The sequence below is a fragment of the Brevibacillus sp. 7WMA2 genome (assembly GCF_010748895.1).
Lineage (GTDB): Bacteria > Bacillota > Bacilli > Brevibacillales > Brevibacillaceae > Brevibacillus_B > Brevibacillus_B halotolerans.
The window spans coordinates 255,687-486,372 of record NZ_CP048799.1; the positions used below are offsets into that span (position 1 = coordinate 255,687).

The 230,686-nt window shown below is 40.9% G+C and carries 144 protein-coding genes, 7 pseudogenes and 3 other annotated features (2 of these 154 only partly in view); of the genes and pseudogenes, 122 read left to right on the forward strand and 29 right to left on the reverse strand.

Features of this window, described 5'->3' with window-relative positions; genetic code table 11:
* From accC to GOP56_RS01390, 20 genes and pseudogenes are all read left to right on the forward strand, one after another.
* A protein-coding gene (gene accC, locus GOP56_RS01295; RefSeq protein WP_003337892.1) for an acetyl-CoA carboxylase biotin carboxylase subunit crosses the window boundary here: on the forward strand, nt 1-1,021 show its 3' portion. Its footprint begins 335 nt before the window's first position; the window shows 1,021 of its 1,356 coding nt (coding positions 336-1,356); its start codon lies off the left edge, out of view; it ends in the stop codon at nt 1,019-1,021.
* 65 nt (nt 1,022-1,086) lie between these two features.
* The gene (locus GOP56_RS01300; RefSeq protein ID WP_003337891.1) at nt 1,087-1,518 is read left to right on the forward strand and encodes an Asp23/Gls24 family envelope stress response protein; all 432 of its coding nucleotides are present in this window, start codon (nt 1,087-1,089) and stop codon (nt 1,516-1,518) included.
* Between the two features lie 105 nt (nt 1,519-1,623).
* Entirely contained in the window at nt 1,624-2,193 is a 570-nt protein-coding gene (amaP, locus tag GOP56_RS01305) for an alkaline shock response membrane anchor protein AmaP (RefSeq protein ID WP_003337890.1), read from the forward strand.
* 12 nt (nt 2,194-2,205) lie between these two features.
* On the forward strand, nt 2,206-2,418 hold the full coding sequence (locus GOP56_RS01310) for a DUF2273 domain-containing protein (RefSeq protein ID WP_003337889.1): 213 nt from the start codon (nt 2,206-2,208) through the stop codon (nt 2,416-2,418).
* 15 nt (nt 2,419-2,433) lie between these two features.
* A complete protein-coding gene (gene nusB / locus GOP56_RS01315) occupies nt 2,434-2,844 on the forward strand; it encodes a transcription antitermination factor NusB (protein ID WP_022585090.1) in 411 nt (136 codons plus the stop codon).
* Between the two features lie 16 nt (nt 2,845-2,860).
* A complete protein-coding gene (locus GOP56_RS01320) occupies nt 2,861-3,838 on the forward strand; it encodes a tRNA (adenosine(37)-N6)-threonylcarbamoyltransferase complex transferase subunit TsaD (RefSeq protein WP_163244281.1) in 978 nt (325 codons plus the stop codon).
* Between the two features lie 95 nt (nt 3,839-3,933).
* Nucleotides 3,934-4,785 (forward strand): bifunctional methylenetetrahydrofolate dehydrogenase/methenyltetrahydrofolate cyclohydrolase FolD, encoded by an 852-nt coding sequence (folD, locus tag GOP56_RS01325; protein WP_003337886.1) that lies wholly within the window; start codon nt 3,934-3,936, stop codon nt 4,783-4,785.
* Nucleotides 4,786-4,810: 25 nt separating this feature from the next.
* Nucleotides 4,811-6,166 carry an exodeoxyribonuclease VII large subunit gene (gene xseA / locus GOP56_RS01330; protein WP_163244282.1) on the forward strand — a complete coding sequence of 452 codons (1,356 nt, stop codon included), beginning with the start codon at nt 4,811-4,813 and terminating at the stop codon, nt 6,164-6,166.
* Complete coding sequence (gene xseB, locus GOP56_RS01335; protein WP_003337884.1) at nt 6,156-6,407, forward strand: exodeoxyribonuclease VII small subunit; 252 nt, start codon at nt 6,156-6,158, stop codon at nt 6,405-6,407. Before xseA ends, xseB begins: the two co-directional genes overlap by 11 nt.
* Before the next feature lies 1 nt (nt 6,408).
* Nucleotides 6,409-7,305, forward strand: a complete 897-nt coding sequence (locus GOP56_RS01340) for a polyprenyl synthetase family protein (RefSeq protein ID WP_163244283.1) — start codon at nt 6,409-6,411, stop codon at nt 7,303-7,305.
* Nucleotides 7,306-7,474: 169 nt separating this feature from the next.
* Entirely contained in the window at nt 7,475-9,346 is a 1,872-nt protein-coding gene (gene dxs / locus GOP56_RS01345) for a 1-deoxy-D-xylulose-5-phosphate synthase (protein ID WP_371807985.1), read from the forward strand.
* A gap of 8 nt (nt 9,347-9,354) precedes the next feature.
* Nucleotides 9,355-10,182: a TlyA family RNA methyltransferase gene (locus tag GOP56_RS01350; protein ID WP_163244284.1), complete on the forward strand. Its 828-nt coding sequence runs from the start codon at nt 9,355-9,357 to the stop codon at nt 10,180-10,182.
* Nucleotides 10,183-10,366: 184 nt separating this feature from the next.
* Entirely contained in the window at nt 10,367-10,669 is a 303-nt protein-coding gene (locus GOP56_RS01355; RefSeq protein WP_254068538.1) for a hypothetical protein, read from the forward strand.
* A gap of 253 nt (nt 10,670-10,922) precedes the next feature.
* A complete protein-coding gene (locus GOP56_RS01360; RefSeq protein ID WP_163244286.1) occupies nt 10,923-11,780 on the forward strand; it encodes an NAD(+)/NADH kinase in 858 nt (285 codons plus the stop codon).
* Nucleotides 11,781-11,784: 4 nt separating this feature from the next.
* Nucleotides 11,785-12,234 (forward strand): transcriptional regulator AhrC/ArgR, encoded by a 450-nt coding sequence (gene ahrC, locus GOP56_RS01365; protein ID WP_003337877.1) that lies wholly within the window; start codon nt 11,785-11,787, stop codon nt 12,232-12,234.
* Nucleotides 12,235-12,246: 12 nt separating this feature from the next.
* Nucleotides 12,247-13,971 carry a DNA repair protein RecN gene (gene recN, locus GOP56_RS01370; RefSeq protein ID WP_163244287.1) on the forward strand — a complete coding sequence of 575 codons (1,725 nt, stop codon included), beginning with the start codon at nt 12,247-12,249 and terminating at the stop codon, nt 13,969-13,971.
* Between the two features lie 38 nt (nt 13,972-14,009).
* Nucleotides 14,010-14,536, forward strand: a pseudogene (locus tag GOP56_RS01375) (transposase); the annotation flags it as partial.
* 61 nt (nt 14,537-14,597) lie between these two features.
* Entirely contained in the window at nt 14,598-14,900 is a 303-nt protein-coding gene (locus tag GOP56_RS23640) for a hypothetical protein (protein WP_163244288.1), read from the forward strand.
* The gene (locus GOP56_RS01385) at nt 14,897-15,529 is read left to right on the forward strand and encodes a hypothetical protein (protein ID WP_163244289.1); all 633 of its coding nucleotides are present in this window, start codon (nt 14,897-14,899) and stop codon (nt 15,527-15,529) included. Before GOP56_RS23640 ends, GOP56_RS01385 begins: the two co-directional genes overlap by 4 nt.
* Before the next feature lie 98 nt (nt 15,530-15,627).
* Nucleotides 15,628-15,846: a DUF7667 family protein gene (locus tag GOP56_RS01390; RefSeq protein ID WP_163244290.1), complete on the forward strand. Its 219-nt coding sequence runs from the start codon at nt 15,628-15,630 to the stop codon at nt 15,844-15,846.
* Nucleotides 15,847-16,566: 720 nt separating this feature from the next.
* Here GOP56_RS01390 and GOP56_RS01395 read toward each other — a convergent pair.
* From GOP56_RS01395 to GOP56_RS01410, 4 genes are all read right to left on the reverse strand, one after another.
* Entirely contained in the window at nt 16,567-16,950 is a 384-nt protein-coding gene (locus tag GOP56_RS01395) for a hypothetical protein (protein WP_003336377.1), read from the reverse strand.
* A gap of 53 nt (nt 16,951-17,003) precedes the next feature.
* Nucleotides 17,004-17,708, reverse strand: a complete 705-nt coding sequence (locus GOP56_RS01400; protein WP_254068540.1) for a hypothetical protein — start codon at nt 17,706-17,708, stop codon at nt 17,004-17,006.
* A gap of 739 nt (nt 17,709-18,447) precedes the next feature.
* Nucleotides 18,448-19,671, reverse strand: coding sequence for a helix-turn-helix domain-containing protein (locus GOP56_RS01405; protein ID WP_174250648.1), 1,224 nt, complete (start codon nt 19,669-19,671; stop codon nt 18,448-18,450).
* 906 nt (nt 19,672-20,577) lie between these two features.
* On the reverse strand, nt 20,578-22,020 hold the full coding sequence (locus tag GOP56_RS01410) for a hypothetical protein (protein WP_163244291.1): 1,443 nt from the start codon (nt 22,018-22,020) through the stop codon (nt 20,578-20,580).
* A 390-nt stretch (nt 22,021-22,410) separates the two neighbouring features.
* On the opposite strand from GOP56_RS01410, the gene GOP56_RS01415 reads away from it, so the two are divergent.
* Both GOP56_RS01415 and GOP56_RS01420 read left to right on the forward strand, forming a co-directional pair.
* Nucleotides 22,411-22,974 (forward strand): YdcF family protein, encoded by a 564-nt coding sequence (locus GOP56_RS01415; protein WP_101667949.1) that lies wholly within the window; start codon nt 22,411-22,413, stop codon nt 22,972-22,974.
* Nucleotides 22,975-23,194: 220 nt separating this feature from the next.
* Nucleotides 23,195-23,632 carry a hypothetical protein gene (locus GOP56_RS01420; RefSeq protein ID WP_163244292.1) on the forward strand — a complete coding sequence of 146 codons (438 nt, stop codon included), beginning with the start codon at nt 23,195-23,197 and terminating at the stop codon, nt 23,630-23,632.
* A gap of 61 nt (nt 23,633-23,693) precedes the next feature.
* Here the strand turns inward: GOP56_RS01420 and GOP56_RS01425 are convergent, their stop codons facing one another.
* On the reverse strand, nt 23,694-24,158 hold the full coding sequence (locus tag GOP56_RS01425; RefSeq protein ID WP_163244293.1) for a hypothetical protein: 465 nt from the start codon (nt 24,156-24,158) through the stop codon (nt 23,694-23,696).
* Between the two features lie 891 nt (nt 24,159-25,049).
* Here GOP56_RS01425 and GOP56_RS01430 point away from each other — a divergent pair.
* Nucleotides 25,050-25,286, forward strand: coding sequence for a hypothetical protein (locus GOP56_RS01430; RefSeq protein WP_163244294.1), 237 nt, complete (start codon nt 25,050-25,052; stop codon nt 25,284-25,286).
* Nucleotides 25,287-26,271: 985 nt separating this feature from the next.
* Here GOP56_RS01430 and GOP56_RS01435 read toward each other — a convergent pair.
* Nucleotides 26,272-26,409 (reverse strand): hypothetical protein, encoded by a 138-nt coding sequence (locus GOP56_RS01435; protein WP_163244295.1) that lies wholly within the window; start codon nt 26,407-26,409, stop codon nt 26,272-26,274.
* Nucleotides 26,410-27,015: 606 nt separating this feature from the next.
* Between GOP56_RS01435 and GOP56_RS01440 the strand changes: the two genes are divergently transcribed.
* The 4 genes from GOP56_RS01440 (at nt 27,016) to GOP56_RS01455 (ending at nt 30,892) form a co-directional block, all read left to right on the forward strand.
* Nucleotides 27,016-27,366: a winged helix-turn-helix domain-containing protein gene (locus GOP56_RS01440; RefSeq protein WP_163244296.1), complete on the forward strand. Its 351-nt coding sequence runs from the start codon at nt 27,016-27,018 to the stop codon at nt 27,364-27,366.
* A 111-nt stretch (nt 27,367-27,477) separates the two neighbouring features.
* Complete coding sequence (locus tag GOP56_RS01445) at nt 27,478-27,846, forward strand: lactococcin 972 family bacteriocin (RefSeq protein WP_254068541.1); 369 nt, start codon at nt 27,478-27,480, stop codon at nt 27,844-27,846.
* 107 nt (nt 27,847-27,953) lie between these two features.
* Nucleotides 27,954-30,245, forward strand: coding sequence for a DUF1430 domain-containing protein (locus GOP56_RS01450; RefSeq protein WP_254068543.1), 2,292 nt, complete (start codon nt 27,954-27,956; stop codon nt 30,243-30,245).
* Nucleotides 30,246-30,250: 5 nt separating this feature from the next.
* Nucleotides 30,251-30,892 (forward strand): ABC transporter ATP-binding protein, encoded by a 642-nt coding sequence (locus GOP56_RS01455; RefSeq protein WP_163244297.1) that lies wholly within the window; start codon nt 30,251-30,253, stop codon nt 30,890-30,892.
* Between the two features lie 654 nt (nt 30,893-31,546).
* Here GOP56_RS01455 and GOP56_RS01460 read toward each other — a convergent pair.
* Nucleotides 31,547-31,765, reverse strand: a pseudogene (locus GOP56_RS01460) (hypothetical protein); the annotation flags it as partial.
* A 447-nt stretch (nt 31,766-32,212) separates the two neighbouring features.
* Here GOP56_RS01460 and loaP point away from each other — a divergent pair.
* From loaP to GOP56_RS01580, 24 genes and pseudogenes are all read left to right on the forward strand, one after another.
* Entirely contained in the window at nt 32,213-32,803 is a 591-nt protein-coding gene (gene loaP, locus GOP56_RS01465) for an antiterminator LoaP (protein ID WP_022585614.1), read from the forward strand.
* Nucleotides 32,804-33,002: 199 nt separating this feature from the next.
* Entirely contained in the window at nt 33,003-33,749 is a 747-nt protein-coding gene (locus tag GOP56_RS01470; RefSeq protein WP_163244298.1) for a 4'-phosphopantetheinyl transferase family protein, read from the forward strand.
* A gap of 133 nt (nt 33,750-33,882) precedes the next feature.
* The gene (locus GOP56_RS01475) at nt 33,883-34,551 is read left to right on the forward strand and encodes an MBL fold metallo-hydrolase (protein ID WP_163244299.1); all 669 of its coding nucleotides are present in this window, start codon (nt 33,883-33,885) and stop codon (nt 34,549-34,551) included.
* A gap of 20 nt (nt 34,552-34,571) precedes the next feature.
* Complete coding sequence (gene fabD / locus GOP56_RS01480) at nt 34,572-38,012, forward strand: ACP S-malonyltransferase (protein WP_163244300.1); 3,441 nt, start codon at nt 34,572-34,574, stop codon at nt 38,010-38,012.
* Nucleotides 38,005-38,253 carry an acyl carrier protein gene (locus GOP56_RS01485; RefSeq protein ID WP_022585618.1) on the forward strand — a complete coding sequence of 83 codons (249 nt, stop codon included), beginning with the start codon at nt 38,005-38,007 and terminating at the stop codon, nt 38,251-38,253. The genes fabD and GOP56_RS01485 overlap by 8 nt, the downstream gene beginning before the upstream one ends.
* Complete coding sequence (locus GOP56_RS01490; protein WP_163244301.1) at nt 38,231-39,460, forward strand: beta-ketoacyl synthase N-terminal-like domain-containing protein; 1,230 nt, start codon at nt 38,231-38,233, stop codon at nt 39,458-39,460. The genes GOP56_RS01485 and GOP56_RS01490 overlap by 23 nt, the downstream gene beginning before the upstream one ends.
* A 19-nt stretch (nt 39,461-39,479) precedes the next feature.
* Nucleotides 39,480-40,736, forward strand: coding sequence for a hydroxymethylglutaryl-CoA synthase family protein (locus tag GOP56_RS01495; protein ID WP_163244302.1), 1,257 nt, complete (start codon nt 39,480-39,482; stop codon nt 40,734-40,736).
* The gene (locus tag GOP56_RS01500; RefSeq protein WP_174250699.1) at nt 40,736-41,512 is read left to right on the forward strand and encodes an enoyl-CoA hydratase/isomerase; all 777 of its coding nucleotides are present in this window, start codon (nt 40,736-40,738) and stop codon (nt 41,510-41,512) included. Before GOP56_RS01495 ends, GOP56_RS01500 begins: the two co-directional genes overlap by 1 nt.
* A gap of 77 nt (nt 41,513-41,589) precedes the next feature.
* Nucleotides 41,590-50,733 (forward strand): non-ribosomal peptide synthetase, encoded by a 9,144-nt coding sequence (locus tag GOP56_RS01505; protein WP_163244304.1) that lies wholly within the window; start codon nt 41,590-41,592, stop codon nt 50,731-50,733.
* A 70-nt stretch (nt 50,734-50,803) separates the two neighbouring features.
* Nucleotides 50,804-51,688, forward strand: coding sequence for a pentapeptide repeat-containing protein (locus GOP56_RS01510; RefSeq protein ID WP_104031157.1), 885 nt, complete (start codon nt 50,804-50,806; stop codon nt 51,686-51,688).
* Between the two features lie 2,345 nt (nt 51,689-54,033).
* A pseudogene (locus GOP56_RS24290) lies at nt 54,034-69,426 on the forward strand (beta-ketoacyl synthase N-terminal-like domain-containing protein); the annotation flags it as partial.
* A 283-nt stretch (nt 69,427-69,709) separates the two neighbouring features.
* Nucleotides 69,710-92,023: a non-ribosomal peptide synthetase gene (locus GOP56_RS01520; protein ID WP_163244306.1), complete on the forward strand. Its 22,314-nt coding sequence runs from the start codon at nt 69,710-69,712 to the stop codon at nt 92,021-92,023.
* A 21-nt stretch (nt 92,024-92,044) separates the two neighbouring features.
* Nucleotides 92,045-104,191, forward strand: coding sequence for an SDR family NAD(P)-dependent oxidoreductase (locus GOP56_RS01525; RefSeq protein WP_163244307.1), 12,147 nt, complete (start codon nt 92,045-92,047; stop codon nt 104,189-104,191).
* A 15-nt stretch (nt 104,192-104,206) separates the two neighbouring features.
* Nucleotides 104,207-111,772, forward strand: a complete 7,566-nt coding sequence (locus GOP56_RS01530) for a non-ribosomal peptide synthetase (RefSeq protein WP_163244308.1) — start codon at nt 104,207-104,209, stop codon at nt 111,770-111,772.
* Between the two features lie 1,486 nt (nt 111,773-113,258).
* Nucleotides 113,259-114,080 carry an arylamine N-acetyltransferase family protein gene (locus GOP56_RS01535; RefSeq protein ID WP_003339015.1) on the forward strand — a complete coding sequence of 274 codons (822 nt, stop codon included), beginning with the start codon at nt 113,259-113,261 and terminating at the stop codon, nt 114,078-114,080.
* 237 nt (nt 114,081-114,317) lie between these two features.
* Nucleotides 114,318-114,485 (forward strand): annotated as a pseudogene (locus GOP56_RS01540) (Tn3 family transposase); the annotation flags it as partial.
* 169 nt (nt 114,486-114,654) lie between these two features.
* Nucleotides 114,655-115,110, forward strand: a complete 456-nt coding sequence (locus GOP56_RS01545) for a hypothetical protein (RefSeq protein WP_163244309.1) — start codon at nt 114,655-114,657, stop codon at nt 115,108-115,110.
* A 1,217-nt stretch (nt 115,111-116,327) separates the two neighbouring features.
* On the forward strand, nt 116,328-116,726 hold the full coding sequence (locus GOP56_RS01550; RefSeq protein ID WP_163244310.1) for a cytidine deaminase: 399 nt from the start codon (nt 116,328-116,330) through the stop codon (nt 116,724-116,726).
* 247 nt (nt 116,727-116,973) lie between these two features.
* Nucleotides 116,974-117,672 (forward strand): annotated as a pseudogene (locus GOP56_RS01555) (ArsA-related P-loop ATPase); the annotation flags it as partial.
* 274 nt (nt 117,673-117,946) lie between these two features.
* Nucleotides 117,947-119,308: pseudogene (locus GOP56_RS01560) on the forward strand (IS1182 family transposase).
* 132 nt (nt 119,309-119,440) lie between these two features.
* On the forward strand, nt 119,441-120,406 hold the full coding sequence (locus GOP56_RS01565; RefSeq protein WP_254068553.1) for an ABC transporter substrate-binding protein: 966 nt from the start codon (nt 119,441-119,443) through the stop codon (nt 120,404-120,406).
* Between the two features lie 423 nt (nt 120,407-120,829).
* Nucleotides 120,830-122,155 carry a SpoIVB peptidase gene (gene spoIVB, locus GOP56_RS01570; protein WP_003337875.1) on the forward strand — a complete coding sequence of 442 codons (1,326 nt, stop codon included), beginning with the start codon at nt 120,830-120,832 and terminating at the stop codon, nt 122,153-122,155.
* A gap of 289 nt (nt 122,156-122,444) precedes the next feature.
* Entirely contained in the window at nt 122,445-123,227 is a 783-nt protein-coding gene (spo0A, locus tag GOP56_RS01575; RefSeq protein ID WP_003337874.1) for a sporulation transcription factor Spo0A, read from the forward strand.
* Between the two features lie 860 nt (nt 123,228-124,087).
* Entirely contained in the window at nt 124,088-125,068 is a 981-nt protein-coding gene (locus GOP56_RS01580; protein WP_163244311.1) for an HRDC domain-containing protein, read from the forward strand.
* 914 nt (nt 125,069-125,982) lie between these two features.
* Here GOP56_RS01580 and GOP56_RS01585 read toward each other — a convergent pair.
* Nucleotides 125,983-129,171: a bifunctional cytochrome P450/NADPH--P450 reductase gene (locus GOP56_RS01585; RefSeq protein ID WP_163244312.1), complete on the reverse strand. Its 3,189-nt coding sequence runs from the start codon at nt 129,169-129,171 to the stop codon at nt 125,983-125,985.
* A 218-nt stretch (nt 129,172-129,389) separates the two neighbouring features.
* Between GOP56_RS01585 and GOP56_RS01590 the strand changes: the two genes are divergently transcribed.
* The 5 genes from GOP56_RS01590 to trpS all read left to right on the forward strand — a co-directional run bounded on the left by GOP56_RS01590 (nt 129,390) and on the right by trpS (nt 138,706).
* Complete coding sequence (locus tag GOP56_RS01590) at nt 129,390-130,379, forward strand: P1 family peptidase (protein WP_163244313.1); 990 nt, start codon at nt 129,390-129,392, stop codon at nt 130,377-130,379.
* 444 nt (nt 130,380-130,823) lie between these two features.
* Entirely contained in the window at nt 130,824-132,563 is a 1,740-nt protein-coding gene (locus GOP56_RS01595; protein WP_254068555.1) for a methyl-accepting chemotaxis protein, read from the forward strand.
* A gap of 134 nt (nt 132,564-132,697) precedes the next feature.
* Nucleotides 132,698-136,372 (forward strand): non-ribosomal peptide synthetase family protein, encoded by a 3,675-nt coding sequence (locus GOP56_RS01600; RefSeq protein WP_254068557.1) that lies wholly within the window; start codon nt 132,698-132,700, stop codon nt 136,370-136,372.
* Nucleotides 136,373-136,494: 122 nt separating this feature from the next.
* Entirely contained in the window at nt 136,495-137,172 is a 678-nt protein-coding gene (locus GOP56_RS01605; protein ID WP_003343884.1) for an MgtC/SapB family protein, read from the forward strand.
* Nucleotides 137,173-137,232: 60 nt separating this feature from the next.
* Nucleotides 137,233-137,514: a binding site (T-box leader), on the forward strand.
* Nucleotides 137,515-137,710: 196 nt separating this feature from the next.
* Nucleotides 137,711-138,706, forward strand: a complete 996-nt coding sequence (trpS, locus tag GOP56_RS01610) for a tryptophan--tRNA ligase (RefSeq protein WP_163244316.1) — start codon at nt 137,711-137,713, stop codon at nt 138,704-138,706.
* Between the two features lie 234 nt (nt 138,707-138,940).
* Here the strand turns inward: trpS and GOP56_RS01615 are convergent, their stop codons facing one another.
* Nucleotides 138,941-139,576, reverse strand: a complete 636-nt coding sequence (locus GOP56_RS01615) for a stalk domain-containing protein (protein ID WP_163244317.1) — start codon at nt 139,574-139,576, stop codon at nt 138,941-138,943.
* 245 nt (nt 139,577-139,821) lie between these two features.
* Nucleotides 139,822-140,808, reverse strand: coding sequence for an LCP family protein (locus GOP56_RS01620; protein ID WP_163244318.1), 987 nt, complete (start codon nt 140,806-140,808; stop codon nt 139,822-139,824).
* Nucleotides 140,809-141,149: 341 nt separating this feature from the next.
* Between GOP56_RS01620 and GOP56_RS01625 the strand changes: the two genes are divergently transcribed.
* The 7 genes from GOP56_RS01625 to GOP56_RS01655 all read left to right on the forward strand — a co-directional run bounded on the left by GOP56_RS01625 (nt 141,150) and on the right by GOP56_RS01655 (nt 149,995).
* Nucleotides 141,150-141,806, forward strand: coding sequence for a response regulator transcription factor (locus GOP56_RS01625; RefSeq protein WP_003337857.1), 657 nt, complete (start codon nt 141,150-141,152; stop codon nt 141,804-141,806).
* Between the two features lie 3 nt (nt 141,807-141,809).
* Nucleotides 141,810-143,249, forward strand: coding sequence for a sensor histidine kinase (locus GOP56_RS01630; RefSeq protein ID WP_068794257.1), 1,440 nt, complete (start codon nt 141,810-141,812; stop codon nt 143,247-143,249).
* Nucleotides 143,246-143,986 carry a P-loop NTPase family protein gene (locus tag GOP56_RS01635; protein ID WP_163244319.1) on the forward strand — a complete coding sequence of 247 codons (741 nt, stop codon included), beginning with the start codon at nt 143,246-143,248 and terminating at the stop codon, nt 143,984-143,986. Before GOP56_RS01630 ends, GOP56_RS01635 begins: the two co-directional genes overlap by 4 nt.
* A 177-nt stretch (nt 143,987-144,163) precedes the next feature.
* Nucleotides 144,164-146,035 carry an acyltransferase family protein gene (locus GOP56_RS01640; RefSeq protein ID WP_163244320.1) on the forward strand — a complete coding sequence of 624 codons (1,872 nt, stop codon included), beginning with the start codon at nt 144,164-144,166 and terminating at the stop codon, nt 146,033-146,035.
* Nucleotides 146,036-146,805: 770 nt separating this feature from the next.
* Nucleotides 146,806-148,071, forward strand: a complete 1,266-nt coding sequence (locus GOP56_RS01645) for an efflux RND transporter periplasmic adaptor subunit (protein ID WP_163244321.1) — start codon at nt 146,806-146,808, stop codon at nt 148,069-148,071.
* A gap of 14 nt (nt 148,072-148,085) precedes the next feature.
* On the forward strand, nt 148,086-148,808 hold the full coding sequence (locus GOP56_RS01650; protein WP_022586554.1) for an ABC transporter ATP-binding protein: 723 nt from the start codon (nt 148,086-148,088) through the stop codon (nt 148,806-148,808).
* On the forward strand, nt 148,805-149,995 hold the full coding sequence (locus tag GOP56_RS01655; protein WP_163244322.1) for an ABC transporter permease: 1,191 nt from the start codon (nt 148,805-148,807) through the stop codon (nt 149,993-149,995). The genes GOP56_RS01650 and GOP56_RS01655 overlap by 4 nt, the downstream gene beginning before the upstream one ends.
* Nucleotides 149,996-150,115: 120 nt before the next feature.
* Here GOP56_RS01655 and GOP56_RS01660 read toward each other — a convergent pair whose 3' ends face one another.
* The 4 genes from GOP56_RS01660 to GOP56_RS01675 all read right to left on the reverse strand — a co-directional run bounded on the left by GOP56_RS01660 (nt 150,116) and on the right by GOP56_RS01675 (nt 152,672).
* On the reverse strand, nt 150,116-151,072 hold the full coding sequence (locus GOP56_RS01660; protein ID WP_163244323.1) for a hypothetical protein: 957 nt from the start codon (nt 151,070-151,072) through the stop codon (nt 150,116-150,118).
* The gene (locus GOP56_RS01665; protein WP_163244324.1) at nt 151,053-151,586 is read right to left on the reverse strand and encodes a sigma-70 family RNA polymerase sigma factor; all 534 of its coding nucleotides are present in this window, start codon (nt 151,584-151,586) and stop codon (nt 151,053-151,055) included. Before GOP56_RS01665 ends, GOP56_RS01660 begins: the two co-directional genes overlap by 20 nt.
* Nucleotides 151,587-151,850: 264 nt before the next feature.
* On the reverse strand, nt 151,851-152,204 hold the full coding sequence (locus tag GOP56_RS01670; RefSeq protein WP_101667970.1) for a hypothetical protein: 354 nt from the start codon (nt 152,202-152,204) through the stop codon (nt 151,851-151,853).
* Between the two features lie 267 nt (nt 152,205-152,471).
* A complete protein-coding gene (locus GOP56_RS01675) occupies nt 152,472-152,672 on the reverse strand; it encodes a LysR substrate-binding domain-containing protein (RefSeq protein WP_233882729.1) in 201 nt (66 codons plus the stop codon).
* Between the two features lie 297 nt (nt 152,673-152,969).
* Here GOP56_RS01675 and GOP56_RS01680 point away from each other — a divergent pair, with 297 nt between their 5' ends.
* The 4 genes from GOP56_RS01680 to GOP56_RS01695 all read left to right on the forward strand — a co-directional run bounded on the left by GOP56_RS01680 (nt 152,970) and on the right by GOP56_RS01695 (nt 156,085).
* Nucleotides 152,970-153,140 (forward strand): DUF2759 family protein, encoded by a 171-nt coding sequence (locus GOP56_RS01680; RefSeq protein WP_003344759.1) that lies wholly within the window; start codon nt 152,970-152,972, stop codon nt 153,138-153,140.
* A gap of 166 nt (nt 153,141-153,306) precedes the next feature.
* Entirely contained in the window at nt 153,307-154,479 is a 1,173-nt protein-coding gene (steA, locus tag GOP56_RS01685) for a putative cytokinetic ring protein SteA (protein ID WP_163244325.1), read from the forward strand.
* Entirely contained in the window at nt 154,476-155,153 is a 678-nt protein-coding gene (locus tag GOP56_RS01690) for a glycosyltransferase family 2 protein (RefSeq protein WP_163244326.1), read from the forward strand. The genes steA and GOP56_RS01690 overlap by 4 nt, the downstream gene beginning before the upstream one ends.
* Nucleotides 155,150-156,085 (forward strand): MraY family glycosyltransferase, encoded by a 936-nt coding sequence (locus tag GOP56_RS01695; RefSeq protein WP_163244327.1) that lies wholly within the window; start codon nt 155,150-155,152, stop codon nt 156,083-156,085. The genes GOP56_RS01690 and GOP56_RS01695 overlap by 4 nt, the downstream gene beginning before the upstream one ends.
* Here the strand turns inward: GOP56_RS01695 and GOP56_RS01700 are convergent.
* Complete coding sequence (locus GOP56_RS01700) at nt 156,040-156,348, reverse strand: DUF2627 domain-containing protein (RefSeq protein ID WP_003337840.1); 309 nt, start codon at nt 156,346-156,348, stop codon at nt 156,040-156,042. The genes GOP56_RS01695 and GOP56_RS01700 overlap by 46 nt on opposite strands.
* A 101-nt stretch (nt 156,349-156,449) precedes the next feature.
* On the opposite strand from GOP56_RS01700, the gene GOP56_RS01705 reads away from it, so the two are divergent.
* From GOP56_RS01705 to GOP56_RS01760, 12 genes are all read left to right on the forward strand, one after another.
* Nucleotides 156,450-158,528, forward strand: coding sequence for a sigma 54-interacting transcriptional regulator (locus GOP56_RS01705; protein WP_163244328.1), 2,079 nt, complete (start codon nt 156,450-156,452; stop codon nt 158,526-158,528).
* 227 nt (nt 158,529-158,755) lie between these two features.
* Nucleotides 158,756-159,847 carry a Glu/Leu/Phe/Val family dehydrogenase gene (locus tag GOP56_RS01710; RefSeq protein ID WP_003344752.1) on the forward strand — a complete coding sequence of 364 codons (1,092 nt, stop codon included), beginning with the start codon at nt 158,756-158,758 and terminating at the stop codon, nt 159,845-159,847.
* 253 nt (nt 159,848-160,100) lie between these two features.
* Nucleotides 160,101-161,522 (forward strand): dihydrolipoyl dehydrogenase, encoded by a 1,422-nt coding sequence (gene lpdA, locus GOP56_RS01715; protein WP_003344751.1) that lies wholly within the window; start codon nt 160,101-160,103, stop codon nt 161,520-161,522.
* Between the two features lie 18 nt (nt 161,523-161,540).
* On the forward strand, nt 161,541-162,533 hold the full coding sequence (locus GOP56_RS01720) for a thiamine pyrophosphate-dependent dehydrogenase E1 component subunit alpha (RefSeq protein ID WP_003344749.1): 993 nt from the start codon (nt 161,541-161,543) through the stop codon (nt 162,531-162,533).
* A gap of 12 nt (nt 162,534-162,545) precedes the next feature.
* A complete protein-coding gene (locus GOP56_RS01725) occupies nt 162,546-163,529 on the forward strand; it encodes an alpha-ketoacid dehydrogenase subunit beta (RefSeq protein ID WP_163244329.1) in 984 nt (327 codons plus the stop codon).
* Between the two features lie 18 nt (nt 163,530-163,547).
* Entirely contained in the window at nt 163,548-164,900 is a 1,353-nt protein-coding gene (locus tag GOP56_RS01730) for a dihydrolipoamide acetyltransferase family protein (protein WP_163244330.1), read from the forward strand.
* Between the two features lie 228 nt (nt 164,901-165,128).
* Nucleotides 165,129-167,213, forward strand: a complete 2,085-nt coding sequence (locus GOP56_RS01735; protein WP_163244331.1) for a stalk domain-containing protein — start codon at nt 165,129-165,131, stop codon at nt 167,211-167,213.
* A 398-nt stretch (nt 167,214-167,611) separates the two neighbouring features.
* A complete protein-coding gene (locus GOP56_RS01740) occupies nt 167,612-169,264 on the forward strand; it encodes an acyl-CoA mutase large subunit family protein (RefSeq protein WP_163244332.1) in 1,653 nt (550 codons plus the stop codon).
* 25 nt (nt 169,265-169,289) lie between these two features.
* The gene (gene mce, locus GOP56_RS01745) at nt 169,290-170,132 is read left to right on the forward strand and encodes a methylmalonyl-CoA epimerase (RefSeq protein WP_163244333.1); all 843 of its coding nucleotides are present in this window, start codon (nt 169,290-169,292) and stop codon (nt 170,130-170,132) included.
* A complete protein-coding gene (locus GOP56_RS01750) occupies nt 170,125-171,681 on the forward strand; it encodes an acyl-CoA carboxylase subunit beta (protein ID WP_163244334.1) in 1,557 nt (518 codons plus the stop codon). The genes mce and GOP56_RS01750 overlap by 8 nt, the downstream gene beginning before the upstream one ends.
* Nucleotides 171,682-171,787: 106 nt before the next feature.
* Nucleotides 171,788-172,903, forward strand: coding sequence for a M20/M25/M40 family metallo-hydrolase (locus GOP56_RS01755; RefSeq protein ID WP_163244335.1), 1,116 nt, complete (start codon nt 171,788-171,790; stop codon nt 172,901-172,903).
* Between the two features lie 137 nt (nt 172,904-173,040).
* On the forward strand, nt 173,041-174,150 hold the full coding sequence (locus GOP56_RS01760; RefSeq protein WP_163244336.1) for a DUF3866 family protein: 1,110 nt from the start codon (nt 173,041-173,043) through the stop codon (nt 174,148-174,150).
* Nucleotides 174,151-174,157: 7 nt separating this feature from the next.
* On the opposite strand, the gene GOP56_RS01765 is transcribed toward GOP56_RS01760, so the two are convergent.
* Nucleotides 174,158-174,295, reverse strand: a complete 138-nt coding sequence (locus GOP56_RS01765) for a hypothetical protein (RefSeq protein WP_003337826.1) — start codon at nt 174,293-174,295, stop codon at nt 174,158-174,160.
* A gap of 272 nt (nt 174,296-174,567) precedes the next feature.
* Between GOP56_RS01765 and GOP56_RS01770 the strand changes: the two genes are divergently transcribed.
* From GOP56_RS01770 to GOP56_RS01805, 8 genes are all read left to right on the forward strand, one after another.
* The gene (locus GOP56_RS01770) at nt 174,568-175,131 is read left to right on the forward strand and encodes an NUDIX domain-containing protein (protein ID WP_163244337.1); all 564 of its coding nucleotides are present in this window, start codon (nt 174,568-174,570) and stop codon (nt 175,129-175,131) included.
* A gap of 2 nt (nt 175,132-175,133) precedes the next feature.
* Nucleotides 175,134-176,315: an endonuclease Q family protein gene (locus tag GOP56_RS01775; RefSeq protein WP_163244338.1), complete on the forward strand. Its 1,182-nt coding sequence runs from the start codon at nt 175,134-175,136 to the stop codon at nt 176,313-176,315.
* Nucleotides 176,316-176,391: 76 nt separating this feature from the next.
* On the forward strand, nt 176,392-177,018 hold the full coding sequence (spoIIM, locus tag GOP56_RS01780; protein ID WP_003337822.1) for a stage II sporulation protein M: 627 nt from the start codon (nt 176,392-176,394) through the stop codon (nt 177,016-177,018).
* Between the two features lie 94 nt (nt 177,019-177,112).
* The gene (locus GOP56_RS01785) at nt 177,113-177,574 is read left to right on the forward strand and encodes a ferric iron uptake transcriptional regulator (protein ID WP_003337821.1); all 462 of its coding nucleotides are present in this window, start codon (nt 177,113-177,115) and stop codon (nt 177,572-177,574) included.
* Nucleotides 177,575-177,679: 105 nt separating this feature from the next.
* Nucleotides 177,680-177,919 carry a DUF4227 family protein gene (locus GOP56_RS01790; protein ID WP_003337819.1) on the forward strand — a complete coding sequence of 80 codons (240 nt, stop codon included), beginning with the start codon at nt 177,680-177,682 and terminating at the stop codon, nt 177,917-177,919.
* Between the two features lie 82 nt (nt 177,920-178,001).
* Entirely contained in the window at nt 178,002-178,889 is an 888-nt protein-coding gene (gene xerD / locus GOP56_RS01795; RefSeq protein WP_003337818.1) for a site-specific tyrosine recombinase XerD, read from the forward strand.
* Nucleotides 178,890-178,946: 57 nt separating this feature from the next.
* Complete coding sequence (gene deoB / locus GOP56_RS01800) at nt 178,947-180,122, forward strand: phosphopentomutase (protein ID WP_163244339.1); 1,176 nt, start codon at nt 178,947-178,949, stop codon at nt 180,120-180,122.
* A 13-nt stretch (nt 180,123-180,135) separates the two neighbouring features.
* The gene (locus GOP56_RS01805; protein WP_003337815.1) at nt 180,136-180,945 is read left to right on the forward strand and encodes a purine-nucleoside phosphorylase; all 810 of its coding nucleotides are present in this window, start codon (nt 180,136-180,138) and stop codon (nt 180,943-180,945) included.
* 117 nt (nt 180,946-181,062) lie between these two features.
* Here GOP56_RS01805 and GOP56_RS01810 read toward each other — a convergent pair.
* Together GOP56_RS01810 and GOP56_RS01815 are read right to left on the reverse strand one after the other, a co-directional pair.
* Nucleotides 181,063-182,207, reverse strand: a protein-coding gene (locus GOP56_RS01810) for an IS3 family transposase (protein WP_163244340.1) whose coding sequence is annotated in 2 segments (ribosomal slippage) — nt 181,063-181,934 and nt 181,934-182,207 — 1,146 coding nt in all. Because the reading frame shifts where the segments join, the coding sequence is not laid out codon by codon here.
* A 120-nt stretch (nt 182,208-182,327) separates the two neighbouring features.
* Nucleotides 182,328-183,083 carry an IclR family transcriptional regulator gene (locus tag GOP56_RS01815; RefSeq protein WP_163244341.1) on the reverse strand — a complete coding sequence of 252 codons (756 nt, stop codon included), beginning with the start codon at nt 183,081-183,083 and terminating at the stop codon, nt 182,328-182,330.
* A 216-nt stretch (nt 183,084-183,299) separates the two neighbouring features.
* Between GOP56_RS01815 and GOP56_RS01820 the strand changes: the two genes are divergently transcribed.
* From GOP56_RS01820 to GOP56_RS01935, 24 genes are all read left to right on the forward strand, one after another.
* Nucleotides 183,300-184,388, forward strand: coding sequence for an ABC transporter substrate-binding protein (locus tag GOP56_RS01820; RefSeq protein WP_163246781.1), 1,089 nt, complete (start codon nt 183,300-183,302; stop codon nt 184,386-184,388).
* A gap of 9 nt (nt 184,389-184,397) precedes the next feature.
* Nucleotides 184,398-185,507 (forward strand): ABC transporter ATP-binding protein, encoded by a 1,110-nt coding sequence (locus tag GOP56_RS01825; protein ID WP_163246782.1) that lies wholly within the window; start codon nt 184,398-184,400, stop codon nt 185,505-185,507.
* 2 nt (nt 185,508-185,509) lie between these two features.
* The gene (locus tag GOP56_RS01830; protein ID WP_163244342.1) at nt 185,510-186,352 is read left to right on the forward strand and encodes an ABC transporter permease; all 843 of its coding nucleotides are present in this window, start codon (nt 185,510-185,512) and stop codon (nt 186,350-186,352) included.
* The gene (locus GOP56_RS01835) at nt 186,349-187,155 is read left to right on the forward strand and encodes an ABC transporter permease (protein WP_163244343.1); all 807 of its coding nucleotides are present in this window, start codon (nt 186,349-186,351) and stop codon (nt 187,153-187,155) included. Before GOP56_RS01830 ends, GOP56_RS01835 begins: the two co-directional genes overlap by 4 nt.
* 18 nt (nt 187,156-187,173) lie before the next feature.
* The gene (locus GOP56_RS01840) at nt 187,174-188,310 is read left to right on the forward strand and encodes a M20 family metallopeptidase (protein WP_163244344.1); all 1,137 of its coding nucleotides are present in this window, start codon (nt 187,174-187,176) and stop codon (nt 188,308-188,310) included.
* 550 nt (nt 188,311-188,860) lie between these two features.
* Nucleotides 188,861-189,340: an Lrp/AsnC family transcriptional regulator gene (locus tag GOP56_RS01845; RefSeq protein ID WP_163244345.1), complete on the forward strand. Its 480-nt coding sequence runs from the start codon at nt 188,861-188,863 to the stop codon at nt 189,338-189,340.
* A gap of 510 nt (nt 189,341-189,850) precedes the next feature.
* Nucleotides 189,851-190,783 carry an ABC transporter permease gene (locus tag GOP56_RS01850; RefSeq protein WP_003337807.1) on the forward strand — a complete coding sequence of 311 codons (933 nt, stop codon included), beginning with the start codon at nt 189,851-189,853 and terminating at the stop codon, nt 190,781-190,783.
* Nucleotides 190,784-190,790: 7 nt separating this feature from the next.
* Nucleotides 190,791-191,705 carry an ABC transporter permease gene (locus tag GOP56_RS01855; RefSeq protein WP_003337806.1) on the forward strand — a complete coding sequence of 305 codons (915 nt, stop codon included), beginning with the start codon at nt 190,791-190,793 and terminating at the stop codon, nt 191,703-191,705.
* An 11-nt stretch (nt 191,706-191,716) separates the two neighbouring features.
* Nucleotides 191,717-192,712, forward strand: coding sequence for an ABC transporter ATP-binding protein (locus GOP56_RS01860; protein WP_003337805.1), 996 nt, complete (start codon nt 191,717-191,719; stop codon nt 192,710-192,712).
* Nucleotides 192,713-192,743: 31 nt separating this feature from the next.
* Nucleotides 192,744-193,703: an ABC transporter ATP-binding protein gene (locus GOP56_RS01865; protein ID WP_031308890.1), complete on the forward strand. Its 960-nt coding sequence runs from the start codon at nt 192,744-192,746 to the stop codon at nt 193,701-193,703.
* 329 nt (nt 193,704-194,032) lie between these two features.
* A complete protein-coding gene (locus GOP56_RS01870) occupies nt 194,033-196,084 on the forward strand; it encodes a methyl-accepting chemotaxis protein (protein ID WP_163244346.1) in 2,052 nt (683 codons plus the stop codon).
* A gap of 157 nt (nt 196,085-196,241) precedes the next feature.
* Nucleotides 196,242-197,411, forward strand: a complete 1,170-nt coding sequence (locus GOP56_RS01875; RefSeq protein WP_163244347.1) for a D-alanyl-D-alanine carboxypeptidase family protein — start codon at nt 196,242-196,244, stop codon at nt 197,409-197,411.
* A gap of 136 nt (nt 197,412-197,547) precedes the next feature.
* The gene (spoIIAA, locus tag GOP56_RS01880) at nt 197,548-197,898 is read left to right on the forward strand and encodes an anti-sigma F factor antagonist (RefSeq protein ID WP_163246783.1); all 351 of its coding nucleotides are present in this window, start codon (nt 197,548-197,550) and stop codon (nt 197,896-197,898) included.
* A 2-nt stretch (nt 197,899-197,900) separates the two neighbouring features.
* Nucleotides 197,901-198,341 carry an anti-sigma F factor gene (gene spoIIAB, locus GOP56_RS01885; protein ID WP_035319027.1) on the forward strand — a complete coding sequence of 147 codons (441 nt, stop codon included), beginning with the start codon at nt 197,901-197,903 and terminating at the stop codon, nt 198,339-198,341.
* A 10-nt stretch (nt 198,342-198,351) separates the two neighbouring features.
* Nucleotides 198,352-199,107, forward strand: coding sequence for an RNA polymerase sporulation sigma factor SigF (gene sigF / locus GOP56_RS01890; RefSeq protein WP_003337799.1), 756 nt, complete (start codon nt 198,352-198,354; stop codon nt 199,105-199,107).
* 80 nt (nt 199,108-199,187) lie between these two features.
* Nucleotides 199,188-199,802, forward strand: coding sequence for a stage V sporulation protein AA (locus GOP56_RS01895; protein WP_003337798.1), 615 nt, complete (start codon nt 199,188-199,190; stop codon nt 199,800-199,802).
* A complete protein-coding gene (locus tag GOP56_RS01900) occupies nt 199,799-200,215 on the forward strand; it encodes a stage V sporulation protein AB (protein ID WP_003337796.1) in 417 nt (138 codons plus the stop codon). The genes GOP56_RS01895 and GOP56_RS01900 overlap by 4 nt, the downstream gene beginning before the upstream one ends.
* A 144-nt stretch (nt 200,216-200,359) precedes the next feature.
* Nucleotides 200,360-200,845 (forward strand): stage V sporulation protein AC, encoded by a 486-nt coding sequence (gene spoVAC, locus GOP56_RS01905; RefSeq protein ID WP_003337795.1) that lies wholly within the window; start codon nt 200,360-200,362, stop codon nt 200,843-200,845.
* 15 nt (nt 200,846-200,860) lie between these two features.
* Nucleotides 200,861-201,889, forward strand: coding sequence for a stage V sporulation protein AD (gene spoVAD, locus GOP56_RS01910; protein WP_003344692.1), 1,029 nt, complete (start codon nt 200,861-200,863; stop codon nt 201,887-201,889).
* Nucleotides 201,890-201,891: 2 nt separating this feature from the next.
* The gene (gene spoVAE / locus GOP56_RS01915) at nt 201,892-202,242 is read left to right on the forward strand and encodes a stage V sporulation protein AE (RefSeq protein WP_003344690.1); all 351 of its coding nucleotides are present in this window, start codon (nt 201,892-201,894) and stop codon (nt 202,240-202,242) included.
* A gap of 26 nt (nt 202,243-202,268) precedes the next feature.
* The gene (locus GOP56_RS01920; RefSeq protein WP_096887393.1) at nt 202,269-202,850 is read left to right on the forward strand and encodes a stage V sporulation protein SpoVABEA; all 582 of its coding nucleotides are present in this window, start codon (nt 202,269-202,271) and stop codon (nt 202,848-202,850) included.
* The gene (locus tag GOP56_RS01925; protein WP_163244348.1) at nt 202,837-204,306 is read left to right on the forward strand and encodes a spore germination protein; all 1,470 of its coding nucleotides are present in this window, start codon (nt 202,837-202,839) and stop codon (nt 204,304-204,306) included. The genes GOP56_RS01920 and GOP56_RS01925 overlap by 14 nt, the downstream gene beginning before the upstream one ends.
* Before the next feature lie 212 nt (nt 204,307-204,518).
* Entirely contained in the window at nt 204,519-205,835 is a 1,317-nt protein-coding gene (gene lysA, locus GOP56_RS01930) for a diaminopimelate decarboxylase (protein WP_163244349.1), read from the forward strand.
* A 193-nt stretch (nt 205,836-206,028) separates the two neighbouring features.
* Nucleotides 206,029-206,463: a peptidylprolyl isomerase gene (locus GOP56_RS01935; RefSeq protein ID WP_003337789.1), complete on the forward strand. Its 435-nt coding sequence runs from the start codon at nt 206,029-206,031 to the stop codon at nt 206,461-206,463.
* Nucleotides 206,464-206,597: 134 nt separating this feature from the next.
* Here the strand turns inward: GOP56_RS01935 and GOP56_RS01940 are convergent, their stop codons facing one another.
* Entirely contained in the window at nt 206,598-206,912 is a 315-nt protein-coding gene (locus GOP56_RS01940) for a phage holin, LLH family (RefSeq protein WP_163244350.1), read from the reverse strand.
* Between the two features lie 32 nt (nt 206,913-206,944).
* On the reverse strand, nt 206,945-207,658 hold the full coding sequence (locus GOP56_RS01945) for an S-layer homology domain-containing protein (RefSeq protein WP_254068564.1): 714 nt from the start codon (nt 207,656-207,658) through the stop codon (nt 206,945-206,947).
* 259 nt (nt 207,659-207,917) lie between these two features.
* On the opposite strand from GOP56_RS01945, the gene GOP56_RS01955 reads away from it, so the two are divergent.
* The 5 genes from GOP56_RS01955 (at nt 207,918) to GOP56_RS01975 (ending at nt 210,802) form a co-directional block, all read left to right on the forward strand.
* Entirely contained in the window at nt 207,918-209,213 is a 1,296-nt protein-coding gene (locus tag GOP56_RS01955) for a helix-turn-helix domain-containing protein (protein WP_163244351.1), read from the forward strand.
* Nucleotides 209,213-209,356 carry a hypothetical protein gene (locus GOP56_RS01960; protein WP_163244352.1) on the forward strand — a complete coding sequence of 48 codons (144 nt, stop codon included), beginning with the start codon at nt 209,213-209,215 and terminating at the stop codon, nt 209,354-209,356. Before GOP56_RS01955 ends, GOP56_RS01960 begins: the two co-directional genes overlap by 1 nt.
* Nucleotides 209,357-209,656: 300 nt before the next feature.
* On the forward strand, nt 209,657-209,860 hold the full coding sequence (locus tag GOP56_RS01965; RefSeq protein WP_096887388.1) for an aspartyl-phosphate phosphatase Spo0E family protein: 204 nt from the start codon (nt 209,657-209,659) through the stop codon (nt 209,858-209,860).
* 71 nt (nt 209,861-209,931) lie between these two features.
* The gene (locus GOP56_RS01970; RefSeq protein ID WP_096887387.1) at nt 209,932-210,573 is read left to right on the forward strand and encodes a hypothetical protein; all 642 of its coding nucleotides are present in this window, start codon (nt 209,932-209,934) and stop codon (nt 210,571-210,573) included.
* A gap of 22 nt (nt 210,574-210,595) precedes the next feature.
* Complete coding sequence (locus tag GOP56_RS01975; protein ID WP_022586223.1) at nt 210,596-210,802, forward strand: hypothetical protein; 207 nt, start codon at nt 210,596-210,598, stop codon at nt 210,800-210,802.
* Nucleotides 210,803-210,971: 169 nt separating this feature from the next.
* Here GOP56_RS01975 and GOP56_RS23660 read toward each other — a convergent pair whose 3' ends face one another.
* The 6 genes and pseudogenes from GOP56_RS23660 to GOP56_RS02000 form a co-directional block, all read right to left on the reverse strand.
* Nucleotides 210,972-211,448, reverse strand: a complete 477-nt coding sequence (locus tag GOP56_RS23660; RefSeq protein ID WP_254068566.1) for a hypothetical protein — start codon at nt 211,446-211,448, stop codon at nt 210,972-210,974.
* Nucleotides 211,449-211,514: 66 nt separating this feature from the next.
* A pseudogene (locus GOP56_RS01985) lies at nt 211,515-212,019 on the reverse strand (IS3 family transposase); the annotation flags it as partial.
* Nucleotides 211,989-212,120 (reverse strand): helix-turn-helix domain-containing protein, encoded by a 132-nt coding sequence (locus GOP56_RS24295; protein WP_003341928.1) that lies wholly within the window; start codon nt 212,118-212,120, stop codon nt 211,989-211,991. The gene GOP56_RS24295 and the pseudogene GOP56_RS01985, both read right to left, overlap by 31 nt.
* Before the next feature lie 326 nt (nt 212,121-212,446).
* Entirely contained in the window at nt 212,447-213,178 is a 732-nt protein-coding gene (locus GOP56_RS01990; protein ID WP_003338444.1) for a MerR family transcriptional regulator, read from the reverse strand.
* 9 nt (nt 213,179-213,187) lie between these two features.
* A complete protein-coding gene (locus GOP56_RS01995) occupies nt 213,188-213,922 on the reverse strand; it encodes an ABC transporter permease (RefSeq protein ID WP_003341926.1) in 735 nt (244 codons plus the stop codon).
* Complete coding sequence (locus tag GOP56_RS02000; protein ID WP_163244353.1) at nt 213,919-214,635, reverse strand: ABC transporter ATP-binding protein; 717 nt, start codon at nt 214,633-214,635, stop codon at nt 213,919-213,921. The genes GOP56_RS01995 and GOP56_RS02000 overlap by 4 nt, the downstream gene beginning before the upstream one ends.
* Before the next feature lie 381 nt (nt 214,636-215,016).
* Here GOP56_RS02000 and GOP56_RS02005 point away from each other — a divergent pair, with 381 nt between their 5' ends.
* The 3 genes from GOP56_RS02005 to GOP56_RS02015 all read left to right on the forward strand — a co-directional run bounded on the left by GOP56_RS02005 (nt 215,017) and on the right by GOP56_RS02015 (nt 217,722).
* On the forward strand, nt 215,017-215,535 hold the full coding sequence (locus GOP56_RS02005) for a hypothetical protein (RefSeq protein ID WP_101668000.1): 519 nt from the start codon (nt 215,017-215,019) through the stop codon (nt 215,533-215,535).
* 1,318 nt (nt 215,536-216,853) lie between these two features.
* Nucleotides 216,854-217,303 carry a LytTR family DNA-binding domain-containing protein gene (locus GOP56_RS02010; protein WP_163244354.1) on the forward strand — a complete coding sequence of 150 codons (450 nt, stop codon included), beginning with the start codon at nt 216,854-216,856 and terminating at the stop codon, nt 217,301-217,303.
* Nucleotides 217,303-217,722, forward strand: coding sequence for a DUF3021 domain-containing protein (locus GOP56_RS02015; RefSeq protein ID WP_163244355.1), 420 nt, complete (start codon nt 217,303-217,305; stop codon nt 217,720-217,722). Before GOP56_RS02010 ends, GOP56_RS02015 begins: the two co-directional genes overlap by 1 nt.
* A gap of 199 nt (nt 217,723-217,921) precedes the next feature.
* Here the strand turns inward: GOP56_RS02015 and GOP56_RS02020 are convergent, their stop codons facing one another.
* The 3 genes from GOP56_RS02020 to GOP56_RS02030 form a co-directional block, all read right to left on the reverse strand.
* A complete protein-coding gene (locus GOP56_RS02020) occupies nt 217,922-219,151 on the reverse strand; it encodes a serine hydrolase domain-containing protein (protein ID WP_163244356.1) in 1,230 nt (409 codons plus the stop codon).
* 51 nt (nt 219,152-219,202) lie between these two features.
* Nucleotides 219,203-219,640, reverse strand: coding sequence for a MarR family winged helix-turn-helix transcriptional regulator (locus tag GOP56_RS02025; protein WP_163244357.1), 438 nt, complete (start codon nt 219,638-219,640; stop codon nt 219,203-219,205).
* Nucleotides 219,641-220,685: 1,045 nt separating this feature from the next.
* Complete coding sequence (locus GOP56_RS02030) at nt 220,686-221,801, reverse strand: YrpD family protein (RefSeq protein WP_163244358.1); 1,116 nt, start codon at nt 221,799-221,801, stop codon at nt 220,686-220,688.
* Between the two features lie 173 nt (nt 221,802-221,974).
* Nucleotides 221,975-222,234: a binding site (T-box leader), on the forward strand.
* A gap of 54 nt (nt 222,235-222,288) precedes the next feature.
* Nucleotides 222,289-222,544, forward strand: a binding site (T-box leader).
* A gap of 317 nt (nt 222,545-222,861) precedes the next feature.
* On the opposite strand from GOP56_RS02030, the gene brnQ reads away from it, so the two are divergent.
* The 3 genes from brnQ to GOP56_RS02050 form a co-directional block, all read left to right on the forward strand.
* The gene (gene brnQ / locus GOP56_RS02035; protein ID WP_163244359.1) at nt 222,862-224,202 is read left to right on the forward strand and encodes a branched-chain amino acid transport system II carrier protein; all 1,341 of its coding nucleotides are present in this window, start codon (nt 222,862-222,864) and stop codon (nt 224,200-224,202) included.
* A 378-nt stretch (nt 224,203-224,580) separates the two neighbouring features.
* Nucleotides 224,581-225,087 carry a GNAT family N-acetyltransferase gene (locus tag GOP56_RS02045; RefSeq protein WP_163244361.1) on the forward strand — a complete coding sequence of 169 codons (507 nt, stop codon included), beginning with the start codon at nt 224,581-224,583 and terminating at the stop codon, nt 225,085-225,087.
* A 32-nt stretch (nt 225,088-225,119) separates the two neighbouring features.
* A protein-coding gene (locus tag GOP56_RS02050; RefSeq protein ID WP_163244362.1) for an amino acid adenylation domain-containing protein crosses the window boundary here: on the forward strand, nt 225,120-230,686 show its 5' portion. It continues 907 nt past the right edge of the window; the window shows 5,567 of its 6,474 coding nt (coding positions 1-5,567); its start codon is at nt 225,120-225,122; the stop codon falls past the right edge of the window.

Sequence of the window (230,686 nt, forward strand, 5' to 3'; positions counted from 1 at the left end):
TATGGGAGATAAATCCACAGCTAAAGATACCATGAAGCGTGCAGGGGTTCCTACTGTACCGGGTACGGACGGGCTGATCGAAAGCATTGCTGAAGCTTTGGATACGGCAAAAGAGATAGGATATCCTGTTATGGTCAAGGCTACGGCAGGCGGCGGCGGTCGAGGCATGCGAGTAGCTGTAGATGACGAGGATTTAGAGAAAGCAATTCGTCAAGCTCAAAATGAAGCAAAAACCGCATTTGGAAATGCTGGCGTTTATTTAGAAAAATTCGTTGAAGGTCCTCGTCACGTGGAGATTCAAATCATGGGCGATAAGCATGGTAATGTGGTTTACCTTGGAGAACGTGACTGCTCCATTCAACGACGCCACCAAAAATTAGTCGAAGAAGCTCCATCCCCAGCGCTAAGTCAAGAGCTGCGCAAACAGATGGGAGAGGCTGCTGTAGCTGCCGCTCAAGCTGTAAATTATCATGGTGCAGGTACGGTAGAATTCCTATTGGACAAACACGGCCAATTCTACTTCATGGAAATGAATACTCGTATTCAAGTAGAACATCCGGTAACTGAAATGATTACAGGGATCGACCTTATTAAAGAGCAAATCAGTGTTGCATATGGCAACCAACTGTCCTTTACACAGGACGATATCGTCTTGGACGGCTGGTCCATTGAGTGCCGTATCAATGCTGAAAATCCGGCAAAGGGCTTTATGCCATCACCGGGTAAAATTGAGGGCTACCTAGCTCCGGGTGGGTTTGGTGTTCGAATTGATAGCGCTGTATACCCTGGATATACGATTCCGCCTTACTATGATTCCATGATTGCCAAGGTAATCGTTTGGGGAAAAACGCGTGAGGAAGCGATCGAGCGCATGAAGCGCGCTTTGCAGGAATTAATGATCGAAGGCGTTCATACGACAATTCCTTTCCACTTAAAATTATTAGAGCATGATGTTTTTATCAGTGGACAATTTGATACAAAATTTTTAGAGACATACGATCTTCATTTGAATGATCTCTAGGATGTTTGCAAAAAATCACACCCCGCTGTTATAATGAGGTGTAATTGAAAAGGGAGGTGCGAAGCGTGGAATTCATAGATGCAGAAGAGACAAAATCAGAGCTTGGAAAAATCCAGATCGCTCCCGAAGTCTTGGAAGTTATTGCTGGTATGGCATCTGCTGAAGTTGAGGGAGTTGCCCATATGAGCGGTGGATTGGTTGGAGATTTCGTTGAAAAGTTAGGGAAAAAAAACGCAGCCCGAGGAGTTCGTGTAGAAGTAGGCTCCAAAGAAGCAGCAGTTGACGTTTCCATTATCGTAAAATACGGCCATCGAATTCCCGAGGTAGCTCGAAACATTCAAGATAGCGTGCGAAACGCGATTGAAGCGATGACTGGGCTATCAGTGGTGGAAGTAAATGTACATATCATCGATGTTGAATTAAAATCCGAGGAAAAAGTACAACCAGCAGCAACTCCACCTGCTACACAAACGGAAGAATATCAGCGGGTTCGATAAACCTTATTAGGAGTGCCCCCAGCTTAGGGGGCATTTTTCCTACTGGTCGAGCATGCTGATCAGAGTTCTTTGCTGGTTGATGTTTCCTACAAAGGAGAGGCGCGCATGAATCTTTTTGACCGGTTTATCCTAACAATTTACAGTATTGCGCTCACAGCAGGCTCAATTATTGCGATTGGTGTCATTACTCGTCTAATTCAGCCGTACTATGTAGAAGCGGTGCTTCGTGAATTGTATAATGCCGATATGATTAACATTCCCTATCTAATTGTAGCTGTCATCTTCTTGGTGATTAGCGTTCGGTTTATTTTCAGTGCGTTTCCACAGCGAAGGGTACGAGAAGAAAAAGGGATTTATCAACGCAATGAGAATGGAATGGTAAATATCAGCTTTGCAACAATCAAAGCGATTGCAGAACGCGCAGGGCGAAAGGTTCGTGGGGTTCGCGATCTTACCACCACAATTCGCTCCATGGAAAACGGGAATGCGATCATTTTGAAAATCACTGTAGATGGTGAGTCCCCAATTCCTGAAATGACGCAAACGTTGCAAACCGAAGTAAAACAGCAAGTGGAAAGCATCGCTGGCGTTGACATCGCAGAGGTGACTGTTGTGGTAACGGAAGTCGTCTCAAAGGAAAATAATGTCGCCGTTCGAAACAGAAAGTTGGATTAGAGGGTGAATAGGATGCTTTGGGAGTTATTATGGGAACATAAGGGGAAACTGTTAGGAGTTCTGGCTGGTTTTCTTTTTGGTATCATTTATTTGATAGTAGGCTTCTGGAACACGCTGGTTTTCATCGTGTTTATTGGGACAGGCTACTTTATCGGACAAAAACTGGATCGAAAAGAAGACCTGCGAGAAATTCTCGATCGGATTTTACCTGGCAAATTTAAATAGTAGGTGACTAAGTACATGAAACGCAGAATTGCACGCGAAAAAGCGGTTCAAATCCTTTTTCAAATCGACATGGCTGAGGTTGAGCTACACCATGCTTTACAGATGGTAATGGAAGACAGCTCACAAGATAATAAATACCTTTTGTACCTGGTAGAAGGCGCATTAAATAATTTAGACTCCATTGATGAAGCAGTAAAACAATATCTGCGTGGGTGGCAATTGGATCGTATTGCAAATGTAGATCGAGCGATTTTACGCCTTGCCTTTTTTGAATTGATGTTTGAAGAGGGAGTACCTGCCCGCGTAATAGTGAATGAAGCGATTGAGCTAGCGAAGCTGTTTAGCGACGATCAGTCTTATCGTTTTGTGAATGGCGTGCTGTCTAATTATCTGCAAAGCAATGAAAGAGTAGAAACTCAAGAATAAATGATAGGTGAAGCGAATGAAAAACGTGATGGTAGGAATTGACACCAGCAATTATCGGACATCGCTTTGCCTTGCTACAGAAGACGGTGAGATTGTCGCAGAAGCCAAAAAACTCTTGCGTGTGAAAGAGGGAGAACGGGGTTTGCAACAATCGGAAGCCGTCTTTCAGCATGTGATGAACCTTCCTGAACTTTGTGATCAACTAAAATTACAAGAGTATCAAGTAAAGGGGATATGTGTGAGTGAAAAACCTCGTCCGAAAGACGGGTCCTACATGCCTGTTTTTAAAGTGGGTGAAGGTCTAGGGAAATCACTTTCTTTATTTTTGCGTGTCCCTCTTTATCTGACAACGCATCAGGAAGGTCACATCGCGGCAGGCGAGTTTACTGCTGATGACCGACCAGCTAATGACCGATTTTTAGCTGTCCATTTATCCGGAGGAACCAGTGAAATTCTTTCGTGCCAACGCATTGAAACAGGCTACCAGATAGATATCATTGGAGGAACGATCGATCTGCATGCAGGACAACTAGTAGATCGTATAGGAGTAGCTTTGAAACTGCCTTTCCCTGCAGGCCCTTATCTGGAGGAACTGGCAAAAGAGATAGATCGCGCAGAGACCTCAACAGAGGAGTTCAGGGTATCCTCTTCTGTAAAAGAACTTACCTTTAGCTTCTCTGGTCCAGAAAATGCTTTATTACGAGCAATCAAAGAGAAAATGGCAACACCAGCTCAGATTGCACGTGCAACGGAGCAGTGCGTGGCTAACAGTTTAGAAAAGGCCTTGCGCAATGCGATGGAGGCTGGCCACGGTCGAGAAGTTCTGATTGTAGGCGGTGTGGCTGCTAACCTATACATACGTGAACGCTTGATTAAGCGACTCGAACATCCAGCGGTTAAGGGCAAACTCTTTTTCTGTGATCCTGCTTATACAGGCGATAATGCCTATGGTGTGGCTATGCTAGGGTGGATGAAAGCTAAAGGCGAACATTAAAAGTTTTTTTGTTAAAAAAATTCGTCTTTACACCTGTATCCTCTTTCCGCTACACTTACTGTATACAGATGAACGAATATGGAGGAGTGACAAATATGACAGCCCAAGTAATCAATGGTAAAGAGTTTGCAAAATCATATCGTGAACGAATCAAACAAGAGGTGGCAGAACTAGTTGATAAAGGGATTCAACCTGGTTTGGCTGTTGTTTTAGTTGGTGATGATCCTGCTTCTCAAACGTATGTGAACGGTAAAATCAAAGCGTGTGAGGAAACGGGGATTTACTCTAAGTCATTTCGTCTTGAAAGTAATGTAACACAACAGGAAGTAGTAGATTTAGTAAAGGAATTAAATCAAGATCCGAACATTCATGGTATTTTGGTACAATTACCTTTACCAAAGCATATGAACGAGGAAGCGATTATTGATACGATTTCCCCGGAAAAGGATGTAGATGGCTTTCATCCGATCAGCGTAGGGAACTTATGTATTGGCAAAGAGACGTTTCTTCCTTGCACGCCACATGGTGTAATTGAGCTGATTAAAAGTACAGGAATTAGTATGGAGGGTAAGCATGCTGTAGTAGTCGGTCGCAGTAATATTGTAGGGAAACCTGTCTCTTTATTACTGTTACATGAAAATGCTACAGTTACTATGTGTCATTCTCGTACGAAAAACCTAGAGGAACATACTCGTCAGGCAGACATATTGGTGGTTGCAGTAGGAATCGCTCACTTAATCAAGAAAGAGCATGTAAAGGATGGTGCTATTGTCATTGATGTTGGAATGAATCGTCTAGATGGCAAGCTGACTGGAGATGTTTTGTTTGATGAAGTGAAGGAAGTAGCGAGTCATATCACTCCAGTTCCAGGTGGTGTTGGTCCAATGACAATTACAATGCTCATGCAGAATACGGTCATCTCGGCAAGGCGTAAACTGACTGTATAATTGTAGATAGAGGAAGGGATCGTTTATGAAGCCAGCAGAGGTCATGTCTGTCGCGGAGTTAAACCGCTATGTGAAGCGTATGATGGAGGGAGATCTTAGGCTAGCTGATGTTTGGGTTCGTGGAGAGATATCCAACTTTACGCATCATCACAGCGGTCATATGTACTTCACGTTAAAAGACAAGGATTCACGGCTTAAAATCGTGATGTTTGCTAGCTATAACCGTTTCCTTACATTTATACCGAAAAATGGAACCAAAGCGATTGTGCGTGGTTCCATTTCTGTATTTGAAAGGGACGGAGCATATCAATTATATGCAAGGGAATTACAACCCGATGGGATAGGGGCTTTGTTCCTTGCTTTTGAACAATTAAAAGAAAAACTACAGCAGGAAGGTCTGTTTGCTTCTGAAAGAAAGCGGGCTTTACCGCTGTTTCCGAAAACAATCGGAGTGGTTACTTCACCTACAGGAGCAGCAATACGAGATATTATTACTACAATTAAGCGCAGGTACCCTCAAGCAGAAATTATGCTTGCTCCAGCGATTGTACAAGGTGTTGAGGCCCCTGCTTCTATCATCCGTGCTATCAGACATATCAATCAGTATCAAGTAGATGTTATGATCGTGGGTCGAGGAGGAGGTTCAATTGAAGAGCTTTGGGCATTTAATGACGAGGCCGTTGCCAGAGCGATTGTAGCTTCTCAAATACCTATAATCTCAGCAGTTGGCCATGAGACAGATTATACAATTGCAGACTTTGTTGCTGATATCCGAGCGGCCACTCCGACGGCGGCAGCCGAGTTAGCCGTACCTCATTATTTAGAGTGGCTGGAGAGAATTAAACAGCTAGATCATCGACTGGCTCGTGCTCTCCAAACTCAGCTTCAAGAGAAGCGCACCCATTTACAACGATTACAGCAATCGTATGGGCTAAAAAATCCATTGCGACGAGTAGAAGAGCGACGACAGCGAATTGACGAAGTAACGCTACGTCTTAGTGCTATGGTGAAAATGAAAGTAGTCCGTAAACGTGAGCAAGTCAGCCATGTGAAAAAACGGTTAAAACAAATTCGATTGGAGCGACAGGTGGCAGAAGGACGAGGCCAAGTCAATCGAATGGAGAGCCAATTAACACAGTATATGAAACAAAAAACGGAAAGATCAAGGCAAGCATGGCTGTCTTTGGTCCAGCATTTGGATGCCTTGAGTCCGTTAAGGGTTATGCAACGTGGCTTTAGCCTATCCTATAAAGATGATACATTAATCAAATCTGTTGAAGGAATTGAAGTGGGAGATCAGCTCATGATACGATATCAAGATGGGAAGATCATGACAACGGTAACAGACATAGAGCGAAAGGAAGAGAACCATGGCTCGTAAAAAAGCAGCACAGGAAACAGAGCTTTTATTTGAAGAAGCAATGCAACGGCTGGAAGAAGTGGTGCGTCAGCTAGAAGAAGGCGATGTTCCTTTAGAGAGAGCGATTGAGTTGTACCAAGAAGGAATTCAATTATCTCGTCAATGTGCAACAAAGCTAGATGCAATTGAAGCCAAGGTAATTCAGCTTCTAGACCAAGACGGCAGCATATCCGAGCGTCCGTTCCATGTGGAGGAGGACTAGCATGAGTTTTCGTTTGAAGGATTATTTAAATGAAAAAATTGCATTATTGGAAGCTGAATTACCAAGAGCACTATCTACAGAAGGTGTTCCTAGCGAACTGTACGAATCAATGCACTATTCATTGATGGCTGGTGGGAAGCGGTTACGTCCCATTCTTGTTCTAGCGGTACTGGAAGCGTTTCAACAACCAATTGAACGTGGCCTTCCATATGCGATAGCCTTAGAAATGATTCACACTTACTCATTGATCCATGACGATCTCCCTGCCATGGATGATGATGATTTACGTAGGGGTAAACCGACTAATCATAAGGTATTTGGTGAAGCCACTGCTATTTTAGCAGGAGATGCCCTACTGACAAGAGCGTTTGGCCTAGTGGCTAGCTCTTATGTACATCATCCTGAGGTTAAAGCTGAAACAACTGTCCAATTGATAGCTGAGCTTGGGCAGCGTGCCGGTGAACGAGGGATGGTAGGTGGTCAGATGGCTGATATTATGGGAGAAGGCAAACAGCTTTCCCTTGAGCAATTAGAGTATATCCACTTACATAAAACAGGCGATCTGCTGATTGCGGCTTTGCGAGGCGGAGGATATTTGGCAGAAGCAACACCAAAGCAATTGCAGTCCCTAACTAATTATGCTGTTAAGATCGGACTAGCCTTCCAGATTAAAGATGACATTTTAAACGTTGAGGGAGATGCGGCATTGCTTGGTAAAGCTGTGGGAAGTGATGCGAGTAAAGAGAAAGCAACCTATCCTGCGTTACTTGGACTTGCTGAATCCAAACGACGTCTAGCTTTGCTTGTCAAGGAGGCTCAAGCTGAGCTTGTAGCAGTAAAGATTAATCATCCTGCTCTCTTTGCACTAGCGGAGTATGTGATGGAGCGTGTAAGCTAGCATAAAGGATTTTTGCCTAAAGAGAGATATCATTACTCTCTTATGGTTTTTTACATAAGAAAAGGATATAATGCGTGTACGTGTAATTTTTTGTGAAGCATGATGTATGATTAGTATGGAAGGTTTTGCGACTTAGTGAAAGCGAGGGGTTACAGTGTTGCTTGAAAACATGAAGAGCCCAGATGATCTCAAGCATTTGACAATCTCCCAATTACAGCAGTTGTCCGAAGAAATTCGTCGGTTCCTGATAGAAAACCTCTCTAAAACAGGGGGACATTTAGCTCCTAACCTAGGAGTTGTGGAGCTAACGATCGCACTACACTATTGCTTTAACAGTCCAAAGGATAAAATTTTATGGGATGTTGGTCATCAAGCCTATGTACACAAAATTTTAACTGGACGAAAAGATGATTTTCCGACACTGCGTCAATATAAGGGATTGTGCGGTTTTCCAAAAATGGCGGAGAGTGCTCATGATGTTTGGGAAACAGGGCATAGCAGCACTTCGTTGTCAGGTGCCATGGGCATGGCGAGCGCCCGCGATTTGAAGAAGGAAAATTACCATGTGATAGGTGTCATTGGAGACGGTGCATTGACAGGTGGTATGGCTTTTGAAGCCTTAAATCACATTGGTCATGAGAAGAAGAATGTAATCGTGGTCTTAAATGATAATGAAATGTCCATCGCGCCAAATGTAGGTGCTATGCATAACTATCTGGGCAAATTACGTACAGATCATATTTATAATAGAGCTAAGGATGAGGTAGAAAGCCTACTCAAGGCGATTCCCGCTGTAGGGGGAAAATTGGCTCAACTGGCTGAAAAGGTCAAGGATAGCATGAAATACATGCTTGTATCCGGTATTTTATTCGAAGAGCTGGGCTTTACGTACATTGGTCCTATTGATGGACATAACCTAGAGCTTGTGATTGATTCACTGCGTACAGCTGCGAATACACGTGGACCGGTCTTATTGCATGTGATCACCAAAAAAGGAAAAGGCTATCTGCCAGCAGAACAAAACGCAATGAAATGGCACGGAACAGATACCTATAAGATTGAATCTGGTGAAATGATTAAAGCCGTTGCTGCTGCGCCTGCCTACAAGAGTGTATTTGCTGATACGTTAATTAAGCTAACACAGCAAGACGATCGTATTGTAGCGATTACACCGGCTATGCCAGATGGTTCTGGTCTCTTAAAGTATGCTTCCGTATATCCTGAGCGAATGTTTGATGTAGGGATTGCTGAACAACATGCTTGTACATTCGCGGCTGGGCTGGCGACACAAGGAATGAAGCCGTTCCTAGCAATTTATTCCACCTTTTTGCAACGTGCCTATGACCAGTTAATCCATGATGTTGCTCGAATGAAGCTACCTGTTGTTTTTGCGGTAGACCGTGCTGGTTTGGTTGGAGCTGATGGAGAGACGCACCAAGGTGTTTATGATATCGCTTTTATGCGTGCTATTCCCAATATGGTCATTATGGCTCCAAAAGATGAGAATGAAATGCAGCATATGATGAAAACAGCGGCAGAATATGATGGCCCTATTTCCTTCCGCTATCCGCGCGGAAACGGTCTAGGTGTCAAAATGGATGAAGAGCTCAAGGCCCTTCCAATCGGTCAGATGGAAGTAGTTAGAGAGGGGAAAGGCGTAGCTGTTCTTTCATTTGGGCATATTTATGACGTTGCGGAAAAAGCCATTAATCTACTGCAAATGGATGGCATCATGCCGATGTTTGTCAATGCACGTTTTTGTAAACCATTAGACGAGGAATTGCTCTTGCGTCTTGCTAAGGAAAATATGGATATTGTTACTGTAGAAGAGGGCTGTGTACAAGGCGGCTTTGGCAGTGCAGTCATGGAATTTTATGCTGAACAAGGCTACCATAATATGGTGGTGGAACCGATGGGGATTCCCGATTATTTTGTAGAGCATGGAAGTGTTAAGGAGCAACGACAAGAAATCAGTTTAACAGCGGAAGCGATCGCTGCACGTGTACGCTCCTTGCTACCAGTAAATAAACAGAGGGCTTAATAACGACTATGAAAAAAGAACGATTAGATGTCTTACTTGCAGATCGAGGTCTGTATGAGACCCGAGAAAAGGCAAAACGAGCCGTTATGGCAGGGCTTGTTATTGTTGCGGGTGAAAGATGCGATAAACCAGGTACAAAATTTCCAGAGGATGTTGCTATTCAAGTAAAAGGTAATATTCATCCCTATGTAAGCCGGGGTGGGCTTAAGCTGGAAAAGGCTATTAAAGAGTTTCAAATTGACTTAACCGATCGGATTATGATGGATATTGGTTCATCCACAGGAGGCTTTACGGACTGTGCCCTGCAAAATGGGGCACGAAAGGTTTATGCCATTGACGTAGGCTACAACCAACTAGCATGGAAATTACGTCAGGATGAACGAGTCGTTGTCATGGAACGTACGAACTTTCGTCATATGGGCCCGGCTACTTTTGAACACGAAATGCCAAACATGGCTTCGATAGATGTATCATTTATTTCGTTAAGGCTGATTCTGCCAGTGCTGTACACGTTTTTACAAGAAGGTGGACATGTACTAGCATTGGTAAAACCACAATTTGAAGCAGGTAAAGAAAAAGTGGGTAAAAATGGAATCGTTCGAGATGCCAGTGTGCATCGTCAGGTCGTAGAAGAAATCGCCGGATTTGCTACGACATTAGGCTTCCAAGTAAATGGTGTCAGCTATTCGCCAATTACGGGAGGAGAGGGAAATATTGAGTTTCTTCTCCATCTTTATAAACCGCAAGCTGATGAACGTGTAGTAGAACAGGATGAGCCGTGGTGGCTTTCACGTATTGAAGAAGTTGTCGCCGAGGCACATAGGCAATTGAGTTAGGTTAAGCAAATGAATAACAGAACCTCAAATCATTTTCTAATGAGTTTGGGGTTTTTTCTTTATCCTCAAGTCATAAAAATCATTTTGAAAGACGTTTCTTACAAGAAAATTTGATTTGTCCATGTTACATTGTTTATAAGGATGCTAAGTGTTGTCCTTAAAAAAGAAAATAGGAGAGAAGGTTATGGAACTTACGATAATAATGGTTTTAGTTTGCATTGTATTACTGTTAGTCGAAAAGGTTAATCGGCTACAAAATCAATTAAAAAGAATGAATGTTATCCTACAGCAAATTGCTGCTCAGGTTGGCGTTACAAATTATTCTGAGAGTACAAAACCAAATAACAATGTCGTTCTGAATCATCCGATAAATGCAAAGCTACATAGGTTACTTGCTGAAGGCAAACAAATAGAAGCGATCAAAGAGGCAAGAATAGAACTGGGGCTGTCTCTTAAAGAAGCAAAGGAATATGTGGAAAGATTATAATCTGCATAATAAGAAGCAGGTTTATGCGATGTTTAGCTTGTTGAATATGGGAAGGAAGCCTTACTCCCTCTATCCATTATGCAAAAAAATATGTATAATTGTATAAAGATGAACAAATGTTAAAGCGAATCCTTCGTTTCAAATTAATCAAACGAGTAACCCTCATCTGAGATGATCAGCAAGAATTCATGGGGATCAGATTCGCGTAATATCCCTGCTAGGAGCAGATGATCAAAGATACTGGGGTGACACTGTGAAGTCCATTGGAATTATCGCGAACAAGGGCAAGCCTAAAGCCCGCGTGGTCGCCCGTGAGTTATTATACTTGTTGGAAGCGCGTGGGGCAAAAGTTTATTTGGAACAAGATTTAGCAGGAGTGATCGGTCGAGAAGATGTGGCTGTATCCCTTTATGACTTTTCAAAATATGTGGAGATTCTTTGCGTGCTTGGGGGAGATGGCACCTTACTCGGTATCGCTCGGCAGCTTGCAGGTCATAATTTACCAGTGCTCGGTATTAATCTTGGTACATTAGGCTTTTTGTCAGAGGCAGAGCCAGATAATCTAACCGATGCCGTAGAGAAGCTACTATCCGGGCAATACTATACAGAAGAACGAAGTATGCTCACCACTGAGTTGTACCGACAAGGTGAACGACTTGCCACTTATACAGCTATGAATGATATTGGGATCACCAAGGGATCATTCTGTCGGATCATTAAGTGTTCCGTTTATTCAAATGGATTTTATGTAGGAACTTTTAGTGGAGATGGGATTATTGTCTCCAGCCCGACTGGCTCTACGGCCTATTCGTTAGCAGCGGGTGGTCCCATTGTAGCTCCAAATGTTGCCATGCTTTTGCTTACACCAATAGCTTCTCATTCTTTGACGGCGAGACCTATCGTACTGGCATCAGACCAGCGCCTTCGAATTGAGGTAGATGCTGTGCATGATAAGATTGGACTTTCGATCGATGGTCAATTTGGTTCTCGTTTAGAGGGCGGAGATGAGATTTTTATTGAGCAATCCAAGCATGTTACACCGCTGATCAAATGGACACAGGGCAATTTTTATGAATTAATTCGAACTAAATTACAAGGTGAATGGGAGTAAATGTATGAATAAAGGCCAACGACACATCAAAATCAAAGAGATCATCATGAATAATGATATAGAAACACAGGATGAGCTCGTAGAATACCTGCGTTCAAACGGGTACAGTGTAACACAGGCAACTGTTTCACGTGATATTAAAGAATTGCATTTGATAAAAATCCCGATGAGTGACGGCCGTTACAAATATTCTGTACCAACGGACCAAAAGTTTAATCCATTGCAAAAAATGAAGCGCGTGCTATTGGATTCCTTTGTGAGCATTGATTTTTCTGAAAATCTGATCGTACTAAAGACAATGCCAGGAAATGCTAATTCCGTTGCTGTTCTGATTGACAATTTACATTGGAATGAGATAATGGGTTGTGTTTGCGGTGATGATACGATTTTAATCATTTGCCGAACCAAAGAGAATGCAAAAGAAGTGTCCCAACGCTTCTTAGACATGCTATAAGGAAGGGTATGCATGATCCACGAACTAACCATCCGCAATTTTGCGATTATCAAACACACCACGATCTCTTTTGGGCATGGGCTTAATATCCTGACAGGAGAGACAGGGGCAGGTAAATCCATTATTATCGATGCGCTAGGGCAATTGCTCGGTGATCGCAGTTCAGCAGAGCTTATCCGTTACGGAGAAAAACGGGCAGAGATAGAAGGTCTGTTCGAATGTAAGCCAGGGCACCCTGCTTACGCCGTTTGTGAGAGCTTCGGCATTCAGGTTGACCCGGATGGTATCCTGGTTGTACGTCGGGATATTTCCTCTACGGGTAAAAGCATCATTCGCGTGAATGGCCAGCTAATTACGTTAGCCATGTTACGAGAATTAGGACCGTGGCTGGTAAACGTTCACGGTCAGCATGATCATCAGGCGCTTATGCAATCAGATAAGCATATTCGCTGGCTCGATGCTTATGGAGAATCTCGCTTGGCTGGAACAAAGCAGGAATTTAGTCATTTATATCAAAAATATCGCAAAGCCGTGCAGGATTTATCAAGAATGGCTAAAAACGAGCGCGAATTAATGCAGCGCATTGACCTATTAAGCTATCAGTTAAATGAAATTGAAGCGGCAAAATTAATCCCTGGTGAAGACGAGAAGCTCATACAGCAACGTAAGAAGTGGGCTAATATTGAAAAAATATTTGCTGGTGTACAGGATGCTTACATGTCCCTTTATGGAGATCAGAGGGGACAAGATTGGCTAGGGCACGCTATGGGAGAATTGGAGCGGGTACAACAATATGATGAACAGCTAGTTCCGATCGTAGAAACGATTCAAAGTGCCTATTATCAGGTAGAGGACACTGTTCAACAATTGCGTCATATAAAGGACCGTTTGGATTTTGATCCTGCTATCCTAGCTGAAGTAGAAGGCAGATTAGACCAATTATCTGGATTAAAGCGCAAGTATGGTAAGTCCGTAGATGAGATTTTGGAATATGCAGCAGGCATACAGGATGAACTAGATGAAATCCAGCATTATGATGATCGTTTGCAACAAATGGAAAAAACACTCCGGGAAGCCGAAGCTGATGTAGCTATTGAGGCGCTGGAATTAAGTACGCTCCGCCGTGAGTTAGCAGTAGAGCTTGCTAACTTAATTGAGCATGAGCTAAAAGAATTGCATATGGAGCGAGCACGTTTTGCAATTGAGATTAAGCATATTCCAGACGAGCGAGGTATTGAGGTTGAGGGGAATCGAGTTAGGGTGAGTTCTCGCGGGATTGATGAGATAGAATTTTTGATTGCGCCGAACCCAGGTGAACCTCTGCGCCCCTTAACTAAGATTGCGTCTGGAGGGGAATTATCTCGTGTCATGCTCGCGATTAAAAGCATACTAGCTACTACCGAGCAGGTGGGTACTCTGATCTTTGACGAGGTAGATACGGGTGTAAGCGGTCGAGCTGCTCAAGCTATTGCGGAAAAATTGGCACGAGTAGCGAAACATCGTCAAGTGCTATGTATTACGCATTTACCGCAAGTAGCTTCTATGGCGGATGCCCATTTTTATATTCAAAAGCAGATGGATGAACAGGAGACCAGCACAACGGTTGTCCTCATGTCTTCGGAAGAGCGTGTGAACGAGCTTGCTCGTATGCTTGGCGGAGCTGAAGTTACAGAGAAAACAAAAGAACATGCTAAGGAAATGATTCTCCTTGGAGAAGAGCGGAAAGCTGTCAATTGAAATTGACAGCTCAGCGTGTAGACAAAATACCGAAAGGTATGAAGGTCTGCACGCTTTTTTGCCAACTGTCCGTTGTTTCAATAGATGAGCTTGTCCCTTCTAATCATTTAGTTCGTAAAATTGAGAAAGCAATTGATTTTACTTTTATATACGACCTTGTAAAAAGACAAATACTCGCAAGATAATGGGAGACCGAGTGTCGATCCTATTGTATTAATCAAGATCGTATTTATTCAATATTTATTTGGAATAAAATCTATGCGTCAGACAATCAAAGAACTGGAAACGAATGTAGCTTATCGGTTATGACTTCACTCAACCAATTCCTCATTTCTCTACATATTATGCTCGTCGGTTTCAAGATACAGACCTCTTTGAAACGATTTTCGCACATATTCTTGGACAAGCTCTTACGCATTGATTTGTTGATCCTTCTGTTATGTTTATTGATTCTACTCATGTAAAGGCTAATGCTAATAAGAAGAAATACAGGAAGACTATATATCTATCTTACTTAACAGACGAATTAAATCAGGATAGGATCGATCACGGAAAGAAGCCCTTGGGACGATATTTCTGATCAATTTGATGATATTATAAGAGCGTTTAGAAGAGCATTTAATACTATGAAAGGTAAAATTGAAGAGGCTTTCGATTATCTGTATGCTGAAGTAATAATTCACTACACTGATATTCCTAAGAGATTACTAGATACAGATTCTGATGGTAATGTAATTGTTGATCTAGATGTATTTACTAATAGAATTGATGGAAGTGAGCGTAGGGAACCAAAGACTGGTTGGACTATCGACAAGGATAAAGGAAGTAGACCTCATGGTGGGAGTGCTTGGAAACTAAAAAATTTTAAAGGAAAACGTGTTGCTACTTTGGATAAAAAGGAAAAATACTTAGGGAGTAGATTCAAATGAATATTGAGTCAATTATTAATGGACTATGGGATTATAAGTGGGATATTTCGACAGACCCTAGTAAAGATTTAGAGGCTAGTACCTTGTTGCTAGAAAATAATGAACTAGTGTTTTCAAGATTCCCTACCGATATTTATACGCTAGATAGATATCCTTTCCAGATTGTTGATTATAGAAAATTTGAAGAGAGTAATATTTTTTATGAAAAAAGTCTTGAAAATAAAAATTTAGCTGACGTTTATAAAAAAGAAGAGGAAAAATTTATACGGGTGTTTCAAATATTGTGGTCAAATAGTTCGGTTTATGTTGAAACTCCGCTTCAATATAAAAATATCGAGTCAATAATTACTGCGGTTTCAGATGAGGCAAAAATAAATCGTATATGTGATCTTCATAAACAACTTAGTAGTAGGAATGAAAACATGTTAGAAATACAAGATTTTATTGATCTTCAATTACTACTTGAATTGGGATTAAGAGAACAGGTTTCCTCTGTATTTATATTTGAAACAATAAAGTTATGTATTTGGTCAAATTTTGATTTAAATATGCCCGTTTATTCTGGAAGTAAGTCCAACACAGAGTTATTAAGCTTAATTTGTACTACAGAAGGTTTGTATTTACGTTAAAATCTATTTAGGAACAGTATACAAAAAAACGCCAAGGTGATTGGTGGTTTTTTTTGTCACTGACCTACATTTCCTCGCAAAGCTAGGAGCTAGTGCAAATGTGGGTTGTGCATCAACGGATGGCAGAGCTTTGGTTCATCAATAAGACAAGGGAGCTTACCGACTCGGAAATGACAGAAATGAGTCATTGTCTGAGTGCAAACGCTCAAAGGGCATGGAAGATTGTAAAACTCAAAAACTTATCTTTGATCGCCAGTATGACGAACGACACGGACTGGCAGCATGATGAGCTATGTTCAAAGATAGAGAAGATATAGGGCTGAACAAGAAAGTCACCCCTATAGAAAGGGACTGACAACATTGACAACCAAATTGACAACACACTTAAATAAATCATGTAAATTTAAATCATCTTAATCACATACAAACCGCACTACAGTAAGGTTTATGCACTTAAATTAACTAGCGTAAAGGCGTTTGACCAAATTGACAGAGTGGGGGTCACTTGTTTGAACCCAGTCTGGATCACCATAATAGAAACGTTAAAAACCTTGATTATCAAGGCTTTTTTTGATGTTACAGGGCTGTTTAATTTACTGGTACAGGCTCTAAAATACTAACTTGGGGACGGATTGGGGACGAAACTTTTTTTGTCCTCTTTTTTGTCTTCTAAAATCGAGTTATGCATTTTTGAGGACTGATATATATTGTAGTTTATATCCCGATCCGAAGGCATACGTTTCAACGTTGGTGAGATGAACCTTTAATTATTTATAAGCACGAAATCCCTCTAGGGGCTTCCTAGAGGGATAATTTTATTACAACAACTTAATAATCACCTTAAAAAACATGAGAACCCCCTCCGTGGTGTAGGAGGGGGTATCTTATTATCTACTGTATTCTTGAACTTCAAAGCTTTCAATATGACTGTAGCTAATGAAGTCTTTTCTAGAATTGAAAGGTCCGATGTTGTATTTCTTATTAACGATTGGGGATTTTCCACTGTTACTTAAAGGGGTGCATTTCATAATATCAATTTAAAAATCAAAAAATCCTTCATCATACAAATGGTCAGATTCAGGGGATACATCTTCAATTTTAGTAAATAAACTTTCGAATTTATCCTCTGTGATTAACTGATCGATAATGGATGTAATCGTCTCGGCTTTGATATTGTCGACTATCACCATATCGCTTGACCAGAAATATAGTCCACTCATATTTTCACCGCATTCTTTATTATGTTGTCTTATACTTTCAATGTTTTTATAAGTAAAGAATGAGGCAACATATCTTGTTCGATTCGGGAAGGTTACGATGACATCTGTATTTTCGTCGTAAGGATCAAACTCTCCTTCACCAATTTCTGATCTAATCCAAATGTTTTTTTTCTGATGTTTCTTTAATTGATTCATCTTCATCTATAGAACCCCTTTTACAAATATTTAATTATAAAGCCTTCTCAATCGATCAATTACCGTTTGCTGATTATGTTTATCTGATTTCCTAAAATCTCAAAAGTATCCCCTTTCATTCTATAATATACTCTTGCTCCTTCCTCTCCTCTAAGTTCATGTACATTTCCAAATAAAGGTCTTGAACCTTTATTTGGGTTTAGGCCTCTTAGGTATTTTTCGACCAAGTTATTAGCTTCCCTTTGAATAATAGGGCTTTTCATAGCTTTTTCAGTCTCTTTTAAGATAACTTTATCTTCATCGATCCTAGATTTCACAAAATATTTACCAATCTTCTGTCGTCCTTTGAGGACATCATTTGCAAGATCGATTACATCATCACCGTATTTTTTCAGTAGGTCATACGTTTTTTTACCAACCTTTGCTCCCTTGCCTGCAGGGAATAGAGAGAGAATTGCGAATCCTTTCTCTGCACCACTAGCTTTTGGATCAAAAATTGTTTTTACATCATCTAAAATTAAGAAGTCCAGTCCTGCTTTGGCAGCGTCTAATAAAAAATTACCAGCATCAACTAGCCATCTCTTACTAGAATCAATCCAATCAGAGGCTGTATCTTTTAAATCATCCCACCATGAATTAGAACTAGCTGAAGCGGTAGCTAGATATAATTGTTTACCTTCTTTAGATATTTGTATCCTATCGTTTTGAATATTACTCTGCAGATGATCATTGTTACGTTGCTCTTGTTCATTTCTCAAAGCCATTACTTCTCTTGAACTGTTCAGGTTGGTATAACCGAACCCGAATACATGGTAGTCTAGGCTACAAAACACCTCAAGAAGTAGAAGACTTTCAAAGAAAAGCATCCTAGTACTTAACTTAGTTGTGTCCAAGATATTGACTCAAATCCAGTTTTTGAATGCCTTATAAGGATTATTCCTTAATAAAATAAGTTAATACCATTATTTAAATCAATTAGTTAAAACCATAGTTTAATACCATTCTATAGGACGTTATTATAGCCGTAAATCCTTGATAGAATAGGCTTTTTTTGCTGGTAGGAATTTGGAAATAGAAGAAGAAGCTCGTTATCCTAAAGTGTTATATAGTTATTCCGCCTAATATTAACTTTACTAAGAAGTATAATTTAGTCATACACGATCAATTACATTTTATCCAATCAAGCTATTTTCTTATCCATGTAAGGAAATAGCTTTTCCATTGTCAGAAAAACGTTATCCACAGCTTTTTAGAGATTAACTCCAGTATTTGTATATTTTAATGTCCAATAAATTCAGTAAAAGGACAAGAGATCAATAGAAAAAACAAATGAATGAAAGCTGGAATTGAAGTAAGAGGGGAGGATAAGGTAGTAAGGAACGCCAAATTACGGTCGCTCAACAATCATGAAAGCCACCGTTCGGTTCTTTATTACTTATTCAATTAATGAGACAGAAAAATGAACATGCGAAAGAAGCTGCATCCGAGGCAATTTTAAAAAAATTAAACTGCCCAATGTTTGTATCTAGAATCTGGTGCCGCTTGTTGACTCATATGTAATTGAATCTCCTTTTGAATTTCATAAAAAGGAGCTGTTGGTAAGGATGCGATCTGATGGCGATGTTTAATAAACCATTCAGGTCTCAAAGAAAAGCGTCTTAACCAGCAACGTTGCATGTGAAGAAGTTTTTCCCATACTTCCTTAATTTGTGTGCTTGATTCTTCAATGACTTGTTGATTAATAGAAGAGAGTTCACCATCCTCAAAAAGGTTCTGTTCAGCTAACTGCCTCTTTTTCGTAAGTGCATCGAAATCCATGGACATCTGTACAGCATAATTAAGCTCGGCGGATTCCATGACAGCACGAAAATAGGCACTAATTTCCTCCAGTTCGTTCTTTTCATCATTGACTACATATTCGGATTCTTCTTTGTAAATTAGGTTGAAGAAAGTCTGGGATCGGGCTTTATTTTTTTGTATGCTGTATAGGGCCGTATCGAAAATTTCAGTTGCATAGTCATAACCGAATTTAGCATAGTAATCTTCCATCACTTTTGCTAGCTGCCATAGAGCTTTTCTGGATAAAAAGTCACAGCAAAAACGATGCTTTTTGAGCTGTTTAAAAACCCATAGCTCTGCACCTTCTGAGTAGACTTCCCCCATATCTAACCATTTTTGATGGACATGGAGTACCTGATAGTTCTCGTCACAAACTTTAATTTTTAGATATTTAGATGCTTTTTCTAAGATCAATAAGGCTTCTTTACGAGTACGGATGTTAAGTAAACCTTCTATACCATAAAGATCTTTAATATGCCCCCATTTCCAGTTTCCAGGGAGGTATACCAATTCTTTTCCAACATAATGAAGAACAAAGCGCTGCACATTTCTGTTTTCGCTTAGAAATTCTTCACATGTAAAAAAGTGAAAATTTTTGGAGTAAAGGTCATCTTTAGTAGTATCTTCTTTCTCTTGAACAAATACGAAACGGTTGAAAAAAAGCTTGTCGCGGTCATCGTAATAAACAATACCTTCGTGAACTAATTTAGATAGGAGGGTACGTACTCTGTAATTGGATGTTCCCATTCTTTTTGCAAGTTCTGAATGAGATAGGGGAATTTCGCCACCATAAGCACAAACCGTACCAAGTAATAGCTTGAGCTTAAAAAGAAGGCGAGTATCATTATGTAGGGTTCTGGCATCAAATAGATCAGGATGGTGTTTCATAAGGAGACCTCCTTATAATCCCAACCTGAAAAAGTCATTACCAAATAAAGGTCACGGCTTCTATTTTTCAAAAAAACATGGTATAATAGTCACGAATCTTTGAAAGCGTATGAAACCTAGACCCCGACTTCTGGAATTCTAATAAGTGGCTGAGTTTGGCGACCTGGACACTCATTAGAATTGATGTGGTTGGGTTCTTTTTTATATATAGATAATTAATATTCTACTAAACTATTAGAAATACTGATTAGAGCATGATTCTTCCAATCTCAAAGTCATTATAGCATCGAGAGATTTGTCGGTAAATAGATGCAGAAATAGCGGAAATGTGGGCGAAAAATAAAACTTACCTTACATACAACGGTATAAGGATTTATAAAAAAATAGCGGTAATTTAGACGACTTTTTTTAAATCCTTTGTTTACAAAGGATTTGTTGAACAAGGATGAGTAGAAAAAAATTTTGAAGTAATATTTAGCGGAAATTTGGATGAATTTTTTAAGGATATAGTTGAATAAATATTCAATTTAAGTTTTAAAGATATTAATAGCGGAAAAACGGGCGAAAAATGGAGAGAATTTTAATTATTACCCTCCTTTATCATTTAAATAAGTATGAAAAAAATTGATAAGTAATCTCTCGATTTAACAGCGCATAGAATTTAGCGGGAAAATGGATGAATATTTTATAATTAGCGGAAAGATGGGCGATTTTACATATTAATAGCGGAAATTTGGATGAATTCTATTAAATTAGCGGAAATGTGGGCGAATTTTGGGTAAAAAAGTTCAGTTTTTTATCGCTTAGATAAATAGCGGGAAAATGGACGAATTTATAATAGGCGGATATTTGGGCGAAAAAACAAACAAAAATAGAGTTAGTTTCCTAACTCTATGGTAAAGAGCCTTATGTTTCTGTTTCAAGTTGAAGACTTAATTGTTCTGGTACTTCCTCGATAAAGTTGTCCAATTGCTGATTACCAAGTAAGTCCTGTACCTCATAAGATTCTACAGGCAGGAATGTAATATAGAAGACATCTTTTTTTCTTTCGAAAGAGTGTATTGTTACTTGCTGCTTCACAAAGTCTTGTAAGCATTCCTCAATTAAGGCTAGGTTTACATCTTTTCTTTTACTTCTAAATTGTATTTTATGGATGAAGTATGTGTAGTCAAATACAGTAGAGTAACCTGTTTGTCTGAAATAGCAAAGGAAACGTTCTTTTTGAAGAGGGAAAATAAGACTTTGGGATACTTTGTTTTCAAAGCTACTGAGTCGATCACTATAAGCCCGAATAACTTGGCCCTTCATATAATTTTGATGAATCTCTTCGTTGATTGTGATTTCAGCGATTTCGCCATTTCCATGTGGTTGAATATCTAAACGATCAAAAATACCAAAGACTAAAGTACGGTTCGGTTCGACAACATTAAATTTTACATTCGCCATCTTCATCAAACGTTCTTTGACAGCGTTATAGCTTTGCTTGTTGTCTGATCCGTAGGTATTACGAACAAGATCACCAATTGTAACATATATTTTTCGCTCTTCAAAAAAAAGTTTTTGATCTCTCATAGAAATAACAGAGCGAAAAATATTCAAGTCGGTATTATCAATTGCTCGTAATACTTTTTCTTCACTTACAATTTCTTGATTTACAAGTGTAAGTAGAGAGTAGTTTTCGTCAGCCTTATATTCACTGATAAAGTGTAGCTTGTTATCAATCAGAACACTTTTGTCGGTTAACTTCATCTTGGACAAACCTGTGTTCCCAACTGGATGATCAGTGTATTTTAATGGATGATCAACGATGATCTTGTTCAAATTACCATCAAAGTTCTTTAATAGAATATCAGCAACTGTAATGATTGCATCACTGCGGATTGCCTTTTTGATCTGGTTAGGCGTTTTATCACGAATATACTTATATTCAAAAAGCCAAGAATCTTTATCCGCACCCCATGCAGAAACCTCTTCTATTCTTTTTTGAATTAATTCTTCGATGGTATCTACATCCTGTAGTTTTTTTAGTTCAGCCGAACCGTAGATCTCCACCAGTTTTTCTAAAAGTTCTACTTCTTTCATAAGTTCAGCGTTCTTCGTTGATTTTTTATTTGAATGGATGCTTTCCTTTAAAGAATCTGCCCATCTCTTTTTAGTCGCTTGAGAATATTTGTAGGTTATTCGTCTTAGTTCATTAGTATTTGTTGGGGTAAATTCAGAGGAGATGATATCTTTAAGAAAATCTCGAATATTACCCTCTTTTAACTCATTAAAAATTGTTTCGCATTTTTCTCCTAGCTCAGCAACAACCTGGTTGAGAAAGTATTGCGGTACATGTTGTTCTATCAAAACAGTCACCTCCACGAATTCTATGATAACACAAATTAAAGATTGTTATGAATGAATGATTAAGGAGAGACGGGGGAAGGGGATAAATTGTCATACAGTCCACGTTCAATCTATGCGAAATAGATATTAAAACAAGTAATAAATCAGATATATCAAGGATTTTTGCAACTTCTTTAATTGTTCTTTCGGAGAACATTCTTTGGTATGTTCTAAATGAATGTCAGCCTTGTTACGTAATTAGTCGAAGGACATGTACTTTTATCCAACGATATATTGAAGATAATCTGGCCACGAAATGAAAAACCTCAAAGAACGGTAAGCCCACTCAAGGGCTACCGAATAATAAATAGAAAATCATATCTAAAACGGTAGATTAAAGGATTGATTGCTATGAAAGGAATAATTATAAAAATAATTTCCATTATGTTTGCTTGGTTTGTGATGCATGTTCTAATCACAAGCCTTGATGGTTTATTTGATGAAAAACAACAGGTGGATCTTGCTGTTATATTAGGTAATAAGGTTGAAAATGACGGAAGACCATCAGATAGATTAAGATATCGATTAAATAAAGCGGTAGATCTTTATAACCAAGGCTATTTTAAATACGTACTTGTTAGTGGAGGAGTTGGTAAAGAAGGTTTTGATGAAGCACAAATAATGAAACAATACTTGGTTCAAAAAAATATACCTAGTGATAAGATAATAACAGATAGCATGGGATTAAATACAATAATGACTGCTCAGAACACTAGGAAAATTTCAGAAGACATGGAAATCAAATCTGTTATGGTGATAACTCAGTTTTATCATATTAGTAGGACTAAGTTAGCCTTCTATAAGTTGGGATTCGAAGATGTTTATTCGGCTCATGCGGAATATTTTGAATTAAGGGATTTCTATTCGCTTTTCAGAGAGTTCTTTGCCTACTATAAGTATCTAATTTTTGAGTGATGATACTTTACCATTTTTGATATATCTCTTGCGTAAAGCTTGGAGGACTTTTTTATTGTTGTTCCAGAGGGAATATAGTCTTTGGATATTACAAAATGAAATCAAAACACTAATCTTTTAAAAAGGTTGTTTTTTCTAGCTGAATCTCTCCGTTATTAGTAATAGGTTAATTACCGCACGGGAAATTACTTGTTACTATATTTTTGGAGGAAGATAAATTATGGAACGAACAAAACTCAAACAATACTCAGATACGATTACTGTAAACGAAAGACAACTTGACGATCTTGCTGAAACCATGGAGGCTGTTCTGGAATATGGTGTAATCCAGATTGATGATAATAAACTGGCAACTAATATTTCTCTTGGATCTGCTATCACTGGCACTGTGTTCAATCTAATTCGACCGGATGCCATGGCGGTAGGTATTGTTAGTTTGGTTACATCTTTATCAACAAATTTGCGGGGAGATCTTGAAAATAATATCGAGCAAGCGGTTAGAGACTTGCATAGAACTCGTCGTTTCATGAGAGATAATCCGCAATACACAAAGCTTGAGATCGAATTCCCGTTAATGGACTATGACGACATTCGCCTCATTACCGGCAAGGGATTAGTTACTCGCGTGTACGGTAAGAGCGGCTGGACAGAGATGTAATTTAAAAAGGGAGTTGTTCGGAAGTTTAACCGAACAGCCCCTTTTTTATGTGGAAGATAGGTCATTTATTTCTAGCAGATTCGAAAACAGCGTGAATCTCTAGGTCTGGGTTATTTACAATATTATATATGTCGATCTCTTCCTTAGTATTCTGATAGAACTTTATATAGTTGGTGTCATTAAAATATATTGTGCCAATGTCCTGGTTATTTTCTTTCAGATCAATAACGTATTTAGGGGATTCATTTGCATTTTTCGAAACAGAATCAAAAGCATCAGATGCTCTCTTTATTTTTCGAAGTTCCATTTTAGAGAAATCATTTAGTACTTTTTGAATATCTTCGGTAGTTAGTTCTACGTATTCATTATCATTATCATTATTTTTTTTCATACTCAGATAAGTGATCTTTTCTTTATTGAACCAACCAAGTTCGTCAAATGACTTTACTTTTAGTCCTGGAAAATAAATAAGGTTACTGAGTGCAATTCCTATGAGAGAGAAAATAAGGATATAAATTTTTTTCAAGGCTTACATCTCCTTGATTTCAATATGTGAAACCCTCTTTTTGATTATTGCATTATGCATAACACAACTTGTCTTTTTCTGTGTCGTCAATTAAAGTGAACACTATATCTATTTTAACATATATATCCAATAAAATGATGGAAAGAAAAAAAGATAAAAGCAAAAAACGGTAGTCCGAAAGTGGATTTACCGTTTTTTCTACTGAAAAACCTATTTAGCAACGTTTAACCGTTGACTTATTGCCCTTTCCATTCCTGAATTTCTTTAACAGGTGATGGAGACAGTCGAGCGAGAAATGAACCAGCTACTAACAACGAGGTCGGGATGAGAACCATGATTCGCGCAGTACAATTTGACATACGCATGGCCGAGTTAGAAGTGACTAATCGCCTCAAGAAACAGGCCCAGGATGAATGAAATCGTCTGCCTGAAGGAGAGAGGTATCGGAAGAAAGGGCTCTTTGGCCTAAAGTTAAGCAAATTGATTTTTGGGAGATGTAACTTTTGTATAAGACTTTATAGGATTTTAGGCTGCGACTTTATATGCAAGAGCCTATCGAGAGATTGATATTGAAGCTATAAAACGTTTCATGGAACTGAAACAAGAAAATAGAATGCGCGTAGAGACTGTTGAATCGTCCTCAGGTTAGGTGTGTACGCATCCTGAGAATTTACTCTACATTCATATCTGAAAGAGTAATAAAAAAGAGATATGCTAAATGTTTCTAAAAGCATGTTGTATATTTAATCATAAGGGTTCCATTTTGGGAAGATCAGTGGGATGTAGCAATATCTAATATAAATACTAGGGTTTCTGTTGTATCACAAAAATGGTTTTGATGGTACTAGTGGTGGCAGGGACTTCATAAATTTATTAGGAGAGATGATTGTAGTGGATAAAAAATATAGTCCGGATTCAGAAGTGATTGAAATTCTCGACAGTGGTAAGACACTCCGTTGCGATACAATAAGTGGATATGTTTCACTTAAGCTACAAAGGGAAGGGAAGTATATAGGCACGTACAAAATAACGCTTGATGGAGAGAGTCCAACAGATTTTTATGGAGATACTGGGATTATAACGGGGACAATTCTTAAGGGGCTTAAAGACGGATGGTACATAGTCTAGATTGAATCTCGATCTGAATAATTATAATATGTATGGTTATATTATTATTGCCGAGTCTTCAAGTGAGCAATAAATGTTGGTTTTAAAATAAAAAATGGAAACCTTGACTAATATTTACAAAATAAGCTATACTAAAAGCAGGTAAGAGACAAGTGCATAGACCGAAAGGGTCTTGACAGTGTTGAGTGGCAAAAAACAAAAAAGTAGTTAATCCAAACACTTTGCAAGGGCGGTTGGGTTGGCTACTTTTTTGTCATCTTATCAGCAATTGTAATCATAAGATTTACTAATTGAAGGATAATACTGACAATATAGTAAATTGCTTGCTCTATATTCAACACCTCCTTACCTACGAGATGTTGAACCCCAACGCCCTATGCACTTGCCTACAAATATAATACCATATTTTTCAATATTTTGGGTTATTTTCATTTTTATTTTTTGAAAAAATAGACTTATCTTCTTTCTCAAAAATCTTCTGATGGAATCTATTCGCAGGATATCCAATTATGAGACATCGATGCCGGGTATTTATGCAGCGGGCGATATTTTACGCCATGAAGGAACTAGTGGGCAACTTGCTCTCTAACAATGGAGGCCGTCTTTTTGTTCATGAACTTGTGTTAATCGGATTCGAGTTCAAAATACTTTAGTAAATTATACAGCCAGTTGCCGAGATGTATCGGTGACTGGCTGCTTAATTTTGTTTGAAAGCAAACGGAGTAATATATTTTTGAACGGACAGTACAACGATGGCAGTCATTGTACTGGTTACCCCCTCAAGAGCGCTAGTGCATAATAGACAAGTTTAGATAGTTAGATTATAATGTCAAAATAGGTTAATAATGGAAAAATGTAATATATATAAAAAATCCGTTCATCACCACAAGCCATCTAGACATGTAAAAAAACGTAAATGTTCCTCTATCGTGGGTGGTATCTAGAACCACCACCGTTAGTAGAAAATCTACGTTGTCTTTTGGTTTTACCCTTTTCTCAATCTACCGTCACTTTTACTGGGTGGTAACTCTACAGCCAAATCCAGCCTCTCCTCTGTGTTTCTTCTATCCGGAAAGAAAGAACCAATCATACTTATCCCGGACGTCGCCTTCTTCGTCATCACTTAGCTCCCTCCTAAATCGATTACTGGGTTCGGTTCCCGTTTATCGACAGCGTTGTGACGATTTTCAAATTACCTGAGTTCTTGAATGGGAATGGATTCCCTATCGAGGAACGGCTACGTTTGCATTTCGCCAATGGTTGAGTTGTGTGTTACAAAGGGATTTGCTTAGCGTTCCAAACAACTCAGACTCAGTTACACCACATTAGAACGGTGGTATTACCAACTGGCTCCTCAGTTTTTTCAATGAGAACCGTCTATACTATTCGTACAGTGAAAGGAGGAAAAGGAAATTCCCTAAATAATGGATTACAGATCATCAAGCTTTCCCTCACTGACACAGTTAGATCCATTGCTAAACGACAATCTAGTAGTCTGAGCTGATTCATAATTTTTTCATTTTGGGTAACGAATGTTCTGATTGAAGGAACACAACAAGGAAAAAGTCATCTAGCGAGAGTCTATGGTTATCCCAGCCAAGGAACGAGTCAAGATTCGTATTCGGTTGGAGTGCAAAACAGCAATGTAAAACGTTGAAAACCTGTACTATAGGGGGATCAAGCACGTTTAATTGTGAAGAGCTAAAATATAATAAAGGAGCCCTAAACTATGAATCTGACTGTCGACAACATGAAAATATCTCTTGGAGAAGATTGTTATCTTGATTTAGAGCAAGAGGTCATCTTAAAAGATGGTATGGAACGCGCTCTTTCTCGAACGATGTTTAAAGTCTTGCGATTTTTAGCGGAAAAGATGGGGGAAGAAAGGACACCAACTGAATTAATCCGACGCGGTTGGGGAAAAAACAGCACTATTCGAAAGGATGCACTATACGTAGTGATAAAACGGATTCGTGACCGTCTTGAAGATGATCCTTCGAACCCACAATGTCTAGTTTCCAACTATGGGAAAGGATATGTTTTGTACCCAAGAAAAAAGAAGAAGGTCCTCTCGAAGTAAAACAATGACGAATTATATTCCAAAAACTGTCTAAAGTGAAAGTTTTTGGAATATAATTATGTGATAATATATTCATGCAAGTCAAAAATATAAAAATTAAAGGAGATGGCAATGATGTTGAAAAAAGGCATGGTAGGCGCGATTGCAGCACTGACTTTGGCAATGGGTTCTCAGGTGATGGCGGCAGAAGAAATTCAGACACATGGAAAGGTTGAACTGGTAAACTCTAATGTGACTCCATTCGCGATAAAAAATGTGGGTGGCGGTGAATGGGATTACGGCACAGGCACATCTGGTTCGCAAAAGCATTGCTGGTCCCATTACAATCACCCAAAAAACTTCCACTCTTCGACAGCTAAGGTAGGAACCAGTACTGATAAGGCTTATGCGGACGCAGGTAAGTGGTCACTTGCAGATGCATACGGACCAAAGGATAAAACCGGGTATGCATACTGGGACAACAAGGCATCTCGACCTTAATACTATAACGATTGACAAGCAACTACCATACGTTACTCAGAAGAGTAACGTATGGTATGTTTATGAGTAAGGTCGGAATTCTTTATCATATGAGGGGAGCGGGTGAATTGAAAAAAATATTATCTAGTTTGCTAGCCTTTATTTTCGCTGTGTCTTTTCTGTTGGTTTACAATCAAGCCTATCGAAATGAACTTGATCATATGGAAAAGGCAGGAGAGGGGATTTCAAGGCAGTTTGGGATTCCCAACTATGCGAATTTTTCTTCACCAGACGAGATGTATCCGATCTTACACGAAGCGGCCATCGAAAGCACGGTGAATATCTTCAGAACACACATCAATTACGGCGTAGATGACGAGGTTCAAATTCACAAATACGTGCTATTGACAAACAGTACCCGGTTATTTGATTCCTTTCGATTAGAAACGGGCAAGTTTCTGACCTCGGATGACACACAGCATAGAAATTTCTTTCTATCTACGTTAGATACTGGTAATCAGGATCAGGTAGGTATAATCAAGGGTTTTGGTAATAATTACTTATTTGAAATGAAACCACTTAAGGTTGCTTATGAACATCTTCCCGTAGCAGGCCAGTACTTTGTCGAGGCATCTGAAGAACGATACAATGAGTTTGTTGAGCGTGTCATCAGCAAAATAATTGCTAATGAATTGGTTGGCCAAGGAGCTCTGCTTACTCCTGAAGATTTCAAAGGTCAATCTTACAATTCTGGAGAAATGGAAATTGAGGAAGATTTCTTTACATATATTAAGTACTTAATTATTATCATCGTGATTATTATGCTCATCTACTACATTTTTAACGAGTCCAAGCGGATCGGCGTCATGAAAATGCACGGCTTGTCTAACTTGTATCTATGGTACCTAGTCGTAGGAAGATTAATTACTGTTATTTTTGTTCTTGCTGCAACGACCTCTGTACTTGCGGCCTTGCTAATTAAGGACACAACTGTTCAGTTCGTAGGAAATGTCATCATTTCTGAATTGATCAGTTATGTCATTGTCACTTTAATTTCACTCATCGCCTATATCTATATCTCTAAAATCAAGGTAGTCGATGCAATCAAAAACCGCAAAGAAACAAAGGGCATCTTTGCTATGAACACCCTGCTCAAGATTGGATGCTCCATATTTCTTATCCTGGTTATTCTTTCAATCTGGAATCAGTATAATGATTTGCACATCAAGCAGGAAAATTTGAAGAGTTGGGAGCGCAGCAAAGATTATGGTGTGTTCTATCCCGTAAAGGTTGGGAATGATTTAGAGGATTTACAGAAAGGTTCACCCAAAACGACTGTAGCTGAAGTCACAGGTCTTTACCCTCTACTCAATCGAATGGGAGCCGTATACATCGATGCAAGAGCATATGAGCAAAAATCGCTTGTTCTTAACAGTGAGTTTGACGGCATACGTTCTATCTCGGTAAATCTTAATTATCTGCATGAGTTTCCCGTGTATGATATTCAAAATAATTCTGTGAAAATTTTGGAAGATACAAGTGATTTCATTTTGCTTGTACCTGAAAAATACCGTGATAATGAAAAAGATATTTTGGATTACTTTAAGAAAATCAGAAAAAGTCGTCTTGAAGCGGATGAAAACCTGTTTAAAATAGAGGTTCCAGATCACGTAAGGAATCAACAGCTTACAATCAACTGGATTGCTAATGGCCAGAAAATTTTCAGCTTCAACCCTGATGTATTTCGCTTAGAAAACAATATGATTGTAGATCCGATCATCCAAGTGATCACTGAGAAAAACAGTCTTGTTGCCGATAAGGCAAACATGATGACCGGTGGTGGGGGCAGGGATCCGTTGAAGGTGAAGCTGATCAATAGAGACAGCCAGCAGACGTTAAAAGCGCTGGAACCTGAACTTAAAAGGCTGGAACTCGATGACAACTTGACAAACCTGATATCAGTTGACCAGTACGTTATAGAGCAGATATACGATCTGCAAAAGCAGAGGAATCAGCTTTTATTCATAAGCCTCGGATTGCTAGCTGGATTATTAGTTCTTGTTGTGCAGAATCTGAGTGTATTCTTCAGCAAATACCAACGAAGATTTATCGTTCGAAGATTATTTGGTGTTGGTTTTTTTAAAACGTACAAGGAGTATATATGGCTTTTAACAACGACATGGCTGATTCAAATCGGCATCTGTTTCCTTATTAACAACGGGCTGGCATCTAGGTTGTTGGAGAAGGCGGGGAGTGTATTTTCAGTCGCGTCATCCATCTACCAAGCAATCGGATCATCTGACATTAATGTGCTTGCAGTAGGGGGTGGGGTAATAGTTATTGAATTAGTAGCATCTGTTCTTGCACTCTTTGTTATCGAGCGTAAAAACAAAGTGAAAATCCTGAAAGGAGGGGTTTAAGCAGCATGAAAACGGTATGTGAGCTGGTGGATGTCAGCAAGCGCTATCAAGACCACTTGGTTCTTGAACATATAAATTTGAAGGTCTATGAGGGTGAAATGCTAGCCATTACTGGGAAAAGCGGATCAGGAAAGACAACAGTTCTAAATATCATGGGATTACTGGAAAATCCAAGTAGTGGCACTGTCAAACTGTTTGATAAGAATAGCCCTCGGATTGGTTCAGTTCAAGCAAACAGGCTTCTCAGGACAAAAATCGCTTATTTATTCCAAAATTACGCATTAATTGATGATGCAACAGTGGAATATAATCTTGAAATTCCGTTACTCTATTCAAGAAAATCAAAAAAGGAAAAGCAAAAGTTAAAAATGGATGCGCTGGAGAAGGTGGGGATGGATATACCGCTCAAGCAAAAAACATACGGCCTTTCAGGCGGAGAGCAGCAGAGGGTGGCGATTGCGAGAACCTTGTTAAAACCCTGCGACCTCATCCTTGCCGATGAACCTACTGGCTCATTGGATATTGACAACAGAAACGAAATTGTTAAGCTTCTAAAGGGACTCAATAATGAAGGCAAAACAATCATTATCGTTACGCATGATCAGTACGTTGCGGAAGCGTGTGACAGAATCATAAAACTGTTGTGAGGATTAGATCTGCGTGTTTAATTAAACTTCTTGTATGCTATCCCATAATGTCCTTCCTTAAAGTGATCTTTCCCTGTCAAATGGACAACTTTAAATAATCCCCATCTAGCCTGCCTGAGTTCGGTAATCTACCGAACTTATTTTTTTAAAATCTAGATACTTTGTTGATTATTTTGGCAACGACCATGCTGCCTAGCTACTTAGCTTGCGTTTCAGACTTCTTGAATGAGTTGCTGTTTAAATTCGATTGAATAGTGTTGTGTTATCGTTGTATAAAAAATCTCCCTCTGTGCTCTCGATATTAGCTTCATCGGATAAGAGGGAATGAGTCGAATCCAATTCCGGGGGTTAAGAAAAAGCGTATCGTTAAAAATATAATCTGGATTCATTACAGGACAAAAGACCAATGGAACTTAAACTGAATGATTCAAAGATGCAATTGGAAAAGAAAACAAAAATACTTGATTCGTTAGACAAAAAGTATCTACATGGGGAAATTGGAAGCTAATAACTCTAACAGACTTTCTAGTAAGGTACAGAAAGAAATAGTACAGATTAATTGAGATGTTAACAAAGAAAGGGAGCTTGGTAGGCTCAATTTCTTGTTGCTTCGTCTATACGGTGATGGATCGAGTAATTCAAGGAGAACTAACCGATAATCCGTGCCCGGAACGATGTTGTTTCCGTTTCTTGATCCTTCATGCGTTGCGCCATGATCGAGTAGAAAATTCCGCCACAGAGCACAAATAGTAACGTCGTGTTCCCAAAGACGATCGCAGCAATCCTCTCGTTCAGCCCGAACTTCTGGAAATACATTCCTATGACAGTCAACCCCCGTGCTGCATCAAGCTCAACAAGACACCCCTTTGATTTGCCTACAGGAGGATAAACCGGACACCGGCATGCAAAATATCCGGCTTGCAGCATATGCTCACGAGTCCGCTCCGCTAGGAGAAGATAGCCATGTTTCCCCCTGTTTCTCATACCATTTTAGCTTAGCTATCATCCACTTTCTATTCTGCAGTAAATTAGCTGAACATCGTTGTGTGATAAACGGATTACTATTCTTGTCTGTATTTAACAGTATAGTAGGTTTATTGAAATTTTTAATAATATTGAAATGGAATATTTTATATGTTAAAATGTTAAAGGGTGGTAAAAATAGGGAATGATTTAGTTCTCAACACGATTTTTTGATGGTCTTTCAAACCTCCATAGAGACAAAAGAATCGTTTTCTGCTAGAGGAGTAAACGATGTTTCCAAGCTGATAGCGTTTTTTCTATCTCGATTGGATGGAAAGGGAGGAGTACTTCGATAAAATGGGTTGGTATGTACTTTTTGTTCAAGCAGGACAAGAAGACTTAGTTCGGACAATGATTTATAAGTTTTTTGTCCGGGGGAGCATTCATGCAATTGTACCTAAAAGAAAAATAATAGAACGTAGACAAGGTGAAAATTACGAAATTTGCAAAACAATGTTTCCCGGTTATGTTTTTGTGAATACTAAGATGAATGTAAAAACTTATTATAAACTTAAGAAAATACCAAGGTATTATCGTCTTCTAAATAAGTATCAAAACACTAACGAACGAGATAAAAAATTATGTGGGCTTGATATGGGAAATGTTAAAGAAGATGATTTCGAATTATTTTCAAAGATTGAAGACGAAGAAATGGATCAAGTCCTGCAACTTATAGGGAAAGACGAAGTAATTGACTTTTCCTTCTTTTATGTAGAAGATGGACGGGTTACAGTGCATGATGGTCCATTAAAAGGGAATGAAGGAATTATAAAGAAGATTGATAAACGTAAAAAAAGAGCTCGAATCGTTCTACAGATTATGGGAAATGAAAAAATGATAGATATCGGCATTGAGATGTTGACGCCATCAGACAATGGTAATTGTTAATTAGTTAAGTGATTAAAAAAATCAGAGTCGAAACCAATCGTTGCTTCGGTACGTTGGTGTAGCTTTGAGGTCATATTGCAATAGTGTAGTGTATATTTTACATATAGATGACAGGGCGAAGCTGTACCTATATTTGGATGGTAGAAAATTTGTCTTTTCATAGTAAAGTATTTTGAAATCTTAAGGAGCTTCGATAAACGTGGAGAGCAGCTATGATAGATGGGCAGTTTCGATTACTGACAGCCAAGATGATGGTTATAGAGTGTATTTATCTTTATTTCCGACAACGGGCTTGAGTCAAGCCTCAAAGGAAGTTCATTATTTGCATCCAATCGAGCGCCGTTATTTTGATCTACTTAAGTTTGACAGGCGAATTCAGAGCTATTTGTCTGGAAGAATGGCTGCCAAACAGGCAATTTCTAAGTGTATACACGAGGAACGTCTAGAATCTATCTGTATTGATCAAGGAATATTTCAGCATCCCGTTGTGGTACATCCTTGCAAGGGAAATTACCAAGTCAGTATTACGCATTGTCACAAGCTTGCAGCATCAATAGCCCACACGGATTATATGCCAATGGGGATCGACTTAGAAAGCATAGATGAACGTCTAGACTCTATATTGGAATCACAGATGACAGATTCAGAGGTCTTGTTAGCCAATACTGTAAATTTCCATTATTCAGGGTTCTTGACTGTGGTGTGGACGGTAAAAGAGGCATTATCCAAAGTTTTGCGGACTGGGTTTACGGTTCCACTTCAACTGTTTGAACTAAAACGAATAGAACAGCAGAATGACTATTTCGTCAGTCGATTTGTTAATTTTCCCCAATATGAGGCGATCTCCCTTGTATTCAAGTATGAGGTTTGTTCTATTGTTTATCCAAAACAGATGAGATTAGATATTGAATCAATCAAACAATTATTAGTTAAAGCAGGTCTGTGATACATAAGATAAAAATACGGTAGACAATTTACGTTTATGGTGCTGATATTCAGCACCTCTTTTTTGTAAGGTGATAAGACTTTTTTAGAAACAAGTTTTTAGCTCTTGGCAACTTTAAAAGAGGTACAAAGATATGACTTATGATGTAATGGTATTGAGACTAGGGAGAAAAATAATTAATTATGTCTATATTATAGTAGATCGTCTAACCAAGCAAGCAGCAATTGTTGATCCAGCTTGGGATATGCCTGCATTTTGCAGTGTAATAGAGAAAAATAATTTGCAAATCGTGATGATTTTACTCACTCATTCTCATGAGGATCATGTGCAATTAGTAGAACCGTTAGTATCTAGATATAATTGTAAAGTTTACATATCAATACATGAGGCTCATTTTTATCAGTTTCAGTGCTCCAATATGCAAGTTTTAGATGATGGAAGTAGGATACTATTGGGGGGAACTGCAGTTACCTGTATTTTAACACCAGGTCATACCGCTGGGGGAATGTGTTATTCGTTATCACACAGTTTGTTTACAGGGGATACGATTTTCATAGAAGGCTGTGGGATATGTAGTACATATGGAGGGGATCCTTACCGTATGTTTGAGAGTATGCGTAGAATTAGAACGATGATCGAACCGAATGTATTGATCTATCCGGGGCATTCTTTCGGTATATTTCCTGGTGTGCCAATGAAATATGTAATAGATAATAACTTATATTTTCAAATTGACGACGTTGAAACTTTTGTGAGATTTCGAATGCGGCCTAATCAACCCAAAGATTATAAATATGTTTGATACTTTGAAGGAGCTAGGGAATGGATCGTAAGCCAATAATTTTTATGTTTTCAGGTCAGGGATCTCAATACTATCAAATGGGAAGACATTTGTATGAAAATGAGGCTATTTTCCGAAAGTGGATGCAAAATTTAGATGTAATCGTTCACGATCTAGTAGGAATCTCTATTGTTCAAAAGTTATATCATGAAAATAAACATATAAGGGAGCCATTTATTCGGTTGCTATATTCTCATCCGGCTATTTTTATGGTGGAATATGCTTTAGCTCAAATTTTTATAGCCAACGGAGTGGAACCTGACTATGTACTTGGAACGAGTTTGGGAGAATATACGGCTGCTTGCATTTCCGAAGTGGTAACAATAGAAGATTCAATTACATGTCTAATTAAACAAGCAAAATTAATAGAAGAGAGATGCCCTTCAGGCGGAATGACAGCTATTATGGATGAGGCGAGTCTATTCGAACAAAAGCCAATTTTGTATAACCAAAGTGAATTGGCAGCATTAAATTTTAAAAAGCATTTTGTGATTTCTGGATCGTCCGATTCACTACAACAAATTGAAAGTTATTTGGAGAATCAAAATATCTTGTTTCAAAGAATTCCTGTTAGCTTTGGTTTTCACTCACGATGCATTGATCCAATTAAAGATGAATTTACTACATTTTTAAAGAAAATTGATGTTCGTATGCCCAAAATCCCGATCGTTTCTTGTGTAGACGCTCAGATTCATAATTTTTTGCCAAGGGATTATTTATGGTCTGTCGTTCGCCAGCCCATTTTATTTCAAGAAGCGATTCAGACTATTGAAAGTGTGACATCAGGTAATTACTTCGACTTAGGGCCTAGCGGTACCCTTGCTCATTTTTTCAAAAAAAACACCGCATCTGGGTCGACTTCCAAGAGTATTCCAATATTGAGTGCTTTTCAACCAAGTAACAATCGTTTAGAAAATGTGCTACAGGAGTACAAATCATCGAAAATCGATACCCAGAAAAGGAGAGTTGATAGCAGAATGATAGCTTACCTATTTCCAGGACAAGGTTCTCAGAAAAAAGGAATGGGAGAGGGACTGTTTGATGAATTCCGAGAAATAACAAGCAAGGCAAGTGGAATATTAGGTTACTGTATCAAAGAATTGTGTTTATCTGATCCTAACCAGCAACTTAATCAAACACAATATACACAACCAGCGCTCTACACTGTTAATGCGTTAAGTTACTTAAAAGCAATATCAGATTCGGGTAGGAAACCTGATTTTGTAGCCGGTCATAGTTTAGGAGAATATAATGCTTTATTTGCAGCCGGGGTAATTGACTTTGAAACAGGTCTCCAATTGGTGAAAAAAAGAGGAGAATTGATGAGTCAGGCAACTAATGGTGGAATGGCAGCAATTCTGGGTCTTACTCAGGAAGTAATACAAAAGATACTGATCGCAAATGATTTGTCATCTATTGATATTGCTAATTTGAATGGTTTAAAGCAAATTATCATTTCTGGGCCTGTATCGGATATTGCTAAAGCACAGGGTATTTTCGAATCTTCTGGGGCAACCATGTATATTCCGCTGAATGTAAGTGGTGCCTTTCATTCACGTTACATGTTAGAAGCAAAACAGAGATTTTCAGAGTATATCGGAAATTTTAATTTTCAATCATTTGGGATCCCGGTCATTTCCAACGTTACTGCAAGACCATACCGATTGACTGAAATCAAGACCAATATAATTGAGCAAATAGTTCAGCCGGTGCGGTGGACGGAATCGATACAGTATCTTATGGGGATGGGGGTTTCGGATTTTTTAGAAATTGGCCATGGAACGGTCTTGAGTAAATTAGTTGAAAAAATTAAAAGGGAAGTAGAGCCCTTGAAAGTTGATATCTACCAAGAAAGGCAAGAATGGAGTGAAATGAATCCAATGGCCGTTGGGATGGAAGTTGAATCCAATGATGAACCAGTAAATCCTTGGCTTAGTCAGGTACAAGAAATAGAAAGGCCACCAGCAGTTGTTACGCTTAACTCTTCTAAATCCAGAGCGCAGTCATCGACAAATTCAGTTGCATTAGAGTGCTCATTTTCCAATCAGATAACAGCCGAATCTTTAGGCGACTCCGAGTTTAAGGAAGATTATAGCCTGCAATACGCTTACCTTGCCGGTGGAATGTATCATGGAATTTCTTCAAAAGAATTGGTTGTATGTATGGCGAAGTCTGGAATGATGGGTTTTTTTGGTACTGGGGGTTTGGATTTACAGCAGACCGAAGATAGTATCAGGTATATTCAATGCCATATTGCTCATGGACAAGCCTACGGTGTTAACTTGGTGCATAATTTGAGGAATGCGGAACGAGAAAATAAAATGATTGATCTTCTCCTACGTATGCAAGTTAGAAATGTAGAGGCATCGGCTTTTCTATCCGTTACACCGTCTCTCGTTCGATTTCACGCTAAAGGATTAAAACGAGATTCCAACGGGAATGTGGTCACTTTACATAAGATTATAGCAAAAGTATCTCGACCGGAAGTTGCGGAAACCTTTCTAAGCCCTGCTCCGGAGCATATTCTTCAAGAACTGCTGAAAAAAAATCAAATTACACCGGAAGAAGCTGAATTATCAAGGGAAGTTCCTGTTGCTGATGATATATGCGTTGAAGCCGATTCAGCTGGTCATACCGATGGCGGAGTCGCTTATACCCTAATTCCATCCATGTCACGGTTGCGGAACGAAATGATGGAAAAGTACAAATATCATAAGCGGGTACGAATTGGTGCTGCAGGAGGAATTGGAACTCCTGAAGCAGCGATGGCAGCGTTTATGTTAGGTGCAGACTTTATCCTTACTGGTTCGATTAATCAATGTACGGTAGAGGCAGGAACAAGCGACAGGGTAAAAGATTTATTGCTGCAAATGAATGTTCAGGATACGGACTATGCTCCGGCAGGGGATAGTTTTGAAATGGGCAGTAAAGTTCAGGTGCTGAAAAAAGGGTTATTTTTCCCATCGCGGGCCAACAAATTGAACGAATTATATCGACGATATAAATCGTTAGATGAAATAGATGAGCAAACATTAAAGCAAATTCAGGAAAAATATTTTAAGCGAAGTATCGCAGAGGTGTATCAGGAGATTAAGGCCTATTATCCAGCTCAAGAGATTGAGAAGGCTGAGCATAATCCGAAACATAAAATGGCTTTGGTCTTTAGATGGTACTTTGGATACGGTACACGCTTGGCTTTAAGTGGTAGTGAAGAATCCAGAGTAGATTATCAGATTCACTGCGGACCTGCTTTGGGAGCTTTTAATCAATGGATGAAAGGTACCGAATTAGATAACTGGCGGAATCGGCACGTGGATAAGATCGGTATCAAAATCATGAAAGCAACTGCAGACTTACTCAATGATAAAATTCATTCATTTTTGCTAAATCAAACTATTTTAGGAGTGGGTAAATATGAATAAGCAGGAGATTTTCGAGATAGTTGTGCGCATTATTTGTGAGGTACTTCCGGAATTGGAGGATCATCATTTCAAATCGGAAGATCAGTTATTAGATTTAGGTGCAAACTCGGTGGATCGAGCTGAGATTGTAGCTCAAGCAATGGAAGAATTGAACTTAAATATTCCTCGTGTAGAGCTTTTTGGTGTGAAAAACATCGGGGAATTAGCAGAGGTTCTATATGAAAAATTACAGTCAGCCTGAGTTGTACATTACTGGCATCGGAGTTACTTCGACGATTGCTCAAGGAAAAGAAGGTTTTTCTTCTGCATTGCTACGAGGAGAGCATGCCTTTGGAGTTATGAAGCGTCCAGGTAGACAAAAAGAGACTTCATTTATCGGGGCTGAGATTGCATCTTTGTCTTATCCGCAAGCACTCTCTAAAAAGTTACTTCGTAAAGCCTCTTTTTCAGGTCACGTAGCGATGATCACTCTTCATGAAGCATGGATGGAGGCCAATTTGGATGCAGCAGAGCCTGCACGTATCGGATTGGTAATCGGAGGTTCCAATATCCAACAAAGAGATGTGTTGCAAACCTTTGAAACCTATAAAGATCGCTCTGTTTTTATCCCCCCTACTTATGGCATATCCTTTATGGATAGCGACTTATGCGGGTTATGTACAGAACAGTTTGGGATTCAGGGGCCAGCTTATACGGTTGGGGGGGCTTCTGCAAGTGGTCAACTAGCTGTTATTCAGGCTATCCAGGCCGTTTTGTTAGATCAGGTTGATATTTGTATTGCTATGGGGGCATTGTGTGATATTTCCTATCTGGAATGTCAGGCATTCCGTGTGTTAGGTGCTATGGGGACAGAGCGCTATGTAGAAGATCCTGCAAAGGCTTGTCGTCCCTTTGATGAGAATAGGGATGGATTTATTTATGGAGAATCATGCGGAGTAGTCGTCATAGAACGACAAAACACAGCTCTTAGCCGCAAGGTCAAGCCGTATGCAAAGGTATCAGGTTGGGCGGTACAAATGGATGGAAATCGCAATCCTAACCCTTCTTACGATGGAGAGGTTTACGTGATACAGAAGGCATTGAATAATGCAAGATTAACACCCAAAGATATTGATTATATAAACCCGCATGGAACAGGTTCGATCGTTGGGGATGAAATAGAACTTAAGGCAATTAGAAATTGCCAACTCGATCATGCTTACATTAATGCAACAAAATCTATTACTGGTCACGGACTAAGTGCTGCGGGTACAGTTGAAATTATTTCAACAGTGCTCCAGATGAAAGAGTCTCGGCTTCACCCCACTAGAAATTTGGAAAACCCGATAGAGCCTTCATTTAATTGGGTACGAGAGCAGTCGATTTCACACAAGATTAAACATGCACTAAGTTTAAGCATGGGGTTTGGTGGTATCAATACGGCAGTTTGTTTACAAAATTTGTATTAGTGGTAAGGAGATAAACATAATGGTTTCTGTTGGAATAGAAGCGATGAATGTTTTTGGTGGGACAGCATATCTGGATGTCATGCAGTTAGCAGAGTATCGAAAATTGGACATAGGTAGATTTGAAAATCTGTTAATGAAAGAAAAATCAGTGGCATTGCCATATGAAGATCCGATCACTTTGGGGGTCAATGCAGCAAAACCAATTGTGAATTCTTTATCTGAGGAGGAGAAAAATCGGATTGAATTGGTAGTTACCTGTACGGAATCAGGGATAGATTTTAGTAAATCAATAAGTACTTATATTCATCACTACTTGGGACTTAATCGGAATTGTCGCTTATTTGAGCTTAAGCAAGCTTGCTATTCAGGAACTGCCGGACTACAGTTAGCGGTTAATTTTGTATTGTCTCAAATCTCACCTGGAGCAAAAGCTCTTGTCGTTGCAACTGATATTTCACGCTTCTTGATCGCTGGGGGGGACATTTTGTCAGAGGAATGGTCTTACGCAGAGCCAACCGGCGGAGCGGGGGCTGTTGCTATTCTCGTTGGAGAAAATCCTAGTATGTTTCAAGTAGATGTGGGGGCTAATGGGTATTATGGTTATGAGGTAATGGATACATGCCGTCCCGTTCCTGACAGCGAGGCAGGAAATGCGGATTTGTCCCTATTGTCTTATCTGGATTGTTGTGAACAGACTTTTTTAGAGTATCAAAGAAGAGTCGTTGGTGTTGATTATCAAAAGACATTCCAATATCTCAGCTTTCATACTCCTTTCGGAGGTATGGTGAAAGGAGCGCACCGTTCAATGATGCGGAAAATCCTTAAAGCTAAGTCTGCTGAGATAGAGTCTGACTTTGAACAGCGTGTGTTACCAGGACTGAATTATTGCCAGCGTATCGGTAACATTATGGGAGCCTCTGTGCTTTTATCACTTGCCAGCACGATTGATAATGGGGATTTTGATACAGCCAAAAGAATTGGCTGTTTTTCTTATGGGTCAGGGTGCTGTTCGGAGTTCTATAGTGGGGTTGTAACCTCTCAAGGTCAGGAGCATTTGCGTCGCTTTGAGATTGAAAAACAGTTGAACGAGCGTTATCACCTATCTATGGACGAATATGAGGAACTATTAAGAGAAAGCGGCATGGTCAAATTCGGTACTAGGAATGCTAAGTTGGATTTAAATTTATTTCCAGAAGCACTAAAATCAAGTTTCGGAAAGCAAAGATTAGTTTTAAAAGAAATCAATGAGTACCATAGAGAGTATGAGTGGTTATGATGAGCTTCCAAACGATCAAGGTACATATTAAAGAGAAGATTTGCTTCATCCAGTTTTATCGTCCTGAAGCAAATAATACTATGAATGATCGAATGATTGAGGAATTTCACCATGTTTTGAATTTATGTGAAGAAGCAGCAGTAACTGTCGTGGTTCTGGAAGGATTACCGGAAGTTTTTTGCTTGGGGGCCGATTTCGAGAGCATCCACCGAAAAATAGAAGAGAGAAGTGTTACTGGTGGGGATCCGGAACCCATATATGACCTGTGGTTAAGGTTGTCAAATGGACCGTATATAACAATTTCCCACGTACGTGGAAGAGTTAATGCCGGTGGAATAGGGTTCGTTGCAGCCAGTGATATTGTACTAGCTGATCTAACGGCTCAATTTAGTTTATCGGAATTATTATTCGGACTGTTTCCAGCTTGCGTACTGCCGTTTTTAATTCGACGTATCGGTGTTCAAAAGGCTCATTATATGACTTTGATGACTTGGCCGGTAGGTGTTCAGCAGGCTCATGCTTGGGGACTTGTTGATACATACCATACGGAGAGTGAAGTGTTGCTTGGCAAGCATTTGCGTCGTCTTAAATTACTATCTCGATTCGGGATCTCTTCATATAAACGTTATATGAACATGCTGCATCAGTCGCTTTATCAATCGAAATTGATAGCGTTGTCCGCTAACAAGGAAATGTTTTCCGATTCGGCTAATCTTGAGCGGATTTATAAATTTGTAGAAACGGGTCGTTTTCCATGGGAAGACAATCACCAGTAGAAGAAATGAGTCAATCGTATAGGCAGTCTTATAAAACGAAGTATTTTGTAGGGATTATAAAGGGGAGAGAATAAGAGATGAGCGATAATCTTCAAAGTATAGTCGCTAAAGTAAACTCGTTATCTGTTGACAAGCAGCAAGCGTTGATTGCTCTCCTTAAAAAGCAGGGCATCGACATCTCGCCGTATGTCGTTATACCTAGAAGTACAACGGAAAGTGACGACGATATACAGCTCTCATTCGCACAGCAAAGACTTTGGTTTCTAGCGAAACTTGAGGATAACAGTGGCTATTATAACATTCCCCGGGCATGGAGGCTTAGCGGTAGGCTGGACAAGCAGGCATTGTTTCGGGCACTGCAGGAAATTACGACAAGACATAGTGTGCTTAGAACACGTTTCGTTGAGCGTGAAGGAGTTCCCTATCAGTGTATAGATAGCCCAAGTCCGTTGGTCATTCAAGAAGGGGACGTGTACTCGGAGGCACATCTTCTCCGTCTATGCGAAGAGGAAGCACTGGCCCCATTTGACCTTGGTGCCGAGAGTTTGGTCCGGTTAACATTGCTCAAAAAGTCGGAGATTGAACATATACTTTTGGTCACTATGCATCACAGTATATCTGATGGTTGGTCTTTAACAGTCTTTATTAATGAAGTTAAGAGTTTATATACTTCCTATTGTGCTGGGGAGTCTTCAAAGTTAAAGCCGCTTCAGATTCAGTATTCCGACTTTGCTCGGTGGCAGCGACACTGGTTGACAGGAGATGTGAAGGAAAAGCAACTCGGTTACTGGCGGGAACAACTAAAGGATATTAATGCCCAGTTGGTGTTACCAACAGATCGTCCAAGGCCTGCGGTCAAAACTTATAACGGTTCTCGTGAAGGATTTCTTTGCCCGCCTGAGTTGCTGGAAGACCTGCGTAAACTGAGTGACGAGCATGGTGCTACTCTCTATATGACGCTACTCTCAGGGTTTATGATCTTGTTAAGGAGTTATACCCAGCAAACAGACCTGACTATCGGTACACCAATCGCAAACCGAGATCGATCTGAGCTTGAAAATCTAATTGGTTTATTTGTGAATACACTCGTGATTAGAAGCGATTTGTCTGGTGATCCAACGTTTGCAGAGCTTCTGGGGCGAGTCAAAATGACGGCGCTTGATGCTTTCAGTCACAAAGATATTCCGTTTGAATCGGTTGTAGACGCATTGGACTTGGAGCGCAGCAGGAGCTATTCTCCACTGTTCCAGGTGATGTTCGTATTACAAGAGTCAGTCGCGCAGTACAATGATAAATTGGTTGATTTGGCTATATCCCAAGTTGATTATGATTTTAAAATCGCAAAGTATGATTTAACACTGGACTTGCAAGAAACAGCCAAAGGGCTAGAAGGACTTTTTGAATATAATAGTGATCTCTTTGACCGATCGACCATCAAACGGTTTGCTGATCACTATCTGAATTTGTTAAGCCAAGTGATTAAGAACCCTGAGCGAAGGCTATCGGAATATGAATATTTAAGCAAAGCAGAACGAAATCAGTTGTTAGTCGAATGGAACCCGATTGCGAAGTATGCAACAGACATATGCCTGCATGAAATGTTTGAAAAAGAATGCAAAATATCGCCTGATCGTATTGCCTTAACATTTGAAGATGAAGAGTTAACTTATCGGCAATTAAATGAGCGGGCTAATCAGGTCGCACACTGTCTACATACTATGGGGGTTAATCCTGATGATTTGGTGGGACTATGTTTAGAGCGTTCGATTGATATGGTTGTTGCTATTCTAGGTATTTTGAAGGCTGGTGGGGCATACGTACCGATCGACCCTGCTTCTCCTGCAGAGAGAGTTCGTTATATTTTGGAGGATTCTGGTGCGGCGTTGTTGCTAACTCATTCAGAATTGGTTCCGCAGATAACAATAAATGATAAGCTAGTTGTATGTCTCGACAATTATGATTTTAATGGGTATGATACCTCTGATATTCCGGTATCTTCCATTAGTCTTGAGCCTAAACATCTAGCTTACATAATCTACACATCAGGGTCTACAGGCAAGCCAAAAGGTGTTATGGTAGAGCACAGAAATGCTACCCGTTTGTTTAACGCTACGCAACCCGAGTTTGGCTTTACACGTGACGACGTGTGGACAATGTTTCACTCGTTTGCGTTTGACTTTTCTGTTTGGGAAATGTGGGGAGCCTTGGCCTATGGTGGAAGAATTGTTCTAGTTTCCAAGGCAACGGCGCAGTCACTGGACGATTTTTATACACTGCTCGTAAAGGAGCGGGTCACTGTCCTTAACCAAACACCAACGGTATTTGAGCAATTGATTTCAGTCGATGCCGTGAGAAGAGAGAATCTCTCACTCAGATATGTAATATTCGGTGGAGAAGCCTTAAAACCGGCCATTCTCAAACCCTGGTTTGATTGGCATGGGGACGAATCCATTCAATTGATTAACATGTACGGCATAACGGAAACAACGGTTCATGTCACGCATCACCGATTGCGTAAACAAAATATAAATCAGAAAAGTGTCATAGGTAAGAAAATATCTGATCTAGCTCTATATGTACTAAACGAACAGTTTTTACCAGTTCCTGTTGGGATTACCGGGCGTATGTATGTCGGCGGTGCCGGGGTTACAAGAGGTTATTTGAAGCGCCCAGATTTGACGGCGCAACGCTTTATCCTCAATCCTATAGATGGCGAACGGTTGTATGATACGGGAGATCTGGCGCGTTGGTTGCCAGATGGAAGCTTGGAGTTTATGGGACGAGCCGACGATCAGGTCAAAATAAGAGGTTTTAGGATTGAGTTAGGTGAAATTGAGTCACGATTATTAGAACATCCAACGGTGGATTCCTGCTGTGTGATTGCACGTGAAGATACGCCTGGCAATAAGATGCTTGTGGCTTATTTAGTATTTACCGATGGTTGTAACGAGCTTGATGGAAGCCATTTTAATGAATTGAGCAGCTTTTTAAAAACGATGCTGCCAGACTATATGGTACCGAGTGCTTATGTTAAGCTCGAAAGATTGCCAGTCACATCAAATGGTAAAGTAGATCATAAAGCTCTGCCGCAACCAAGTATTGATGTTTTTTCTTCCGGTTCATATTCTGCACCGCGTACAGAGACTGAAATCATTTTAAGTAGTATTTGGAGTGAACTTTTAGGTTTTGACGAAGATAAAATTAGTATAAATGATAATTTTTTTGCCCTGGGTGGTCATTCTCTGCTAATTACAAAATTAATTGCTAGATTACAAGCCCATGGATTGTATTGCGATGTCCTTACAGTATTTACTGCGCCAACATTGGAAGTGCTTGCTGCATCTCTAGATAATAACAATATTTCGATGGGCTATGATGTGCCCGAAAATGTGATTCCTTTCGGCTGTGATCACATAGCTCCTGATATGTTGCCGCTTGTTAAACTTAGTCAGGAGGAAATCGATGTTATCGTCTCTACTGTGCGCGGAGGTGCGCGTAATATTCAGGATATCTACCCATTAGTTCCGTCACAAGAGGGAATTTTGTTCCATCATTTGATGGATCCAAAGAAGGATCCTTATGTAATACCTGTACTATTCCGCATTCATTCAAAAGAAAGATTGGATCAATTTATAGATGCATTGCAATATGTGATCGACCGCCATGACGCTTTACGTACTGGGATAATTGTAAATGGTCTGGCCAAACCGGTGCAGGTGGTCCTTAGGTATGTTGCGCTTCCTGTAAAGACGATTATTCTTACTTCCGAAGTTGACGCAGAGCAACAAATGCGCGACAAGATGCATGAGCCTGAAGTGATCGATATTACACATGCACCTCTATTGCGGCTCAAGGTTGCTAATGAACCAGGAACAGATGTATGGTACGGTCTATTTTATATGCATCATCTAATAGAAGACGCAACCTCATTAAAGTTGATTATTCATGAAATGCTGGCGCATTTCTCTTCTACAACGAATCAACTCGAGAGAGCTGTACCTTACAGAGACTTTGTTGCCCATACTCTGCATCAACTCGAAGCCTACAATGCTGAAGCATTTTTCCATAAAAAGCTGGGTGATGTAACCGAGACTACATCGCCATTTGGTCTATACGATGTACATGGTGATGGCAGTGATATTGCAAGTCTCAGACGTTCGCTTCCTGCTCTGCTTGCGGACGAGATACGTTCACGAGCAAAAGAGCTTGGAATAAGCCCTGCAAGCATCTTCCATGCTGCATGGGCGTTGGTAGTCGCAAAGTGCAGTGGACGTGAGGATGTTGTGTTCGGGACCGTACTATCCGGTCGACTACAAGGTGTACCAGGTGTTGAAAGAATAGTGGGGAACTTTATCAATACATTGCCGATCAGGCTCTCTCTATCCGGTAAAAGTGTTGCCGAAATGGTACATGATACAGACGCGGAACTAAAAGAGCTGATCCGATATGAACAGACATCACTAATTCTTGCCCAGAGCTGCAGTGGTGTAGGTAATGATGCTCCTTTATTTACAGCGATGTTGAATTATCGCCACTTTGAAGAAAATGTGTCTGCTCATGGTAGCGGTGATATCCATGATTTTGGGGTAGAATGGCTTGATTCTTTGGATAGAACCAATTATCCTGTCGGTCTTTCTATAGATGATCTGGGAAATGAATTCTCGTTGAATGTTCAGGTTGATCGTTCGCTAGCAACCGAGGCGGTATATTCCTATATGGAATTCGCTCTGAAGGGGATTGTTACGGCACTACATGATAGTCAGACAGCGGGCACGCATGTTCTGGATATCGAAATCATATCAGATGGTGAACGTACAATGCAGCTTATTGACTGGAATCGGACGGAAAAACCATATCCATCGGAAAGCTGTCTGCATGAGTTATTCGAGCAGCATGCGAAGACCACGCCGAACAAAATTGCAGTGGAATTCGGGGATGAGATGGTTACATACGGCCAATTAGATGCACGTGCTAATCAACTTGCTGATTATTTGCGCGAGCAAGGTGTTGGACCGGATGTTCTAGTCGGTTTATGTCTCAGAAGATCAATAGAGATGGTAGTCGCCATCTTGGGAATTCTCAAGGCTGGAGGCGCTTATGTTCCAATCGATCCAGATTATCCTGCTGAACGGATTACCCATATCATAAGTGATTCTGGGTTTAGATTGTTGATTACGACTAAGAAATTGGCAGAACTTATTCCTGTTATCGATCAACTATTAATTTATATGGATGCTGACAGTTTGGAATCTATGCTTGCTGGTCGTTCTAAAACTAGTTTGATTAGTGAAGAGCGCATCGTTACTCCCGAAAATCTTGCATACGTAATATATACATCAGGATCGACAGGTAAGCCTAAAGGGGTAATGGTTGAGCAGCGTGGCGTAGTAAGATTGGTGCGTAATCCAGATTATTTCCCGGCTGATCCTGACACAGTAATGCTACATCATATGTCCATTTCGTTTGATGTTGGTAGTCAAGAATTATTGATACCTCTCATGAACGGAGGACGTCTGGTCATTCTTCAGGGCGAAGCAAAAGACATGAATCAAATCATCGATTGTATTAATCAAGCAGGTGTTACGATGCTTTCGCTGTCTGCAGCGTTTCTTCCGGCATTTGCAGAGGCTGTAAAAACACGCCCGATAGGACTAACGTACCTTGGAGTAGGGGGAGAAGCATTTTCTGCATGTGACGTGAAGTCCATCTATGATTCTCTTGAAAATATTACGATCGTCAATGCTTATGGACCAACGGAAAACTCCATCGCTTCTACTTGTTATGTGATACCAAGGAAAATCCCTTTGGATGGCATTATTCCTATTGGAACGCCAATTGCTCAGACTCAGGCATATGTCGTTGATAAGAACTTGTGCCTTGTACCTATTGGAGTCATTGGAGAGTTGTGTGTTGGCGGGGATGGCGTTGCCCGAGGATATCTGAACAATGCTGAGCTTACAAGTGAACGCTTCGTCAAAAATCCATTCAGCGATAAAGAAGCGGCGAGACTTTATCGTACGGGTGATTTGGTACGATGGAACGCTGATGGACAACTAGAGTTTAAAGGACGGTGCGATAGTCAGGTAAAAGTGCGCGGGTTTCGAATTGAGCTGGGTGAGATCGAGAACGTTCTAGGAGCTCATCCCGCTGTAAATAATGCTATCGTTTCAACGTACTCAGCAGGTGAGAATGACGTTCGACTGGTGGCGCATATTTGTCCTACAGCTGGATGTCTGGATGAGCTGTCCCAGGCGCATAACGATGAAAACCTGAAGCGTTGGACAACGGTATTTGATGATCAATATGAAGCAGTAGACCAAGCGGAAGACATTGCAGAGCAAAATTATATTGGCTGGAATAGTAGCTATACAGGTGAGCCGATTTCACAGGAGCAAATGGAAGAGTGGGTTTCCGGTACGGTTGACAGAATAAGAGATTTACATCCTAAAAAGCTGCTGGAGATAGGTTGCGGCACCGGGCTATTGTTATATCGCTATGCCCCGGTATGTGATTTTGTTCAGGCTATTGATATATCTGAGTCAGCCCTGAGAGGAATTCAAAAACAGCTTGATCGCAAGTCGTGGAAACATGTCAGCTTGACTAGAAGCGATGCATTGAATTTAGAGCAGTTTGCCCAAGGCTGTTTCGATACGGTTGTGGTGAATTCGGTAATCCAGTATTTCCCGAATAGACTCTATCTTGCGCAAATGCTATCTGATATCATTCGGTGCATGGTACCGGGCGGGAAAATCTTTATCGGCGATGTGAGAAACCTGGATCTTTTTGATGCACATCTCATTGCTATCGAACGTTGCCAGGCTAATTCTCCAATAAAATATGACGTGTTGACAAGCAGAATTCACAGGCGGGCACAGCAAGAGACAGAGTTATTGGTCAGTCCTTCATTCTTTACTTCCTTGACAGAACTGATTCCCGAAATCGAGCGTGTAGACATACTCGTAAAAAAAGGTATCGGTGATAATGAAATGCTTAGTTACCGGTACGATGTTGTTCTTACCACTCGAGCGGAAGCGGACAGTGGTGGATGCGAGAATGCTCCGATTGAATGGTATCCGTTTAGCAATGTTGAGAACGTGTTTCGTATGCTCGAATCAAACGCCCACGATGCTCTTGGTATTCACGGGTTTGTTAACGGACGTGTACAGGAGGATGTATTGATCGCTGACAACGTATTGCACTCTGTCGTAACAGGGATGGTGACGCCTATAAATCAAAAGGGGCGCTTGTCGGAGCGTGCTCTTGAGCAAGTGGAGCAACTTGCAGATATGATTCGCTTTGCAGAAAGTCATGGCTATCGTTGTGAAGCGACTTGGTCTCAGGAGAATACGGCTCATTTGGATATTATTTTTGCAAAAGGCAATATGCCGCAGGTTCAGGCCCGAAGCTCTTATGTCACTACACGACTTACCAACTATCCGCAGATTTCATTGTTAGGACAATCTTTATCGAAGGTTTTCAAAAACCATTTGTCCGGTTTGTTGCCCGACTATATGATACCTAGCACTTATATCTTGCTCGAAACCTTACCTTTGACACCTAACGGCAAGGTTGATAAGTCGTCGTTACCTAAACCGGATGATTCGGATTACGTAAAAGCAAATTATTTGGAGCCGCGTACTGAGACAGAGAAAGTAATAGGTAAACTGTTTCAGGAATTGTTGGGTGTAGACAAAGTTGGCGTTTTTGACAATTTTTTCGATTTAGGGGGACACTCGCTAATCGTTGTCCGTCTTGTTAGTCGGGTAAAACAATTGTTAGGAAAGGATCTTCCTTTCAAAGCCATATTTGAAAATGCGACTGTGGAATTGCTTGCCAGTGCAATACAGTCACAGGAGGATTCCACGGATAATCTACCTATCGTTGCAAGAACACGGACGGAAGAGGGGGTACCTTTATCTCTTGAGCAGGATGAGTTATGGTTCCTACGCTTTGGTGACAGTTATGTGCCTAGTAACGAAAATGTACTTTCAGCATTTCGCTTGATAGGGAAGGTTAATATAGAGGCTCTCGTTAAAAGTGTCAAGGAAGTTGTGCAGAGGCATGAGATGCTTCGAACTAGCTTTATTGACGTGGATGGGGAAGTGAGACAGGTCGTAAATTCCCCTTCAGTGTTCAGACCACTAATCAGTACAATTGAATCCGAATCTCAGTTTTTTGAATTGTGCTTAGAGGAAAAATCTCGAACCTTCCACCGATATGAGCCGTATTTGTTCCGGTTCCACTTTGTTAAACGTTCAGATGATGAATCTTTTCTAATTATTTCACGTCCTTGGGGATTGTTTGACGGTTGGTCTACAGGTGTGATGATGAAAGAACTTGAAGTACTCTATCAGAATTACTGTGAATCTCGTTCTGCTGACTTACCGTTGCCGATGGTACAATACAGCGACTTTGCCTTATGGCAACAGACCACTGTTTCCAAAGCCCGTCTTGATGCGCAGGTAAATTACTGGCGTAAAACATTCGCTAATTATCATGGGGAATTGCAAATAAATTCCGATTATGCTCGGACTGACTTTACTGGCTCGAAAGCCGCGAAAATGGAAATAACTCTGTCTTCTGAGCTTGTGACTGAACTACAAAGCTTCTGTCAGGTTCATGGAGTTACGTTATATATGGTACTCTTGTCTGCCTATTCAGTGCTCTTGAGCGGATACACAGAACAACAGGATATTTGTGTATTGTCGCCCGTTTCTAAACGTTCGACAACGGAGCTTGATCATGTCATTGGGTACTTTGTCAATGTTGTTGCAATGCGGCTCTCTTTTACCAAAGACATGCGGTATACCGACCTAATTTCCCGAACGAAGAAAGTGGCCATAGAGGCATTCGCGAATAAGGATCTTCCATTCTCAAAGGTAGTGGAGATGTTAGGAGGAACCGCTAACTCGTCCTTGTTTAATGTGATGTTCAACTTGATACGATTACCTGATGCTGAACAAATATCATCTGGCCTGAAATTAGTTCCTGTAGAACTTAGTAAAGATGCTACCAACTTTGACCTGAGTTTAGTATTATATGAGACGTCTACGCTCATACAGGGTTATCTTGAATATAACGCTGACCTCTTCAGTGAAATAACCATTGAATCTATGATGGAGAGGTATCAGATTATTCTTAAGACGGCGCTACAAAACCCGAATGCAAGTGTGGCACAACTTGTTTCGAAAAGTAACCCTAAATTAGGGAATCAAATATAGCGAGTAGCGTTGGCAATAGCTGATAAAATAATGATTTTGGTATTAAACATAGTTTGCGAGGAGAAAGACGATGAAATATCTAAATGATGATACTATTACGAGCAAGAGAGGCGATCATTTGCGTGCTGACTGCGAAAGCTGTTTCGGATTGTGCTGTGTCGCATTATGCTTTTCAGCTTCGGATGGTTTCCCCATTAATAAAGATGCAGGTACACCCTGCATCAAGCTGCAAAAAGATTTTCGATGTGGTATTCACGAAAGCCTCAGTAAACGAGGTCTTAAAGGTTGTATAGCTTTTGACTGCTTTGGCGCAGGGCAAAAAGTTTCTCAGGTCAGCTTTGGTGGCCAAGACTGGCAGCAAGCTCCTGAATCTGCTAAGCCGATGTTTAAAGTGTTCTTAATCATGCTGCAAATTCATGAATTACTCTGGTATCTGACAGAAGCTTTGATGTTACAAGCTGCTTTGCCTATCCATGATGAGCTCCGTTCCGTGCTTGAAAAAACGGAAAAACTTACTTATCTTAGCCCGGACGAGCTCATGAAGCTGGACGTGGCAGAGCACCGAGCTATTGTAAATACATTACTGCTAAAAACAAGTGAACTTGTGCGAGCTCAGGCGCGCATCAAGAAAAAGCATCGGCCGGAGCAAAAGGCTCGTTCAGGACGTAAGAAAAACATTGGTCGTGGTGCCGACCTTATTGCCGCTGATCTGAGAAAAACGGACCTTAGAGGGGCTGACTTAAGAGGAGCTTACCTGATCGCTGCTGACCTGAGAGGAACCGATCTTAGTGGAGCTGATCTTATCGGGGCTGATTTCCGGGATGCTGATCTAAGTGGAGCTGATCTATCCAAAAGTATCTTTCTTACTCAGTCTCAAATCAGCTCAGCAAAAGGGGATAGTAGGACAAAATTACCTTCGTCACTCTCTCGTCCAGAGCACTGGGTTACGATATGATCATATAGATTATTTTCTGGGGTGAAAACATGTTAACGATTTTAAACAATTATGCACATGGTTATGTCACCATCCCTGTTATTATTGCCTGCAAAAAACAAGGCCTTTTTGAGATTTTAGATACAAATAATCCGGTTCCTTTTACCACCCTTGTTCACCGTTTGCAGGCAAATAGCGGGCATCTTCGAATAGCATTGCATACTTTGGAATCCTTAAACTGGGTTTCTAAAAACAGTAGCGATGAATATGTATTAACTGCTGAAGCGGAGATTCATCAGAAAATCCCGCAAGATATTATGGACTTAATGTCATTTCCTATGCAGGATTACGTAAATCAAGCAAAGAAAAAGCATAGTCTCAAAAAATGGATGAAATTATCCGGGAAGAGTTGGAATATAGACAATCCTATGTACTCGCAATTTCTTGATGGTATGTTGATTATTCCGCTGCTTCTTACTTTGAAAGAATATGAACAATTGGGTAATTCGGATAATCCGGAAGTACCATTGTTATCAAAGCTTAGCCCTGCGGTACGCGAAGAAATTATAGCGTTTTTTATCAATCAAGGTTGGCTGACCCAACAACAGGGAGTAGATAGATTTACAGACATCGGCCGATTTATTATGGATCGAATTTTTATTACAGCAACGGTCGCTTCCTATAGACCAATGCTTTCAAAGATGTCCGAATTAATATTCGGAGATTGTAAGTCTGTCTTTGAACGGGATTTGTTGGATCACGAACTGCATGTAGACCGTACGTTAAATGTAATTGGAAGTGGATTTCAACATGAAAAATATTTTTCTGATATGGAAGAAATCATCCTATCTATATTTAATCGTGAACCTATTGACGAACAGCCTAGATATGTTGCGGATATGGGGTGCGGTGATGGAAAACTACTTGAAAAAATATATGCCATTATCAAGAATAAATCGCTAAGGGGCAAGGCTCTTGATGAGCATCCGATTAAGCTAATAGGTATAGATTTCAATGAGAAAGCATTGAAAGAAACTGCTAAAACCCTTATAAATATAGATCATGTCGTTTTAAAAGGCGATATTAATGATCCAGAGCAGATGATCGTGGATATAAAAAATAGAGGCATTCATGATGTAGAAAATATTTTACATGTTCGTTCTTTTCTCGATCATGACCGGCCTTATATTCCACCATCCAATATTTCTGCAGCTGAAGCACGATCCAAAATTCCGTCTGAAGCTGTCTATGTTGACAGAGCAGGAAAAAGTATACCAGCAACCTCTGTTATGCAAAGCCTAGTAGAACATCTGGAACGATGGTCATTCATTATTGGCAAGCATGGCTTAATTGTGCTTGAAGTACATTGTTTAGAACCCAAAACAGTCAATGACTTTATAGATAAGTGTGAAAATCTACATTTTGATGCGTATCATAGATTTTCACAACAGCAACTGGTCGAGGCGGATAAATTTTTAATGGCAGCAGCGGAAATCGGGTTATTTCCTAATAAGAATACTTGTAAAAAGTATCCAAAGACACTGCCGTTTGGACGGATTACTCTAAATCATTTTACGCCAAGAGAATATAGAGTACGCTTTGCGCGAGAAGCAGATTTGCCAGCTTTACAATTAATAGAAAACCAATCTTGGGAACCTGGCTTGCAAGCTCCTTTAGCTGTTCTTAAAGAAAGATTGAAAAAGTATCCTGAAGGACAATTGGTACTCGAATTGGATAATCAAGTTGTAGGAGCTGTTTATTCGCAGCGAATTGCGAACAAGGATGATTTAAAAGACCACTCTATTGAGACGGTAGAAAGCCTGCACAGCAGAGAAGGAAGTATCATTCAATTACTGGGCGTAAATATTCTTCCGGAGATGCAGCATCGAAATTTGGGCGATCAATTACTAGAGTTTATGCTGCAGCGATGCAGTCTGATGAATGGTATCCAGTCGGTAGTAGGCATTACAAGATGTAAAGAGTTCCATAATTCTACTTCAACAGACATTCAGGAATATATTACAATTCGTAATGTACAGGGAAGATTAGTTGATACTACGTTGCGATTTCATGAAGTGCATGGAGCGAAAATTTTGGAGCCCGTTCCTAATTATCGTCCTCATGATAAAAAGAACAATGGATATGGAGTTTTGTTAGAATACGACATTTTTAATCGAAAACGTTCCGATATTCAATTGAACAGCAAAAATTCCAAAAAGATCGCCAAGGTAGACGATACGGAAAAATTGAATTCGATTAAACATTTTATAGAGAACACAATTACATTCATTCTTGGGAGTACAAAAGAGGATGGATTCTCATTAGAACGGCCATTGATGGAAATGGGATTGGATTCCGCTGATTTGCTGGAACTTAACGAACAAATCAGTTATAAATATCAACTCCCACTCAAGCCTACTTTTTTCTTTAAGCATAATACAGCTGAACGAATTATTACGTACTTACAAGAGCATGTTGATGATGTAGCATTGGAAAGGACTACGAAAACTCAAGAAACTATTATTCCGGAACAAAGCGTTCGAAATAATTACAACGACTTGGATGAACCGGAAGTTATCGTACATGATTCAGCAATTCAGCAAAATGGGATCGCTATCGTAGGTGTAGCTTGTCGACTTCCAAGCGGTATCGTGAACAAGCATCAATTTTGGGAGCTATTAATAAACGGCAACGATGCCATAGGTAAGATGCCTCCTAAAAGATGGAATTGGCCGCCTGATATTGATCCTAGTAATCAGCATAAGGGAATCGATACGGGTGGCTTTTTAGATGATATCGCTCATTTTGACGCCTCCTTTTTCCGTATATCTCCAAAAGAAGCGGAAATTATGGACCCCCAACAGCGAATTTTATTAGAAATGAGCTGGGGATGTCTGGAGGATGCCGGATATAATGCAAAAGTCTTATCAGGCAGCAAGACAGGTGTTTTTATTGGTGCCAGTGGCTCTGATTACAATAGACTTCTTGATAAAAATATTCAGGAGGTAGAAGCTCATTTCGGTATAGGGGTTTCTATGGCTGCTTTGGCTAATAGAATTTCTTATTTCTATGATTTTAATGGTCCAAGTATTCAAATTGACACAGCTTGTTCGAGCTCTTTGGTAGCTGTTCATGAGGCTATTAAATCCTTGAACCAAGGAGAGTGCGAACAAGCTTTAGTTGGCGGAATACACATCATGTGTTATCCATCCAACACAATCGCTTATTATAAAGCAGGAATGTTGTCGAAAGACGGAAAATGTAAAACCTTTGACAAAGAGGCTAATGGTTATGTACGCGGTGAAGGGGCGGTTATGATCCTTTTAAAACCTGTAGAACAGGCCATTCGTGATCAAGACTCAATCTATGCCGTCATAAAAGGTACGGTAATAAATCACGGAGGTCAGGCGGGCGGGCTGACTGTGCCGAACCCAGAAAAACAGGCTGATTTAGTAAGCGAAGCCTTAAAAACTGCTAAAATCGAACCAGAAACTGTAGGATATATTGAGCTTCATGGTACGGGGACTTCATTAGGAGATCCGATCGAATTTAGTGGACTAAAAGAGGCTTTTGCCCAGCTTTCTAAGACGAAAGAGGAACATTATTCGCAGCCTTACTGTGGCTTAGGCTCGGTTAAAACGAATATTGGACATTTAGAAGCCGCTGCAGGTTTAGCAGGTCTTTTAAAGGTAATTCTAAGCATGAGGCATCAAGCGCTTCCTGCTTCTTTGCATTTCAAGGAATTGAATCCACATATCGATTTTTCGAACACTCCTTTTTACATGGTAAATAAAAATAGGCCATGGACACTTTCAAATGGTCAAACAATACGACGTGCAGGAGTGAGTAGCTTTGGATCCGGCGGTGCCAATGCACATGTAGTGCTTGAAGAAGCTCCAATCGTCAATCGACAAGGTAACAGAAAATTATCCAGTTATATCATTGCTTTGTCAGCCAAATCAGAAGAAGCGCTTCAACAAAGAGAGAGGGATTTGGCACTTTGGCTGGAGCAGGAAGGAAAACAGCACGATCTTACTGATATTAGTGCAACCTTGCTTTTGGGTAGGAAACATCTTGAGTTCAGATCTGCTTTTGTGATCAAAGATGTTCGGGATCTGCAAGAAAAACTCAAGGAAATTCTTCTTCATGGTCATGTTGACGGATATTTTAAGGAAAACCGGTTCCAAAAAAGAGATCAGACTGAGCCTCTGTTTGAACAGGTAGGACATATGATTCTGAAAGAACTATCAGAAGGCATAGAATGGAGTGTAGCCGAATACAGCAATAAACTAAGGACTTTGGCTGAATTGTTTGTGAAGGGATATGAGCTAGACTGGAAAAATATTTTTGTTGCTGACAACATATCGCGAATCAGTCTTCCAACCTATCCTTTTGCCAAAGAGCATTATTGGGTGCCTGAATTAGTGGTTACCAACCCAACGAAAAGCAGCCCATCAACGAAAGAAATAGAAGAGTCTTTTGACGAAAAATACGTAGTACCACGTGCTATGTGTCTTTTGAAAAAACAATGGGAACCTAGTGAGTGTCATTCGGCTAAAGTCGTGGAGCGGTCGATTGTCATTTTGAAAACAGAGGATACAGAGGAGTTGGCCAATTGTCTTGCCCAGTATTTCTCTGGTAGCATAGTCGTAAACTTCGATGATCTGTTATCTCAACCTCCGCTTTCAGGAAAAGAATGGCTAGAGTGTGATGGCATTATCGATTTGGTTGGCTGTGGATTTGATAAAAATGAGTCATTGGATTGGATTCCATGGGTTCAGCAGTGGATTGAATATGGCCATAATCAGAGTTTAATGTTGTGCGTGACTAAAGGATTGGAGTCTTATTTTCATTCATCTGTCAATTTGTCCGGGGCTTCCCGTGCCGGATTGTATCGTATGTTACAGAGTGAATATGGACATCTACAGTCGCGTCATATGGATGTAGAACGAACCAGCGATGATCACGAGCTCGCCAAACAGATTGTTTCCGAATTTTTGATAGATAGCGAAGATGCTGAGGTTTGTTATCGAAATGGAAAACGTTATCGAGCCTATTTGCAGGAATATCAAGTGGCAGAGCAAGAGGGACAAAAAATAGCGTTCCCTGAAGAACATGTGCTATGGATTACCGGTGGGACACGCGGGCTTGGATATTTATGTGCCCAACATTTTGTAACAAACTATGGAGTTAAACGCGTAGTGCTCACAGGAAGAGAGACTATTCCTCCTAGAGATCAGTGGGATTTATATATACGACAAAACCATCCCATTGTGCAAAAAATTAGAAATGTACAAGCGCTGGAAGCACAGGGTGTTCAGGTTCGAGTTTTATCAGTTTCATTGACGGATGAACATGCTGTACAACAGAGTCTGCAAGAGATAAAAAGGACATTAGGGCCTATCGGTGGGGTCATTCATTGTGCTGGTATCGACAACACAGACAATCCTGCTTTTATCCGCAAGTCTATCGATAGCATCCAGCGTGTTGCAGATCCTAAGGTTAGAGGTCTTGATATCCTTTATCAATGCGTAAGAAATGAGCCTTTGCAGTATTTTGTCCTGTTCTCTTCGGTATCGGCAATTATACCAACTTTGGCTTCCGGACAAAGTGATTATGCTGCAGCTAACGCCTACATGGATTACTTTGCAGAAGCGAATTATCATACTTGTCCAATCGTCAGTATTCAATGGCCAAACTGGAAAGAGACCGGAATGGGTGAAGTCAAAAACAAGGCTTATCAACAAACTGGTTTGTTGAGTCATACGAATGCAGAAGGGCTAAAACTTTTAGATTACATCCTCTCAAAAAAGATGGGCCCCGTGGTTTTGCCAGCTGTGGTTGAGCCAAATCTATGGAAGCCGCATCAGTTAATGCTACGAAGAAGTCAGGAAGCCAATTCGCTGATTGCTAGGACACAACGCCTGAAGACGGTTGACACTAATTCTGCATCACAATCAGATACTCTTATGGGTGCGACTCGAACATGGCTAATTTCGTTGTTTTCTAAAGAATTAAAGATGGATCCTTCGAAATTGGAGACAGAAACGCCATTTCAAGAATTTGGAGTGGACTCTATTTTTCTGGCTCAAATATTGCGATCAATAAATCAATATATTAAAGCCGATTTAGATCCATCTCTTTTATACGAATTTTCAACCATCGAGCTGCTTTCGGCATGGCTTATTGAAACATATCCAACTGTATTATCGACAGTGCTTCCTAATGTGCAAGATTCGTTGTCTGTTCTATCCGACCGTAACACAGAGAGTCTATCATTGGAAAAAGAATCACAAAGAAGAGCTGACATAACGAAGGGAAATCTATTAGATGTTGCTATAATTGGACTTTCCTGCCGTTTCCCGGGTGCACACAATATTGAAGAGTACTGGAATATGTTGTCGGAAGGCAAATCAATGGTTCGTGCGGTGCCTCAAGAACGTTGGGGGTATTTGAGCGGATTTTACGCAGGAATGCTCGATAACATCAGATGTTTTGATCCGAAATTTTTCCTGCTCTCAGAAGAAGATGTCAAGGCGATGGATCCACAGGCTTTATTGTTGCTCGAGGAAAGTCTCAAGCTATGGTATCACGCAGGGTATACCCATCAAGAAATGAAAGGAAGGTCGGTAGGGGTTTATCTTGGGGCACGAAGTCAACACAAACCAGAAGAACTCAGTATTCGTCAAGCTCAGAATCCTATACTAGCTTTCGGCCAAAACTATTTAGCAGCTAATATTTCACAATTCTTTGATCTTCGAGGACCAAGTCTTGTGTTGGATACGGCTTGCTCTTCTGCATTAGTTGTGATGCATATGGCAATGCAAGCCTTGAGCAGCGGAGAGGTTGAATCCGCTCTCGTCGGTGGAGTTAATGTGTTAAATACGGATGAAACCCATCGGATATTGCAACAGCGGGGGATATTGAATCCTGAGTCATCGTTCCATGCTTTTGACCAGCGCGCCAATGGAAATGTGTTAGGAGAAGGCGTAGGTATGGTTTTGTTAAAAACAGTGAAGCAAGCAGTGGAGGACGGGGACCAAATTTATGCCGTCATTAAAGCTTCTGCAATTAATAACGATGGACGAACTGCGGGACCGGCAACCCCTAATTTGCAGGCGCTTAAAGAGGTTATGCAAACTGCACTAACCAAAAGTGCCAAAAAAGCAGAAGAGATTAGCTATATTGAAGCGAATGCCTCAGGTTCTCAGGTGACTGACTTGCTCGAACTTAAGGCAATCCAATCTACTTACCGATCTCATACTATTGCTCCTTTGGGATTAGGATCGATTAAACCTAATATCGGGCATCCGTTATGTGCGGAAGGCATTGCAAGCTTGCTTAAAGTGGTTCTCATGCTTCAGCATCGAAAATTTGTTCCCTTTTTGTCTGGAGAGCAGCCGCCAAAGTATTTTGACATAGAATCATCACCGTTTTATTTTTGTCGAAATAGTAGGGAGTGGACAAATCCTTCTTTGATTGCAGCAATAAACTGTTTTGCCGATGGTGGCACTAACGCCCATGTTATTTTGGAAGCTTGGGATGACCTATCTTCGCGCGTAATAAAGCGACATCCGATAGCTCCTCCAAAATTAGATAGATGTGAGATTGTCCCTTTAACTGAAAAAACGCAATCTTTAATACCGGTAAATGAGAGCAAAGTAGTAGTAGTTAAGAAGACATTAGACATCAATGATCCTGTTTTACAGCATCATAAAGTTTATGGTCAGTCATTGTTGCCGGGACTGGCCTATATTGATTTGTTATATCAAATATTTGCGCAGAATGGGTATAAGTACTATAACCTTGAACTTCGCAAATTAACCATCTATAACCCGTTAACTGTGGGAGAAGATTATAATGTTGTGCTTAGTATTCAGTGCTCTGAAAGGAGCGATGGCCAATGGCAGCTTCGTGTGGAAGGGCAAGAAGAACACAACGGAAGTTTAGTTGCAGATAAAAAACTATACGTCACGGCAGAAATGCATCAAATAGAACCGGCTGTATTTGATGAAACACTTGATGTAGAAACCATTCAAAAATCAGCGAACAAGATATACAGTTTAGAGGAGTTATATGCACGAAGCAGGCGTCAGGAATTGGTTCATACCGGATTTATTAAGGCAGAAGGTAGGGTTTTTGATTTAGATTCTGCAACTATTGTAGATATTTCCCTTGGTCACGAGGCTATGCCAAGTGCAGGCGATTCCCTGTTTCACCCGACGCTTATTGATGGCAGTGCGGTAGGATCTAAATTGTTTCCCACATTGGTTGACGGGGAACCGCAATTATTTTTGCCGCTCTATTATGAATCCTTCCGTGCTTCTTCTCTCTTGCAAAGACACTGCTACACGCGGATTCAAAATTCGTCGGTACAACAGAAAAAAGAACTTCTTTCTCTGACAATGGAATTTTTTGATAGTACCGGCAAAAAAGTAGGAGAATTAAAGCAATTCATTAATAAATTGGTTCGAGATGCTGGATTAATTGATCCTGCTCGCCAGAAAACAGCACTGCCGTCGATAGAGGATGTGGCTTCATCAGTGCCTCCATCTGTCGCTCAATCTATCACGTCAAGCGTCTCATCGATTGAATTTGAATCTTTTTTACGGCAATTGATAGCAGAGCAATTGAAAAAACCGATAGAGCAAATCGATACGCAGACTGGTTATTATGAGATGGGTTTAAATTCGCAAAAATTGTTGGAGGTTGTAACTGCACTTGAGCACAAAATTGAAGACTCCTTATCTCCGACTTTGTTATTTGAATACACAACAATTGCTGAATTAGCAGCTTATCTCACTGAACATTATCAATCGCAAGAGATTGAACAAATACCAGAGAGCAGTTCGATACTTAGAGACTCTTCCACAGCTGAGAATACGTCGAACTTTAAGTTTGAACCAGAGGATTATTCGTCTGAAAAATCCAGTCTTATAAATTCTTCAGTAAAGGAAGACATTGCGATAATCGGGATGTCGGGACGCTATCCTGGAGCAAAAAATCTCCAAGAATTCTGGTTGAATCTAAAAGCGGGTAAAGATTGTGTCAGTGAAGTTCCGAAATCTCGCTGGGAATGGCATCAATTTGATGGATTGCAGTCGCCCTCAGACAAAAACATATCTAAGTGGGGGGGATTCTTAGATGATCCGGATTGCTTCGATCCTCAATTTTTCCGAATATCGCCTAGAGAAGCAGAGATTATGGATCCACAAGAGCGTTTATTCTTGGAAACTTGTTGGGAAACGATAGAAGATGCCGGCTATACTCCCCAGACATTGGTTAGGACAAAGGGGAAGAATACAAGAAGACAAGTAGGCGTATTCGTTGGTGTCATGCATAAAGATTATGCCTTTATCGGTGCCGAAGCGTTATCTTCGGAACAGGTATTTCCTTTGTCATTGAACTATGCTCAAATTGCCAATAGGGTTTCTTATTTTTGCGATTTCCACGGCCCTAGCATGGCGGTTGACACCGTTTGTTCTTCTTCTCTCACAGCCTTACATATGGCTTTAGAAAGTATTAGGCATGGTGAGTGTGAGGTAGCTCTGGCTGGTGGTGTCAATCTATCCTTGCATCCTCATAAATATTTATCTTATGGGATGATGGATTTACATTCCAGTGATGGACATTGTCGTACATTTGGTAAGGGTGGCGATGGATATGTGTCAGGCGAAGGCATTGGTGCTGTCCTGTTAAAACCGTTAACGAAGGCAATTCAAGATGGCGATCATATCTATACGGTGGTTAAAGGCAGTAGTATCAATCATGTGGGAACAGTTAGTGGGATTACGGTACCGAGTCCTGTTGCACAGGCGGATATGATTGCGACATGTTTGGAAAAAACCGGAATACATCCGCGAACAATTAGTTATGTAGAAGCACATGGAACAGGAACATCTTTGGGGGATCCGATTGAGTTGCAGGGGTTAGAGAAAGCTTACCGTCAATATACGCATGATAAGCAATACTGCGCGATTGGTTCCGTTAAATCCAATATAGGGCATGCTGAGTCCGCTGCGGGAATTAGTGGTCTTCACAAGGTGGTACTAAATCTCTACCATAAAACTCTAGTTCCTTCCTTACATTCAGAGGAATTAAATCCGTATATTAATTTTGAGAAATCTCCATTCTATGTTCAGCGCTTAACCGAGGATTGGAAACAACCTGTGATAATGGAGAATGACCAGGAAGTTCGTTATCCTCGTCGTGCCGCTTTAAGTTCCTTTGGAGCTACTGGATCAAATGCTCATGTTATTTTGGAGGAATATATTCCTACTGAAGCAAACGTGTCACAAGGCGCCGAGCAGACAAAGTCTACATTATTTATGATTCCTCTTTCTGCGAAAAATAAAGAACGACTGCATGTCTATGCAGAGAACCTGCTTACTTTCCTCAAAAGGCAGCAATCTTCTGACGGCAACGCAGAACAAGGAGCATCGAATGATCAAACAAAACGTAGAGAAAATCTGGAGTTACGAATCCGTAGAATTCTATCGAGTCTTATTCATGTAGAAGAAGAGGCCATTGAATTAGAAGAAGATTGGAATGAGTATGGAGTAGATGCCGTTCAGTTCATGCGTATTGAGGAGGAGATTCAAAAGGAGTGTAAGGTTGAGATCAACATTAAGGAACCGGATCAACCTTGTTCCATTGTCTCTGTAGCGGCGAAACTCTTAAATCACTATGAGGAAGGCAAGGATGGTCAAGAATCCGCCCTTTCTCCCTGCGGAGTCAATTTGGCAGATTTGGCCTACACATTACAAGTGGGACGCCAAGCGATGGAAGAACGGATGCTATTCATCGTTAAAGATGTCCAAGACTTAATTACAAAACTAGAAGATTTTATAGACAATAAAAACTTGAATAAACATTGCTACCAAGGAAATGTCAAACAAAATAAAGAAATCATTAAGTTTTTTGCAGTGGATGAAGATTCAAAAGAATTACTCCACAAATGGATCCTGAAAGGAAAGCTTGAAAAGTTAGCGGAATTATGGACAACAGGCTTAGAAATGGATTGGGATTTATTATATGGCGACAGAAAGCCTAGACGGATTAGTCTGCCAACCTATCCCTTCGCCAAGGAACGCTATTGGATAACTAAGAACGAAAGCAATACGCGTACAGTGCTTCAAGGTATGGGGATAAATAGCTCATCATTTGAACGTCAAGTCAAGTATGTGCAGAAGTCGTGGAGAAAATCAGAAGCTATTAGTTTTAATGAGAGCAACGGTCTCATGCTGATCTACCATAACAGCTCTACAAGAGCATTGGCTGAATGTATTGCTCAACAATATGGCAATTCCATATTGTTGCAAAAAGGTCAGTTAAGCAACGTCTGGCAAGAACAAATGATGGAATGTGACGTTTGGGTTAATATAGCAGAGATCGAAGAATTCGAAACATCTCTTGAGTCAATTCCTTATCTGCAACGATTGATAGAAAATAGCAGGTCTGTTAGTGGTCTAAAGCTCATCCATATTACGAAAGGGCTTGAATCATTCCAGAATGATAATGTCAATGTGTTTGGTGCAGCATCGGCAGGTCTGTATAGAATGTTGCAGAACGAATATTCCTCTCTTAACAGTCGTCATGTTGACCTTGATCCTAAGGATGAAGATCTGACACGGCAAGCCGAAGTCATTTTGCGAGAAATCCAAACGGAAACAAAAATAAATGAAGTTTGCTATCGCAATGACGTACGTTATGAGTCCATTTTAGTGGACTTCGATCTCGACCGTATTCGTACAGAGTCAAAAACACTTACATTTAACGACGATCACGTTTTGCTGGTGACCGGCGGAACAAGAGGATTGGGAATGCTGTGTGCCCGCCATATGGTTACGAAGTACGGAGTTAAACAGCTTGTCTTAACCGGGCAGGAGAAAATTCCCGACAGAAGCAAGTGGTCACAATTAGATCAGTTTTGTGCTTCGGTACAAGAAAAAATTAAGGCAATCGAAAGCATAGAAAAACAAGGTGTTACCGTCAGGGTCTTATCGGTACCGCTTAATGATGCTGATGCCGTTCGGTCTGAAATATCTGCTATAGAGTCCTCTATGGGACGAATTACAGGTGTTATACATGCAGCAGGTTTAGCTGATTTTATTAATCCTGCGTTCATCAGGAAGGACCAGGAGAGTATAGCGCGGGTGTTATCACCTAAAGTAACGGGAACTGAAAACCTATTACGTTGTCTCAATCCAGATCATATAGCGTTTGTTCTCCTGTTTTCATCGGTAGCATCCGCTATTCCTAGCTTGGGTGCTGGACAAAGTGACTATGCAATGGCAAATGCTTTTATGGATTATTTCTCGGAGTCAACCGCTTCTTCCAAGGTTCCTATAGTGAGTATTCAATGGCCAAGTTGGAAGGAAACGGGCCTTGGGGAAATTAAAAGTCAGGCTTATCTCAACACTGGAATCAAGAGTATTACAGATGCGGAAGGCTTACGCATCCTGGATGAGATTCTGGGAGGAATAAATGCCCGAATTGTAATGCCAGTGGTTGTCAATGGCCGTGATTGGAGCTCAGGTCATTTGTTGAATAATGTCCCACGTTACAATGCGAAAGATAAGCCAAGTAAAGGAATACAGAAGCAATCTGCAGTGGTTGGGCAACAGGCAGGTATTGGTGCTATTGAAAGGGCATTATCGTTTTTGCAGCCGATATTTGAATCCGAGTTAAAGTTAAATCCTAATCAACTTGACAAGGATACATTGTTCGCTGATTATGGCATCGATTCGATTTTGATGGCACAAATTTTACAAAAAATAAATCGAGCCTTAAATATTCGAATCGACCCGTCTATTTTACTTGAGTATTCAACCCTAGATGCATTTGCTATTTGGTTTTCAGAAACGTATCTCGAACAGTTGAGTTCTTACGGTAATGAGGAGGATAACACATGGAACGGTCAGGAGGAGCCAACCGTTCTAGAAGCAAAGGACATTAAATATATGGAAGAATCACCGACTCCAACCCCTCAATGTATGAGCGAAAAAGAGATATACCCTTCGATGAGCGAGGACATCGCTGTTGTGGGCATGGCGTGCCGTTTTCCTGAGGCTGAGAGTCTAGAAGCATACTGGGATCTCATTTCAGAAGGCCGTTGTGCGATTAAACAAGTACCTGAGACGCGCTGGAATATGAAGAGCAATTACTATGCTGGATTGGTAGATGATATCTACAGTATTGATCCTCAGTTCTTTAACCTCCCAGCAGATGATGCAAGTGTGATGGATCCTCAAGCTATCGTATTGTTAGAGGAGAGTCTGAAAGCCGTATATCATGCTGGATACAGTCAACAGGACATAAATGGCGCTAATATTGGTGTTTATATTGGAGCAAGGACAATTGGTGAAATAGACAAGTCAGCAATGGAGAACGCTCGTAACCCAATCAGAGTGATGGGACAAAACTATTTCGCAGCCAATATCTCGCAATTTTTTAATTTTAGGGGACCTTCTGTTGTATTGGATACTGCATGTTCCTCAGCGTTGGTGGCCATGCAGGTCGCAATTGATGCCTTGAAGGGCGGTTCTCTTGATGCTGCATTGGTGGGTGGCGTCACTCTTTTGACTAGTTCTTATGCACACGAACTGTTCGCCCGTCGTAATTTGCTGCAGAAAAATGGAGAGTTTCACATCCTGGATCGTCGAGCATCAGGTGTCGTACTAGGCGAGGGCTGCGGAGTTGTACTATTAAAAACACTGTCTCAGGCAAAACGAGATGGAGATATCGTATACGCAGTTGTTAAAGGAATAGCGATTAATAATGACGGTAGAACCGTTGGGCCTGCCACACCAAATATAAATGCACAAAAAGAAGTTATGAAAACTGCATTACAAAAAAGCGGCTGCACGCCGAATCAGATCGAATATTTGGAAGTAAATGGTTCTGGCTCAGAGGTAACAGATCTGCTGGAAATCAAGGCCGTGGAATCCGTCTATCGGGAACAGACATCAAATGCGCTATATCTGGGCTCAGTAAAGCCGAACATAGGACACCCTTTGTGTGCTAAGGGTATCGCAAGTTTTATTAAAGTGGCATTGATGCTTAAAAAACAATCACTCGTGCCATTTTTGTCCGGGATAGAACCATTGGAACATTACTCCTTGCAGGAGGCGAATTTTAAACTTTCTAATAAAAAGATAGCTCACGCACTAAAATTCGCGTCGATAAATTGTTTTGCGGATGGAGGTACAAACGCACATGTGATCCTAGGGCATCATGATGACGGTCAATATAGCCCTATCCGTCGTCCACTATCTCTTCCGGTGATGAAGCGCCTTGATCTCAAAACCCTGTCACCTTTACATACCAAGGATGAGGTTTTCGCTAAGGGTACCGTCGTTCTAGATCATGGCTTTACGAAATCTTTATCTTGGAATGATAAATTGTCCGTCAATCACCCGATCATACAAAATCATGTTGTGTTTGAAGAAAACGTGTTGCCTGGTCTTGCCTGGATAGACTTGCTCTATCAGTGGTGTTTGGAGGCTGATCTTCCATATGGCTTGCTAGAATTGAAGAATCTGACTATTTATCGCCCTCTAATCGTAAGCGAATCGCACCCAGTAAAATTAGATATAAATGCGAAATTGGAAGAGAACGGCTGTTGGGTGATTCAAATTACTGGAACCGGTCAGGCAAAGGTGGATGGAACAGAAGCAGCCGTGCTTTACGTTTCGGCAGAAATGCATCGGAGTGAGCCTTCTGCGTTTACTGAAGTTGTGGACATTTCGCAGATTCCCGTGCTTGCAAGGGAAATAGTCAATTTAGGTGAAATATACTCGGATTACACTCAAAACAGCTTGGTGCATACCGGAGTCATGAAGGGACAAGGGGCTGTTCTGATAGGGGATAGCGAGAATTGGATTCATGTTTCGATTAACGAAAGTGATAGAGATATTAATGAGCGCTACCTGTTTCATCCCGCTGTGTTAGATGCAAGCGTAGTTGGCGCCACACGTGCGGTATTAGGAAAGCTCGCTGATGATCAGTTATATTTACCGTTATATTACGAATCGTTCAATGCGAGCGAACCATTCGGTAGAGAGTGCTATACGCGCATCAATCATTCTGGCACAACGGTGACTCAGGATTTGGTAACCATAACATTGGAGTACTTCTCATCTGACGGACGCAAAATAGGTGAACTGAAGAACTTGAAAATCAAAGCAGTTCGGAATGAACGTTTTTTAAAGAAAACGCAATACAATACACCAAAATCTCTTCCTGCACAGCACAACCAAGTACCAAATGTAACGCTAGAGGCACTATTGAAATCTATGATTGCGTCATACGTGGGTGTCAATGAAAAAGAAGTAGGCGAACATAAAGGATACTATGAGCTTGGTTTGGATTCGATTATGTTGTTGCAAGCAGTGAAAAACCTCAGTTTAGCGATCGGTGTAAAACTGTCGCCAACGATTTTTTTCGAGCACTCAACAATATCAATGCTAAGCGGATATTTATGGCGTCAATACCCTGCTGAAATAGATAGGCTACTAAACAAAGAAAGCGCATTGCAAACGATGGAAAGTACTAAAAGTATTACTGAAGTTGAATCTCTTATTTCAAATGAGCCTAAAACTTCCATGACGGTAGACATAAGTGAAATAAAATGCTCATCTACTTCGGTGAATTCGTTGGGGATAAAAGATGTCGCGGTTATAGGGATGGCTGGTCGTTTTCCTAAATCGACAAATCTCGAAGAATTCTGGGAAAATTTATGCAATGGTGTTGATTGTATTACAGAAATTCCACACACACGATGGGATAACAATTATTTTGACGGGATAACATCTCCCTCCGGAAAGCCTATGTCCAAATGGGGTGGGTTTATTAGCGATGTGGAGTGTTTTGATGCAGGTTTTTTTGGCATTACACCTGAAGAAGCAACGCAGATGGATCCCCAAGAAAGACACTTCCTAGAAGTATGTTGGGAGGGGATCGAAAATGCTGGATATACACCGGATAACCTTGTTGCCTCCATTGGGGAGCATAACCGACGAATGGTGGGAGTGTTTGTAGGTGCTATGCACCAGGACTATGCGATGCTCCAAAGTGAAGAGTCGCGTGATTCGAAGGATATTCCTTTATCGTTCAATGCTTCATTAATCGCAAATCGTGTATCGTATTTTTGCAATTTCCATGGTCCTTCTATTGCAATTGATACGGTATGCACGTCTTCCTTAACGGCTATTCATTTAGCGCTCGAAAGCATATACAGAGGTGAGAGTCAGGTTGCAATTGCAGGTGGAGTAAATTTGTCGATACATCCAAGCAAGTATCAAAGCTATGGCATGCTGGATATGCACTCTAGTGATGGACGTTGCCATTCATTTGGAGCAGGGGGTGATGGATATGTATCCTCCGAAGGTGTCGGAGTAGTTATCCTTAAACCGCTAGACCAAGCATTGATGGATAAGGATTCAATCTACGCCGTTATCAAGTCAAGTGCTGTAAATCATGTAGGCAAATCAAGCGGCATGCACGTACCAAGTCCAGTCGCTCAAGCATCTGTCATCACGGATTGTTTAGAGAAGTCGGGAATTGATCCAGAAACAATAAGTTATATGGAAGCACATGCGACAGGTACATTAATCGGAGATTCGATTGAAGTAGATGCAATGACAATGGCATACCGAAAATATACGCAGAAAAACGGTTTTTGTGCTTTAGGATCGGTTAAGTCAAATATCGGCCACGCTGAATCAGCAGCAGGTATAAGTGGAGTGACGAGTGCAATCTTGCAACTGCATCATAAGAAAATTTTGCATCCCTTGCCTAGCAAAGAAATAAATCCTTATTTGAATCTTGAATCATCCCCTTTTTATCTATCGAGTCAGGTTATGGATTGGTCGGACGACAAGATATTAAAAGGGGATGTGCGCAGGGCAGCCGTACATTCCATAGGTGCAACCGGATCTAATGCACATATTATCTTGGAGGAAGCACCTGACGTTGATGCCCGTCTGGTTGATGAAACGCAGGGAGTACTAATTCCTGTGTCGGCTAAAAATCGAGAAACTTTGACCGAATACATTCGCAAGCTAGTTGGGTTTATTGAGGCTAATAAGAATATCCCGTTGTCCCTTTTAGCCTTTACAATGCAGACAGGACGGATTGCTTGTCGGGAGCGTTTTATTACGTTGATTACGAGTTTGGAGGAGTTATGTTCTCGTTTCCATGAGTTTCTAAACGGGAAGCAGAACATAGAGAACAGTTGGTATGAATCAGTCGATGAAACGTATGAAGATCAAGGATTATGTAATAATGACGAGGAATTGGAGCAAATGATTTCCATGCGGATGGATAAAGATAGGCTTAAAAAAGTCGCGGAACTATGGAGTAAGGGCCATTCTATCGATTGGAAGACCATGTACAAGGAAGTTCCAGGGCGTGCTCATTTGCCAACATACCCGTTTAGTAAAGAGAAATATTGGATTACGAGCAGGTCAACGGAGAATCATCCGGAGTCTAAAAATCTTTCTAAGTTGGAACCTAGATCCACGATGCACGTAACGTTTATACGCGCAGACGATACAGGCAGAATAGAACATAACCATGATAACCATGTCGCGTTAAGCAGAAGTGAAAAAGCATTATTATTTTGCCGTACACTAGTGGCTGACGTGATGAATAAACCGGTTGAAGCTATCAAAAAAGATGACGGTTTTTTTGCGATGGGATTGACTTCAGCTGCGATTGTAAGTATGGCATTAGAAATTGCAGATAAGATAGATCCTACTATTTTTCCTAGTCGATTATTCCATTATAAAACCGTGTCAGAATTGTCGGCGTTCTTAGAAAGTCACTACCCGACTGCATTGGATAATCTCATTGCTGTACAAAAAACAAAAGCTTCTTCCAAGCCATCGCCCACCATGTTTACAAATAATAAATGTGATGACCTAAATATGGAAAACGTTGATCGAAAACTATTAAATGCACTAAGCGAACTGGAGAAAGGTTCTATCGATATTGATGTAGCGTTGAAGTTAATTGATTAATCAAGGGGGGAATAATTAAATGAACCTTGGAAATGTTAGTGAGCTCATCGCCCAATATAAGGGCGGTAAGCTAAGTAAATCCGAAATCAAAAAAATTCTTCATAGGATGCAAAACGAATGGAAGAAACAACCGTTGTCAGAAGGTCAAAAAGGCCTTTGGGCTATTCAGAAATCAAATAAAGAATCGTCAGCTTATCATATACCTTTATGTTTTCGGGTCGTTGACTTGGATCTGAGCTGCTTTACAAATGCATGTCATTTTATCCTAGAACAGTATCCGATTTTGAATGCGGTGTTCACAATGGAGGGTGCTACTCCTTATCAGGTTGATTCAAAGCATAGATCTCTGAGTTTGACGCTAGAGGACATCCATTCACTGTCAGAGACTGACTTAATCGCACATATTCAGAACCGGATGCAAATGCCTTTTGACTTGGAAAAGGGTCCCCTTTTCCGAGTGTCCGTGTTTAAAAACTCTGGTAGCGAAAGCATCGTCCTGATCACGATACACCACATTATTATTGATGGAGGTTCTGTACCGGTTCTGCTTCAAATGTTGTTTGAAGCTTATGAAACCTACATGAATGGGCGTGAACCAGAAGTTAAGACATTAGAATCAACTTATGCTGATTATGTTGAAAGAGAGCAAGCGCTGATAAATATGAACGGCAGTGCCTATCTGGCATATTGGGAAGATAAGCTGAAACAGCCTTTGCCACGACTAAACTTACCACTGGATAAGGCTCGTCCCTCTGTAAAGTCTACAACAGGTGATATATGGAGTCAGCATATTGACATAGTTCAAGGGGAGCGCCTAAAAAGTTTTGCAGCCAAACAGGGAGTATACGTTTGGACTGTCATTCTCGCGGCGTTTAATGTGTTATTGCACAGATATTCAGGTCAGAATGACATTATGGTCGGTATGCCTGTTAACCAGCGCAACGAGAAGCGTTTTGAGAAGTTAATTGGATTTTGCATAAATATGATGCCTGTGCGCAGCAAAATTAGCATGGAAACTTCATTTGAAAGCTATTTGGACAAGCTCAAAAACGACGTCATTGACGGGATGGCATGCAGCTATCCCTTTCCATTATTAGTTAGAAAATTAAACCTTGGTTACGACTCTGCTCTGTCACCACTATTTCAGACTTCTTTCGTATATCAAGATGTACTCGACCCGCTTTTAAGAGAAGAGCATGGTTTCACATTGATGGATGAAATTCAGCAGCAGAGTGAATACGAAATTACACTTGAAGTGATGAATAAGCCCGATGGTATGCTGTTGAACTGGAAGTATGATTCAAGTATTTTCGAGCAATCTACGATCGAACGTATGGGGCAACATTTTACAAATATAGTAGAGAGTATATTAGTAGATCAATCTGCAAAAATCTGTGAAATCTCAATGTTATCTCAACAAGAAGCAGATCTGATCATGAACGAGTGGAATAGCTCAGAAGTCCAGTATCCACAAGATATGTGCATCCATCAGCTATTCGAGCGAAAAGCCCTCAAGAGACCTCAAGATATAGCCGTTATGGACAGCACTGATTATATTAGCTACAAAGTATTAAATCAAAAGGCTGATGCACTGGCTGCCTACCTTTCCTTTGAAGGAATCGGGACTGGGAGTCTTGTTGCCATTTGTGTCGAACGTTCATTGAATATGGTTGTTGCGCTACTAGGAATTCTAAAGACGGGTGCTGCCTACGTTCCAATTGACCCGAACACTCCCCATGAGCGGGTTGGGCATATTCTTAAGGACTCAGGTGTAAAAATAGCACTGGTACATGGAAAAACGAATCATTTCTTGGATAACGTTCTAATACATTGTGGAACGGCGTTGGAGGATATTCGTCTTGTTGACCTGGATATACAAGGTGAGCAGATATACAGCACTTCGCCGGAGAGTGATGTGTACGTAAATAACGTTGATATCGATAATCCGGCCTATGTAATCTATACCTCAGGTACAACAGGTGCGCCAAAAGGTGTATGTGTTACACATAGAAGCATTCTAAATACACTGTATTTCCTAGAACAAGAATATCCTCTAGGCAAGGAAGATAGATATCTCCTTAAAACGAACTATACTTTTGATGTATCAATTGCTGAACTTTTTGGTTGGTTTGTAGGGGATGGTTGTCTGGTTATCGCACCGCCAGGAGCTGAGAAGTCTCCAAGCAAGCTTGTTGATTGCGTGATTCGATTCGGGATTACTCATATCAACTTCGTACCGTCCATGTTAAGCTTGTTTTTTGATGCTGCGAAAGAGAATTATCAGCAGGGAGAAAGCAGGTCTCTTAAATACATATTGGTCGCTGGTGAAGCCTTCCCTAAAGAACTAGCCGATAAATGCGTATCCCTGTTTGATGGAGCACGTGTGGAAAACGTGTACGGTCCAACGGAAGCCTCAATTTATGCAACTTATTTCTCTTGTAAAAATAGTAATAGCAACAATACAACCATTCCGATTGGAAGGCCGATTCCAAATACAAAACTATACATTTTGGATCGGGAAACCAACGGGCTTTCGCCAATCGGAGTACCTGGTGAGCTGTGTATTGCCGGACCTGGTTTAGCAATAGGCTATTTAAACAATGAGGAACTTACCAATAAGGTATTTGTAGAAAACCCACTTGTTCCCGGTGAAAGAATATATCGCACCGGTGATTTGGCTCGTTGGCGGTCAGACGGTGTTGTTGAATATATGGGCCGCCTTGATTTTCAGGTGAAGGTGAGAGGGTTTCGGATTGAATTGGAAGAGATTGAATATCATCTTGCTCACCATGACTATATCAAAGAGTGTGCCGTTGTTGTTAGAGGGTCGGGAGATACGGCTCAGCTGGTTGCGTATTATGTACCAGTTGGGACAAGCGTGAAATCGACATCTGAAGATGCACACACTCTTAAGAAATATCTTGCCAGTAAGCTTCCTGCCTATATGGTACCGGATTTCGTAATACAGCTTGAACATTTACCACTTACTTCAAACGGCAAGTTAGATAGAAAATTTTTGATGAATCGAATAATTACAATACACCAAAACCCACAGACTTCTGATAGAGGAAATGTTACGCAAGATCGAGTTCTAAGCATTTGGAAAGAAGTTTTGAATATCGAAAACCTAGAGCCCACAGATGCCTTTTTTGAGGCTGGCGGTAACTCTTTGCTTGCAGTAACGCTGGCAGAAGGGATCAGTACTGAATTCAACGTATCTTTTGATTCTACAGACCTGTTTACATATCCAAATGTCAATTCGATCTGTAAGTATTTGTCTGAAACGGGAAGCATACAGATTTCTATTGAGGAAGAGGCTGAATGTCCTCTTGATAGTTACTCTACCCATGCAAAGGGATATCCACAGTATTATAAAGAAAGTGTGGCAGTCATCGGAATCTCATGTCATTTCCCTGGTGCCCGTAATTGTAAAGAATTTTGGAATAATCTGATGGATGGAAAGAATTCAGCGGTCTACTTTGACGACAATGTATTACGGAAGTCAAATATTCCTCCGGATATTTTGGAAAATCCAAATTATGTCCCTGTGAATATTGGTCTAGCGGGAAAAGAGAGCTTTGACGGCGAGTTCTTCAAGCTGTCACCTAGTCATGTTGCTCTTATGGATCCCCAATTCCGTCAACTTTTGCTTCATGCATGGAGGGTTGTGGAAGATGCGGGCTACTATCATAAAAACATTCCGAATACAGGTGTATACGTAACCACAGCGAACCACAATTACGGTGCATTAAGTGAAAATACTTTTAGAACGAAGGAAGTTACGGAATCCCCCGAACAGTACTTGGCATGGGTATTGTCCCAAAGTGGATCCGTCTCTTCGATGATCTCCTATCAGCTAGGTTTTACAGGACCAAGCCTATCGGTCCATTCTAACTGTTCATCATCAATGAGCGCTCTTGATCTAGCGTTTCAAGCCTTGATGAGCGGGAAGATTGATTACGCTATTGTAGCTGCAGGGGGAATATCTCATTTAGACCGAAAAGGATATATCTATCAGCCTGGGCTTAATTTCTCCAGCGATGGACAGATCAAGACGTTTGATAGTAACGCGGACGGTATGATGGGAGGAGAGGGCGTTGGTGCAATCCTGTTAAAACGCGCGTCTGATGCTGTAGAAAGCAACGATCATATTTACGGCATACTAAGAGGAGTAGCTACCAATAGTGACGGTGGTGACACCCCTGGTTTTTATAGCCCTAGCGCCAACGGTCAAGGGAAAGTCATACAGGAAGTGATTGAACAAACAAAGGTTAGCCCGGATACCATCACATACGTGGAAGCACATGGCACCGGAACCAAGTTAGGTGACCCGGTTGAGTTTAAGGCACTCACGGATGTTTATCGACGTTATACCTCCAAAAACTCATTTTGCGTTATAGGATCGCTTAAACCTAATATTGGTCATCTTGATACGGCAGCAGGTCTAGCTGGATGTATCAAGGTTTTGCTCGCGTTACAAAACAAGCAAATTCCGCCTTCAATCAATTATTCAGCACCAAATCCCAAAATCGATGTAGAACAATCACCGTTTTACATTGTGAAGGACGCCATTGAGTGGTCAGTTGATGAATATCCGCGTAGAGCTGCAGTAAGCTCTATCGGACTTGGCGGAACAAACGGACATGCTATTTTTGAAGAATATATGGACATGCTTTCCTATAAGAATGACATCGAATCTTGTGACAACGATAATGGGTTTATTGTACCGGTGTCGGCTCACAAGGAATCGATACTATCATCCTATGTCAATGCGTTATATGAGTACGTACAGACTTTAGACTCTGGCAACGATCGAACTCAATCCCAGCGCGTGCTGGCTAACATAGCTTATACATTCCAGACGGGACGCGCCCAGATGAAATATCGTGTTGCCTTTGTTGTGCAAAACCTTGCCCAGTTCTTGGAGGGCATGGAACAATATCTGCATGGGAATCAATCATCTTTGTATGTAACAGGTTTGCGGGAGAAAAACAGCAACTACGAGGTAGTGGAACAGCATGTTTCTAATATGACATTAAGAGATAATGTGTCTGAAATTGTACAGGCATGGGTTTCTGGTGCAAATATAGACTGGACTACTTATTATCCGCCTGCAGTTTTTAAACGTATGAGTTTACCGACCTATCCGTTTGAATTGAAATCGTACGACTGGCCACAACAGAATTCAGATGCGCATACAGACACAAGTTTAGTAGGTAGCCCAATTCATTCTCTGCTTCACCGAAATGTATCTACATTTGATCAAATCAAATATAGGTCTTTTTTTAGTGGGCGTGAATTTTTTCTGGCCGACCATATTGTAGACGGTCGAATGTTAATGCCTGCAGTTGCCGTACTGGAAATGGCTCGGGCTGCAATAACGAATGCCATGCAATGTGAAGACGAAATGGAAACACATATAATGTTCAAAAATATATCGTGGATACGTCCGATATACATTCTTGAAACGGGTATTGCATTGGACGTAGAGCTGGTTCGTGTTAACTCAGGTAAAGATGACAGAATCAAATTCAGCATTGTTAGTGTTGAAAAGAATGAACTTGTTCAGCATGCAGAAGGCGAAGCGATTATTTTACCACTTAAGAGAGAAGCGAGCGCTGACGTGAAGGCGCTGTTGAACAAAGCTACGGGAATATCTATCCTAAAAGACGTTTGTTATGACTACATTAAGCTAGCAGGTATTGATTACGGAGATTCATTTAAGATTGTAGATATTGTTCATCGAGGCATAGAGGCAGGTGCTCCATTTGCAATCGGAGAATTGCGGTTACCGGATGCATTGTCCTCTACATCCAGTCAGTATCTTCTACACCCAAGTATGTTGGATGGTGCCATTCAGACTTCCATAGGACTCGTATCGGATCAGGTTGTTTGTAGAATGAAACAACAAGATACATCGGTCTTTCAGGAACAGGACATTATGATTCCGTTTTCAATGAAATCTATGGAGATCTATGGATCTTGTAAAGAGCACATGTATTCGATCGTTCGCGATGGTGACCCGTCCCAAAAAAGCACGTTTTCTAAGTTGCTCGATATCGATTTAGTAGATAAGAATGGAATGATATGCGTGAGAATGAGAGGAGTCGGTTATCGGAAATTTTCCGATAGTAGAATTCATTCTAGGAATGTGACACAACCGCAAACAGCCAAGCAGCATACAATCATTCCGGTATGGAAGCCTGTCTGCTTATCTGAAGGTGGAAAAGTATTTTCAGCCAACCATACTGAAGCTGAACTAGGGACTACATTAGTATTCTATACAAGTGATAAGTATTACTCAGAGATTAAAAAGAAAATAAGTGGAGAATGCCGTCATATCCTGATTAAGCCGGCAGATACAATCGACGTACTACAAGGTATGATTGAAGTAGAAAATGTGAGCCATATTATATGGTTTGCTCCCGCTGGATCAGATTCCGATTCACATGTCAGAAATTTAATAGAAGATCAAGAATCTGGAACATTCCATTTATTTCGATTGATAAAGGCATGTTTACACTTAGGCTATGGTGTTAAAAAGCTACGTTGGACTGTGGTAACATTCTCCTCTCAAAAGATTAAAACGGATGATCAGGTAAACCCTGCTCATGCAGGAGTTCATGGCTTGATCAGTAGCATGGCGAAAGAGTATGCCCACTGGGATATTGCGCTTCTTGATGTACCGATTGACATGCCTGTTCCATTAGATAAAATTGTTTCCATACATTCCACAAATAGGAAGACGCTTGGGTTACGTAACAATGAATGGTTTGCCCAGGAGTTAATGACCGTGCAAACACAGCCGAATTATACAGCAGGCTATCGAGAGTGCGGCGTGTATGTAGTTATCGGCGGTGCAGGAGGGATCGGTGAACTCTGGACTCGATACATGATTGAACATTACCGGGCAAGTGTAGTATGGATTGGGCGTCGACCTATGGATCAGCATATTCGACAACAACTTGATTCTATAGGCAAATTCGCTGATAAACATAATGCAATTGCACCTATTTACATTTCAGCGGATGCGTGCGATCGTTCACAATTAACACGTGCGTATGAAAGAATACGTGAAATATATCCGACTATTAACGGTGTTGTTCACTCAGCCATCGTACTGGCCGACAAAAGTCTTGCTTATATGGATGAAGAATGTTTTAAATCCGTGATGTCAGTTAAAGTTGACGCCAGTGTCAATATGGTTGAGGTATTTATACAAGAGAGACTGGACTTCATTCTGTTCTTTTCTTCAATTGAATCATTTGTTAGAGAAGCAGGACAGGCTAATTATGCAGCGGGATGTACGTTTATAGATTCTTTTGCGCAGGCACTTGGTAGCGATACGGATTGGTTTAAAGAAAAACCACAGATTAAAACCATGAACTGGGGATATTGGGGGAACGTTGGTGTAGTTTCTGATGATTTTTATAAGGAAAGAATGGCAGCCTTGGGATTTGATTCTTTAGAAACGAGTGAAGCTATGACCCATCTCCAGAGATTCCTTTCCGGTCCTTTTTCTCAGATTTCTCTTGTAAGAACGCTCAAAGATGATGCACTTGAACTTCTGGGGGATTTAGGAAACGCTCGTCAGTTAGTTGCAACCATTCCCAATGTGCTTGAGGATAAACATATATGGAGCAATATTGGCGGAGATGCAGCACAGATTAATGCTCTAATGGAAACCTTGCCTCCACAGTCAATGCAAGATATGACCCTAAACCTTATATGTGGAATATTAAAGGATTTATCAAGAAGTTCCGAAATAGGGGAATCGAAACTTAATCTGCCAAGTTTGTATCGGATGTTACCAAAAAATATGCATCGTTGGTTGGATGAAAGTAAAAGGCAACTCCTGCTCAGAGGGTTTGCCAAACAGGATAACGGCGGAAATCTTGTGCTTGACGAGTCTCTAGCACGATCCACAAACGTGATGTGGCATCAATGGGAAAGTGAAAAGCAAGCATGGTTAAAAAATAAAAATCTAACACCACATGTCCGATTGGTAGAGAACTGTCTTAAAGGACTTAAAGACGTGCTGCTAGGCAAAAAGAAAGCAACTGACATTATCTTTCCAAACTCATCTATGGATGCCCTTGATGGGATCTATAAGGGAAGCCCGGTTGTTGACTACTTTAATCTGGAACTGAGCAGAATCCTCTGCGACGTTATCAAGTCACAATTGATCCATCGTCCAGATGCTAGATTTCGGATCCTTGAAGTAGGGGCTGGAACTGGCGGTACAACGACAAAAGTGTTAGCGGCACTAGAACCATTTTCCGACTCGATTGATGAGTACTGCTATACTGATATTTCAAAAGCATTTCTTAACCATGCAGAAGACACTTTCTTTAAAAATTATCCATATCTAAAAACAAGAATTCTTAATATAGAAGATATCCCGGTCGATCAGGGCTTCGAGGAAGGTTATTATGATGTAGTAATCTCAACGAATGCCTTGCATGCAACTTCTAATATCCGTAAAACAATGCTTAATATTAAGTCAGTCATGAAGAGCAATGCTGTTGTGCTGCTAAATGAAATGTGCAGCAACAATATCCTTGCCCACGTAACATTTGGGTTGCTTGATGGATGGTGGTTATATCGGGATGGAGAGGTGAGAATTCCCGGAAGCCCGGGTCTGACTGGTGAGTTATGGATCGATATATTGTCAGAACTCGGATTTATCAATGCCACACTCCCTGATATAAAAGCAAAATGCCTTGGACAACAAGTTATTGTTGCAGCGAGTAATGGCATTATATTTGATAGTGATTTCTATACTCGTACAACTACGCCAACCGACCAGGATGTAAAAGGAGATGCTTATGCTGATTTAAGCCCAGTCTCCCGATCAGGTGTTGAGCGTACTGCTGCACAGACCTCAAACAAGGATCTGTTAATAGAAATGACGCAAACCTACTTAATCAGATTGATCAGCGAGGCACTAAATGTTCCCGATTCCGAGTTGGATGTTGATACTGATCTAGAGGAATACGGTCTTGACTCCATTCTAATTGTAAAGATAAATAACGAACTTGCGAACAGGTTCAACAATTTAGACAGCTCGCTATTGTTTGAATATAAGTGCATATCTGCACTTACTAACTATCTTATCTCGGAAAGGTTTGAAGAGTTACAAGTCTTAATGGGCAACAGCGGATCCTTGGGTGAAGGTACTGACTCTGAATCGGAGTTAAGAAAGCGTTGTGCGAACTATTTGAAGTCCATTATCGGCAAGACGTTAAAAGTGGAAATTGCGGATATAGATGAATATAGGAGTTTGTTTGATTATGGACTCGACTCTATCTTAGTCGTAAAAATAAATAATGATCTATCGTCTAATTTCAAAGAACTTGAATCTTCCCTAGTGTTTGATCACCCGACGATATCCGAATTGGTGAATTATTTGATCTCGACAAGGAAGGAAGAGCTCGCCAATGTCATAGGCATGGTTTCCGAGCATATAGTGACGAACTCTCAATTCGGTACTGAGTCAATAGAAAGTCATAGCAGGATATCACTAGATTCCTCCATAAGCAAATCTGTAAAAATGGCATCTACTATACAGCCTAAGATTGCTATAGTTGGGCTGAATGTACGGATGCCAGGTGCAGCAAATATCGACGAATTTTGGGAGAAGATTGCTAACGGCATTAATTGTATTACACCATTCCCAGCGGACAGATGGTGGTATGACGATACCCCGATTGAGAACAAGTATGGCGGATTTTTGGAAGATGTGGGCTGTTTTGATGCACCGTTCTTTGGTATCTCAGAAAAAGATGCGGCAATGATGGATCCTCAAGAGCGAGTGTTCATTGAAACGGTGTACGGAGCGATTGAGGATGCCGGCTATACCCCTGAGAATCTGGCCGATTCACGCAAGATAGGTGTGTTCGTAGGCGTTATGAACGCTACTTATAACAAGCGTGCATCTTATTCATCGATCGCCAATCGTACTTCTTATCTGTTTGACTTTCAGGGTACCAGCCTTGCAGTTGATACGGCATGCTCTTCGTCGTTGACGGCAATTCATCTAGCAGTTGAAAGCATACTCAGAGGCGAAAATGAATGTGCGATCGCAGGTGGTGTAAACCTGCTTTTAAATATGGATCATTTCAAGCTCTTGTCAGACCTTAACATGCTCACTCCGGACCAAACATGCAGACCATTTGCGGAAAACGCTAATGGTTTTTTGGTTTCCGAAGGTGTCGGTGCAGTTGTATTGCGTCCATTAGAAAAAGCAATAGAAAATGGAGACCATATTTACGGCATCATTAAAGGAAGCGCAGTTAACGCTAGCGGCAGATCGTATAAGTATAATGTTTCGAATATGAAAGCCCAGGTGGATGTTGTCGTCGAGGCTATGAAAAATGCTGAAGTCACACCAAATGCACTTAGCTACATCGAAACCCATGGTACAGGTACATCTCTTGGAGATTCTATAGAGGTATCTGCACTTAAACGCGCATTTCAGACAGAATCTGACGGTAGTGAGCACTGTGCAATCGGTTCTGTTAAGTCAAACATCGGGCATAGTGAAAGTGCCTCTGGTATGGCTGCATTAGCAAAAGTACTAATGCAAATCAAACACCGTAAGCTGGCTCCATCAATCAATTGTGAAGAAATCAATAGCGGGATTATCTTTTCAAATACCCCGTTCTACGTACAGCGAGAGTTGACTGATTGGGTACCTCCTGTTAAAAAAGACGGAAATCCCACTCTTATAGCGGGTATTTCCTCTTTTGGAGCCGGCGGTTCTAACGCGAACATGATTATCGAGGAATACCATCCCGAATCGTTGTACCAGCATCGTGAAGAGGTTACGCTTTCGCGCAAAACAGTACTGATACCTTTGTCTGCTCAAAATATAGAGAGACTCGAAATAATCATCAGAAATCTCGTTCATTATCTGGATAAATGCAAGTATAACCTTGAAGATATTGCCTATACTTTGCAGCTCGGACGTGAACATTTGGAAGCCCGTATTCTGTTTAGCGTTTCATCAGTTGAAGAGTTAGTGACTAAGCTTCAATCTGTGCTGAACAACGGTTTGACTGATGTGGTAATGATCAAGCATCTAGATAAGTTAGCCAGAGAATATGCCAAAAACGAAACCGTACAAGAGTCGATCATTGCCGCGATTAAGTCTTATGACGAGGAATCGATCTCAGCTCATTGGCTGGGTGGTCACCCAGTGCCTTGGGATTTGCTTTATTCATTTGCGCGTCCATATCGCGTCAGTTTGCCAACGTACCCATTTAAAAAGCTATTTTATTGGGAGACGGAGCCTAAGGAAGTGTGTGAAATTAGTGAGAAACAATCTAAAATTGATGCTCTTCATATATCGACAGCGCCAGTGAAGCATTCATCAAAAGAGCACCTTTTCGAGGCAGAAACAAGCTTATTCAGTGCGGCCCAAATGTTTCTAGCAAATGCGATTGAAGAAGAGACTTCCTTTCCAATGAAAGCAAGCAGTTTCGAAACAAGCTTTCTTGACTTGAATTTGCCTTCAAAATCGTTAATCCGTATTACGCAGCTGATTAGAAAACAAATTGATGCACAGTTTGACTCAGCTAGCATTTTTGAGTACTCCACAGTCAATGCATTGGCTTCCTATCTGAGCGAAACGTGCCCGGATAGAATTCAGGCACTCATAAAACGCACGGATGAGCACCATAGTAGTGAACATCATCCTTCTATTGATGAGCAGGGTGCGGAGAAATATGCTTACCCGCTGTCTTCATCTCAACAAGGCATTTGGGCATTGCAAAAAGCGTTTCCAGAATCTAGTTCCTATAATGTACCAATGTGCTTTCGGACAAGCCAGCTTGATCGAAAGTCACTGGAGAGAGCGTATCAGTACACGTTGACTCAACATCCAATATTAACCAGTGTAATTGGTGAGAAGAATGGCGAGCTGATCATGATTGAAAACTCAGGTTCTGCGCCTAACATCGTAGAAACAGATTTAACACATATGAGTGAGTCCGAAGCACTAGCATATATGAAACAGGAGTCAAGCCAGCCTATTAGCTTGGATGAAGGACCAATATGCAGGCTTCATATTTATCGCACATCTGGCAATGCAGCTTTCATCTTGTTCAATGTGCACCACATTGTGTTTGATGGACAGTCTGCAATTGTGTTTATGAAAACCCTTTTCAAGTCTTATCAAACTGTAACAGATGGGGGAGTTCTTTCCACTCAAGCATCAGTTGCTACATACAGCGATTTTGTCAGTCAAGAACAGCAACTGGTTACAAGTGAAGAGGGGACCAGCCGATTAGATTACTGGAAAAGGCAATTACACAACGCGCCTGTGCCAATCGAGCTATACACGGATCACCCCCGAAAAGATAAGTTTCTTGTGTCAAAGGGTGCTACCTTGAAGTATAGTATGTCTGCTGAAGAGAGTCGTGCTGTTATACAAACAGCGCATCGTCTAAATGTTTATTCATCAACTGTGTTCATGACTATGCTCAATGTTTTGCTTTACGTCCACACCCAACAACGGGACATTGTTGTGGGTATGCCTATAAACTGCCGTGATGGGCAGCTTTATGAAAATGTAATTGGAAATTTCGTAAACATGATTCCTGTCAGGACTTGCATTAATGATCAGGACAACTTGGATACTCTATGTAAGAATTTACAACGTACAGTCATTAACGGCGTATCGAACAGCTATCCGTTTCCGCTTTTAATACGAAAACTTGGGCTTACGGCGGATTCTGGTTCTGCGCCGCTGTTCCAAATTGCTTATATGTATCAGGATTGGGCAGATACAGAATCAGTAGGTATACATTCTTTTCAATATGTAGAGGGAATTCATCAAGAAGGGGAGTATGAGCTAGTTCTTGAGGTCATCGAACCTTCCAATCCGGATAAAAACTATGCCCTTAATTGGAAATATAACGATGAATTATTTGATGAGGAGACGATCAGTTGTCTAAGTAGTCATTTCCTTCAGTTGCTCAATACGTTCATCAGCAATCCTGCTCAACCCGTTGATGCTGTTTCGGTGATGTCTACGGCTGAAGCTGACCGAGTGTTGAACCAATGGAATGACACAAAAACCGATTACCCGCGTGAAATGTGCGTTCACCAGCTTTTTATGAGAAAAGCAAAGGAAGTACCTCATGCGACTGCGTTGGTATATGATGATACCCACGTTAGCTATGCTGAATTGGACGAAAGAAGTAACAAACTTGCATCCTACTTACAGCAGCTCGGTGTCGGCCCGAACAAATTGGTTGCTGTCTATGTGGATCGCTCCGTGGAACTCGTTGTCTTGTTGTTGGGGGTATTAAAATCAGGCGCTGCATATGTTCCTCTTGACCCTGAATATCCAGATGAGCGAGTTGACCATATTTTATCTGATTCTGGTGCAAAAATTGTGTTGACGCAATCTTCGTTTGCTACAAAGCTAAAAAGGATTGTCGGCGATTTGGATGTTACAACCAAGCCTCTAATTACAACGATAGACCAAGATACCCTGCAAGAGGTTTCAATGATTCATGAAATGCAGAGTACAACTAGTTTGGCAACCAGTGATGATCTCGCATACGTCATTTATACGTCCGGTAGCACTGGTAAACCTAAGGGCGTAATGGTTCATCATCAAGCTCTGACAAACTTTTTATTTTCGATGACGAAGGAACCCGGTCTAGGCGTGGCCGACATCATGCTGGCCGTCACAACACATTGCTTTGACATTTCTGTGTTAGAGTTATTTTTGCCTTTGATTCAGGGTGCTACGTGTTATATCTGTGATACTGCCACCTCTAAAAATGGAGATTCCTTAAAGGCGCTCATAGAAAAAGTTCGACCGACCATTATGCAAGCTACGCCGTCTACTTGGTCGATGTTGTTTTATTGTGGATGGCGCAATCCGGAGAAACTCAAAATCCTGTGTGGTGGAGAGGCAATGTCTACATCACTCAAGCAGCAGATTTGTGACTTGGGCACAGACGCTTGGAATCTTTACGGCCCGACAGAAACTACTGTCTGGAGTACGGTGAGCAGAGTGAGTGCCAATGGGCCTATGACTATCGGCAAACCAATTGCTAACACGCAAATCTATATCTTAAATGATCACGGTAAACCAAATCCTGTGGCAGTTCCAGGAGAGCTTTGTATTTCAGGAGATGGAGTTTCAAAAGGATATTGGAACCGTCCGGAGTTGAGTGCAGAAAAGTTCATTGATAACTCACTTTTATCAACTGGGAGACTGTACAAAACCGGTGATCTGGCACGCTGGAGACCTGATGGTAGCATCGAATATCTTGGACGCATTGACTCTCAAGTAAAGCTCAGAGGATATCGCATAGAGCTGGGGGAGATAGAGGCCCAATTAATGAATCATTCGGCAATAGACCAGTGTGCAGTCGTTGATAAGGTTCTCGGGGAAGAAAAACAGCTCGTTGCTTATTTCACGAGTCGGTCATCTAATAATAGAGATACACAAGTAGATGAGCTTGAGTTGAAAACCTATCTTGCTAAAAGGTTGCCGGGATATATGGTGCCAGCATATTTTGTGGCACTTGACAAATTGCCGCAGACACCAAATGGAAAATTGGATAGGAAGCAGCTAAGGAGCTTGTCGATATCAAATAGACGACCAACTGAAACAGCAAATGAAGGAGGATACAACGTAAGCGCTATACTAGCTATCTGGGAAAATGTATTGGGGATAGAGAATATACGTGCTGACGAAGGATTTTTTGAAGTCGGTGGAAGCTCGGTGTCTGCTGCAATTGTTGCCAACAAGATAAGTAAGACATTCCAAGTTTCGTTCTCGGTAACTGATATGTTCAAATATTCGAAGGCTCGGGATATAGCCGCATATTTGGACAATATCGGAAATGAAAGCAAGGTTGCCGTTACATCTTTAAAAGATATAGACCACGAAAAAGAGAAAGAGGGGCAGCAAATTAAATCGGATACATTACCTGATTACTACAAGAACAGTGTGGCAATTATCGGGATCTCATGCCAATTCCCTGGTTCAGATAATTTTACGCAGTTTTGGAATAACCTTGTAAATGGTGTGGAAAGCGTTAGGTTCTACTCGCAAGATGAACTAAAAGAGATGCATATGAATCCTGACGTAATAAAGGATAAACGTTTTGTTCCAGCCCAGTCATCACTAGAAGGTAAATATGATTTTGATCCTGAATTCTTTAAAATTTCTGCGAGAGATGCTGAACTATTGGATCCTCAGCTGCGTTTATTGTTGAGTAATTCGTGGAAAGCAATCGAAGACGCTGGGTATGTTCCATCTGAAATTTCGGATGCTGCTGTTTATATGTCTACCTGCAATTCTCAATATCATGCAGACATTATAAACAATACGGACAAAAAGGATTCGGAAGCACTGGTCAACTTCTTGATGTCGCAAATGGGAACAATTCCAACGATGATTTCATATAAGCTAGGCTTAAAAGGGCCAAGTATGTTTATTCACACCAACTGCTCGTCTTCCTTGAGTGGGCTATCCGTTGCTTTTAATGCGATACAGGCAAAACAGTGTACACATGCATTGGTAGGTGCTGCAGCTGTTTATGCGCCGACAGGTGTTGGATATCTTTATGAGGAAGGGCTCAGTTTATCTTCCGACGGTCATTGCAAAGCGTTTGATGCAAGTGCCGATGGGATGATCGGAGGAGAAGGCGTAGCTGTCCTGCTTCTGAAAGATGCAATACAGGCTATTGAAGATAACGATAATATTTATGCGATTATTCGTGGCATCGGTATTAATAACGATGGAAACGATAAATCTGGTTTCTATGCACCAAGTGTTTCAGGGCAGTCGGATGTAATTAAACAGGTGTATAAAGCTACCAATATCAACCCAGATACCATTTCCTATGTGGAAGCACACGGTACTGGCACTAAGCTTGGTGACCCTATAGAAATATCTGCATTGTCTGATGCTTATCGCGAGTTTACAAGCCGGAATCAATATTGTGCAATCGGCTCCGTAAAAAGCAATATTGGTCATCTTGATGCGGCAGCTGGTCTGGCAGGATGCATCAAGACAGCGTTGGTACTTCGTAATGGCTATGTACCAGCTTCTATTAACTATCAACATCCCAACCCAAATATAGCGTTTGAAACATCTCCGTTTTTTGTGGCTACCGAGGGATGTTCACTGAAACAGAGTGATTTTCCGCTCAGAGCTGCACTGAGCTCTTTTGGGATTGGTGGAACAAACGTACATGCCATTCTTGAAGCACCAATACTTCAGGGTGACCGTACACTGCAGAAAAGAGGTCTTGTAGAAAAGCCATCCATTGTTCCGCTTTCTGCTCTGAAGCAAGATAACCTTAAGCAGTATGTTGAAGCGATGCTGGACTTCTTGCTGTCATCGAGCGGACAAGTCAGTCTCAACTCCATAGCATATACATTGCAGGCGGGGAGGGTATCTTTGCCATGTCGGATAGTATTTCTTGTCCGGGATATTACGGAGTTGATTGAATCACTTACATTATATATTGAAGGAAAACAGGATAACCGCCGCTTCATTGGAGAAATGAGCAATAATGGCATAACCTCTATCATCAGTGATGAGGCTGATCAGGCACTCTTATTAAAACAGTGGATTGATACGGGAAATCTCACGAAAATTGCGCAGTGGTGGGTAGCCGGGGGGAATATACATTGGTCCAGCCTGTATGGCGATCAAAGGCCACCGCGAGTGAGTGTTCCTACCTACCCATTTAGCAAAGAGATCTATTATCTTGAAAAGAGCAGCATGAAGCAGGTAATGAGCCCTGTGCCGTCAACTAAGGATGAATACTCGATTATGACATTTGAAGAATACTGGGAAGCTGCACCGATTCAACAAACGAATTTAGATGAAGGCAAAACAGTCGTTTGCTTTCTTCATGATTTTGAAGCACAGCAGATATTTACTGACTACATTTCTGTGTATGCCTCCGGTTTGAATGTTATATACGTTGGCAAGGGGGACATCTTCCAAAAAGTATCAGATACGTTCTATGTTATTGATAGCAATGATCCAAATGCGGTAGTGCATTTGTTTGATGATCTTTATATGAATCGCATTGATGTTTGCTCGGTAGTCTATATGTGGACGGTAGAAGAGAATCGGGCACTGATTGATACGTCATATGTAATAGGGGTCATTCAAATGATAGCCCGGTCACTCCTTCATATTCCTGATGTTGTTATCGCAGGAACATACGTAAATGATATTGAACAGGCGTCCCTTGATTGCTTGATTGGTATTGAAAGATCGATTAAGCAAGTGTCTACTGATACGACCGTAAGAGTGCTTCTTAGTGAGGATATGTCTGATCTAGAATATTGGGCGCCAATTGTGGCAAAAGAATTATCCAGCACGAAGCGCACCAGTGCATTATATAGCGATGGGGTCAGGTATAGTAGTGTAATCCGTCCTGTCTCGATCCCTAGCGATCCGGGAACACCCATCGTTCCTAGCGGTACTTACGTTGTTGCAGGTGGAACTGGAGGTATTGGTAGAAAGCTAACGGAGTATCTCGTTACTAATTATAATGCTCAGATTATCCTGATCGGTAGAAGCGATTATGATATCACCTCTGCCGAATGGATACAAAACCTAGGCGAAAAATCAAAGCTCATAACGTATTGGCAAGTTGATATAAGCGACGCCGATGCATTAAGCCAGCATTATGAAGTTTACAGGAAAAATAATACTTCCGTTAACGGAGTATTTCACGTAGCAGGGATTGCCGAAAAGTCTATTTTTACCGAAAAGAGTTTTGATGATATAAACAAAGTGTTATGTCCTAAAACCTGCGGTACGCTGTCTATAGAAAAGGTTTTTGGTTCTGCATCCCTTGATTTTATTTGTCATTTTTCTTCTATTGCATCAGTTATTGGTGACTTTGGAAGTTGCGACTATGCTATTGCCAATAGGTTTCAGTCGAGCCTTACTCGAGCTAAACAGAGGGACACTGAACAGTCGTTTCCCGTATACTCAATAAATTGGCCGATTTTGGAGGATGGCGGTTTGGGATCATTGGCACGCAAGGGTAAGGACAAGCACTCGATGGAAATGTATTTAACATCTAGCGCCCAGAAACCTCTTGACTTTGCCAAGGTGATGAATCTGCTGTTCGCTACTCTTCAATCTGGCTGTGTTAGTCCAATCATTGTCAATGTTCAAAATAGAAGGGCAGAAAGAGTGTTGGGCGATTACCTATCGAGCGCTGACCGAATGATCATTGTCAATCCGAGTGAGAGTAAGCTGGCTGATAATTGTGATTGTAATGTTAAATCAGAAATCGACATTTTTACGACAGTTGCTTCCGTAGTAAAAGATATCGTAAGTTCACTTTTAAATGTTCCGATTGAGAAGTTGGAATTAACCAAAAATTTTGCTGACATTGGTTTAGATTCCATTAGACTGGCTCAATTCGCCAGACTTCTCTCGGAGAGATTCGGTGTAAGCATTTTACCTTCTGTGTTCTTCGACTATACAAACATTTCCGAGTTGATTGAATACATCCTTGAGCGACACAACACTACTATTGCCTTATCATTATTGGAACAGGAATCAGAAGTTCCGGAAATAGTGACAAGTAGCCATGCAAGTGAACGACTTCTTCCTGAAGCTTCACAACTTGTACGTAACAGCGAATCGAGTGAAAAATGTGATGAGAACGATGATGCGATCGCAATTATTGGCATGAGCGGATTATTTCCAGAGGCAGAATCGGTCGAACTTTTTTGGGAAAATATCGTAAATGGTCGTGACTCTGTCAAAGAAATACCGAAGTCGAGATTCGATGTAAATGCGTATTATTCAGAAGAAGCTACGCCAATGACGACGAATTGTAAATGGATGGGCTCAATCGATAAGGTAGGCGAGTTCGATCCACTATTTTTTGAGATTTCACCAAGGGAAGCCCGGACGATGGATCCACGCCAGCGCCATTTGTTACAAGAGGCATGGAAAGCCCTTGAAGATGCCGAAGTGGGCCAGGAGGAACTGGCTTGCAATACTGTTGGTGTATTTGTCGGTGCTGAGCCGGGCGATTACCATCTTGTTACTGATGATATTACGGTTACATCAAATAGTGATGCAATATTAGCTTCTCGACTATCTTATTTCTTAGATCTATCAGGACCGGTGCTAGCGATTAATACAGCTTGCTCGTCCGGCCTGATCGCTGTTCATCAGGCATGTGCCAGCTTGCGAGCAGGTGAGTGCGATATAGCTATTGTGGCTGCTGCAAATTTTGTCTTGTCACCTGATTCCTTCATTGCATTAAGTCAGATGGGAATGCTCTCTGCGGATGGAAAATGCCACTCCTTTGACGAACACGCCAATGGAATGGTTCCTGGAGAAGCTGTTACTGTCCTAGTGCTTAAACGAAAGTCCAAAGCTGAACGTGATGGAAATTCTATCTACAGCCTAATAGTGGGAAGCGGTATTAACTACGACGGCAAAACGAATGGGATTACAGCACCTAGTGGACGTGCTCAGCAAGCGTTGATTACGTCTGTCTACCAAAAGTACAATATCGATCCTGCCGATATAGGGCATATTGTTACACATGGTACAGGAACGAGACTGGGGGATCCCGTTGAAATAAATGCCTTAATTCGTACTTTTGAGGATGTCACGGACAAAAAAGGCTATTGTGCATTAACATCAACCAAAACAAATATCGGCCATACCTTTGCAGCCTCTGGTATTGTCAGTCTAATCTCGCTTTCCGAGTCCGTTCGACATGGTGTTATCCCTGCATCGTTGAATTGTCAGAATGAGAGTGATTATATTAACTGGCACGATAGTCCGTTTTATGTAAATCATTCGACTAAGGAGTGGTCACATTCTGGAAACGGTACACGTACGGGATCTGTAAGTGCCTTCGGTATGAGCGGGTCCAATGCACATGTAGTCCTTCGCGAATATGTTCCAAAAACATACGTAGCTCCGGATCCTTCTCCTGGCTATTTGCTGTTATTATCAGCGAAGACACAAGAAGCTCTTAACGCTCGAATCGCTTCAATGATTGAGCTGTTTGAACGTGAAGAGATTAATCAATCTATGCTAGCTCGGATCAGTGATACTCTAGGCAAGGGGCGTCATCATTTTAGATACAGGTGTGCAATCGTGGTTACCTCTGCCCGTGAAGCGATACATGTATGGAGAGGGGTTCTCAGCGGAACGCCAGATGAACGAGTGTATGCAGGCTTAGTGGAGCGTAATTTCACTGTTGATTCTTCCGTTGTTCAAGAACTTGAACACAAGTTCAAACAGGTAAAGCAGCTTGGCATCAGTCAAGAGGCTTACATTCAGCTTATTACGGACCTGGCACAACGCTATATTGAAGGATACACCCTGCCATGGCAGAAGCATGATTATCAGGCAGTTGCGAAAGGAATTTCTTTACCTCCGTATCCATTTTTCACAAAACGTTATTGGAGCAAGCAAAAGCAGGAGATGCTCGTTTCCAGAGAGACAGACACTCATCCAGTTGGCAGCCAATCGGAGGAAAATCAAGTTCAAAAGACTGCCATCGGAAGACAACAACACAAATCAAAGAGCTTGACGGGATTACGAAATGATTCCCGAAATAAGGGAAATATAGTTGAACTTGTATCACTAGATCACTACTTGCGCCCTTCGAGAAAGCCTGCGATCCATGTGCTTAAACCGAATGATATTGTCCTTGCTCCATTGCCGTTTTATGCAGTCGGATCGACACTCAAGTCGCGAAAGGATGAAAAAAATGCGAAAGTGCTTAAGAAGCATGATATTTTAGAAGACTTGAAGTCTGCGGCCGCCATCAATTTCAAGGGTATGGTACCTACTTTAAATAGAACGGGTGTGATGGTAGAGCATCTGATTCCATATTCCAGCGACTTCGTCGAATACGCGGGTATCTGTGGTGGAGAGGTTCTTGATATTGGATGTGCGTATGGGGTAGCAACAATCGCAGCATTGGAAAACGGCGCCAGAGTTTTCGCTGTGGACCTGGAGCAAAAACATTTAGATATCCTTGAACAGCGTATTGATGAACAATTTCGAGATCGGCTTACTTTGAAGCAAGGCAAACTCCCAAATATAGATTTTGAGGATGGACAGTTTAGTGCGATTCATGCAAGTCGTGTGATTCATTTCCTAAGTCCGGAAGAGGTGAAGATAACACTGCAGAAGATGTACCGTTGGCTTAAACCAGGCGGGAAGGTTTTCTTGAGTACAGACTCCCCATATTTTGGATATTGGCAATCCAAAGCGCCAGTTTATGAGCGCCGTAAGCGGGAGGGTGATGCATGGCCCGGCTTTATCGAGAATGTAGCAGATCACTTTGATCCGGTTGATGTGCAGGGCGGGCCTAGTCTGATTAATGCACTGGATCCCGATGTATTTGAGCGGGAATGCGTGGCTGCTGGCTTTACTGTGGAGAAACTTGGATTTTTCGGTAGCGTTGGTGTGGATCGCAATGCACAACATGCACCGGATTCGGCAATGGAGCATGTGGGCATTATCGCACAAAAACCGTTCTTGCCTAATAAATCGAGACTTAATCACCGTAATAGTGTTTTTTCCAAAGATGGAGTTTGTATAAACTACGAAGTATCTGGTAACGGCGGTATGACCATTGTGCTTGTCCACGGTCTAGGATGTAATTCGAGCTTCTGGGCTAATCAAATTGAGTATTTCAGTAAGAAATATCGTGTAGTCAACATTGAGTTGGCCGGTCACGGAGATTCCGGTAGCAATCGAGAGAAATGGACCATTGAGGCCTATGCCAATGATGTAGCCTCAGTGGTTAACAGTCTGGAATTGACCAATATTGTATTGGTGGGCCACTCACTAGGTGGTCCCGTTATTGTCGAAGCAGAGTACCTCATTAGCGGAAACGTCATTGGTTTGATCGGAGTGGAAACTTTGCATAACGTTGAGCCAAAGCATCTTTCCGCTGAGCAATTGGAGATATATGTAGACTCTGTCTTCGAGTGTGACGTGGAGATAAAGGATATGTTTTTGCCCAATGCAGACGCTTCATTAATCAAGCTGGTCGAATCTGTCAGGAATTTGGTAGGCAAGCATATTCTAGAATCTTCATATCGTGAAATGGTCACTTATATGCAGACTGTGAGAAACAGGATTAGAATCCCAATTACATTGATAAATTCATCATCATGGTTAACAACAAACGTTAATGCCGCCAAACATTACGGCATTAACGTTGAATCAATCGAAAACGTTGGCCACTACAGTATGCTCGAAGCACCGGAGCGGCTCAACAAAGCGATTGAAAACATAGTTGCAAAATATAAGGTTTTGGTCACGCAACAGTAAACAAGCGGGGAGGAAGTCAATATGAATCGAAGGGAAGAAGACGTGTATTCGTTTCTTAGGGAGAGTATGGCGCACGAGCTAAGTGTTGATGTTGAATTGATCCAGCCTGATGTTCCCTTTATTGAGATGGGTATGGATTCTATTATAGGTGTCAGCTGGATAAGAAAAATAAATTCGAATTTCAATTTGTCCATACCTGCAACAAAAATATATGCCTATCCGACCCTGGGAGAGTTTCACCAATACCTTCTTTCAATACTAGGTGATTCAACGGTGGAGCGGGTAGATCATGTAGAAGATAAATTAACCACAAATGTACGCCAAGATGTACAACATGTAAATTCAAATGAAGGGCCTACTAAGCAGATTGATGAGGCTGCTCCTGATGTTTCAGGAGCAGCTTTGTTTGATGTTGTGTCTGAACTTAAAGGGGCTTTAGCTGCTGAACTAGATCTCAATACCTCTTTTATTGATGAAGATACACCATTCACAGAGCTTGGCCTCGACTCAATAATAGGGGTTACCTGGATACGTAAAATTAATAGCAGATTTAAACTGTCTCTTCCCGTTACGAAGGTATACAGCTATCCAACGATTTCAAAATTTGCTGAGTACCTGATCCAAGAACATGGTGAAATACTTTGTGATGTTTCTACTCAGGAAGTGGAGAATCCTAAATCCGCAATTTTTCAAAGTGAGATAACCGATTCTGTATTGTCGCAAGTAAATGCCAGTCCGATTTCTGTTCATGATGTTGATCCAAAGCAAGAACTTGCCACTGAACAGGTTGCCGCTTCAATCACACCTTTGGAGCGTATAAGCGCCAAAGCACCCGCGAGTGATCAAACTGGTAGTAAGACTGAAGGTGAGAGCGCAATTACATGTGATATCGCAATCGTCGGAATGTCTGGAAGCTTCCCACAGGCTCAAAATCTGGACGAATTCTGGAACAACATCTTGGAGGGGAAAGATTGTATTTCAGAGGTGCCGACTTGGCGTTGGAAGGCGGATGAGTTTTATGATCCAAAACCTGATATACCCGGAAAAACATATAGTAAATGGATGGGCGTTCTTGAAAACGCAGACAAATTTGACCCTCTGTTTTTCAATATCTCGCCGATTGAGGCGGAACAAATGGATCCTCAGCAGAGGCTAATGCTACAGGAAAGCTGGAGATGCATTGAGGATGCAGGATATGATCCTTTTACCTTATCAGGCAGTAAATGCGGTGTATATATCGGGTGTTCTCCAAGCGGATATGGAGGAAACCTCGAATTAACAGATTTAAATGCTCATCAGAACCTTGGTAACAATATGGCTGTCCTTGCCAGCCGTATTTCGTATTTTCTTAATCTGCGCGGGCCATGTCTTTCTATTGACACGGCTTGTTCTTCTTCATTGGTTGCGATCGCCAGTGCATGTGACAATTTGTTGTTGGGAAACATTGATCTAGCGTTATCAGGTGGAGTGTGGGTAATTCCAGGGCCAGGACTTCACGTGGCTATGAGTCAGCTTGGAGCTCTTTCCCCGGATGGACGCTGCTTTGCCTTCGAGAGCCGTGCGAACGGATTCGTACCGGCGGAAGGCGTGGGCGTTGTCATGTTAAAACGACTTGAAGATGCAGAGAGAGACAGAGATCACATCTATGCGGTGATCAAGGGCTGGGGGATTAACCAGGATGGTAAAACCAATGGCATCACAGCCCCTAATGCCGCTGCACAAGCCGATCTTCATCGGAGTATTTACCAAAAATTTAACATAAACCCTGAAAACATACAGCTCATCGAGACACATGGAACCGGTACATCACTAGGTGATCCTATTGAAGTTGAAGGGCTTGTCAGCGCATTTAGTGAATATACCGATAAGCGCCATTTCTGCGCACTAACTTCTGTAAAAAGTAATATCGGTCATACTGCTTGCGCGGCTGGTGTGGCGGGTTTAATTAAAACGGCTTTAGCCATTAAAAATAAGGAGCTTCCTCCTATTGCAAACTTCTCTAGTTTGAACCCGCATATTGATTTTAAAGAAACACCATTTTATGTGAATGAAAAACGGAGACATTGGGTGCAAACTACGGGTTTGCGTCAAGCTGCCGTGAGTTCATTTGGATATAGCGGGACTAATACACATATTGTGTTGGCGGAAACACCATACGTGGAGGCAGATAGTCCGGACAATCCTTCTTACCTGATCGTGCTTTCTGCAAGGGATGGGAAGCAATTAGAGGCTCAGGCAAGAAACTTATTGTCTTACATTAGCCAGAAGCCAGACATCGTTATTGGGAATATAAGTTACACCTTGCTGGTGGGCAGAAAACACTTCCGCAATAGAGTGGCTGTTGTAGTTAGCAATTTATCTGAACTGTCTACAGAACTCATGAAATGGTTAGAAAAGGACCCTAGCAGTCGAATTACAACTGGTAATGCGACCCCACTTCCTATAACAAATTCAAACCCTGAATTGGAGTCGTTTTATTACTCTGTCAAAGTATGCCACATGGAATCGAGTGAGGCTGAATATGCGAGTGCATTATCGATTGTAGCTAAGCTATATATAAAGGGTTACAACCTCCCATTTGTGAAATTGTTTGATTCTAAGAAGTATCGTCGGGTTCCATTACCGACATACCCGTTTGTACAGCAATCTTACTGGCTTAATCATGACATAACGATTCCGAAACAGGATCGTGTATCTGGGGAGATACGTATGTACCCCGTGACCCACAGTGATACCTCAGTTGGGGATCGTATTAGCTTTACAGCCAGTTTGGGAGCCGATGACTTTTTTATGCGTGATCACAAAGTAGGTAAAACTATGGTTGTGCCAGGAGTTGTCTATGTAGAAATGGCCCGTGAAGCGATACAGAGAGCGATGGCGATGCTTGCTGGTACTCGGTTGCGGTCATTCTCTGAATCTCAGATTCGCTTACAGAACGTCATCTGGCTTCAGCCAGGCGCATTATCTGGTAACGAACTTTCGTTAGAATTACGCGTGTTGCCAAAATCAGACGATAGGTTCGAATATACGATTATGGAGTCAGGTGGGAATGAGGAGATTTTATATAACCAAGGTGTTGTACGGTTAGTTCCTCGGGTTACCCCTAAGATACTAGATGTTGAAGAGTTGGCACGCATCTACTCAGAGCGAATAATCTCTTCACAAGAGTTTTATCGCATTTATAACGATATAGGTCTTATATATGGATCGTCACATCAAGCGGTAGTGGAACTACGCGTGGGTCAGGGCGAAGATTCCCTCCCAGGCGTGCTAGTGAAACTAGAGAACCCACGTAGTAAAGAAGAGCATAACGATGGGTTCGTGCTCCATCCAAGTATTATGGATGGTGCCTTGCAAGCTACGATAGCATTAGGTCTCGAAACTAGTGGAGTAACGAGATTTGATAGTAAAGCCAGACTTCCTTTTTCCTTCGATAGCCTCGATATATGTCAACCAACACCGAATCGAGCTTATGCATGGATTAGGCATTCTATAGGCGGATCAAGGAATAGTTCCGTTCAAAAGCTGGATATCAGTATATGTGATGAACAAGGTAATATTTGCGTCGACATCAAAGGATTTTCATCCCGAGAATATGTTGCTTCGATGCCTAATCATGAAGATGTTTCGTTCATTACCCCTATATGGACACCTACTGATTTAAAGCTTAGCCAAACGTACTCTATACCTGAACAAGATGTTACTCATAAAGTAGTGTTGCTTGGCGCTGTAAATCAAAAATTGGTAGACAATGTAAGAAAGTTGTTGCCTGAGTCGATCGAGCTAGAGCGTATTCAAATGGACGATAACTCACTCAGTGAACGCTATGAATCTGCCACACAGTATGTTACATCACTGATAAGAGAGTGGGCGGGGGCTGGTTATTCACGTAAAAAACTCCTGCAAGTTGTTGTCGTTGACAATGAAACAAAGGAGTATCGAACGTTATGTGGAATTTCCGGCTTACTTAAGACGGCTTCTTTAGAATATCCTACGATTAGAACGCAGTGTATCGGCTGGTTTGATGAGATGGATCCCTACATTTTTAAAGATTTCATCTACTCTGTAGCGGCTCAGGAAGTAAGGGATTTCAAATATAGCGGCAATATCATGTATCACAAAAAGTATGAAACCTTGTCAGATCATAATGAAATCGGCGGTGCCTTCGCATTGCGTGAAGGGGGGACCTACCTCATTACGGGAGGCATTGGCGGATTGGGTCGTATATTCGCCCGTTTTATAGCATCTAATCTTAAGCGTGGTGCGGTTATTTTGACGGGACGCTCGACACGGGATCATCATATAGAGGAGTTCCTAAATTCCCTACGAGGAACAGAATTCAGAGCCGAGTATGTTCAGTGTGATATTTCGGATTCGAATTCTGTAGCGAAATTGTTTGATTACATCGAGACTAGTTATTGCGAGCTAGCAGGAATTATTCACGCAGCAGGCACACTAAATGATGGATATATTATGAAAAAATCACGCAGTGCTATTCATGACGTGTTATCGCCGAAAGTTGCGGGTATAGTAAACCTGGATCAGGCAAGTAAAGTTCACAGGCTTGATTTTTTTGCCAGTTTTTCTTCAAATGTAAGTGAATTGGGAAATCCAGGGCAATCTGATTACGCTGCAGCAAACGGATTTATGGATGTTTACTCCGCTTGCCGTGCTGATTTGGTCGTTGCAGGACAACGCTATGGGCAAACACTTTCTGTTAATTGGCCGCTTTGGGCCGAAGGAGGCATGAAGGTTGATCATGACACCGAACAACAACTGCGCTCACAGGGCCTAGTTCCCTTAGGTTCACGTGAAGGGGTTGAGGCGTTCCAGCAAGCACTGCTCTTTGGTCGCAGTCAGTTGTGTGTATTTGCGGGCAATACGGATCGGGTAAAGAATGCGTTTGAGATGTATTCAACAATTTTGCTTGACACAAGGACGCAGGACGTTGCTGCTCAAGTCGCTACTGAAAATAATGGAAGCATTCCTATGGATAAGGAGCAATTGCTGCATCGTATACAGACTGCCTTGATTGAAATGGTAACGGAGCAGTTGAAGGTTCAGCCGGATGACATTGATATCTATAATGAACTAAGTGAATACGGGTTTGATTCGATCAGCTTTACCAAGTTTGCCAATACAATCAACAGTAAGTATGATGTTGGGCTTACACCGACCATATTTTTCGAATATCCGACACTTGGCGGAATATCTGAATATCTTCTTGAGGAACATGAGGCATTGTTTGCGAAGCAGTGGCGCGATCTGTTAGGCAACGAGGTGCTTGATGATAAATTTGGTAAAGAAGCTAATGAGAAAGTCCAGAATGATCGGACTGTGAGCAAACAGCTGTCACGAGATCGTCAACGTGTTGCGATTATCGGGATGAGCGGTTGTTTTCCCCAAGCAGATGATTTGGAGCAATTCTGGGATAACTTGTTGAACGGGGCAGACTGTATTACCGAAATTCCCTCCAGTCGCTGGGACTGGCGCAAACTACAAGGTGATCCAAAGTCTGGAGATGGTAAAACCAATGTGAAATGGGGCGGCTTCATCAACGAAGTAGATCGCTTTGATCCCCTGTTCTTTGGCATTTCACCACGAGAAGCCGTGTCCATGGATCCACAGCAGCGTTTGTTGATGACACACGCATGGCTTGCGCTTGAGGACTCTGGTTATGCACCATCCAGCTTAGCAGGGTCTGACACGGCAGTTCTGATTGGAACTGCACCAAGCGGTTACGGCAACTTGCTTTTACAGGCACGCCATCTAGGTGAAAGCTATGCATCAACAGGCATATCTGGCTCGGTCGGGCCTAACAGAGTTAGCTATCTGCTTGATTTGCATGGTCCTAGTGAGCCGATTGAGACAGCATGTTCTAGTTCTCTTGTAGCGATACATAGAGGGGCAGAACTGATACGCCGTGGTGAAGTAAGCATGGCTATTGTCGGCGGGGTTAATACCATTGTTAGTCCTGATCTTCACATCAGTTATAGTCGTGCAGGAATGTTGTGCGATGATGGACGTTGTAAAACATTTTCCGATAAGGCTAACGGCTACGTAAGAGGCGAAGGTGTTGGCGTGTTAGTACTCAAATCTTTGGAGTTGGCGGAGGCCGATGGTGATCACATATATGGTGTAATTCTCGCAAGTGTAGAAAATCATGGAGGACGTGCAAATTCGCTTACGGCACCGAATCCTAATGCACAGGCGGAGCTTATTAAAGCCGCGTATCGACAAGCTGATATTGATCCGAGCACAGTCACATATATAGAAGCCCATGGTACGGGGACTGAGCTAGGTGATCCAATTGAAATAAATGCTCTTAAGAAAGCTTTTGTCGAAATACACGAAGAGAGGGGAAGCGATCTGAGCATAGCCCCGGTCTGTGGCATAGGCTCGGTCAAATCAAACATAGGACATCTCGAACTTGCTGCTGGTGTAGCAGGTGTTATCAAAACATTGCTCCAGATGAAGCATAAAACGCTTGTCAAAAGCTTGCATACGGATACGATTAACCCATATATCAGGCTTGAACAGAGTCCTTTTTATATTTTGCGGGAGAATCGTCCTTGGGAGACTCAAAAAGGAAGTAATGGAGAAATAATTCCGAGAAGGGCAGGGGTCAGCTCATTTGGATTTGGCGGAGTGAACGCGCATCTTCTGCTTGAGGAATACACTATTCAAGAATCGGAGAAGAAAGGATTAGATAACAGCAGACAAACTGCCTATCCTATTGTACTATCCGCACGCTCCGAACAACAACTTTTACAAATCGCCAGCAGTTTACTAGATTTTATTGACGTGAACCGTCTCAATGATCAAGATTTGGCAAGTCTAGCGTTTACCTTGCAAGTTGGAAGGGATGCAATGGAAGAGAGACTTGCGACGGTTGTCCGTAATATGAAAGATCTAAGAGAGAAACTGGAATCGATTTGCGCAGATCAGCCTAATTATATCTCTTGGTACAAAGGTACAGTCAAGCAGTCCGCAATGCAGTTGGCGACATTTAATTCAGACAAGGATCGGCAGAAGGTAGTATCTGATTGGTTACAGCGGAAGAAATATGAGCCCGTTCTCGACCTATGGATTCAGGGACTCCATTTTGACTGGATGAGACTCCATTCAGAAGGACAAATGCCGAAACGCATGAGCCTACCAACTTATCCTTTTGAAAGACAAAAGTATTGGGTAAAAGGAGGAGATACGGGCAGTCATCTTCATGAAAGCTGTAATGTACTACCTGAAAGTGTGTCTCAGATACATCCATTAATCCATCAGAATATTTCAACTTTACATGGGGCTGTTTTCTCTTCCCACTTCGATGGCAGTGAGTTTTTCCTTGCAGACCATATCGTGAATGGACACCCTATGCTTCCTGGGGTTGCCTATTTAGAGATGGCCCGAGAAGCAATCGTTCGTGCGGCAGGTGCCGCAACAAACATCCTTGTGGCATTAGATAATGTTGTATGGCTCAAACCAGCAATTGTTACAGATCAACCAGTTGATTTGCGTATCCGAATTCACTCGACACATAACAATGAATTAAGTTACGAGATTTACACGTTATCCGACGGTAAAGATGTAGTATTTTGCAAGGGCAATGGTTGTCTAATGGAAACCTCTCCAACCATCAAAACTCGTAAATTGGATGTGAATCAATTACTTACATCATGCAGTCAACAACGGGTGACTGGTGATGAAATTTACTCAGCATACGACAACTTGGGACTGCACTATGGACCTGCGTACAGAGCAGTGATGGAAGTAAATTGCGGTATTGATAATATGGGCAACCCTCAAGCGGTTGCAAAATTATCATGCCCAGAAGCAACCCTTCCAACGTTGTTTGAATTTATGCTGCATCCATCAGTGATTGACAGTGCACTTCAAGCATCGTTGGGCATGAACATTAGCTTCGTTTCTGAAAAGCAGCAGCAGCGATTAGGCGTGCCGTATGCACTTGATTTCGTAAATATTTATTCCGAAAGCCCTAGCGAGGCTTATGCTTGGATACGCTACAGCGAAGGAAATGCTCCGGGTAATTCTATACGTAAATTGGATATCAGTGTGTTTGATGCTGAAGGTAACGTATGTGCAGAACTGGGCGGATTAAGTTCCAGAGAATTTAAGGAGCGCGATACCGACAGTGCTCCATATTTGTTGTATGGTCCCGAATGGGTACCTGCACCGCTGCCCAGTATTGAAAGTGTAATACCAAGTAATGCTCATATCTTTTTAATAGGCGATTTCAATTCCGATCAGAAGAGCCGGCTTGAGCAGGTATTGAGCAGCAACCAGCTCATGTTTATCCCTGTAAAAGACACTTCATCAGATCAACAATATGTGGACGTGGTACAAAGGTTGTTTAGGGCTATCCAACCTCTTGTTTCCGTACGTACTATCACCCAGACGCTAGTTCAGGTCGTTATTGTCAATGTGTCTGAAAACGCAGGAGCTTCTTTAGCTGGTGTCTCCGGTTTACTGAAGACAGCAGCTCTTGAGAACCCTAACCTGAATATTCAGTGCGTGGAGATTGATCGCGAGCTTGAAGCAGATGAGTTAATTGATACTATAAGACGCAACAGTGCTGATCCAGATGCGAAAGAGGTGCGTTACAGCGGGGAAGAGCGCCTAGTAAAACGTATGGTTGAACTCTCGAGCATACCTGAAGTACAAAATAGTTCGATTTGGAAAAACGAAGGGATCTATCTAATTACTGGAGGACTGGGCAAGCTTGGTCTTACTTTTGCAAGAGATATAGCCACACACGCTGCCAACGCTACAATCATCCTGTGTGGTCGAGCTCCAATCAGCGCAGAAAAGCAATTGGAAGTGGACTTGTTAAATGAACTTGGTGTTAGCATTGTCTATCAATGTGTCGATATTTCTAGCTATGAGCAGGTCAAGCGTTTGGTAAGAAGCATTGAGATGACACATGGAACTCTCACAGGTATCATTCATTGCGCAGGTATCATCAAAGACAGATATATCATAAATAAACCAATTGAAGATCTGGAAAGTGTGTTAATGCCTAAAGTTTCCGGTACAGTTAATTTGGATAGAGCAACAAGCACACATCCGCTTGATTATTTTATTTGTTTTTCGTCCACATCAGCCGAACTTGGGAATCCGGGACAAAGTGACTATGCTGCCGCAAATGCTTTTATGGATAAGTATTCTCTGTATCGTAACCAACTTGTCCGTGAAGGTAAGCGAGTGGGCCACACGTTGTCTATCAACTGGCCTCTGTGGACTGAAGGAGGCATGCAAGTTGAAGAAGGGATGCGTAAACGCATGGCGATGAAGGGCATTGGCACCCTTAGTACGGAAAAAGGTCTGGAAGCGTTTAAAAATGCAGCGCGTGCTCAATTGGATCAGGTGCTCATTATCTCCAGCGACCCTGATAGTGAGTCTGAAAGAAAGCAGACTCAGACAACCGAAGCGGCTACAGTACCGGCCCATTTAAAAATCCCTTCGGATTCCGCGCTGCGAGAAACGGCACTACGGTATTTTAAGAAGGTAATTGCCGATGCATTATCAATGCCTGTCGAGCGTTTGGATATCGATGCACAATTGGAGCGGTATGGAGTGGATTCGATGTTGTCCATGGATCTTATCTCTCATCTTGAAAAAACGTTTGGTTCATTATCTAATACACTGTTTTTCGAGGTTCAGACCATTCGCGATTTGACGGACTATTTTATCGATCGACATCGTTCTGTACTGAGCTCACTATTTGGCGTTAAAGAAAATTCCTCCATTGGTTCAGTTCCAAATCTAATGCAGGAGCAAGAAAAACCTGTACTGTCTAGCAAAACTGATGAAGAGAATGAAAGACCAATACCGTCAAATCAAGTAAAGTCAACAGATGTTGCCATTATTGGTATGGTTGGACGTTATCCTAAAGCACGGAATGTCAATGAGTTTTGGAATAATCTTGTGAGCGGCACAGATTGTGTAAGCGAAATTCCTACTGAACGTTGGAATCTCAACGATTTTTTTGATTCAAATAAAGATTCTGTTGGTACCAGTTACTGTAAATGGGGCGGTTTCCTAGATGATGTTGATCAATTTGATCCACAGTTTTTCAACATAACACCTCGTGAAGCAAAATTGATGGATCCACAGCAACGAATATTTTTGGAAGCTGTTTGGGAATTGCTCGAAGGAAACGGCATAACTCAGTCCAAGATAGACGTTCAGTACGATCGGCGCGTAGGAGTTTATGTAGGTTCGATGTATCAGATGTACCAAGCAGAAAACACTGACATCGTCGGAAATGCATTAACTTCTATCTCATCATACAATATGATAGCCAATCGGGTATCCTACTATTTCGGTTTTGAAGGCCCTAGTGTTGCTGTGGACAATATGTGCTCTTCTTCAGCGATGGCGATACATCTGGCGTGTAATGCGCTGGCACAGGGTGAAGCCAAACTGGCAATTGCCGGCGGTGTAAATTTGAGTATTGATCCTAAAAAATATATCGCGTTGAGCCAGACGCAGCTTCTTGCAAGCAGCCCTCATAGTAGAAGCTTTAGTGATGGTGACGGATATTTGCCGTCAGAAGGTGTCGGTGCAGTATTGTTAAAACCTCTCAGTGATGCAATCAAAGATGGTGATAATATTATGGCGGTGATCAAGTCGAGTTCATCTATGCACGGCGGCCGCTCTAACGGGTTTATGGCACCTAGATACAAAACACAGGTAAACGTAATTGAAGATTGCCTTTCCCGTGCAGGGCTCGTTCCCGATGATATCGGGTATATTGAGGCCGCTGCCAATGGTGCGGCACTTGGCGATGCAGTCGAGATTAATGCAATGGCCCATGTGTTTAGAAACACAGAAAAAGCTATCCCAATAGGTTCGGTGAAGTCGAATATAGGACATCCGGAAGCTGCTTCGGGAATCGCTCAGTTAACAAAGGTGGTATTGCAACTTGAAAATAATATAATCCCACCGATAATGCAGTTCGGAAAGGTAAACCCAAATCTCAACATAGAAAATCTACCATTCAGGTTGACAAGCGAACTTGAGACATGGCAGGAAGGTTCTCAGCAAGATCAACACCAGTCAGGCAATTCCCCAAGACGGGCATTAATCAATTCAATTGGTGCCGGCGGTAGTTATGTGAGCTTAATTATTGAGAAATATATAAATAGAAAAACGAATGCCCCTGCGGATATGGAAATAAATCCTCAGCTCATTGTGTTATCTGCCAAAGATGATGAAGCACTTCGCAGGGTAGCTGAAAATTCCATTCATTATTTAGAAGAGAACAAGGAGATAGTTTTATCGAATTTAGCGTATACATTGCAGCTTGGACGCAATGAGCTTCCTGTACGTCTTGCCTTTACTGCCCGATCCGTGGATGATGTGGTGGCCAATCTAACTTCTTACTTAGGAAAGTCTTCGTCCAAGGGATCTCATAATCAGGCGATATATATAGGAAATGCAGAAACCGATTTTGCCGAGTTGGAATTGCTTGTTACAGGTCGACGAGGTGAGGAGTTTGTACATGCGTTGGTTTCCGATCGAGACCTGGATAAACTTGCGGCGATTTGGGTTAAGGGTTGCCGCGTAGACTGGTCCAGTCTGCATGATCAGTCACAACGTACGATTATGTCGTTTCCGACATATCCCTTTAAGAAAAGTAGGTACTGGCATTCAGAGGGACTTTATTCGAAAACCTTACCGCAGCAAAGTTTAGCACCAGTTGAGCAGGTCAAAAACCAAGCGCATACCGGTAAGCCTGATTTTGTCGCCTATCTGATTGAGTTTTTTGCAGAATTCGTGGGAGTGGCAATGGAACAAATTCCTGTTGACAAGGATATACATTCTATGGGAATAGACTCTCTTGCATGGATCAGACTCCAACGTAAAGTAGAAAAGGATTTCGGTATCCAATTATTATCCACTGAATTACTGAATTTTACGAAGATAAGTGCACTTGCTGATTATCTCGAAGACAAGCTGGTTTCTCAAACGTCTAATGATCCAATTGATAAGGATAAGGGCGAGAAAAAATTCGTACAAGTTTCTGATTCTAATAGCGTTCCTCTTGAATCTAATATCAGTGAAGTAGAAAGAAAGATGAAAATGCTAGAAGATTTCAAAAATGGGGAAGTCGGACTAGAAAAATTGAAGATATCATTTCGCCAGTAAAGGAGTTTAGCCCACATGAATGAAAACGAAATATTACTGGGGTTCAAAAATGGAAAGTATACGATGGAAGAAGTATTAGAGTTCTATCAGAAGCTCAAAAATAACGAGATTAGATATCCCCTTTCAGAGGGTCAGAAGGGTTTGTGGATGCTGAACAAACTTGATCCGACTTCTAACGTTTATAATATTCCAATATGCTTCCGTATTCGTGCTAATGTTGATATAGAGAAGCTTAAACAGGCGTTTGGTCTGGTAGTTACCCGTCACGATCAACTTTCTTGCGTAATAATTGAAGATGGAGGGGTGCCTTATTTGGCGCCCCAGCCTTTCAATCCTGAGACATTTTCGTCAATCGAAGACGAAGTACCTGATGAAGACGAGCTCTTATCTCTTTTAAAGGAGGATGCAAAGAAACCGTTCGATCTGGCTCGTGATCCATTCATACGAATGAACATTTATAGCATATCTCCAATCGAACATATAGCTCTAATTGTCGTTCATCACTTGGTATTTGATGGTGCGTCAACCCCTGTTTTATTGGCCGATCTGCTCTCGTTCTATGAAGCTGCTGTAAACTGTCGTGATGCTGAAGTGTCTGAAGAAGTCATTATGTATGACCAATTCGTTAAATGGGAACAAGATTATCTTTTCGGAACAAAAAGTAAGACAGATAGAGAATATTGGCTGTCCAAGCTCGAAGGTGAGCTCCCAACTTTATTACTTGACATTGAACAGCAAAATGAAACCTGTGTCAGTGCACAAGGGACAACCTTGGCAACCCAACTAACTGGTTCCAAATGCACTGCCGTATCTGAATTCTGCACGGAGCATCGAGTTAAGCCTACGGCCTTCTTTCTCTCGATATTTCAGATATTATTGCAACGATATACAGGGGAGAATGACCTGATAATCGGTATCCCTACGATGGGAAGGCCAAAATTGGAGTTCTATGATGTAGTTGGTTACTTTATAAATATGATTCCGCTACGCAGTATGGTTAATGAAGATAGGTTTTATTCAGACTATTTGACTGAACTTAACTATGCGCTCGCAGAAGGGATGGATCATTCCATGTATCCATTTCCCCGCATTGTTCAGGATCTAAATATCCAGAGAAACATACAGACACCGCCTGTATTCCAGGTTACTTATACCTTCCAAAACAAAAATCTGTTTAAAATCTCGGCAAACTCACCAGCACTTGGTGAAGTTGAGTACGTTGAGAAGCTTAGCCAGGAAGGTGAGTTCAAGTTGTCCCTTGAGGTGTATGAAAAGCAGGATCGATTTGTAGTGTGCTTCAAATATGATGCAAACAAATTTGACGAGGAAGATATTGCCTCCATGATGAACCACTATAATAACTTACTTACAGCGGTTATGCGTAACCCACGAGCACCTATTGGAAGCTACTGTTATTTATCTGAAAAAGAGCGAAATCAGGTACTCATTGACTGGAATCGTACAATGGCACCATATCCTGAGGAGCGATGCCTGCATGAAATCTTTGAAGCTCAAGTCAACGCCCATCCAGACTCCGTTGCTTTGGAATTTGAGGGGTTAAAATTGAGCTATAGACAACTAAATGAACGAGCAAATCAAGTGGCTGCTTACCTGCGCCAATCTGGTGTTCGAACGGAAACTGTGGTAGCGCTTTGTGCAGAGCGTTCTTTTGAGATGGTGATTGGTATCTTAGGGATTGTTAAGGCGGGGGGTGCTTACTTGCCCATAGATCCAGCTTATCCTACTGAACGCATAAACTACATGTTAGAGAATGCAGGTGTGAATCGTATGCTCACTCTGTCATATCTAGCTGACGCGCTGCCCACGGAAAATATGAATGTTGCCTTTCTTGATACCGGTAAGGATTTGGGGGGAGAAGCAGTATTTGCGAATCAACCTACCACTAATTTGACACATTTAGAGAGCGGGTTAGAGACGAGCAATCTAGCATACGTAATGTATACTTCGGGATCCACCGGCCTGCCGAAAGCCGTTATGGTAGAGCATCGGGCACTGACAAATCGCATAGACTGGATGCAAAAAAAATATAAACTCAGTACATACGATGTCGTTTTGCAAAAAACGCCTTTTAGTTTCGATGTATCTGTTTGGGAATTTTTCTGGCCTCTTATCACTGGCGCTCGCATGGTCATCGCCAAACCGGGTGGTCACGCAGATCCTGAGTATCTGACTTCGTTGATTCAGTCCTCAGGCGTCACAACACTCCATTTTGTACCATCCATGTTCAGGATTATTCTGGGACAGGAAGCGTGGAGTTTATGTCGCACCATTCGTCATGTATTTTGTAGTGGTGAAGCGCTGGCGCCAGATCTTGTTACAAAGCACTATGCGCAGAATCCCGCGCCGCTTATTAATCTATACGGACCGACGGAAGCTGCTATAGATGTGAGTTATTGGGCTTGCTCAAATAACAATGAGATTAACACTGTTCCTATTGGTAAGCCCATTCAAAATGTACAGTTATACGTACTGAACAATCACTGCTCTCCTCAGGCAGTGGGCTGCCGAGGACAGCTTTACATAGGTGGAGACTGTCTTGCCAGAGGTTATTTGAATAACTCTGAACTCACCGCCGAAAAATTCATTGCTAATCCTTTTTCAAATGATAAAAATGCCCGTTTGTACAAGACAGGAGATATAGTTCGATGGTTACAAGATGGTAGCTTAGAATATTGCGGACGTAGTGACGATCAGGTGAAGATTCGCGGAGTACGCATTGAACTTGGTGAGATTGAAGCAAAGCTGAACAGCGTTAAGGAAGTGGATTCTTCTTTGGTGATCGTGCGGGAGGACAACCCCGGCGATCAACGTATAGTCGCTTATGTTGTTCTGTCTGACGGAGATCAAGATACGGATGTAGGGGATACACTGACGAAGGTTCTTAAAGAGACGCTGCCTGATCACATGCTCCCTAGTGCATATGTCGTGCTCGATGAGATTCCTGTCACCGCAAACGGTAAAGCAAACCGCTCGAAATTACCTGTCCCGGAATGGGATGCATATACATCTCAAGTGTATGTGGCCCCACGCACTGAAATGGAGACACTGCTAGTAGATATTTGGACAGAAATTTTAGGTTTTGAAGCAGGTCAAATCGGAGTGAATGACAACTTTTTTGCGTTAGGCGGACACTCCCTGCTTATTCCTAAACTTCTTGCTCGCCTTCAACAAAATGAATTGATGACAGATATACGAAGTGTATTTGAAGCACCGACACTCGCACATTTAGCATCGGAAATTCAAGATGCCGCTACGCTGGAGGCTTATATGATTCCTCCTAATAAGATTCCGGAGGGATGTAGACATATTACGGCTGACATGCTCACCCTAGTGTCACTTAGTGATGAGGAGATTGACAGCATTGTATCTGACACACAAGGCGGGTCAGCTAACATTCAAGATATCTATCCGCTGGCACCTCTGCAAGAAGGGATTCTTTTCCATCACCTGATGGACGTGGAAAATGATCCTTATGTGCTATCAGGTTTATTTTCATTTGACAACAGAGAGCGGCTAGACCAGTTTGTTTCTGCGTTGCAGAAGGTAATTAATAGAAACGATGTGCTAAGGACTGCAATTGTTAAAAAGGGAGTTTCGCAACCTGTACAGGTGGTATGGAGACGAGCTGAACTAGTATTAGGAATCATTCAGCCTGCTCCTGGTGTTGATACGCAACAGTACATCCGAAGCATGCTATCCGGTCCTCATGTGATGGACATCAGCGTAGCCCCAATGATGCAACTCAAGGCCGTGTGTGATTCAGAAACAGGCGTGTGGTATTTGTTGTTTAATATGCACCACCTTGTGGATGATGCCACCTCGCTTGGATTCTTGTTCGCAGAAGTTGTTGCTTATTTAAAAGGGAAGGAAGCTAGTCTGAGTACTCCTATTCCATACAGGGAGTTCATTGCACATACAATGAAACAGGTGAACTCGCTTGAAGCGAAAGCTTTCTTTGAAAGAACGCTAGGTGATTTGAATGAACCAACGTTGCCATATGGATTAGCAAATGTACATGTTGACAGAAACATCATTCATGTTTTTAGCAAGTCATTCCCTGCAGACTTATCCAGCAATATCCGTGCACTCGCAAAAAGGATGCATCTGAGCCCTGCAAGTATTTTTCACGCAGCTTGGGCAATGGTTATTTCCACCTGCTCGGGTAAAGAGGATGTCGTCTTCGGAACTGTGCTGTCAGGTCGATTGCAGGGAGTACAGGGAGCTGAGAGAATGCTTGGGAATTTTATCAACACACTGCCGTTACGTGTTTCTCTCGCCAACAAATCAGTCAAACAGTTGCTGCAAGAAACTGATGTAATATTACGAAACCTAATTAAATATGAGCAAGCATCTTTGTCTCTTGCCCAGAGCTGTTCCAGCTTGGATAACGATATTCCGCTGTTTAACGCTGTGTTAAACTTCCGCTTCATGAACGCTAGTGAACGAATTAATGAAGATGAACTTGCACAGTTCGGTATTAAGTCACTTGTGGGTGTCTTTGAGCGTACTAATTATCCGCTGTTTTTATCCATTGATGATCAGGGTGTCGATTTCTCGGTCGAGATCCAAGCTGTGCAGTCACTCTCTTGTGAGTCCATCCACAGCTATCTGGAGAACGCTGTTTCAGAAATCATCAACGCAATGTCAAAAGAAGCGGCCACGAGTACCCTTGTTTCAACGATTTCTATCCTTCCTCAACCTGAATTGGAGCAAGTCGTTGAGGTTTGGAATTCGACCGAACGAGATTATCCTAACGATATGTGCATTCATCAAGTATTTCGTCGTCGGGCTCAAGAAAATCCAGAACGTATAGCCATTCTCTATGGCGACAATGCAGTTACATACGGTGAACTGGACCAGATGGCGACTGACCTTGCCAACGATTTAAGCCAGAGCGGTGCAGCGATGAACAAATTTGTTGCGGTAGTAGCTGATCGATCTATAGAGATGGTTGTAGGACTGCTTGGTGTGATGAAAGCGGGGGCTGCCTATATTCCGATTGATCCGGAGATACCAGAAGAGCGCTTGGCACACATTTTAACTGATAGTAAAGCTGGCATTGTGTTAACGCACGACAAATATAAAGAACGAATAAGCAATGTGCTGAATAACATCCTTCATGAACACGGGGTGACTGACCGTCCTTTAATTATAGACCTGAAAGACACAGTTTCGAGGGAGAAGTCTGCGCACGGTCATCTGTACAATGATGAAAATAGCATGGCAATTACGATTGATAGCCTTGCCTATGTGATTTATACATCGGGAACGACAGGTAATCCCAAAGGAGTTTGTGTAACACACAAAAGCATTATGAATACACTCTATTTCCTTGAGGAGATGTACCCTGTTGAAGAAAATGACTGCTATATGCTCAAGACCAATTATACGTTCGATGTATCCAATTCAGAGTTGTTTGGTTGGTTTGTTGGCAAAGGATACTTGGTTATTTTGCCTCCGGGCGATGAAAAGTCTCCGTATGAGCTTATCCGTCACATTGAGAATTATGGAGTTACGCATATCAACTTTGTACCTTCAATGCTTAGAGAATTCCTGCAATCAGCACAAGGAAACAAATCCTTCCTGGCAAACTGTTCCATAAAATACCTGATGGTCGCTGGTGAGGCATTTCCGAAAGAGCTTGTGGAGCAAACTACCACAACATTTAAGAATGTGAAAGTTGAGAACATTTACGGTCCAACTGAAGCTGCGATATATGCAACTTTTCACTCTTGTTCCAATCGTGAGATCACAGGAATGATCACACCGATTGGCAAACCGATTGGCAACGTTCAAGTTTATATTGTGGACAGTAATTGTAAGCCAACTCCTATTGGTGTTCCAGGCGAATTGTGCATCTCAGGAGCCGGCGTAGCACAAGGGTACCTTAATAATGAGCAATTGACTAAGGAAAAATTCATCGACAATCCTTTTCAGTCTGGCACAAAGTTGTATAAGACTGGAGATTTGGCTCGCTGGTCATCGGATGGGCATATTGAGTACTTGGGCAGACTTGATTTTCAAGTAAAAATCCGTGGCTATCGGATCGAGCTCGGAGAAATTGAACATCATCTAAATCAACATCCTGCTGTTAGAGATACTGTTGTGGTCAAGCGGGAACTCATAAGAGGTGAAGATACATTGGTTGCGTATCCCGCAATCGATAGGAAATCTGCATCTACATGCTATAACATTCTCACCATGTTGGAAGAAGGTACATTGGCGCAAGACGACTTATATGAACTTGATAACGGAATGGAAGTATGCGGCCTAAATAAATATGAAATCGATATACTCAATAGGGATAACTTTTTAAACATGCTGCCAGATGTTTCCTTAAAGGAAGGGGATTGTGTGTTTGATGTAGGGGCAAATATCGGTATGTCCAGCCTTAGTCTATTATCCAAGGTGGAAGGCTTGCGTATCTATTCTTTTGAGCCTATTTATCCTGTTTATGAGGTCCTTTGCAAAAATAGTCGAATTAATGGAAGCAATTCAATAATCCCTGTTCACGCTGGGCTTTCTAATTCTACGAGAGAAACTCAGTTCGATTATTATCCAGACCTATCTCTGATTTCTGGTGAGTACAAGGATTCAGACACCGCTGACATTATTAGATGCCAGCGCTATCTCACAGATGCAGGGAATATAGACGGTAAAGCTCTTTCATACACTCATACAGGTAAGATTCTAGAAAGCCAACATGTAAATGTGTCACTAACAACAATTTCTGAACAAATCCGAGTACTAGGATTGACGTCGATAGCGCTAGTGAAAATAGATATTAACAATAGTGGACTGGAAATCCTTGAGGGTATTGATGCCGAGGATTGGGAGAAGATTGATCAGTTTGAAATTACAGTATCTCCAGTTCTCAGTGAGATCGATAAGCTCAAAGAATGCCTTAGAGCACAAGGCTTTAAACATGTAGTATCCTACTATCCAGAAGGAAATGAAGGCGGAAAATATAACTTAATTGCGAAACGCGATGTTACAGGACCAAAATCAAGTAATTCTCAAAGCAATAATATCGATCTTAAGTATATAGGTACGAAAAAAGTAAAAGATTTACTAATAACTCACTTAGAGTCAAATCTGCCGGATTATATGATACCAACTAGGATCGTTTTGATGAATAAGTTGCCGCTTAGCCAAGTAGGAAAAGTCGACTACAAATCACTGCCTATGCCTAAAAGAAGCTCCACGTTTGAAGAGCATATCGGGCCACATAATCAGTTGGAAGAACTATTAACTTCCATCTGGGCTGAGCTTCTTGATATGGAAGTGGGAAATATTAGTGTGAACGAAAGCTTTTTTAGCTACGGAGGACACTCATTGTTGGTAATGAGAATGCTTAACCGGATTAAGCAAAAAACGGGTGTGGAACTGCCGATAAAGAATATATTTAACAATCCCACTGTTTCTGCAATTGCTGTGGAGTTGAACCAATTCATGCCGGAAGTGTCCGATAATGCATCTCAAATTACAGAGAAAATACTACAGGGCATAGAGATGATTGAAGGACTTACGGAGGAAGAGTTGAGAAAATTGCTCGGCTGATAAGCGAAGTAACATAAAAAAAGCTAGCCTTTCTTAAGTCAACGTAGCTATATTAATTGCAAATGTGTATTTAACCATAAAAAAACTGTATTCTCATTGTTAGTTTTGTGTAACAAAGAGGATGCAATGATGTAGACTTTTCACTTTAGGGATTTTTTGTAACGACCTTAGACAAATGAATGTTTAGGGTCGTTTTTATTTATCAAGTGTCTTAACCATAACCGCATTACCAGTTATGATTATGTCCTAGAGAATTTTAGAAGGTGGAAACATGATCGCCATTTACGCTGGTAGTGCGGAAATAAGCTGTGCTTAGTTTTGCTATGAACAATTTCACTCCAGCAGACGTGATGCAATATATTGTGGCAGTGCTTGTCGTCAAATAGCTTCACGACACAGGAGAAAAAGTCTTAACACGTATGAGCTACCCAATTGGATGAGGTTTCGCATAATTCATTATCAAGAAGTATTTAAATTAAAAACACTCGCTATAAAACCGACTTGGTTAAATTTAATCTTTTATAAAGAATTGTGTAGATCATATGTATGGTTCAGCATGTAAGTCAATTGATGAATTAGAGAGTTACAGAACAGAATTGAGGAAGAAATTGGGGGTTTAATAACCTTAGAATCTCTATTAGTATGACAAGAAAATGTACTTCATACTTGGGGTAGTACCAGCGTTGCTGACACCACCCGCGAAGTAGAGTTCTATTGGGGTGATATAGATGCGCGTGGGCTAGCTACGCGGGGTATAAGATTTTGTGTAGCAAACAGGTGTGTGTTCGGGAACAAACAAAAACTTAATTAGGTGAATAAAAATGAAACGGCCAACTCTTTTGAAACTGAGAAGTGCCTCATCATTAGGGCTTCTTCTAAAAATTGAAACCTCTAGAATAGCGCAGCGTATTACTAGAAAAGGTTATTTTTAGGAGGCGTACGATGATAGAATTAAATTTAAATCCCCTGTAAATATTATCTTATGCTATAGAATTGGGACGGCCACTATTTCTGATTGTTGGAGCAATAATAGTATATAAAAAATTTCAAGGCGCTTAACTAAGCGTCTTTTTATTTTGCCCATCGTTGGGCTTCTGAAGTTCGGTAGGAAACTACCACAGCGCGACGGACTTCGGAACCCGAATGATGGTCAAAACCAACTATACGTTAAAGGAATAGCGTCAGGAAATGCGGATTTACAACGATAAGCCTATCCCTCGATATAAATATACTGTTTTAACAACGTTAAGATATTTGAGACAAGTTATATGATACAAGAGTGAAATCTTTGTTCTCAAGATTTCACTCTTGTATCAATAGAGTAAACCCTATTGATACAAACTGGGGAAACGTGATACACAAGACTTCTTATTCTTAACGATGTAAAAGCGCAAAATACTGATGTTACCCCTACTTGATTATATATTTTAAAGGTGTAACATATAATTAATGGATTATTTACCTATAAATGGAAAGGTGGTATACAATGTTAACCGAATTACAAAAAAATTTTTTCTCCCGGTTACAGATATCTCCAAAAGAAGATGTAACCTTTGAAGATTTACATGGAATTCTTTTGCAAATGGGATATGTACTACCCTATGAAAATTTAGACGTTATGGACAAGAATATCCGAAAAATTTCTAGAGAAAATGTCCAAGAAAAATTACTATTAACCCATTGCGGAGGACTATGTTACGAGCTTAATTCCTTATTATATTATTTTTTAATTGATTGTGGATTTGATGTCTATCGAGTATCTGGTACGGTCTACGATTTAGGGAGTGGTAAGTGGAAACCTGATGATGGGCATGTGATTATTATTTTAAACTATAATAATCAGAAATACATTATAGACGGGGGGTTTGCCTCACATCTTCCTTTATATCCAGTCCCATTTAGCGGGGAAGTCATCTCATCTCAAACAGGAAAATACCGTATTCGTAAACAAAATACTGAAAAAGGAACCTACCTACTAGAAATGAAAAAAGGAGAAAATGGGGAGAGCGCCCAATTCCTTGATTCTGAACCTACAAATACATGGCGCACTGGATATGCATTTACATTAGATGAAATAGATACAAATAAAGTAAATGTCATACAAAATATTATTGTAGAGCACCCAGAATCTCCATTTAACAAAGGGTGTATTATCAGTAAATTAATTGAAGGTGGGCATATTTCACTTACTAAACGAAGCTTTACAGAAACCAAAAAAGGCCAAAAAAGAAAACGAACCATAAATGAAGAAGAGTATCATCAGATTCTTACAGAAGTATTCCGAATAAATACCTCGATAAAACTTTAGAAAGTGGCTAGCTGAAATCAACTCATATAAAATTTCTCTACCACTTTAGAGCCAAATTTGTTGAAATAAAATTGCATTTTATTCATATTGTTAAATAATTCCAATAGAAGCTGTTGGTATACTTTATTTGCAATATGTTTTGAGAGTGGAAAACAGAACTTCTTATGCAGTATCACAAAAAACCACTCAAAAGAGTGCTTTTTCCAGGCTGTGGAGAAAACTTTCTCCACAGCCTCTTATTTAACAGAAGCAACTACAGTAGTAAAGGGAAAAGGACTATTTAAGGAAGAGTTAATGCAGCATATATCACCATTGGGCTGGGAACATATCAATTTTCTTGGAGAATACTCTTTCGATATAAGCAAGACGACAAATATAAAAGCATTGAGACCCCTAACCATTTAATGACAAAGCCGAACTTCCTTAGAGTAGGAAAATTGGATTTTTTCATGTCGAATTTTGCTTAGCGTATGTTTTCCGTGTTTTGCTATCGGGACCCCACTAAGGAGAAAATGGGCCTGTGATTGAAAGGAAGGAGTGAGGCAAAATGACATGAACGAGAGATATGTAGATCATGAAACAGGCGAGATCCTCGAAGAACGCTGTTTGCTACTCCGATGAGATTGTTAAGGTTATCAATCCGTATACAACGGGTGGCCGAAATTTGTTAAGTCAAAGACGAGTCAGAAGGGCAAAGAGAAGGTTCTATCAGCTCAACGTGGAAGAAGAGGGGGGTCTCTCCAGGATTTCTCGTTATGCTATACCAGGACGCAACCTCTTAGTCGGAGATGGAAAGCGCGGGATGAAAGGAAAGTCGCTTACAACTAAGCAGCTATTCCAAATCTGCCGCCTAAGCAAGCAGAGAGGGTATAAGATACACAAAACCTTACTGGATTATAACTGTCTGAAGCTTACCGAATACGGGTATGTCATTAATCTAGATTATTACATCAATGGGAAAGCTCCTGATCCAGCGTTATTAAAGTATTTTAGATCAGAATCTGAACAAGAAGGAGATCGGCTTTTTTAATATATCATTTGAGGATAAACACACTCTACTTTGCGGGTGGTGTCAGCGACGCTGGTACTACCCCTACTTAGGGAGTTTTGTGTCAACAGATATGTGTCTAGTGATACAATCATGAGTACCAAATTTCAAACTAAAAATATGATAACTATAAGGTTTTGAGTAAATATGGGTGTCACACTTTTGGTCACCTTTTTGATGTATGACACAAATTTGTATACTAAATTGACTTTTCGAAGGAATGGAGTCGATTTTCCTTCGAAATAAAGTTGTAAACCTAAGAATGTATCGATATGAATAACGTGTTAAAATAGAAAAATAAACTACATAAACTTAACAGGCTTACACAGTGAAGTGGTTGCCTTTTTATCTTTTCTGAGAACAAAAAAGTGAACGAAATTAGCGATAGTGAGGCGGTATTATGAGGATTAATGAAGTTTAGTTAGAAAATTTAGGTAAATGTATACAATTTCGAGATGAGCTTATTGCTAAAATTGCAAATGCGAATTTAGTGAAGAATACAGAGGATATTGTGGTTATGGCTTTATATAGAAAGTTGCTTGAACAATTAGACGGCATGTTCATTTTAGCTGATCACCATATAGAAAGCCCAACAACAGTAATGATTCGAGTAAGCTTTAGAGACTTATTTCGCCTTTAGCTCGTCCTACATGACGCAGACTTGATTAATAGAAGAGCAGCTTGTTATTATGTAGGATTTGTAAAAAATCAAAATAAAGCAGCTAAAAACACATTATCAGGGCAGTACAATGAGATGAATTTGGGAAAAATGAGATCCGCTGTCGCTAAAACAACCCGAATTTTAAACTTACCTGAATACCAAAATATTATTAAAGAATGGAAAAGAACTAAGAAGAAGTTGAAATATCCTACGAACCTAACTGGTATTCTCTTTTTGACGGTCCAAAAAATTTCAAAGAATGTATCGGAATTGGTGTGTCCATTTAACACAATAAAAAGTAGAAGAGCTACAAACAGTAAAAATTGAGGCAAATCAATGTAGGTATATAGAAAAAGATCAATCATATTCAATGCAAGAAAATCTTTTGGCAAATCTTATAGTTGTTTATATAGTATGCTTGTTACATCTACTTCGTTGACAACTATCTTGTTCATATATACAATTATAAGTCCTGTCAACAAAATGTTGACGTATAGGGGACTTTGAAAGTTCATTCTTAGAGAAAAGAGTGGATAATATGAATAAAGAGATTTTAATGGAAAGTGCACGTAATATGAAAGAAAAAGCATACGTACCTTATTCCAAATTTCCAGTTGGAGTAGCTTTATTACTAAAAGATGGTACTGTAATTAATGGAGTAAATGTAGAAAATGTTTCACTAGGTGCAACTAATTGTGCTGAGAGAACAGCTATTTTCACCGCAATATCAAATGGTTATAAAAAAGGTGATTTTCAAGCTATAGCTGTTGCAGGTGATACGGTAGATTTTCTTCCGCCTTGTAGTATTTGCAGACAAGTTTTAGCAGAATTTTGTTCACCTGAAATGCCAGTTTATTTAACTAATGAGAAGAAAGATATACTAGGATTAACCCTAAAGGAATTATTACCATACGCATTTACGAATTTAGAAATGTAAAAATAGATAAAATTCTTATTGAACCTGTTCGTTGGTGCGTATATTTGTGAAATATTACACTTAAGCTATCAGGTGCGATAGTGTAATAAGGAGTAATAAAATAATCAAACTTTATTATAAAAAACTCATACCTAGTTATAAAAGAAACTCCATTTTGATCAATCTTTTTTCAAAATGGAGTTTTTCTATTTGTTGTTAAATAAAGATTGAAGAGAACTTTTTAATCAATCGTTATTCTAAAGCTAAAGCTTCCGCCATCGCTCAAGGACTAGCCAAGAAAGGACATCGTGTTCACTTAACAACGACCGATCCAGCTACTCATTTGGAATACCATATTCGAAACGACCAAAAGTTAATCACAGTCAGTCGAATAGACCCAAAAGTAGAAGTAGAGAACTATAAAAATGAAGTCATTCAACAATCTGCTGACTCGTTAGATGAAGAAGGACTCGCTTATTTAGAAGAAGATCTACGTTCTCCTTGTACAGAAGAAATTGCTGTTTTTAGGGCTTTTGCCGACATTGTGGAAAAAACAACAGAAGAAATTGTTGTAATTGATACTGCTCCAACTGGACATACCTTGCTCTTGCTGGATGCAGCCCAGGCGTATCATAAAGAGATTACTCGATCCACAGGAGAGGTTCCAAAATCCATTCAAGATCTTTTACCACGTCTTCGTAATCATGAGGAAATCAGTGTTGTCATTGTCACGTTAGCCGAAGCTACTCCGGTGCACGAATCTACAAGATTACAAGAGGATCTATTACGTGCAGGTATAACACCAATCTGGTGGGTTATTAACCAAAGTTTCTATGCTACACCAACAGATGATCCTATTTTACGTGGACGAGTTTATTCAGAGAAAGCATGGATCGAGGAAGTGAAGAATAAATCACAGAATCACTTTGCTGTAATCCTTTGGATATATGAAGAGAGCAGAGAATAATACAGTACAGGATGTAGACAAGTATTCATTCATTATGGTAACTAAGGTCACTAGTGAGAAAATAAGCTATACAGGCGATGTATCCAACTTAATAGTAGATAGATGATCGTGGAAAAGGTATAGGAACAGTTTTACTTAAAAAATTGGAGGAGGAAGGTTTAAAACTTCAATACAATAAGTTTGTATTTCAGCGTGTAGACAAAATACCAAAAGGTATGAAGGTTTGCGCGCTTTTTTGTTGAATGTATGAATATAGTGGAAATGAGTGAGTTTCTTGTTAAAAAGACAAGATGCAGAAGCCCGTTACCAACTGTCCGTTGTTTCATTAGATGAGCTTGTCCCTTCTAATCATTTAGTTCGTAAAATTAGAAAGCAATTGATTTTACTTTTATATACGACCTTGTAAAAGACAAATACTCGCAAGATAATGGGAGACCGAGTGTCGACCCTGTTGTATTAATCAAGATCGTATTTATTCAATATTTATTTGGAATAAAATCTATGCGTCAGACAATCAAAGAACTGGAAACGAATGTAGCTTATCGATGGTTTATCGGTTATGACTTCACTCAACCAATTCCTCATTTCTTTACCTTCGGTAAAAATTATACTCGTCGTTTTCAAGATACAGACCTCTTTGAAACCATTTTCGCACATATTCTTGACAAGCTCTTACGCATCGATTTGTTGATCCTACTGTTATGTTTATTGAGTCTACTCATGTAAAGGCTAATGCTAATAAGAAGAAATACAGAAAGACTATAGTTGAACAAGAGCCTAAAACATATCTATCTTACTTAACAGACGAATTAAATCAGGATAGGATCGATCACGGAAAGAAGCCCTTGTCAAAAAAGTCTGAGTCTATAAAAAAGGAAGTGAAGTTAAGCACTACTGATCTGGATAGTGGTTGGTTTATTAAGGATGAAAAAGAAAGATTATTTGCATACTCTTTCCATGCTGCAAGCGATAAGAATGGATTCATTTTAAGTGCAAACGTAACAACTGCTAATGTTCACGACAGCCAAGTGTTTCAGGATGTTTTAAACCAAGCTATTCATCAAGTAGGAAAACCGTATGCAGTAGCAGTAGATGCAGGCTATAAAACTCCTTATATTGCTAAAACCCTTATTACATCTGGTATACGTCCTGTAATGCCGTATACTCGACCACGTACAAAGGATGGATTCTTTAAGAAATACGAATATACTTATGATGAATATTATGATTGCTATGTTTGTCCTTCAAATGAAGTATTATCTTATGAGACAACAACCCGCGAGGGGTATCGAATGTACAGAGCGAATCCATCAATCTGCAAAGATTGTTCCTTTCGGAACCAATGTACAAATAGCAAGGATGCAGTAAAAAAATCAGTCCTCATATATGGACAGAATACATAGAAAAAGCTGATCATCTTAGACATACGCCAAAAAATAAAGAAATCTATTCAAGAAGAAAAGAAACGATTGAACGAGTATTTGCAGATTTAAAGGAAAAGCATGGCTTGAGATGAACCACTTTACGAGGAATTAAAAAAGTGACCATGCAGGTGATGCTTGTTTTTGCTTCTATGAATTTAAAAAAGCTTGCTACTTGGGGTAGTACCAGCGTCGCTGACACCGCCCCTATCTGAAGGGCAGCACATGCGTTGAAAAAGGGGGTTGCATGGCAGCAAGTTTTCTCGTATGATCTTTGTGATAATAATTATCAATATCATAATGCAACCGAAGCGGTTTTGCAAGCTTCCGAGGAGAGACATTCTAACATGCGGCAAACACAGAAACGGTGGAGCGCCATGCTCCTGATTATGCTAGTGGTCGTCGTTTTGAGCGCCTGCGGCAAGCCCGCAGCAGAGGGCGGAACACAACAAGAAGGAGCAGACAAGCAGGTAACGGAACAAGCCCGCACGATCACGCATATGAAGGGGGAGCGTGTATTTGAGAAAGCGCCGGAGCGCATCGTTGTACTGGATACCCAATATCTCGACCAGTTGACAGCACTTGGTCAACGTGTGGCAGGCAGCACGGTTGCGACGAATGAAGCAACGCCGTTCCCCGCTTATTTGGTAGACAAAATTGGCGATGTCACGCAGATCGGCTCGAGCAGCGGGGTCAACCTGGAGGCGGTATTGGCGCTCAATCCGGACGTCATCATTTGCACCGAGTTCCAGAACGAGATTTACGACGCTTTGGACAAAATCGCGCCAACGTTGATGTTTGAGCGCAACGAGGACTGGCAAAAAACAATCGTGACATTGGGTCAATTGCTTCACAAGGAAAAAGAAGCCGAACAGGTGATCAACGACTACAAGAAGAAGGTCGCTTCTTTGAAGGCCGATCTGGCCAAAAAAATGGGAGACGAGACGGTAGCAATGATTCGGCCGCGTGACAAACAGATCCGGATTCATACGACAGCGCACCGGACGTCGCAGATTTTGTATCAGGATTTGGGGCTGAAGGCGCCGGCGATGGTTCTCGATGATAAAAATACGAGTGCGATGATCAATCTGGAAGTGATGCCGGAATTGAACGCAGACCATCTGTTTGTGTTGACGGACAACCAGTATCAGCAGTTGACCGAGGAGTTTGCGCAGACAGCGGTTTGGAACAGCTTGAAACCTGTGCAGAACAAACAAGTGTATACGGTCAATACGACGACGTGGATCGTCTATTACGGTCCGCTGGCGATCAACCGGATTGTCGACGAGATTGCAGCATCGCTGCTGCCATAAGAGAAGCAAGACGCCGCTCAAACCACGGGACTGTGGATGGAGCGGCGTCGTTTATTTCTGCTTGCTGTTGCTGGAGTGCTACTTTGCTTTGTATTCGCAGTGTTCACGTCCTGCTTCCCTTCGATCACTTTCAAGCATCTACTTTGCGGGTGGTGTTAGCTTCGCTGGTACTACCCCTACTTGGCTTTGGAATTCTGAAAAAGAGAAGCTCAAGCTTCTTCAATCACTGACTTTTTACCAACAAAAAATAAAACAAACTCTCCTTATATCAGTAGCATAAGAAGAGTTTGTCCACAGTCTGAGCTGTCAATTGAAATTGACAGCTTTTTGGTGTTATAAACAGGTGGCGTGCAGGTAACATTAAATATTAGTAAGTGAGGTGTAGCTGTAGGTGTAGGTAGGGAAGCTAGGAGTGATTGCTGGGTGATACGAAATCACAAAAGAAAATGGATTGGATCTCTGCTCTTACTCTTGACCGCGTTTATTGTTACTTCAACCCCCTTTCATGATGTAACCTCTTTACCCAAAGAACTACGGTTGTTTGAAGGTTCCCTTAGCCAATTAAAGCTTTCCGTACCTGTAATGGGAACACTAGTAAACAGTAACCCCGAAATTTTGCAAGTAAACGGAATAGAAGCCCGTGAAGTACACGTCGATTTTAGCCAACCATTGCAAGTGGCACCCAAAAAAGTAGGGCAGGCTCGTCTGCAATGGCGAGTTGGCAAGCTTCCCATTAAAGAAGTTAAGGTTAATGTGCTCCCCGATCTGAAAGTCATACCTGGCGGACAATCAATTGGTGTTAAGCTACAGACTGCTGGCGTTCTTGTAGTTGGCCATCATTTGGTTGATACAGGTAAAGAAAAAGTTTCACCTGGTGAAAAATCTGGCATTCATGTTGGAGATATGATTGTCAAAATGAATGATCTGTACATTAATGACATGAGTGAAGTCAAAAAGATTGTAAATGAAGCTGGTGCAAAGAACCAATCTATTCAACTCATGGTTGTACGTGGAAAAGAAAAGATCGTTCTGACACTTAAACCAGCACAAGACAAAAAAGATAATCAGTATCGCATGGGACTTTATATTCGTGATTCCGCAGCAGGTGTGGGTACGTTAACTTTTTATGAGCCAGAATCAAAGGCATATGGAGCTCTTGGTCACGTCATTTCAGATGTAGATACAGGACAGCCTATCGTTGTGGGAGATGGACAAATCGTGCAGGCTAGTGTTACTTCCATTGAGAAAGGGCAGAGTGGTAATCCAGGTGAGAAATTCGCCCGCTTTTACAATGAAAATGAAGTGTTAGGCAACATTTCTAAAAACACCCCGTTTGGCATTTTCGGAAAAATGTATGACAAACCCAAAAGAGCAAAGCGAAATGAACCATTGCCGGTAGCATTAGCTGAGCAGGTAAAAGAAGGTCCAGCAAAAATTTTAACAGTCGTGAATGGACAAGAGGTAGAAGAGTTTGAGATTGAAATTGTCAATGTTGTAAAACAGCATTTTCCTGCAACTAAAGGGATGATCATTAAGGTTAATGACAAGCGACTATTAGAAAAAACAGGTGGAATTGTACAAGGTATGAGTGGCAGCCCTATTATTCAAGATGGGAAAGTGGTTGGAGCAGTTACGCATGTATTCGTCAATGATCCTACTTCCGGCTATGGTTGTTTTATTGAATGGATGCTTCAGGATGCGGGTTTGACGATAAAACAACAACAATCTATGGGTCTCAAGGCGAGCTAAATGCTTGCTTGAGACCTTTTTACATTCTTGTTTTTGATGAATCAAATACGGAGGATAGCAAAAGTTCTACAGCAAATCACACGATACCCCTTCTATAAAAATCTGATCATCGGTCCTTTTACTCTTATTTGTCGAATCATCAGAGATATCATTCAATCTTTCGTCATGGGCAGGAGTTAAAAATGACCTGTCGAATAATTTACCATAAGGAATCAAGAGAAACGTACTTCTTCACAGGAAAGAAGTGTTAGATCATGCACTGTGATCGAATGCGTAAGGAGGAACGAATTTGAGTAAGATAAGCGTAGTATTAGCTGATGACAATCGTGAGTTTGTAGGTCTTCTTGAAGAGTATATTAACACTCAGAGTGATATGAGCGTAAGCGGTGTCGCTTATAACGGAAATGATGTATTAAAGATCGTCCAAGAGCGCGTTCCAGATATTATCATTTTGGACATTATCATGCCTCATTTGGATGGCTTGGCTGTATTAGAGCAAATTCAAGCGATGCGACTAACACCTCAACCTAAAATCATCATGCTGACAGCATTTGGCCAAGAAGAGATTACAAAGCGCGCGGTAGAACTTGGGGCATCTTACTATATATTAAAGCCTTTTGACATGGACATTCTTGCACAGCGAATTCGTCAGATGATCGGTAGCAAGACCTCTTTTATCCCCGTAATGAAAACTTCTTCTATGATACAAAATAAAGGACGTAATTTAGATGCCAACATAACCAGCATTATCCATGAGATCGGAGTGCCTGCTCATATTAAAGGATATTTATATTTGCGAGAAGCGATTACGATGGTCTATAACGATGTTGAACTATTGGGTTCTATCACAAAGGTACTATATCCGGATATTGCTAAAAAGTTTAATACAACAGCCAGTCGTGTAGAGCGTGCAATCCGTCATGCGATTGAGGTGGCTTGGTCAAGAGGTAATCTGGATTCCATTTCTAGCTTGTTTGGCTATACGGTTTCTAATACCAAGGCAAAACCTACGAACAGCGAATTTATCGCGATGGTGGCGGATAAGCTGCGGATTGAGGCGAAGATTAGCTAAAGACGATACCTACGCTGTTTTCACGTTAAGCTAAGCGTCCTGTTCCCGTCAATTTTTGCTTGTGGCTCGGTCGAGATTCCAATAAATTTTTCATCGTCATTCCAATAAAGTTGGTCTTTTCACCTCCGTATTTTTTACGTAATTAGTCGGAAAGATCACTTGACCCAAAGTGTTCCCGAATATTTATTGCGAATTAACTTTAACTGGAGGATAAGTTAGAAAATAGTAGAATACCTTCGCGGATATACTCACGATTTCATTGCGCTAGTCCTTCGGGGCTGGCGTTTTTTTATTTGGATTATACTGGGGAATTTAGTGAGAGTGGTTATTGATCTACATTCAAACTGTAGAAGAGATACGGCTGGAAATGGAGAGCGATAATCCGCATGCAGATTATGTAAGTATGAATGGAGTGAGAGACCATAGTAAGTAAAGAAAAATTAATGCAAATAACTAAAAGAATAAAAGAGCCTCCCTTTAAAGGAGGCATTAGCTTAAGTTATTTGATCACATTGCTCAACCTGACAGAAACTTTGTTGTTCAGCAGCGATTGCGGCACTGGAAAGTGATAAGATCATCAAGGCACTAATTCCTATAGTAAATATCTTTTTCATATTATAGGTTTCTGTGGGATTGATACCTTTTAGTCGTAGGTTCTATGTGTGTGACAAAATTAGGGTAATCAATTAGAAGAGAAGTCCTTCGATTTTAAATGCTACGAAATAATTAGTACAGAAGGCTTATGTAAGATGGGAATAACAAACTTAATTAGTAATTATATGGTATAATCTTACTATCAAGTAAGGTTAATGCTTTTACTTTTGTCCTAAAATTAATCAAATTTTCAAGGGGAAGCGTATATGTCTATATTCAATAAATTATTTGGTCAAAAAAGGACAATCCAAAGTCCGACATTTGTTAAGGATTTCTCAAAAGATAATCCTCAGCTTTCTGGCCTTAATGAGCTTTTAAACAAGGTTGCAGATGGAGAAAAGAAGGATTACATTGAGAGGGATATTAAGTCTCTTACATATGGACTTGCTGGCGAGAATAATGTCTACTTTGAACTAAAAAATTCATTCCTGCCAATTTTGTGTTTACACGATGTAAGGGTAGAGTATGAGGGGTATGTTGCTCAGCTTGATTTCGTTGTCATTTCTAATAAGTTTATCTGTATTTTAGAAACGAAGAAATTAAGTGGAGATATCTCGATTGACCAAGAAGGTAACTTTGTAAGAACCATAAAACTTAGATATGGAAAAGAAATTGTAGAGGGAATTTATAGTCCTGTAACTCAAAATGCAAGGCATATCGATATTATAAAACATGTCTTGTCAAAAGAATTGAAAATCAGCAATATACCAATTTTATCTCTTGTAGTCATGGCTAATCCCAAAACCATTAATAATAAATATAGTTGCCCTGCTGAGATAGAAAACTCAATTATCAAATACGATCAAATTAAAGCAACGCTGGAAAAATACCAGAATGATAAATCAAATACATATGACTTAGCTGAGAAGGATATGTATGCAATTTCAAATTTGCTAGTCAGGCTACATACACCAAAGGAGATGGATTTCGTTGCAAAATATCGGTTTTCGAAAGATGATTTTCAAAAGAGGGATGAAACTTTACTTCGTGAAGAACTAAAATCGTACAGGCTTCAAACTTCAAGAGAAGAGAACATCAAGGCTTACTACATCTTCAATAATAATGAGATGGAAGATATGATAGCGAAATATCCGAGAACCAAAGAAGAGCTACTTACTGTTAAAGGCTTTGGACAAGTTAAAGTTGAAAAATACGGCGAGCGAATATTGAATATTTTTAATGGGTAATTGGATTATTATTACAATAATTTACTATCAAAATCCAGATCAGGCTCATTTAAAAAAGAAACATTACACTGTTTTTTGGATGGTTTACTGATGGTGAAAACTTGATTATGTATAATATTTACAAAAAGGATTGTTTTACAACAGCTCCACATTTGTTACACATATTGGACGGACATCTCGTTGTACTTCGTCTACTAAATTTGTGGACGCTTACACGCTATTTTACGATGAAAAGAGGGCGGGAATTACTTGACGACCGCCCTCTTCTTCATATTGGTAGACAATAAAACTTGGATAAGTTATCTTCTGTGATGGAAATGTAAACAATCTCGAAATTCTCGATGACATCTTCTGTTGCATCGGACATTATCGTGTCCGAACATGTGGTGGCAGCGTCTTTCGCATCTTCGCCATTCTCTGATACATCTCTCACGGTGGTCAGGATGCCGTGGTACGAATGGGTCAAATTGGAAATACGGATCATCGTATGGATTCACATACCCGTCGTAATATACTTGTTGAATAATTGGCTTCTTACTTTTTCTTTTCATGTTTTTACCCCCCCACTTTGGAAGTAATATGTTCTTTATAGTAAATGACGCTATGCCCTGTCCTGACTAAACGAATTAACGGGGTGTTTCACCCAAATACTTGTAGTGGTGACGTTCGCCTAGGCTCTGTGTGTTACATGATCTACTATCACTGTCCTGTCTATAGATATTATCCCTTTTTTGGGGCTTATTCTCTGTTCGGTCGAAAAGAGTAGGTGTTACTCAGTTGAGTTAATCCCAGTCCCAAATGAACATCTATGCAATGTGAAAAGCACCCAGCTACTTTTTGCTGAGTGCTTCTTTTCACGGGTGTTAATGGTTTATCTTTTTATCTGATGGGAAGAAGGGATTTAAAAGCCCTTATCATGCACCTGTCCAAACATCCTTTACATATTGTTCATCCCGTTGAAGCTTATCGAGCCAAGCTTGGGCTTCTTCTTTGCTTACAGAAAGAATTGTTTGATAGGATGAAATCAGCGTGGCTTCCACATCAGGAGCCATTCGACTCCCATCCCCACATACATAAAGTCGAGCTCCCTGATCTAGAAGACGAATCAACTCTTGTTCATTTTGTTTCATGAGATGCTGAACATAGGTTTTCGGCTGGCCCTCTACACGTGAAAAAGCGGTATGAATGGTCACGATACCTTCTTTTTCATATTGCGCAAACTCTTCTTGATACAAGTAATCCTGTTGCGGATGGCGGGCACCAAAGTAAAGATGGGCTTCACCAAGCTGTTTTCCTTGTTGCTGATAGTGCTTTCGTGCCTGAAGAAATCCCCGGAATGGTGCAACCCCGGTACCAGGTCCGATCATGATAAGAGGTGTTTCTGTATTTGTAGGTAGCGTGAAGTGAGATTCTGGTGTGCGTACAAATATAACAACAGGATCATTTGGCTTTAGATCGGCTAGATAATTTGAGGCAACACCTCGATACTCCCCATGTCCACTCCAGGCTGGGCCGCGGACTACGCTCACTGTTATACTAGCGCGATCTGGCAAGAGATGAGGGGAGCTGGAAATGGAATAGTAACGAGCTTTTAAAGGTGGAAGAAGCTCTAAAAAGCGTTCGAAAGGTAATTCACAGGCGGGATACTGTTCCATAAGATTAAACATGGATATGCGTTTATTCATTATATTGGTTTTGTAGGTATCCTCTTCAAGTAAGGCTTCCAATTCCCGTTTATGAGGTGGGCAGGTTGTATAAGAAGCAAGTTCACGTAGTTGAGCACGGGTTGCTGCTTCCTGTAATTCTACGCTATGACTTAGCAGATCATATACACTTACCGGACGATCCAGCGGAAGATGCGCTGCACTGCGTCCACTGCCACTAAGAATTAGATAATCGTTACCATTCAAACCAAACCGATGTACAATACGTTCCACTAGCTGAGGACAGTTTTTGGGCAGAACACCTAAATGATCCCCCTCGTGGTAATGGACTCCTGCTGGAATAGCTATCTCGATATGACGAGTGCTACGTTCGCTAGTTTCTCCCTGAAGCTCTCTATTCTCTGTAACGTACGAACGAAGAGCATCATAGGACTCAGCGAGTGGAACTCCCGCAATTCCATTAACATATTGGACAGAAAGCGTGCTGCGCTCTCGCTCCCGATTTTCGTTGATCTTGAGCCCTAAAGCGTTCATTACACCAGGCCACAATTGATGACGCCAATCCTCAAGTTGTTTCTCAAAATCTCCGCTAGCGTCACCCTCTCCCTGCTTCATTAGACGTGTCGCACCTTTTGCTCCGAGCTGCTTATCAATCAGGTGAGGAACCTGCTGGTATGTGCTGGCCCAATTATGGTCGCCACATCCGAATACAGTATAGTTGACCCCTGTAAATTCTCCAGGCTCTGCTTCTTTTAGCCATTGTACAAAGTCTTTGGCATTACTCGGTGGTTTTCCGTTATAAGAGGAGGTAATAATAAATACGGCTCCTTCTTTGGGTAGCTTACCTAAATAATCATTTAAAGGAGCAACCTCGCTCTTGAACCCTTGGAAACGTGCATCCTCTGCAAGTTCTCTTGCAATCCCCTCTGCAGTGCCAAGATTGGAACCATATAGCACTAGCAAGGGTGTATTATGTGCGTCAACGATGGTAGAGGCCTTTGGCTGCGCTTGTGTTTTTTCGCGTTCCTTCTCTTGTCCGGTAATTTGAAAGGAGAGTTCATTCGTGCGTAAACGGACACGCATGGTAAAGCCTTCAGGTTTTAAAGTTAGTGTTTCTTTAATTTTTAGCTGATAATGATTATGGTCAATGATGTCAAAGTACTTTAAAATCATACCAAGTACTAAGGTCGCCTCTTGAAGCGCGAATTGCTGTCCTATGCATGCTCGCTGCCCGTTTCCAAATGGTTTATACGCATCATAGGGGATTTGACTAGAGTCTTCAAAGCGCTCAGGGCGAAACTCCTCGACATTATCTCCCCAGACGCTTGTATCCCGATGAAGAGTAGGAATGAGTACATTGACACTTTCGCCTTTTTTCAAAGGATATTTTCCATCCAGCAGTGTGTCTTCCTTCGCGTAAAGAGAGAAGGCAGGAGCTGTTGGCCACAGACGAAGAGACTCATTCAAAATCATCGATATGTACGTAAGATTTCGCACTTCAGTATAAGTTGGAGTAGAACCAGTTAAGACACGGTCTACCTCTTCATATGCCTTTTGAAGCTTATCCGGGTTCTTTAATAGAAAGTATAAAGCAAAGGATAAGAGACCGCTTGTGGTTTCATGACCAGCAATTAAGAAAGTAATAATCTGATAGCGAATATTTTCGTCATCCAAGCCTTCGCCCGTTTGGGGGTCTTTTCCCTTTAGCATATGGGAAAGTAAATCGTTTGCATCATGATCCTCGTGCTCTTTACGTTCTGCTATTATTTTATCCACAAGGGTAAACATGGCTTGTATATCATGTTTAAATTGACGTTTTGTAATAACCATCAATTTATCTTTAATTTCTAGGCGCTGTAGCTGGCTCATTGCTTCATCCAGCGCACGAACCATGCTGGTAATAAAGGGATGCGGTTGTTCTCGATAAAAGCTATTAAACCGATAATTAAAGCCGCACAACCCAATGGTATCCAACGTAAGCCTTGTCATATCCTCGGGTACGTCAATGCTTTCATCTGGGTTAAGGCGCGCCCATTTCTGGATAAGCTGTACAGCAATGTCTACCATCATGGAATGATACCCTTGCATGGCTCTTTGGCTAAAGCTTGGGAGCAGGATATTATGAGCTTTTTGCCAATTGGGCTCATCGGTTGAGCTAGTAAAAAGACCATCGCCTGCAAATGTTCTTACTTTTTGCAAGGGAGGCCATACATTTTTATCAAAACGGGACTCATCACAAGCCTCTGCTACCAACTTATGATTGGAAATATAGATGCTAACGCGGCCTCCAGGGTATTCCAGCCGGAAGATAGGACCAAGTTCATTGGCTAGCTTCATGATGGATTGAATTGGCATCTCTGGATTGATTAAAGGTAAATTTCCAAGGGGACCAAAGGTTTTTGGTTGCGGAATGTTTTGTAAGTGAGAAATCGTAATCAATCCTCTCTAATACGTATTTCTTGATGACTCTCGCATCCTCTTTAGAGATTTCTACCTTATTTTTACAAGGATTGTCTGGTTTTATTCGGTTTGTAAGGAAAGATTACAAGTAATAAAATAACGTCTAAAAAATTAGGGAAACGAAAGCTCTGCAAGAAACGGGCTTTTTACTCGTCTGTTAAGAGTTATTTCATATACAAAGGGAGAAGATGTAAGCTATGACTGCTACAATAGGTTCAATTGTCGATATAAAAGGGATCAAGGTAGGTCATCAACAAGATGAGGAAGCACTGACAGGCTGTACCGTACTTCTAATGGAGGAAGGTGCAGTATGCGGAGTCGACGTTCGTGGCTCAGCTCCAGGTACCCGTGAGACTGATTTGCTTTCCCCGATCAATAAAGTAGATCAAGTCCATGGGATATGCTTGTCTGGGGGAAGCGCGTTTGGCTTGGATGCAGCTAGTGGGGTAATGCGTTATTTAGAGGAGCAGGGAATTGGACTTGATGTGAAAGTTGCAAAAGTGCCGATTGTACCAGCAGCAGTATTATTTGATCTTGCTATCGGGGATGCTTCGATCCGACCTACCATGGCCATGGGCTATGAAGCGGCAAAGCAGGCGAGTGAACAGGTGTTTGCTGAGGGAAATATTGGAGCGGGCTGTGGAGCTACTGTTGGAAAAATGGCCGGTTTTGAACGCGCGATGAAAGGGGGGCTAGGCACGGCGTCCCGTGAGCTGGGTAACGGGCTAGTAATTGGAGCAATTGTTGCTGTGAATGCAGTTGGAGAGGTACGGTGTCCTGTAACTGGAGAAAGACTTGCAGGTGTGCGCGGGGAAAACGAGGAGTTACTAGATATCTATGATTGTATGGAAAAAGCTAGCTTTCAGTTCATTCCAACTGGAGCGAATACCACGATTGGCGTAGTAGCTTGTAATGCTACCTTAACCAAATCAGAAGCGAATAAGGTTGCTCAAATGGCACATGATGGACTAGCCCGCACAATTTATCCCATTCACACCATGCATGACGGGGATACGATATTTGCGATTGGAACAGGAGAAGTACAGGCTTCTGTGGATGTAATCGGTGCATTAGCAGCAGAAGTACTGGCAGAAGCGGTTGTAAGAGCTATCAAGGCAGCGGAGCCAGCAGGTACGATTCCATCTTACCGGAGTCGACAAGATGAGAAAGCAGAAATGATATTTTGATGAAATGAAAATATTCATTAAAGGAACGAAAGGCTTATGTTAAACCTATCCAAAAAAGGATCACCTACCGTAACCTGTAACTAAAAAAGTGCAGTGAAATCTTGTCATTTTTATGAAATGTTATCAATTTTTCATTTGGGAAAAGCTTCAATAACCAAGCGCACTGACTTTGTCTTTGTGCTATTTGGCTTGCTTTACATCAAGCTAAATCGTTATGAAATAAGCCTTTATGCTCTTTTCTCCATAGTTAGTCCTATACATCCTGCCAGTGAATTTTTTATGCAATGGCAAAAATGGTACATGTAAGTGAAAAAAGACTTGATTTTTTTAACATATAGAAATTAAAGCTTTTGTGATTTCATACCGATACTAGGGATAGCGCCCTATTTTACATATTTCTAGAAGCAGGGAAAAGAAAGAGAGGGGAAAGAGTTGTTTTCCAACATGAAAATATCTACTAGGAATTTATTGTTCACAGTTCTTAATACTATGTTGATCGGTGCTGTATTAATCCTAGCAAGTTTCGTCATTCAAGGGCAAGTCCTTATTGAAATGCTAGAAAAAGATACGCGAGCCTTGTTACAGTCACAATCTGTACATGTTTCTGCGGAAGACATAGATGAGGCTGTTAGAAATCCTGATTTGAATGCTTCCATCCAGAAGAAACTGACAGAGGGGCTTGACCAGATCAGTAAAGAGCATCCTCAGATTAAACAGGCGTATGTTTTTGGAGTGGAATTGAAAGAGGGAAATCAGACTTCTATTATTGCTCAGCCAACTCCAATTCACGAGTTTATGAAATCAGAAGGAATTAAATTGGGAGATATGCTCCCTCAGCCAGACGTCATTGTGAAGGGAGTTCAGAATCTTGTCACTGCCAAACAAGATACGATAACTTCTATTTATGATGATGAGTTAGGTACTTGGATCTCGGCTCTTCATCCAATCATGGACAACAGTGGAAACGTTGTTGCTTATTTTGGTATGGATGTTGATGCTAGTATGGTGACCAATGGGCAGGACGCGCTATTGCTGAACTCTTCCATATTGCTGTTCTTTTTGCTACTTATCAATGTAGTTTTCCAATATTTGATTGTGAATCGTACCTTTAAACCCATTCAAGAGCTTATGCGTGGTATTAATGAAATGAGCAGAGGAAATTTAGATGTTCGTTTGCGCGAAGGAAAGGACGAGCTGGGTCAGGTAAATAACAAATTTAATCAAATGGCAGAAAATATGCGTACGATTATGATGACGATCCGCGAATCCTCGAATCAGCTAGTGAAAAACTCACAGCAATTACATACGATTATGGAAGAAAATAATCAGCATGCTACAACCATTACAGATAACATCCAAGAAATGTTCCAGCACACCAATCTGCAAAATATAGCTACAACAGAATGTGTGAAATCGTTGGATGAGATGGTGATTAGTGTTGAAAGCATCGCCAATAATTCAACAGAGGTTCATCACACATCTTTGAACATGAAAGATCAGGCAGAGTCCGGTCAATACTCTGTCACTAAAGTGGCAGATCAAATGCAGCTCATTCAGCACTCTGTAGAGGAATCTGAAAATATTATTGATGTTCTACAATCTCAGTCAGGTAAAATTGGTGAGATTGTCAAAATGATTTCCGAAATTGCAAACCAGACGAATTTACTTGCTTTAAATGCAGCTATTGAAGCCCAACGAGCAGGTGAACACGGTCGAGGCTTCTCAGTTGTTGCAGATGAGGTACGAAAACTAGCGGAACAATCTAAGCAATCGGCAGAAGAAATCAGCCAGCTCATCAAAGAGATTCAGGAACGTACAAATACAGCAGTAATCTCTATTCGCCAAGGTTCTGCGCACGTGTTGGATGGTGTGAAAATCGTGCAAGAAACAGGTGAGATATTCCGCCATATGGTTCAGGCGAGTACAGAGGTATCCGACCGTATGCAAGAGGTATCTGCTTCCACGCAACAAATGGCAGCTGAAACAGAAGAGGTTACCTCTGTGGTAAAACAAGTATCGGAGAATGCACGTAAAAACACAAAATCAGCAGAAAACATCCAGGTCAAGTCAGATAATCAGTTAGCTTCTTACCAAGAAATTTTAGTTTCTGTTGACGGATTAAGTAAAATAGCGCAGGAGTTAGATAGCGCGCTATCCCAACTTAAATTAGAAGAACACAAGTAGGTTTTCATTTCTAAGAGAGTGTTGGGTCGTCAGCAGAATGCTAATATGGAGTACAAAAGAGGAGAGATCAGATGCTGGTCTCTCTTCTTTTTTCACCTTTTCATATACATTTTATTAGGAGGCAGGAGTTTATCATGCACAATACACCAAGATACGAACCTATAACGTTCCCACTAGACAATAATCGCTTCGGTCAGTTCACAGATACTGTGACTACAAGAAGCTCGTATGATTTGACTCCATATATGACAAAGTTATGGGAAAAGGGACAGGAAATTCATCTATTGGCTTTGTACATCATGTGGCTGCACAGAGTCAGCGGAACCCAGCAGATTACGTTGGGTACTCTTAGTCAGGAGAAATGGGCACCAGTAGCTATAAATGTTCAACAAGGAATGAACTATAATGATGTACTAGATCAGGTTGAACAAGCTTGGAAGCATGGAACAGAAGATGCTGATGCTTCTTATTCGTTCGATCAATTCCCAAGCACGTTTTGTCTGCAACAAGACTCACTCATGCAAATTGAAGCACATACAGCTGCTCCCCTACATGCTGGGATCATCGTAAACAAAGCAAAAGCTAGCTGGGAAATGTATTATGATTCCAACAGCTTCCGTCAACAGACAATTGATCGATTTATGGAACAAATGGAATGTTTAGCAGAACAAGCTGTGCTGCATCCGCAGACAAGCTTTACTGCTTATCCCATGCTATCTGAAATGGAACAGAAACTGTATCAATCCATGAATCAGACGACAGAAGCATTTCCAGCAGAAAAGACGATTCTGGATGTCTTTCAAGAGGTAGTAGAAGCGCATGGTGAGAGGCTTGCCTTACAGACTGATGAGACTAGGTATACGTATAAACAAGCAGATACGGCATCTAATCGGGTAGCTACAATGCTACAACAGCATGGGATTAAGCCAGGGCAATATGTTTCTTTATTTATGGAGCGAAGTATCGAAGCCACCATAGCCGTACTTGGGATATTAAAAGCGGGCGCAGCTTATGTTCCATTAGACCCGCATCATCCGCAAGAACGTAATGCCCATATTATTCAGGAAACGAATTCTCATGTAGTTCTTTCTAGTCTTGCCTATCGAGATTTAGTGGTACAAGCTATTCCGAAAGCACAGGTCTTATGGATGGAAGACATTGAAATATATTCTGATACAGCGATAAAACCGGCTATTACGCCGTTGCATCCAGCCTATGTCATTTTTACCTCGGGGTCCACAGGAACGCCCAAGGGAGTTATTTTGCACCATCAGGGGGTAGTGAATTACGGGGTTGCTGTTAGAAAAATGATGAACGTAACAGAGCAGGATATCTTCACACAATTCATCACGTTTAGCTTTGATGCATCCGTTCATGAGTTATTTGGAGGCTTATTAAACGGCGTTACCTTACATTTTTTAACGAAAGAAGAAAGAATGGATTCGATTTCGTTTGCAAGAGCAGTCAAGCGTGTAGGAGTTACGTGCATTCCCGGCATTCCTGCTGCCTTCTTTAACCAATTAGTTAAAACGTTGCCAAGCACAGAAGCAGACTGCTTCGCCACAGTAAAAAGCATAGGAGTAGGCGGAGAGCTTCTAGCGGGCGAGGTTGTTCGTTCCTTCCAGGCTAAATTTTCGAGTGATACAATCATTTACAATTTGTACGGGCCGACTGAATGCACCGTGACGTCTACGTATCATGCTGTGACTAAACCAGTGAAAGCTGATACGACCAGCATCCCGATTGGAAAGCCTCTTGCAAACTATGAAATATATCTGGTTAATGAATCGTATCAACTGTGCCCGATTGGTGTTCCAGGAGAAATTCTGATTAGCAGTGTAGGAATCTCACACGGCTATCTGCACATGCCTGAAAAAACGAAGGAAGCCTTTATTTCAGACCCCTTCACACCAGGATCAGGAAAAATCTTTTATAAAACAGGTGACCTGGGACGCTTGCTAGAAGATGGAGAGGTAGAGTATTTAGAACGTAAAGATTTTCAGGTCAAAATTCGTGGGCATCGAATTGAAATAGGAGAGATTGAGGAGCGATTAGCTACGTATCCTGAGATACAAAGCGTAACAGTTATTGTGAAAAAGGATCATGATAATCAGAATACATTGGTCGCTTTTTACACAACAAATACACAGCAGGAGATTGATCCGGCGCTTTTACAAGCTTTTTGCTCACAGAAGCTGCCTCCTTACATGATTCCAGTGCAATTTGGTTATCTATCGTCTATGCCTATTGCACCAACCGGTAAAATTGATCGAAAAAAGCTAGCTACTATTGAGCTAAAACCGGTGACAAGAACACAAACGTATATCGCACCCAAAACGGAGGTTGAGCAGGAAATTGCCCGAGTATGGGAAATAGGATTAGGAGTAGAGCGCGTAGGTGCAAATGATAATTTTTTTGAAATAGGAGGACATTCTCTTAAAATTATAGAGATATTAGTTGAAATAAAGCCAAAATATCCACTGCTAAAAATTAATGACTTCTTCACACATCCAACTGTACAAGCATTAGCGCATCGAATTGAAGAGCTGAGTCAGGAAGAGCAGAACACAGAACGCACTGATTCTGGGCTGATTGAGAGTAATCTACAAACAGAAGAAGTCCTTGCTGAATATCCAGAGCGTTTACAAACGATCAAAAAGGTTCTAAGACGCGGTCAGCATACATTTTTACTAACGGGGGCGACAGGCTATCTTGGTTCTCATTTGTTAAATGAATTGCTGCAAACAGCATCGGGCACGATTTATTGCTTGGTACGTGGGGAAGATGTTCAGAGTACTACAGAACGTTTATATCAAAATTATTCCTTTTACTTTGGAGATAAGCTGAGTAGACAGCTTCATTCACGTGTGAGGGTGATGATAGGTGATTTGCAGGAAGTGCGCTTGGGATTAGGCAAAGAGGATTGGCATGAGCTTGTTCAAAACATTGATGCTATCATGCACTGCGGAGCGGATGTAGCTCACTTTGGTGACTCTCAGCATTTCTATCGAGTAAATGTACAAAGCACGGAGACGTTACTTGATCTGGCCAGGGAAAAACAGGGTATTCATTTTCACTATGTTTCCACGATCGGTATTCCTGAAGAACTGTCTTATGCAGGAAAATGGCACGCATTGCGCAATGCAGACCAAGTGGACTATTCCATTGTGCTAGACAATCATTATATCAATAGCAAATGGGAGTCAGAGAAGCTTGTGATGAGAGGTTTTGAACAGGAAGGTATACCGGTGACAATCTATCGTGCTGGTAATTTGAGTAGCCATTCGTTATCTGGTGCATTTCAACGAAACATGGAAACAAATGCGATGTATCGGATGTGTCGGGCGATGTTTTTGCTGGGAGTTGCCCCACATGCTGATTGGCTAGTAGACTTCACCCCTATTGATTTTGCAGGAAAGGCGATTGCTAGCCTTGCATTACAAGAGGAAGCAGTCGGAGCCGTTTTCCATATTGTTAATCCAGAACAGATTCCGTATGTGGAGCTATTGGAGCATTTTCAGTCTTTTGGCTATCAGCTGAGTCTGGTTTCCCAACAAGAATATGAGCAATGGCTATTTGATGGAACGAAAAAAAATCGGGAAGGGATGGAGCTAGCTATTACGCAACTGGAGGGAGATGGCGCACGTGATTCGAATGTTCGATTTGCATGCCCTAAAACAACAGCCCTATTACAAAAGCTCCAGATTACATGCCCAACACCGACGAAACCATATTTCCAGGCGATGGTGAGGTATGCAATAGAAAATGGATATTTCCCAATGCCAACACTTGCAGAGCCGATTTGCTAACAAGGCTGTGCTCCGTTAATCATCCTCTACGTATCAGTTGGTTTAAGAATAGCTCATCAGGATTTATAATAAGCTACAGGTAATAAAAGTCGTCAGACAAACCAGGTTAGAGGTGGAATAACATGGAATTAATTATTTTAGCAAAGTTGATGCTTTCTGCTTTCCTTGGAATCGTAATTGGAATTGAGCGTGAATTAAAACAGAAGCCACTAGGATTAAAAACTAGCGTAATCATATCGGTTAGTAGCTGCTTACTGACGATTGTTTCGATTGAATCTGCCCAATTTTATGCGGAAACGTCTATGAACAATCGAACAGATCCCATGCGTTTGGCTGCACAGATCGTTAGTGGAATCGGCTTTTTGGGTGCAGGGGTCATTTTGCGCCGAAATAATGATGTTATTTCTGGTCTAACCACAGCTGCAATTATTTGGTCTAGTGCAGGGATTGGAATTGCGGTTGGCTCGGGCTTTTATTATGAGGCAGCGTTAGGAGCTGCGATGATTTTGTTCTCTGTACAGTTGCTTCCTTATTTAGTAAATATGATTGGGGTTCGAAAATTACAAGGAAAAGAATTAAAAATTCGCCTGTTCTTAGATGAGCATTCCCATATGACAGGGATCATCCAGAAATTCAAAGAAGAAGATATGAAGATTAAGAATGTCTGGTTAAAGGATGTTGATAAGCAAAGGGTACAGATGGATTTACGTCTAGTCGTGTACGATCATATTTACATTACTGACATTTATGAGATGGTCCATAATTTAAACGGGGTGGCACGTGTAGAGATTGACAGCTAGTGTGAGGTTACGTATACTGATTGATAAGTTTACAGGAATGCTATACATCTAATAATGATAACAAGCGCAATGATGAAGAGGAGTATGCAGGCAAGAATGCTTAAGAGAGCTGATGGTTGGTGAAAATCAGTGCGGGAAGCTTGCAGAATGGACTTTTGAGCGTCCAGACCGATAGTGTGAACAGAACATGGTAACACACAGGTAGGCTCTGGCGGAGCGTCTCACCGATAGAAGAGACAGGTATTCGAGCAAAGGCATGCAGAGCTAGCACTTGCTCCGATACATTGAGCGCGCTGTGTAGACAGCGAATAAAGGTGGCACCACGGGTTTCTCGTCCTTATTTTATAAAGATAAGGATGGGAAGCCCTTTTTGTATTTCTTGTAAACAAAATAGAGGTAATCAGGACAAGGAGCGTGATGAGAATGGAAGATGGTTGGTGGTGGCTTTATCAACTGAATGAGATAAATAAACAGAGGGAGATCAATGCCTTTCATACCCCACGATCTCCGCTCTCAAAACGAAAGAGGCTGATTATCTATGAAAAATCAAAAACTGGTATCAGGTATCCGTTCTACTGGTGAATTACATTTGGGTAACTATTATGGAGCAATGAAAGGCATTGAGAAGCTTGTAAACACATACGATGCTAATTTTTTTATAGCAGATTTGCATACATTGACCACACATCCTAGCCGCGAGCATATGTCTAAAAATGCTCTAGAAGCTGCCGCCAGTTATTTGGCTGCAGGACTGAATCCTGAGCATTGTACGTTTTATACACAATCTTCTCTGTCAGCCGAGGCTGCGGAATTATCCTTATATCTAGGAATGGTCATGCCTTTAGGTGAGCTGATGAGATGTCCAACCTTTAAAGAAAAGGCGAAGAAGCATCCTGATAATGTTAATTATGGTTTAGTGGGATACCCTGTGCTGATGACAGCAGATATCCTGCTGCATAAAGGTGAAGTAGTTCCTGTTGGTGAAGATCAATTAGTGCATTTGGAGATGGCACGGCAAATTGCTAGGCGTTTTAATAATAGGTATGGTGAGGTTTTTGCATACCCGCAACCGTTGGCAGAGAATGCTGTTCGTATTCCTGCACTACATGGTCAGGGTAAAATGAGTAAATCAGACGGAGTAGATACGTATATTAGTTTACAGGATGAGCAAAGACAGATCGCTCAGAAAGTAAAAAAGGCATACTCTGATCCAACTCGTCTCTATCTGCAACAACCAGGTCATCCGAGTGTACAAGGCTGTAATGTTTATCATCTGCACACGTATTTTACGGATGAGCAGGGTCAACAGCAGCTTAGAGAGCAATGCTCCATGGCATCAATCGGGTGTGTAGCTTGTAAACAGCGACTAGCTGAAGAAATCGAACAAATTGTGGAGCCATTCCGTACCCGCAAACAGCAACTTACAGAAGAACAAATAATCGATACCCTGCAACAGGGTGCCGAGAAAGCTCGGCTGTCTGCACAAAAGGTTCTTCAGGAGGTACGAAATGCCATAGGAATTCTAATGGTTTAAATCTGGAGGCAATTTGGATTATATTGTAGAAGCTTCCTTTAAAACTACCAACAGCAGAGAAGCTTCAGAGGAACAAAAGAGGCTAAAGGCTTACCTAGAAGAAAAGGGATGGTTTTTGCCAAAAGACTCATTGAAAACCGCTTTGATTTTGGAAAGATATTAGTTCTATCTCTATTATATCCTGACAAAAAATCCTTGAAGAGAAGCTTCAAGGATTTTTTCTTTATTATTTACTTACCTTATGAACATAAACTGAATGGATTGCTTAAGCTGATTTAGCATGTCCACGCTTTCTTTAAATTCCGGGCTTTCTGGTTTCTCCAAATAAGGTGCTTCACTCGGTGTTTGCAATGCATATACCTTTCCGTCCTGCATTCCTAACATCGTAAAGAGTCCTGTATCTGCATACTCATCTTTATCCCATACGGTTTTAGTAATGATGAGCACTCTGAAGAAAAATTCAGGTTTTACTGCCTTATTTTTCGGTACATATTGAAAAATAACTTCATTTGCTTTTTTTTCTACTTTGATCTTATCCTTCCATTCAGAAGGGAGACTGATCAGAACCTTTTGATCCTCAATCACATATGCATCCTTGCCAGTTATTGCTCCATTTTGGCTAGAGGATTTGCTTTTTACGTTCACGATCTTGTTTTTTTGATCCCATTGCACCTCTCCTCCGAGAGATTCTGCCAAACCCCGTGCAGGTACGAGTACCCGACCATTAATGATTTGAGCTTGCGCGTCCGTTTTCACTTCTTTCCCATCGACCATCACTTTGATGGCTGGAGCAGCGTAAGTCATGCCTGATACGAGCAGTGCTGTAGCTAATACGCCGCAAAACATCCCTTTTTTCCCTATCATCTTCATGTTGTGTCTGTCTCCTTTAGTGTAAATCTCTGTTTATTGACAACTTTTTAGATCTAAAGCATACAGAATATTCAAGAGAAAAAGCAAACATCAAATCTGGCTGTATTTTCCTAATATCCTGCATCTCACGAAATCTGGTCTATTCAGCATGGCTATACAAATGGTTCCTCAAGCCAGCACGACATACAACGCAAAAGAAAAATGACCCGAGTTTCCTTAAGCAGGACTCAAGTCATTTTTTTATTTTACCTATCCTGAACCACTAATTCCTGCACGAATTCACGAAGCTTCTTATTATCTCGCACACTCAGGACAGAGGCCCCTTTCACTGACGTGCCGTCAATTAATTCCATCGGCGGTACTTGTGCTAAGCCGGCTATGTGGCTTTCCACACCGAGCTTTGCCAGCTTCAGCATATCGGGGATATTCAGATTTGTCTGGATGTAAGGTGCTACACTTTCCAAAATTTGCCTCATCCGCAATAGGTTCCAGTCGGATTTCAGCTTTTCAGCGATGGCAAGCAACAGGTTACGTTGTCGCTCGGTCCGGGTGAAATCGCTCATTGCGTCATGGCGGAAACGCACGTATTGCAGCGCTTTATCTCCATCCAGCATTTGTTGCCCTTTTCGCAGATGGATGTCGTATTGGTTACCGTCGGTTTTGTCGGTGTAGTCCATGTTTTTCTCGACATAAAAATCAATGCCGCCAATTCCATCGATGAGTGATTTGAATCCTTCGAAATCGGTATATACATAATATTGAATATCAAGACCGAGCAAGTCGCCTATCGTTTTCATGGCAAGGTTAGGTCCCCCTAGTGCGAGTGCGGTGTTGATTCTTCCTTTGCCATGACCTTCGATTTCGACATAAGTATCCCGAAGAACAGACATAAGATGTGCTTTTTTCGTGGTGGGGTCAATCGTTACTACCAGCATGGAATCGGAACGCGCTTGAACGTTCTTCTTCACCCCCCGATTGTCGCCGCCCATAAGCAGAATGCTGACGCGCTCGGTGCCTTCCCATATGACAGGCTTCAGCGCGTCATTCTCCTGCTCCTCGATTAGAATGGTATCCTTTGGTTTGTCCAGACTGTCAAGTACATAGTAGGTGCCAATGAGCTGATAGCCGAAAAAAATGATGATGCTCAAAAGCAAAACTCTGAAGCTGATCAGCACGAACCTCCATGTTTTCTTTTTATGATTCTTTTGCTTTTTTTCCAAAATCCATGACATGTTGCTCCTCCAATAATCTCATCCATTTTTCGTTGATGTTCACATTGTTATTTGCGTCTGGGGATGCAATCAGTGTAGTCTGCGAATATATGATAAATAAGATGGACTTGTAATGAAGTTGTAAATTGTCGAATTTATATAAATTACATGAGCAGTGATAGATTACCTCTTTTGCAGCTTTTGATAGGGGGAATGAGCCGTTCTAGAAACAATCCAATTCCTATTTCACTTGTTGCATGTTTCACAAAGATATATATTGTCTCTATAAAAATATTCTTTTATCATGTAATATCAGTAACAAAACATATAAACCATTCATGAAATGTTAGGTGATTACGAAGATGCAAAAGAAGATACTGATTGTCGAGGACGATATTCATATAGCCAAAATTATTAAAATGAATCTTACGCTCGTGAACTTTTTAACGACCGAGGTACATGACGGTCTTTCGGCACTGGAGGCGGTGAAGCGAGAGAAGTTTGATCTTATCCTGTTGGACGTTATGATTCCGAAGCTGGACGGCTTTTCGCTGATGGAAAAAATGAAATCCTACCACATACCAGTGATTTTCCTGAGCGCGAAAAACTCTGTATACGATAAAGTCAACGGACTTAAACTAGGGGCGGATGATTACATTGTTAAGCCCTTTGAAGCAATTGAACTCTTGGCTCGAATCGAAACAGTGCTACGTAGATATGGCAAAGAAGACTCTATCATCAAGTTTCAAAACATTGAAGTGGCTCTGGACAAACGAGAGGCGACTATCCAGGGCCAACCGGTAGAGCTGACTCCAAAGGAATACGATTTGCTGGTCGTATTGCTGAAAAACAAGAACATAGCACTATCCAGAGAGCAGTTCCTTGACAAAGTATGGGGCTGCGATTTCTATGGTGAAACAAGAACGGTCGATATGCACATCAAATCGCTACGCAAAAAACTCCAGCTACATGACCAAATCAAGACGATTTATAAAATTGGGTACCGGCTGGAGGATTGATGGATGAAGTTTTGGCAGAAAATATACTTGTTTTCCATTCTTGCATTCGTTCTCATCTTTCATATTTTTTCGATAATGGTCATCGAGCGGAATCACATGAAGATGCTAGAACAGGAAATTAATAGCGCATTAAGCCAGTACATCAGCATTCATTCTAGCGTAAATGCAATCCTTCCAATCCTTCGTATCTATGATTCCGTCGATTACGAAAAAACAGTATTAACGAATATTGCTAACGAATTTGTCGAGAAGAACAGCGAGCAACGAACCTATTTGCAGATTCTAAATGATAGCAATCAGGCGATTTTCAGCAATACCGATTTCAAGATGCCATTTGAGCGTAAGGAGCTGGACAAGCTAGGTACGGATGAAATCAGATATATTTTACGAGATATTGATGAACGTACGATATTGTTTGCAACGAATATAACGTACATTAATCATAAAAGTTACGTATTCACTTACATGAAGGATCTTACGCCGGTGTATCAGGAGCGCGTAGATCAATACAGCTTTTTCGTTAAAGTGGATGTGGCCGCCTGCATTCTTTATATGCTTATTATGTATGTTGTGAGCAAAGGCCTGACGAAGCCGATTGATCGTCTAAATCGAACGGCTCGGGTTATTGCACAGGGGGATTTTTCAGAACGCGTTCAGATAACAACAAAGGATGAAATCGGCGTGCTGGCCAAAAATTTTAACGAAATGGCTTCGGTGGTCGAGGATAAAATCAATGACTTGGAGCTACACAACCAACAGAAGCAAAGGTTTATCAATAACTTTACTCACGAATTAAAAACACCATTGACCTCGATTATCGGATTCGCCAATTTTCTGAGAACAACTAAATACAAAGAAGATATATTTTTAGATGCTCTGGATGTCATTTATTCAGAAGGAAAGCGGCTAGAATCCTTTTCGTTAAAGCTGATGGATTTGGTTTTCCTAGAGGAGCACCATTTTCAAATGGAGGAACATGATCTTAAGGCCACAATTGCCGAAATGGAACCTGTGCTGAAAATGAAAGCGAGAGAAAAGCAGATTAGCATCGTTATTGATTGCGAAGAAGGGTCTCTGCTTATGGATAAGGATGTAATGAAAAGCTTAATTTTCAATCTTGTAGATAATGCGCTTAAAGCTTCCGCCAAACAGCAGAGCATTACACTTCGTACCTACTGGAGCGATAACCATTGCATCCTCGAAATAATTGATCAGGGCATAGGGATTGCCAAAGAGCATCAGGATAAAATATTTGAACCGTTTTTCATGACGGATATAGCAAGAACGAGAAGCAATAATGGAGCGGGCTTAGGTCTCTCCATATGTCACAGTATTGCACACATTCATAAAGCAAGTATCAAAGTGATTAGCGAGGTCAATCAAGGTACGACAATTCAGGTTATTTTTAATGGAACGGGTCAAAAGACTGGGGTGCAACAATGAAAAAATATCTATTTTCTATTGTAAGCATGGCGTTTTTATTAATGACGACAGGTTGCACTGGATTTTACAATGCTATCGAGAAGGACACTGTCATGGTTAAAAAAATAAATAGCGAGCACAAGAGCAACGAGGTGAAATATGAAGGTACGCTTTCGCAAGATGCCGTGAGGATGCTCAGCGTAAATGCCGTCAACAAATATTTTAATGAGAAGCTTACTGTAGATGATGTCCAATTTGAGCTATCGGTGATTGACCAGAACAAGCTGAAGGATCTAGTCGAAAAAGTATTCAAGGGACTAAATCAGGAAGTAAGTGAACATGTCGAAAAGGAGCTAAACAAAATTCCCAGTGGCCTGTACTATATGACGCTAACGGTTTCAACCGGTCCCAATGATATTTACGATATCATCTTGAATGCCAGAGACGGAGATGTTCTTAAAATCTTGAAAGTAAACGGAGCGAACTTCTTTGGTGACACATCTCCCGGTCGTAATCTGTTTGAACTTGCTGATCAGTTTATTCAGGAAAAAGGAGATTCTGAGCTGGCGTCCGATCTGACATTGGACCAGGATGCTGTGCGGTTTGGCACCAAGACGGAAGTTTATTATAAGAGCAAGACGAACAAAACGTGGAAATATAACGTGATGATCAATCAAAGAACAATGAAAGTGATTGGCTTTACCAAAGATATCATGGCAATACTCAATTATTATTCAGGATCGACCTCTTATCGATAATCCTAAGACTGGCCGCTAGTTGTGGCTGGTCTTTTTTTGTGCGGTATCGACCTTACATCTCAACATTTTACAACTTGATTACAAGTCCATCTCACTTATCATATAATCCCGTACTACACTGAATGCATACTCCAAGTTATGGTGTGTTACAAATAATTAGAGGGAGGTCAAGTTTCAGTGGAAGCAACGTATCGATTAAATAAATCGCATGTAAATATAGAGGATGGCAAACGACGATATATGCCGGGATTGGACGGGATACGGGCACTAGCTGTCCTTGTCGTTGTGGCATATCATTTTGGGTGGAGAGGAGCCTCAGGAGGACTACTGGGAGTTAATGTGTTCTTCGTTCTGTCCGGTTACCTCATCATGGATTTATTGGTGGAAGAGTATCGGAGCAAAGGGCGGATCGATCTGAAACGATTCTGGTTCCGTCGCGCACGCAGACTACTTCCAGCTCTGCTACTTATGCTACTTGTTGTTTCCGTAATTCTATTTATATCGGATAGCAGTCGATTTGTCTCGATTCAGGGAGATATTTGGGCTGCGATCATGTACATGAGTAACTGGTACTTTATTTATCACGATGTGTCATACTTCGAGAGCTTTGGTCCAGCTTCTCCTTTAGGTCATCTCTGGTCACTGGCAGTCGAGGAGCAATTCTATCTATTGCTACCATTGTTACTGTTTGGCATCATAAGATTCACAAACCCTACGTGTGGAAAACTTGCGCTGTATTTGTTGATCGGTGCAGCAGTATCTTTTGGTACGATGGTACTGCTATACGATCCTAATACGGACCCGAGCAGGGTGTATTATGGTACGGATACACGAGCATTCGGATTTTTGATCGGGGCTGCACTCGCGCTTGCATGGCCAAGTCGTATTCTTGCCACACCCTTGTCACGTAAGGGTACCGTTGCCCTCGATGTTGTAGGTGCTATGGGTGGAGCTATTGTCGCTTACATGATTGTCTTTACCGGAGAATATGACGAGTGGCTGTATAGGGGAGGCATGGTTGTCCTTTCAGTCGCGGCGGCATTGGTCATTGCCGCTGCTGTAAGCCCGTTCACTACTGTGAGCAAACTGCTTGCATGGAAACCTCTTAGGTGGGTCGGTCAGCGATCATATGGCATTTACCTATTGCATTATCCGATTATCGTTTTAACAGCTCCTGCAAATCCTAATATGAAAGCCGGCTTTTTCCTTCAGCTTGTTTTACTCGTGGTGATGATATGGCTAGCAGCGCTGTCTTATAAATTCGTAGAGTCACCTTTTATAGAGTCATCTACTTTAATCGAAGGCTGGAAACGAAGTAAGATCGAACTACGGAAAAGGGTAAACCAGACCGCCTTCATTCGACGTCGAAGATTATCTGTATTACTGTCAATTGGCATGATTGTTCTCTTATGCGTCTCTTGTGCCCAGCGTGAGAGCGAGACTACGGGAGCTTCATCCAAAGAAGTGAAACAAGAAATGATCCAAGGCGAAACTACCGACAAGCTTAAGGAGGAACCGAAGGAAGAACCAGAGCTACATGAATTGCTGATACAGTCGCAGGATGTCCAGACACCGTCTTTACTATCCGATGGGGTAACTGCTATTGGGGATTCGGTCTTGCTCGGTGTTGCTCCAGAACTAGAGAAGCTTGTACCAGGTATTATCATCGATGCGAAGGTCAGCCGGCAAATGAAAGATGCACTAGCTATTGTACAACAGCTTGAATCTGAAAACCGGCTTGGGAAGTGTGTCATCGTTGAGCTTGGTACGAATGGTCCCTTTACATCGGATACGCTAACTAACCTACTCGATACCCTTGGTGCAGAACGACAGATTATTCTTATTAATACACGAGTTCCGCGGAATTGGCAGGATAAGGTGAACCAAGAGCTGAGCAGGGCAGGTGAGGAGCGTTCCAATGTTAAGGTAATCGATTGGTATTCCTATAGTGCGAACCAATCGGGCTGGCTAACTAAAGATGGAATTCATTTACAACCTGAAGGAGCAAAAGCATACGCCTCGCTGGTCGCCGAAACGATCAGTAATTAAGGCAGACTGTATCTTTATCGGACAAGGCTATGCAAGATGCTGCTACTTGTTTGAAGCAGCGAAAGGACAGATAGCACGCTTGCTGACTGGTTTACTGATAGGGGAGCTAGACTCCAAGTTCTAAGCAAGTTTCTTATCAAAAGCGGAACGTAAGTGGAGTAGCGTGCCGCGGCAACTGCTCCACTTTTCGCTTAACTTACGCATAGCGAAACAATTCATCTTGGGAAAACTAGCTCTAAAACGTTGCATGGGATGGTCAATATTACAACGTTATGTAAAACGGATAAGCCTCAATATAATAATGTCAAATTACGCTTTTTTATGTTCCTTTGATACAGATGTTGACAGCAGAACGTTATTACTAAATAACATGAGCGAAAGAGCAGGCCTTCTGACAGCTGTTTCGTTTTAGCATTTCCTCGAATCGCTCCCATCCTAACGACCTATAATTTCGAATGTTCCGGAAAAACAAGCCTCCTACTATATAAAAAACCAGTCCATTTTCAACTACACAGGCACAAATGAGATGTATGTAAAAACAAGATGGAAGCGCAAAACAATCCTCAACTTACAAATTTGTAATATTAGTGTCACCTAATTAAATAGTAAACATTTTCCCTTTAGCCTAGAATACAAGTTGTTCAAGTAAATGATGGTAAAAATGAATGGTGTAGAGAGGTGATGATTTTTGAAAAAATGAGTAAAATCTATAGAACTATTGCAAGATTTATACGTAAATCCTTTATAAAGATATTTGTAAGGAGGCTATTATGAAGAAACGTTGGTGGGGTGTTATTGCAGCTGGAGTACTAGTCGCCGGCGCCTATGGTTATTTGAAATTGACCGCTGTCGACGCAACAGGCCTTCCTGTTTCCGTCATTCCTGTTGTAAAAGGAAGCATTGAAAACAAAGTAATGGCATCAGGAATGGTTAAAGCAAAGCAAGAGGTTACGCTTTTCTCCCCAAATAATGGGACCTTGCTGCAATTTAACGTACAAGAAGGGGACAAGGTTACAGCAAATCAAGTCATTGCTCGTATAGATGTTACCGATCTATCAAGCGAAATGGCATCCATTGATGCGCAAATCGCTTCGCAGCATGCTGAACTAAATCGTGTTAAATCAGGCAAAGAACCTGAAACGATTGCCCAACAGGAAGAACGCGTTCGTCAAGAGAAAGAAAAGGTTGACTCTGCCGAGAAGGAATACAACCGTACCAAACAATTGGTAGAGGCTGGTGCTTCTCCTGCCACTGATTTGGACAAGGCTAAGGACTCATTATCCCAAGCGCAATCATCTCTTAAAATGTCCCAGAGCGAATTAGCCCTCAATAAAAAAGGTCCAAAAAGCACAGATATTGCTTCCGTTCAAGCACAGATTAACCAGCTACAGGTAAAAAAAGCGGAGCTAGCGAAGCAAAGCTCTCAATCCACCGTGGTGGCTCCTTTCTCCGGTACCGTTTTAAAGGTGGATGCTAAGAATGGTCAAGCCGTGACGAAGGGTACAGAAATCATTACGATGGGTGATTTGACAAAATTACAAGTAGTAGCAGATATTAACGAATCAGATGTAAAAGAGCTTCAAATGGGACAAAAAGCACTTGTAAGCGGCACTTCTATGGGCAAAGAAAAAGCAGCAGCTACGGTAACCCGTATTTCACCGCTGGCTACAAAGATTCAAAAAGGGGAAACGACAGGAAAAACAAAAGTAAATGTCACATTGGAATTGGATCAGGCTGTCTCTGTGCTAAAACCTGGCTTTAATGTCGATGTGGATATTATGATCACCAATAAAAACAACATTCTTGTTGTCCCTTTCCAAGCGGTTGTGAATGATCCAAGCGGTTCCTTTGTCTGGGTCGTAGAAAATGGTCTGGCGAAAAAACGTCCCGTACAAACCGGTACAGAAAGTGACTTGAATGTAGAAATCACAAGCGGTCTAAATGAAGGAGACAGTGTCATTAGCAGCCCTTCCGCTGATTTGATGGAAGGCATGCCTGTAATGGCAATGGAAGCAGGCGTACCTGGAGCAGTATAAAAGGAGGGAAACAGATGCTAACCGTTACTGATATTCGTAAGACCTTTATGAACGGTGATTCTGAGCTACCCATCCTAAAAGGAGTTAATTTTACCGTTAATAAAGGGGAATTCGTCGCAATCATGGGGCCCTCTGGTTCTGGTAAATCCACCTTTATGAACATGCTGGGTTGCTTGGATCGCCCCTCTTCCGGTTCTTATGTACTGGACGGAGTAGAGGTCACTACCTTAAACGAAAATCAACAAGCTGATCTTCGAAACCAAAAAATTGGGTTCGTCTTTCAGGCATTTAATCTATTGCCACGTATTTCTGCGATTCGCAATGTAGAATTGCCTATGCTCTATGCAGGCATCTCGGCAAGCGAACGCAAAAAACGTGCAGAAGAAGCGCTCATTAGCGTAGGTCTAAAAGAGCGTATGGAACACAAGCCGCCTATGATGTCCGGTGGTCAAAAGCAACGTGTAGCCATCGCCCGTTCTCTCGTGAATCGCCCGGCGATTTTGCTAGCGGATGAACCAACGGGAAACCTAGACAGCCGTTCTACTAGAGAGGTTATGGCCATTTTCCAAGAATTGCACGCACAGGGAGTTACCATTATTCTGGTCACGCATGAATTGGATACCGCTCAGCACGCAGAACGTATTGTTGTCTTTAAAGATGGTGTCATTATGAAGGATGAAAAAGTAAAAGAACGACTCTTTGCTGTCGCAGATGAAAACGAGGTGTTCGCTACATGAACCTCATCGAAAGCTTTCGCATTGCTATAGATGGTATTTGGTCCAATAAATTGCGTTCCATTTTAACCATGCTAGGAATTATTATCGGCATCGCTTCCGTCATTGCCATTATGACAATGGGTAAGGGCGGAAAAGAAATGATGACAAGTCAGTTCGGAAATGTAGCCGATGCAAAGTTTACCGCGATAGTAAGCTGGGAGACCGAAGAACCTGTCAAGGATGATGATTTGACCATTGATGATGCCGTTACCCTGGAAAGAATTAATCCTTACGTTCAAAATGTCATGGCTCAAATCTACGGTAGCGGAACCATCAAGGATAAGAAAAAGGATATCAGTGCTCAAGTATATGGGACAACGGGTAACTTTTTAGAGGTAAATTCGAGCTATAAGATTGAGAAGGGTCGTTTCTACACCAGAGATGACGATAAAGAACAGCGAGATGTTGTGGTATTAGACAAGGGCTTAGCAGATAAATTGTTTCCTCAGGGAAATGCTGTAGGAAATCGGATTTACATGTCAGATGCCTCCTTTGTGGTCATTGGGATTCTAAAAAATGATATGCAGGGCTTAATGGGCGGTGGCATGCAGGATCTGGTGTACATGCCGGCACGAACTTATCTCAATCACAATGAAAAAGCAACGGTAAGCATGTTCCACATTCAAGCCAAATCAAATGCTACGATTCAAGCCGCGATGGACTTTACCAAGCAATATCTAAATCGTGTACATAAGCATACCGATCATTACACGGTAAAAAACAGCGCCGATGAGCTAAAAGAGATCACGAAGATGCTTGACATGCTTACAATGGTCTTCTCGGTTATCGCCGGAATTTCTCTTTTAGTGGGCGGTATCGGGGTAATGAACATCATGCTCGTCTCCGTAACGGAGCGCACACGCGAAATCGGGATTCGAAAAGCCCTAGGTGCCAAAAAACGGGATATCCTGACCCAATTTTTGATCGAATCCATTATTGTCTGCTTAATTGGTGGCGGTGTAGGGGTAGGTCTTGGACTTGGGTTAGCTTCGATTATTATCTCATTTGCAGGCATGCCTCCTGTTACATCCTGGGATAGTATTCTGATCGCATTTGGCTTCTCTAGTGCAATCGGGATCTTCTTTGGAATCTATCCGGCAAACAAAGCAGCCAAGCTTGATCCAATTGAAGCATTGCGTTACGAATAATGCAACGAATAGAAATAGGATGCCGTGTCACCAATTTGAGTGGGAGTTCGGCATCCTATTTTTTATGGAGTGTTCGATTATTTCTGGCTCAAAGGAACAGTTCCGTCCAGTATGGAACGTTTATTTTCCCCTTTTTTCAACAAAGACGTTAAATTCGATTCCGTACTCTTCTTTAAAGGTTTTCGCGTACTTTTCATTTATTTCCGAAGCTTTTTGTTTTGCTGCCTCCATGTTTTCTAACATTCCTACTTCAATATAAAACCTATTCTCGCTGTCTTTTAACACACGAATTCCTTTTTCCTCAGACAGGGCATATTCCATGAGAGCAAATTGTTCCCCAAGTGGATATGCGGCAGTTCTGATTGAGTATACAGTTTTTAGCTGTGCCTGATTATCTTTTGAAAGATTCAATACGATTTGGGCAGGGTCCGAATATTCCTTTACTTCATATTTAACTGGTGATGTAAAGACAAATACGAAACGATCAGAAGAATCGTCTAATGTAATCAACCGGTATGCATCTGCTATTAAATCGCTTTTCTTCAGTTCCTCAAAGGTTTGCTGATCAAACCATCTTACGCCATTCAAGGTAAAAGTCATTGTGTATGGATTTTCCTGATAGGATACGTTGAAAGCAGGGGCGGTTTTTTTGGGTGCTTCCCCCAATTCCTCGTTACCTTGGGCAAAGTTGATGACTATTTGCTCGGCATCTTTTTCTTTTACGAGCGTAATTGGCTTGATGCTAGTTCCGTCCGTTCTTTCGCCGCCATCGGCATACCCGCCATTAAATTGCAATACCTTTACAAGGCTTCCTAGAAACGGTACATGTGCTGCTGCAGCAACAAAACCCGGTAGTGTGTTGACGGCAACGCCAAACAATATAAACATGGCAGCGACCCCGCCAAGCCCTTTCATTACCATTCTGTTAGTTTTCATTTTCATTGGCCTTTCTCCCTTATTTCGCGATGATAATTCTGCATTAGCCTTTGCTTTAGCCGATTGGATTACAGCATCTAGCTCCTTGGGTATTTCGATGCTTTCATAGCTCTTTTTTACTTCATTTAATTGATTGTTCAAGATGTTCAACCTCCTGCAAATCAATTTTTAATTTTTGAAGTCCCCGATAGAGACGCGTTTTAACAGTACTTACGGGTATGTCCAATATTTCTGCTACGGACTCCAGTGTCATATCTTCGAAAAATCGTAAGATAATTACTGTCTTATATTTTAGATCGAGTTTTTCTAGTGCCTGTCTCACATCGAAGATATCATCCCGATTTTTATCCGAATGCTGCATAACATTTTCCAAAATACTCGTGTCCATAAATACCATTCTTCGCGTCTTTCGCAAGGAATTATGAGAGCAATTAATCGCGATCCGATACAGCCATGATTTGAGAAATTCAGGTTTTCTCAGGGTATCAATTGAAACGATAGCTTTATATATCGTTTCCTGTACGATATCCAGTGCTTCTTCTCTGTTTTTTACAAAACTGTAAGCGAGTCTGTACAATTGCTCCTTGTTTTCTTCAATGATTTTATAAAGATGATCGCTCTCCTTCGAGGAATGATTGGGAGTATGCGCGCGCATATCGTTCTCTCCTTTCAAACAAATGCTCCAATCGTTTGGTTCCACTATTAGACAAGGCAGTAGAACAGAAAGTTTCATTTTAAAAAAAAGGGGTAGGCCTTTTTTATTCAAAGAAGATGGGAGTACAAGGAAGGTGCCCAGTTTTTATTGTTATGTAATCCTTTGTTGAAAACAACCTGCTTATCAGACGGACGATATGTAAAAAGTTACCCCCCTTTAACCTTAGTAGTAAAAGGGGGGTAACTTTTTTAAGCTTGGAACAAATCATTTACTTAACGATTTATGTCCGGCAGCTAATTCCTCGTCGCTTGGAACCTTGCCTTTAAAAGCTAGAGAAGCCTTTGAAACCTGGTTATTGTATGCAACCTGATTTTCCTGCTGTTGCCTGTCAATGGTTTGGTTCATAAGTTGCTGAGAATAAACCGGCATTGCCGCTGAATTTTGAGTCATTTGCTGGGAAGACTGCATTAAAAGCATTGCCTGTTTATCATGTAAATCAGCCTGTTGACGATGAATCAGAGCTTGGTGCTCGTGAGCCTGAGCTTGAGTGAGATGGGCTTGAGCTTGTTGCTTATGCATATTGATTTGTTGGTTGTATTGTGATGTAAGCATGTGCATGAGTTATCCTCCTTTCCACTGGTTCACTTTAGCGCTATCGGGAAATAGGTTTTGCCTGCGATTCCTTGCTCATGGTATGGGAAGATCGCGTTTGTGAGGGGTTATTTTTATCGCTTTGCTTAGGTTTGACTCCGTTATGCTTGGACATCATGACACTTCCTTTCTTCAATGGTTAGCTGTTGAAAATGTCTTTCATAGCATCCCCAATTTCGCAAAACACATGGCGTCAATTAGTCAAAAAGGAATGAAAAACTTTTACCAATCCCATCAGTGATCATAATGCTGTATCACCCAATCTATAAAGGATGCGAGACGCAGATCGGTTGCTTTTTCAGCAGGATAGGCGAGTAGTGTAGGCCGGGTAAACGTGCCTTGGGAAATATCAATTGTAACTAATGTTCCCTGTAGCTGTTCCTGTTGAACGAAACGTGAAGGTAGCAGAGAAATCCCTACATTTTGTAACACCATCTGCTTAACATTTTCATAATCCACTCTTAAAGGAAGCGTACAAGGCTAGGGAACGACTGATAGTTGGAGAGACAAAATGCTAGAGGTTATACAACCAAAAGGGTTGCAGGAAAATAAAAGATAGAAAAGTTGACGAAGTTGGAAAGTTGCCAATCTATAGAGTGGTGGGAAACTTGTGAATTTACTTGTCACAATTGCTGTTATGACTTGTTTCAATATTGGCTACATTATATAATTGAATTGCCATTGTTTGCTATTCTTGGACAGGTATATTATTTGCAAAGGGGTTGAATTGGGATGCAATGGGTTATGGACGTAACCATGTTTCTGATAACTCTGTTTATTTTGGCTGGGGTTTTTCGTTCCATAAAGGCGAAAAACAGGTTTGCCACAGCGTTTGGCTTGGTGTCATTAGCAGTATTTGTCTACGCCGATTTCCTTATTCTTAAATTCGCAACAGGTGCGTAATTGTAAAATGTAAGTGGTTTCATCATGAGAAGCTTTTGCTTTTGCAAAGCTTCTTTTTTTATGTTTATTTCGTGTAAGAATCCAAAGTCAATTCGAATGACGTTCTCCTATTGACGCATGATCAAGAAGGGGTTACGTCATACTAGAAATAGGAGGTGGAGTAATAATGAGATGGCGTAAAGGCAAGTCCGATTCTGTTCACATTAAGGGAACCCTCATGACAGATTCAAAAACCAAGTGGCTGTGTCAACGATTAAAGGCAGGGCATATTGCCATGATTGACCATAAAAATCTGGATGTAACAGCGGCTGAAGACCTGATTGCATCTCAAGTACAAGCAGTTATCAATCTCTCCCCCTTTTTGACAGGCGATTTTTTGACAGAAGGAGCAGCCCTTCTTTTACAAGAGAACATAATACTTTATGAGATCGAACATACAGCAGCTGTTACAAGAGATTTACAAGAGTTTTTAGACGGAAAGCAAATCGAAATTATCAATGATTGCTTACATGCTCTTCCTGCCAAACAACCAATCAAGATTGCTCTACGTCCATTTCGTATGTCAGATTACGAAACGAGAGCGCAGCAAGCTATAAATCACGAGCCAAAACATTACATAGAGTTTCTAACAAATACGCTATCGTTTCTGGAACAAGAAAAAAAACTTTTTACAGCTAAACTTCCATCTGTCTGCATCCGTGCGTCGTTTACGAATCGATTTGTTGTGCTTGTGAACCGTGGGCCCTCTGCACGAGACGATCTTCACTCATTATCCTCATTTATAAAGAAGTATCGACCAATTCTGCTTGCGGTAGATGGGGGAGCTGATGTCATCCTGAGCTGCGGATGGATTCCTGACGTTATTATAGGTGATTTAGATAGCGTATCGGATCGGGCCCTGTTTTCTGGAGCAGACATTATCTTGCACGCTTATAAAAATGGAATCGCACCGGGGCGAAGTCGGTTAGATAGGCTGGGGGTGTCGTATCAGCTCTTACCCGCTCCTGGTACGAGTGAGGACGTAGCTATGCTAGTTGCTTATCAAGGTCAGGCTACTCGGATTATTACAGTCGGGAGTCATACCAACATGCAAGATTTCTTGGAAAAAGGAAGAAAGGGAATGGCTAGTACTTTTCTGATTCGTACTCGCATTGGACATAAGCTGATTGACGCAAAGGGCGTTCATTACTTGATTCAGCAAAAAGAAATGTACAAGCCTTCTGTGGCTACTGTTGTGGCAAGCTCTTTGTGCTTACTTCTTCTGCTTTTATTCATGCATCCAACCATTCGTACTGTTGGCTATATGCTCTGGACGCACGTTAGTAGGGGAATGGTATGAGAGTTAGCGCGATTATTCCAGCCTTTAATGAGCAGGATTGGATTGAGGAAACCGTTTCTACATTAAGAGGGTCATCGTTCATCCATGAGTTGATTGTAGTAGATGATGGGAGTATCGATTGTACTGCTGACATCGCTCGGCCTTGGGTGGATCAGCTCATTATCATGCCTAAGAATGTTGGCAAGGGAGCTGCTTTGCATGCGGGTTGGAAGGAAGCGACAGGTGATATTATTTTGTTTTTGGATGCTGATTTACAAAAGAGCGCCTGTGAAGTAGATAAATTACTGACTCCTGTCGTCAGAAAAGATTGTGATATGTCGATAGCTATATTACCTAAAGCCTCTCGTAAGGCTGGCTTTGGACTAGCTAAAAAGCTGGCCCATCAAGGGATAGTACAGATGACTCTGCAGAAGCTGCAAGCCCCTTTATCCGGACAAAGAGCTTTTAGACGCGATTTGTTTTCCTGTGTTCGGTTCGTGGATTGTGGGTTTGGGATTGAGGTAGCAATGACAATTGATATTTTACGAGCTGGATATCGAATCATAGAAGTTCCGGTGAATTTCACACATCGTTATACAACAAACAATCTTCACGGATTTTTGCATAGGGGCAAAGAGTTTTGGCATGTGTACCGAACCTTACAACGCAAGCGGCAGGAGGTGGAAAAGAGATGAATAATAGCTTCATACCATTACTATCCTGTATTGCCATCATGCTACCGCTGATCTTGCACGATGTATTTTTCCTTCGAGGAATTAAAATATTGAAGAAACACGAGATTGTCAGATTAAATTATCAGGAGGAATTGATACCAACAGGCTGCGGGTGGTTTTTATTTTTTTATATTACCAGTACCTATTTGCTGCTCTTGCTATTATGGTGTTTCCAGCCTTCTGTAGCATTACCTTGGAAATTGGGGGTGTTTTTTCTTTGTGGTTCTTTTGCAATCGCCGCGCTGGGCTGGCAGGATGACTGCGCGCACGATAAGCATATTAAGGGATTCCGCGGACATGTCGGTATCCTAGTTACTGAACGAAGAATGACCAGTGGCTTTTTAAAAGCCTGGGCAGGGGGCAATATCTCTCTTATTATTTGTCTGGCGTTATACGATAATGTGCTGGAAATTCTGTTTCATACTATCCTCCTTGCCTTGTCGATTAATCTAATAAACCTATTTGATCTGCGACCTGGAAGAGCCAGTAAGGTGTTTTTGAGCTTATTTATTCTTGTGTTAGTATCGACTCCTTTTTTTAGCGTACCAGTGTCGTGGATCATGATTTATCCCATTATAAGTGCGACCCTTCTTTTATTTTATCATGATGCAAAACGTATGGTCATGCTAGGAGATACAGGCTCCAATTATCTTGGATTTATTTTAGGGTACACGTTAATCAGTACTACTCCCTTGAACATCAAAATTGTTTTTTTTCTACTGTTTCTGTTTCTGCATATATTGGCAGAGCGTTATTCATTTACGACCTTTATCCGAAATCGCCCTCTTTTGCATAAACTAGATTTATTGGGAGGAAAAAAAGCTCCGCCTATGCATAGCGAAGCTTCTTACTCATCATCTTCATCGGGATCTCGCTTCATAAAGCGCGGTTGAACGCGATTGCGTTTACGGTCATGATGCAAAATAAAGCCTCCAATAAATGCAATAGGCACAACAAATAAAAAGGCTCCTAAAGTGAAGTGCCCCCACATAAATTGATTGATATCAGGATTAAAGTATTGATAGAGTGTATCGCGCATTATCTTAAAGCCCCAGCCTGCGATGACAGCGGGAATTACCATGATGAGCAACGCAACCAGTCTTTGACCAAGCAACCAAGACACATCCTTTTGTAAAGGTTTGTTTATTTCCATCATAAAACATATGGGGATGCTTGTCTAACCTACAAAATACGATAAAATGTAAGGTGGAAGATTCAGCCATAGCAGCAGTCCTCAATGAAAGGGGTGGGTTTTATATGCATAAAGTTATTGTAGTGGGGGCTGGAAAAGGCGGTACACTACTAATCCACTTATTGTTGCAGATGGAGGGTGTAAAGCTGATTGCTGTGATCGACCACAATGCTGATGCCCCAGGTATACTAGTGGCTAACTCTCTTGGGATACAGGTAGGGACGGATTATGTTCCTTATTTGGCTGATGTGGATTTGATTTTAGAAGCAACTGGCGATCCTCATGCCTATGATGACATTTTAAAGAAAAAGCGTGCTGAAACGGTTTTAATACCAGGTAACTTTACGAGTATTATCATGAGATTGATTCGTGAGCGCGAAAAGCTCATTCAGACACTTCGTCAGAAGCAACGGGAGTATGATACCATGCTAAACTCCACTCATGACGCAATTATTGCTGTCAATGAAGAGGGGAAGGTAACGATCTTTAATCGAGCTAGTGAAAAGCTCATGGGGTTGTCTAAGAATGAAGTGATTGGTACGCGTGCGGAGCATACGATTCCGAATACACGTTTGCACTATGTACTAAAATCCGGTCAGCCAGAGATTAATCAGGAGCAGGCCTTAACAAATGACACTCGTATTATTACGAATCGAGTACCTGTACGAAATGATGCTGGGGAAGTGGTCGGGGCTGTCTCCGTCTTCCGAGATATTACCGAGATTATATCTTTACTTGAAGAAGTAACGGATTTAAAAGAATTACAAAGCTTATTGCAAGGAATTTTACATTCCTCTGACGAGGCGATTTCTGTTGTTGATGGAGATGGGATCGGACTATTGATTAACCCAGCCTATACACGCATTACGGGAATGACACCCAAGGATGTTATAGGCAAGCCAGCTACTGTGGATATTTCTGAAGGTGAGAGTATGCATATGCAAGTGCTGCGTACCAAAAAACCAGTTCGCGGTGTACGTATGAAGCTAGGGCCAATGCGTAAGGATGTGGTGGTAAACGTAGCCCCGGTGCTGGTTAATGGAGAATTGCGTGGCAGTGTAGGCGTTATTCATGATATATCTGAATTTAAGACCTTATCTGAAGAATTAGAGACGGCTAAACGACTGATCCGCACTCTGGAAGCAAAGTATACCTTCGATGATATTATCGGGGATAGTGAAACAATGAAGGGTGCGATTGAACAGGCTAAGCTGGCTGCCATGACTCCAGCTACGGTCATTTTGCGTGGTGAATCAGGAACGGGTAAGGAATTGTTTGCCCATGCGATTCATAATGGAAGCTCGCGAAAGTACAATCAATTCATTCGGGTTAATTGTGCATCCTTATCAGAGACCCTGTTAGAAAGTGAACTATTTGGTTATGAGGAGGGAGCCTTCACTGGTGCAAAACGTGGGGGCAAACGCGGTCTATTTGAGGAAGCTAGTGGCGGTACCATTTTCCTAGATGAAATTGGTGAATTATCAATGGGTATGCAGGCTAAGCTTTTACGCGTATTACAGGAAAAAGAGATTATCCGTGTTGGTGGCACCAAAGCGATTCCAATCGATGTTCGCATTATTGCAGCTACACATGTTCATATGGAAACAGCAATACAAGCTGGCAAATTCCGAGAAGATTTGTATTATCGCTTACATGTGCTCCCGATCTACATACCACCTCTGCGTCAACGGCAGGAGGACTTGGAAGCGCTTGCTAGTTTTTTGCTCCAAAAATTTAATCTCGAATATGGTCGCCGCGTTCAGCAAATCAACAAATCCACACTAGAAGTCCTAAAAGGATACCGTTGGCCAGGTAACGTTCGTGAGCTCGAAAATATTTTGGGACGGGCTATTATTCACATGAAATTTACAGAGATAGAGATCATGCCGCATCATTTGCCACCCTTGGAACGAACTTATGCTTCTCAAACGGAAGCGGTCAATCAGAAACCAACTAATAGGAAAAGTAGAACCTTGAAGCAAGCCGTCGAAGAGGCGGAGAAACAATGTATTTTACAAGAGTTACATAAGGCAAAGGGCAATCGAACAGAAGCAGCTAAGCAGTTAGGTGTATCCTTACGCAATCTTTATTACAAAATGGAGAAACTAGGTATTTTGGAAACGAATCCACAAGATGGTTTGTGAAGATCTGCAAAATTTTGCGTGCAAAGGATTGCAAAGTAATGCAAAATATTTCATCATAGATAAAGTGAAACGTGTTGTTCACATCCTCTCCACCGATTGTTCACAAATATCTTGTGGGTTGGCATGCTTATTGCTTTAGAAAAAAGGTAGGTTGTGTAAGCGAATTCATAGAAAGAAAAACAAACCCCAAAAATCGTTTTGGAATAGAAACAGCAGGAGGGCTACTCATGAAAATCTTTGATTATATGCAAAAATACGATTACGAACAATTGGTGTTTTGTCAGGATGAAACTTCTGGATTAAAAGCAATTATTGCAATTCATGATACAACGCTTGGCCCAGCTTTGGGTGGTACACGGATGTGGATGTATAATTCCGAAGAAGAGGCAATTGAAGATGCACTTCGCTTGTCTCGTGGTATGACGTATAAAGCTGCGGCAGCAGGACTTAATTTGGGCGGAGGAAAAGCGGTTATTATCGGTGATCCTCGTAAAGATAAGAGCGAAGAGTTATTCCGAGCATTCGGGCGTTTTGTCCAAGGCTTGAACGGACGTTATATTACGGCTGAAGATGTAGGAACAACTGTTGCTGATATGGATTTAATTTATCAAGAAACTAACTATGTAACAGGCGTATCTCCAGCATTTGGTTCTGGTGGAAATCCTTCTCCTGTAACAGCCTATGGTGTGTATCGCGGGATGAAGGCAGCAGCAAAACGCGGCTTTGGTCATGATGATCTCTCCGGTAAAACAATTGCTATTCAAGGGGTAGGGAATGTTGCTTACAATTTGTGCCGTTATCTGCATGAAGAAGGCGCAAATCTAATTGTAACGGATATTAACACGGAAAATGTTCAACGTGCGGTTGTGGACTTCGGAGCTAAAGCGGTAGGAGTCAATGAAATCTTCGGCGTTGAGTGCGATATCTTCTCTCCATGTGCATTAGGTGCAATTATCAATGATGACACCATTCCACAATTTAAAGCCAAAGTAATCGCTGGAGCGGCTAATAATCAATTAAAAGAAGAACGTCACGGCGACATTATCCAGGAAATGGGCATCGTCTATGCGCCTGATTATGTAATTAACGCTGGTGGTGTCATTAACGTTGCAGATGAATTGCATGGCTACAACCGTGAACGTGCTATGAAGAAGGTAGAGACGATTTACGATAATATGAACCGCGTGTTTGAGATTGCAGATCGCGATAATATTCCTACGTACAAAGCGGCTGATCGCATGGCAGAGGAGCGTATTGCTCGTCTAGCTAGATCGCGTAAAACGTTTTTGCGTGATCCAAAAGCAAGCTTACCAAAGTAAGAACAACTTGACTGAAAAAAGCATTGGTAGTACGGTAGTGCAAGAATGTAATTGATTCTTGCACTACCTACACGATCTACTTTATGCCAAATCCCAAGATAAAAAGGCAGAACAAATGAGAAAAGAGTAGGAGTTGGACCATTTCTTGACACATCCAACTCTTTTTTTAGTACCAGGTCATGGAATGTGGTATAATGTGTCTCGGTAAGGCAAAAGCAACACATAGCTACTACAGGGTAAAGGAGATATGAACATGTCCCAAGAATTTGATCTTGTCGTGCTTGGTGGAGGAATTGGCGGCTATGTAGCGGCGATCCGTGCCACACAATTAGGCATGTCGGTAGCCATCGTCGAAAAGGATAAAATGGGCGGAACGTGCCTACACCGCGGATGCATACCATCCAAAGCATTATTGCGTAGTGCGGAGGTTTTTGCCACGATCAAGGAAAGTGAGAAATATGGGGTACGCACAGGTAATGTAGAGCTGGATTTTGGGCTGGTACAACAGCGCAAACGCTCGATTACGGAGCAATTGCATAAAGGCGTAGAATACTTGATGAGCAAAGGAAAAATCAAAATATATCAAGGATTTGGTCGCGTAATGGGACCAAGCATATTTTCTCCGCAAGCTGGTGCGGTGCGCATTGAGACAACGGATGGTGAACAAGAAATCATCGTTCCTCGCTTCTTATTGATTGCAACTGGCTCTAGACCACGCGTTTTACCTGGCCTAAATATAGATGGAATACATATAATGACGAGCGATGAAGCGTTGGAAATGGAACAGCTCCCAGCGTCTATGATCATCGTTGGTGGTGGAGTTATCGGTATGGAATGGGCATCCTTGTTAAGCGACTTTGGTGTGGATGTGACCGTAATCGAGTACGGGGATCGCATTTTGCCAACAGAGGATGCTGATATCAGTAAGGAATTAACTCGCATACTTAAAAAACGAAAAGTAAAAATCGTGACAAATGCAAAAGTAATGTCCGAAACCGCTCAGGTGGCGGAAGGTCAGGTAAGCGTACAAGCGGAGGTAAAGGGAGAAATTCAAACCTTTATCGCTGAAAAAATGCTCTTGTCTGTTGGCCGTCAAGCTAATGTAGATAATTTAGGCATAGAAGCCACTGAAATTAAGGTAGATCAAGGGCATATTGCAGTTAATTCTACCTATCAAACGGCTGAACCGCATATCTATGCAGTAGGAGACGTGATTGGTGGAATTCAATTGGCTCACGTAGCTGCTCACGAAGGAATTTTGGCCGTTGAGCATATGAATAATCGACCAGTGGAGACACTTGATCCGGCAAAGGTAGCCAAATGCACCTATAGCCGTCCCGAAGTAGCAAGTGTAGGCTTAAGTGAAGCAGAAGCGAAACAACAGGGTTATCGCGTTAAAACAGGCAAATTTAGTTTTAAATCACTAGGAAAAGCATTAGTTTTTGGAGAAAACGATGGATTTGTAAAGTTAGTTGTCGATGAACAAACCAATGATGTACTTGGTGTACACATGATTGGGCCGCATGTTACTGAAATGATTTCAGAAGGAGCATTAGCGCGTGTATTGGATGCGACCCCTTGGGAGATCGCCCATACCATTCATCCGCACCCGACATTGTCGGAAGCCTTTGCGGAAGCGGCTCTGGATGTTGACAATCTGGCTATTCATTCTTAAATGCAGGGAGGAAACCTTATGACAAAGAATCGTCATCAGGCTGTAGGTTTAACCGATGAGCAAGTGCTGGACATGTATCGCTACATGCTCTTGGCAAGAAAAGTGGATGAGCGCCTTTGGCTGTTAAACCGAGCTGGTAAAGTTCCATTCGTTATTTCCTGCCAAGGACAGGAAGCCGCTCAGGTTGGGGCCGCTTTTGCCTTTGATAAAGAAAAAGATTATTTATGCCCGTACTATCGTGATTTTGGAGCGGTTATGGTCTTTGGGCAAACAGCTCGTGATACGTTGCTGTCAGCTTTTGCAAAGGCTGAAGATCCTAACAGTGGCGGTCGTCAAATGCCGGGTCATTTTGGCGGGAAGAAATATCGAATTTTAACAGGATCGAGTCCCGTTACGACACAGGTGCCACATGCTGTTGGAATTGCCTTAGCAGGTCGAATGACAGGTGAGAATCATGCAGTTTTCACCTCTTTTGGCGAAGGGTCTAGCAACCAAGGTGATTTCCATGAAGGGGCTAACTTTGCAGGGGTGCATAAATTGCCGGTTATTTTCTTCTGCGAAAATAATAAATATGCCATTTCCGTTCCCTTGAAAAAGCAATTGGCCTGCGAAAGCGTGGCTGACCGCGCAGTTGGTTATGGATTCCCAGGGGTTAGCGTAGATGGTAACGACCCTATTGAAGTGTATCGTGTCATGAAAGAAGCGGTTGATCGAGCAAAGGCTGGAGAAGGACCTACCTTAGTCGAAGCCGTAACCTATCGTCTCGTACCTCATTCAAGTGATGATGACGATCGTGTATACCGCGATCGTGGAGAAGTGGACGAAGCGAAAAAACAAGACCCCATCATCACCTTTGCCCAATATTTAAAAGAGGCAGGCCTCTTAACGGATGAGTCAGAGTTGGCTCTATCTAACGAAGTGCAAGCAATTGTAGATGAAGCGACGGAATACGCTGAGCAGGCACCATATCCAGCGCCAGAATCTACTTTGATGCACGTATACGGATCGTAAGGGGGAGTTAAGATGGCAGTTATTTCTTTTATTGATGCAATTACCATGGCGATGAAAGAAGAAATGCGTCGTGATCCTAAAGTATTTCTGTTGGGAGAAGACGTAGGAGTACGCGGAGGGGTTTTCCGTGCATCAAATGGTATGATTGAAGAGTTTGGAGAGCAACGTGTTATCGACACACCATTAGCTGAATCAGCGATTGTGGGCGTAGCAATTGGAGCAGCAGCGGTAGGCATGCGTCCTATTGCCGAGATACAATTTGCTGATTTCATTTTGCCAGCGGTGAACCAAATTGTTTCCGAGGCCGCTAAAATGCGTTATCGTTCCAATAATGATTGGAATTGCCCGCTTACTGTTCGAGCTCCGTTTGGTGGAGGGGTACATGGGGCCTTGTACCATTCGCAATCCTTAGAAGCGATGTTTACGAACGTTCCAGGGTTAAAAGTGGTAGTTCCTTCAACCCCATATGATGCAAAAGGTTTATTAAAAGCAGCTATCCGTGACGAAGATCCGGTTCTGTTTTTTGAGCATAAACGCTGCTATCGCTTAATTAAAGGCGAAGTGCCAGAGGAAGATTACACAGTACCAATTGGCAAGGCAGATGTAAAGCGAGAAGGAGACGATATTACCGTCATTTCCTATGGGCTCTCCCTGCATTTTGCTTTGCAGGCTGCGGAAAAGCTCGATCAAGAAGGAATTTCTGCCCATGTTCTGGATCTGCGTACACTTTATCCGCTAGACAAGGAAGCGATTGTAGAAGCGGCATCTAAGACGGGGAAAGTGTTAATCATCCATGAAGATAATAAGGAAGGCGGAGTTGGTGGCGAGGTAGCTGCTATTATCGCTGAGCATTGTCTATTCGATTTGGATGCGCCAATTAAGCGTCTGTGCGGACCGGATGTACCGGCAATGCCATACAGCCCACCGATGGAAAAATTCTTTATGTTAAGTCCAGAAAAAGTATTGGAAGAGATGCGTGAATTAGCGCACTTCTAGGCAAAAGGAGGACGAACCATGGCAACGAAAGTACTCATGCCACAATTGGGCGAGAGCGTTACAGAAGGGACCATCACCAAGTGGCTTGTAAATGTGGGCGATGTGGTCAACAAGTATGATCCGTTAGCTGAAGTAAATACGGATAAGGTAACCGCCGAAGTGCCCTCCACTGTATCGGGACGCATTAAGGAGATCGTAGTTCCTGAAGGAGAGACGGTTAGTGTCGGTACTCTTATTCTTTATATAGAAGAAGGAACGGAAAGTGTCAGCAATTCAGCAGGCAGTGTAGAAGTAAGCTTGCCGGAATCTGCCACATCAATGCCGTCTTCAGCTCCTGCCGCGACAGGTGGAGCTGTGAAAAATGAAACGAAGGGGCAATCGGGAAGTAAACAACGCTATTCCCCTGCTGTGATGCGTCTTGCTCAGGAGCATAATATTGATCTAGCCCATGTGACAGGCACTGGCTTAGAAGGACGAATTACGCGTAAAGATGTACAAAAGGTGATTGATCAAGGTGGCTTACCGCAAGCAACCGATGCGAACAAATTAGCAACAACTCCACAGTCTGCGGCAATGCCGACTAGTGCACCAGCACCATCTATGCCAGCAACACCGCAGTCCAATAGTCTCAGTCCAATGACCTCTTCAGCACCAAGTCAAGTATCTGTAGCAGCAGGAGACCAGAGCATCCCTGTGACGCCAGTTCGTAAAACGATAGCGTCACGCATGGTACAAAGTAAGCATGAATCCCCGCATGCTTGGATGATGGTTGAGGTGGACGTGACCAATCTTGTTCATTTCCGCAATCGTATAAAGGATGAATTCAAGCAAAAAGAAGGCGTTTCTTTAACCTTCCTACCATTCTTTATCAAGGCAGTGGTAGAAGCATTGAAAGAATTTCCGATGCTTAACTCCTCTTGGGCAGGCGATCAAATCATCGTTCGTAAAAACATAAACATCTCTATTGCTGTAGCGAGCGAGGATGCTTTATTTGTTCCAGTTATTAAGGATGCTGATCAAAAATCAGTGTACGGCATTGCCAAATCAATTGAAGATTTAGCATACAGAGCGCGAGCAGGTAAGCTAACGATGGATGATATGAGCGGCGGAACCTTTACCGTCAATAATACTGGATCATTTGGTTCTGTGCTGTCACAGCCTATCATCAATGCACCGCAAGCGGCGATTATGAGCGTGGAATCCATCGTGAAACGTCCAGTGGTTATAAACGATATGATTGCTGTTCGTTCCATGGTTAATCTGTGTTTATCTCTTGATCATCGTGTTCTGGATGGGTTAGTATGTGGCCGATTCCTGCAAAGTGTAAAGGCGAAATTGGAAGCCATTGGCCCAGAAACGAAGGTTTACTAACACGAAATAAAATGGAAAAAATGAGGAAGATAGGTAATCTTCCTCATTTTTTTGGTTTTTTTATGTAACTTTTTCACGATTTGTTCGTATTAAATAATGGATACTATTTTAAAATTGCCTTAATGTTATGAACAACTTTGTCTTATTAACATTCTGTTAATGGTACACTGAAAGGGAGAGTTGAATTTATCCAAAGGCAAAAAATCGAGAGTGAACAGGAGGAGAATTATGAATAAACAACTAAAGAGAGGCGCATTCCTACTGCTAGCATCGACTCTAGCAATTACACCTTTGGTCTCTGTTCCGCAGAGTACATACGCAGCTAAGGGTTTGTCTGTTGATGCAAAAGATACGAAAACAGATAAGACAACGACCTACACCCTTGAATTTGAAGCAGAAGATGATCTAAAAAAGGGTGATGAGATCGTTGTAAATTTTGGTACAGATTTTGACTTGAGAGACGTTGATGAAGATTCGATCAAAGTAAATGGAAGCAAGCCAAAAGACGTATCTGTTAGCCGTGGAAAAATCACCATTGAAATCAGTAAGAAAATTGATGATGGTGATGATGTAGAAATTGTTATCAAGGATGTCGGTAACCCTGATGATGACGACGAATATGATATCTCTGTAGATGATGGAGAAGGAAAATCAACAGACTCAATTAAAATCGGGAAAAGTAAAAGCTCTTCTTCCAAAAGCAAAACTGAGAAAAGCGCCTTTTCCGTCGACTTTGGAAGCAAATATCAAGATGAAAAAACATCCCTTGAATTAACCCGAATTGATCTAAATGACAAGCTAGACGATACAAAGTATGTAGAAGTGACATTCCCTTACTCTAGCATGGTACCTAATAAAATCAGCACAAGTGACGTTGAACTAAATGGATATTCTCCAAAAGACGTTGAGGTATCTGGAAGAACAGTTAAAATTAAGCCTAGCTCGAAAGCAGACGGCGATAAAAGGCTGACGATTAAATTTAACAAAGATGCGGGGATCAGAACCCCTTCTTCTAGTAGCTCTTTTAAAGTAGAAGTTGATTATAGAAATACGACCTACGTTTCAAAAGAATTTGAAATGAAAAAAGGTTCCTCCTCTGTAGATAGTGACTACAGTGTCACTTTATCCGATAACAAAGCAGGAGCTCGCAGTTCTGTGGCAATGGATGTAAGATTAAGGGATGAACTTAGAGGCGGCAATGATCTTTATGTAGAATTTCCTACCCAAGATATGGTTCCAGGCTATATTTTTAGCTCATCTGTAACAATCAATGGAACTCCTGCGAGATCTACTGGAGTTTCGGGTCGTACGGTAACCTTGTCAACACCTTATAACTTCTCTAGTACAGATCGTGTACGTATCGAATTTAAAAACGACGCGTTCCTTAAAATGCCTACATCAACAGGCAACTACGATCTGGCTGTAAAATATAGAGATACAACTTATCGTTCTAAATCGTTTACTGTAGCAGCAGGAGGAGTAACACCAACAAATCCGACTAATCCTACGTATCCGACAAACCCAACAAACCCAACTAATCCTACAGTACCTGTGGTTCCTGCTAACAACAGCACAGCGACTGTAGCACTTAGCAAGCCTAATCCAAATGCAATTACTGGTATGACTGTTGGAATTAAGGCGCTAGGCGTTGGTCTTAGCACATCTGATTATATTGAAGTGGTTATGCCAACAACCTTCCGTGTCCCTACGACTATTCCAACAACAGCCGTGACCGTTAATGGCACATATCCAAGCTATGTTGGTACTCGTGGACAAAACTTGGTTATCTACCCATCAGTTAACCTACCTGCAGGTCAAGCAGTAAGCGTAGCAGTAAATGAAAATGCAAAAATCCAAACACCTGGAGCATCTAATATTTACAATGTAGGCGTTTATACATCTGCTGAAAAAAATCCGTTGTTCATTCGTCAAGTAACGGTCGGTGCGCAAAACGGAATCAGCTTTAAAGTAGGTGCAGCATCCTTTAAAACACAAGGAAAAACCTTCCCATTGGCTGTAGCTCCTTACACAGTGAATGGTAATACGATGGTACCAGCTACCTTTGTACGTGATGGATTGAAAGTAAGCACAACCTACACAAAAGCGGCTGCTACTGTAAAATATGGAAAAACAACAATGAGCTTCAAAGTAGGTTCAAAGGTTGTCAACATCAATGGTAAGAACTATACTCTGCCAACCCCTGTACAATTGAAAAACAATGTACCAATGTTACCAATTCGTACAATCACTGATAACTTGCGCTTCAACCTAGCATGGGATAACGCTTCTTCCAGCGTCATTATTTTTAAATAAGAGCGTAGCTTAAAGCCAAATACCCCCAGAAAAGATGGACATCCATGCAAGTCCATCTTTTGACTGGGGGTATTTTTTAATGGTTATAGGAGAGTGTTTCCTAAATGTATTGAAAAATCATCGGAACAATGAGAGCCAATACAAGAATAACGACCAGAATTTTGGCGATAGTAGATTGATGTTTCAATATGGGACAGCTCCTTTTCTTATGTTCAATAATGTTGCAAAAGGCTTTACTGTAACCAGAGGGAGGTAAAGCCATCATTTCTAAAAATTGAATCTGTTTACTTAAATGTACAAATGCTACTACCGTTGATTGAAAAACGGCGAGGCTATGCTAGAATAAAATAGAGGAGAATTCTTAATTTTTCCATTATGCTGGCATTGGGGGAGAACACGTGTCTGATCATAATTTTACCCAAATCTATCAGGACTGGCAACAACGGTTGAATCAACTGCTCGAGAAAATACCGGAACGCAAGAAAAGGTTTTTTACCTCTTCCGATTTGGAAGTCGAGCAGCTTTATCTGCCTAAAGAAGTGAATCAATCATATATGGATCAAATCGGTCTTCCCGGAGAATATCCATATACTCGTGGAGTTCAACCTACGATGTATAGAGGGCGCTTTTGGACGATGCGTCAGTATGCTGGATTTGGCTCAGCAGAAGAGACGAATAAACGGTTTCGCTACCTGTTAGAGCAGGGACAGACTGGACTAAGCGTTGCTTTTGACCTACCTACACAAATTGGGTATGACTCCGATGATTCTATGTCGGTGGGAGAAGTAGGGAAGGTTGGTGTTGCAATTGATTCCTTGGAAGACATGGAAACCTTATTACAGGGGATTCCGCTCGATAAAGTGAGTACCTCTATGACCATAAATGCACCGGCTTCTGTATTATTGGCCATGTACATCGTTGTTGCAGAGAAACAAGGAACACCGTCACACGCTCTAAGCGGCACAATTCAAAATGACATTTTAAAGGAATATATTGCTAGGGGTACTTACATTTTTCCACCGCAGCCCTCTATGCGTCTGATTACAGACATTTTTGCGTACTGTGCGCAACATGTGCCTAAATGGAACACGATCAGCATTAGTGGGTACCATATTCGAGAAGCGGGTTCTAGTGCTGTACAAGAGGTAGCTTTTACTCTAGCGGATGGCAGAGCATATGTAGAAGCAGCATTGCAAGCAGGCCTTGATATCGATCTTTTTGCTCCGCAGTTATCTTTCTTTTTTAATGCACATAATCATTTCTTTGAAGAAGTCGCAAAATTTAGAGCTGCCAGAAGAATCTGGTCAAATTTAATGAGAAATGTTTATGGAGCAAAGCAGCCAAAATCTTGGCAGTTCCGTGTTCATACACAAACAGGCGGTTCTACTTTAACGGCACAGCAGCCAGATAATAATATTGTGCGAGTTACTTTACAAGCGTTGGCGGCTGTATTGGGTGGAACGCAGAGCTTGCATACCAATTCCCGTGATGAAGCTCTTGCTCTGCCCACTGAGGACTCTGCACGTATTGCCCTACGCACTCAGCAGATTATTGCCCATGAAAGCGGGGTTACAGATACGGTCGATCCATTGGGCGGCTCGTATTATGTGGAAGCCTTAACTGACGAGATTGAAAAAGGCGTTCTGGCTTATATGGACAAAATCGAGAAAATGGGTGGTGCAGTTGCGGCAGTCGAAGCAGGATATATGCAACGTGAGATACACAAGCAAGCCTATGAAACACAACGTAATATTGAGTCTGGAGAAGAAGTGGTAGTAGGCGTCAATCGGTTCACGCTTGAGAATGAGACGCAGCCTGAGCTTTTACGAGTAGATCCATCGATTGGTACAAAACAGACGGAGCGACTGGCAAACCTGCGTAATCGTCGAGATGCGGTTTCGGTTGATCAAACGCTCGGTCGATTAAAGGCAGCCGCAGAGGGCAAAGAAAATGTAATGCCGTTTATTCTCGACTGTGTACGCGCTTATGCCACGATTGGAGAAATCTGTGGGGTTTTACGTCAGGTTTTTGGGGAGTACCGGGCGGTTTAATCGGGTCGAAGGAGGAAAGACAACGATGAAACAAAAAATTCGTGTATTAGTAGCAAAGCCAGGTTTGGATGGCCATGATCGCGGTGCACTCGTTATCGCCCAATCCTTACGTGATGCAGGGATGGAGGTCGTATATACCGGCTTGCGTCAAACCCCTGCACAAATTGTACATGCGGCGATTCAAGAGGACGTTGATTTTATTGGATTGTCCTGCTTATCTGGGGCGCATAATGAATTATTTCCAGAAGTAATTCGTTTGTTACGAGAGCAGCAGGCTGAGGATATTATGGTTTTTGGCGGCGGAGTAATTCCGCAAGAAGATATTCCTTTCCTAAAAGAACAGGGGATTGCTGAAATTTTTACACCGGGTACTCCAACACAGGCGGCTGTAGACTTTGTTCGAAGCAAGGCGAGACCTAAAAGGGATAGCTGGCACGAAACTCCCAAACGAATTGCTCATATAGGCATCGCTGTCCAGTCAATTGAAGCGGTCCTTCCCTTTTACACGGAACAATTAGGTCTACAGCTTAAGGGAAGGGAAAAAGTGGAATCAGAGCAGGTCGAGGTTGCCTTTTTGCAAATTGGAGAAACGAATCTGGAACTATTGGAGCCTCTCTCCCCGGAAAGCCCAATCGCTAGCTTTATTACAAAACGAGGCGAGGGTATTCATCATATTGCATTGGATGTGGATGATATTGAGGGACGATTGCAGCAATTTAAACAGAATGGAGTACAGCTTGTCCATGAACAGGCGAAGCTAGGGGCGCATGGAGCACAGATAGCCTTTTTGCATCCCAAAGCGGCGAATGGCGTATTATTCGAGCTATGCCAGTATGAACAGCAGAAGGAGGAACTGGCAGATGAGTGATGAGATGTACGCTAAGATTGACGAGCTATACGAGCGGAAGAATAAAATAGAATTGGGCGGCGGAGATGAACGAATCGAAGCCCAGCATAGACGTGGAAAGCTCACAGCTCGTGAAAGAATTGATCTGTTAGTGGATTCAGGAACCTTCGTAGAGCTTCAGCCATTCGTAAAGCATCGCAGCAATCTGTTTGGACTAGATAAGCTGGAAGCCCCTGGGGAAGGCGTTGTGACAGGATACGGAAAAGTTCAGGGACGGACGATTTATGTGTTTGCCCAGGACTTTACTGTCTTTGGCGGGGCGTTAGGTGAAATGCACGCTAAGAAAATTGCTAATATTATGGATTTGGCGGCGAAAAATGGCGCCCCTGTTGTAGGCTTAAATGATTCTGGAGGAGCACGCATCCAAGAAGGGGTCGTTTCCCTAGATGGCTATGGGCATATTTTTTATCGGAATTCTATCTATTCAGGCGTCATTCCACAAATTTCGGTCATTCTTGGACCATGCGCTGGAGGAGCCGTTTATTCGCCTGCTATCACTGATTTTGTGTTTATGGTAGAAAAAAGCTCGCAGATGTTTATCACGGGCCCCAAGGTCATTGAAACTGTTACAGGGGAAAGAATTTCTAGTGAAGATCTTGGCGGGGCAAAGGTTCATTCCAGCATAAGTGGAGTTGCTCATTTTACGTCTGAATCGGAGGCGGAAGTGCTGGAAGAAGTTCGCCGTCTCCTTCAGTTTTTGCCTCAAAACTACCGTGAAGAGCCTCCCGTTATTTTGTTTGACGGGGACGAGGGAAATTGGCTAGAGGAGATGCTAGACATTGTTCCTGTCGCTGGGACTAAGGTATACGACGTGAAAAAGGTGTTGAAACTCATTGTAGATGATGGAGATTTCATGGAAATTCAATCACAATTTGCTAGAAATGTTGTGGTTGGATTTGGGCGGTTAAAAGGTCAACCTGTAGGCTTTATTGCCAATCAGCCTAAAGTAATGGCAGGGGGACTTGATATTGATTCGTCTGATAAATTGGCACGTTTTATTCGCACTTGTGATTGTTTTAATATTCCGTTAGTTACCTTTGTGGACGTGACCGGCTTTTTTCCAGGAGTTAATCAGGAGCATGGGGGAATTATCCGACATGGAGCCAAAATTCTGTATGCATACTCAGAAGCAACTGTACCAAAAATAAGCGTCATTACTCGTAAAGCATATGGCGGTGCTTACGTTGCGCTAAATTCCAAAGCCATTGGTGCTGATGTTGTATATGCTTGGCCTAATGCGGAGATAGCGGTGATGGGGCCAGAGGGCGCAGCTAGTGTCATTTTTGCAAAAGAAATTGAGAAAAGTGAAGATGCTTTGGCGACTAGACAACGAAAAATTACTGAATACCGTGAAAAATTTGCCAATCCTTATGTAGCAGCAGAGCATGGCATGGTAGATGATATTATTGATCCGAGAGAAACGAGAAAATACCTTATTCATTCTCTGGACATGCTAAAGACGAAACGTGAGGAGCGCCCTGCAAAAAAACATGGCAATATTCCATTATAGCTATGCGAAATGGGAAAGAAAAAAAGTTCCGACTGAATAGTACAGACTACTTTTTTACGGTATACTAAAAGGGTTACATAGAGAATTGGGAACGGAGGAAGTCAATGTGATTAATCAAGAACGAATTCTTGCAGAGTTTTTGGAGCTTGTACAGATTGACAGTGAAACAAAAGAAGAAGCAGCGATTGCTGAGGTATTAAAGGATAAATTGGCAAGCTTGGGCTTTTCTGTAGAGGAAGATGATGTTGCTTCCAAAACAGAACATAGTGCGAACAATTTGTTTGCTAACCTAGAAGGTACTGCTAAGGGTCCTGCCATTTTGTTTAGCTGCCACATGGATACCGTCGTTCCAGGCAAAGGTGTAAAGCCTTCCATTAAAGATGGGTATGTTGTAACAGATGGTACTACGATACTGGGTGCTGACGATAAAGCAGGTATCGTGGCGATCTTTGAAGCGATTCGTACATTAAAAGAGAAAAACCTACCCCACCCATCTATTCAGGTTGTATTAACCGTTGGCGAGGAATCTGGTCTAGTTGGATCACGTCACATGGATGCGAGCAAATTAAAGGCAGAAATGGGCTTTATTTTGGATTCAACAGGGAAAGTGGGCGAAATTGTCAAAGCTGGAGCTGGCCAATACCGCATTGTTACCAAAATCCACGGAAAAGCTGCTCATGCCGGTGTGAATCCAGAGGATGGCATAAGCGCTATCACTGTGGCTAGCAAGGCTATTTCACGTATGCCGCTTGGACGTATTGATGAAGATACTACTGCAAACATTGGCCGTTTTGAAGGTGGTCGCGCTTACAATATCGTGACAGATTACGTGGAGATTTGGTCTGAAGCACGTAGTATGGTAAATGAAAAATTAGAAGCACAAGTGAAAAAAATGACGACTGCTTTTGAAGAAGTGGCTTCTGAGCTTGGGGCGACTTGTGAAAATGATGTTAAGTTTATGTATTCCGGCTATAAATTTGATGAAGGTACGCCAGTGCTACAAAAAGCGATTGCTGCGGTTAAACGTGTAGATCGCGAGCCGAAGCTAACCAATAGTGGCGGGGGCAGTGACGGTAACGTGTTTAACGGACATGGCATCCCATCTGTCAACTTTGGTATCGGGTATGAAGATATACATACAAAAAATGAACGCATGCCTTTAGAGGAGCTATACAAGGCTTCTGAATTGGTACTAGCGGTTATCGCTGAATGTGTAGAATAACGAATAGGAAAAGAGCTTGGTCATCGCACCAAGCTCTTTTTTGTATGTCCTAGAAAGTTTGGAAGAGGAGGGGCATAGGTATGGAATGTATAATGTTCCATCTTTTTTAAGAAATAAAATGGATGAGGATGAAGAGAATGCAACAAATGATGGCAGGTCATATTCTTACCTGTATAGAAGAACGAACAGGAGTTACAGAAGTACTCGTTCAGCGAGCAGATGGTAAAAAACAACGTGCTATTTATTATGGTCAAAAAGAAGATGTAAGGGTGGGGAAATCAGTGTTGCTTAATGTTACAGCAACTCATTTGGAGTTAGGAACCGGTGGGACAGACTTTATAATGGCTCTGGAACCTTTTTGTAATAGACAACATTACCCATCAAAATACGGGCATATTATGAAAATGCGCTATACTCCATGGCAGATGGCCGTGGATACACTAGAAGAACAGGAGAGTCCCTATCATGGGCTATTTGCTCAGGAGGAATTGTCTTTAGCGGGGAGTTTTGTACTGGTAGCAGAATTACATAGTATGCTGCCTGCATTGTGCGTTCAATTAAAAGAACGGATGCCAGAAGCACGAATTGTTTATATGATGACGGACCATACCGCACTGCCACTCTCACTATCACAGCATGTACACTGGCTTGTAAGCAACGAATATGTACACGCGACCATTACGACCGGTCAGGCTTTTGGGGGAGATGGAGAATGCGTCAATACCGTAACGGGCCTACTAGCTGCAAAACATGTGTATCAAGCGGATTGGATCATTTGTACGCCTGGACCTGGCGGAGTAGGTACAGGTACGCCTTATGGCTTCACAGGCTTACAATTAGCGGATATTTTGCATCATGTGGATATTCTGGGCGGAGTACCGTTTTTTTTACCAAGAATTAGCTTTGGAGATAAAAGAGAACGGCACTATGGCATTAGTCATCATACAACCACCCTGTTAAAGAAATTTGTGCTTCGACCTGTACTTCTACCGATACCTCTGTTTGGAGATGCACGTGATCTACATATCGAAAGCCAGATAGAACAGTCATCTTTGGCCAAAAAACATATTATCCTCAGACAAAAAGCAGGGACAGTATCAGCGATTGATAGTCTGTATAAAAGGCATCACCTAGAGAAGCTTTCTTCGATGGGACGGAATTGGAAGGAAGACCCGACTCCCTTTATAACCGCTGATATAATGGCCAAAACTGCCTGGTGGCTTAAGCAACTAGTCGAAATGAACTAAGTACCGTTTAGACCTTGGGTTGATTTATTTGCTGTAAATAGTCATGTAATGTGATGGGCTGCTCAGATAAGCCACGCAGAGCGGCCTGAATTTCATTTACTTTCCCAACCAAGCGTAACTGTTTCAAATCTGTATATAATTTCATCCTAATGTCCCCCTTTGGATTTAGAAGAGTTATGTACAACTAATTAAGAGTGTGCTTAGAACTGCGGTTTTATGTAAGAAGTTGTGGTCATTGAAATTCGAGGAGAGATTTTCTGAGAAAGGGTTGTACAAGCTATTCTTGATGCTAAGATATGGAGAGGGGCTTGAAAATAGAACTAAAAGGTGAATTATTTCAAAGGTAAACAGGTATTTTTATGAAAAGCATGGTGTGCAAAATCAGCAAAAAACATTGTCCTTTAGGAGGAAACATCCATGAAACAAGCTCAGCACGATTCGTTATATGAAAAAACGATTGCTACGAAAAAAATCTACGACGGCAAAATTATTTCGGTTCAGGTTGACGATGTAGAACTACCGAATGGTCATACAGCTAAACGGGAGATTGTGAAGCATCAAGGTGCTGTAGCGGTTATGCCGATTACAGAGGATGGCAAATTGATCGTTGTGCGTCAATTTCGTAAACCATTGGAGCGATCTATTGTAGAAATTCCTGCTGGTAAGCTTGAGAGGGGAGAAGATCCTTTAGAGTGTGCCAAGCGTGAATTAGAAGAAGAGACTGGCTTTAAGGCCAAGGAGTATAAACATATCAGCTCTTTTTATACCTCACCGGGGTTTGCAGATGAGCTTTTACATCTGTACATGGCTACGGGATTGGTCGAGGGAGAATGCAAACCTGACGAAGATGAATTTGTTGAAGTGATGTTCGTGACACTTGAAGAAGCTAGAAAACTTCATGAAGCGGGAGAGATTCGAGACGCTAAAAGCGTTCTTGCTTTGTTTGTAATGGAAAATGAGCGTTTGAATCAGCGTCTGTAATCATGATGTCCTCTTTCTTTGCGGATTTACATATACACATTGGCGGAACGATGTCAGGTAAGGCTGTGAAAATTACGGCTTCCAGAAAAATGACGCTTCATAGTATTTTGGAGGAAGCATCTGAGCGTAAGGGAATGGAGATCATTGGTGTTATAGACGCGCATGCTCCCGAGGTGCAGGCTGAATTGCAGGAATTGATTGATCGAAAAATGGCTATAGCTCATCCCGATGGAGGCATCTATTATAAACGAACACTTCTACTGCTCGGCTGTGAGGTTGAAATTAAGGAACCTAATAGGGGAGAAGCTCATTTTTTGTGTTATATGCCTGATTTGCGCAGGATGCGTCTCTTAACGGAGTGGTTGGCTGTTCGTTGCAAGAATGTACACCTAAGCTCACAACGCGTATATACAAGCCTTCTTGAGCTCCAGCATTTTATTGACCGGCACGAGGGACTTATGATACCAGCACACATCTTTACACCTCATAAAGGGCTTTATGGGAGCTGTACGGATCATCTTAGCGAGGTTGCCGATCCTAGCTTGGTCTATGCAGTTGAGCTAGGTTTAAGTGCAAATACAGATATGGCAGATCGGCTACAGGAGTTGCATGAGAAAACCTTTGTGACAAATTCAGATGCCCATTCCTTACAAAAGATTGGTAGGGAATATCAAGCGATCTTGCTAAAGCAACCAAGCTTCCAGGAGTGGGCGATGGCGATGCGGCGTGAGCAAGGCAGAAGGGTTGCGTCTAATTATGGGCTATCTCCACAGCTAGGTAAGTATCACCAAACAGCGTGTCAGGGATGTGGGTCCATGGAACAAGAGAATGAGCTGGGACGGTGCCCTGCGTGTGGGTATAAACGGATGGTAAGAGGTGTTAGCCAACGGATAGATCAGTTAGCTGATGTGCCAATCGGGGTGCATCCTACTCATCGTCCACCATATGTAGAGCAGATTCCTTTAGAGTTTTTACCAGGGATAGGCCCTAAAATGCGGCAAAAGATCTATGAACAAATCGGAACAGAAATGGATGTTCTTCACCGAGTGAATGAGGAGATTTTGTGTCAGGTATTGGGTGAAAAAGTGACGAGTACGATTGTAAAGGCAAGGCGTGGCGAGCTATTGATTCAAGCAGGTCGAGCTGGGATCTATGGAAAGGTAATGGAAGAAAAAGGGGAGTAGCACCTATTTATTAGTCATAGAATAGACAAGCGGTGCATAGATTGTAAGTATCCTGACAGCCAAGGAGGGGGCCGTCTTGCGTAACCGCTTTGGACATGGCATCCAACTTTATTTAAAAGAAAACCAATCCCTTTTCCTATTTACCATCGTCCTATTTACAATGGGCATTATCTTTGGAGCTGTGCTTGTTAATTCGCTTGATTTGTCACAGCGCCATGAATTGCTTGGCTTTCTCAATTATTTTTTCTCTAACTTTGATAAAAGCGGCATAACGGATTCCTCCCTACATTTTCAACAAGCGTTTGGATATCACTTAAAAACAATTTTGATACTGTGGGTATTAGGAATGTCCATTATTGGATTGCCTATGATTTTGCTCCTATTATTTCTTAAGGGTATCATTGTTGGTTTTACCGTTGGATTTCTCGTAGGAGAATTGCAATGGAAGGGAGTGACGTTTGCTCTGCTCGGTGTTCTTCCGCAAAATATGTTAGTGGTTCCGGCTATGCTCATTGCCGGTGTTGCAGGTATTTCATTTTCTCTTCGTTTGGTTCGTACTAGATTAGTTACACGTCGAGATAGCATTATGCCCCATTTCGCTCATTATTCGATTTTAATGGGGAGCATGTTTATAATCCTGATAGCTGCTGCTTTATTGGAGACTTTTTTGTCGCCATTATTAATGCAGTACGCTATTAATTAAGAATAATTATAAGATAAGAACTTATGTATTTGACTAAATAGATTTCTCTCCTCTATAATAAGTACAGGTTTGATGCGAACGGGGAGGGGCATACATGGAAGAAAAAATAGAAAAGATAAAGCAACAATTACATTCGCACCACTATAAATTGACTCCGCAACGCGAAGCTACAGTTCGTGTCTTACTGGAGAATGAAGCAGATCATCTCAGCGCTGAGGATGTCTACTTAAAGGTAAAAGACAAAGCTCCTGAGATTGGCTTAGCGACGGTATATCGGACCTTGGAGCTATTGAGTGAGCTGCGGATTATCCATAAAATGAACTTTGGCGATGGAGTAGCGCGTTATGACCTCCGAGATGATAATGCTAAACATCACCATCATCACTTAATATGCTTACATTGTGGTACGGTGGATGAGATATTCGAAGATTTGTTAGTGGGAACAGAAGAGAAGGTAAAAGCGGACTACAAATTTGCTGTAACAGATCACCGACTCAGTTTTTATGGAATCTGCCATCGTTGTCTAGATAAAGTTAATTTGGAAGACTACAAGTAAGAACTTCTCCATAGTAAAGGAGAAGTTTTTTTCTTGTTCATGAAAGTCATGAATAGGGACAAAAAGGCATAAAATAGCAACAACCGTGCTCAAGGGGCTGTTGCAATGAGTTTTCCATTTCGCCGTTTTATGGAATTAATTCGATTCTTTTTGCTTTTTGTCACTTGTTCCTTGTTTAGCTATGGAGTAGTATCCTACTTATCACACCATCTTTTGCCGGCAAATCCCTATAGAGAACCTACCGGGAATGCTGTTAAGGTGGTAAAATGGCTGAACAATAAACCCGTATCTGAGTTGGACTGGTATTTAGAGCGCCTTCAGCTTTTTTTCTTGGAAGGAGAATGAAAAAGCAGGATTTTGTAAGTGCGCTGTTGAAATGTATAAGGTACCACTCTGGTATAATTAATCCAGGAGGAGAAGTGGCTTCATGGATACGCTAATCGATCAGTTTACCCACTTTCTCGCAGTAGAAAAAGGACTTGCAGCAAATACGCTGGAATCCTATCAACATGACTTGGTAATGTACGCTGCTTATTTGAATGACCAGGGAATTAGCAAGATAGAAGATACTACACGTACTCATATCGTTGGCTATCTATTCATGCTTCAAGAGAAAGGACGGGCTACGGCTACCTTATCTAGAAATATGGCATCCATACGTGCCTTTTATCAGTTCTTGGTTCGAGACCGTCATATGACAACTGATCCATCCATTCATCTGGAAACACCCAAAATCGAGAAAAGGTTGCCTAAGGTGCTGTCAGTAGAAGAGGTAGAGCGGTTATTAGATGGTCCAAAAGGAAATGTACCTATAGCATATCGTGATAAAGCCATGCTAGAATTACTATATGCGACCGGAATTCGCGTTTCCGAGTTAGTATCCTTACAACTGGGGGATATTAATTTGGACATGGGCTTTGTCAAATGTATGGGGAAAGGTTCCAAGGAACGTATGATTCCACTTGGTAGCATTGCCATTCAAGTAATCCGAACCTATTTGGATCGGGGGCGTCCACAGCTTGTTAAGGCAAGTTCAGACCAGGCGTTGTTTTTAAATCATTTAGGCACACAGATTACGCGCCAGGGGTTTTGGAAAATTATTAAAAAATATGCCTTACAAGAGGGAATCCAAAAGGAGATTACACCGCATACCTTGCGACACTCCTTTGCAACACATCTTTTAGAAAATGGTGCAGACTTGCGATCTGTACAGGAAATGTTGGGACATGCCGATATTTCTACCACTCAAATTTATACGCATGTAACGCGTACGCGCATCAAAGATGTATATGCAAAAACACATCCTCGTGCCTAAAGAGATGGACGTACACTTTACAAGGCAGACTTCAAGTGCATAAGGAGGAACACACAAATGAATCGTTTTTCGCGTGTATTTTTAATTGTGTTGGATAGTGTTGGAATTGGTGAATTGCCTGACGCTAAGAAATTTAATGATGAAGGTTCTCATACACTTGGTCATATTGCACAAAAGGTAGATGGGTTCGCACTTCCGCATCTTGCAGAATTGGGTCTGGGTACTATTGCTCCGCTACATAATGTACCAGCTGTGGCTGCACCTCGCGCACACTATGGCAAAATGAAAGAAATCTCTATGGGGAAAGATACAACAACTGGACATTGGGAAATTATGGGGTTGCATGTATCTACTCCGTTTAATACATATCCAGATGGATTTCCACAAGAATTAATTGAGGAATTCGAGCAACGCATCGGGCGTAAAGTATTAGGTAACAAGGTAGCATCTGGAACTGAAATTCTGGATGAATTAGGCGAAGAGCATATGAAAACAGGTGCAGTAATTGTGTATACGTCTGCTGATAGCGTATTCCAAGTTGCTGCTCATGAAGAAATCGTACCGCTAGAAGAGCTATACAATATCTGTGAGATTGCCCGTGAGCTTACACTGCGTGACGAATATGCGGTTACACGTGTAATTGCTCGTCCGTTTTTAGGAAAACCAGGGGCATTTGAACGTACCTCAAATCGTCATGACTACTCTGTGAAACCATTTGACAATACGGTTATGAACAACCTTGTAGAGGCAGGACTCACTTCCATTGCGATTGGTAAAATCTCTGATATTTATGCAGGAGAGGGTGTAAGTAAAGAGATTCGATCCAAGGACAACATGGATGGAGTAGATAAACTACTTCAAAGCATGCAAGAATCCTTTACAGGGCTTAGCTTTGTAAATCTAGTTGATTTCGATGCCAAATATGGTCATCGCCGCGATCCAGAAGGGTACGGAAAAGCGTTAATGGAGTTTGACGCACGCGTTCCTGAGCTACTGGCAGCTTTAAAAGAAAATGATTTACTTATCATAACAGCTGATCATGGAAATGACCCAACTCATCATGGCACTGATCATACTCGCGAATATGTACCTATACTGGCTTACTACAAAAACTTGGAGACAGGCAAAAATCTAGGTGTGCGTGAAACATTTGCTGACCTAGGGGCAACCATTGCCGAAAACTTCGAAGTGAAAATGCCGAAAATCGGTCAAAGTTTCTTAGCTCAATTGTAGGGGGAGAGCATACATGTCCAAAATTCTTGAAGCAAAGGCGTTTATTGAGGAAAAGCTTACTGAAAAGCCAACCATCGGCTTAGTTTTAGGCTCAGGTCTAGGTGTTTTGGCAGATGAAATTGAAGAAACTACTGTTATTCCATACAACGAGATTCCCCATTTTACAAAATCAACAGTAGTCGGACATAAAGGGCAGCTTGTTATAGGAAAATTGAAAGGCAAGCAGGTAGTAGCGATGCAAGGACGCTTTCACTACTATGAAGGGCATGAATTGGAAGCTGTTGTGTTCCCGATTCGTGTCATGAAAGCGATTGGTGTAGAAACCATCATTGTTACGAATGCAGCAGGTGGCATCAATGAATCCTACAAACCAGGTGATTTGATGTTAATTTCTGATCATCTCAATCTGACGTATCGCAATCCGTTAATCGGAGGAAATGATGAGTCTTTAGGCGCTCGCTTCCCTGATATGTCTGAAGCTTATTCCAAACGTTTACGTAAGCTTTCTAAAGAGATTGCAGCTACATTGGGCATCCAATTACAAGAAGGCGTGTATGCAGGGCTATTAGGCCCATCCTATGAAACTCCTGCTGAGATTCGCATGTTGCGTATTCTGGGCGGAGATGCTGTTGGGATGTCTACAGTACCAGAGGTAATCGTGGCTCGCCATATGAACATAGAGGTACTCGGTATTTCTTGCATCAGCAATATGGCGGCAGGAATTCTTGATCAACCATTATCCCATGACGAGGTAATGGAGACGACTGAGAAGGTAAAAGCGGAGTTTCTTTCCTTAGTAAAAAGTGTAATTGAAAAGATGTAATCTTTCATAATCTGTCGACGAGTGAAAATAAGGAATGCTTTCAAGCATTCACAAAAACCCCTTTGGATTTGGGACTGACCCCCGTTTGTAGGACAGGGATCAAAACACCTTACATGTTTAAGCAGCCAGTCGTCGGAATTCAACCGGCGACTGGTTGCTTAGTTTTGTTTGAATGCGAATTGAGTTATAGTAAGAGATATATTCTCGAACGGTCTGTTCAACGATTGCCGTCGTTGTACAGGTTAACCCTTCGAGGATGAACGTTTCCGACTTGAGGCAGGCGTGAAACGATTCAATCGGGGCATTATCAGCAGGTGTTCCCTTCCGGGACATACTCATGGTAATGCCTCTTTCCTTTACAGCTAATTGATAAGCCGACGATGTATAGACTGACCCTTGATCACTATGCAACATGCATTGCTCCAGTGGTGGAAGTTGTTGCAACGTATCTAAAACAAAGGTAGTATCTTGCGTGTCTCCAATATTGTAGGCGATGATCTCGCCATTGTATAAGTCCATGATACTGGATAAGTACAACATTTTTCCGCCGTAAGGCAGGTAAGTAATGTCTGTAACGAGCTTCTGTAGCGGATGATTCGCCTGAAAATCCCGTTTTAGAAGATGATCCGCAACCTGTATCGGTTGTCCGATTCTCTTACGCTTTTTTACTTTGACTCGACATTGCAATCCTTCCTCCCTCATAATACGTTGCACTCGCTTATGATTAATTTGCATCACTCGTCGCAAAAGTGCAGTGATTTTACGGTATCCATAACGAAAGCGATGTTCCTGACACAATCTTCGGATATGGGAAACCAAAGGATTCAGAACCTGTACGTCTACTTGTTTTCTCCATCGATAGTACGTAGAGCGAGAAATTCCGAGCCACTGGCATGCTAATTGCGTAGATACTTCTCCCTTTATCTCGTTCATCCATTGAACTACTACTTCTGGTGACACCTCCTTTCCCACTCCCTGTACTTTTTTAAAACATCAAGTTGTTGTTTTAAGAACCTATTTTCTTGTTTCAATTTCTCCAACTCTGATGTAAATTCCGCCCCTTTCCCATACGTGTACTGTTTACCTACAGGTTGCTCAAAACGATGTGTCTCGCCATTTCTGTACCATCGCATCCATGTTTTAAGTTGTGTTTTGTTTTTAATACAAAGCTGATCCATCACTTCTTTCACGGGGATACCAGCCAATCTCATCTCAACAGCCTTCATCTTAATTTCCATAGGGTAACTCACTCTCGTTGCCAAAGAAAAAACACCTCCAGGTTACTTCCATATCTTACGACATGGTTGCATTCTCTTGAAGGTGTTTTGATTTGTCTCACGTTATGGGGTCAGTCCCTTTTCTGCCCAAAGGGGTTTTTTATGCTAGTGGTGATACCCTAAACCAAGTGATAATTGGGAAACGGTTCGTAATACTTTCTGCTGAAAATCATTCATATGAGGAAGCATACGTTCAGATGGACCGATTAGACTGATGGAAGCGATGGCTTGTCCGGTTGCATCAAAAATAGGGGCAGCAATAGCCGTTACACCAACATTGCGCAGATTGGAGCTAACTTCATAGCCGGTTCTCCTAATCGTTGTCAGACGCTGTTTCATTTCCTCAGTAGAAGTAAGGGATTGAGGTGTGTATGCTTTTAGCCCAGATGCAAGAACTTCATCAATAAAAGTCTCAGATTGATAAGCAAGCAAACACCGAGCACTACTTGTCGCATATAAAGGAAACCGCCGATAGGCATCAACGGTAAAGCGAATAGGATATTCAGAGTCGATTTTGTCCACGTAAATAGCATCTTTACCATCCATAATACAAAGACATACCAATTCTTTGGTCTGGCCTGCCAGTTCTACAAGATGGGGTTTTGTATATTCTACGGTATTGTGATCACGTAATACCTTTGAACCTAATTCAAGTAAGGTATAACCAAGTGCATATTGCTTGGTTTTTTGGTTTTGGCGAATAAAGCCCTCGCTCTCAAGTGTGGTTAGTAATTTATGTGCGGCGCTTTTGGACATCGCCAGTTTTTTACTTATTTCTGTTACACCCAATTCTCTAGGAGAATCTAAAAAGAGTTGCATAAGATGACAGCTTTTTTTAACGGAAGATAAGAAGTTGTCCATCCGATTATTCCTTTCCTATGAAAAGTCATACACGATTGACTGATATTCCAAAAAATAGGGGAAAAACCCTGATGTAACGGTATTGTAACACGGACACATAATTTTCACAAATAATTGATTTTTGAAAATATTCATGCTAAAATTCACATATCGTTCCTATATGGATAACATAGTTCACTATAAGAGAACAATAAAAGAGAGTATGGGGTGCTTATGATGAAGAAACAAGCGTGGTCAGTTTTATCGGTTATTGCACTTTCGGCAGTATTGGTGGCAGGCTGTGGAAGCTCAGCACAACCATCGGGAAGCAATGAGGCAAAATCTCAATTCGAAGAAAAGCTCGTTATTGCTGGAAATGGCGCTACCGTAGAAAAATTGATGAAAGACGAGATTTTTAAAAAATTTAATGAAAAACATCCGAATGTAAAGCTCTCCTATGTATCAGGTGTTTCTACGGAAATTGTAGCCAAGATAAAGGCACAGAAAAACTCTCCACAAATAGACGTAGCCATCATAGAGGGCGGTGAGCAAGAAAAAGGCCGTACAGAAGGATTATGGCAACCGATTACAGCAACAGATATCCCCAATGCGGCTAACGTAGCTGATGACTTAAAAGTGTTAGAAAATTCAGGAGTTACGGTTAATTTCACACCTATGGGCATCTCCTATAATACTGACCTCATTAAGGAAAAGGGGTTACCTGTGCCAGAATCCTGGAATGATCTAGCTCGTCCTGAAATGAAAGGAAATTTGATTTTAACGGATATTTCTAGCAACTTCGGGCGTAGTGCGTTAATCATGCTTGCGTATGCCAATGGTGGTTCGGAAAAAGAAATGGAGGAGGGCTTCAAAAAGCTAGAGATAATTGCCGGATATATGCCTACATTTGCAAAGTCTGCTGCACAGCTCCAACAGAATTTGCAAAGTAAGACCTCTGCCTACACAGCGTGGACAATGGCGCGGAGCATTACACAAAAAAAAGCAGGATTACCCCTTGAATTCGTCTTTCCCAAAGAAGGGGCTAATATAGTACCAAACGTAGCGGTTATGGTTAAAGGGGCAAAGCATCCTGAGGTAGCTAAGGAATTTATGAATTTCTTACTAACAGATGAGGTGCAGAGCATGTATGCTTCAAAATTATATTACAATCCTGCTACCAAAGTGGACTTGCCGGGTGATGTAGCTGAACAGCTTGATTTTGATCGGACCAAAGTTGTGAACTTTGATTATGCCGTTTTAGGAAGTAAGACGGGAGAGTGGATTAATCATTTCAACAAGGAAATTGCGCCCAAAGTAGGAAAGTAGGTGTCCACATTGACAAGAGTGCCGGATGTAGAGTTGATAAATATTCAGAAAAGGTTCCAAAATCAGATTATTGTTGATGACTTCCAGCTTCAAATTGAGCAAGGCGAGTTCATCTCCTTGCTAGGACCTTCTGGTTGTGGCAAAACAACAACGTTAAATATGATTGCCGGTTTTTTAGATCCTGACCAGGGTGATTTGCTCATTAAAGGCAAGAGGATGAATGGAATTCCCCCCTATAAGAGAGAATTGGGTATGGTATTTCAAACCTATTCCTTATTCCCGCACATGACGGTAGGGGAGAACATTGGCTATGGGTTAAAATTACGCAAAATATCTAAAGCGGAACAGAAGGAGCGAATCCAAAAGGTCCTAGATCTGGTAAAGCTACCACATGTAGCAGATCGATACCCCAAGCAGCTTTCAGGTGGACAGCGTCAACGTATTGCCATTGCCAGAGCATTAGTTGTAGAGCCGTCATTGTTACTTCTTGACGAGCCATTAAGCAACCTAGATGCGAAATTACGTGAAGAATTACGTGATGAGTTGAAACGGCTACACCAGGAAATTGGAGTTACGACCATTTTTGTTACGCATGATCAGGAAGAAGCTTTATCCCTATCTGATCGAATAGTAGTCATGAATTATGGACGTGTAGAGCAAATCGGTCGACCTCACGAAATTTATCATCATCCAGCAACAGAATTTGTTCATACGTTTATTGGCAAGTCAAATCGAATACCTGGTCGTATTACCGCTATAAACGGTCAGATCATGACGATTAAAACAGATGGAGATTGGGAGATACAAGCTGTTGTGACTAACAAAAATCTACAGATAGATCAGCGAGTGATAGCCTATGTCCGTCCAGAGAAAATCAAACTATTTTCGTTGCATGATCAATCAAGCGATAAATCCTCCATGGATAATAAAGTATACGGACAACTGACGTTTTCCTCATTCCTTGGTGCCTATACGGAATGTAGGGTGCAGATTGGAGGAGCTCAGCTTGATGTACGCGTGCAAGAATCGAGTGTGCTTACAGAAATGAAGCAGGAAGCAACGATCATTTGTCAATGGGAAAAGGAAGATGTTTTTGTAATGGCGGAGAGGAGAGAGTAAAGATGTCAAAACGACTCGGCTATCTGTTATTACTTTTACCGGCCATGATTATTTTATTTGGTGTCTTTCTTATCCCTATGCTTTTCATTCTTCTTTTAAGTTTGGAAGGAGTAGAGGGGCAGTTTAGTTGGTCCAATTATCTCATGTTTTTTCAGGATACCTATTATCTAGAGATACTAGGACGAACAATCTCTCTAAGCTTATACACCGTTGCCTGCACATTACTACTAGCCTATCCTGTAGCGATGTTTATGGCCCGTACACAGGGAAAGCTGCGTGGGCTCGTCACGATGTTAATTTTGTGTCCACATCTTATAAGTGTTGTGATACGAAATTTCGGCTGGGTAGTCATTTTGGGAGATACAGGCTGGCTGAATACCATGCTACTAAAAGTAGGGATTATTGAAACGCCACTCCGCTTGTTATACAACGAATTAGGTATTGTTATAGGCTTAACGGATGCGTTTATTGCTTATATGGTATTGGCAATTGCGACTAGTCTATATACCATTGATGCTTCCCTGTATAAAGCGGCTTCTATCTTAGGAGCAACACGCCTTCAATCTTTTTTTCACATAACCTTACCTCTGAGCATGCCTGGTGTGTTTGCCGGCATTACACTAGTTTTTAGTTTGTCGATGAGTGCCTATGTTACACCAGCCCTAATGGGAGGAACGTCGGTTAAGGTTATTCCTGTACTAGCCTTTGAACAAATCATGTCGACCCTTAACTGGCCCTTAGGAGCAGCTCTCGCTATCTTATTGCTTTCAAGTACGGTTGTGCTGGTCACTTTGTTTAGTCGATTAGTAGAAACAAAACGGTATAAAGAGGTGTTTACATCATGAGACAAGGTAAATTTTCTTGGCTAGGTGTTATCACCGTTGCCATTTTGATTTTTGTAAATGCGCCTTTTTTGATTATTGTTCCAAGCTCATTTACTGCTGCCGGCTACCTATCGTTTCCCCCAGAAGGGTTTTCCTTGGATTGGTATAAGCAAATCCTTGATCGGCCTGAGTTTATAGAAGCCTTCTGGTTTAGCCTCCAGTTAGCAGCTATCACGGCCATCCTTTCGACCTTGATTGGAACAATGGCTGCCATCGCAATCTCTAAATATCAATTTAAGGGTAAAAATTTTATTAGTGGCTTGCTCTTATCACCTTTAACCGTGCCGTCACTGATTATTGGTATCGCGGCGCTGTTGTTCTTTACCCGTCTTGGGCTTGGGGGAACATTCTTGGGCTTGCTACTAGCACACATATTAATTTCAATTCCTTATGTCGTACGACTTGTTTTGACGGGGTTAACTACCTTTGATTACACCTTAGAAAAGGCGGCATATATGCTAGGGGCAAGACCGGTACATGTGTTTTGGAATATTACATTACCGATGTTGCGTCATGCGATCTTGTCAGGATTTATTTTTTCGTTCCTGACTTCCTTTGATAATGTGACAGTATCCTTATTCCTCGTTGCTCCAGATACAACAACGTTACCGCTCGCCATTTTTACCTACATGCAGGAATCACTTGATCCAATGGTGGCTTCTATATCATCGGTTGTTATTCTGATTAGTTTATTTTTTATCTTTTTATTGGAAAAGGTATATGGTTTAGATCGATTATTTGGACTAAACGCACAACAACATTAATGGAGATGTCATCTACCTATGGCCCTATATACTTATTTGCAAGAACAACTGCCTAGCTTTATGCAACACTTAGAGGAGAGTGTCAATATTGATTCTCCTTCTAAACATAAATCACAGAGCGAAAAAATGATTGCTTGGTATATAAAAGTCATGCATAAATTAACGGACGGAAGGGTTCACCGTTATACGAACCCCACCTATGGCGACCAATTGCGCTGGGAGGTAGGGACAGGAAGGAAAAGAATCTTATTAGTCGGTCATTATGATACAGTATGGCCACTACAGGAGAGTATAAAGCGACCATTTCGTTGCCAGGATGGAAAGGCATACGGACCCGGAGTCTATGATATGAAAGCAGGGATTCTTCAAGCTATTTTTGCCATTCAAGCTCTGAATAGATTTAATCGCCTTCCAAAGGATAAAACGATTGTGCTTCTTCTTACAGGAGATGAGGAAATCGGTAGCCCGACTTCTCGATTGATTTTGGAAGAGGAGGCGAAAAAAGCAGAGGTAGCGTTCATATTAGAACCGCCGGTAGCTCCTCATGGGGCATTGAAGACGTGGCGCAAGGGTAGCTCGCAGTACACGATTCAGGTATCGGGGGTTTCGGCTCATGCTGGAGTTGATCACGATAAAGGAATTTCAGCTATTCAAGAAATAACCTATCATATTCAACATTTGCACTCGCTGACCAATTATGCAAATGGAACAACGGTTAATGTGGGGACAATTACAGGCGGGGTAGGGCGAAATGTAGTAGCCGATTATGCTGAAGCAGAGGTAGATGTGCGAGTGCAATCTCAAGAAGAGGCGGAACGAATTCACCAGATCATGATGTCTTTACAGCCAGTTCTTCCTGGAACAAAGCTAGTTGTGAAGGGAGGTATCAACCGTCCGCCGATGGAAAAAACGGAGAAAAGCTATGCACTTTTTGCGTTAGCGAAGTATATTTGTGAACAGGAGTTCTCCTGCTCCTTAACAGAAGAGGGAACAGGTGGTGTTAGCGATGGTAACTTTGTCGCCGCTTGCGGGGTTCCCACGTTAGATGGATTAGGGGCAAGTGGCGATTATGCCCATTCCCCACGTGAGTTCATCTGGATAAAAGATATTCCAAAACGAACGACACTATTAGCTCGTTTGTTAGAAGAATGTTAAAAAGGATAGATAAGACTCTCTTGATCCAAACCTAGGCCAGGATTGCTTTTATGGATAAATGGGTGGGGCAGGTTAGAGAGTCTTTCCTTTACATGTTACGATGCAAGGTCAAAAATGTATGCGTTATGTTACATATGTAAGATAATTCTGTCAGCTGAACATAAAAAAATATAAAATAAATAAATTATAATAATGAAAGACAAAGAATGGGATATTTCAAACAAGAGACAAAATGAAAGCGTTATCATCGCTTTATTACCAAGACTATTTTGATTTAAAACGAAAAGTTTATGAAAATTGACCGGCTCGTTCAGTTTGCAGCATACATTTGTAGGAAATTCATGCTAGTTCTATTCACTTTGTTTATAATATTTTATGTTTGTAGGGGCTGTAATTCGTTGACACCGTAATAAATTCGTAATATTTTTATATGTAACAGACAGTTTGTTTCGTTATTTTGCGAAATTCGTAATGAAATGGAAAAGTACGAAAGTGAATTCGTAGAGTAGATGAGATCAAACAGAAATAAGAGTAAAATGGAGTGGTAAGATTGAGGAAAATCGACCATGTGGATAGGCAAATCTTGCAGATCCTCCAAGAAGATGGCCGAACTCCTTATACAGAGATTGCTCACCAATTAAAAGTGAGTGAAGGCACGATTCGCTCGAGGATATCTCGTCTATTGCATGATGGAGTTTTTCAATTCGTCATTCGCACCGATCCGGAAAAGCTAGGGCTTAATGTGTTGGCGTTTATCGGTCTAACCACGAAATTGGGCAAACAGAAACAAGTAGCTGCGGAGTTATCGGAACTACCTCAGGTTACATTTGTGGGGGCTTTTAGTGGTAAGCACGATTTAATCATACAAGCCTGTTTTTACAGTAATGACGAGCTGATTATCTTTGTTAATGAGCAACTCTCGCGAATCGATGGCATACTCGCTGCCGATGTCTCTTTGGAGCTAAAGCAGTATAAAGAATCTTTTTCGTATGTACGTGAAGAGGATATTACGACATCAGAAGGGGGTTAAACAAGCCGGCTTTAGAACCTTATCTCCCGATGCTAGATTTTTCAGAAAAAACATACAATGAGAGCATTGTACTATGAATCATGCATCTATCAGGTATAGATAGGGCATGGTTTAGTGAACTATTTGCCCTCTGTTTTGATGTATGAACAACCTTCTGAATTGCACTGATTAGAAAGACATTATACAGTCTCTTGGTTTTTATCTAGAATATTCAGAATGAATAACCTATTTGGTTTACTTTACCTAAGTAGTACAATAACGCATAAGATTTAGGGAAAGAAACAATTGGTTCATTTCATGTGAATAGATAACTAAGATTGGATAATAGCTTTCATGCAGACATGGACAGACAGCGTATGCTCGAAAACTGTCGAATATTGTAAAATGCTTGCTTGAAAAATGATGATCGCTTGTACAGTAGCACAATCATATATTCACATATGGTCATCTAAGATGCACCAAGGTGGATTGTGTAGAGATAGTAGAAATCTTTTTAAGGGGGAATGAGGTTTGCTCCGTTACCTTGGTAAACGTATTATTTTTATGTTTGTTTCTTTGTTTTTAATTGTTACCGCGACTTTTTTCCTGATGCATTCAATTCCGGGTGGACCATTCACCGGTGAACGTAATGTACCACCAGAAATTCAAAAAGCGCTGGAAGCAAAGTACAATCTGGACCTACCGATTAGTCAGCAGTACCTGTTGTACTTGAAAGGGATTGCTACTTGGGATTTGGGTCCATCCTTTACTGAGAAATCATCAACGGTTAATGATATGATCAATCGTGGATTTCCTGTATCAGCACATTTAGGTCTACAGGCTTTATTAGTCGCTATTTTTGGCGGAATTTCCTTGGGTGTAATTGCAGCTCTCTATCATAATAAATGGCAGGATTATAGTGCCATGCTGATTGCTGTGCTTGGACTTTCGGTACCTAGCTTTATCCTTGCAAGTTTTTATCAATATTTCTTCTCGATTGAGCTTGGATGGTTCCCAATTGCAAAGTGGGAAACTTGGAAGCATACTGTCTTACCAACATTCGCGTTGGCAGCAAGTCCGCTAGCCTTTATCGCGCGTCTGACTCGTTCTAATATGATTGAAATTATGGGACAAGATTATATTAAAACAGCTAAATCTAAAGGATTAAGTACTTTCGTTATCACAGTAAAACATGCGATCCGAAATGCACTTTTACCTGTTATTACTTACTTAGGACCTTTGTCTGCTAGCATTTTGACTGGGGCTTTCGTAGTTGAAAGAATTTTTGGTATTCCTGGTCTTGGTAGAGAATTTGTTATATCCATTACGAATCGTGATTATACGGTTATCATGGGTACAACCGTCTTCTATGCGATGATACTTGTAGTCATGGTTTTGATTGTGGATATTGCCTATACATTGATTGACCCACGCATTAAGCTTGGCGATGTTGGAAGGGAGTAGTGACAGAATGCAATTAACAGAAAAACACTTTGAGCCTGTCTCTGTAGATGCTAGTCAGGCTGAACAAATTAAGCGTCCAAGTTTATCCTTTTGGCAAGACGCATGGCGTCGTCTTAAACAAAATAAAGTAGCTATGGTTTCTCTTATCTTTTTGGTAGCCCTAATTGTCTGTGCTATCGCTATGCCAATGATTAGTTCTAATGACTACTTCTCTACAGATTTAACTGGTAAAAACAAAAAGCCATCCATGGAACACTTTTTTGGAACGGATGATCTAGGACGTGATATGTTCGTTCGTATTTGGTACGGTGCACGTATCTCCCTTGAAGTAGGTTTTGCCGCTGCCTTTATTGATTTGATCGTTGGAGTACTTTGGGGTGGTATCGCAGGTTTCTATGGTGGTAAAGTGGACGAGGTTATGATGCGCATTGCTGATATCCTGTTTGCTATTCCTTATCTATTAGTAGTTATCTTACTTCTGGTTGTTTTAAAGCCTGGTGTTACGACTATTATTTTAGCCCTTACCATAACAGGCTGGATCGGGATGGCCAGGATTGTAAGGGGACAGATGCTACAGCTTAAGCAGCAGGAATATGTATTAGCTGCGAAATCGCTTGGTGCTGATAGCAAACGCATTATCTTTAAGCATTTGATCCCAAATGCTTTGGGTCCGATCATCGTAACGTTGAGTTTGTCGATTCCAAGTGCAATTTTTGCTGAAGCATTCTTATCCTTCCTTGGTCTAGGGGTTTCTGCACCAGTTGCTTCATGGGGAACCATGGCATCAGAGGGATTACCGGCTATGAAGTATTACCCATGGCGTTTAATGTTCCCAGCTATTTTTATTAGTTTAACCATTTTGGCCTTAAACCTGTTGGGTGACGGTATTCGAGATGCAGTAGACCCACGCTTACGTAAATAGGAGGGATTAGGATGGAACGAATTTTGGAAGTAAAAGATTTGCATGTTTCCTTCCACACCTATGCTGGTGAAGTGAAAGCTGTGCGTGGCGTAAACTTTCATGTAAATAAAGGGGAAGCAGTAGCAATTGTAGGTGAGTCCGGCTGTGGAAAGTCGGTAACAGCTCAATCTTTGATGAAGCTAATTCCGACGCCTCCGGGTGAATATAAGCAGGGCCAGATTCTGTTTAATGGTCAGGATATTATTAAAAAGACAAATAAAGAGATGGAATCTATTCGCGGTAAAGAAATCGGTATGATTTTCCAAGACCCGATGACTTCCCTTAACCCAACCATGACGATCGGTAATCAGATCATGGAGGGCTTAATTAAACATCAAAACATGAGCAAAGCCGCTGCTAAAGAGCGTGCTATTGAACTATTAAGCATTGTAGGTATTCCACAACCAGATCGTCGTGTGAACCAATACCCGCATGAATTTTCCGGTGGTATGCGCCAACGCGGCATGATCGCAATCTCTCTTTCATGTTCGCCAAAGCTGTTAATTGCCGACGAGCCAACAACAGCTCTTGATGTAACCATTCAAGCGCAAATTCTTGATTTGATGAAAGATTTGCAAAAGAAAATGGGAACTTCAATTATCATGATCACGCATGATTTGGGTGTAGTTGCTGAAATGTGCGATCGTGTAGTCGTTATGTATGCTGGTAAGGTTATTGAAGAGGGTACGGTAGACGAAGTATTCTACAATCCTCAGCATCCTTATACAAAAGGCTTGCTGCGCTCTGTACCACGACTCGATTTAAATCGTGATGAGCCGCTTACTCCAATCTTCGGTACTCCGCCGGATTTGTTAAAACCTCCAGTGGGATGTGGCTTTGCTGCACGCTGTGAGTGCACAATGAAGGTATGCATGGAATACGATCCAGAATTGACTACAATTAGCGACAGTCAACGCGCCGCCTGCTGGTTACAGCATCCGTTAGCACAAGCTCGCACAGGTTCGTAAGGGAGGAGGAGCACAGATGTCAAACAAAGCTATGTCAAACGATGATACATTGGTTGAGGTACGCAATTTAAAGAAATACTTTAAGATCGGTGAAAATACATTAAAGGCAGTCAATGACGTATCCTTTACGATTAAACGCGGTGAAACTCTAGGGATCGTAGGCGAGTCTGGCTGTGGGAAGTCTACTGCTGGTCGTACAATGCTTCGCTTATACGATCCAACTGAAGGACAAGTAATTTTTGAGGGTAAAGATTTGGCGAAATTAAGCCCTGCTGAAATGAAAGCAATGCGTCGTAACATCCAGATGATTTTCCAAGATCCATACGCTTCTCTTAACCCGCGTATGACAGTTGGCGATATTATCGGTGAAGCATTAGATATTCATGGGCTGGCTAGTGGTTCAAAACGTAAAGAACGCATCCAAGAATTGTTGTCGTTAGTAAGCTTGAATCCTGAACATATGAACCGTTTTCCACATGAGTTTTCTGGTGGTCAGCGTCAACGTATTGGGATTGCACGCGCTCTAGCTGTTGAACCGAAATTTATCGTGTGTGACGAACCGATTTCAGCATTGGACGTATCCGTTCAAGCTCAGGTTGTTAACCTATTGGAGCAGTTGCAAGAAAAAATGGGCTTAACGTATATGTTTATCGCCCATGACTTGTCCATGGTAAAATACATTTCTGATCGAGTTGGCGTTATGTATTTAGGAAAAATGGTAGAGCTAGCAGATAGTGAAAAGCTGTATGAAAAACCGCTCCATCCGTATACACAAGCTTTATTATCTGCGATTCCGATTCCAGATCCTGAAATCGAGCGTACTCGTGAGCGTATCGTCCTGCAAGGCGATGTACCGAGTCCAATGAATCCACCAAGCGGTTGTCATTTCCGTACGCGTTGCCCGAAAGCAATGCCGGAGTGTGCAGCGAAGGAGCCAGCTTGGAAAGAGATTGAATCAGGTCATTTCGTCGCTTGTCACTTGTTCAACTAAATTCGTTATTCTCTGCGAAAAACGAGTATAAAAGAAAACGGCGCCTTGCAGTACAGCAGGGCGCCGTTGTTCTTTTATCCGGTAAAGCATGGTAATTTCATTTATTTCAAAATATCCGAAAATTGCAGAGAATCTTATTTTGTAAAATGGTGTGGTAATCATTTGTAAAGTTATTATTTTGTGAAATTTTACAGTTTTTTAGTAATTAAGTCCCTCTGTTTATCCGATATAGATAATAAGTTTCATGTTTCTTTTATACATATGAATAATTTGTGGTACTATAGGCTCGATATGTGCCGGGTCTTTTAACATGTAAGGAGGATGATATAATGATCAAGGGAGTTAGGGGGTTAAAGGATAACTGGAGGCCCTCTTTAACAAACATAAGAAAAGTAAGACTTCATATGGGTAACTCCATAGCAACTAAAATGATTATCTGGGGAATCATCCTGGTTCTATTGATCTTTGGAACCTTAGAAACGATCGTATTGTCTTTCTCCAAAAATACGTTAATCAACATTACAACCAAACAATCTAAAATGTTGACAGAGCAATACACAGCCAGTGTTGATGATTGGATAAATTCAATTTCGACAAAAGTAAAAAGCTCTGCTTCAAAGAATGTAATGCGTACCAACATTGATACCCTCATAAAAGATGAATTTAAATTGTTGCGACAGAGTTTTCCGGAAATTAAAAAGATTCATCTAGTGAATGGAAATACAGGAATCGAAGAGTATTCATTAACTACTATGAATTTTACGAATTTTAATGATAAATTCTTTTTTAAAGAGGCAGTTTCTAAAAAACAAATGGTTATTTCGGGTGAAGATATTCAGCCTCATGTAGAAAAAAGCTATGGCTACATCGCAACACCAATTGGTCCATCTAATAGCGATACAAGCCGTATCCTGATCGTTGCCTTTTCTATGCAAAAATTGCTAGACAGCGTAGCAGGAGTTCAGTTCATGGAAAATGGCTATGGCTATGTATTAAACGAGAATGGTCTGGTCGTGGCTCATAAAAATGAGGAATACACGAACAATTTAGAGGTAGGTAGTAATCCGGCTTATAAAGAATTGATGCAAAAAGTAGTCGATCGCTCAAGTTCCAATGTTATTTACAATGATAATGGAATCGAATCATTCGCATCCATTGCTCCATTAAAAACATTGCCATGGAGCTTGGTATTAAGCACAAGCCTGTCGGAAGTCTACGGAGAAGTTAACAGCATGGGCTGGATTATCTTCTTAGTCAGTATTCCGGTCACTGTGCTAGCAGGTGTAGCTATTTGGTGGTATGCAAATTCGATGAAACGGCAATTATTATCTGTAACAACACAAATGCAGCGAGTTGGCGGTGGAGACTTCACGACAAAAATTGAGGTGCGGGGTAAAGACGAAATTGCTCAAGTCGGACAAGCACTTAACCAGATGGTGGGGGAACTAAAGGATTTAATCACCCGTGTACAAAGTCAAGCAGTTGTCCTAAATGTGGCATCTGGTGAGTTGCAGAAACATTCTGAAGCAAATACCGTGTCCTTGCATCAGATTTCAGGTACGTTAACTGGGATATCAGAACGCATATCCATGCAAAATCGAGAGGTACAGAATACTGTGACTACTGTTTCGGAGATCTCCGAGGGGGTGGAGCAGGTTGCGATATCAGCAGAAGCTACCTCTCATGCTACATCGAAAACATTAGAACGGGCACAGGTCGGCATGAAGCAGGTTCAAGATGTAGTAGAGGTTGTTCGTGGTGTTACGAAAGAAATCGGACAAAATGCGAATCGGATGCATTCGTTACGCCAGCGCTCAAATGAAATTGCAGAAATTGTTAAAATGATAACGGGAATCGCATCTCAAACCAATCTGCTTGCTTTAAATGCAGCTATAGAAGCAGCACGGGCGGGAGAAGCAGGTAAAGGATTCTCGGTAGTAGCAAGCGAGGTTCGCAAGTTAGCAGAGGAAAGCAGCAGCTTCTCGGAAAAAATTGCAGCAATCGCGGGATCGATTAACTATGAAGCAAAAGAGATGACGCAAAATATGGATGAGGTAGTAAAACAAGCGGATGCTGGACTTACATCCGTGGAAATGGTAGGCCAATCCTTTACCCATATCTTACAGGAGATTCAGGCGGCTGCTGAACAGAGTGAATCTATGACTGCTATTTCAGAAGAGATGGCAGCCGGTAATCAAGTTGTTAGTAGCTCCATGCAAAACTTGTCACAAAGGTCTGGGGAGATTGATCAATCACTGATTGAAGCAGTTACTACTATCGAAGGGCAGTTAAAAGCGATTGCAGAGATAAATAAAAACGTCCAAAGTATGCAAGAATTATCAAATGATTTAGAAGCCCATGTGGCTAAATTCCAAGTATAAGTATAAGCTTGCCGTTCTCCTTAGCAGGGACGGCAAGCTTTTTTGTCAGTACAGTAAGCAACCTCTCGAATCTCTTTATTTTTTATTTCGATCAAAGTGTGAATATTTTCCTGAGAAAAGGGGAAGCTAGAAATACGAATGGAGGTACGAGATTGAAATGAAAAGATTACTTCATGTTTTTCTCTGTTTGGTTACTTGCATAACCATGCTTACTCCAGGGCTAGCTTCTGCAGAAGAGTCAAAACCTAATATGGCTCCGCATGCAAAATCAGCGATCCTAATGGAGGCAGATTCCGGAACCATTCTGTTTGAAAAAAATGCGCATGAGAAACTACCGCCTGCAAGTATCACTAAGGTAATGACCTTGTTATTGATTTTTGAGGCGATGGAACGAGGAGAAGTAAAGCTAACCGACAAAGTTCGTACCAGTGAACGAGCTGCTTCCATGGGCGGATCTCAGATTTTCTTGCAGCCTGGTGAAGAGATGACAGTGGAGGATATGGTGAAAGGGATTGCTATTGCTTCTGGAAATGATGCTGCAGTTGCTATGGCTGAGCATATCGGAGGAACAGAAGAAGCGTTTATCAAGAAGATGAATGAACGAGCTGCCCAATTAGGTTTAAAAAATACACACTTTATTAACTGCAACGGATTACCCTCCCCAGATCATTACACAACTGCCTCTGACATTGCAATCATGTCGCGTGAGCTGTTAAAACATGAAATAATTACTAAATATACCGGCATCTATCAAGATTATCTACGAAAAGACAGTGCCAGCCCATTCTGGTTAGTTAACACGAATCGACTTGTTCGATTTTATGACGGAGTAGATGGCTTGAAGACGGGTTACACCTCGGAAGCCAAATTTTGTATTACAGCAACAGCAAAACGTAAAAATATGCGCGTAATTGCTGTTGTATTGGGTGAACCCGATACCAAGGTAAGAAATAAAGAAATTACTGGCATGTTTGATTATGCCTTTAATCATTATCAAGTACATCCCATATATAAAAAAGGGGATGTTATTCAACAGCTTTCTTTGGATAAGGGAGAAGAAACGAAGGTAAACGTTGTGACCGAACAGCCTGTTAGTCTTCTTTTGAAAAAGGGAGAAAATCCTAATGCATTTGAAAAAAAGATTACACTTGCTAGTGAGGCAAAAGCTCCGATTAAAAAGTCAAATGTAGTGGGCCATATTTTTATCAAAAAAAATGGTAAAGAAGTAGCCCGAATTGATTTGTATCCAGAGAAAACCGTTGAACGAGCCAATATGTGGGACATACTCAAAAGAACAACCCAGAAGGTAATGTTTACCTATCGCTGAAATTACGAAAAATGTCGAGAATGTCCACTTTTGTAGAGGCTTCTCGACTTTTTTGTTCTTTTGTCGGCTGGGAGGATTTGGTTTATTGAATAGAGAAAAAGAGAGACATCAACGGGAGAAGGAGTTGTTCCAAGTTATGAGCTTGCACATTGAAATGGAGACCTTACGTGAGGTCCTGTTGGTCCGCCTGCAAGGGGAGCTGGATCATCACACAGCGGAAACTTTGAGGAACCGTTTAGACACCGCTATCAAGGATGAGCAGATTCGTCATGTGGTCCTCGACTTGGAGGACTTGGCCTTCATGGATAGCTCAGGAATTGGTGTGATTTTAGGGAGATACAAACAAATTACAGCGCGTTCTGGTGAGGTATTTGTCTGTTCCATTAATCCAACCATTTATCGCATTTTTGAAATGTCAGGTTTGTTTAAGGTATTAAAGTATAAAGAGCATGTATCAGATGCTTTGGACGTACTGGGGGTGGCATAACGATGAGAAATCACATGCAACTACAATTCTCTGCCCTCAGTCAAAACGAAGCATTTGCTCGCGTTGCAGTGGCATCTTTTATCTCGCAGCTCGATGTCACAATGGAAGAATTAGAGGAAATCAAAACTGTCGTATCAGAAGCAGTGACAAATGCGATTATCCATGCCTATGAGGAAAACCCACTTGGAGTGGTTCATATTGAAGCTTCTTTAGAGGATGGAGTAGTTGAGCTTGTCATTGAGGATTATGGAAAAGGAATTGTTGATGTGGAAGAGGCGATGCAACCATTGTTTACTTCTAAGCCAGAGCTGGAACGCTCAGGAATGGGTTTTACGATTATGGAAAATTTCATGGATTCATTAGAAGTTGTTACGGCCATTGATCAGGGTACAAGGATTCGCTTAGTTAAACGTCTCGCTTATGCAAAAGCTTTACAAAGCTAGGGGTAATGCCATGGGAGCCGATATTAAAAACGCTAGTCAGCCGTTTCTTACTAACGAACAAGTAAAAGAGCTCATTGCTAAAAGCCAAACGGGAGATACGTCTGCACGTGACCAACTGGTAAGTAGTAATATTCGTTTAGTATGGTCTGTTGTCCAACGTTTTATGAACCGTGGCTATGAAGCAGATGATTTGTTTCAAATTGGATGTATTGGATTATTAAAGGCAGTCGACAAATTCGATTTAAACTATGATGTCAAATTCTCAACGTATGCTGTTCCAATGATCATCGGAGAAATTCAACGCTTTCTGCGGGATGATGGTACGGTCAAAGTAAGCCGTTCGTTGAAGGAAACGGCAAACAAAGTGCGAAGAACGCGGGACGAATTGTATAAGAAATTCGGGCGTTCCCCTACCATCAGCGAAGTTGCAGAGACGTTGGGTCTGTCTAATGAGGATGTCGTATTCGCTCAGGAGGCTAGTCGAGCGCCCTCATCGATTCATGAAACGGTTTTTGAAAATGATGGTGACCCGATCACCTTGATTGATCAAATAGCCGATGAAAGCTTAAGCAAATGGTTTGATCAGATTGCCTTGCGTGATGCAATAAGTAAGTTGACAGAACGGGAACAATTGATCGTTCTTCTTCGTTACTATAAAGATCAAACTCAATCTGAGGTAGCTGAGAGATTAGGAATCTCACAGGTACAGGTGTCGCGATTGGAAAAGAGGATACTTCAAACGATAAGAGACCAAATCGAGCAATAGCTCGAATGGTCTCTTTCTTTTTGCAGATACTACATAAAAACACCGCACTGCTTGCATTAGGCAGGAAGGAGGCAGTGAATATGGAGCAGATTTTATTTTTACGCTTACGTAAGCGACTGGTGATAAGACAGAAAGATGTTATTCTGCTCGGTGATATCTGTCAGCTTTATTTAGATGGGGAGCGCGAGGAGAAATTACGTCGTATTCCGCTCTATCAAGTAAAAAAAGAGGATGGGAATTTGATTATCATCGACATTATGCAGGTAATCCGTAAACTGCGTCAGATGTATCCAGAGATCCACCTTAAGGTACAGGGTTCGACTCAAATTATCGTTGAGGTAGAGAATCCCGCCAAACGTGCTAATTTTTTTCTTGTATCATTTGTTTGGCTTCTTCTGTTTATAGGATCTGGTTTAGCCCTAATGAACTTTCACGCTGATGTCAGCATGTTAGAGGTACAGCGACGTCTATATCAGCTAATCACGGGACAATATGAAAAACGTCCTCTACTACTCCAAATCCCTTACTCATTAGGAATCGGTCTTGGGATGGTTTTGTTTTTTAATCATATTTTTCGTAAACGATTCAACGAAGAGCCCAGTCCACTTGACGTTGAATTATTTTTATATCAACAGAACCTGGATCAATATTATTTAGAAAATGAGAACGAGGAAAATCAACGAGATAAGACATGATGCTGCTATATTTGTTTGTCATCGTAATGGGACTAGGCTGGGGTCTTGCTGTAGGAAGTGGTCTGGTCGCTTTTTTAAGCGTTCTAGATATCATTCCACGCCTTACACAGCTCTCTTCTTCTCATTCTTTTACTCGCAGCTATGAATGGGCCATCGTCTTAGGTGCGCTTTGGTTTACATGGTGTGATTACTTGGCGATTTCTGTGCAGCTCCCAGCAGTGTTAACCGCGGTGGTAGGAAGCTTCGCTGGTATATTCGTAGGAATGCTAGCGGCTGGTCTTACAGAGGTATTAAATGTGTTTCCTATTCTAACCAAGCGATTAGGGCTCCATGATTATATGAGAAATTTTTTGATGGCGATGGTATTAGGGAAGATAGTAGGTTCTTTGCTGCAATGGACTTTCTCCTTATAAAAGCCCATGAGAGGCTAGGAAGGAACCAGAAATAAGCCTGGTAAATCGAACCATTCATAGAATAGCACTGACATAGCAAAAATAAGCAGGAGGAATTAGACATTACAATGGCACTTCATAATGGAAATAAAGGGGACAAGTTAGATGGCAACAAAGCAAAAACAAAAACAGGGCTTTAAACTACAAATGAATAAGCAGGTCTATCAGGAGCAAGCTCAAAAATATGAACCCAAACGAAATATTTTGCTAAACTGCTTTCGTGCTTTCTGGGTAGGTGGAGCAATTTGTTTGCTAGGGCAAATCATTCAGAATCTCTATATCGCTTTCATGCATCTGGACGCAGAAAAGGCTGCCGGACCAACCTCCATTACTCTTATTTTTATCTCTGTTTTATTAACCGGATTTGGTATTTATGACAATATCGGTCAATATGCCGGGGCTGGTTCAGCAGTTCCCATTACAGGTTTTGCTAATTCTATGTCATCTGCTGCCATTGAACATCGCAGTGAAGGCTATGTGCTTGGTGTAGCTGGCAACATGTTTAAACTGGCAGGTGCTGTTATCGTTTATGGAGTTACAGCAGCTTTTATTTTTGGAATGCTGCGAGTGATATTAAATATGTTCTACTAAAACGAGGTGAAAACAGTGAGTACGGCAACGAAAGGTAAAAATAGAGTTAGTCAGCAAACGTGGAGATTCAACGAGGATGTTCGGATTCAGGGAAGTGCGGTGGTTGTAGGGCCTAAGGAAGCAGAAGGACCATTAAAAGATTTATTTGATAAAAGTTATGACGATATGTACGCAGGTCAGGATTCCTGGGAAAAAGCCGAAAAAAAGCTAATGGAGGACGCCATTACTTTTGCAATTAAGAAAGCTAATTTGAAAAAAAATCAAATCGATCAGATTATCGCAGGTGATCTGCTTAATCAAAATATCACCGTTAGCTTTACGGCTGAAAAAATGCAATTTCCTACACTTGGCATGTACGGGGCATGTTCCTCCTCGATGCTGACACTCTCAACCGCTACCGCCCTAGTCAATGCAAGATATTCTAACTATATAGTAGCCGCGTGCAGCAGCCATAACGCAACAGCCGAACGGCAATTCCGTTATCCGACTGAATATGGTGGACAAAAGCCGCCTCATTCACAAGTTACAGTTACCGGAGCAGGCGCAGCAGTTGTAGGGATAGGGGGAAAGGGACCTCGGATCACCTATTCTACAGTCGGAAAAGTAATAGATATGGGAATTACAGACCCTTTTGCAATGGGAGCCGCGATGGCGCCTGCCGCTGTTTCTACGATCGCCACTCATTTTATTGATACGGGACGTAGCCCATCTGATTATGATCTCATTGTCACAGGAGATTTGGGGAGCATAGGCTATGCCATTTGCAAAGATATGCTAGCGAAAGAAGGCTATAACGTTGAAGGTGTGTACAATGACTGCGGTCTTATGATTTATCCACCTGACGAGGAAGTGTTTGCAGGGGCGAGTGGATGCGCCTCAAGTGCCAGCGTAACCTACAGCTATATTATGAAGCAGCTTCAATCTGGCGAATTGAAAAAGGTGCTTGTGTGCGCAACCGGTGCATTACTTAGTCCCACCAGTACACAACAGGGAAATTCAATCCCGTGTATCGCTCACGCAGTAGCATTTGAAGGAGGTGAGTAATCGTGGAATACCTTATTGCCTTTATCATAGGAGGTATAATCTGTGTGGTTGGGCAGATCATGTTAGATGTAGCTAAAATAACACCTGCCCATGTCATGGTTACATTAGTAGTCTCAGGTGTGGTGCTTGATTTTATTGGAATCTACGATGGTTTTATTAAATTTGCAGGTGCAGGTGCTACTGTGCCAATTATCAGCTTCGGACATTCACTGTACCACGGTGCCTTACAGGAGTTAAATCAAACCGGTGCCATGGGAGTAGCGAGCGGGATGTTTGAGGTACCAGCGGCTGGTATTACTGCGGCCATTGCTTTTAGTTTTCTTGCTTCTCTGGTGTTCAAACCAAAAGGATAGGAATTTTTGGCGGAGGAGGCGGTTCGATGAATCAGGCTCGACGCCGCGTTATCATCATCACAGACGGTGACCACATTGCTCAGAGGGTAATAGAAGAAGTAGCCCGACAAATCGGAGGAAGATGCATTTCATTATCCGCGGGAAATCCAACACCACTGTCAGGAGAGCAGATGGTAACCCTTATTAAGCAGACACCCTATGATCCGGTGCTAGTAATGTTTGATGACAATGGGAATTACGGTTTTGGACGTGGAGAAAGGGCTATTTGTTTTGTGGCGAAGCATCCAGACATTGAAGTGTTAGGGGCAGTAGCAGTTGCCTCCAATACGAAATGGGTAACAGGTACTAAAGTGAAATATTCGGTTACGAAACAAGGAATAGTGGTGGAGGATGCTGTCGACAAAGATGGGGTCGTCCACAAGGAACTTCAGCATCGAATTTACGGCGATACGGTTGATATTCTAAATGCATGTGATATTACCCACATAATTGGGATTGGCGACATCGGAAAAATGGACGGCAGGGACCACATTAATAAAGGCTGTCCGATTACTAAAAAAGCAATAGAGTGGATTATGGAAAGGAGTGGATATCGTGTCGGAGGATAAACAGGACAAGCAACCTATAGTCCCTAGCCTTGAAGAAAATAGGGCGTTTCTTGATGACAAGCTAGGGGTAGGCACAACGTTTGATATTGGCGTCCATGATATAAAAGTAGGTCGTACTCGAGTTAGTCTGTATTATATTAATGGTTTTGCGGATAGCACAATCGTAACGTTAATTTTACAAGACCTCAATAATGTAAAAGAACGGGAAACGAGCGAGGATGGCTGGAAAATATTTTATCAGAAATATGTCCCTTTCTTTCAAATATCCAAGATAAAAACGTGTAATGAATTCATGGATAAAGTTTTGGTTGGTCAAATCGGGATGCTGATTGATGGTGAGGATACAGCTCTGATGATCGATGCAAAAATTTATTTGACTCGTACACCAGAAGAGCCAGATACTGAACGCGTTGTACGAGGAGCTCATGATGGTTTTACAGAAGGTCTAGTTTCCAATACCTCGCTTACTCGGCGCCGTATTCGTGATGAGCGTTTGCGTTTTGAAATTATGCAGGTCGGGGAACGCTCGAAAACAGATGTTGCGATCGCTTATCTGGCAGATGTAGCTAATCCGCAGTTAGTGGAAAAATTAAAATCAAAGATTCAGGAGATCCAAATCGATGGAATTCCCATGTCAGAGAAAACCGTTGAAGAGTTTATTATTGGAAAATCGTTTAATCCATTCCCTATGGTACGTTATACAGAACGTCCGGACGTAGCTGCCATTCATTTGCTTGAGGGACATGTCCTAATTTATGTAGATACATCACCGAGTGTCATCATCACTCCTGCTACCTACTTTCATCATGTACAGCATGCGGAGGAATACAGGCAAACACCAGTTGTTGGAGCATATCTACGCTGGGTACGTTTTCTAGGGATTATTGCCTCTTTACTGTTACCGCCCTTATGGCTGTTATTAGTGATGCATACGGAGTATATCCCTCCTCATCTGGAATTTCTCGGTGTGAAGAATCAAGGTTCCATTCCCATCATGATACAGTTTTTATTAGCTGAGCTTGGACTGGATTTAATGAGGATGGCAGCGGTCCATACTCCTGCACCGCTTTCTATTGCAATGGGACTGATTGCAGCTATTTTAATTGGTGAGATTGCCATTAAGGTAGGCCTGTTCTCGCCAGAAGTAATCCTGTATCTAGCTGTTGCGGCAATTGGAACCTATGCGACTCCAAGCTATGAACTCAGCATGGCCAACCGGCTGGTCCGGTTACTATTACTGGTAACTACTGGACTTTTTGGATTGCAAGGCTATATGTTTAGCTGTGCCTTTGTCTTACTTGTCCTTGCGATGACCAGATCGATTGATACCCCTTATTTGTGGCCATTAATTCCGTTTAATTATGAAGGATTTAAGGAAATTGTACTACGCAAGGCTGTGCCGTATCAGGAGAAACGGCCGAAGATTGTTCGTTCCCAAAATCCAGACAGACAATAACAGAGTAGACATAGTTATATATATCTTGGATTTGGTTACTTGCTGTGGTATATTAATGCTTAAAAATTAGATATACGAATAAAAAATACAGGGGATATAGCAAGCCACGAGAATGTGGCTTCGCTATATCCTTCCTAAAAGAGTCAAAATACATGGAAAAGACAGAATAGCTTTATACAATGATAGGGAAAGTGGATGAGGGGGCAAAGGTTATGTTTTTGCATGGCACAAGTCGCATCAATGAAAAAGGGCATCTTGAAATTGGGGGATGTGATACTACCAAGCTAGTAGAGCAATATCAGACTCCATTGTACGTCTATGATGAAACATTAATTCGGGAAAAGTGCCGTGCTTTTGTAGAGGCCTTTCAGCAAAGCGGGTTTGCCTTCCAAGTAGCCTATGCCAGTAAAGCTTTTTGTACGATGGCAATGTGCAAGTTGATAGAAGAGGAAGGATTATCTCTGGATGTAGTTTCTGCTGGAGAATTATATACGGCATTGGCAGCAGGGTTCCCGGCAGAACGAATTCATTTCCACGGGAATAATAAAACCATGCAGGAGTTAATTATGGCTCTAGAAGCCAATATTGGCTGTTTTGTGGCTGATAATTTTTATGAATTAGAGATGCTGCATGACCTTGCCAAAGAACGTGGATTGATAGCTAATGTGTTGTTGCGTCTTACACCAGGCGTAGAAGCACACACTCATGAATATATATCCACTGGACAGCAGGACTCCAAATTTGGATTTGATATGATAAGCAATCAAGCGATGAAGGCGATTGAAGTAGCACAGGAAAGCCAAGCTTTGCATTTACTTGGTATCCATTGTCATATAGGCTCGCAAATTTTTGAAACGGATGGTTTTTTATTGGCTATTCAGCGGTTGACGGAATTTTTAGCAGATGTTAGACAGGAGTTAGGCTTTACCTGTCAGGTATTTAATGTCGGAGGCGGTTTTGGAATTCGCTATGTGGAAGGAGATACACCCCTTGTAGCAAAAGATTATATTGAAGCAATTGCAAATAGCGTTCGTACAGAATTTATCAAGCATAACTTGCCCTTCCCAGAAATTTGGATTGAACCTGGACGAAGCATTATTGGAGATGCTGGGACAACCTTGTATACCATTGGGGCAACGAAGGAAATTCCTAATGTCCGAAAATATGTTGCAATTGATGGGGGAATGACTGATAACCTGCGTCCGGCCTTGTATCAGGCTAAATATGAGGCCTGTGTGGCTAATCGCTTACATGAGCCTGCTACAGAATTGGTTTCGATAGCAGGTAAATGCTGTGAATCAGGCGATATGCTAATCTGGGACATTTGTCTATCCGCACATCAGCCAGGAGATATTTTAGCAGTTTCTAGTACCGGTGCTTATGGATATGCAATGGCAAATAACTATAATCGAATCACCCGCCCTGCTGTTGTATTTGTTAAGGACGGAGAGGCCGAATTGGTGGTCCAGCGTGAATCATTAATGGATCTGATTCGAAATGATCGCCTGTATACGAAGGTCTCTCTATAAAAAGGATGACAAAGTACCTCAAGGAAAAGAGATATCAGCTATTGAATCTCTTTTTTTGCTTTGTACAATGATAACTTGCTATTAGGAATTGAACAAGATAAGATAAAAGGGATAAAGACTGCTACGTTCTTTGAGCGGGTGGCTACTTATTTACCCTCTTGTAAGGGAATGGAAATATTGGAGGTATATACATATGAAAAAAGGTCAAATTACCCTAGAAAACGGCAATAAGGTTGTTATTGAATTCTTTGATAAAGAAGCTCCTGGCACCGTTGCAAACTTTGAAAAGCTAGCAAATGAAGGCTTTTACAATGGCCTAACCTTCCACCGTGTTATTCCAGGATTTGTTGCACAAGGCGGTTGCCCGCACGGAACAGGAACTGGCGGCCCTGGATACACAATCAAATGTGAAACACAAGGTAACCCACACAAACACGTTCGTGGTGCATTGTCGATGGCACATGCAGGTAAAGATACAGGCGGCAGCCAATTCTTTATCGGCTATGATGCATTCCCGCATCTAGACGGCGTTCATACTGTATTCGGACAAATTATCGAAGGCATGGAGCATGTGGACAAAATTCAGCAAGGCAATAAAATGACTGAAGTGAAGGTTTGGGAAGAATAGTTCCTAAATAGTCAAAAATGATTCCTCTAGTGAAGCATTAGCTCCACTAGGGGGTTTTTATTTATTTTCAAAGGATACCCCCCATATAAACACAAAATCCCCTTCCAGCATATAGCCAGAAGGGGGTAATTATTTTACTTCATTTGTTTATTCAATTCATCTTTCCATTCACGAAGAGTAGATTCAATCAATGCTTTAATTTCTTCATCGGTTACTTTAATTTTATTTCGAGTCATACTTGCAACAAAGTACTTAACAGCTTCATTGTATTTCTCTGACCCTTTTAAATGAATAAAGGCTTGTTCCGCATATTGTACAGCACGTAATGCATGTTCTTTTTTAATCTTACCTTTGAGAAACGTAACCAAATAAAAAATAGCCCATGTTCCTACTGCTAACAGTAGAAAATGAGCTACATCCAATACGATTTTACCTAATAAAATACTCATTTCATCATACTCCTTTTTACATTATTGCTTTCTTATTTAACTTCTTTCAGAACGTATTCAACTGCTCGATCAATAAAAGAAATTACCTCAGCACGAGTAGCTGGTTTATCTGGATGTAGATTACCTTTCTCATCTCCAAGTACAATGCCTTTCTCATACAAACGATCAGCAGGATCAGAAACCCATTTCATCTTTTCAGGAATATCTTTAAAGTATTTTGACATGATATATACCACCTTTTCTTTTGTTATAGTTGTTGTATTTTTGGGAGTGTCACCGTGTAATGCTTTTCCAACTTTCTCTTTAAACAAAGCCCACTCATCAGGATTGTTTACAAACCATCTATGACAATCCTTCCAGCCAACAACTTCTTTGTGTAACCTCAGATCATTTTCAGTTAGGTTATAACGTTTCAATAGCGGTACGCAAAATTCTAAGAGAGATTGATATGTTTCAAATGTCATCTTTCCACTCATATCTATATGGTTGCATTCAATTCCAATCGTGCAGTTATTCGGATATGTACTTTCTTCACGCTGTTGACGCATCTCTTCGCGTTGTTGGCCAGCAATCGTAGTTAGCTTGGTAATGTTTTCAGTCATGGTCATAGCAGCATTAAAAAGCTTCTCACTTTGTTTAATACTTATGTTAATATCTCGGATATCTTCTTTTGTCTCTTCTTTGAATGAATTGAGTTCTCTGTGTAGACTTTCAATTTTTACTTCTAAAACTTGATTACTGGACATGGTAATAGTCCCTTTCAACGTAGAGTTATATGAAACATGTACATATTGACTAACCTCCTTTCCAACGAATAAGAGTAGATTTGTGAGGCTTTTGAGTCCATTTTTAAAAAACCACCTTTCTTGTTTTGAAAAAACAAAAAAATTATTTAATCCAATATTTTTTATTGTTATTTACAAAAAAATACAATAAAGTTAGAATTAAGTTAAGATTGATAAAGGAATCGATGTGATTATTCATAAAGTATGGAAGGGGATTAGCATGAGGGTAAATCTAACTTTCACAACATTGGGGGAACTGATAAAAGAAAAAAGAACAGAAATGGGAATTAGCTTATCGGAATTAGGGAGAATGACAGGGATTAGTAAAGGGGTTTTATCGAAGATTGAAAATGATGAAACGAAGCGACCTGAGCTAAGAACAATCAAGCCTCTAGTCGATACATTAAAACTACCCTATGAAAACATTGTAGAACTTTATGTAGAGATTGGTCAGCGTTTTGATGTTCTATGTGAGTTGATATTAGAAGCAATTGAACTAAGAAATGCAAAATTAGTTTCTGCAATTGTTCGAAAGCTACTCGAATCTCCACATGAAAACACCCACAAATCACTAGAACGACTTTACAAGGTAGCCAATTCAATAGTCAATACAGAAATGAAGATAGCTATATTCACACCAGTTATTATGTATGCCAGAGAACGTGGAATTCCCCTTTACATAGCAAAAGGATTATATCAACAATATCTCATCGAGAGAGAAGATTTAAAGCGTTTGGAAGAATCCTTCAGAATGGGAGAAGAGATAGCTCACTACGTTGATTTTTTGTCTCATGAAGAACAGTTAGTTTATTATTACCGCATGACTTTACACGCTTACAATATAAAAAAATATGAAAAATGTATTGATATGGGGAAAAGAGGATTTAAAATTGATCAAACTATACATGAACTAAAGCAAAGAGCTGCTTATGTTGTAATTAATTCTTATATTCTCTTAAACGAATTTGCAAGTGCGGAAGAACTTTTATATGTGTCAGAAAAGTCAAACCATAATTTTATTATTGAACGTTCGAAATTTATACGTGCCAACATATACTTTGGCAAAGGCGAATATAACGTGGCAATCCCAATTCTTCAAGAATGTTTGTCGGAAGCAACGGAAGATACAAGAGTTCACATTATGAACGATTTGTTGGAATCATACATTAACTTAGACGATATGAACTCGGTACAAAAATTTTTAGAAGCAGAAGAGGATTCACTTTGTTTTAATGTAAAAACACCTCATAAACATCGTGAACTGGGAAGGTTTTTTAAGCTGAAAGGAATCTGGCAAGTCAAGATGGGAAAATATGATTGTGCTATCCAATCTTACTTAAGAAGTATTCACTCTTATGAACAGATTAGTGCAAACGAAGATATTAACCAATGCATAGGAGAGATTTTCTCTCTTCATTTTGAGCTTCAACAGTCAATTGAATTAAATCTGCTAGAAAAACTTGTTAATGTTTATAATGCTATTAATAAGCCAATTAAAGGAAAGGTGGTAATTTAATGAAAAAGTTTGTATTAACCGCTTCTGTTCTTTTACTATCTTTATCGTTATCAACTCCTTTTTTGTCTGTAGATAAGCCTATTGAAAAAAGATTATTCTCAACAAACACTTTCAAACCATATACTGGCGATGGGGGACATTGATGACGTTAGACTATTTGGTGTAGGACGCCTTATTTTGGCGTTCTTTTTTATTTTAGTATCCTTGTAGAAATAAGTCGAAGATTGTAAAACGTTTTTAGCAGATATAAACGAATGCTGTAAAAGAAACATATGGTAAAGTTATACATATAAGGAGAAAGGAGGTAATCATATTGCTTCAAAAGTTTAAATTTAAATAAAGAAGGGCGTGCTTGTTAGTTTACCGACCACCAGAACGCCCCCGTCATGAATAACAAAAAATGTTATTCGAGTCAATTGTATCACTTAAATAAGGAAAGAGAAATGCAAAATTCTCAACTAGAACAAGATTTACAGAAACATTTTGATCTGCTACGTCAAGGATTAGAGATGTTGTATTACAAAGAAGGCTCATTTTTACATCCAGAAGTATTGCAGATGACCCAACAACTAGATGAGTACATCGTTGCATTTCAAAAAACAATAATTAATTTCAAGAAAAGCATTTTTGCTAGGTTAAAAAGATAAGTGCATTCCAAACCTTTTACTTCTTGTAATACCATTTTTTGTTGTAATATAATTAAAATGGAGGTTTTTAAATGTTTAAAAAAGTATTGCCTGTAATGTTTACTCTTTCTATGATAGCTACGGGAGTTGTATCTGCGAATGAGCCGACTCAATCACAAAGTCACACAAAACTTCCGCAAGTACAATCTAATGCCACGTATTATTACTGGAAAATAATCGGCACTGAGAACCTTGGCAAAGTGACAAAAGGTGATTGGATAGTGGACTATATCGGCTATCCAGCAAAAGGTGCAGGAGAGGTGGATTCGTTTTCTATTTCTACTTCTTACTCTCACTCAGTAAGTGGATCAATTCAAGTTGGGAATGATATTATATCAGCTACTGTTGGATATGAAATAGGGGACGAGGTGCAACTAACAGTACAGAAGGCATCAAGACCGCTTGCTAAAGGAGAATATGTTAAAGCTAGTTACAGAAAAACTTATCTACGTACGCTTATAGATCAACAACAGTACTTCTATGATTTAGGGAACACATATCCTCAAAACAAATATGCAAAGGGTTATGCAGACGAGGCAATTAAGCCTGAAATTAAACTAGATTATTATAAAACGAATGCATCACTTACACCAGAAGAGGAAAAACCTTACTTTACCGAAATTTTTGAGTACGTTAATGGAGAGTATGTAAAAGTTTCTGAACAAACCCATTAATGGTACACTTTGGAGGGTGCATATGAAGACAACAGGATTAATTATAACTTCGTTAGGACTGATTGGACTCTCGCTAGTATTAGGAATAGCAAAGTTAACCATGTATGTTGACAAAATGATTGGTAGTTACCACCCAGATTGGACAAAATATTTAGAAATGGGCACGATACTTCCTGTAATTATTGTCTTAGTTATAGGAGTTGTTTGCTTATTTATTAAACAAAAATGAACATTATGAATTAAGGGTAATGAGCTATTATTTGCCTTGGAAATGTCTTTTATATTTAATTGAATCTCCCCCCAATGGGGCGGCTCATTCTGAATACTGTGATGTAAGACCGCTAAAGCTTCTCAGGCTCGTAGGCGGTCTTACTTTTTTTCATTTATTAAATCTCATCCTACAAAATAAATACATAGCCAGCATCTGCATCATATTTTAAATTCCTCACCGTAATCCTTGCATGTATGTCACAAATCCTTCTTACCCTTACTGTAACAGTAGCTGGAATTTGTACATCCCGATATCCTCTAACCTTGATTTCTGCATGTAAAAATCCTGAGTTAACTTGAATACTACAAGGGAAATCTCTAACATGTCGAATAAACATTTGGCTAGTGAAAAACTTCCTTAATGGAATAACAACTGAGCCACTGAGTGCATCACTTTCTCGTTGTCGAACAATTAATGAACATGCAAGATCACGATTTCTTTCCCTTTTCTCAATACTCAAGGTAGCTGGCAAACTCTTTACATAAGCAACTTTAATGTTTGAACGTAATTCTTTATTGCGTGCTTTTTTCTCAATGCGGAGATTGGAGAATAACTGTTGATACTCAGCTACACGTACAGTTAATGAAGCATCTAACTGACTCATACGTGACTTTTTCTCGATTGTTATAGTGGATTTGAGTCAATATCTTGGACACAATTAAGTTAAGTACTAGGATGCTTTTCTTTGCATGTCTTCTACTTCTTGAGGTGTTTTGTATCCTAGACTACCATGTATTCGGGTTCGGTTATACCAACCTTCTATATATGTAAAAAGCGCAAGCTTTGCGGATTCATAATCAATGTAAGTCACATGGTTTACTTCTTCTTTCTTCAGAATAGCATGGAACGATTCGATACAGGCATTGTCATAGGGACAGCCCTTTCTGCTACATGAGTGAACAATGTGAAGTTGCTTAACATATTGCGTGAAATCCTTGTTTGTATATTGGGCACCTAAATCAGTATGAAGCACCAAATCCCTTGTGGGTTTTTGAGTATCATAGGCATTTTTAATGCATGCAAAACTACATCCACTGTCATATGACGTGAAAAAGAGTACCCAATGATTTTTTAGAATGTAGATAAAGAACGGATGCCAAATAACACCAACCATCCCGAAGAGTATGAATATACGTAATATCTGCTACCCATTTCTCGTTAATAGATGTTGGAGAGGAGTAAATTCTTTGATCCATTTGTAAATAGTGACTTCTGAAATACCATATTCGCTAGATAGTTCCTTTACAGAGTAACCAGAGTGATAAAGATCTACCACTGTTCTTTTAAAATCTTCATTGTATCTCTAGTTCGTTTTTTTGTGTTCCATCCGGACTCATCTCCTCTTGTTTTCATTTGTAAGGACTTAACTAAGAGGTGTCCATGAAACTATACTAACTCCAGATTGTAGAACAACATGGGTTAAAAATGATCAAACTCTTTATTTATAAATGCCAAACCTAAATCTGATAGAGAATAATTCATTTTAATTAATCTTTTTTAAATGGATTCTTTTTATTTATCGTAAAATATGGATTTGTGGATGTTTTTAATCGAACATTATTTCAAAGCTACAAATATGCTAAAAACCACTTTCCGTTACCGTTACTGGAAAGTGGTTTTTTCATGAAACAAAGCTAATGTATCTTTTGCACCTGCTATGGCATCTAATAATGATTTACCTAATTGATCCGTTACTGACACGATATCTTCTTCATCTGTTGGTGTATTTAAAATCGCGAAAATATCAGGGCTTGGTTGTTGGATTTGTTTGAGTAAACGTAAAATGGCATTAATTGAGTAATGGGCACTTCTTAAACTACGAATAACTCGTAGCTGCTCAAGTTCTCTTTCACCATATGCTCGGTAACCATTGTCCAGTCTCGGTACGGTAATGAGTCCGTTACGTTCCCAATTTCGTACAGCTTCAGATGTAATATCTAGAAGCAGTGCCACTTCCGTTCGAGAATAAGTGCGTGTACTAACAGTAGGATCTTCTCTCAACCATTTCTCAACAACTTTTGTAGCAGACAAGGCATGAACATATTCGCGTTCTAAATTGGTGAGATAGTCTATTGTTAGTTCTTCAGCCTTCGCAAAATTTTCTTGTCCGCAAGTATATACAATTGCACGAGCTCTTTTCCGAATATCTCCTTGTACAATTTCACACCGAAAGAGCGTCCGTGCGACCATTAACTGAAATAAATGGATGTCTGAATAAATACGATAGCCATTTGCTTGTCTTGGTACAGGGGAGATAAAGCACCATTCCTCATAAATGCGTACAGTGTTTGGGTGTACCCCAACAAGTGTTGCGATTTCTTTTGTTTTGTACACCCGACACACCTACTTCCATTTAAAGAATTTAATCGATCCACATAATCCGATTACAATGCATAGAGCTAAAATCACGATATGGAATAGACCATCTGTTAGTGGCTCTCCTGTACTTGCCTGCTTTAATAAGTGAATACCATGAGAAAGTGGCAAAATATCCATCACCCATTGGAAGAATCGAGGCATGGCTTCATACGGAATCGTTGCTCCCGAAAACAGTAACATCGTGAAGTAAGCAACAGAGCTCCAAACATTTGCTGACTTTTGGTCAGGTACTAAGCTTCCAATGAAAATCCCGATACTATACATCGCTATAATGACAAAAGTGTATGTCAGAAGGAATATCCCCCAGGAGCCCTTTAGTTCATAATCAAATAATAAATGATAAACAAGTGTGACACCAATAAATGATACAAGTGCTGAAGAAAGCTGAATCAGTCCTTGGGCAAATAGAATTTGGAGAGGTGACACAGGTGTCACTTGGAATCGCTTTAAAATCCCTCGGTGACGGTAATCTGCAATGGTCAGTGGTACACCCATAACTCCTGTTGCTAGTACACCAATCGTAATTACAGATGCGTACGATAATTCAAAGTTGGAAGCACCAGCTAATCCGTCCTTACTCAGAAAATAACCAAATAGGGTAGCTAATATAATAGGGAAGCAGATCCCAAAAATGAGAATATCAATGCCCTTCCAAACGAGCTTGCCCTCAATTTTTAAAAAGGTTAGAAATGTACTCATACCCAGTCCTCCTCGCCTGCAAAATATAGGTACGCGTCTTCTAGTGTGGCTTTCTCACTTGCACGGATTGCTTCTTGGATCGTGCCATATAAGACCGTTTTGCCTTCTTTTAAAATTAAAATTTTATCACATAACGCCTCAACCTCGTCCATGTAGTGTGATGTTAGAACAATTGCCAGCCCTTTTTCTTTCATCGCTAAAAGCTGTTTCCAAAGCATACGTCGAGCCTTTGTATCTAATCCTGTTGTGAGCTCATCTAGGAAAACAAGCTTAGGAATTGAAATTAATGCCAGCAGCACCGCTAAGCGTTGACGTTCACCCCCTGAAAGAGATTTCACAAGTTGAGTTTCCTTCCCAACTAGACCAAATGTTTGTAAGAGTAGAGGCACATCAGCAGTTTGTTTATAAAGCGACTCCCACTGCTCGCATGCCTCACGCACCGTTAATCCATCTTGGAAATTTGTTTCTTGAAACTGTACACCCACCTCTTGATAGACTTCCTTGCGATGGAGAATTGGTGACTTTCCGAGCATTGTGAGCTCTTCGTAATTACTCTTTTCAATACCAAGCACTGCTGCAATAGTAGAGGATTTCCCTGCACCGTTTGCCCCAAGTAAGCCAATTACTTCCCCAGGCTTGATGCTAAAACTAATGTTGTGGACAGCTTCTTTAGTACCGTATGTGACCGATAAGTTTTTGACGGTTAAGATCATATTTGTTCCCTCCTATATAAGACTTAGTAAGCTACTATATCAAAGAGTGGTGGGGGTGGTGTCTTATTGGAGGCTTTTATAAATGTGGATTTTGAATAAAGTATGATAATTATTTGTTCCAGGACGATCTTCAGCAATCGGGCGCGATTGTGGAACAACACAGGTAGAAAATGATCAAACTTTTTTATAAAACCGAAACCTAAATATGCCAGAAAAGAATCTATTTTGATCAATCTTGATATGCTCCCCCTAGGTAGACAGATAAAAAATAAAATCTGTTTATCTAAGTAAGATTTTGGTGAAAAAAGAAAGGGTATTTAAAGACGTGGAACGAAATAACAATAAAAATAGGGTGTTTTGACCAGAGAAAGGGGAAATTTTATGTTAGAGCTAATACAGGTTGTGACTTATTCCAACGATAAAAAGAAAATTCTTGAAAAAGAACCTCTTCCCAAAATAGGTTTTAATAGTGTAATGGAAGTAGCTAAATATCTTTATTTAGAAGAGGAGCTTGATTTAAAACATTGCATAGATGAACATCTGGTTTCAGAAGATTGGTTTGAGCATGGCGATGATTTTTTTAATGAAACTGGTTATAAATATACGAAACATTATTATTTCATTAATAACTTCCAAGAAATAAAGGATATTAGTTTGAAAGCAGCAATGGAAATAGTAGATGCATTATATTTGATAGAAGAACACACCCGCAAAATAAAAAATGAGGTTTATGACGTTGAAAAGAGATTTGCAGATGATGCGTATTTAGATAATATCAAATATTTAATCGATATTATTAAAATTAAGAAGAATGTTCTTTTGCGATATGGCTATTCTCAAACGAAAACAGCTGAAATGATGAAGGGTTTATATTATAACACGAATAATTTCGGGAGATAAGCAATGACATTGATATTTTAAATATTATCAAAGGCTAAAGAGCAAAGGGTATTTACTATTCAAGAGGGCACGATATTTCCTGTAATGATTGTTTTAGTTATAGGAATTGCTTGCTTATTCATTAAACAAAAATAAATATCAGAATGAAAGGCAATGAGTTATTATGCACCTTGGAATTTGTCTATTAGATACAATAGATTGTCTCCCAAAGGGCGACTCAAACGTTAGAAATGAGAATGATCTCCGTAGTCTGTAAGATTAAAGGAGGTCATTTTTTTAGGCAAGCAGCTGTATTATATTTTTAGATTTCTCGCTGTAAATCCCGCATAAATATTATCAATTTCCATATTTGTATTACTAGTCGAGGGTTACAATTAATAGATGAAAACTCTAACCTCCTTAGAGGGTTAAAAGGAGAACGATTGTGATGAAAAAATGTAATACTTCATTTGTATTATCTTTACTAGCAAATATAGGATTTATACTATTTATAATCGCAGATTTTTCCTTTAGTTTCGGAAAGGTTTACTGGTTACAGTGGGGATTACTTTTAAATTTTTTGATAATGGTTTACTTTATTTCTCTTATGTTTACTTTTTATGAATTTGTTAAGGGGGTATGTAATAACTCCTTTATTGGTGGTCTTACTCTGAATATTTTAGGATTTATTCTATACTTGATGTATACGAGTAGTTTATAGGGATTAAATAATCTGGATGGACAAACTCTCATTATTGTTAACAAGAACTATACATACCACATAAGATCACAGGCTAACACTACTGAGGAGGAGAAGATGCCTTTATTTAGGTATGAAAAATTCTTACATAATTATAGCCAGTATCTGCATCATATTGTAGGTTCCTCACTGTAATCCTCGCTTGTATATCAATAATCCTTCTTACCCTTACCTTATCTGGAATTTTTTTGCATTCCAATATCCTCTAACCTTGATTTCCTTCATTTACATTTCCTGAGTAGACTTAAATACTACAAGAGAATTCTATACCATGTCGAATAAACTTCCTTGTAGGAAAAACTATAGATAAAACATTTGATAGTGATTGAAATGAAAGAACCAGAAAAACTATCCATACATCTTCAGGGAAAATATATGCAAATATAAATATTATCCTTCGATACATCTAGTTCTATCAAAAACGAACATTATATGATCAGTAAGGGACAGCGAGCCTTCCATACGATTCATTCATCATCTCTTTTTTGCTACTCATTTGTCATATGGAACCACTTATATAAGAAAATTAAATATGAAAAGTTTCCATGTTATATTTGATTTATGGAGTGGAGGGTGCATATGCAAATCAAATTAATCATCGATGAGAATGTAAAGGAAACAGAAATCCATATTCATACAAATGCGTATACAAATGAAATTGAACAAATTATGAGGTATTTTGAGTCTTCTAACACAGAAGTAATTGATGGTTATTTACAACAGCAAATCTATATGTTGAAAATTACAGATATTTACTTTATTTATTCAGAAGGGACAAAGGTTTATTTTTCAACAGATGAGGATGAATATGAATCAAAGCGCAAATTATATGAGCTGGAAGATTTGTTAAAAAAGAACTTTGTCCGTGTCAATAAATCAACGCTCGTAAATGTGTCTAAGATTTTCTCTATGAAGATGGAGAAATTAGGTATGATGCAGCTTGTGATGGACAATGGATCAACAGCTCATGTTAGTCGTATGTATTTAAAGTTACTGAAGAAGCGGCTAGGAATTGGGAGGGATACGTAATGAAAAAAATAATCCAATCTTCATTAATAGGGGCCCTTATTGGGTTAAGCACTTCTTATATCATTATGACAATTGTTTTATTACAAAATCCAACCAGAGTAATGAATGGGCAAGAGCTTTTGGTGGAGTTTCTTTTGGCTGTATTTCTAGGAGTGGGTTGTGGTCTTATCACGCTTATTTTTTACTCTGATCGTTGGCCATTTGTGGTAAATCTATCGATACATTATGTTGTGGTCTTACTACTTGTACTTATTTGTGGTGCAATTGGAGAGTGGTATGAAAATCCAGCTGAGAATCCAGTCAGGTTTCTTATGTTTATTGTGATTCAATTCATTATTTATATTCTTGTCTGGGTGGGGGTATATTGGATGGATTCAAAAGAAATAAAAAAAATTAACAATCAGTTAAAGAGGAAATAATCCCAAATCATATCGTAATAAAAAGAATGCAGAAAAAGAAATTATTCGATGCCTTTAGTTGAAAACCGTAATTATAGATTCGCAGCTAAAAAATCAAATGAATGATGAAAAGTCAGCCATAGAATTTCTAAGGGCTGACTTTTCTTTTCGAGAAGAGGGGTCTCTTAAGTAAAGTTACTGCTCTTCCTAATAATTTTCCTTAAGACGTTGTCAGGTGTTTGTTAAGTGGTACTTCTATACCTTCGTCAATAAAGACCATATCGTGGAAATTGATAAAACTCATTGTATTTCTAATCCAATAGAGATTAGGTTCAATTTTAAACAAATGGGTGGCAGGTTGATCATCAAAAGTGATAATAAAATGCTCAACAATACGGCTGACAGTAAAGCATGTTTGATAGTCATCAGTGAGCTGATACGTACCTTCTATGCTATCTGTCGTGTTTATTCCCATGATAGTAGGGTGTTTTGGTGCTATAGGTTTTTCTCTGTTTTGAGGAAAGGTTAAAAATGATAATATTTGTTGTTCATACATAGGGCTTATCTCTTCATTTGTTAAAAGAATGATTATTTTTTCATTTGGTAAAGAATATAAGCAATGGGCGGAGTATCCGATCTCCCCACCAGAGTGACCAAAAGAGTCGTCTTGAATTACGAATCCGTAGCCATAATTGTTAGATAAAGAGGAAGGAGTTAAAGCACTTTTTACCAATTCGGGGGATACCAGTTTTCCTTGAATAAATCCCTTTAAAAACTGAGCAATTTCCTTTGCTGTAGAGTAAATGCCACCATCACCATAGAAGCCCGCATGTTTATCAACGTAATGCAAGATAGGATCGTCTGTTACAGCAATATATTTTCGATTAGTATAATCGAAAAGCCTTCCGACAGCAATTTGTTCAGCGCTTGGTTTCGTAGTTGTATGTGTAAGATGAAGAGGGGCTACAATCATCTTATGTAGACAATCTTCATATGAAAGTTTGCTTACATCCTCAATGATTTTTGCTAATAATACATAGTTTGTATTGGAATAAAACGATCCGCATCCTGTAGGGAAGTATGGCTCTTTAGTATGTAAGATTTCTTCAATGACTGTTACTGAAGGGTTACCTATATATTCTGGGATGCCTGATGTATGTGTTAATAATTGTTCAATAGTTACATTTTTATAGGTAATCGTGTTAAACCATTTCGTCAGTTTATCTTCAAGATTAATAGCTTTTGTTTCTAGTAATTGCAATATCATTACGGCGGTATACATTTTACTTAAAGAAGCAATATCGAACAGTGTATGTTCCGTAATAGAGATGTAATTATCTATATCTTTATAACCTAATGTAAGGCTAAGGCTTTCGTTATTTCTTGTCTCTATATAAAGAGAACCGTTAAATTGTAATTTTTGTAACGTAGGATAAATAGTATTGTACATATTTTAGTCTCCTTATTATATTAGTTACCTAACATATTTGGCGTGAGGAAATCACAAGAACTCTTTCATGGCGATTTCCTGTAATTTTTTTGTAATTCGTTCCAATTCATTAAGCTCTGAAATCGTCAATTTAGAAAATAAACGATCAGCCACAGCTCGTTCTACATACTCCTGCTTGTGGAAATATTCCCAACCGTTTTTATCTAATGTAATAAATATTTCACGACGATTATCTGGATTAATAGTACGATGGATTAACTGATTTTTCTCCATTTTGGAGATAAGCTGACTTACTGCACTAGAGCTAACGTTCATTTCTATAGCAATTTCACCTACAGATATTTTTTTAGCATAATAGACAATATCTAACAGCACAGCTTGTTGTGTTGTGATAGAACTAGCTAGATGTTTTTTGTAATATTTATAAATCAATCGATTGATTGCATAATCGGCTTCATTAATTTGTTTTACTTGCGTGTACAAATCCAAACAGATCATCCTTTAATATGTTAGTTAACTAATATATTAGAGGATGATTTAAAAAAAGTCAATTTTCTGTAATTGTAAAATATAAAAAAGAAATCTCTTTTAATGAAGGATAAGGGCAAGTAATTGGGAGTAGAAGTCACATTCGGTAAAAAAGAGCCAGGAACCTTTCTATGACCTGGGGATGTATCCATTTATGTCTACAAACATGGTTCCTTACATTGTATAAGAAATATAGCTGATGGAATCCTGATTCAACAAATTCTCTGTTTCTAATAACAACCTGCCTATATCTAAACTTTATAGATTCAATAGCTGACAAACCCAAAAAAGGGCTTATTCTATTATCAAAAGTAGGTATACATCCAAACCCATTTATTAGGGTCAGCATATCTTTAAAGGGTAAGATATAAAGGAGGTATGTAAAATGAGGCGTCGTAAGCGAGAATATTGTGAATGTTGCTGTCCCCCTACGCATAGAAAATATGATCATCCTATGGATTACAGAGATTGGGATGTCGATCCAGATCCACCTAGAGGGGGCTTCAGAGGCAGAAGGTTTGACGGTCGGAGAGGCTTCCGCGAATCCCCTTTCTTCCGACGTGAATTTGAATCCCCTTTCTTCCGTGGTGAATTTTTCGAATCACCGTTTTTCTTCTTTTAAGACATGTAGGAGCCAAATATATAGAGTCCATGTTCATCCCGAAAGGAGGACTCTATATATTCATTTATATTAGTGGTGTTTCACTTCATATCATTGTCTTCATTCTATTTTTTATCTATAGGAATAGTATATAGGCTAGAAAGGATGCTGATTGAGCAATCCAGAAAACTTATTCGAAAAATGAAACTACCCGTCTCCATATGTATATGGAAAATAGGTAGTTTCGATCCCATTATCTATCTAAGTAATAATGATGTTTATCTACGTGTTACAATTGGTTTCTATAAGCCAGCGAGTATAAAAGGCTAAGCTGACGTACGCCTGCTGTGTTTGTTACATACGACATAGGGGGATTACCTTCCATTCCACTATGAAAATCCCGCCCTAATACTTATAAATATCAGAATCAACATCAATGGTTACAGTGTTATTGTTGTCGCGGGTTACTTTTGCGTGATCCTCCTGAGGGATTGAAAATTTATTGTTAGGAACAGGGGTGCCATCGACTTTAATATTTGAATAGATGGCTCGATTTTTCCCCGTATTATCATTGGATACCACAGTAGAAAGTAGCTTCCAATTCGAGATTTGAGGTATGTTCAATTTGTCTGCAGATTCAATGATGGTGATGGTTTTTGTATCGCCAGGTGTAGTGCATGTCCGCTCGCTGCAAATTGTGGTACCGTCCAGTTTCAAGCGAACCTTTCCATTGTAGTTATACCACAAATAGAGGTTTACATCGGAACCTGACTTATATGCATTTCGATACTGTCCTTCTTTGTAGTTTGGATCGAAAATATCGCTTTTATAGGCTGTCCAAGCAGTGGCAGACGTTTTTTGCTTTACGATGATAATAGGTTTCCAGCCGGTCTCTGTTTGCGATTGACCAACATTGGTATAGTAGCTTAAGCCCATATCCGCTACCCATGAACCGATTGCTCCGCTTGTATTTGCCAGATAGAAAAAACCACCATAATTGTATGCTGCCACTTTTTTATCAACCATCGAATCTTGCGGGAGGGTAAGCTTGGTACTTAAATAGGTTCCACTTTGCGTGATTTCTTGCTTTCCCCCAACGCCATCTGCTATAAAATCAGATGCTATCCCTTGTAATTGAGATTGTTTGGAGGAGAGGGCCTCTGCTTTTTGGTTATCTGAATCAAGGATAATTAATTCAGGATTTGCAGAAGAGGCTTCTTCATATACATAAGATACTCCGTCCTCAAAGGCAATATAGCTGTATGTAGTATCTAATGCCTCAGCCCGTAAGCTGTTTTTTTTGTTCTTTTTTTCCTGAGAAATGGATTCCTTAGCTCTTTCAATCATTTCATTGATTTTAGAATCAGAAATGGTACTTGTTTCCTCATGTACAACCCCAACGCTTTTTTCATTTGTGCCTTTCCATTCTCTGAAGTCATCTGCTGCGGCAAATGCGGAAAATGACGAAAGGGGGAGGCTAAGAAGACAAATCATGGTTGTGACTAGGTTAGCTTTTTTCAAAAACTTCAACTCCTAACATAAATTTGTTTACAAAGACAATATATTACAAATATTCGAAAAACAAAATATATTTTATTGCTATCTAATGAATTTTTATTATATAAAATAATTTCTTAAAAAATGATTGACAGTAACCTTTAAAGATTACTATAATACTAACAAATCAAACAAATGTAAAAGTTGTGATGAGGACAAGTAGAAGATAAGAAAGAATGATAGAGAGCCGTCCCATAGTGCTGAAAGGATGGTCGTTGTTTCCCTTTGAATATCACCTCGGAGCTTTGTTAACGAACGATGAATGTATCGAGTAGGTAACAACGGAATGTCCACCGTTAAAAGGAGCTAAGTCTATGTTATTTTAGACTTGATAAGTGTCTGCTTTTCGTGAGGAAGGCGGAAAGCTGAGTGGTACCGCGAAACTCTCGTCTCTGCAATCAAAATGTAAGTTGATTGTGGAGACGAGAGTTTTTCATTTTAATTTCATAAATAAAAAGCATTGATGAGGAGAAGTAGGGAAAAGATTAATGTGCAGAGAGCTGTCCCATGGCTGAAAGGATGGTCATTACACCTTTTTTTGAATATCACCTTAGAGCTTTGTTCCTGAAAGGACATCTGCCAATTGTCAGAGTAGGGAGCAACGGAAAATCACCGTTATCTGATGAAAGTCCTTATAGACTTGCAGAGTCTGTTTTTCGCGAGAAGACAGAAAGCTGAGTGGTACCGCGTATATCTTCGCCTCAGTAACCAAAGTAAGGTGTTTTAGATGAAACACTTGCTTGGTTGCTGAGGTGTTTTTTATTGTAAATAAAAGAAGGAGTTGAGCTGGACAGCCTTTTCATTTCAAAGTTGATTACCAAAATACATCATTTCATTAAGGGGCCCGTTGTATTTGAAAGCAGAGTACAAGCCATTTTTTGGATCGTAGCACTTTTAATTCCTAGTATTCGGGGTTGTAAACTTATGTTTAGACAGGAGGGTGCACAATGGAAATTGAGATTCAAGTTACCGTCAGAATCGATCCAGTTCATCTAGAAAATGAATCATAGTGAGGAGAATTAATATGCAGAGGCTATCAAGAAAAGATTTACTGTTAGTAAGCTTTATGATGTTTTCTTTATTTTTTGGAGCAGGAAATTTAATCTTTCCCCCTTTCTTAGGACAGTCAGCGGGAACTAACTTTTGGCAAGCAATGAGCGGTTTTATCATCTCTGCTGTTGGACTACCTATCTTGGGAGTTGTTGCCGTAGCAAAATCTGATGGTTTGCACAATTTGGCCAAACGAGTACACCCTGTTTTTGCTTTTATCTTCACTCTTCTTATCTATTTATCAATTGGTCCTTTCCTAGGTATTCCGCGTAATGGAAGCTTAGCCTTTGAAATGGGAGTGGCTCCTTTTTTACCAGTAGAATGGCAACAAACTAGCTGGGTGCTCTTTCTCTATACACTAGTGTACTTTTCGATTGCTTTTTGGCTTTGTTTAAATCCAGCTAAGCTCTCTGATCGATTTGGTAAAGTGCTAACGCCATCGTTATTGATTTTACTTACAGGTATTTTCATTTATAGCTTATTCAAGCCGCTGGGGTCTTTTACTAGTCCAATTGAAAGTTATATACAAACACCGTATTTCAATGGGTTTTTGGATGGGTATTTAACGATGGATACAATTGCGGCACTTAATTTTGGAATTGTCATTTCAGTAACTCTGAAGCAAAAGGGAATTAAAGAGAAAAAATCATTGATTGCAACTACTGTCTATGCAGGATTAATTGCTGGGGCGATTCTAGTTTCGATCTATGTTCTACTTGGTTACCTTGGAGCGGCTAGCACCTCTATGTTTGGAGTGACCGAGAATGGAGCCCAAACGTTAACGAATGTGGTGTTATATTTATTTGGTAAACCTGGGGTAATACTACTGGGTCTTGTATTTTCATTGGCATGCCTAACTACATCGGTTGGACTTATCACTTCATGCAGTCAATACTTTACATCGCTTGTACCGAGAGTTTCATACAAGATGTGGGTGAGTATACTTGCACTAACTAGTATGTTCTTTGCTAACATGGGCTTAAGTGGAATTTTATCAATTTCTGTGCCGATCTTGTCTGCCATCTATCCATTAGCTATTGCTTTAATTGTATTGTCCTTTACGAATGACGTACTAAAAGGCGATTCCATTGTCTACACATGCAGCATGCTGCTTGTTGGAATTGTTAGTGTTGCTGATGCATTGGGTCAGGTAGGAATTCATTCTCTAGCTGTTGACCGTGTGCTGAGTTATTTGCCGCTGCATGAAAAAGGACTTGGCTGGGTTGTCCCAGGAATCGTAGGTGCGCTGATTGGATATGTAATTTCGTTTATAAAAAAGAAAAACACCAGCTTAGCTCCCCAGACTACAGAATGATCATTTCAAAAAAACAATTCCAGTCCCGCAGTGGACGGGGTTGTTTTTTTGTTTTGAATGAATAAATGGATAAAAAATATACCGAGGGAAAAGAGGGAAGTTTTAATAAATATACAATTATCTAATTATTTTTTTAGTATAATTTAACATAATACTTGCAGGATTATCCAATTTGAAGTTAAATTATAGTAAAACAACAAATTACTAGTACGAAAAAAGCATTTTTTAAAATAAAAGCATTTCTGTTTAGAATTTTTAAAATTTGGTTTTTATTTAGAAGGGAAAAATTATGGTTGTTCAAGGTACGTTTTGCATCTGGCGAAAGCCATTCATGGATGAATGTGTCAGTAGGATTGTTTAGAAAGGTGTTGGGAGAGTTTGAAGGAAAATCAAAATTCGTTTATTTCATTATGTCCCGTTTCATCAAGAGATAAAAATATTATTTTCAATCTCATGCCTCTATATTTACATGATTTATCGGCCTACACCAATAATCTTACAGTCGATCGGCAAGGCAGATTTGTATATGAGAATCTGGACCTTTACTGGGAAAGGGAGGCTCTGCAGCCATATCTCATTAAATCTGCGGAGGATATCGTCGGCTTTCTGCTGCTCAATCGACCACCATTTGCCCCAACGGGTACAGATTTTTATGTGAATGAGCTGTTTATTCTTACTTATTACCGGAGAAAAGGGTTCGCTAGAAAGGCATTAAAGCAATGTTTTACAGACAATCCTGGGAACTATATGGTCGTGCAGATGATTAAAAACAAACCAGCGATTTCATTCTGGCATCGATTGTATGAGGAGGAAGGGATTATCTTTGAGGAGAGGCAAGATGTTTTACAAGATGAACCGTGCTTACTACAAAAATTCACAATCTAATTTACGATTTGGGAAGGTGGCTCATAACGATCATGGTAGTCTTTAACAATAGGGTGATGGAACAGGAACAATTTTGGTTGTCTAAGCTTGGCGATGAGTTCATCCCTTCTATGGTCCCCGCGGACTATCCTTACGTCGGTCAAACCAAATGTAAGGCTTCATTTCAAGTAACTATTGAACAAGAAATAACAGACAGGCTCATGCAGGTTTGTAAAAACTCTGATTTGCTTTTGTATACCTTTTTGTTAGCAACAGCAAAAATCTGGCTACATAAATATACCCAGCAAACAGAAATTTGCGTAGGCGCACCAAATCTTTCACCATCAAACAAGCTGGTTCCGATCGTCTCGAATCCGGCCCCACATCTAATCTCCAAGCAATTTATTAGGGATGTAAAGCAGTCTCTTGCGGAGTCTTACAAAAATCAGGATTATCCGCTTCATCATATTTATGAAAAATTGGATATAAATCCACAGGGCTCTGCCTCTCCCTTTATCAAGCTAGCTGTAGCTCTTGACAGGATACACGACCGAGATTTTGTAATGGCTCAGGAGATAGACTTTCTCTTATTTTTTTCAAAATCTGATCACTCGCTTCAGGTAACACTTCATTATGATCAGGCAGTTTATGAGTTACGGACATTAGAACGATTTTTGTCTCATTACATAAATATACTGCGTGCAATCGTTACAGACGTAAATATTACCATCAGCGAGATCGAGCTAATGAATGAGGCAGAAAAAGCTCAGCTTACTTCTTTTTCTCAAACACTTGAATCTTATTCAACAGATCAATTGGTTCATCAAGTATTTGAGAAAAAAGCTGAACGTTATCCAGATAAAGTAGCTGTAGTCTATCAGGAACAAAAGATAACCTATCGACAGCTAAACGAAAAAGCAAATCAATTGGCACGGCACTTACGAGAAAAAGGGGTAGAAAAGGACGAGGTAATTGCTCTGATGGTAGAGCGTTCCTTAGAGATGATCATCGGAATATTAGGTATTCTCAAGGCAGGGGGGGCCTATCTTCCAATCGACCCTGAAAATCCTTCCGAGCGTATAAGCTATATCCTTGCCGATAGTCAAGCGCGCTTGTTCTTGACACAAAAGACAGGAGGAAGCGATGTAGCATTTGCCGGAGAAAGAATAAACCTAGATGAGGATGAGTTATATGTAGGTGAGACCAATAATCTTGCACCAAGGCAGACACCGGCACATCTGTTATATGTCATCTATACTTCAGGTACGACCGGCAATCCAAAGGGTGTAATGGTAGAGCATCGGAACTTAATTAATTATGTAACTTGGTTTAGTAAGCAGGCTAGCATTACCCAAGACGACAGTACAATGCTCTTATCTTCTTATGCATTTGATTTAGGATATACAAGTCTTTTTCCAGCATTGCTTACTGGATGTACCTTACATATTGTACCTAAAGATACATATCTGCATCCTGACAGCTTGTTGAATTATATAAATAAGGAACAGATCAGTTTTATCAAACTTACTCCATCTCTATTTTCATTGCTAGTACAAGCCGTGGACGATGTACATACGTCTTATTTGCCCGCTTTACGTCTAGTAGTGACAGGAGGAGAGCCGATTCAGCCTATTGATGTTCATACATTTCATAGTTACTTTCCTCATGCAGCTGTCATGAATCACTACGGTCCAACAGAAGCTACAATCGGTACGTTGGCTGGACAGATTAACTTTGATGAATGGCAGAGTTTTGAAAAACGTCCGACTATCGGTAAACCAATATCTCAAGCGGAGGTTTTGATTGTCAATTCGGATTTGCAGCTTGTTCCTATAGGAGTACCTGGTGAATTGTGCATCGCAGGAAAAGGACTTGTACGCGGTTATATCGGTCAGCCTGCTTTAACAAGAGAAAAATTTATTGATCACCCCTTTCATTTAGGTGAACGACTATATAAAACGGGAGATTTCGCACGGTGGGATGAGACAGGGAAGGTTGAGTTTTTAGGCCGAATGGATCAGCAGGTAAAAATCCGAGGCTATCGGATTGAAGTAGGAGAAATTGAAAAGCATATAATCACTCATCCGTCCATCCATGAAGCAATTGTACTAGCATTTCCTAATGATCAAAACGAAAATGAGCTATACAGTTATTATCTTTCTGATGAAGAAGTAGGACAAAGTGAGCTGCGTCAATTTCTACAACAGAAAGTGCCAGATTATATGATTCCTATGCTTTTTATCCGAATAGAAAAGGTTCCTCTTACATCAAATGGTAAAATCAATCGTCATGCTTTACCTAAACCAGATGAATGTAAGCTTGATCAGCATTCCTACATAGCTCCAAGCAGTGAGATGGAAAAGCAATTGGTATTCGTATGGAAAGATATTTTAAAAAGAGAGCCTATAGGGGTAACGGATAACTTCTTTCAACTGGGTGGACATTCACTAACCGCTATTAAATTAGCCCATAAAATCGGTAAAAAATATGGGATTCGTGTCACATTGAATGATATTTTTCTGTATTCAACCGTTCGCGATCAGATTGTAATGATTGAGCAGTCAGAACAAAGAGTTGAAAGACAAATTGAGATTTCACAGAGAAGCGACTTTTATCCACTTTCTTCTATGCAACGACGTTTATTTTTATTACATCAATTTGAGGGCGTAGAGACAGCTTACAATATGCCTACGATCTGGCGGTTTTCCGGGAATTTAGACCTAAGAAAGCTAGAGCAGGCGTTTCAAACGCTGATCGACCGTCATGAAGCATTGCGTACATCGTTTCATGTGATTGATCATGTACCGATGCAACGTGTTCATTCTAACATCAACTTTTCTCTATCATTTCAAACAAAAACAAAAGTAGAAGAAAAGCAGGTGATTGAGTCATTCTTCCAGCCTTTCAATTTAGAAGTGGCTCCCTTATTTCGTGCAGGGGTAGTATCGCTATCTAATGATGAGTATCTTTTGATTGTTGATATGCATCACATTATTTCGGATGGTATCTCCATAAGCATACTAATGGCTGAGCTTAAAAAAGCTTATCGCGACCAGAATTTGCCACCATTACGGATTCAATACAAAGATTATGCGATGTGGCAGCAAAAGTGGGAACAATCAGAAGAGTATAAGCAACAAAAACAATTTTGGCTAACGCAATTTTCTGATGAGCTTCCCGTTCTAAACCTGCCAACAGACTTTATACGCCCAAAAATCCAGACTTTTAAGGGAGATATCGTAACTGCTACGTTATCGGGAAAACAATTTGAAGCGATGAAACAGCTCTGTCAAAAAAACGGGGCGACCCTTTATATGTTTCTACTGGCTGCATACAACATTGTGCTCGCTAAATATAGCAATCAGGAAGATATCGTGGTTGGAACGGCAGTGGCTGGGCGAAATGTCAGCGATCTGGAATCTGTAATCGGCATGTTCGTTAATACATTAGCAATTCGAAATAAACCCGTAACAAGTAAAATATTTACGGGTTTCTTAGAAGAAGTAAAGCAACAAACCATTCAGGCGTTTAACCATCAGGATTACTCTTTAGATGAATTGGTAGAAAATCTTGCGCTACCTAGAGATATGGGACGAAATCCATTATTTGATACGATGCTAACGCTTCAGAACTATGAGAAACAGACCGTTGAATTAGATGGAATTACAATCAGACCAATCATGAAAGATCATGAAGTTGCTAAATTTGATATTACGGTTGTCGCTGTAGAAAATGAGGATCAATTACAGCTTTCCTGGGAATTTTCCACTGATCTCTGGAAGAAGGAATCAGCGAAGCAGATGTTGAAACATTTTATAACAGTAATGGAAAAAGTTTCAATAAGACCTGAGATAACCATCGGCGAAATAGAAGTCCTATGTGAAGAAGAAAAAAACGAATTGCTAGCCATCAATCACCAAATGGCGATTTCTTATGACAAAGAACAAACTATTATGGATTTGATTGAGTGTCAGGTGAATTTGCATCCTGATCACGTTGCGGTTGTTTCGGATGGGAACAAACTGTCATATCAAGAGCTGAATCAAGCAGCTAACCGACTTGCTAAGCATCTGCTCTTAAAAGGGGTGAAGCGCAATCAACCAATTGGTGTCATGATGGATCGTAGTCCCGAACTCATTATCAGCATTTTAGCTATTTTAAAGGCGGGCGGTGTTTACGTACCTATATCTACGAATTATCCCACAGAACGAATTGAATACATGCTAGAAGATAGTAAAGTTGGCTTGGTAGTAACCAATCAGTATCCACTGCCAGAGTTACGCTTTGAGGGTGAATGGATTCGTGTAGAGGAAGTAGCATTAGACGAAAATGTTGAAGATATCACAAGGCTTGCGAAAGCAGATGATCTTGTTTATATCATTTACACGTCTGGTTCAACGGGAAAACCAAAAGGGGTCATGATTCAACACAGAGCCTTACATCATTTCGTCACTGCCATGAATAAAGAATTCTTAGATGAAATTAGTTATTTAGATCGTGTACTCATCTCTACAGATATCTCGTTTGACGTTAGCTGCTTTGAAATTTTTCAGGCATTGATAAATGGTTCAACACTTGTTCTTTTTAATGGACAGAAATTTGATGTTGCGCTTCTTGCAACAACAATTCGGGAAGAAAAGGTAACGTTAGCTTACATACCACCAGCTCTGCTTAACCAATTGTATGAGACGATCCTTGCATCACCTGATCAATATGCCTTACATAAAATGCTTGTTGGTGTAGAACCAATTAAGGATGAGGTATTGGCACGATACCTGTCACTTCATCCTAATATGTGTATCGTCAATGGCTATGGACCAAGTGAGGCTACCATTTGCTGTACTGCTTTCCGCTATGAAAAAAGCGAGATAACGGGCAAATATGTATCCATTGGTAAACCGATAGGCAACACGCAGGTTTATATTCTAGATTCTGAGCTTCATCTGGTTCCAAAAGGTGTGACTGGTGAACTGTGGATTGCAGGAGAGGGGCTATCCCTCGGATATCTGAATCAGCCAAAGCTGACAGAAGAACGGTTTATAGCGAACCCCTTTGATTCTAATACTTTGATGTACCGAACAGGAGACAAAGCAAAATGGACAGAGGGGGGGAATTTGGAGTTTTTGGGTAGAATCGATCATCAGGTGAAAATTCGAGGTTACCGGGTTGAACTGGGTGAAATTGAAACTCTTCTGCTGCGTCATCCAGAGGTTAAAGCGGCACTGGTTATGACTAGAACAGATTCTTATGACATTCCATATTTGTGTGCTTATGTCGTCTTTCAAAATAATGATTGGACTTCAGCTCCAGATGCTACACAGATTCTACACCAATGGCTTGCTGCTTTTTTACCTGATTATATGATCCCTAGCTTTTTTATTGCAGTAGATGAATTCAAACTAACCCCCAATGGCAAAATCGATCGCAAAAGCTTGCCTGAACCAAATGCAAACGTGCCTAGAAATGAACAGAGCTACTTGGCGCCGCGAAACAGCTTTGAAGAACAAATGGTACGGTTGTGGGAGGAAGTTTTAGAAGTTACACCGATTGGGATTATGGACAATTTCTTTATGCTAGGAGGTCATTCACTTAAAGCGTTTGTGCTGGCTAACAAGATTAG

Bases quoted from the DNA above. Each gene is read 5' to 3' on its own strand.
- GOP56_RS01840 (WP_163244344.1), top strand. From the start codon at position 187,174: ATGGCCCTATATACTTATTTGCAAGAACAACTGCCTAGCTTTATGCAA.
- GOP56_RS01510 (WP_104031157.1), top strand. From the start codon at position 50,804: ATGAAATATCTAAATGATGATACTATTACGAGCAAGAGAGGCGATCAT.
- GOP56_RS01595 (WP_254068555.1), top strand. From the start codon at position 130,824: ATGAAAATATCTACTAGGAATTTATTGTTCACAGTTCTTAATACTATG.
- GOP56_RS01720 (WP_003344749.1), top strand. From the start codon at position 161,541: ATGACAAAGAATCGTCATCAGGCTGTAGGTTTAACCGATGAGCAAGTG.
- GOP56_RS01525 (WP_163244307.1), top strand. From the start codon at position 92,045: ATGAATCGAAGGGAAGAAGACGTGTATTCGTTTCTTAGGGAGAGTATG.
- GOP56_RS01530 (WP_163244308.1), top strand. From the start codon at position 104,207: ATGAATGAAAACGAAATATTACTGGGGTTCAAAAATGGAAAGTATACG.
- GOP56_RS01830 (WP_163244342.1), top strand. From the start codon at position 185,510: ATGTCAAAACGACTCGGCTATCTGTTATTACTTTTACCGGCCATGATT.
- GOP56_RS02010 (WP_163244354.1), top strand. From the start codon at position 216,854: ATGCAAATCAAATTAATCATCGATGAGAATGTAAAGGAAACAGAAATC.
- GOP56_RS01790 (WP_003337819.1), top strand. From the start codon at position 177,680: ATGAGTTTTCCATTTCGCCGTTTTATGGAATTAATTCGATTCTTTTTG.
- ahrC (WP_003337877.1), top strand. From the start codon at position 11,785: ATGAATAAAGGCCAACGACACATCAAAATCAAAGAGATCATCATGAAT.
- spoIIAA (WP_163246783.1), top strand. From the start codon at position 197,548: ATGAGCTTGCACATTGAAATGGAGACCTTACGTGAGGTCCTGTTGGTC.
- GOP56_RS02020 (WP_163244356.1), bottom strand. From the start codon at position 219,151: ATGTACAATACTATTTATCCTACGTTACAAAAATTACAATTTAACGGT.
- GOP56_RS01935 (WP_003337789.1), top strand. From the start codon at position 206,029: ATGAAAAAAGGTCAAATTACCCTAGAAAACGGCAATAAGGTTGTTATT.
- GOP56_RS01490 (WP_163244301.1), top strand. From the start codon at position 38,231: ATGAAAAATTACAGTCAGCCTGAGTTGTACATTACTGGCATCGGAGTT.
- loaP (WP_022585614.1), top strand. From the start codon at position 32,213: ATGGGTTGGTATGTACTTTTTGTTCAAGCAGGACAAGAAGACTTAGTT.
- nusB (WP_022585090.1), top strand. From the start codon at position 2,434: ATGAAACGCAGAATTGCACGCGAAAAAGCGGTTCAAATCCTTTTTCAA.
- mce (WP_163244333.1), top strand. From the start codon at position 169,290: ATGAAACAAAAAATTCGTGTATTAGTAGCAAAGCCAGGTTTGGATGGC.
- GOP56_RS01855 (WP_003337806.1), top strand. From the start codon at position 190,791: ATGCAATTAACAGAAAAACACTTTGAGCCTGTCTCTGTAGATGCTAGT.
- GOP56_RS01320 (WP_163244281.1), top strand. From the start codon at position 2,861: ATGAAAAACGTGATGGTAGGAATTGACACCAGCAATTATCGGACATCG.
- GOP56_RS01955 (WP_163244351.1), top strand. From the start codon at position 207,918: ATGAGGGTAAATCTAACTTTCACAACATTGGGGGAACTGATAAAAGAA.
- recN (WP_163244287.1), top strand. From the start codon at position 12,247: ATGATCCACGAACTAACCATCCGCAATTTTGCGATTATCAAACACACC.
- GOP56_RS01455 (WP_163244297.1), top strand. From the start codon at position 30,251: ATGAAAACGGTATGTGAGCTGGTGGATGTCAGCAAGCGCTATCAAGAC.
- GOP56_RS01635 (WP_163244319.1), top strand. From the start codon at position 143,246: ATGAAAAAATATCTATTTTCTATTGTAAGCATGGCGTTTTTATTAATG.
- GOP56_RS01615 (WP_163244317.1), bottom strand. From the start codon at position 139,576: ATGAAGATGATAGGGAAAAAAGGGATGTTTTGCGGCGTATTAGCTACA.
- GOP56_RS02000 (WP_163244353.1), bottom strand. From the start codon at position 214,635: ATGATCTTAACCGTCAAAAACTTATCGGTCACATACGGTACTAAAGAA.
- GOP56_RS01815 (WP_163244341.1), bottom strand. From the start codon at position 183,083: ATGGACAACTTCTTATCTTCCGTTAAAAAAAGCTGTCATCTTATGCAA.
- GOP56_RS01680 (WP_003344759.1), top strand. From the start codon at position 152,970: ATGCAATGGGTTATGGACGTAACCATGTTTCTGATAACTCTGTTTATT.
- GOP56_RS01695 (WP_163244327.1), top strand. From the start codon at position 155,150: ATGAATAATAGCTTCATACCATTACTATCCTGTATTGCCATCATGCTA.
- deoB (WP_163244339.1), top strand. From the start codon at position 178,947: ATGAATCGTTTTTCGCGTGTATTTTTAATTGTGTTGGATAGTGTTGGA.
- GOP56_RS01565 (WP_254068553.1), top strand. From the start codon at position 119,441: ATGCGGCAAACACAGAAACGGTGGAGCGCCATGCTCCTGATTATGCTA.
- GOP56_RS01895 (WP_003337798.1), top strand. From the start codon at position 199,188: ATGGAGCAGATTTTATTTTTACGCTTACGTAAGCGACTGGTGATAAGA.
- dxs (WP_371807985.1), top strand. From the start codon at position 7,475: ATGAAGAGCCCAGATGATCTCAAGCATTTGACAATCTCCCAATTACAG.
- GOP56_RS01805 (WP_003337815.1), top strand. From the start codon at position 180,136: ATGTCCAAAATTCTTGAAGCAAAGGCGTTTATTGAGGAAAAGCTTACT.
- GOP56_RS01520 (WP_163244306.1), top strand. From the start codon at position 69,710: ATGAACCTTGGAAATGTTAGTGAGCTCATCGCCCAATATAAGGGCGGT.
- GOP56_RS01545 (WP_163244309.1), top strand. From the start codon at position 114,655: ATGAAACAGGCGAGATCCTCGAAGAACGCTGTTTGCTACTCCGATGAG.
- GOP56_RS01475 (WP_163244299.1), top strand. From the start codon at position 33,883: ATGACTTATGATGTAATGGTATTGAGACTAGGGAGAAAAATAATTAAT.
- GOP56_RS01970 (WP_096887387.1), top strand. From the start codon at position 209,932: ATGTTTAAAAAAGTATTGCCTGTAATGTTTACTCTTTCTATGATAGCT.
- folD (WP_003337886.1), top strand. From the start codon at position 3,934: ATGACAGCCCAAGTAATCAATGGTAAAGAGTTTGCAAAATCATATCGT.
- GOP56_RS01655 (WP_163244322.1), top strand. From the start codon at position 148,805: ATGAACCTCATCGAAAGCTTTCGCATTGCTATAGATGGTATTTGGTCC.
- GOP56_RS01630 (WP_068794257.1), top strand. From the start codon at position 141,810: ATGAAGTTTTGGCAGAAAATATACTTGTTTTCCATTCTTGCATTCGTT.
- GOP56_RS01730 (WP_163244330.1), top strand. From the start codon at position 163,548: ATGGCAACGAAAGTACTCATGCCACAATTGGGCGAGAGCGTTACAGAA.
- GOP56_RS01500 (WP_174250699.1), top strand. From the start codon at position 40,736: ATGAGCTTCCAAACGATCAAGGTACATATTAAAGAGAAGATTTGCTTC.
- GOP56_RS01820 (WP_163246781.1), top strand. From the start codon at position 183,300: ATGAAGAAACAAGCGTGGTCAGTTTTATCGGTTATTGCACTTTCGGCA.
- steA (WP_163244325.1), top strand. From the start codon at position 153,307: ATGAGATGGCGTAAAGGCAAGTCCGATTCTGTTCACATTAAGGGAACC.
- GOP56_RS01690 (WP_163244326.1), top strand. From the start codon at position 154,476: ATGAGAGTTAGCGCGATTATTCCAGCCTTTAATGAGCAGGATTGGATT.
- fabD (WP_163244300.1), top strand. From the start codon at position 34,572: ATGGATCGTAAGCCAATAATTTTTATGTTTTCAGGTCAGGGATCTCAA.
- GOP56_RS01705 (WP_163244328.1), top strand. From the start codon at position 156,450: ATGCATAAAGTTATTGTAGTGGGGGCTGGAAAAGGCGGTACACTACTA.
- GOP56_RS01920 (WP_096887393.1), top strand. From the start codon at position 202,269: ATGAATCAGGCTCGACGCCGCGTTATCATCATCACAGACGGTGACCAC.
- GOP56_RS01395 (WP_003336377.1), bottom strand. From the start codon at position 16,950: ATGAAGATGAATCAATTAAAGAAACATCAGAAAAAAAACATTTGGATT.
- GOP56_RS01405 (WP_174250648.1), bottom strand. From the start codon at position 19,671: ATGAAACACCATCCTGATCTATTTGATGCCAGAACCCTACATAATGAT.
- GOP56_RS01860 (WP_003337805.1), top strand. From the start codon at position 191,717: ATGGAACGAATTTTGGAAGTAAAAGATTTGCATGTTTCCTTCCACACC.
- GOP56_RS01580 (WP_163244311.1), top strand. From the start codon at position 124,088: ATGTCTATATTCAATAAATTATTTGGTCAAAAAAGGACAATCCAAAGT.
- GOP56_RS01700 (WP_003337840.1), bottom strand. From the start codon at position 156,348: ATGATGGAAATAAACAAACCTTTACAAAAGGATGTGTCTTGGTTGCTT.
- GOP56_RS01485 (WP_022585618.1), top strand. From the start codon at position 38,005: ATGAATAAGCAGGAGATTTTCGAGATAGTTGTGCGCATTATTTGTGAG.
- GOP56_RS01350 (WP_163244284.1), top strand. From the start codon at position 9,355: ATGAAAAAAGAACGATTAGATGTCTTACTTGCAGATCGAGGTCTGTAT.
- GOP56_RS01710 (WP_003344752.1), top strand. From the start codon at position 158,756: ATGAAAATCTTTGATTATATGCAAAAATACGATTACGAACAATTGGTG.
- spoIIAB (WP_035319027.1), top strand. From the start codon at position 197,901: ATGAGAAATCACATGCAACTACAATTCTCTGCCCTCAGTCAAAACGAA.
- GOP56_RS23640 (WP_163244288.1), top strand. From the start codon at position 14,598: ATGAAAGGTAAAATTGAAGAGGCTTTCGATTATCTGTATGCTGAAGTA.
- GOP56_RS01785 (WP_003337821.1), top strand. From the start codon at position 177,113: ATGGAAGAAAAAATAGAAAAGATAAAGCAACAATTACATTCGCACCAC.
- GOP56_RS01385 (WP_163244289.1), top strand. From the start codon at position 14,897: ATGAATATTGAGTCAATTATTAATGGACTATGGGATTATAAGTGGGAT.
- GOP56_RS01995 (WP_003341926.1), bottom strand. From the start codon at position 213,922: ATGAGTACATTTCTAACCTTTTTAAAAATTGAGGGCAAGCTCGTTTGG.
- GOP56_RS01965 (WP_096887388.1), top strand. From the start codon at position 209,657: ATGCAAAATTCTCAACTAGAACAAGATTTACAGAAACATTTTGATCTG.
- GOP56_RS01420 (WP_163244292.1), top strand. From the start codon at position 23,195: ATGGAACGAACAAAACTCAAACAATACTCAGATACGATTACTGTAAAC.
- GOP56_RS01735 (WP_163244331.1), top strand. From the start codon at position 165,129: ATGAATAAACAACTAAAGAGAGGCGCATTCCTACTGCTAGCATCGACT.
- GOP56_RS01835 (WP_163244343.1), top strand. From the start codon at position 186,349: ATGAGACAAGGTAAATTTTCTTGGCTAGGTGTTATCACCGTTGCCATT.
- GOP56_RS01645 (WP_163244321.1), top strand. From the start codon at position 146,806: ATGAAGAAACGTTGGTGGGGTGTTATTGCAGCTGGAGTACTAGTCGCC.
- spoVAC (WP_003337795.1), top strand. From the start codon at position 200,360: ATGGCAACAAAGCAAAAACAAAAACAGGGCTTTAAACTACAAATGAAT.
- GOP56_RS01725 (WP_163244329.1), top strand. From the start codon at position 162,546: ATGGCAGTTATTTCTTTTATTGATGCAATTACCATGGCGATGAAAGAA.
- sigF (WP_003337799.1), top strand. From the start codon at position 198,352: ATGGGAGCCGATATTAAAAACGCTAGTCAGCCGTTTCTTACTAACGAA.
- xseB (WP_003337884.1), top strand. From the start codon at position 6,156: ATGGCTCGTAAAAAAGCAGCACAGGAAACAGAGCTTTTATTTGAAGAA.
- GOP56_RS01760 (WP_163244336.1), top strand. From the start codon at position 173,041: ATGCAACAAATGATGGCAGGTCATATTCTTACCTGTATAGAAGAACGA.
- xerD (WP_003337818.1), top strand. From the start codon at position 178,002: ATGGATACGCTAATCGATCAGTTTACCCACTTTCTCGCAGTAGAAAAA.
- GOP56_RS01670 (WP_101667970.1), bottom strand. From the start codon at position 152,204: ATGCACATGCTTACATCACAATACAACCAACAAATCAATATGCATAAG.
- GOP56_RS01870 (WP_163244346.1), top strand. From the start codon at position 194,033: ATGATCAAGGGAGTTAGGGGGTTAAAGGATAACTGGAGGCCCTCTTTA.
- GOP56_RS01775 (WP_163244338.1), top strand. From the start codon at position 175,134: ATGATGTCCTCTTTCTTTGCGGATTTACATATACACATTGGCGGAACG.
- GOP56_RS01625 (WP_003337857.1), top strand. From the start codon at position 141,150: ATGCAAAAGAAGATACTGATTGTCGAGGACGATATTCATATAGCCAAA.
- GOP56_RS01620 (WP_163244318.1), bottom strand. From the start codon at position 140,808: ATGTCATGGATTTTGGAAAAAAAGCAAAAGAATCATAAAAAGAAAACA.
- GOP56_RS01505 (WP_163244304.1), top strand. From the start codon at position 41,590: ATGAGCGATAATCTTCAAAGTATAGTCGCTAAAGTAAACTCGTTATCT.
- xseA (WP_163244282.1), top strand. From the start codon at position 4,811: ATGAAGCCAGCAGAGGTCATGTCTGTCGCGGAGTTAAACCGCTATGTG.
- trpS (WP_163244316.1), top strand. From the start codon at position 137,711: ATGAAAAATCAAAAACTGGTATCAGGTATCCGTTCTACTGGTGAATTA.
- lysA (WP_163244349.1), top strand. From the start codon at position 204,519: ATGTTTTTGCATGGCACAAGTCGCATCAATGAAAAAGGGCATCTTGAA.
- GOP56_RS01600 (WP_254068557.1), top strand. From the start codon at position 132,698: ATGCACAATACACCAAGATACGAACCTATAACGTTCCCACTAGACAAT.
- GOP56_RS01960 (WP_163244352.1), top strand. From the start codon at position 209,213: ATGAAAAAGTTTGTATTAACCGCTTCTGTTCTTTTACTATCTTTATCG.
- GOP56_RS01310 (WP_003337889.1), top strand. From the start codon at position 2,206: ATGCTTTGGGAGTTATTATGGGAACATAAGGGGAAACTGTTAGGAGTT.
- GOP56_RS01390 (WP_163244290.1), top strand. From the start codon at position 15,628: ATGTGGGTTGTGCATCAACGGATGGCAGAGCTTTGGTTCATCAATAAG.
- GOP56_RS01765 (WP_003337826.1), bottom strand. From the start codon at position 174,295: ATGAAATTATATACAGATTTGAAACAGTTACGCTTGGTTGGGAAAGTA.
- GOP56_RS01865 (WP_031308890.1), top strand. From the start codon at position 192,744: ATGTCAAACGATGATACATTGGTTGAGGTACGCAATTTAAAGAAATAC.
- GOP56_RS01535 (WP_003339015.1), top strand. From the start codon at position 113,259: ATGTTAACCGAATTACAAAAAAATTTTTTCTCCCGGTTACAGATATCT.
- lpdA (WP_003344751.1), top strand. From the start codon at position 160,101: ATGTCCCAAGAATTTGATCTTGTCGTGCTTGGTGGAGGAATTGGCGGC.
- GOP56_RS01550 (WP_163244310.1), top strand. From the start codon at position 116,328: ATGAATAAAGAGATTTTAATGGAAAGTGCACGTAATATGAAAGAAAAA.
- brnQ (WP_163244359.1), top strand. From the start codon at position 222,862: ATGCAGAGGCTATCAAGAAAAGATTTACTGTTAGTAAGCTTTATGATG.
- GOP56_RS01355 (WP_254068538.1), top strand. From the start codon at position 10,367: ATGGAACTTACGATAATAATGGTTTTAGTTTGCATTGTATTACTGTTA.
- GOP56_RS01665 (WP_163244324.1), bottom strand. From the start codon at position 151,586: ATGCGCGCGCATACTCCCAATCATTCCTCGAAGGAGAGCGATCATCTT.
- GOP56_RS01875 (WP_163244347.1), top strand. From the start codon at position 196,242: ATGAAAAGATTACTTCATGTTTTTCTCTGTTTGGTTACTTGCATAACC.
- GOP56_RS01440 (WP_163244296.1), top strand. From the start codon at position 27,016: ATGAATCTGACTGTCGACAACATGAAAATATCTCTTGGAGAAGATTGT.
- GOP56_RS01770 (WP_163244337.1), top strand. From the start codon at position 174,568: ATGAAACAAGCTCAGCACGATTCGTTATATGAAAAAACGATTGCTACG.
- GOP56_RS01605 (WP_003343884.1), top strand. From the start codon at position 136,495: ATGGAATTAATTATTTTAGCAAAGTTGATGCTTTCTGCTTTCCTTGGA.
- GOP56_RS01675 (WP_233882729.1), bottom strand. From the start codon at position 152,672: ATGGTGTTACAAAATGTAGGGATTTCTCTGCTACCTTCACGTTTCGTT.
- GOP56_RS01975 (WP_022586223.1), top strand. From the start codon at position 210,596: ATGAAGACAACAGGATTAATTATAACTTCGTTAGGACTGATTGGACTC.
- GOP56_RS01650 (WP_022586554.1), top strand. From the start codon at position 148,086: ATGCTAACCGTTACTGATATTCGTAAGACCTTTATGAACGGTGATTCT.
- GOP56_RS01750 (WP_163244334.1), top strand. From the start codon at position 170,125: ATGAGTGATGAGATGTACGCTAAGATTGACGAGCTATACGAGCGGAAG.
- GOP56_RS01445 (WP_254068541.1), top strand. From the start codon at position 27,478: ATGATGTTGAAAAAAGGCATGGTAGGCGCGATTGCAGCACTGACTTTG.
- GOP56_RS01340 (WP_163244283.1), top strand. From the start codon at position 6,409: ATGAGTTTTCGTTTGAAGGATTATTTAAATGAAAAAATTGCATTATTG.
- GOP56_RS01415 (WP_101667949.1), top strand. From the start codon at position 22,411: ATGAAAGGAATAATTATAAAAATAATTTCCATTATGTTTGCTTGGTTT.
- GOP56_RS01900 (WP_003337796.1), top strand. From the start codon at position 199,799: ATGATGCTGCTATATTTGTTTGTCATCGTAATGGGACTAGGCTGGGGT.
- GOP56_RS01590 (WP_163244313.1), top strand. From the start codon at position 129,390: ATGACTGCTACAATAGGTTCAATTGTCGATATAAAAGGGATCAAGGTA.
- GOP56_RS23660 (WP_254068566.1), bottom strand. From the start codon at position 211,448: ATGAGTCAGTTAGATGCTTCATTAACTGTACGTGTAGCTGAGTATCAA.
- GOP56_RS01940 (WP_163244350.1), bottom strand. From the start codon at position 206,912: ATGAGTATTTTATTAGGTAAAATCGTATTGGATGTAGCTCATTTTCTA.
- GOP56_RS01945 (WP_254068564.1), bottom strand. From the start codon at position 207,658: ATGTCCAGTAATCAAGTTTTAGAAGTAAAAATTGAAAGTCTACACAGA.
- GOP56_RS01400 (WP_254068540.1), bottom strand. From the start codon at position 17,708: ATGGCTTTGAGAAATGAACAAGAGCAACGTAACAATGATCATCTGCAG.
- GOP56_RS02005 (WP_101668000.1), top strand. From the start codon at position 215,017: ATGTTAGAGCTAATACAGGTTGTGACTTATTCCAACGATAAAAAGAAA.
- amaP (WP_003337890.1), top strand. From the start codon at position 1,624: ATGAATCTTTTTGACCGGTTTATCCTAACAATTTACAGTATTGCGCTC.
- GOP56_RS01495 (WP_163244302.1), top strand. From the start codon at position 39,480: ATGGTTTCTGTTGGAATAGAAGCGATGAATGTTTTTGGTGGGACAGCA.
- GOP56_RS02015 (WP_163244355.1), top strand. From the start codon at position 217,303: ATGAAAAAAATAATCCAATCTTCATTAATAGGGGCCCTTATTGGGTTA.